Origin of the sequence: Lachnospira pectinoschiza (assembly GCF_900103815.1) — a bacterium.
GTDB classification, from domain to species: Bacteria; Bacillota; Clostridia; order Lachnospirales; family Lachnospiraceae; genus Lachnospira; species Lachnospira pectinoschiza_B.
The window spans coordinates 57,672-281,314 of sequence record NZ_FNHZ01000003.1 but is presented as its reverse complement, the minus strand read 5'-3'; the positions used below and the strand labels follow the sequence as shown (position 1 = coordinate 281,314).

At 35.4% G+C, this 223,643-nt stretch carries 188 protein-coding genes, 1 tRNA gene and 2 riboswitches (1 of these 191 only partly in view); of the genes, 152 read left to right on the top strand and 37 right to left on the bottom strand.

Annotation, left to right across the window (positions count from 1 at the left end; translation table 11 throughout):
• Positions 1-403: 403 nt before the first annotated feature.
• On the bottom strand, positions 404-937 hold the full coding sequence (locus BLQ66_RS07025; RefSeq protein WP_074521563.1) for a PadR family transcriptional regulator: 534 nt from the start codon (positions 935-937) through the stop codon (positions 404-406).
• 145 nt (positions 938-1,082) lie between these two features.
• On the opposite strand from BLQ66_RS07025, the gene BLQ66_RS07020 reads away from it, so the two are divergent.
• The 15 genes from BLQ66_RS07020 (at position 1,083) to trpB (ending at position 17,970) form a co-directional block, all read left to right on the top strand.
• Positions 1,083-1,628 carry a phenolic acid decarboxylase gene (locus BLQ66_RS07020; RefSeq protein WP_074521562.1) on the top strand — a complete coding sequence of 182 codons (546 nt, stop codon included), beginning with the start codon at positions 1,083-1,085 and terminating at the stop codon, positions 1,626-1,628.
• Between the two features lie 259 nt (positions 1,629-1,887).
• Positions 1,888-2,718 carry a tyrosine-type recombinase/integrase gene (locus tag BLQ66_RS07015; RefSeq protein WP_074521561.1) on the top strand — a complete coding sequence of 277 codons (831 nt, stop codon included), beginning with the start codon at positions 1,888-1,890 and terminating at the stop codon, positions 2,716-2,718.
• A 306-nt stretch (positions 2,719-3,024) separates the two neighbouring features.
• Positions 3,025-3,240 (top strand): hypothetical protein, encoded by a 216-nt coding sequence (locus BLQ66_RS07010; protein ID WP_074521560.1) that lies wholly within the window; start codon positions 3,025-3,027, stop codon positions 3,238-3,240.
• Positions 3,241-3,247: 7 nt separating this feature from the next.
• Positions 3,248-3,439, top strand: a complete 192-nt coding sequence (locus tag BLQ66_RS07005) for a hypothetical protein (RefSeq protein WP_074521559.1) — start codon at positions 3,248-3,250, stop codon at positions 3,437-3,439.
• A gap of 81 nt (positions 3,440-3,520) precedes the next feature.
• The gene (lanM, locus tag BLQ66_RS07000) at positions 3,521-6,556 is read left to right on the top strand and encodes a type 2 lanthipeptide synthetase LanM (protein ID WP_074521558.1); all 3,036 of its coding nucleotides are present in this window, start codon (positions 3,521-3,523) and stop codon (positions 6,554-6,556) included.
• Positions 6,557-6,571: 15 nt separating this feature from the next.
• The gene (locus BLQ66_RS06995) at positions 6,572-7,294 is read left to right on the top strand and encodes a flavodoxin family protein (RefSeq protein WP_074521557.1); all 723 of its coding nucleotides are present in this window, start codon (positions 6,572-6,574) and stop codon (positions 7,292-7,294) included.
• Entirely contained in the window at positions 7,295-8,257 is a 963-nt protein-coding gene (locus BLQ66_RS06990) for a site-2 protease family protein (protein ID WP_074521556.1), read from the top strand.
• Positions 8,254-10,494 (top strand): peptidase domain-containing ABC transporter, encoded by a 2,241-nt coding sequence (locus BLQ66_RS06985; protein WP_074521555.1) that lies wholly within the window; start codon positions 8,254-8,256, stop codon positions 10,492-10,494. Before BLQ66_RS06990 ends, BLQ66_RS06985 begins: the two co-directional genes overlap by 4 nt.
• Complete coding sequence (locus BLQ66_RS06980; RefSeq protein WP_074521554.1) at positions 10,491-12,062, top strand: beta-barrel domain-containing protein; 1,572 nt, start codon at positions 10,491-10,493, stop codon at positions 12,060-12,062. Before BLQ66_RS06985 ends, BLQ66_RS06980 begins: the two co-directional genes overlap by 4 nt.
• Positions 12,063-12,251: 189 nt before the next feature.
• Positions 12,252-13,217 carry a D-2-hydroxyacid dehydrogenase gene (locus tag BLQ66_RS06975; protein ID WP_074521553.1) on the top strand — a complete coding sequence of 322 codons (966 nt, stop codon included), beginning with the start codon at positions 12,252-12,254 and terminating at the stop codon, positions 13,215-13,217.
• Between the two features lies 1 nt (position 13,218).
• Positions 13,219-13,431, top strand: coding sequence for a hypothetical protein (locus BLQ66_RS06970; RefSeq protein WP_074521552.1), 213 nt, complete (start codon positions 13,219-13,221; stop codon positions 13,429-13,431).
• A 21-nt stretch (positions 13,432-13,452) separates the two neighbouring features.
• On the top strand, positions 13,453-14,763 hold the full coding sequence (locus BLQ66_RS06965; RefSeq protein ID WP_074521551.1) for a zinc ribbon domain-containing protein: 1,311 nt from the start codon (positions 13,453-13,455) through the stop codon (positions 14,761-14,763).
• Between the two features lie 277 nt (positions 14,764-15,040).
• Positions 15,041-15,538, top strand: a complete 498-nt coding sequence (locus BLQ66_RS06960; protein WP_074521550.1) for a GNAT family N-acetyltransferase — start codon at positions 15,041-15,043, stop codon at positions 15,536-15,538.
• A gap of 180 nt (positions 15,539-15,718) precedes the next feature.
• A complete protein-coding gene (locus BLQ66_RS06955; RefSeq protein WP_074521549.1) occupies positions 15,719-16,513 on the top strand; it encodes a PIN domain-containing protein in 795 nt (264 codons plus the stop codon).
• Positions 16,514-16,743: 230 nt separating this feature from the next.
• Positions 16,744-17,970, top strand: coding sequence for a tryptophan synthase subunit beta (gene trpB, locus BLQ66_RS06950; protein ID WP_180364706.1), 1,227 nt, complete (start codon positions 16,744-16,746; stop codon positions 17,968-17,970).
• A 205-nt stretch (positions 17,971-18,175) separates the two neighbouring features.
• On the opposite strand, the gene BLQ66_RS06945 is transcribed toward trpB, so the two are convergent.
• Positions 18,176-19,189, bottom strand: coding sequence for a sugar kinase (locus BLQ66_RS06945; protein ID WP_074521548.1), 1,014 nt, complete (start codon positions 19,187-19,189; stop codon positions 18,176-18,178).
• A 177-nt stretch (positions 19,190-19,366) separates the two neighbouring features.
• On the opposite strand from BLQ66_RS06945, the gene BLQ66_RS06940 reads away from it, so the two are divergent.
• The 5 genes from BLQ66_RS06940 (at position 19,367) to BLQ66_RS06920 (ending at position 26,226) form a co-directional block, all read left to right on the top strand.
• On the top strand, positions 19,367-20,086 hold the full coding sequence (locus BLQ66_RS06940; protein ID WP_074521547.1) for a YkgJ family cysteine cluster protein: 720 nt from the start codon (positions 19,367-19,369) through the stop codon (positions 20,084-20,086).
• A 78-nt stretch (positions 20,087-20,164) separates the two neighbouring features.
• Positions 20,165-20,998, top strand: coding sequence for a prolipoprotein diacylglyceryl transferase (locus BLQ66_RS06935; protein ID WP_074521546.1), 834 nt, complete (start codon positions 20,165-20,167; stop codon positions 20,996-20,998).
• The gene (locus tag BLQ66_RS06930) at positions 20,970-22,130 is read left to right on the top strand and encodes a C39 family peptidase (RefSeq protein ID WP_074521545.1); all 1,161 of its coding nucleotides are present in this window, start codon (positions 20,970-20,972) and stop codon (positions 22,128-22,130) included. The genes BLQ66_RS06935 and BLQ66_RS06930 overlap by 29 nt, the downstream gene beginning before the upstream one ends.
• 9 nt (positions 22,131-22,139) lie before the next feature.
• Positions 22,140-24,383, top strand: coding sequence for an ABC transporter ATP-binding protein (locus BLQ66_RS06925; protein ID WP_074521544.1), 2,244 nt, complete (start codon positions 22,140-22,142; stop codon positions 24,381-24,383).
• Entirely contained in the window at positions 24,373-26,226 is a 1,854-nt protein-coding gene (locus BLQ66_RS06920; RefSeq protein WP_074521543.1) for an ABC transporter ATP-binding protein, read from the top strand. Before BLQ66_RS06925 ends, BLQ66_RS06920 begins: the two co-directional genes overlap by 11 nt.
• A gap of 116 nt (positions 26,227-26,342) precedes the next feature.
• Here the strand turns inward: BLQ66_RS06920 and BLQ66_RS06915 are convergent, their stop codons facing one another.
• Positions 26,343-27,428 (bottom strand): asparaginase domain-containing protein, encoded by a 1,086-nt coding sequence (locus tag BLQ66_RS06915; protein WP_074521542.1) that lies wholly within the window; start codon positions 27,426-27,428, stop codon positions 26,343-26,345.
• Positions 27,429-27,586: 158 nt separating this feature from the next.
• Between BLQ66_RS06915 and BLQ66_RS06910 the strand changes: the two genes are divergently transcribed.
• From BLQ66_RS06910 to pflA, 15 genes are all read left to right on the top strand, one after another.
• Positions 27,587-28,570 carry a putative ABC transporter permease gene (locus BLQ66_RS06910; protein ID WP_074521541.1) on the top strand — a complete coding sequence of 328 codons (984 nt, stop codon included), beginning with the start codon at positions 27,587-27,589 and terminating at the stop codon, positions 28,568-28,570.
• Positions 28,571-28,708: 138 nt separating this feature from the next.
• A complete protein-coding gene (trxA, locus tag BLQ66_RS06905; protein WP_074521540.1) occupies positions 28,709-29,020 on the top strand; it encodes a thioredoxin in 312 nt (103 codons plus the stop codon).
• 339 nt (positions 29,021-29,359) lie between these two features.
• Positions 29,360-31,612 (top strand): formate C-acetyltransferase, encoded by a 2,253-nt coding sequence (gene pflB, locus BLQ66_RS06900; RefSeq protein ID WP_074521539.1) that lies wholly within the window; start codon positions 29,360-29,362, stop codon positions 31,610-31,612.
• A gap of 198 nt (positions 31,613-31,810) precedes the next feature.
• On the top strand, positions 31,811-32,971 hold the full coding sequence (locus tag BLQ66_RS06895; protein ID WP_074521538.1) for a hypothetical protein: 1,161 nt from the start codon (positions 31,811-31,813) through the stop codon (positions 32,969-32,971).
• Between the two features lie 13 nt (positions 32,972-32,984).
• Positions 32,985-35,117 carry a hypothetical protein gene (locus tag BLQ66_RS06890; protein ID WP_074521537.1) on the top strand — a complete coding sequence of 711 codons (2,133 nt, stop codon included), beginning with the start codon at positions 32,985-32,987 and terminating at the stop codon, positions 35,115-35,117.
• Positions 35,101-35,982, top strand: a complete 882-nt coding sequence (locus BLQ66_RS06885; protein WP_074521536.1) for an ABC transporter ATP-binding protein — start codon at positions 35,101-35,103, stop codon at positions 35,980-35,982. Before BLQ66_RS06890 ends, BLQ66_RS06885 begins: the two co-directional genes overlap by 17 nt.
• A gap of 97 nt (positions 35,983-36,079) precedes the next feature.
• The gene (locus BLQ66_RS06880) at positions 36,080-36,484 is read left to right on the top strand and encodes a hypothetical protein (protein WP_074521535.1); all 405 of its coding nucleotides are present in this window, start codon (positions 36,080-36,082) and stop codon (positions 36,482-36,484) included.
• Positions 36,485-36,577: 93 nt separating this feature from the next.
• Entirely contained in the window at positions 36,578-37,774 is a 1,197-nt protein-coding gene (gene pncB, locus BLQ66_RS06875) for a nicotinate phosphoribosyltransferase (protein ID WP_242869334.1), read from the top strand.
• Positions 37,775-37,796: 22 nt separating this feature from the next.
• Positions 37,797-38,930, top strand: a complete 1,134-nt coding sequence (locus BLQ66_RS06870; RefSeq protein ID WP_074521533.1) for an FkbM family methyltransferase — start codon at positions 37,797-37,799, stop codon at positions 38,928-38,930.
• An 11-nt stretch (positions 38,931-38,941) separates the two neighbouring features.
• On the top strand, positions 38,942-39,994 hold the full coding sequence (locus BLQ66_RS06865; RefSeq protein WP_074521532.1) for a hypothetical protein: 1,053 nt from the start codon (positions 38,942-38,944) through the stop codon (positions 39,992-39,994).
• Between the two features lie 51 nt (positions 39,995-40,045).
• Positions 40,046-41,602 (top strand): class I adenylate-forming enzyme family protein, encoded by a 1,557-nt coding sequence (locus BLQ66_RS06860; RefSeq protein ID WP_074521531.1) that lies wholly within the window; start codon positions 40,046-40,048, stop codon positions 41,600-41,602.
• A gap of 11 nt (positions 41,603-41,613) precedes the next feature.
• Positions 41,614-41,859, top strand: a complete 246-nt coding sequence (locus tag BLQ66_RS06855) for an acyl carrier protein (RefSeq protein ID WP_074521530.1) — start codon at positions 41,614-41,616, stop codon at positions 41,857-41,859.
• 4 nt (positions 41,860-41,863) lie between these two features.
• Positions 41,864-43,039, top strand: a complete 1,176-nt coding sequence (locus tag BLQ66_RS06850) for a Gfo/Idh/MocA family protein (protein ID WP_074521529.1) — start codon at positions 41,864-41,866, stop codon at positions 43,037-43,039.
• A gap of 180 nt (positions 43,040-43,219) precedes the next feature.
• Entirely contained in the window at positions 43,220-43,438 is a 219-nt protein-coding gene (locus tag BLQ66_RS06845) for a hypothetical protein (protein ID WP_074521528.1), read from the top strand.
• A gap of 196 nt (positions 43,439-43,634) precedes the next feature.
• Positions 43,635-44,393, top strand: a complete 759-nt coding sequence (gene pflA, locus BLQ66_RS06840) for a pyruvate formate-lyase-activating protein (RefSeq protein ID WP_074521527.1) — start codon at positions 43,635-43,637, stop codon at positions 44,391-44,393.
• A 106-nt stretch (positions 44,394-44,499) separates the two neighbouring features.
• On the opposite strand, the gene BLQ66_RS06835 is transcribed toward pflA, so the two are convergent.
• Positions 44,500-44,877 carry a metal-dependent transcriptional regulator gene (locus BLQ66_RS06835; RefSeq protein WP_074521526.1) on the bottom strand — a complete coding sequence of 126 codons (378 nt, stop codon included), beginning with the start codon at positions 44,875-44,877 and terminating at the stop codon, positions 44,500-44,502.
• 206 nt (positions 44,878-45,083) lie between these two features.
• Between BLQ66_RS06835 and BLQ66_RS06830 the strand changes: the two genes are divergently transcribed.
• A complete protein-coding gene (locus BLQ66_RS06830) occupies positions 45,084-46,916 on the top strand; it encodes a nucleotidyltransferase family protein (protein WP_074521525.1) in 1,833 nt (610 codons plus the stop codon).
• Between the two features lie 130 nt (positions 46,917-47,046).
• Here BLQ66_RS06830 and BLQ66_RS06825 read toward each other — a convergent pair whose 3' ends face one another.
• Positions 47,047-48,072 carry a DUF5050 domain-containing protein gene (locus tag BLQ66_RS06825; RefSeq protein WP_074521524.1) on the bottom strand — a complete coding sequence of 342 codons (1,026 nt, stop codon included), beginning with the start codon at positions 48,070-48,072 and terminating at the stop codon, positions 47,047-47,049.
• 177 nt (positions 48,073-48,249) lie between these two features.
• On the opposite strand from BLQ66_RS06825, the gene pheA reads away from it, so the two are divergent.
• From pheA to BLQ66_RS06795, 6 genes are all read left to right on the top strand, one after another.
• Positions 48,250-49,380, top strand: a complete 1,131-nt coding sequence (gene pheA / locus BLQ66_RS06820; protein ID WP_074521523.1) for a prephenate dehydratase — start codon at positions 48,250-48,252, stop codon at positions 49,378-49,380.
• Between the two features lie 57 nt (positions 49,381-49,437).
• Positions 49,438-50,154, top strand: a complete 717-nt coding sequence (locus tag BLQ66_RS06815; RefSeq protein WP_027431644.1) for an IMP cyclohydrolase — start codon at positions 49,438-49,440, stop codon at positions 50,152-50,154.
• Between the two features lie 52 nt (positions 50,155-50,206).
• Positions 50,207-51,388 carry a phosphoribosylaminoimidazolecarboxamide formyltransferase gene (locus BLQ66_RS06810; protein ID WP_074521522.1) on the top strand — a complete coding sequence of 394 codons (1,182 nt, stop codon included), beginning with the start codon at positions 50,207-50,209 and terminating at the stop codon, positions 51,386-51,388.
• Positions 51,389-51,671: 283 nt separating this feature from the next.
• Positions 51,672-53,378: a cellulase family glycosylhydrolase gene (locus tag BLQ66_RS06805; protein WP_074521521.1), complete on the top strand. Its 1,707-nt coding sequence runs from the start codon at positions 51,672-51,674 to the stop codon at positions 53,376-53,378.
• Between the two features lie 85 nt (positions 53,379-53,463).
• Positions 53,464-54,297 carry a Cof-type HAD-IIB family hydrolase gene (locus BLQ66_RS06800; protein ID WP_083330296.1) on the top strand — a complete coding sequence of 278 codons (834 nt, stop codon included), beginning with the start codon at positions 53,464-53,466 and terminating at the stop codon, positions 54,295-54,297.
• Between the two features lie 36 nt (positions 54,298-54,333).
• Positions 54,334-55,608, top strand: a complete 1,275-nt coding sequence (locus BLQ66_RS06795) for a glycoside hydrolase family 25 protein (RefSeq protein WP_074521519.1) — start codon at positions 54,334-54,336, stop codon at positions 55,606-55,608.
• Between the two features lie 283 nt (positions 55,609-55,891).
• Here BLQ66_RS06795 and BLQ66_RS06790 read toward each other — a convergent pair whose 3' ends face one another.
• Positions 55,892-56,407 (bottom strand): TIR domain-containing protein, encoded by a 516-nt coding sequence (locus tag BLQ66_RS06790; protein WP_074521518.1) that lies wholly within the window; start codon positions 56,405-56,407, stop codon positions 55,892-55,894.
• Positions 56,408-56,421: 14 nt separating this feature from the next.
• A complete protein-coding gene (locus BLQ66_RS06785) occupies positions 56,422-57,513 on the bottom strand; it encodes a macro domain-containing protein (protein WP_074521517.1) in 1,092 nt (363 codons plus the stop codon).
• Between the two features lie 141 nt (positions 57,514-57,654).
• Between BLQ66_RS06785 and BLQ66_RS06780 the strand changes: the two genes are divergently transcribed.
• The 21 genes from BLQ66_RS06780 to BLQ66_RS06685 all read left to right on the top strand — a co-directional run bounded on the left by BLQ66_RS06780 (position 57,655) and on the right by BLQ66_RS06685 (position 81,649).
• Positions 57,655-58,389: a DUF4417 domain-containing protein gene (locus tag BLQ66_RS06780; protein ID WP_074521516.1), complete on the top strand. Its 735-nt coding sequence runs from the start codon at positions 57,655-57,657 to the stop codon at positions 58,387-58,389.
• Entirely contained in the window at positions 58,382-58,795 is a 414-nt protein-coding gene (locus BLQ66_RS06775; protein WP_074521515.1) for a hypothetical protein, read from the top strand. The genes BLQ66_RS06780 and BLQ66_RS06775 overlap by 8 nt, the downstream gene beginning before the upstream one ends.
• A gap of 13 nt (positions 58,796-58,808) precedes the next feature.
• Positions 58,809-59,126: a hypothetical protein gene (locus BLQ66_RS06770; RefSeq protein WP_074521514.1), complete on the top strand. Its 318-nt coding sequence runs from the start codon at positions 58,809-58,811 to the stop codon at positions 59,124-59,126.
• 127 nt (positions 59,127-59,253) lie between these two features.
• On the top strand, positions 59,254-59,403 hold the full coding sequence (locus BLQ66_RS12085; RefSeq protein ID WP_207645139.1) for a hypothetical protein: 150 nt from the start codon (positions 59,254-59,256) through the stop codon (positions 59,401-59,403).
• 114 nt (positions 59,404-59,517) lie between these two features.
• Positions 59,518-61,215 (top strand): glutamate--tRNA ligase, encoded by a 1,698-nt coding sequence (gene gltX, locus BLQ66_RS06765; protein ID WP_074521513.1) that lies wholly within the window; start codon positions 59,518-59,520, stop codon positions 61,213-61,215.
• A 558-nt stretch (positions 61,216-61,773) separates the two neighbouring features.
• On the top strand, positions 61,774-62,181 hold the full coding sequence (gene queD, locus BLQ66_RS06760) for a 6-carboxytetrahydropterin synthase QueD (protein ID WP_074521512.1): 408 nt from the start codon (positions 61,774-61,776) through the stop codon (positions 62,179-62,181).
• A gap of 23 nt (positions 62,182-62,204) precedes the next feature.
• On the top strand, positions 62,205-62,888 hold the full coding sequence (gene queE, locus BLQ66_RS06755; RefSeq protein ID WP_074521511.1) for a putative 7-carboxy-7-deazaguanine synthase QueE: 684 nt from the start codon (positions 62,205-62,207) through the stop codon (positions 62,886-62,888).
• A 58-nt stretch (positions 62,889-62,946) separates the two neighbouring features.
• Entirely contained in the window at positions 62,947-63,657 is a 711-nt protein-coding gene (queC, locus tag BLQ66_RS06750; RefSeq protein WP_074521510.1) for a 7-cyano-7-deazaguanine synthase QueC, read from the top strand.
• A gap of 127 nt (positions 63,658-63,784) precedes the next feature.
• On the top strand, positions 63,785-64,285 hold the full coding sequence (gene queF, locus BLQ66_RS06745) for a preQ(1) synthase (protein ID WP_027431658.1): 501 nt from the start codon (positions 63,785-63,787) through the stop codon (positions 64,283-64,285).
• 88 nt (positions 64,286-64,373) lie between these two features.
• Positions 64,374-65,675, top strand: coding sequence for a diguanylate cyclase domain-containing protein (locus BLQ66_RS06740; RefSeq protein ID WP_074521509.1), 1,302 nt, complete (start codon positions 64,374-64,376; stop codon positions 65,673-65,675).
• A 30-nt stretch (positions 65,676-65,705) separates the two neighbouring features.
• Positions 65,706-66,854, top strand: coding sequence for a pseudouridine-5'-phosphate glycosidase (locus BLQ66_RS06735; protein WP_074521508.1), 1,149 nt, complete (start codon positions 65,706-65,708; stop codon positions 66,852-66,854).
• A 119-nt stretch (positions 66,855-66,973) separates the two neighbouring features.
• The gene (locus BLQ66_RS06730) at positions 66,974-67,477 is read left to right on the top strand and encodes an NUDIX hydrolase (RefSeq protein ID WP_027431660.1); all 504 of its coding nucleotides are present in this window, start codon (positions 66,974-66,976) and stop codon (positions 67,475-67,477) included.
• Between the two features lie 134 nt (positions 67,478-67,611).
• The gene (locus tag BLQ66_RS06725; protein ID WP_180364705.1) at positions 67,612-69,387 is read left to right on the top strand and encodes an ABC transporter ATP-binding protein; all 1,776 of its coding nucleotides are present in this window, start codon (positions 67,612-67,614) and stop codon (positions 69,385-69,387) included.
• A gap of 28 nt (positions 69,388-69,415) precedes the next feature.
• Entirely contained in the window at positions 69,416-71,215 is a 1,800-nt protein-coding gene (locus BLQ66_RS06720) for an ABC transporter ATP-binding protein (RefSeq protein WP_074521571.1), read from the top strand.
• Positions 71,216-71,334: 119 nt separating this feature from the next.
• Entirely contained in the window at positions 71,335-72,894 is a 1,560-nt protein-coding gene (cls, locus tag BLQ66_RS06715) for a cardiolipin synthase (protein ID WP_074521507.1), read from the top strand.
• Positions 72,895-72,977: 83 nt separating this feature from the next.
• On the top strand, positions 72,978-73,841 hold the full coding sequence (locus tag BLQ66_RS06710; protein ID WP_051195454.1) for an NUDIX hydrolase: 864 nt from the start codon (positions 72,978-72,980) through the stop codon (positions 73,839-73,841).
• A gap of 14 nt (positions 73,842-73,855) precedes the next feature.
• Positions 73,856-74,191: a PadR family transcriptional regulator gene (locus BLQ66_RS06705; protein WP_074521506.1), complete on the top strand. Its 336-nt coding sequence runs from the start codon at positions 73,856-73,858 to the stop codon at positions 74,189-74,191.
• Between the two features lie 146 nt (positions 74,192-74,337).
• Positions 74,338-77,856: a S8 family serine peptidase gene (locus BLQ66_RS06700; RefSeq protein ID WP_074521505.1), complete on the top strand. Its 3,519-nt coding sequence runs from the start codon at positions 74,338-74,340 to the stop codon at positions 77,854-77,856.
• 382 nt (positions 77,857-78,238) lie between these two features.
• Positions 78,239-78,634 carry a GntR family transcriptional regulator gene (locus BLQ66_RS06695; RefSeq protein WP_242869332.1) on the top strand — a complete coding sequence of 132 codons (396 nt, stop codon included), beginning with the start codon at positions 78,239-78,241 and terminating at the stop codon, positions 78,632-78,634.
• Positions 78,631-79,524, top strand: coding sequence for an ABC transporter ATP-binding protein (locus tag BLQ66_RS06690; RefSeq protein ID WP_074521504.1), 894 nt, complete (start codon positions 78,631-78,633; stop codon positions 79,522-79,524). The genes BLQ66_RS06695 and BLQ66_RS06690 overlap by 4 nt, the downstream gene beginning before the upstream one ends.
• 1 nt (position 79,525) lies before the next feature.
• Complete coding sequence (locus BLQ66_RS06685; RefSeq protein WP_074521503.1) at positions 79,526-81,649, top strand: hypothetical protein; 2,124 nt, start codon at positions 79,526-79,528, stop codon at positions 81,647-81,649.
• Between the two features lie 139 nt (positions 81,650-81,788).
• Here the strand turns inward: BLQ66_RS06685 and BLQ66_RS06680 are convergent, their stop codons facing one another.
• Complete coding sequence (locus BLQ66_RS06680; protein ID WP_074521502.1) at positions 81,789-83,138, bottom strand: MATE family efflux transporter; 1,350 nt, start codon at positions 83,136-83,138, stop codon at positions 81,789-81,791.
• A gap of 299 nt (positions 83,139-83,437) precedes the next feature.
• Between BLQ66_RS06680 and BLQ66_RS06675 the strand changes: the two genes are divergently transcribed.
• The 15 genes from BLQ66_RS06675 (at position 83,438) to BLQ66_RS06605 (ending at position 100,457) form a co-directional block, all read left to right on the top strand.
• Positions 83,438-83,878 (top strand): winged helix-turn-helix transcriptional regulator, encoded by a 441-nt coding sequence (locus tag BLQ66_RS06675; protein WP_074521501.1) that lies wholly within the window; start codon positions 83,438-83,440, stop codon positions 83,876-83,878.
• Between the two features lie 12 nt (positions 83,879-83,890).
• Positions 83,891-84,634, top strand: a complete 744-nt coding sequence (gene sufC / locus BLQ66_RS06670; RefSeq protein ID WP_074521500.1) for a Fe-S cluster assembly ATPase SufC — start codon at positions 83,891-83,893, stop codon at positions 84,632-84,634.
• A gap of 14 nt (positions 84,635-84,648) precedes the next feature.
• Entirely contained in the window at positions 84,649-86,058 is a 1,410-nt protein-coding gene (sufB, locus tag BLQ66_RS06665) for a Fe-S cluster assembly protein SufB (protein ID WP_074521499.1), read from the top strand.
• Positions 86,059-86,068: 10 nt separating this feature from the next.
• Positions 86,069-87,148 (top strand): SufB/SufD family protein, encoded by a 1,080-nt coding sequence (locus BLQ66_RS06660; protein ID WP_074521498.1) that lies wholly within the window; start codon positions 86,069-86,071, stop codon positions 87,146-87,148.
• A gap of 34 nt (positions 87,149-87,182) precedes the next feature.
• The gene (locus BLQ66_RS06655; RefSeq protein WP_143452986.1) at positions 87,183-88,424 is read left to right on the top strand and encodes an aminotransferase class V-fold PLP-dependent enzyme; all 1,242 of its coding nucleotides are present in this window, start codon (positions 87,183-87,185) and stop codon (positions 88,422-88,424) included.
• A complete protein-coding gene (gene sufU / locus BLQ66_RS06650; RefSeq protein WP_074521497.1) occupies positions 88,414-88,842 on the top strand; it encodes a Fe-S cluster assembly sulfur transfer protein SufU in 429 nt (142 codons plus the stop codon). The genes BLQ66_RS06655 and sufU overlap by 11 nt, the downstream gene beginning before the upstream one ends.
• Before the next feature lie 143 nt (positions 88,843-88,985).
• The gene (locus BLQ66_RS06645) at positions 88,986-89,678 is read left to right on the top strand and encodes a DUF3990 domain-containing protein (RefSeq protein ID WP_074521496.1); all 693 of its coding nucleotides are present in this window, start codon (positions 88,986-88,988) and stop codon (positions 89,676-89,678) included.
• Positions 89,644-90,291 (top strand): helix-turn-helix domain-containing protein, encoded by a 648-nt coding sequence (locus BLQ66_RS06640; protein WP_074521495.1) that lies wholly within the window; start codon positions 89,644-89,646, stop codon positions 90,289-90,291. The genes BLQ66_RS06645 and BLQ66_RS06640 overlap by 35 nt, the downstream gene beginning before the upstream one ends.
• A gap of 28 nt (positions 90,292-90,319) precedes the next feature.
• Complete coding sequence (locus tag BLQ66_RS06635) at positions 90,320-91,558, top strand: threonine/serine exporter family protein (protein ID WP_074521494.1); 1,239 nt, start codon at positions 90,320-90,322, stop codon at positions 91,556-91,558.
• A 209-nt stretch (positions 91,559-91,767) separates the two neighbouring features.
• The gene (locus BLQ66_RS06630) at positions 91,768-92,529 is read left to right on the top strand and encodes a hypothetical protein (RefSeq protein WP_027431675.1); all 762 of its coding nucleotides are present in this window, start codon (positions 91,768-91,770) and stop codon (positions 92,527-92,529) included.
• Between the two features lie 347 nt (positions 92,530-92,876).
• Positions 92,877-93,662, top strand: a complete 786-nt coding sequence (locus BLQ66_RS06625) for a CAP domain-containing protein (protein ID WP_074521493.1) — start codon at positions 92,877-92,879, stop codon at positions 93,660-93,662.
• 260 nt (positions 93,663-93,922) lie between these two features.
• Entirely contained in the window at positions 93,923-94,534 is a 612-nt protein-coding gene (locus tag BLQ66_RS06620) for an HAD family hydrolase (RefSeq protein WP_027431677.1), read from the top strand.
• A 182-nt stretch (positions 94,535-94,716) separates the two neighbouring features.
• On the top strand, positions 94,717-97,101 hold the full coding sequence (locus BLQ66_RS06615) for a rhamnogalacturonan lyase family protein (RefSeq protein WP_074521492.1): 2,385 nt from the start codon (positions 94,717-94,719) through the stop codon (positions 97,099-97,101).
• Between the two features lie 192 nt (positions 97,102-97,293).
• On the top strand, positions 97,294-98,577 hold the full coding sequence (locus BLQ66_RS06610; protein ID WP_074521491.1) for an O-acetylhomoserine aminocarboxypropyltransferase/cysteine synthase family protein: 1,284 nt from the start codon (positions 97,294-97,296) through the stop codon (positions 98,575-98,577).
• A gap of 143 nt (positions 98,578-98,720) precedes the next feature.
• Positions 98,721-100,457, top strand: a complete 1,737-nt coding sequence (locus BLQ66_RS06605; RefSeq protein WP_074521490.1) for an ABC transporter ATP-binding protein — start codon at positions 98,721-98,723, stop codon at positions 100,455-100,457.
• A 103-nt stretch (positions 100,458-100,560) separates the two neighbouring features.
• Here the strand turns inward: BLQ66_RS06605 and BLQ66_RS06600 are convergent, their stop codons facing one another.
• The 3 genes from BLQ66_RS06600 to BLQ66_RS06590 are packed head-to-tail and all read right to left on the bottom strand — an operon-like array spanning position 100,561 to position 101,737.
• Positions 100,561-100,884 carry a hypothetical protein gene (locus BLQ66_RS06600; protein ID WP_051637182.1) on the bottom strand — a complete coding sequence of 108 codons (324 nt, stop codon included), beginning with the start codon at positions 100,882-100,884 and terminating at the stop codon, positions 100,561-100,563.
• A complete protein-coding gene (locus tag BLQ66_RS12350) occupies positions 100,881-101,186 on the bottom strand; it encodes an EndoU domain-containing protein (protein ID WP_074521568.1) in 306 nt (101 codons plus the stop codon). Before BLQ66_RS12350 ends, BLQ66_RS06600 begins: the two co-directional genes overlap by 4 nt.
• Positions 101,187-101,197: 11 nt before the next feature.
• Complete coding sequence (locus BLQ66_RS06590; protein WP_074521489.1) at positions 101,198-101,737, bottom strand: DUF4417 domain-containing protein; 540 nt, start codon at positions 101,735-101,737, stop codon at positions 101,198-101,200.
• Between the two features lie 217 nt (positions 101,738-101,954).
• Here BLQ66_RS06590 and BLQ66_RS06585 point away from each other — a divergent pair, with 217 nt between their 5' ends.
• The 8 genes from BLQ66_RS06585 (at position 101,955) to ilvC (ending at position 109,512) form a co-directional block, all read left to right on the top strand.
• On the top strand, positions 101,955-102,536 hold the full coding sequence (locus tag BLQ66_RS06585; RefSeq protein ID WP_074521488.1) for a helix-turn-helix domain-containing protein: 582 nt from the start codon (positions 101,955-101,957) through the stop codon (positions 102,534-102,536).
• Between the two features lies 1 nt (position 102,537).
• Positions 102,538-103,191: a sce7726 family protein gene (locus BLQ66_RS06580; RefSeq protein ID WP_074521487.1), complete on the top strand. Its 654-nt coding sequence runs from the start codon at positions 102,538-102,540 to the stop codon at positions 103,189-103,191.
• Between the two features lie 278 nt (positions 103,192-103,469).
• Entirely contained in the window at positions 103,470-104,726 is a 1,257-nt protein-coding gene (locus BLQ66_RS06575) for a GH25 family lysozyme (RefSeq protein WP_074521486.1), read from the top strand.
• Between the two features lie 18 nt (positions 104,727-104,744).
• Entirely contained in the window at positions 104,745-105,431 is a 687-nt protein-coding gene (gene hypB, locus BLQ66_RS06570) for a hydrogenase nickel incorporation protein HypB (RefSeq protein ID WP_074521485.1), read from the top strand.
• Positions 105,432-106,079 carry a hydrogenase nickel incorporation protein HypB gene (gene hypB, locus BLQ66_RS06565; protein WP_074521484.1) on the top strand — a complete coding sequence of 216 codons (648 nt, stop codon included), beginning with the start codon at positions 105,432-105,434 and terminating at the stop codon, positions 106,077-106,079. It abuts the gene before it with no gap.
• Positions 106,080-106,093: 14 nt separating this feature from the next.
• Positions 106,094-106,804 carry a FadR/GntR family transcriptional regulator gene (locus BLQ66_RS06560; protein WP_074521483.1) on the top strand — a complete coding sequence of 237 codons (711 nt, stop codon included), beginning with the start codon at positions 106,094-106,096 and terminating at the stop codon, positions 106,802-106,804.
• Between the two features lie 189 nt (positions 106,805-106,993).
• Positions 106,994-108,301 carry a response regulator gene (locus BLQ66_RS06555; RefSeq protein ID WP_074521482.1) on the top strand — a complete coding sequence of 436 codons (1,308 nt, stop codon included), beginning with the start codon at positions 106,994-106,996 and terminating at the stop codon, positions 108,299-108,301.
• A gap of 122 nt (positions 108,302-108,423) precedes the next feature.
• On the top strand, positions 108,424-109,512 hold the full coding sequence (gene ilvC / locus BLQ66_RS06550) for a ketol-acid reductoisomerase (protein ID WP_083330294.1): 1,089 nt from the start codon (positions 108,424-108,426) through the stop codon (positions 109,510-109,512).
• Positions 109,513-109,616: 104 nt separating this feature from the next.
• On the opposite strand, the gene BLQ66_RS06545 is transcribed toward ilvC, so the two are convergent.
• Positions 109,617-111,506 (bottom strand): ATP-binding protein, encoded by a 1,890-nt coding sequence (locus BLQ66_RS06545; protein WP_074521480.1) that lies wholly within the window; start codon positions 111,504-111,506, stop codon positions 109,617-109,619.
• Complete coding sequence (locus tag BLQ66_RS06540; RefSeq protein WP_074521479.1) at positions 111,491-113,863, bottom strand: hybrid sensor histidine kinase/response regulator; 2,373 nt, start codon at positions 113,861-113,863, stop codon at positions 111,491-111,493. Before BLQ66_RS06540 ends, BLQ66_RS06545 begins: the two co-directional genes overlap by 16 nt.
• 219 nt (positions 113,864-114,082) lie before the next feature.
• Here BLQ66_RS06540 and BLQ66_RS06535 point away from each other — a divergent pair, with 219 nt between their 5' ends.
• Both BLQ66_RS06535 and ade read left to right on the top strand, forming a co-directional pair.
• Positions 114,083-114,880, top strand: coding sequence for a TatD family hydrolase (locus BLQ66_RS06535; protein WP_074521478.1), 798 nt, complete (start codon positions 114,083-114,085; stop codon positions 114,878-114,880).
• Positions 114,880-116,610, top strand: a complete 1,731-nt coding sequence (gene ade / locus BLQ66_RS06530; protein ID WP_074521477.1) for an adenine deaminase — start codon at positions 114,880-114,882, stop codon at positions 116,608-116,610. The genes BLQ66_RS06535 and ade overlap by 1 nt, the downstream gene beginning before the upstream one ends.
• Before the next feature lie 293 nt (positions 116,611-116,903).
• On the opposite strand, the gene BLQ66_RS06525 is transcribed toward ade, so the two are convergent.
• Positions 116,904-118,277 (bottom strand): NCS2 family permease, encoded by a 1,374-nt coding sequence (locus BLQ66_RS06525; protein ID WP_074521476.1) that lies wholly within the window; start codon positions 118,275-118,277, stop codon positions 116,904-116,906.
• 290 nt (positions 118,278-118,567) lie between these two features.
• Between BLQ66_RS06525 and BLQ66_RS06520 the strand changes: the two genes are divergently transcribed.
• The 39 genes from BLQ66_RS06520 (at position 118,568) to BLQ66_RS06335 (ending at position 167,182) form a co-directional block, all read left to right on the top strand.
• A complete protein-coding gene (locus tag BLQ66_RS06520; protein WP_074521475.1) occupies positions 118,568-121,057 on the top strand; it encodes an EAL domain-containing protein in 2,490 nt (829 codons plus the stop codon).
• Complete coding sequence (locus tag BLQ66_RS06515) at positions 121,047-122,291, top strand: 6-phosphofructokinase (protein ID WP_242869331.1); 1,245 nt, start codon at positions 121,047-121,049, stop codon at positions 122,289-122,291. The genes BLQ66_RS06520 and BLQ66_RS06515 overlap by 11 nt, the downstream gene beginning before the upstream one ends.
• A gap of 210 nt (positions 122,292-122,501) precedes the next feature.
• A complete protein-coding gene (locus BLQ66_RS06510) occupies positions 122,502-122,828 on the top strand; it encodes a hypothetical protein (protein WP_027431694.1) in 327 nt (108 codons plus the stop codon).
• Positions 122,829-122,868: 40 nt separating this feature from the next.
• Entirely contained in the window at positions 122,869-123,183 is a 315-nt protein-coding gene (locus tag BLQ66_RS06505) for a glutaredoxin domain-containing protein (protein WP_027431695.1), read from the top strand.
• Between the two features lie 176 nt (positions 123,184-123,359).
• Positions 123,360-123,435, top strand: a riboswitch (cyclic di-GMP riboswitch).
• Between the two features lie 137 nt (positions 123,436-123,572).
• Positions 123,573-126,650, top strand: a complete 3,078-nt coding sequence (locus BLQ66_RS11900; RefSeq protein ID WP_074521474.1) for a ribonuclease E domain-containing protein — start codon at positions 123,573-123,575, stop codon at positions 126,648-126,650.
• Positions 126,651-127,386: 736 nt separating this feature from the next.
• A riboswitch (THF riboswitch) is annotated at positions 127,387-127,484 on the top strand.
• A 57-nt stretch (positions 127,485-127,541) separates the two neighbouring features.
• Positions 127,542-128,840, top strand: a complete 1,299-nt coding sequence (locus tag BLQ66_RS06495) for a bifunctional folylpolyglutamate synthase/dihydrofolate synthase (protein WP_083330293.1) — start codon at positions 127,542-127,544, stop codon at positions 128,838-128,840.
• 42 nt (positions 128,841-128,882) lie between these two features.
• Entirely contained in the window at positions 128,883-129,434 is a 552-nt protein-coding gene (gene folE, locus BLQ66_RS06490) for a GTP cyclohydrolase I FolE (RefSeq protein ID WP_074521473.1), read from the top strand.
• 1 nt (position 129,435) lies between these two features.
• Positions 129,436-129,918, top strand: a complete 483-nt coding sequence (locus BLQ66_RS06485) for an HD domain-containing protein (protein WP_027431565.1) — start codon at positions 129,436-129,438, stop codon at positions 129,916-129,918.
• A 13-nt stretch (positions 129,919-129,931) separates the two neighbouring features.
• Positions 129,932-130,741, top strand: coding sequence for a dihydropteroate synthase (folP, locus tag BLQ66_RS06480; RefSeq protein WP_074521472.1), 810 nt, complete (start codon positions 129,932-129,934; stop codon positions 130,739-130,741).
• Between the two features lies 1 nt (position 130,742).
• A complete protein-coding gene (gene folK / locus BLQ66_RS06475) occupies positions 130,743-131,600 on the top strand; it encodes a 2-amino-4-hydroxy-6-hydroxymethyldihydropteridine diphosphokinase (protein WP_074521471.1) in 858 nt (285 codons plus the stop codon).
• A 23-nt stretch (positions 131,601-131,623) separates the two neighbouring features.
• A complete protein-coding gene (locus tag BLQ66_RS06470; protein WP_074521470.1) occupies positions 131,624-133,543 on the top strand; it encodes an OPT family oligopeptide transporter in 1,920 nt (639 codons plus the stop codon).
• 201 nt (positions 133,544-133,744) lie between these two features.
• Complete coding sequence (locus tag BLQ66_RS06465) at positions 133,745-134,101, top strand: PqqD family protein (protein ID WP_074521469.1); 357 nt, start codon at positions 133,745-133,747, stop codon at positions 134,099-134,101.
• A gap of 32 nt (positions 134,102-134,133) precedes the next feature.
• Positions 134,134-135,510: a glycoside hydrolase family 28 protein gene (locus BLQ66_RS06460; protein WP_074521468.1), complete on the top strand. Its 1,377-nt coding sequence runs from the start codon at positions 134,134-134,136 to the stop codon at positions 135,508-135,510.
• Positions 135,511-135,591: 81 nt separating this feature from the next.
• Positions 135,592-136,347: a response regulator gene (locus tag BLQ66_RS06455; RefSeq protein ID WP_074521467.1), complete on the top strand. Its 756-nt coding sequence runs from the start codon at positions 135,592-135,594 to the stop codon at positions 136,345-136,347.
• 6 nt (positions 136,348-136,353) lie between these two features.
• A complete protein-coding gene (locus tag BLQ66_RS06450) occupies positions 136,354-138,345 on the top strand; it encodes a sensor histidine kinase (RefSeq protein WP_074521466.1) in 1,992 nt (663 codons plus the stop codon).
• 105 nt (positions 138,346-138,450) lie between these two features.
• Positions 138,451-140,316: a DUF975 family protein gene (locus BLQ66_RS06445; protein ID WP_074521465.1), complete on the top strand. Its 1,866-nt coding sequence runs from the start codon at positions 138,451-138,453 to the stop codon at positions 140,314-140,316.
• Between the two features lie 378 nt (positions 140,317-140,694).
• Positions 140,695-141,576, top strand: coding sequence for a YitT family protein (locus BLQ66_RS06440; RefSeq protein ID WP_027431572.1), 882 nt, complete (start codon positions 140,695-140,697; stop codon positions 141,574-141,576).
• A 357-nt stretch (positions 141,577-141,933) separates the two neighbouring features.
• Complete coding sequence (locus BLQ66_RS06435; RefSeq protein ID WP_027431573.1) at positions 141,934-143,487, top strand: ABC-F family ATP-binding cassette domain-containing protein; 1,554 nt, start codon at positions 141,934-141,936, stop codon at positions 143,485-143,487.
• 185 nt (positions 143,488-143,672) lie between these two features.
• Positions 143,673-144,635, top strand: coding sequence for an alpha/beta hydrolase (locus BLQ66_RS06430; protein ID WP_074521464.1), 963 nt, complete (start codon positions 143,673-143,675; stop codon positions 144,633-144,635).
• A 37-nt stretch (positions 144,636-144,672) separates the two neighbouring features.
• Positions 144,673-145,605: a zinc dependent phospholipase C family protein gene (locus BLQ66_RS06425; RefSeq protein ID WP_074521463.1), complete on the top strand. Its 933-nt coding sequence runs from the start codon at positions 144,673-144,675 to the stop codon at positions 145,603-145,605.
• Complete coding sequence (locus BLQ66_RS06420) at positions 145,598-147,211, top strand: bifunctional diguanylate cyclase/phosphodiesterase (RefSeq protein ID WP_074521462.1); 1,614 nt, start codon at positions 145,598-145,600, stop codon at positions 147,209-147,211. Before BLQ66_RS06425 ends, BLQ66_RS06420 begins: the two co-directional genes overlap by 8 nt.
• 93 nt (positions 147,212-147,304) lie before the next feature.
• On the top strand, positions 147,305-148,000 hold the full coding sequence (locus tag BLQ66_RS06415) for an MIP/aquaporin family protein (RefSeq protein ID WP_074521461.1): 696 nt from the start codon (positions 147,305-147,307) through the stop codon (positions 147,998-148,000).
• A 263-nt stretch (positions 148,001-148,263) separates the two neighbouring features.
• Complete coding sequence (locus BLQ66_RS06410) at positions 148,264-148,707, top strand: Hsp20/alpha crystallin family protein (protein ID WP_074521460.1); 444 nt, start codon at positions 148,264-148,266, stop codon at positions 148,705-148,707.
• Between the two features lie 470 nt (positions 148,708-149,177).
• Complete coding sequence (acpP, locus tag BLQ66_RS06405) at positions 149,178-149,414, top strand: acyl carrier protein (RefSeq protein WP_027431578.1); 237 nt, start codon at positions 149,178-149,180, stop codon at positions 149,412-149,414.
• Positions 149,415-149,532: 118 nt separating this feature from the next.
• Positions 149,533-150,000 carry an acetyl-CoA carboxylase biotin carboxyl carrier protein gene (locus BLQ66_RS06400; RefSeq protein ID WP_180364704.1) on the top strand — a complete coding sequence of 156 codons (468 nt, stop codon included), beginning with the start codon at positions 149,533-149,535 and terminating at the stop codon, positions 149,998-150,000.
• A complete protein-coding gene (gene accC / locus BLQ66_RS06395; RefSeq protein WP_074521459.1) occupies positions 149,982-151,364 on the top strand; it encodes an acetyl-CoA carboxylase biotin carboxylase subunit in 1,383 nt (460 codons plus the stop codon). Before BLQ66_RS06400 ends, accC begins: the two co-directional genes overlap by 19 nt.
• Before the next feature lie 21 nt (positions 151,365-151,385).
• A complete protein-coding gene (locus BLQ66_RS11780) occupies positions 151,386-152,135 on the top strand; it encodes an acetyl-CoA carboxylase carboxyltransferase subunit beta (RefSeq protein ID WP_051195442.1) in 750 nt (249 codons plus the stop codon).
• Between the two features lie 12 nt (positions 152,136-152,147).
• A complete protein-coding gene (locus BLQ66_RS11775; protein WP_083330290.1) occupies positions 152,148-153,008 on the top strand; it encodes an acetyl-CoA carboxylase carboxyltransferase subunit alpha in 861 nt (286 codons plus the stop codon).
• Complete coding sequence (locus BLQ66_RS06385) at positions 152,996-153,964, top strand: beta-ketoacyl-ACP synthase III (RefSeq protein WP_074521458.1); 969 nt, start codon at positions 152,996-152,998, stop codon at positions 153,962-153,964. The genes BLQ66_RS11775 and BLQ66_RS06385 overlap by 13 nt, the downstream gene beginning before the upstream one ends.
• 13 nt (positions 153,965-153,977) lie before the next feature.
• Complete coding sequence (locus tag BLQ66_RS06380) at positions 153,978-154,916, top strand: nitronate monooxygenase (protein ID WP_074521457.1); 939 nt, start codon at positions 153,978-153,980, stop codon at positions 154,914-154,916.
• Between the two features lie 10 nt (positions 154,917-154,926).
• Positions 154,927-155,916 (top strand): ACP S-malonyltransferase, encoded by a 990-nt coding sequence (locus tag BLQ66_RS06375; RefSeq protein ID WP_074521456.1) that lies wholly within the window; start codon positions 154,927-154,929, stop codon positions 155,914-155,916.
• Entirely contained in the window at positions 155,916-156,653 is a 738-nt protein-coding gene (gene fabG, locus BLQ66_RS06370) for a 3-oxoacyl-[acyl-carrier-protein] reductase (protein WP_074521455.1), read from the top strand. Before BLQ66_RS06375 ends, fabG begins: the two co-directional genes overlap by 1 nt.
• A 265-nt stretch (positions 156,654-156,918) precedes the next feature.
• Complete coding sequence (gene fabF / locus BLQ66_RS06365) at positions 156,919-158,172, top strand: beta-ketoacyl-ACP synthase II (RefSeq protein ID WP_074521454.1); 1,254 nt, start codon at positions 156,919-156,921, stop codon at positions 158,170-158,172.
• Between the two features lie 32 nt (positions 158,173-158,204).
• Positions 158,205-158,642: a 3-hydroxyacyl-ACP dehydratase FabZ gene (gene fabZ, locus BLQ66_RS06360; protein ID WP_027431585.1), complete on the top strand. Its 438-nt coding sequence runs from the start codon at positions 158,205-158,207 to the stop codon at positions 158,640-158,642.
• 347 nt (positions 158,643-158,989) lie between these two features.
• Entirely contained in the window at positions 158,990-159,454 is a 465-nt protein-coding gene (locus tag BLQ66_RS06355; RefSeq protein ID WP_027431586.1) for a MarR family winged helix-turn-helix transcriptional regulator, read from the top strand.
• A 116-nt stretch (positions 159,455-159,570) separates the two neighbouring features.
• Positions 159,571-161,022: an aminoacyl-histidine dipeptidase gene (locus BLQ66_RS06350; RefSeq protein WP_074521453.1), complete on the top strand. Its 1,452-nt coding sequence runs from the start codon at positions 159,571-159,573 to the stop codon at positions 161,020-161,022.
• Positions 161,023-161,261: 239 nt separating this feature from the next.
• Positions 161,262-162,956: an EAL domain-containing protein gene (locus BLQ66_RS06345; protein ID WP_074521452.1), complete on the top strand. Its 1,695-nt coding sequence runs from the start codon at positions 161,262-161,264 to the stop codon at positions 162,954-162,956.
• A 60-nt stretch (positions 162,957-163,016) separates the two neighbouring features.
• Positions 163,017-166,376, top strand: coding sequence for an ATP-binding protein (locus tag BLQ66_RS06340; protein ID WP_074521451.1), 3,360 nt, complete (start codon positions 163,017-163,019; stop codon positions 166,374-166,376).
• Positions 166,377-166,441: 65 nt separating this feature from the next.
• On the top strand, positions 166,442-167,182 hold the full coding sequence (locus tag BLQ66_RS06335; protein ID WP_242869330.1) for a response regulator: 741 nt from the start codon (positions 166,442-166,444) through the stop codon (positions 167,180-167,182).
• 142 nt (positions 167,183-167,324) lie between these two features.
• On the opposite strand, the gene BLQ66_RS06330 is transcribed toward BLQ66_RS06335, so the two are convergent.
• Entirely contained in the window at positions 167,325-168,269 is a 945-nt protein-coding gene (locus BLQ66_RS06330) for an NmrA family NAD(P)-binding protein (RefSeq protein WP_074521449.1), read from the bottom strand.
• A 143-nt stretch (positions 168,270-168,412) separates the two neighbouring features.
• On the opposite strand from BLQ66_RS06330, the gene BLQ66_RS06325 reads away from it, so the two are divergent.
• From BLQ66_RS06325 to BLQ66_RS11770, 9 genes are all read left to right on the top strand, one after another.
• Complete coding sequence (locus tag BLQ66_RS06325) at positions 168,413-169,720, top strand: glutamate-5-semialdehyde dehydrogenase (RefSeq protein ID WP_074521448.1); 1,308 nt, start codon at positions 168,413-168,415, stop codon at positions 169,718-169,720.
• Between the two features lie 270 nt (positions 169,721-169,990).
• The gene (locus BLQ66_RS06320; RefSeq protein WP_074521447.1) at positions 169,991-170,425 is read left to right on the top strand and encodes a MarR family winged helix-turn-helix transcriptional regulator; all 435 of its coding nucleotides are present in this window, start codon (positions 169,991-169,993) and stop codon (positions 170,423-170,425) included.
• Positions 170,426-170,450: 25 nt separating this feature from the next.
• Positions 170,451-172,193 carry an ABC transporter ATP-binding protein gene (locus BLQ66_RS06315; RefSeq protein ID WP_074521446.1) on the top strand — a complete coding sequence of 581 codons (1,743 nt, stop codon included), beginning with the start codon at positions 170,451-170,453 and terminating at the stop codon, positions 172,191-172,193.
• A gap of 11 nt (positions 172,194-172,204) precedes the next feature.
• Positions 172,205-174,118 carry an ABC transporter ATP-binding protein gene (locus tag BLQ66_RS06310; protein ID WP_074521445.1) on the top strand — a complete coding sequence of 638 codons (1,914 nt, stop codon included), beginning with the start codon at positions 172,205-172,207 and terminating at the stop codon, positions 174,116-174,118.
• A 121-nt stretch (positions 174,119-174,239) separates the two neighbouring features.
• Complete coding sequence (locus BLQ66_RS06305; protein WP_074521444.1) at positions 174,240-175,598, top strand: HD-GYP domain-containing protein; 1,359 nt, start codon at positions 174,240-174,242, stop codon at positions 175,596-175,598.
• Positions 175,599-175,732: 134 nt separating this feature from the next.
• Positions 175,733-176,092 carry an ArsR/SmtB family transcription factor gene (locus tag BLQ66_RS06300; RefSeq protein WP_074521443.1) on the top strand — a complete coding sequence of 120 codons (360 nt, stop codon included), beginning with the start codon at positions 175,733-175,735 and terminating at the stop codon, positions 176,090-176,092.
• 82 nt (positions 176,093-176,174) lie between these two features.
• Positions 176,175-176,390, top strand: a complete 216-nt coding sequence (locus BLQ66_RS06295; RefSeq protein ID WP_027431595.1) for a cation transporter — start codon at positions 176,175-176,177, stop codon at positions 176,388-176,390.
• A 97-nt stretch (positions 176,391-176,487) separates the two neighbouring features.
• A complete protein-coding gene (locus BLQ66_RS06290) occupies positions 176,488-178,389 on the top strand; it encodes a heavy metal translocating P-type ATPase (protein ID WP_074521442.1) in 1,902 nt (633 codons plus the stop codon).
• A gap of 261 nt (positions 178,390-178,650) precedes the next feature.
• A complete protein-coding gene (locus BLQ66_RS11770) occupies positions 178,651-180,963 on the top strand; it encodes an RICIN domain-containing protein (RefSeq protein ID WP_207645138.1) in 2,313 nt (770 codons plus the stop codon).
• A 194-nt stretch (positions 180,964-181,157) separates the two neighbouring features.
• On the opposite strand, the gene BLQ66_RS06275 is transcribed toward BLQ66_RS11770, so the two are convergent.
• The 3 genes from BLQ66_RS06275 to BLQ66_RS06265 are packed head-to-tail and all read right to left on the bottom strand — an operon-like array spanning position 181,158 to position 183,366.
• On the bottom strand, positions 181,158-182,033 hold the full coding sequence (locus BLQ66_RS06275; RefSeq protein ID WP_074521441.1) for a pyridoxamine kinase: 876 nt from the start codon (positions 182,031-182,033) through the stop codon (positions 181,158-181,160).
• Positions 182,034-182,050: 17 nt separating this feature from the next.
• Positions 182,051-182,986, bottom strand: coding sequence for a DMT family transporter (locus BLQ66_RS06270; RefSeq protein ID WP_074521440.1), 936 nt, complete (start codon positions 182,984-182,986; stop codon positions 182,051-182,053).
• On the bottom strand, positions 182,986-183,366 hold the full coding sequence (locus BLQ66_RS06265) for a PH domain-containing protein (protein ID WP_074521439.1): 381 nt from the start codon (positions 183,364-183,366) through the stop codon (positions 182,986-182,988). Before BLQ66_RS06265 ends, BLQ66_RS06270 begins: the two co-directional genes overlap by 1 nt.
• Positions 183,367-183,575: 209 nt before the next feature.
• Between BLQ66_RS06265 and BLQ66_RS06260 the strand changes: the two genes are divergently transcribed.
• Positions 183,576-184,955 (top strand): MATE family efflux transporter, encoded by a 1,380-nt coding sequence (locus BLQ66_RS06260; RefSeq protein ID WP_074521438.1) that lies wholly within the window; start codon positions 183,576-183,578, stop codon positions 184,953-184,955.
• Between the two features lie 15 nt (positions 184,956-184,970).
• Positions 184,971-185,396, top strand: coding sequence for a MarR family winged helix-turn-helix transcriptional regulator (locus BLQ66_RS06255; protein ID WP_074521437.1), 426 nt, complete (start codon positions 184,971-184,973; stop codon positions 185,394-185,396).
• Positions 185,397-185,526: 130 nt separating this feature from the next.
• On the opposite strand, the gene BLQ66_RS06250 is transcribed toward BLQ66_RS06255, so the two are convergent.
• A complete protein-coding gene (locus BLQ66_RS06250; protein WP_074521436.1) occupies positions 185,527-186,423 on the bottom strand; it encodes a LysR family transcriptional regulator in 897 nt (298 codons plus the stop codon).
• Between the two features lie 129 nt (positions 186,424-186,552).
• Between BLQ66_RS06250 and BLQ66_RS06245 the strand changes: the two genes are divergently transcribed.
• The 8 genes from BLQ66_RS06245 to BLQ66_RS06210 all read left to right on the top strand — a co-directional run bounded on the left by BLQ66_RS06245 (position 186,553) and on the right by BLQ66_RS06210 (position 196,615).
• Positions 186,553-187,665 carry a 5-methyltetrahydropteroyltriglutamate--homocysteine S-methyltransferase gene (locus tag BLQ66_RS06245; protein ID WP_074521435.1) on the top strand — a complete coding sequence of 371 codons (1,113 nt, stop codon included), beginning with the start codon at positions 186,553-186,555 and terminating at the stop codon, positions 187,663-187,665.
• 63 nt (positions 187,666-187,728) lie between these two features.
• Positions 187,729-189,117 carry a TrkH family potassium uptake protein gene (locus BLQ66_RS06240; RefSeq protein WP_074521434.1) on the top strand — a complete coding sequence of 463 codons (1,389 nt, stop codon included), beginning with the start codon at positions 187,729-187,731 and terminating at the stop codon, positions 189,115-189,117.
• 15 nt (positions 189,118-189,132) lie between these two features.
• The gene (locus tag BLQ66_RS06235) at positions 189,133-189,774 is read left to right on the top strand and encodes a potassium channel family protein (RefSeq protein WP_074521433.1); all 642 of its coding nucleotides are present in this window, start codon (positions 189,133-189,135) and stop codon (positions 189,772-189,774) included.
• Between the two features lie 101 nt (positions 189,775-189,875).
• The gene (gene alr, locus BLQ66_RS06230; protein ID WP_074521432.1) at positions 189,876-191,045 is read left to right on the top strand and encodes an alanine racemase; all 1,170 of its coding nucleotides are present in this window, start codon (positions 189,876-189,878) and stop codon (positions 191,043-191,045) included.
• A 233-nt stretch (positions 191,046-191,278) separates the two neighbouring features.
• Positions 191,279-191,989: an ABC transporter ATP-binding protein gene (locus BLQ66_RS06225; protein ID WP_074521431.1), complete on the top strand. Its 711-nt coding sequence runs from the start codon at positions 191,279-191,281 to the stop codon at positions 191,987-191,989.
• 12 nt (positions 191,990-192,001) lie between these two features.
• On the top strand, positions 192,002-194,329 hold the full coding sequence (locus BLQ66_RS06220) for an ABC transporter permease (protein WP_074521430.1): 2,328 nt from the start codon (positions 192,002-192,004) through the stop codon (positions 194,327-194,329).
• Between the two features lie 195 nt (positions 194,330-194,524).
• Positions 194,525-195,895, top strand: a complete 1,371-nt coding sequence (locus tag BLQ66_RS06215; protein ID WP_074521429.1) for an MATE family efflux transporter — start codon at positions 194,525-194,527, stop codon at positions 195,893-195,895.
• A 21-nt stretch (positions 195,896-195,916) separates the two neighbouring features.
• The gene (locus BLQ66_RS06210) at positions 195,917-196,615 is read left to right on the top strand and encodes a tRNA lysidine(34) synthetase (protein WP_074521428.1); all 699 of its coding nucleotides are present in this window, start codon (positions 195,917-195,919) and stop codon (positions 196,613-196,615) included.
• Positions 196,616-196,862: 247 nt separating this feature from the next.
• Here the strand turns inward: BLQ66_RS06210 and BLQ66_RS06205 are convergent, their stop codons facing one another.
• The 11 genes from BLQ66_RS06205 to BLQ66_RS06155 all read right to left on the bottom strand — a co-directional run bounded on the left by BLQ66_RS06205 (position 196,863) and on the right by BLQ66_RS06155 (position 210,246).
• Positions 196,863-197,336 carry a DUF2500 family protein gene (locus BLQ66_RS06205; RefSeq protein WP_074521427.1) on the bottom strand — a complete coding sequence of 158 codons (474 nt, stop codon included), beginning with the start codon at positions 197,334-197,336 and terminating at the stop codon, positions 196,863-196,865.
• 13 nt (positions 197,337-197,349) lie between these two features.
• Entirely contained in the window at positions 197,350-198,117 is a 768-nt protein-coding gene (locus tag BLQ66_RS06200) for a hypothetical protein (RefSeq protein ID WP_143452985.1), read from the bottom strand.
• 205 nt (positions 198,118-198,322) lie between these two features.
• The gene (locus BLQ66_RS06195) at positions 198,323-199,213 is read right to left on the bottom strand and encodes a Fic family protein (RefSeq protein WP_074521425.1); all 891 of its coding nucleotides are present in this window, start codon (positions 199,211-199,213) and stop codon (positions 198,323-198,325) included.
• A 104-nt stretch (positions 199,214-199,317) separates the two neighbouring features.
• On the bottom strand, positions 199,318-200,286 hold the full coding sequence (locus BLQ66_RS06190; protein WP_074521424.1) for an N-acetylmuramoyl-L-alanine amidase family protein: 969 nt from the start codon (positions 200,284-200,286) through the stop codon (positions 199,318-199,320).
• 65 nt (positions 200,287-200,351) lie between these two features.
• Positions 200,352-201,314, bottom strand: a complete 963-nt coding sequence (locus BLQ66_RS06185; RefSeq protein ID WP_027431611.1) for an SseB family protein — start codon at positions 201,312-201,314, stop codon at positions 200,352-200,354.
• Between the two features lie 180 nt (positions 201,315-201,494).
• Positions 201,495-202,508: a hypothetical protein gene (locus tag BLQ66_RS06180; protein ID WP_074521423.1), complete on the bottom strand. Its 1,014-nt coding sequence runs from the start codon at positions 202,506-202,508 to the stop codon at positions 201,495-201,497.
• A 158-nt stretch (positions 202,509-202,666) separates the two neighbouring features.
• Entirely contained in the window at positions 202,667-205,882 is a 3,216-nt protein-coding gene (gene carB, locus BLQ66_RS06175; RefSeq protein WP_074521422.1) for a carbamoyl-phosphate synthase large subunit, read from the bottom strand.
• Complete coding sequence (locus tag BLQ66_RS06170) at positions 205,875-206,957, bottom strand: carbamoyl phosphate synthase small subunit (RefSeq protein WP_027431614.1); 1,083 nt, start codon at positions 206,955-206,957, stop codon at positions 205,875-205,877. The genes carB and BLQ66_RS06170 overlap by 8 nt, the downstream gene beginning before the upstream one ends.
• Before the next feature lie 308 nt (positions 206,958-207,265).
• Positions 207,266-208,741 carry a sialidase family protein gene (locus tag BLQ66_RS06165; protein WP_074521421.1) on the bottom strand — a complete coding sequence of 492 codons (1,476 nt, stop codon included), beginning with the start codon at positions 208,739-208,741 and terminating at the stop codon, positions 207,266-207,268.
• Positions 208,742-208,769: 28 nt separating this feature from the next.
• A complete protein-coding gene (locus BLQ66_RS06160) occupies positions 208,770-209,585 on the bottom strand; it encodes a hypothetical protein (RefSeq protein WP_074521420.1) in 816 nt (271 codons plus the stop codon).
• Positions 209,572-210,246, bottom strand: a complete 675-nt coding sequence (locus tag BLQ66_RS06155) for an ATP-binding cassette domain-containing protein (RefSeq protein ID WP_027431617.1) — start codon at positions 210,244-210,246, stop codon at positions 209,572-209,574. Before BLQ66_RS06155 ends, BLQ66_RS06160 begins: the two co-directional genes overlap by 14 nt.
• Before the next feature lie 188 nt (positions 210,247-210,434).
• Between BLQ66_RS06155 and BLQ66_RS06150 the strand changes: the two genes are divergently transcribed.
• Positions 210,435-211,163 (top strand): phosphatase PAP2 family protein, encoded by a 729-nt coding sequence (locus tag BLQ66_RS06150; RefSeq protein WP_074521419.1) that lies wholly within the window; start codon positions 210,435-210,437, stop codon positions 211,161-211,163.
• Positions 211,164-211,321: 158 nt separating this feature from the next.
• Here BLQ66_RS06150 and BLQ66_RS06145 read toward each other — a convergent pair whose 3' ends face one another.
• Positions 211,322-211,813, bottom strand: a complete 492-nt coding sequence (locus tag BLQ66_RS06145; RefSeq protein ID WP_074521418.1) for a ribonuclease domain-containing protein — start codon at positions 211,811-211,813, stop codon at positions 211,322-211,324.
• A 119-nt stretch (positions 211,814-211,932) separates the two neighbouring features.
• Complete coding sequence (locus tag BLQ66_RS06140) at positions 211,933-212,343, bottom strand: barstar family protein (RefSeq protein WP_074521417.1); 411 nt, start codon at positions 212,341-212,343, stop codon at positions 211,933-211,935.
• A gap of 141 nt (positions 212,344-212,484) precedes the next feature.
• Between BLQ66_RS06140 and BLQ66_RS06135 the strand changes: the two genes are divergently transcribed.
• Positions 212,485-213,633 (top strand): aminotransferase class I/II-fold pyridoxal phosphate-dependent enzyme, encoded by a 1,149-nt coding sequence (locus BLQ66_RS06135; protein WP_074521416.1) that lies wholly within the window; start codon positions 212,485-212,487, stop codon positions 213,631-213,633.
• 1,115 nt (positions 213,634-214,748) lie between these two features.
• Here the strand turns inward: BLQ66_RS06135 and BLQ66_RS06130 are convergent.
• From BLQ66_RS06130 to BLQ66_RS06120, 3 genes are all read right to left on the bottom strand, one after another.
• Positions 214,749-214,820 (bottom strand) — tRNA-Gly (locus tag BLQ66_RS06130).
• Positions 214,821-215,420: 600 nt separating this feature from the next.
• Complete coding sequence (locus BLQ66_RS06125) at positions 215,421-216,407, bottom strand: diaminopimelate dehydrogenase (protein WP_074521415.1); 987 nt, start codon at positions 216,405-216,407, stop codon at positions 215,421-215,423.
• Positions 216,408-216,609: 202 nt separating this feature from the next.
• Positions 216,610-217,254 carry an HAD family hydrolase gene (locus BLQ66_RS06120; RefSeq protein WP_074521414.1) on the bottom strand — a complete coding sequence of 215 codons (645 nt, stop codon included), beginning with the start codon at positions 217,252-217,254 and terminating at the stop codon, positions 216,610-216,612.
• A gap of 317 nt (positions 217,255-217,571) precedes the next feature.
• On the opposite strand from BLQ66_RS06120, the gene fucO reads away from it, so the two are divergent.
• Positions 217,572-218,720, top strand: a complete 1,149-nt coding sequence (fucO, locus tag BLQ66_RS06115; RefSeq protein ID WP_074521413.1) for a lactaldehyde reductase — start codon at positions 217,572-217,574, stop codon at positions 218,718-218,720.
• A gap of 219 nt (positions 218,721-218,939) precedes the next feature.
• The gene (locus BLQ66_RS06110; protein ID WP_074521412.1) at positions 218,940-219,476 is read left to right on the top strand and encodes a histidine phosphatase family protein; all 537 of its coding nucleotides are present in this window, start codon (positions 218,940-218,942) and stop codon (positions 219,474-219,476) included.
• Between the two features lie 53 nt (positions 219,477-219,529).
• Here BLQ66_RS06110 and BLQ66_RS12035 read toward each other — a convergent pair whose 3' ends face one another.
• The gene (locus tag BLQ66_RS12035) at positions 219,530-220,234 is read right to left on the bottom strand and encodes a GGDEF domain-containing protein (protein WP_180364703.1); all 705 of its coding nucleotides are present in this window, start codon (positions 220,232-220,234) and stop codon (positions 219,530-219,532) included.
• Positions 220,235-220,638: 404 nt separating this feature from the next.
• Positions 220,639-221,253, bottom strand: a complete 615-nt coding sequence (locus BLQ66_RS12030; RefSeq protein ID WP_207645137.1) for a GGDEF domain-containing protein — start codon at positions 221,251-221,253, stop codon at positions 220,639-220,641.
• Between the two features lie 710 nt (positions 221,254-221,963).
• On the opposite strand from BLQ66_RS12030, the gene BLQ66_RS06095 reads away from it, so the two are divergent.
• Both BLQ66_RS06095 and BLQ66_RS06090 read left to right on the top strand, forming a co-directional pair.
• On the top strand, positions 221,964-222,695 hold the full coding sequence (locus BLQ66_RS06095) for a response regulator transcription factor (RefSeq protein ID WP_074521409.1): 732 nt from the start codon (positions 221,964-221,966) through the stop codon (positions 222,693-222,695).
• 137 nt (positions 222,696-222,832) lie between these two features.
• On the top strand, positions 222,833-223,643 hold the 5' portion of the coding sequence (locus BLQ66_RS06090) for a glycoside hydrolase family 5 protein (protein WP_074521408.1). It continues 2,780 nt past the right edge of the window; the window shows 811 of its 3,591 coding nt (coding positions 1-811); the start codon lies at positions 222,833-222,835; its stop codon lies off the right edge, out of view.

The following is a 223,643-nucleotide window of genomic DNA, read 5'->3' as shown; positions in this document are numbered from 1 at the left end:
TCAGAAGGGGTTAAAGCCCCTTCTGACAGGTGGCACAAAGTGCCACTGCGTTCATGAGGAAGTAGCGAAGCGGATTCCGAATGTCCGCTTTACTTGTCGATGAAAATGTAACTCCATAATTAAAGTTCCTAGGAAAAAGTGTAATATCAAGGCAAAAGTTCCTAGGAAAAAGTGTAATATCAAGGCAAAAGTTCCTAGGAAAAAGTGTAATATCAAGGCAAAAGTTCCTAGGAAAAAGTGTAATATCAGAGCAAAAGTTCCTAGGAAAAAGTGTAAGATTAGAGCAAAAGTTCCTAGGAAAAAATGTAAATTAAAATAAGAAACACTGAAAAATACAGTAATAGGAGGCAAGTGACTATCATATTATTGGTGCAGCTTCATCTTAATCTAAGCTATTTCTAAATTATTTCATCATCTCTTCAAGCCAATTTACATATTCCCTTTCACGTCTAATAGCGTGATCTAGAATTAGATAATGACCGTAGTTATCATCCCTTTCTTTTTTAGTAGAAAAGAGCAATTCCTTTCTATCAAGTAGATGCTCTAGCTTTTGCTTTCTTTGTCTATATTGCTCCTGCAGCAAATCTTGAAGTCGTGGATCCTTGCGACTTTTTATAAAATATAATTTCAAAACAAACTCATCTTTATTTACACTTAGAATGTCAGAATAAGAATCAAGCCAAGAGTCTAGGCGTTCCTTTCCTTTTTTTGTAATTTCATAATAAGTCTTTTCAATTTTATTTCCATAAAAGCCAGTTGTGGACTTGATTTCACCATTTCCTTCAAGACGTTTGAGTTCTAGATATATTTGACTATGTTTAACAGACCAGAATTCTCCAATTTCGGTTTCAAAATCTTTTTTAAGGTCGTAACCTGTCTTTTTTTCTATATTTATTAACCCTAGAAGGATCATAGGAAGTAAATTTTTTTGTGCCATTGAAAATCTCCTTGTTGACATTTTTATAAATTAAGTATAACATAATCAACGAAATATAAACATGTTAATAATTACATGTTTATATTTATATAAAAACTTACCTTATCATTTTTATAACTGAATTGTAAGAAAGGAGAATATAAAGATGAAGAAAGAGTTTAAGGAATTATCAGATTTCATAGGTACACATTTTATTTATACTTACGATAACGGATGGGAATATGAGTGGTATTGTAAGAATGACCATACATGTTGCTATAGAATCCATGGTGGAATGGTTGCTGGTAGATGGGTTACAGATCAGGAAATTAACCTTTTCAAAATAGCTGACGGAATTTATAAGGTTACTTGGACTGAGCCTACAGGTACAGATGTTGCTCTTGATTTCATGCCTAACGAAGGTAAGATTAACGGCGTTATTTTCTTCCCTAAGTGGGTTAAAGAGCATCCAGAAATCACAGTTTGCTACCAGAATAAGCACATCGATAAAATGCATGAAGCTCGTGAGAAGTACGAGACATATCCAAAGTATGTAGTACCTGAATTTGCTACAATCACATACGTTGGAGATGCAGGCGTTGATAACGACGATGTTATTAATGAAACACCTTATGAAGGTATGACAGACGATATTCGTGCTGGTAAATTCTATGATGAGAATTACAAGCATGTCTCAAGAAAAGCAGAATAAGAAGCTTTAGTAAAGTAGAATAAGAAGTTCTTTGTAGACAAAAACAAAAACCATATATAATCCGAAACAACTTTCCCGCTAGCATAAACTATATGCTAGCGGGGTTTTTCTTTTTTGCCGGTTTTTCTAGTTTTATTATATTAAGTTATAAGCCAGCAACCATTTTTAATTTGAGTCCGTTCCAATGTTCATATTAGTAAAAAAATAATAAAATTAGAATTAAATTGTATTATAAAGATGTAGATTGGAGGTAGCTATAATGGATATTATTAACAAATGGAAAGAACTAGAACTGGATTATAAAAAGTATTTATATCTAAAAGAGTTAAGTGACATAACGATAAAGAAATATTGTAAAGATGTAGAACAATTTTATATTTGGCTTGGAGAGAACATAATCTCTAAGGAAAAAGTTTTGGAATATAAGAAATATTTAAAGAATAGATATAAAATTGTATCTGTAAATTCTAAAATCAATTCATTGAATAAGTATTTTGAATGGAAAGGTTTAGAAGAATATAAGGTAAAGAGTTTTAGAGTTCAGACAGCAACTAGCGTATCAAATATAATAACAAAAAATGACTACTTTAGATTGTTGGATTGTGCAAAAAAGAGTAAAAAATGGAAAATGTATTATATTATGAGAACTTTAGCTATGACAGGAATACGAATTGGAGAATTAAGATATATCACAGTAGAGTCAATTAATGATTGTCAAATTGAGATATACAATAAAGGAAAAGCGCGTGTAATATATATGGGAGAACATGTTAGAAAAATGTTGAAACAATATTGTATGGCAAATGGCATAACAAATGGATTTATATTTCGTGGTAGTAAAGACAGTGCTATATCACAAAAAACTGTTTGGAAGAACTTAAAGAATATATCTATTAAGGCAGGAGTTCTTCAAAGTAAAGTGTATCCACATTCTTTTAGGCATTTATTTGCTAAAGAGTATATGAAAGTATCATCAGATATATCAGAACTAGCAGATATACTTGGACATACAAGACTTGAGACAACTTGGAGATATACCAGGACATCTTATGATGAAAAAGTAAAGATGTTAGATAAGATGGAATTATGATTGGAAATATTAAAATAATATATCTACTTATGTCAATATAAAATTCAAAAAAATTCAAAAAAAAATGGAAAAATTAAGTGTATTTAAGATAAAATATAGCAAGTTAGATAAATAAATTGTAGATATATTATTTTAATATATCTACAGAGAATACGTTTAGAAATGTTTGTTGAAGAATATATTGTATAAATATATTTGAAAAAAGTAAATCTAAACGAAAATATCTCTATATAGGTAGTAAAAAATAGTAAATTAATTATTGTTTATTACTTCAAGAAAAAAATTAGAAAAGGGAGGAATTTAAAGATGTATTCAGCAAAATATGATTCAATTGAGAACGTGGGACCAACTTTTGAGGAACTTAGTTCTGAGGAAATGGGAATCATTGATGGAGGAGGAACGCCAGCAGTAGTTTCAAAGGCAACTATAGATGCTGCTATGTGGACTAATACGCCATGCTTGGTGTCTGCAACTGTTGTTAGTTGTACAATTACTGGAGCATATATTTTAAAAAGAAAGTAGGGTGTATATGTATAATAACGAAAAGAAATTTGAAAATATTGGACCAACATTTGAAGAGCTCACAGAAAATGAAATGATTAATACAGATGGGGCTGTTACACCTACAGTTTCTATTGTAGCGAGTGCTATTGGAAAGGGAATTGTATCTGGATTAGTATCAGGTTTTGTAAGTTGTACAATTATAATTACTTTTGATTAAAGAAAACTTTATTGTTTTTTGATGCAGCTTTCGTAAATAGAAAGCTGCATTTTATTAAATAAGAAAATGAAGAGGCAAGTTATGAATTTGAAAAAGTATAGGGAAAGTTTAATAAAGGTACTTTCTATTGAAGAAAAAGCGGAAGTATTAAAAAGTGTTGAGTCTAGTAATGATAATGTAGAAATATGGAAATCTATTAAAAGTAGAATTACAGAGAAAAAGTTTGAACATGAACTTATTGAACTTGGTTATTCATATAATGAGTTTAATAATATTATTCAGAATACTGAAAATTTGAGTGATAAGATAAAAGAAGATTTATATGAGCTTGTTGTAAAACAAAATTGGTTTGAGTTGTTAACAAAAATATGTAAATTTTATGAATCAATAGATGGTGATAAGATTATATACAAAAAAAGAAATAAAAGTATATCAGATTGTTTTAGATTATTAACAGAATGGTGCATAATTGAAATTGAAAAAAATGTTTCATTGAATTATATCATTATTGATAATAGTATATACAATAAAATAGAAGACATAATTTCAGCTGAATTAGTAAATGTGTCAGTAAAAACAATAGTATATGAATATAATGAGACTAAAAAAGATAGAAAAAAAGAAAGTGGAAGATATACAATAGATAATTTTGTAGAAGAAAAATTTAGTACTATAGAAAAGTTTTTGGATTTTTTCGTAGAATATCCTGTACTATTAAGAAGGATTATGCAAAAAGTAAAAAATTTAGTGTCTTATATTACGGAAGTATTAAATAATATAGATAGTGAATTTAAATGTATTAAAGAAAAATATATGATTAATTCGAATAAATTACTAGCAATGGAATTTGGACTTGGTGATAGTCACAATTTAGGCAGAACTACAGTTATCATAAATTTTGAAGGAGTAAAACTGGTATATAAGCCACATTCAGGAGAATTACAAAATGCTTATAATGAAGTTTTGATGTGGTTTAATGTACATACTAAAGTATTACCATTTTATATAACAAATGATATTTATAGAAAAGAATATACTATTTGCGAATTTGTGGAACCTGATATATGTAATGAGAAGAAAGAGATAGAGAGGTTTTATACTAGGATTGGACAACAGTTGGCAATTTTATATTTAATTGGTGCATCAGATATGCATTGTGAAAACATTATAGCTAAAGGTGAAAATCCAGTAATAATTGATCATGAGACATTGTTTAATAATATGAAATTTTTAAATGATGATAAAAATGCATTTGATGAGGTAGCAGAAATAATAATGGAGTCAGTGATTAATTCGGGAATATTATCGGTTGATATAAAAGGAATTGATTATGGAGCACTTGCACAGAGATCTGATGATGAAAAAATCAAATTTTGGGTTTGTACAAATAAAGATGATGAAAATATTTATTTTGAAAAATTAGATGTTCAACTTAAAAAGAATAATAATTTACCTTTGCTTAAGGGAAAAGAAATAGGGAAAGATGGCTATGAAAATAATATATTAAATGGGTTTAAGAGAGTAATGGAATGTGTTTGTAAAGAGAAAGAATCTTTTATAGATTTGTGCAAACAATTCAAGAAATGTGAAGTAAGGATTGTTTTACAAGCAACTCAAAACTATTCAGAATTGTTACAGTATGCAAGTCATCCTAAGTATATGTGTGATATGTTAAGTCTGGAAAAGCTTTTTGAAAACTTATGGATGCAACATGGAAAGCAAGGAAGACATTATAAATATGAACTAATGGATATGAATAATTGTGATATTCCGATATTTTATGCAATTGTTAATAATAATAGTTTGTTTACATCGAATAGGACAGAACTTGCTGATTATTTTAGTTGTTCAAGTTGGGAGTTATTTTTGAATAGGTTAAATAATTTAGAAAATAATTATAAACTTCAATATACATTGTTGCAAAAACAGTTAGGTGTTTTGTCTGAATATATTTTTGAACAAAATGATATTAGAAGTCAACGTCTATATTATAATTCTAATGAGAATTTTTCTTTAAAAGAGATGCTTGAATATATTAATGAAATGGTTAAAAGCAAAATAATAATAAAGAACAATACGGTGTCTTGGATTAATATAGAAGATTCAGATAAAAATTTTTATGCTTATACAAATTATTTAAATGGAACTGTAGCGTTTGCATATTACGTTTTACATTGTAAAAAAATAGGTATAGAAGTGGATGAAGTAATAGAGAATTATGCGAAAATTGTGTTATCGATGTGCATGAAAAAAGAAAAATACACACCTGTTGAATATAATACATATTATAATGGAGTAGTTGCAAATTTAGGCTTGGTTTGTGAATATTATGAACGAAATAGTGATATAAAGGTAAAAGAGGCAATTATTAGCATGTGTATGTTTATTGAAGCTATACATGAAAATGATAAAGAGTATTCCGTATTAGAAATGTCTTCACAAATAGAAACATTAGAAAAGGCTTTTTTACTAACTAGAGATTTTAGAATTCAAAGCTTATGTGAGAATATTGGAGAGAAAATAATTAAAAAATTACATAAGATAGGATTGGAAAATATTTCTAGTGAAAACTTTATTGGTATAGGAAATGTTATTAATTCTTTTAGAGCTTTGTCACATATATCATCTGAAAATATATTCAAACAGATATATGATGAATTAATTAATTATGTTCTAGATGATAAAAAGTGGAACGAAAATGGTTTTATAGATGGAAAAAATGTGTATACTTGTAAAGATGGAAGTTTACAACGTCTCGGAGAAATTATTATAGCTATCACAGAAAAAGATGATAAAAAATACAGATATAATGAAATAATAAAGAAACTTGTGTTAGAAAATAACATAAGTGAAAATGATACAGTGTGGAATGGTGAGACAGCAACATTAAAATATCTAATCAAATATTTAAATAAAATAAATGGGAAAGATATAGAGGTACAGAATAAAATTGAAAAAATTGTATATGACTTATACAAGGGCCTAAAAATAAATGGAGGATTTAGAGTATATGATAATAATTATTGGACAAGTGTAAATTACAAAGATGGTCTTTTAGGAGTTGCTAGTGCTTTATTAGATTATTATGAATTGAGCGCTAAAAACTTGAATATGTAAGGTGGGTTAAATTAAATGAATGAAATAGACGTATTAATTATTGTAGGAAGTAATAGAAGTATAAATGATTCAAATTCATATAAAATTTCACAAATAATAAAAAATTATATTGAAGAAAAAGGCTATAATTGTGAAATTGTGTCTTTAGCCGATTATGATATTAAATTCTGTAAAGGATGTATGAGATGTTTCATGACTGGTGAATGTTCAATTAATGATGATTTAATAATAATTAAAGATAAAATGAAAAAAGCTAGGCATATCATTTTTGCGTCTCCAGTTTATCTTCACGATGTGCCTGGAATAATGAAAAATTTTTTGGATAGGTTAGCATATTGGACACATGTTTTTGAATTGCTTGGAAAAACATCTTCTTCTGTAGCTGTGGCGTCTTCAAATGGGTTAAGCTATATTAGTAATTATCACAAGAAAGTGTTGGAATTATTTGGAACAATATATTTAGATGGTTTGGAAGTTACAGTTGATAAGCCTCCAATGTTGAATAAAATAGACAATTTAAATATAGTGTTAGATAATTATATAGAAAATATATTAAATGGTTTAAAAAATGATGTTGATTTAACTAAAATTGAAAATCAAATTGGAACATTTAATTTATATAAGAAAAGATATACTAGTACAGATGAAGATTACTTTGAAAGTTTATGCTGGAAAAATGACAATGCTTTAAAGAAAAACTCATTTTTGGATGCATACAGATATAGGAGAAAAATGTAAATGATTTTTTGTGTATTTATTTTTATGTGTTTTATATGTTCATTAGTAATTCATGAATTTGGTCATATTATAATAGGTAGATGTGTTGGCATGAAATGCTGTTGGTTAAGAATATTTCGTGTTGCTTTTATTTTTGATAAAAAAATAAAATTGATTTATAAAAAAGGAGTTGCAATTAATTCAGTGGGTGAATGTGGCTTTGCAAATATAAATATTGATATATCACCTATGGATATGATGTTGATGTTTCTTGGCGGTCCTTTTGTTAATCTGTTATTAGCATTGATAGGACTAATAGGTGTTGTGCAAACACATTATTTACCTTCGGATAAGTATTATGCAATAATATTATTAATAAATTTTTTATTGTTTATATCAAGCATTATTCCTATAAAATCAGATGATGGAGCAACTACAGATGGATATAATGTTAAGGAATTAATTTATTGTCTTGTGAAGAATAAATCAATTATATCATTAGTTACCGTTGTGAATTTAGCAGATTTTATGTATTTAGGAGATGCAGATTCGGCAAAGAGACAATTTTTAGAATATTATAATACGAATTTAGAAGAGGATGATTATTATAGTATGGTATTGAAGGAAACGCAGGCATATATATTTATGGGAGATGGTGAATTTGAGAAGGCTCAAAAAGAGTATTATAAAATTTTAAATACTAATCTTTATACTGAAAAAATGAAAAAACATATAGAAAAAGAAATGACATGGATTGACTTAATGACAGATAAAGAAAACATTGATAATGTAGAAGTAGGTAATGAATATACAGATATTAGGATTAAATATTTACTAAGTAAAAATGATATAGCTGCAAGAGAAAATTTAGAAAAAAAATTTAAAAAGCTTCTAGAAAAAGAAATATATGAAGGAACAAAAATTATAGAAAATCGTTTGTGGAGTAAGACAAAAAATAAAGTGGATGGTATGAGTTTAATATGAGGTATTATTGTGTAAAACAGTATGATTTTTCAGATTGTGGCGCAGCCTGTATTTCTACCATATGTAAGCAAAACAAGTATAAAATAGGGATAACAAAAATTCGAGAAGTAGCAGGAACTGATACATCGGGAACAAATATTTATGGTATGATAAAGGCTTTGGATAGTCTTGGATTTAGTGCTAAGGGTGTAAAAGGAAATAAAGAAGCGTTCTTTTCTGAGTTTCCACTTCCATGTATAGCACATGTTGTTGTAGATGGTAGCTTGCTTCATTATGTGGTTATTCATAAGATTACTAAAAAGCAGGTGATAATCGCAGATCCTGGGAGGGGAATTGTTAAGCTTACACCGGAAGAATTCTTTGGAGAGGTACATGAAGAAGGTAAACCACCAAAGTATCAGTGGTCTGGAGTGTTAATTCTATTAGTAAAGAAAGAAACATTTGAGAAAGGCGACGAGACAAAGGGTTTGTTTAGCCGCTTTTTTTATTTGCTAAAACCACAGAAAAAATTATTGGTGCATATATTTTTGGCATCACTTGTGTATACAATTCTAGGAATTATAGGTGCATTTTATTTTCAGGAATTGATTGATAGTGTTTTACCAGATGCATTAAGTAAAACATTAATGACATTGTCTATAGGTGTGATTTTACTGAATGTTTTTAAGGTGATATTAAACGCCTTTAGATCACATTTGCTTTTGTATTTAAGCCAAAAACTTGATATTGCTTTATTACTTGGATATTACAGGCATGTGTTGGAGTTACCAATGAATTTCTTTGGTACTCGAAAGGTTGGAGAGATTATTTCTCGCTTTAATGATGCAAGTAAGGTTAGAGATGCAATCTCAGGAGCAACTCTTACTATTATGATTGATACATTAATGGCAATAGCAGGAGCAATAATTCTATTTATACAGAATCCAAAGCTTTTTGCAATCGCAGTAATCATGGTTATATTATATTCAATAATTGTGGTTGGATTTAATAAATGGTATGAAAATCTTAATCGTAAGCAGATGGAAGATAATGCGCAGCTTACATCATATATGGTGGAGTCTTTAAATGGAGTGCAGACTGTAAAGGCATATAACGCAGAACCAAAGGTAAATCTTGAGACAGAAAAGAAATTCGTGAAGTTATTAAAAAGCATTTTTAATCTTTGTTTTGTAGAAAATTTACAAACATCCCTTAAGACCTTTGTGGAGCTTGTGGGAGGTATAGTTATCCTTTGGGTAGGCGGAGTAAGTGTAATAAAGGGAGAAATGACTATTGGTTCCCTAATTACCTTTAATGCTTTGCTTGCATATTTTCTAGATCCAGTAAAGAACCTGATTAATTTACAACCTCAGATGCAAACAGCAGTTGTAGCAGCTGATAGATTAGGAGAAATCTTGGATTTAGAAGCAGAGAAGACTGAGGTTGAAAATAAAAAGATGCATCCTGAAAGTATTGCAGGAGATATTGAGATAAAAAATCTTGACTTTAGATATGGTACAAGAAAGCTAGTGTTAGAAGATATTAATCTAACTATTAAAAAGGGTGAAAAAGTAGCATTTGTAGGAGAAAGTGGTTCAGGTAAGACAACTTTATCAAAACTTCTTTTATACATGTATAGTGCTGAAAAAGGAGAAATTCTAATAAATGGCAACAATATTAAAGACATTCAAATAGAAAAGTTAAGGGATAGAATTGCATATATTCCTCAAGAAACTTTTCTGTTTAGTGGGACTATCTTTGAAAACTTGACCTTAGGATTAGATTATGCAACACTAGATGACATTATAGAAGCAAGTAAGAAGGCTCAAGCTCATGAGTTTATTAATGAATTTCCATTAAGATATGAAACCATGTTGGATGAAAATGGTGCTAATCTATCAGGAGGACAAAGACAGCGCTTGGCTATTGCTAGAGCAATGCTTAAAAAGCCAGATATTTTAATATTAGATGAAGCTACAAGTAATCTTGATGCCATTACAGAACGTGCATTAGATAAGACAATTAATGAATTCTCTAAGGATATGACAGTTATATTTATAGCTCATCGATTAAGTACCATTAAGAATTGCGACAGAATATATGTTATGGAAAAGGGTAAGATTATTGAAAGTGGCAATCATAGAGAGCTTACTGAACTTGGCGGAAAATATGCCGAACTTGTAAGTCAGCAGAATCTTGATGTTGTTACAAAAGATACTGATGAATTAATGAAAAACAAGGGAGGTAAGTTAAATTGAAACCAATAATAGTAGACATGAAGGACTTAAGTGATAGTGTTGAAGTTTATGATTCAAAGCCTAATCCTTTTCTTGTATATACGATATATGCAATTCTATCAATTCTTATAATAGCAATTGTATGGGCTTGTTTTTTTAAAATTGATAATGTTGTGAAAAGTAGTGGAATTTTTAAAGGTGAGGATACTATTTATGATATAAGCAGTGCGGTTTCTGGTAAGATTGTAAGCGCAAATGTTAAAAATGGTGATCACGTAAATGAAGGTGATGTAATATGTGAAGTAAGTATTGAGTCTCTTTCAGATACAATAGTTAATTATCAAAATAGTTTACAGGATGCTCAGGAACGATTAGAAATTCTTGAGGCATATGAGAATTCCTTGGATTCTAATACAGCTATTGAAACTGAATATTCAGATAATAAGTATTATGAAGAATTTGTTAATAGAAGAGCATTATTACTTGAAAATATTTCAGCGAACAATAAAAGTACGTCATCACAAAGTGAGATTAGTAAGGGAAATATAGAATCTATTTCATCCGCTATAACACAGTATGAAGATAAGATTAATAAGCTTAATACTGCTAAGGCCTGTGTTACTAGTAGAAGTAATAGCTTTGATTCTTCAGAAAGTTATTATTATAGCTTAGTAAATAGTTATATTTCAAAATATGATTATACTAAATTACAATATGATAATACTATTTCAGAATTAAAGACACAGTTAGAAGAAATTGAGAAACAATTAGTAGAAATACAAAATGGAACTGCAAGTGAAAGCCTTGCTCAAGAAAAATCCACACTTGAAACTCAGAAAGAAAGCCTAAATAATAAGATATCATTATCACAAAATGAACAAAAACAGGCTCTTTCACAGTTAGAACAAACACAGATTTCTACTATTGAGCAATTGATTGAGAATTATAATGATAGCCTTACGACTTTAAAGTCTAATTTAGAAACAGCTAAGTTGGAAATGAATGGAATAGCTGATGATTCGTCTACAAGTACCATAGCAATTCTTACAGAAAAAGGAAAGATAGCATCTGAGAGATTAGAGCTTGAAGGAAAAATTGAGGAGTGTGAGAAATATTTAAAAAGCTATAATATTCAAAATGATAATTGTACTATAACAGCTCCTAGTTCAGGTTATTATTATGTGAGTCAAGATTTGCATGAAGGTGCATATTTACAAGAAGGAGTTAGTATAGGGAGTATTTATCCTGAAAGCGAATCAGGTTTTTATGCTGAACTTTACATCTCTAATTCAGATATAGGAAAGATAAAAGAAGGTCAAAATGTAAATTTTGAGATATCATCATTTCCATCTAGTGAATATGGTTATTTTACTGGGGAAATAGAAAATATCTCTAAGACAATAACAGTTGATGAAAATACAGGAGCTGCTTATTATATTGCAAAAGTAAGATGCGAGAATATGGTCATATCTAATAAAGATGGGGATGTGGCAAATCTTAAAAATGGAATGGCTTGTACCGGCAAGGTTATTATAGGTGAAAAAACTGTTATGAAATATTTACTTGAGAAGATTAATTTGTTGGATTAGCTATATAATCTAAAACAACTCTCCCGCTAGCATAAACTATATGCTAGCGGGTTTTTATATTTGCTGACAATCCTACACTCTTACATGCAAAATTTCCTACCAATTCTTAGTAATAATGCAAATCTTTAACTTTACCTGATAATTTCTATGTGCAATAATATTCATAAAAAATAAGGGGAGAATTTATCTATGAAAATTGCAGTAATTAACCCATCTTTTAATGAAACAACAAAATCGCAGATTGAAACTGAGGCGAAGAAACTAAACTTTAAGATAGATTTTTATAAGAATGAAGGGGAGGCTAGCGGCCACATCTCTGATGCGGATATAGTTTTTGGCTATATTCCAAGTATTGTGTCAGAATGCAAGCAAATGTCTTGGCTTGCGCTACCCTTTGCAGGGGTTGAAGTCTTTTTAAAGCCTAGAGTTTTAAGGGATGACGTGATTTTAACTAATTCTTCAGGTGCATATGGTCTTATTATTTCAGAACATATAGTTATGGTGCTTCTAATGCTTTTAAGAAAAGAAGCTGGCTTTGTAAAGGGCCAGCTTGAGCATGTTTGGGAGGCTCCAGTTTGGCAAAGGACTATTAAGAATAGCAGAATTGTAATTCTTGGTTGCGGTGACATTGGGGGCAATACTGCTAAGCGTTTAGTAGCTTTCGAGCCTAAGGAAATTGTGGGGGTTACAAGAAGCGGAAAGGTTAGAGATGCATTTTCCCATTACTTTAATAGTATTGAAAATGTATCTAATCTTGAAAATGTACTTAAGCCAGACGACATTGTAATTATGGCAATGCCTGCAACAAAGGAAACTAATAAGCTTATGGGCCGAAAGGAATTAGATAAAATTGGTGCTAATGGAATCGTAATTAATGTAGGCAGAGGTCAGGCTTTAGATCAAGAACTATTGGTTAATAAGCTTAACAGGGGTGAGCTCTACGGTGCGGCTCTAGATGTATTTTCACAAGAACCAATTAATAAGGACTCTAAGCTTTGGGATACTCACAATCTCTTAATAACACCTCATATTGCAGGAAAATTAACAAACGATTATACTATAGAGGTGTGCGTTAAAATTTTCCTTGAAAATCTTAAGCGTTTCGCTAAAGGGGAGAAGCTTACGCATGTTGTAGACAGAGTAAAGGAGTATTAAAATGTTTACTAGACCGGATGATACGTATAATAATATAAGAAAAAGATCTCTTGAGCAGTGGCTTTCAGAAATGGAAAAGCACGAAGATGTGGCAGTTAGAGGAGGAGTTAAGCTAACTAGGGAGTACCTCGCACATCTAGAAGAAGAGATAAGTAGACTTAAAGATGAGTGTAAACTAAAGGATGACTACCTTAAGAAAATGTCAAAAAGATAAAGTTAAATGAGGAATTAAGAAATGGGATTTTTAGCAGCATTATGCATATTTTTCGTTGGATACAGGCTTTATAAGAAATCAACGGAGGATAATAATGTAGATAATACGACTACATATAAAAGAACTAAGAAAAAGGAATATAAACCACCAGTTATAACTTGTGATTACTGTGGATCTAAGGTGGATACAGCTATTTATGACAGGTGTCCTAACTGTGGTGCGACTTATGATTTAGATTCAGAGTGGATTAATAGATTTGAAAATGCGCAAGAAAATGATGACTACGATTTTAGTCAGTATTCAAATACTAGTAATAATAGCGGTAGATCTAAGGCAAATTCTTTAAAAAAGAAGAAGTCTTTTAGTGCAAAGTTGGTTATTTTAATTATTGTTGTAGCTTTAGTTATATTTGTTGTAGTTCCGTTGTGGGTATATTTAAAGGATGGCTATAATTATTATAGTGACGACAAATATCGTACGGACGAAATGTTAAATGAATATTCTTATGAGGATTATCAGCTTGAAAGTTATTCAGTTGAAGGCGATGGTCAGATTTTAAACTATTTTGTAGATGGTGATAAGAATCAGAACGTAACAGTTACTTTAAAGAATATTTATAAGGATCATAGCAATTTCAAGGATGGATATAAGCTAGAGTTAGAAGTGGTTAATAATAGTGATACGAATGTAAAAATTATTCTATCTTCTCACACTTTTAATGATTTTACTGATTATAACGGTTATTTATATGCTAGTGATAATTATAAAAAGCACAGCACGGTTACAGTTTATGAAGATTTTTCTAATGTTGCAAAGAGTGAGATTAAGAATATTTATTTTGATAAGATTGAAGTTTTAACATTAGATAGTGATAGTATTTATGAATGTGACAATGTTGTTAAGTTGACAACAACTTCAACAATAGATATTACATATGATTTATCAAGATATCATATTATTTATTCTAATGACTACGTTGATATTTATAGTGCTTATGATTACGTTCAGGATACTAATAGTCATATTAATTATGATGAAGGTCTGAAATATTATATTGTAAATAAGACAGAAGATCTTACTTTCGATGTTGATACTGATGGATATTTGGGTCAGGGTAAGAGCTTGTATACCTATGGTATGTATGATACAGTATCGATTCCGGGGACAACCCTTTTGACTTCAGATGTTTATTCTTATGATGATTATTTTACTGATGTAAAGAATAAGGAATTGTATATTTCCTTTAATTTTAAATGTAGAGAAAATCCAATAGAAAGTTTCTCAACAGGGTATATTGACCTTAAGACAGAGTATTGGAGGTCGGAGGGATAGAATTTTTTTAAGACACGCTTGCGCTTGACTAGCCCTCTTAGCAGTACTAAGAAAAGCCCCTCTTTTTAAGAGGGGCTTTTCAAGTGCTGAAGGGGCTAGAACAGTCTTAAAAAAACTATCCCTCCTCCTAGGCGAGTGTAGAATTGCAGGGAGTGGGAACTGCCGGGAAGGTGGAGTACGGCAAAGGCGCTTCGCTGTTTGCCTACCGGGAGGTGAAATTGGCCGGCCGGCAAAGGCGCCTTCGGCTGTTTGCCTAGTATATTTTTTGGGAGGATATATGAAAGAATTTGATTTTAGAACGATTAGACTTGATGAGATTGAGCAGGCTGTGGAGATTGAGCAAATTTGTTTTCCTCCAAACGAGGCTTGCACAAAAGAGGCTATGACAAGAAGGATTAATAAAGATAAGGATGATTTCTTTGTGGCAGTTGATAAGGAGACTGGCCTTATTGCTGGCTTTATTAATGGTTTGGCAACAAAGGAAATTAGCTTTAGAGATGAATTTTTCACACAGGAAGAATTGTATGACGAGAAGGGTGATAACATCATGATTCTTGGTTTGGATGTACTTCCTGAGTATAGAATGCAGGGACTTGCCCGAAACCTCGTTTCTAAATATGGTGAATTACAGCTAAAAAGAGGCAGAAAGTATCTTACTTTAACTTGCCTTGATTCTCGTGTTCCTATGTATAAGAAGTTTGGCTTTGAGGATTTAGGACAGGCCAATTCCACATGGGGAGGAGAGGCTTGGCATGAGATGAGGAAGAATTTGTAAGGTTTTCTCATGTAAAGAGGACATTCGGAATCCGCTTCGCTACTGCCTCATGAACGCAGTGGCACTTTGTGCCACCTGTCAGATGGTGATTTAGCTCCGTTTGAGATACATTTTTAATAGTAATAATTAATTATCAGTGATATAATTAAAATGTTTTAGTGGCTTCGTAAAGGAGGTCAAATGAATAAGGCATTCTTTATAGACACGGAAAATGTAGGCGATTCTTGGGTTTGCTTGATGGATGAAAACGTGGATAGCAAATTCTATGTTTTCTACACAGGCCATTCCCCAAGACTTGAGTATGAGACAGTGAAATATTTGCTGAAACATCCTGATAAAGCTAACTTTATTAGTTGTCATGAAGGCAACAATGGTCTAGATTTTCAGCTGGTGACATACTTAGGCTATCAACTTCATGAGGATTCTAGCCAAGAGATGATTATTGTTTCAAATGATACAGGGTTTGATGCAGTGGTTAGTTTCTGGGAAGAGAAACACATGAAAGTTAAGCGAATGAATCGTCCGGTGCATTTAGATAACAAAAAAAATTCGGATTTAACAGATAATCTTAATCCAGAATCCGTTTTAAAACCTGTATCGGATAAGGATGAGATCAATACAATAATTAATTGTATTGGAAAAGATAATAAGCAACAATTAAATACGGTATTTACTTGCTTATATGGTAAAGATAAGGGTAGAGATATTTATGAGTTTAAAAAGTCGATAGGCTTTTTTGCGCCTGAAGTTTACTGGACCATACAAGAAAAATTTGAAAAGCTTGTTGATATTATTTTTAAGCATAAATTAGAAATTGAGGATGGTAGTAAATCAGAATTAATAGCCTTTCTAAGGGAAAATCTTAAAGATGATAAACAGCAGTTTTACAAGAATCTTGTTTCTAAGTACGGGAATGAAGGTGCAGATATCTATAATACCCTAAAGCCATTTTATCAAATTTTATACTTTTTATGATGGATTTATAAATTAATTAAAAGTCGCTAAAACACTAAGCTCACATGGTTTTCATGTGAGCTTTTTTATATATAGGTCCAAAATAAAAAATTAAATTTCACGTTGTTTTTATTACTTTAAAGTGATAAAATTCTATAGTATAGTGACTCTAAGGATTAAAAGATGTAGTAAATGTAAGTAAAAGCTTAGGGTTTCGTGACAAGAGCACTTGCCACAGAATGGAGGAAGAAATGAATTATAAAGACGTGAATTTTGACACATATTTTAAAAATTATCCTGACGAAAAGGGATATTTTGGACCATATGGTGGTTCTTATATTCCTGACGAGCTTCAGGCAGCTATGAATGAGATTACAGAGAGCTATTTTACAATCTGTAAGTCAAGAAAGTTTATTAACGAATTACGCCGCATCCGTAAGGAATTCCAGGGCAGACCTACACCAATTTCTCATCTTGAGAGATTATCAAGCAAGCTAGGAAATGTGCAGCTCTACGCTAAGAGAGAAGACTTAAATCACACAGGCGCACATAAGCTCAATCACTGTATGGGTGAGGCATTACTTGCAAAATACATGGGAAAATCTAAGATTATCGCAGAAACAGGCGCAGGCCAGCATGGTGTTGCTCTTGCCACAGCTGCAGCATACTTTGGCTTAAAATGTGACATTTACATGGGCGCAGTAGACATCAAGAAGCAGGCACCTAATGTAGCTAGAATGAAGATTCTTGGTGCAAATGTTATCTCAGTAACAGATGGCTTGCAGACTCTTAAAGAGGCGGTTGATGCTGCATTTACAGCCTATGCAAAGGAATATAAGGATGCAATTTATTGTATCGGTTCTTGCGTTGGCCCACATCCATTCCCAATGATGGTTCGTGATTTCCAGAGCGTTGTTGGTATTGAGGCAAGAGAGCAGTTTGTCGAAATGACAGGTGAGCTTCCAGATGCAGTAGTTGCCTGCGTTGGTGGTGGTTCTAACTCAATGGGTATGTTCTCAGGATTTTTAAATTATCCTGTTGATATTTATGGTGTTGAGCCACTTGGACGCGGTCCAAAGCTTGGGGATCATGCAGCTAGCTTAACTTATGGAACAGAGGGCATTATGCATGGCTTTAATTCTATTATGCTTAAGGATGAAAATGGAGATCCTGCTCCAGTTTATTCAATTGCCAGCGGACTTGATTATCCATCTTCAGGCCCTGAGCACGCTTTCCTTCGTGACCTTGGCCGTGTTAAGTATGATGTAGTGGATGATGAAGAGACAATTGATGCCTTCTATACACTTTCTAGACTTGAAGGTATTATTCCTGCTATTGAGAGCTCACATGCAGTAGCTTATGCAATTAAGCTTGCTAAGAAGATGGGCAAGGGCTCAATTCTTATTAACCTTTCAGGTCGTGGTGATAAGGATATGGATTACATTATTGAAAAGTACGGAATTCGTGATGTAGAGTAGGAAAACCTTAGAATCCTAGGACTTAGAGCTTATGAACAAGCCAGTTATAAGATATTAGACACAATAATTTAATCACGATTTAATAAAAATCAAGCCCCTTAAGAATTAGTCTTAAGGGGCTTTTTTCATAATTTTTCCAGTAAACAGGCCTTTCGTGCTTGCTTTATAATTTAATATGTCAGCTTAACTAACACATCTCTTTTATTTATCTTGAAACTTCGTTTCCAGCCTTTGAAAATGCTAACTTATTAACTTCTTCAGCTGTTACTAAGTTGAAGTCACCAGATACTGTATGCTTTAAGCAGCTTGCTGCATTAGCAAATTCAACTGCCTTCTGTGTATCATAGTCATTGATGAAACTATAGATAATACCAGCACAATAAGCATCGCCAGCACCGATGTAGTCAAGGATGTTCATGAAATATTCCTTGCTGTAATAAGCCTTTCCATCTCTGTAAATCATAGACTGAAGCTTGAAAGTTGTAATTGTTCTTTCTTCTCTCCAAACAGAAGCTACACACTTAAAGTTAGGGAACATCTTTGTAAGTTCGCCAGCAATATAAGCGTTCTTTTCAACATTTTCAGCCTTGCTTGGATCCATAGAGAAGATGCCGATTGCATCGTCCTCGTTAGCAATACAAACATCAACATACTTACAAATCTCTGTCATAACTTCACAAGCCTTCTCACTAGACCAAAGCTTGCTTCTGTAGTTTAAGTCACAGCTAATTGTAAGACCAAGTTCCTTTGCCTTCTTACAAGCAATAAGAGTAATCTTAGCCATTTCATCTGAAATAGCAGGTGTAATTCCTGAGAAGTGGAACCATGTTGCGCCTTCAAAAATCTTGTCCCAATCAAAATCTTCTTCCTTAGCAAGGGCAAATGCTGAACCAGCTCTGTTGTAAATTACATTAGTTGGTCTCTGTGATGTCTTCTTTTCTAGAAAATAGATACCAATCTGATCGCCACCACGAACAATGCTATCAATACCAACGCCATACTGACGAAGAGAATTTACAGCGCTTTGTCCAATTGGATGACAAGGTAACTTTGTGACGTAGTCAACATCTACGCCAAAATTTGATAATGAAACAGCTGTGTTGGCCTCTCCACCACCATAAACTGCTTCATAAGAGTGAGCCTGTGTAAATCGCTCATTGTTTTCCGGTGAAAGTCTCATCATAAGCTCACCGAATGTGATAATTTTTTCCTTCTGCATTTTATTTTAATCTCCTTAACTGCCTAATAAATTTTTTATTAAACACAGTTACACATTGTAGCACACCAAAGTCAATAATGCTATAATGAAAAATGAGAGTTTTTCGCTTGAATAGTGGATTTCTTCGACAAAAAAATAACAAAATAATAACAAAATAAGTTATAATTAGGAGAGAGAATGATTAGAGAAGTTTCATTAGATGAGATATCTGATGGTAAGTTATATACAGATAATGATTTAGTTAAGGCAGAGACTAGTGGTTGTAGTGGTTGCACTGCAATGTGTTGTAAGGATATGGATAATAATATCGTTCTTGATCCTCGTGACATTTTCGAAATAATAAGGGCTAGTAAGGAGGCAGAAGAACAGGAGGCGGGTGAAAGCCTTAAATTTAGCGACTTTGACTCCCTTTTAGCTAGCGAATATATCCAACTTAATCTCGTTGATGGGATTATTTTACCCAATATTAATATGAAAAATGAATCTAGAGCCTGTAGTTTTTTAAATGATAGTGACAGATGCACTATTCACAGTTACAGACCAGGTATTTGCAGAATGTTTCCCCTTGGACGTTATTGGGAAAGTTCTGATAAATTTTATTACATTTTACAAAAGAATCAGTGCTATAAGGATGGCTTAGCTAAGGTTAAGGTTAAGAATTGGCTTGGAATTGAGGATTTAGAGGAGTATTCAAGCTTTTCTTCAAATTGGCATAAGTATTTATGTGATGTTAGAGCTGAAATGGCCAATTTATCAGAGGAGAATAGACAGATTTTTAATCTTTATAATCTAAAGACGTTTTATAAGACGTCCTATAGAGCTAAGAATTTAACAGGATTTTACAGGGAATTTTCCATGCGTTTGAGAAAGGTTAGAAAAGAATTAAACCTTGATTAAATAAATATAAAGTTATATCAAAATAGATTTTTTTGTAATAAAATCTATAAATGCAAAACAATAAAAAGGGAGAGATGTATGAAGACAGATTTGTTTACAATCGGCAATTTTACTGTGCATGGTTACGGCTTTATGATTGCCTTGGGCTTTATTTTTGCGATGCTTCTAGCAGAATTTAGGGCTAAGTTATACAAGTTAAAAGATGAGGCAATAATTGATATTGCGATTATCGCAGGTATTTCCGGCTTTGCCGGCGCTAAGATCCTCTATATCATAGTGGAATTTGATGCATTTTTAAAAGACCCAATGGCAGTACTTGGTTCTTCAGGCTTTGTGGTTTATGGAGGAATCATATTTGGTGTCTTATTTAACTTCTTGTATTGCAAGATTAAGAAGCTTAATTTCATGGAGTATTTCGATTTAGTAATGCCAGAAATCGCCTTAGCACAGGGCTTTGGTAGAATCGGATGCTATCTTGCTGGTTGCTGTTATGGAGCTATTACAACTAGCAGATTTGGTGTTGTATTTCCGGAGAGCAGTTTATTTGCACCAGCAGGTGTACGCCTTATCCCAACTCAGTTAATGAGTTCTGTTGGGGACTTTTTAAACATGGCACTATTAATATTTATCTCTCGTAAGTGGGGCTATACAGCTTGGAAGAATATCCACGGTGGAGACTCATCAAGAAAGCACTTGCTTCCTGGTGATGTGGGATTTATTTACTTATTAACTTACGGCGTAGGTAGATTTATAATAGAAATTTTTAGAGGTGATGTCAGAGGTAGTGTGGGACCTTTATCAACATCACAGTTTATCTCTATAATTATGGTAGTTATTGGTATTGTGTTACTTATATTAAATCATAAGCTATTTAGGAGATTCTATGAAAAAGAGGGGCAGAAGATTTCTTAAAAAATTAAGTAAGCTTCAATTGAAACATTTGCTAATTGTTGCAGTTCCTGTACTTATTGTTTTGGCTGTTATCCTTTCATCTGCCATTAAAAGCAATAAAGTAAAAAACTCTGTAAAGGTTACTTTATCCGACATGCCAAGCGTTGCAGCGGATGAAGAAAGCCTAAGAGAAACTGAAGGGGTGCAAGAAGAAAGCACAGAATTAGACACGGCTGAGAGTACTCAGATGGAGGTCATAATTCAAACTACTGATAGCGCGGCTCTAGAATCTGGCAGTGCTGTTAGTGATAAAGAGGGGTCAATTGCCTATGCTCTAGTCTATTGTTGGATTAGAAGCGGCAATAATGACAGAGCTAGTAAGGTTGGAGAGCTTTACTACGGAGATGAAGTTGTTGTAGTTGAAATCGGGGAGAATTACACCAAAGTAGCCACAGATACAGATGAGGGCTATGTTAAGAATTCTTACATTTCTGCAACGAAGCCTATTTGGGTGGGTAATTTATACAATTACCACAAGATAAATATGAGCGTCCTTGCAACTGCAGCATCAAGGTACGAATTAGATAATTTTACATGTTTTTCCCAGTTACCGGATATGCCATCAGGCTGTGAGATAACTTCACTTGCCATGGTGCTTAACTATCTAGGGGTGGATTGCGATAAGGAGATTCTTGCAAACTACCTAGATACTGGCGAGAAAGGGGATAACTATTTTACAAAATTTATAGGAAATGTTTTTACAGACTCTAGTTACGGTTGTTACGCAGAGGCTTTGTGTAATTGCGCCCAAAATTACCTAAAGGCTAGAGGGGTGAATAGTTTAGTAATTGGTAACATTTCTGGAACAGATGTTGACTCTTTACTTGGTCTTGTTGCCGCAGGTCATCCAGTAATTGTCTGGGCTACCGAAGACATGAAGTCAGTGGGAGATAACAATATTTTATGGACATATGAGGGAAAGCCCATGGGCTATTTAAGAGGAGAACATTGCTTAGTATTAATTGGTTTTGACAAGGAAAATGACAAAGTCATTATGGCAGATCCAATGAAGGGGTGTGCAACAGAATATTCCCTTACAGCATTTAGATTAAGATACAAAGCACAGTTTTCTCAAGCAGTATTAATTTATTAAGGAGGACCAATGAAGAGAATTCTAAAGGCAATTGCGCCTTATTGGAAGACAGTAATCCTTATTGTAGCACTACTTGGTCTACAGGCTTACTGTGATTTAGGTTTGCCTCAGTACACATCAAACATTATTGATGTGGGAATTATCAATGGTGGAGTAGACCATGTACTTCCTGAGGAGATAACATCAAGCGATTACGAATTTGCCAAATTTTTCATGAATGAAGAAGAATTAAAGATTTGGGAAAATAGTTACGATTACGATGAGGAATCATCAAATTATCTTTTAAATGTTAAGAGTGAAGAAAAACTCTCAGAATATGACGAGGACATGGCATTTGTAATAATGATAGTAAATGCCGTTAGTCAGGAGATGGAGTCAAGCGCTAATGCAGCCGATACAACAGCGGTTGATGCAAATGTATATCAGACAGCTGATGCAAGCACATACCCTATGGATGCAAATCAAGGCGCTGATGCAAGCGCTTATGCTGCAACTGGTGTAACTGATTACTCAGCTATGGTTAGTCAGATTAGAGAAGAGTTTCAAAAAACCTATGACACAATGGGGGAGAGCCTAATTAAGACTACTGCAATTACTTATGCTAAGGCTGAGATGGAAAAGGCAGGAATGGATATGGATGCATATCAGACACACTACCTTATAATTGCAGGTCTTAAGATGCTTTTAATGGCACTTGTTATTGCAGTTGCAACAATCTTAGTTGGCTACTTTGCATCTAGAGTTGCCGCTGGTATTGGTAGAGATTTAAGAGGACAGTTATATACAACGGTTATGAGTTTCTCTAATGCAGAAATGGATCAGTTCTCAACAGCTTCTCTTATTACAAGAACAACTAACGACGTTCAGCAAATCCAGTTCGTGGCAGTACTTATGCTTCGAATGATTTTATATGCACCAATCTTAGGTATTGGTGGTGTTATTAGAGTTGTTAATACAAAGGCCGGAATGGGTTGGGTTATCGTTCTTGCGGTTGTTGTAATTCTAGGCTTTGTAGGACTTTTAATGGCTATTGCATTACCAAAGTTTAAGGCAATGCAGAAGTTAGTGGATAGAGTTAACCTCGTATCGAGAGAAATTTTAACAGGTATTCCAGTTATTAGAGCTTTTGGTAGAGAAAAGCATGAAGAGGAAAGATTCGATGTTGCCAATATAGACCTTACAAAGACAACACTTTTCACTAATAGAACCATGACTTTCATGATGCCAATAATGACAGTTTTAATGAACGGTCTTTCAGTACTTATTGTTTGGGTTTCAGCTAAGAGAATCGACATGGGCGTTATGCAGGTTGGTACAATGACAGCCTTTTTAACATATGCAATTCAGATTGTAATGTCTTTCCTTATGCTTACAGGCCTTTCAATTATGTTACCTCGTTCAATTGTAGCAGCTGAAAGAATTGATGAAGTTTTAGTAACTAAGCCAAGCATCAAGGATGCAAAGGAAACTAAGGAAGTAAGTGATGTTAAGGGTGTTATTGAGTTTGATCATGTAGACTTTATGTACCCTAATGCTAAAGCAAATGTGCTTACAGACATTACATTTACAGCAAAACCAGGAGAAACTACAGCTATTATTGGTAGTACAGGTTGTGGTAAATCTACCTTGGTTAACCTTATTCCTAGACTCTACGATGTTACAAAGGGAAAGATTAGCCTTGATGGCGTAGATATTAGAGATATAAAGCTCCATGATTTAAGAGATGCCTTAGGCGTTGTGCCACAAAAGGGCGTTCTTTTCTCAGGAGATATTGAGTCAAATATTAAGTTTGGTAGAGATGAGGCAAGTCGTGAGGAGGTTGTAAAGGCAGCCGAAATTGCACAGGCTACTGAATTTATTGATAAGAAGTCAGATACTTATAGCAGCCCTATAGCTCAAGGTGGTAGTAACGTTTCAGGTGGTCAGAAGCAGAGATTGTCTATTGCGAGAGCTATTGCAAAGCAGCCTAAGGTATACATTTTTGATGATAGCTTCTCAGCCCTCGACTTAAAGACAGACGCTAAGCTTAGAGCTGAACTTGCTAAAAATGTATCTGATGCAACAGTAATTATCGTTGCCCAGAGAATTAGCACTATCCTTCATGCAGACCAGATCTTAGTTATGGAAGATGGTGAAATTGTAGGTAAGGGTACACATAAGGAATTATTGGAAAATTGTGAGACCTACAGACAGATTGCAAGTTCACAGTTGTCAAAGGAAGAACTCTACGGAGGTGATAATAATGGCAGATAATACAAACAATCGACCAAGAAGAGGCCCAGCTAGAGGAATGATGCCAGTAGAAAAAGCCAAGGATTTTAAAGGCTCTATTGGAAAACTACTTGCCTACATTGGCCGTTATAAAATAGCCATTGTTATTGTAATGATAATGGCAGCTATATCTACTGTATTTTCAGTAGTGGGACCTAAGGTTTTAGGTAGGGCAACAACAACACTTTCAGAAGGTTTATTAAGCAAGATTGCAGGAACAGGCGGAATTGATTTTACAAAGATTGGAAAAATCTTAATATTTGTTTTATTACTATATTTATTTAGTGCTTTATTCAGTTTAATTCAGGGCTGGATTATGACAGGCATTACTCAGAAGGTAAGTTATCAGCTTCGTAAGGAAATCTCATTAAAGATTAATAGATTACCTATGAAGTACTTTGAAACAAGAACTTACGGTGAGATTTTATCAAGAATAACTAATGATGTTGATACCTTAAGTCAGGGCTTGAATCAGAGCATCACACAGATTATTACATCAGTTGCCACAATGATTGGTGTACTTGTTATGATGCTTAGCATTTCCCCATTAATGACTCTTATTGCATTAGTTATTTTACCAGTATCTATGGGACTTATTTCTTTTGTAATTAAGAGATCTCAGAAATTCTTTAAAGTTCAGCAGGAATACTTAGGCCACATCAATGGTACAATCGAGGAAACTTATGGTGGTCATTTAGTTGTTAAGGCATTTAATAAGGAGAAGGATTTCGTAGATGATTTTAATAAGACTAATGATGTCTTATACAGTTCAGCTTGGAAGTCACAGTTCTTCTCAGGTATGATGATGCCTATCATGCAGTTTGTTGGTAACTTAGGTTATGTAGGCGTTGCCTTAACAGGTGGTTTACTTGCAATTAAAGGCACAATAACAATTGGTGATATTCAGGCCTTTATTCAGTACGTAAAGAACTTCACACAGCCTATTCAGCAAATGGCACAGGTAATCAATCAGGTTCAGTCCATGGCTGCAGCTTCTGAAAGAGTATTCGAATTCCTCGATGAGGAAGAGGAAGACCAGGAAGTTGAAAATCCAGTATCTACTGAAGGTATCGAAGGTCATGTTGAATTTGAACATATTAAATTTGGATATAATAAAGAGCAGACAATTATTAAAGACTTTAGTGCTAGTGTAAAGCCAGGTCAGAAGGTAGCTATTGTAGGTCCAACTGGTGCTGGTAAGACAACTATGGTTAAGCTCCTTATGAGATTCTATGATGTAGATGAAGGTGCGATTTTAGTTGATGGACACAACATTAAAGACTTTAATAGACGTGATTTAAGAGATGCATTTGGCATGGTATTACAGGATACATGGGCTTATAAGGCTAGTATTATGGAAAATATTAGATACGGCCGTCTAGAAGCTACAGATGAAGAAGTTATTGCAGCCGCTAAGGCCGCCCATGCTCATCACTTTATTGAAACATTGCCAGGAGGTTACGACTTTGAGCTTAATGAAGATGCAAGTAATGTATCTCAGGGTCAGAAGCAGCTTCTTACAATTGCAAGAGCAATTCTTGCCGACAATCCTATTCTTATCTTAGATGAGGCAACTTCATCAGTAGATACAAGAACTGAGATAAGAATTCAGAAGGCTATGGATAATTTAATGCGCGGAAGAACAAGCTTTGTAATCGCTCATAGATTATCAACAATCAAAGATGCCGACATCATTCTCGTTATGAAAGATGGCGATATCGTTGAACAAGGTAACCACGATGAGTTAATAGCAAAGAACGGCTTCTATGCTGACCTTTATAACTCTCAGTTCGAGAGTAGCGAAGCGGATTCCGAATGTCCTTAAGTTAAGGCGCCAGCTAAGAATTAGCTGGCAGATGCCAAAAAGACTTGTGAAAATGTATCATCACATTTTCACAAGTCTTTATTTTTACCCACATATTAAAAAAGAAAATTTCTAATTTATACCCAATCTTCTGCAATAGAGCAATTCATAATCTCTCTAACATTAAGACCATTACTAGCTGCAAGCCAAAGCTTACAATACTGAGAAATAATTGAAGATTCTCTTAAAGGTATGATGCCAAGTTTTCTATATTCCTCAACAGTTTCATAGGCCTTTTCACTATTTGATAAACCAGTGATATAAACTGGAATGTTAAGCTCCTTAGCTCTGTTAGTTAATTCCTCTAATTCCTTTGTGACATGAATTGTACCTGAATGGAAACTTTCAATTAAGATAGCCTCAAGACAGTTACTAAATTTCTCATGTCCCTCTTCTTCGTTAATAATATTATCTTGCGCTAAATTTTCAATATAATCATCCAAGTCAGGATAAGTCATTCCCACATATGGACGAATACGCATTACCTCGCTAGACTGATTAGTTAAGATAATATCCTTAGCCTCAAGCCCAAGCTTTGTAAAACTTTCTAGATTCTTGTCATCGCTTTTATACTGATCATTTAATTCAAATGTATCGTTTAAATAAATTGCATAATGACTCTTCTTAACACTTTCCACATCTGCAGATAATGTTACAGGTGGCTCAAGTCTTGTAGCTCTGTGGATTGTAGGGATTCCACCCTTGTTACAGTAACTTACAAATACGCCCTTGCCAAGCTTTGCCTTCATAAATTCCACCGCAACATGGTAATTAATAAGGCCATTTGCACGCTTATCCTCAAGAACGAAATCAGAAGAAACAAGAATAATAGGAATTCTTGCATCATTGAAAATGTATCCTAAAACAGCAGCACTGTACTGAAGTGTATCTGTTCCGTGAGTTACGATAATACCGTCAAGCTCTTCATTTTCAAGAACCTTACTAATTTCCTTAATGAGTAAATTCAAATGGTCGCCATCAAGATTCTCGCTTAATAAAGTGTAAGGATTAGAGCTTGTAAAGTTGATAGTCGTAGCATTTGCATAATTCTTCTTATAAAAATTGATTAGTTTATAGGGACTTCCCTTATCTGTGGAAATAAGGTCGTTATCCCCAAGGAAACTACCAATAGTTCCTCCAGTAAATATTGTATGTAAATTCATAGAAAAACCTCCTAAGTAAATGTTCTCTCTTATTGTAACTGTTTCAAAGACAAAGTTTCAAGAGGCAGCCTTTATAATTTATAACTAATGATTATGAAAATGTGATAGAATTAATTTAGGTTAAAATTACGCTAAAGGCATTATTTAAGGGAGACATCATGAGTTATTATAGTTTAACGCAGTGGATTATATTTTTTGCATTGTATTGTTTTATTGGCTGGATTTGGGAGTCTTGCTATGTATCAGTAAGAAAAAGAGAATTAGTCAATAGAGGTTTTTTACATGGACCCTTTTTACCAATTTATGGGTCTGGAGCAGTAACAATTTTAATAAGCACAATAAAGTTTAGAGATAATCTAGTGGCGGTTTTCTTTTTTGGAATGATAGCAGCAACAATTCTAGAATACATTACTGGGGCTGCAATGGAGAGAATCTTTGGAGTTAAATACTGGGATTATTCAAAGAGATTTTTAAATGTAAATGGACACATTTGCTTAATCGCAAGTCTATGTTGGGGATTTTTTTCTTGCCTTATGATTAAGGTGATTCATACACCTATTGAGGGACTAGTTTTAGGACTTCCAGTATATGTAACAGAGATTCTGGCTTTTATCTTTACAGCATATTTTAGTGTGGATGTGACAGTTTCTGCTAATGAAGCTCTTGATCTTAAAGCAATGCTTAATAAGATTTCTTCTGAACATGAACATATTAAGTTTATTACAGATAAGTTAGAAATAGCGTATGCATTTGCAGAAGACGAGTTTGCTGAGAACAGAAAGAAATATAGAAGAAAGAGAAGAGAACTTTCTTTTATAGCTTCAAGAAAGAAACTACATTTTGCTAAGTATCTAGAGAATAAGAAGAATGATCTTACTGATAGCTTAGAAGCCTTTAAGGAAACTAAACTTAATAGTCTTTCAAGAACCTCTGATACAGTTAAAGAACTTTTAAAGAAGAAGTTAATTGATGAGACAATTTTAAAGGCAGCATTAGAGGTAATTTCTAAGGAAGAGGATAAAGTCAAAGCTACAGATAGACGTCAAATTAGAAACTTAACAAGAATTCTTAAGAGAAACCCAATGGCGACTTTTAAGGATAGTGAGGCAATGAATGAAATTAAGCAATTAATGAAAAAGTAAAAATAAAAGGAAACTAAATTTTCTAAAAAAAAGGAAAAAGCCTTGCAATTAAAATTGTGATATGTTATAAAATAATTGTACACAATTTAATTGAGCCAATTAACCATAAAATGTGATTATATTTTGGAGGTATAAATTATGCAAATTATTCATGGAACAGAGAGCAATTTTGAAGCAGAAGTTTTAAATTCAGATAAGCCTGTATTAGTAGATTTTTGGGCAACATGGTGTGGACCTTGTAAGATGCTTGCACCAGTACTTGAAAAGGTAGCTGCTAGCCAGGACGATGTAAAGATCGTAAAGATCGATGTAGATGAGAACCCAGCAATCGCTGAGAAGTTCAATGTTATGTCAATTCCAACACTTATTCTTTTTAAGGATGGTAAGGAAGTTAATAAGCAGGTTGGTTTTGTTAATGAACCAGCACTTAAGGCTTTTATGGGTCTTTAATCAATTAAGATACGCAATATTACAATAACCTTTTATTTTTAATTTCATTTAGGAGGTGGAGTTTTACTAGTTAACTCCGCCTCTTTAATTATAGAAAAAATATAGATAATAACTTAGATTGTACTAAATTGAATACTTAATTTAGTTCTATTGCAAATAAAAATAATAGGTGTTAATATATATTTGCGGTTAAGATTGTTACAGATTTGTCAAAGTTAAAGTTAATTTAATTATCTAACTGAAGCGATGGCAAATTTTATTTTAAGCGTGATTGTATACAATATACAATCAAAAACACACATATTAATTTTTTATAGCTTTTTAAGGAGGAGTTCAACTATGTTACAGTTTGAACAGTGGAACGGTTTCGAAGGAAGACTTTGGAAAGAAGAAGTTAACGTTAGAGACTTCATTCAGAAGAACTACACACCTTATGATGGTGATGAGAGTTTCTTAGCAGGCCCTACAGAAGCAACAGATAAGCTTTGGGGTAGATTACAGGAATTACAGGCTCAGGAAAGAGCTAACGGCGGTGTATTAGACATGGAAACAAAGGTTGTTTCAGGTCTTACAGCTTACGGCCCAGGATATATTGATGAATCTATGAAGGACCTTGAAACAGTAGTAGGTCTTCAGACAGATGCACCACTTAAGAGAGCATTCATGCCTTACGGTGGTATTGCAATGGCTGAGAAGTCATTAACAGAGAATGGTTATACACCAGATGCTGATTTACATAAGGTATTTACAGAATACCACAAGACACATAACCAGGGTGTTTTCGATGCTTACACACCAGAGATGAAGGCTGCTAGACATAGCCATGTTATTACAGGTCTTCCAGATACATATGGTCGTGGACGTATCGTAGGTGATTACAGAAGAGTTGCTCTTTACGGTATTGATCACCTTATCGAAGAGAAGACTCATGACTTCAACAACTGTGGTGATGGTACAATGTACGATGATATCATCAGACAGAGAGAAGAATTAAAGGATCAGATTAACGCACTTAAGGGTATGAAGGCTATGGCAGCAAGCTATGGTTTCGATATCTCTAAGCCAGCTAAGGATGCTAGAGAAGCAGTTCAGTGGTTATACTTCGGTTATTTAGCTGCTGTTAAGACACAGAACGGTGCTGCTATGTCAGTTGGTCGTGTTGCTACATTCCTTGATATCTATATTTCAAGAGATTTAGCTGCAGGTACATTAACTGAAAGCGAAGCTCAGGAATTAATCGATCATTTAGTAATGAAGTTCAGAATGGTTAAGTTTGCTAGACCAAACGCTTACCAGCAGTTATTCTCAGGTGATCCTACATGGGTAACTTGTGATCTTGCAGGTATGGGTGTTGATGGACGTTCAATGGTTACAAAGACTGATTACAGATTCTTACATACACTTGAGAACATGGGTCCTTCACCAGAACCAAACTTAACAGTATTATATTCATCAAAGTTACCAGATGCATTCAAGAAGTATGCTGCTAAGATTTCAGTAGATACATCTTCAATTCAGTATGAGAACGATGATGTTATGAAAGTTTACTGGGGCGATGACTACGCTATCTGCTGTTGTGTATCTGCTACACAGACAGGTAAGGAAATGCAGTTCTTCGGTGCTAGAGCTAACCTTGCTAAGTGCTTACTTTACGCTATCAATGGTGGTGTAGATGCTAAGTCTAGAGATCAGGTTGGTCCTGCATTCCCACGTGTAACAACAGAATACCTTGAGTATGATGATGTTGTTGCTAAGTTCGACAAGATGATGGACTGGTTAGCTGGTCTTTACGTTAATACACTTAACTTAATTCAGTACATGCATGATAAGTACTATTATGAAGCAGCAGAGATGGCTCTTATCGATACAGATGTAGAAAGAACATTCGCTACAGGTATCGCTGGTTTCTCTCACGTAGTAGATTCACTTTCAGCTATTAAGTATGCTAAGGTTAAGGTTATCAGAGATGAAACAGGATTCAACGTTGATTACGAAACAGAAGGCGACTTCCCTAAGTATGGTAACGATGATGACAGAGCTGATGACATCGCTGTATGGTTACTTAAGACATTCATGGATAAGATTAAGAAGAGACATACATACAGAAATTCTAAGCCTACAACATCAATCCTTACAATTACATCTAACGTAGTTTACGGTAAGTATACAGGTAACATGCCAGATGGACGTAAGGCTGGTACTCCTCTTGCTCCAGGTGCTAACCCATCTTACGGTGCAGAGCAGAACGGTTTAGTTGCTTCTCTTAACTCATTAACTAAGTTACCTTACGGTTGGGCTCTTGATGGTATTTCTAATACACAGACAATGAACCCAGACGCTCTTGGTCATAATGAAGAAGAAAGAGTTAACAACCTTGTTAATGTAATGGATGGTTACTTCGATCAGGGTGCTCATCACCTTAACGTTAACGTATTCGGTAAGGATAAGTTAATCGATGCTATGGAACACCCAGAAAAGCCTGAGTATGCTAACTTCACAATCCGTGTATCTGGTTACGCTGTTAAGTTCATCGACTTAACAAAGGAACAGCAGATGGATGTTATTAGCAGAACATTCCATGACAGAATGTAATTTTTAAAAAGCATAAATTTAAATATATATAGTTCGGACGCCAAGGGGCTTGTAGTTTACTACAAGCCCCTTGTTTTATGCTAAAAAATGGAAAACTCATTATTTGTAAAACAATAGTACTAATAAATTTGTACCATTGAACATATTGTAGTTAAAGAACTAATATAATATTATTTAAATAGAGGGAGGACGATAGATGTGAAGGAGTGTAATAAAAAACTATTTGCAGGAGCGCTATCATTAGTTATGTTATTTAGTTTAGCAGCGTGCTCTGTAAATAAGAAACAAAACGATGTAATAAATTATAATAATACTAATATTACAGAGAAAAATGGAATATTTATGTTGGGTAGTGAGGTAGCAGAATCTGATGATGGTTACTATTTTTGTGCGAGAAATGAAAACTTATCTAAATATTTTATAGCATATTTAGATAAAAAAACAAATGAGAGCATGCCGTTATGTTCCAAAATAAACTGTTCACATTCGTTAGAGGATGTAGATGAAGATTGTGATGCTTATATTGATGGGTCGGTAATAATAGGAAGTTTATTTTATTATGATGGTTTTTTGTATTATATTAATCGAAATACTACGAACTATATGTGTAGTTTATGTAGAATTTCGAGCGATGGATCAGAACATGAATGGATATGCGATTTAGTTGAAACACCAGATAATGGTAATGATTATTTTTCTTATGTTGTATATGAAGATTATGTTTATTGTTCATCTTCAGTTGTAAATATGGATAATAACAATACTGCAATTATTGAAAAAATTAATTTAGCTGATAAATCAAAGGAAACTATTTATTCATATACAGCAAAAGAAACAGAGATAGAAGAATTGTCTTTTTATGATAACAAGTTAGTATTTAGACTATCAGAAAATTATGATTCGTTAGCATCAGATTTATATTATTACGATTTAAATAAAAAAGAATGTAAAAAAATAGATAATGATGTGTGTTCGTATATATATGTTGACAACAATTTGATTTATTGGGTATGTAATGATGGAATTTATGAGTCATCTTTTGATGGAGATAAGAAAAAAATATATGAAATAACTGATAATACAAGATTAGGCTCTTTAGTATATAATGGCCAAAATATTTATGCATTAAATTTATATGATAATACTACTGACAATATTTTTATTGCTAGATTGGAAAAAGGTGAATTAATGGATGAATTTTATTGTTTTAAAGAAGAAACATATATACCTATTTATTTAGGGAATGATAGAATTATCGTTGAAACATATACTCCAGAAGGAATTTACTATGCCTTTTTATTACTTGATGAAGAAGGAAAAATAAAGGACATAGTAAGAACTGATATTAAAATATTATAGGCTAGGAAATAATATGACAGAATTAAAGAGAATTTTAGATAAAAAAATATTATATGTGATATGTTTACTAATTATTGTTTCATCGGCTTATTTTGTATTAAGTTGTATAGGGAATAGTGGCTTTAAAGAGTTTAATCGACTTAATAAGGAATATGTATCAGCATTAAATAATTATGAGAATGCACAAAGTTATAGTGATGATAATGAGGATGCCAATAATTATATTGATTATATAACATCATATCAAGAGAATAATCAAGCAATTTTAGAAAATGCTAATAGGGTAAAGAAATTTAGTGCACTAGTAAGTAATGCTTATACATTAAAAAATATAAATAAAACCTATAATGATTATAGTAAAATCCAAAATGTTATACCTGTTATTACTAATACATTAGGCTTTGATAGGTATATTTTATTCATTCCAAAGTTATCTGCTTTTGTAATTTTTATAATGATTTATATTATGTTTAATTTACATAAAGAATATGATAACGGAGAAATACTTTTTTCTTATAGTGCTAAGAATGGTAGATTTATATTTGCTTTAAAGAGAAATTTAATATATATAGGAATAATTTTTACTTTATTGACAATATTTCATTTGATAATTTTTTTAATAGCATCATTACTTTATGGGTTTGTAGACCTTGATGCGCCAATACAAAGTTCTATGTTGTTTAGCAATTGTGTAAGACCATATTCTATTATAGGTTTTTGTGTGATAAATATTATAGTAATTGCTATTGGATTGAGCTTTATTATTTTATTTTTTAACACATTACTTAATCTTATAAAAAATAGATATATAGCCTTAGTTATAATGCTAATTATCTTTTTTGCTGAATGGCGTTATTCATTAGTATTACAGAATAATTCAATTAGAAGATTAATAGCTAATATTAATATTTATCGTATAATTGATTTTTCAACATATTTTAGAAATTACCAAAATGTTAAGTTGTTTAATCAACCAGTTTCATCGGATATTATAATGGTATTTTTAGTCATTGCTTTATTCATAGTAATATTTTTTGTCTCTGGAATTGTATACGCAAGAAGACATCCATTTTCTAAGATAAGGTTCGCAAAGATTAAGGAATTTTTTGAATTAAAAAGAGGTAAAGTTTTTTCAAAATTAGGCTTTACTGGCCTGGAACTTTATAAAATATTTTTTAGAAATAAAAAAATAGTATGGGTTATCTTGGCTATAATTGGTGAGCTTTTTCTTATAAATATGACACAAGTGAATTTTCCAGAGCGACAGAAAAAATTGGATAATATTTATAGTCAATATGGTGGTGAGAATCTAGAACTATTTAATAGCTTTTTAGAAAATTTTCAACAGGAAAATGGAGAGCTAATAAAGCAACTTGAAGAAATAGAAGTTAATACTGATAATTATGAAGAGACATTAAGTAAGAGCATGCAATTAGAAGCAAAAACTAAAGAAAATGAAAAATTAATGCAGGAATTTAATTCTATTCTTAAATATAAAGATAGAATAAAGACAGAATATGGTGTGGATACATATATAATGTCTGATAGAGGCTATGATGAAATTATAGGAAATAATTCAGTTATTAGGGAAGTAGGTATAACACTTGCTTTGATTATAATATCAGTAATATTAGCTTCTGGATATTATCTTGAAGAAAGAAAATCAGGAGTTGTTAAGTTGCTTGCAAGCTCAAGATTGGGATTAAAGAAAATATATTCAAAAAAATTATTAATAATAAGCTCTTTCATATTAATATATTATTTAATAATAACATTAATAGATATTATATTTTTGAATAAAATGTATGGCTTTAAATTTTTATCAGCACCAGTAATAAGTATAACTTTTATGGAAAGTAAGCTGAATTCTTTATTTTTATCAATGACAATAGCAAGGTATTGTTTACTCGTGCTAGCATTAAGACTATTTTTTACAATTGATGCACTTTTTATAACACTTATATTTTCATTAAAAGCAAAAAGCGAGTTTTATATGCCAATTCTTATTTTTGTTTTCGGTGTTGCGGCATGTATTGGCTTATATGCTAATATTTTGCTTCAAGTAATAATGCTTATTTGCTTAATTGTAATTTTAATATTATGTATTTGCTATATATTGAGGGGTATGTATGGAACTAAGAATTAATGAATTAAAAAAATCATATGGAAAAGTTGAGGCTTTAAAGGGAATAACATATACATTTAAACCAGGAGTATATGGTTTACTTGGAGCTAATGGTGCAGGAAAAAGTACTATGATTAATCTTATAACTGATAATTTAAAGCGAGATAAAAATGGTGGAACTATTAGCTATTTAGATGAAACTATTGGAAATGAGGCTATTGATATTTTAAAGTTAGGAGCTAAATTTAGAGCTAAAATTGGATTTATGCCACAACAACAGGGCTTTTATGAAGATTTTACACCGAAATCCTTCTTAAAATATATGGCATCTGTAAAAGGAATAAAGAATCAAAATAAGCAAATAGATGAATTGCTTCAAATTGTGAACCTAGAAAAAGTGGCCTATAAGAGAATAGGAGGCTTTTCAGGGGGAATGAAACAAAGAGTGCTCCTTGCTCAGGCACTCCTTGGTGACCCACAAATATTAATTCTTGATGAACCAACAACCGGGCTTGATCCTAAGGAAAGAATTAATATTAGAAATTATATTGCAAAATTAGGTAAGGATAAAATCATACTTTTTGCTACCCATGTGGTAAGTGATATTGAGTGTATAGCAGATAAGGTATTACTTTTAAAAAACGGAGAAATAATAGCTGATGGAACTCCTAGAGATTTAATTGAATTAATGGATGGCAAAGTTGGAGAAATAAAGATTAATTTAGATGAGTTAGATGATTATCAACGTCGTTATAAAATTGGAAATGTACGTCAAAGAAAAGAGGGATTGGTGCTAAGAATTGTTGATGATAATTTACCAGATGAAGTTAAGCGAGTAGATAACAATATCGATTTAGAAGATGTTTATCTATATTATTTCGAATAAAACAACTGATTTTGAAAGATAGATTCTATTTACTGCCAAGTATTTAAATGATATAATGAAATATAGTATAAGTAACGTTTTCTGCGAGGTGGAAAATATGAATGGATTGCTCGGTCTTAAATTTTCTTGTGTAATGCCAAGTGTTTTACATTTTAAAACTTTTAAAGCACTAGATTTAGATTTGTCTAAATATTTGGGCATTGAGTTGGAATATGAAATAAAAAAAGCAAAAAAAGAAATTAATGACAATCAAGGACTTATTATTAAAGAAGGAAGTTTTTATCTAGAAATAAATACAGTTGGATATAATACTGATTGGAATACAGATACCATAGCTATTGCAATTGCTGTAATAAAAAGACATCTTGATTTAAAGATTTTTGGAGAATTTATTATAGCGGAGGATGATACTGATTTTGCAGAAGGAAGACCTATTAGCGATGAAGAATATGATAAGATGATTAAGGATTTAGCAAAGAAGATTGTAGGCAAACATATATAGTTGGCTTAGTTTTACTTTATGTATGCATAAAAATCTGCTAAAATAACGTTAATTTATCTTTTTAGCTTAATGCTAAATAGGAAGGGGTTTATTATGCATAAAATTATAAACAGTTTATTAGAGACAGATCTTTACAAATTTTCAATGGGACAGGCAATCTATCACCATTTTCCAGGATATGAAACAACTTGGTCTTTTAAATGTAGAAATGAAGATGTACATTTTACAGAAGAGATGGTAGAAGAGATTAAGCATCAAATAAAAATGTATTGCGAATTAAGATTTAGTGAAGAAGAGTTAGAATATCTCTCTTCAATTCAATGGTTTAAGAAGTCATACGTAGATTTTTTACGTTTATGGCATCCAAGATATGAGGATTTTACATTTGGAACAAATAACCCATGTGGTTTAACAATAGAAACTAATGGTACTTGGCTTAATACATCTATGTATGAGATTCCAACCCTTGCCATTGTTAATGAAGTTTATTTTAGAATGAAATTTGATTATGAAAAGCTCATGTTAAGCTTTAAGGATAGACTAGATAAAAAGGTAGAAAAGCTAGTTAGTGGTGAATATAATATTGGAGCATTTTCAGAGTTTGGTATTAGAAGAAGATTATCAGCAGAGGCTCAGGAATTAGCTATTAAAGAGCTTATGAGAGACGATTATAAGGGCTCTAAGTTTGTTGGTACATCTAATGTATACCTTGCTAAAAAGCTTAATATAAAGCCTGTAGGCACTATGGCACACGAATGGATTATGTGTGTAGGACAGGGTAATCATAAGCACAATCCAGCTTATTCAAACTGGTATGCCCTTGATGCATGGGTAAAGGAATATGGAGTTTTAAATGGTACAGCTCTTACTGATACAATAACAACAGACTGTTTCTTAAGAGACTTTAAGCTTACTTATGCAACACTCTTTAGCGGTGTTAGACATGATAGTGGTAGTCCATTTGAGTGGGGCGATAAGATGATTGCTCATTATGAAAGCCTTGGAATTGATCCAAAGACTAAGACACTTCTTTTTAGTGATAGTCTTAATTTTGAGAAAGCGGATGAGATTAATGCCTACTTTAAAGATAAGGTTAAGGTAGCCTTTGGTATTGGAACTTATATTGCTAATGATACAGATGTAGATGCTCTAAATATTGTTATGAAAACAACTGCATGTAACGGCATGGATGTAGCTAAGATTTCAGACGTAGCTGGAAAGGGTATGTGCAAAAACCCAGACTATGTGCATTATTTAAGAAGAACAATAGCTTGGAGAATGGAACATTAATTAAGTTTAGGGGGATAACTTTATGTTTCAAGACTATATTGTTGATGAATATTTATTAGATGTTAATGGAGAGTTAATTGAAAAATTAAAAAATAGCAACGCAGACATTTTTATTTATGGATGCGGAGGTGCATCTAAAACATTTACAGATTTACTTAATAGAAATGGACTTAGTGTAACTGCTTATTTAGAAGGTAAACAGTATTTTAAAAAAGGAAAAGTATTCCTTAATAAATCGGTTTATTTAGTTGATGATATACATAAACAGCTAAAAGAGGCAAATATAGTAGTTTGCGCAACTGGTGCTGATGTTATTCATATTATGAATGATTTAAAATCAAAAATGAAGGTACATTTATACAGTTATGTAGACAGAAATCAACTATATACAATGACAGCAGAATGGGTAGTGAAGCATAAAGAAGAATTAAATCGAATTTATGATTTATTTGAGGATGAAGAATCAAAAATGGTTTTTCGTTCTTTTATAGGTGCGAGAGCTAATAATATTAAAAGGGAAAGTTGTAGGGAATTAATATCCTTATGGACTTCTGAGCAGTATTTTAATAATTTGTATCCTAAAGATTTGTATGATGAACATATATTAATTGATTGTGGAGCATATATTGGAGATACTGCTATTGCTTTTTATGATTTCTTAAAAAATGAGAAGAAGGATATTATAGTAAGAGCTTTTGAGATGGAGGATGAAAATTTTAAAGAATTAGATTCACTTTCATTAAAGTATAAAAATCTATTTGCCTATAAAATTGGTTTAGGCGATAAACATGAAAAATACTATTATGAAAGAAAAAAGGATGCTTCTGTTTTAGTAGATTATGAAACGGAAAATCTAGTGGAAATAGCTCCGTTAGATTCTATTCTTGATAAAGATTCAAAGGCTAGTTTTATTAAAATGGATATTGAGGGCTTTGAAGAAAAGGCTCTTATAGGTATGAAAAATACAATTATAAATAATAAAGCTACTTTAGCTATTTGTGTTTATCATAAACTAGATGATTTAATAAGATTACCTCACTTAATAAAGAGTTATGTTGAAAGCTCGGTTTATGACGTGAATTATAAATATTATCTAAGACACCATTCCCATAATGCTGCAGAATTAGTTTTTTATGCAGTTCCTTGCACACAGTAGAGAGGTGACCTATGAAATTTAAGATTAACCCTGAATTTGATAAGCGTTATGACATTAGACTTGCTAATTTGGATGATGTCCCTTTAATTATGAAATTTATTGATAAATGTTGGCGTAAGGGGCATATTATGTCAAGGAGTAGAGTACTTTTTGATTACGAATACGTTCATGAAACAGAAGTGGATTTTGTAATTGCTATTGATAAATTCAGCAAAGATCTTGAGGGCATCTTTGGTTTTATACGTTGCCAAAAGGAAAGAAATCAGGACATTTGGGGAAGTATGTGGAAGGTTAGGGATGACCATGACAATATGAAACTTCTTGGAATAGAGCTAGCAAGGAGGGTATATATACTTACTGGCTGTAGAATGCATATTGGAAATGGCGCTAACCCTAACACAACCATCCCTTTAAGAAAAATATTTTTTAGAGAAAAGACAGCTAAGATGAAGCAATTTTATAGGCTTAATAGGGAAATTAAGGACTATAAGATTGCTCTCATTAAAGATGAAGAGAATCTTATTGAAAATGTTGTCACAAAGCTAAGAGAAAACTATTCTTTGAAAAAAATAGACAATTTTAAGGAACTAGAGAATTCTTATAATTTGAATAAAACAGACATTTATCCTGTAAAGGATGCCTATTATATCAAGCATCGTTACTTTGAACATCCTTTTTATAACTACTTAGTTTATGGGATTGAAATAAATGGACAAACTAGCGCAGTTATTTTCTTAAGACAGATTAATATAATGGAGTCTAGTGTTTTAAGAATTGTGGACTTTTTAGGAGATGAAGAAAGTTTGCTGGGAATTTCCCCATCGCTAGATAATCTAATGCAAGAAAAAAAGGCTGAATATGTGGACTTTTATCAGTTTGGTTTAGAGGATGATATTTTAAGAAAAGCAGGATTTATTAATAGAGAGGATACGAAAAATATTATTCCAAATTATTTTGAACCTTTTTTACAGGAAAATGCAGACATATGGGTTCACTATACAATGGATAATACAAGATTTTTCAAGGCTGATGGGGATCAAGACAGACCTAATCAGTTAAATTAGATATACAATAAATATAGGTAATAAATATAGGAGAAATCAACTGGGGGATTTATGAAACTATTATTTGAGCAATTTATTGAGGCATCTAATGAAAATGAAGATAAAATGGCTATTTACTGTGATGGAGAGAGTAAAAGCTATAAAGAGATGAGGACATTTGTGTGCAAGTATGCAAACTATCTAAGTTCTCGTGGTGTAAAAAGAGGGGATATTATCGGCATTCCCTTAAACAATAGTATTGAATCTGTAGGGCTAATTATGGCCGTGACAGCTCTAGGCGCAGGTCTTGCGCCAGTTAATCCAACCCTTAATAGTAAAGATTTAGACATTGCCTTTAAGGCAGCTAATGTAAAACATATAATTGCTAGAAAGTCCTTTTATAAGGAAGTTTTAAAAGAAGATAATAATATTTTATTAGACTATCCAGGTCTAAAGCTTTGTCTTGATGGGAAAATAGAAGATATTGAAATTAAAGAAACGAGTAAATTAAAGATTGATAGCTTTGATAAGGTTTTAGAAATGACTGATGAGTTACCAAGTTTAGATAAAATCACGGGGGAAGAGACCTTTATACTAACTCTTACTTCAGGCTCAACAGGTGATCCAAAACCAATTATTCTAAGTCAGAACAATAAAAATATCAGGGCAAAGGCTCATATAGAAATGTATGAGCTAACAAAAAATGACAAGATTCTAGCAGCAACACCGCTATATCATTCCTTAGCTCAAAGACTAGTAATAATGCCCCTTATACTTGGTGCAACAGCAGTTATTTTGCCAAGGTTTACACCAAAGTTGTGGCTAGATTTAGTTAGAAAGCTAGAGGTTACATTTTCAATAGCAGTATCAGCCCAGTTAGCGCAGGTACTAAAGGAGTTAAAAGAGGCAGAGGAGAAAACTTGTCCCTCACTGCGACTTTTGGTTTCCTCAAGCGCCCTCTTAGATTTAGAGGTAAAGAAGGAATTGGTAAATTTTTTACAATGCGATTTTCACGAAATGTATGGAACTAGCGAGTGCTCAACGGTAACGGATATAAATCTTAAGGAAGCAGGCCAGAAACTAAATTCGGTGGGAAGACCGCTAAAGGGCGTAGATATTAGGATTTTGTCTGATGAAAATGAGGAGCTGCCACTAGGTGAAATTGGAGAAATAGCAGTAAAAACCCCACTAATTTGTGAGGGCTATTTAAATAAAGAAGATGTGTTTAAAAAGGCGACGATTAATGGCTATTTTAAAACAGGAGATTTGGGAAAGCTAGACGTAGATGGCTATTTAACATTTTCAGGAAGAAAAAAAGAAATAATAATAACCGGTGGCGTAAACGTCTATCCAAAGGATATTGAGGATAAGGTTATTAAGTTAGAGGAAGTCTTAGAAGTTGCGGCTTTTCCTTATAAGGATGAAAGGCTTGGAGAAATCGTTGCCCTAGCAGTGGTGACTGAGGCTGCGGAAAAGGAAATCACGAAAAAGATTAGACTATTTTGTGCTAAAAACTTGGCGGATTTTCAACAGCCTCATAAGATATTTATCTTAGACTCCTTGCCTAAAAACACTATGGGAAAGCTGGTAAAATCTAAGTTAAATGATTGGGTGAAGGATAAAGAATAGGGGGATTAGATATGGAAAAGGTAAGAGAATTCATTTTAGATAGGCTTCAAAAAGAGTATAGCTTTAAAGAAGGTACAGACATTGAAAAGATAAACTATGTGGAGGAGGGCTACATGGACTCCTTGGGATTAATTCAGTTTATCGGGGAACTTGAAGATGAGTTTGATATTGAGTTTAGCGATGAGGAAATGATGGAGGATTCCTTTAGAGTCGTGGGCTCTTTAATTGACTTGGTGACTAAAAAAGTGGGGGAATAATAAATTGAAGGATCGAGTAGTAGTTGGGGTTGTAGGAGCCGGCAGAGCCTGTGAATTACATGCTTTTGGCTATCAAAGATGTAATATTCCGGTTAGATTAAAGACTATCTATGCTAGACGAAAGGAGCAGGCCAAAGAGGCCATTAAGCGTTTTGGCTTTGAAAATGCAACTAATGATTTTGAGGATTTACTAAGGGATAAGGAGATAGATGTAATCGATATTTGCACACCCCCTTATCTTCACAAGTCTGAAATCATAAGGGCACTAGAAGCTGGGAAAAATGTCATTGTAGAGAAGCCACTAACAGGCTATTTTGGCAGTGAAGAAGATGAAAAACCTATTGGAGAAAAGGTTTCAAAAAAGAAAATGTATCACGCCCTTTTAGCAGATTTAGAGGAGTTAAGGGACGTGGTTAAAAGAACTGGCAAGAAGTTTATGTATGCAGAAAACTTCGTTTATGCCCCTGCAATTATTAAAGCAGGAGAAATCGTAAGGGCAAAGAAAAGCCGAATTCTATATATGAAGGGTGAAGAAAGCCTAAAGGGCTCAAGTTCTAGCGTTGCTGGAGAGTGGTCGAAAACTGGTGGTGGAATTTTTATGAGAAATGGAGTGCATCCCCTTGGGGCAATCCTTTATTTAAAGGAGCAGGAGTCCCTTGCCATGGGCAAAAATGTTACTGTTAAATCTGTAGTTGCAGACATGGGCTATGCCACAAGAAATCTGACAGAATACGAGCATCGTCACATAGATGCTAGACCTGTGGATGTGGAAGATGCAGGAACTGCTGTGATTACATTTACAGATGGAAGTAAGGCCACAATAATTTCCACAGATAACCTGCTTGGTGGCAGTAAAAACTATGTGGAGCTTTATTGCAACGACACTGCCATTAACTGTAATTTGACTATGAATAATGCCATGGAGACCTATATGGTGGATTCTGTGGGTATGGAAAATGTATATCTATCGGAAATGCTTCCAATTGTAACCGGCTGGAATAAGCCTTTTGTGGCAGATGAAATGCTAAGAGGCTATTGTAATGAAATCGTGGATTTTATGGATTGCGTCTTAAATGATAAGGAACCACAAGGCTGTTTTGATCTTGCAAGTCAGGTTATGAAGGTGGTTTATGCAGCTTACTATTCAGATGAAGAGGGCAGAAGGATCGACCTTGTATAAAAAGTGCTAAATTTTACATCTTAGACTTAATAAAAAGTTAATCTTGAAATTAATGTCATTTTAATCTTTTGCTAATATAATAATAGACAAAGAGAGGAGACAAAAATATTTATATCGTACTCCCTACATCAAACAGCTCCCCTCTTTGTTATAACAAAGCTTTAAAACGGAGGATTAATTATGTTAACTTTGTTGATGATATTATTTTTTATAGCCTTCTTTAAAATGGCAGTTTTCGTATTTAGAATATTTGGTTCACTTGCAGGAATATTCTTTGGTCTATTTGGATATATTATTCTTGCAGCAGTGGCTTTTATGCTTATTTCAACTTTAAGCTTCTTATTCCCATTCCTTGCGATTGTAGCTTTATTTGCACTATTTAAAAAATGTGTCGACTAATCATATAAGTTCTTTAAAATTTTGTATAAAGCAATATTTTTAAGGAGTTGTCTAGTATTTAGTACAAGAAAAAAAGACCACTCTTATTGATAATAATTATTATATGTGATATATTTAACAAGAAAGTGTATATTGTATACAATCCTATGTATCACTACTAAGATACATTTGCTGATACGAAAGGAGAAGAAGTTATATGAGCGAAATTATTGGTAGAGTTAATTCATTAGAAAGCTTTGGTTCCGTTGATGGACCAGGGGTTAGATATATTGTTTTCTTAAAGGGATGTCACATGAGATGTAAGTACTGCCATAATCCTGAGACATGGAGTATGGAAGGCGGCATGGAGATGACACCAAGCCAGATTATGGAGAAGGCTATTAGATTTAAGGCATATTGGAAGAATGGCGGCGGTATCACAGTAAGTGGTGGCGAAGCTCTTTGCCAGATTGACTTTGTTATTGAGTTATTCAAGCTTGCTAAGTCAAAGGGAATCAATACATGTCTTGATACATCAGGTAATCCATTCTCAATGGATCCAGAATATCTTAAGAAGTTTGACGAGCTTATGAGCTTAACAGATACATTCTTACTTGATATTAAGATTATTGATGATGAGAAGCATAAGATTTTAACAGGATGGACTAATAAGAACATCTTAGAATTAGCTAAGTATTTATCAGACAATAATAAGGATATGTGGATCCGTAACGTATTAGTTCCAGGTGTTACAGACGACCAGGAAGACTTAGAAGGTCTTAGAGATTTCGTTGCAAGTCTTAAGACTGTAAAGAGATTCGAAGTTTTACCATACCACACACTTGGTGTTGTTAAGTATGCAGAGCTTGGAATTAAGTATGAATTAGAAGGAGTATTACCTCCAACTAAGGAAGAAATCCAAAGAGCTAATGATATTCTTGAAACAGAGAAGTATCAGGGCTACTTAGGAAGATAAATTAGATAGCATTGTAAGACTCCTTACAATCTTATATAAATTTTCTGTTATGTAAAAAAACCTACTCAGTTACTGAGTAGGTTTTTTGTTTATTGTCTTTTAAAAATTATTCCCCGATTTGCTCTATAATGACCTTCTTAATTGCTGCAAATGTCTCTTTACTTACATCGTGTTCAATCTTACAAGCGTCATCCTCTGCAATCTGTGGATCAATGCCTAAGCTCTTAAGCCACTTTGTAAGTAATTCATGTCTCTCTAAAATAGTTTCAGCAATTTCCATACCAGCGTCTGTAAGGTAGATATAACCTTCCTTAGTCACTGTAATGTATTCTGATTCACGCAAATTCTTCATTGCGATACTTACGGATGATTTTCTAAATCCCATTTCATTAGAAATATCAATTGAACGAACTACTGGAAGTTTTTTACTTAACATAAGTATTGTTTCTAAATAATTTTCTGCAGACTCGTGAATTCCTGCCATTTTAAAATCCTCCAAATAATTTTAGGTAACATCTACTAGAGACAAGTATATCATGAAATACTCTTGTTTTCAAACTATATATAGATTTTTAAGAATTCTAAAATTCCATTAACTTTTTTTTATTACAAGTTAGTGTTATAATGTTATGAGAGACTGGGAGTAAATTTAATAAAAGAGTAGTACAAAGTAAGAAAGGTTTGCTAGATATGGATAACAACGGGGTAAATGAAGTATTTAATAAGTATAACGTAGATCAGATTGTAGTTCCTGATGTAGTTAAGGAAGATCTACTAAGCATCATAGAGGAGAAGCTATCGAAAGTTGGCTTCTATTATCGTGTTGCCTACAGAGTAAAGACAAGCGACTCTATTTTGAATAAGCTTTTACTTAAACAATACAGAATAGAAGGCTCGCCAAATGAACATAAGAAGATGCAGGATTTAGTTGGTATTAGAGTAATTCTTTACTATGAAGATGACGTAGAGATTTGTAAGGATTTGCTGGATACTATTTTTGCTACACCAGGTATTTGGGAGACAACAGAAGCGTCTGAATATGAGTTTAAGGCAAGTAAGGTGAATGGTATTTTTAAACTTCCATCTTACTTAAGTAAGAATATTTCTAATCCTATGTTATCAGAATATATAGACGATACATTTGAAATACAGGTAAGAACTAACTCCTTTGAGGGTTGGCACGAGATTGAGCATGATACAAGATATAAGGGTTCAGCCTTTGGTGGTAACGAAGCTCTAGCTAGAAAGATGAACTCAATCCTTGCTACTTACGAGCTTTGTGATGATTCCATGGTAGGCTTAATTGAAGATTTAGGACATCATCATTATAAGAATAAGAACTGGAATGATATGCTTAGATGCCATTACAGACTTAAATTTGAAAATGAACCTCTTCATCCATACGTAGAGGAGATTTTCAATAAGGATAATGAACTTGCTAAGCAATTCTATAAATTTAGACGAGGAAAGTTAATTAAGCAGCTGTGCCTTAATGTCTATGGCAGGGCAGCAGAGCTTACAATCACTAACATTGTTAGAATTGTAAATCAGATTGGCCCTAATGATGAAAGACTTAATGACGCCTTTGTAAAGATTGAACTTGAAAAGAAGGAAGGGGCAAGCTTTAATAGACGTCGTAGGTTTGAGCCATTTAAGACCTTAGGCCAGTACAAGGTATTCCACGCTAAGACAGATATTGATCTTAACAACTTAAGTATAGAGGATGCCTTTAGAAAGGCTTCGAATCTTATTTATTCTTGGGTCAACTCAAGATTTAACGAAGTATTTACAGATATTCCAGAAGAGGTGGCAAACTATTCTAATGTAAGTCCTGGTTATTCAGTAATGGTAAATTATAATCCGGATAAGTTTGAATTCGTTGAGAATACAACTCATTTGGATTCCAATGTAGCAACAAGACTTTGGATTTCAGATGCCTACATTAGAAAGAATGGAGACAGACTAGAATTCGAAGTAACCAATAGATATGCAGAACCAGAAGATAGATTTAGAGATTCCGATAATATCCTTTTCTCTCGTCCAAACTTCTATGGTGAAATTGCAGATAACATCGGCATTTGCGATGTGGAAAAGCTAAAGGAAGCAGTTAAGTACGTAGATAATAATGAAGATTTTGAGAATCTCGTATCTCTGGTTAATAACAAGGATAGAAGATTCCCTGTTGTAGTATTTAACGCAGAAGGGGACTGGATTGAAGAGTTTGATATTAACTACTTTGCTTATCTTGTAGGTTATTATTCACACATCAAGATGTTTAGTAATAAAGATCAGGCAAGACGCTTTGCCAACGACTTTGGCCTTAACATGACAGAGTATGTGAACTCTATTACTGTTTTCTATCCAGATAGAGAACCAATTACAAGCTATAATTCTGATATTATGGACAGTTCTTATGAAGTAATTAAATTTGATAAGAAGAAGTATTGGAATGAGACTGGCTGTAGAGCCTTTAGACGTCAATTAGTTGCAGATATTAGAGAGAATAATATCATTGATAGATAAAACTAATAAGATAAGCTAATAAAAAGATAATAAAAAGCTACCATTTAGGAAAGAACCTTAAGTTCTAAACTAGATGGTAGCTTTTTTGTTTTGGCTACTGTCTTTAATTTTCTATAATTTATTATTGCATTTATTTTACCGTAATAATTTCTACCTTTGAAAATGTAGTCGTTGTAGGAACTCTATAAAGAGTCTGTTGGTCAGCGTAATACATAAAGAAGGTATACTTAGAGGTACAATGCACATTTGTAATATTACCTTGGGCAATGTATTCGATTTGAGTACCGTCAACATTTAGTCTATAAAGTCCTGTGGTGTTTCCATCACCCTCAACCTGTGCAAAAACCTTGGTGCCATAGACATTATAGTTAATAACCTTGGCATCGTTTGGCGCAAAGATTTGTTCTAGTACCATAGTTTGCGTATTAAGACGCATAAGGGCATAGTTTTTACTTAGGTCTATGTAATACATATAAGTTCCCTCATAATCTACTAGATAGGCATTGGCATCGTAGAAGAAATGAAGGGAATCGTCCTTAGTATCAAGATAGTAAATTCTATTTCTCTCATCTTCATTGGCAAAATAAATTCTCTGCTCGTAAACATTTGCAACATTATATTCTGTATCACTAATATAGGTGTTGTCTTTCCTATCAATCTTAATCTTTTGAAGAGTAAGTGCTGTCTGATCATCGTAGTGATGATAGAAAATGTAGTTGCCACATAAACTTATCATTCCAGATTTTTCCTGAGTTATGGTCACTATGTGGGAACCATCTAGGTTACAGCGATAAAGACCATATAATTGTCCCTTAAATACCATGGCAATGGCATCGGGAGAATAGTTATTTCTAACGTAATAGATATATTTTCCACAGACATTTAAATAAGCCACGGAATCATCTACTAGCTTTCTTGCGTTAGTACAATCTGAACTCATAACATAAAGGGTGTTTCCATCAGCGGCATTAGCAAAATATATCTTTCCATCATACTCACAAAAAAGGCCGCCATTGTTTAAGTTGCCGGTGGTGTTACCTGTGGCATTGTCCTTATTATAGGTAATTCTACTACTTAAAATGGCATAGGTTACAAATCCAATTAGAGCAATTGCTATAACAGCAGATGCTATGGCGATTTTTACAGGCTTTGACATAAGTCTACCTCCGTTTATTATAAAAAATAATTTATTTAATTAATACGTTCACTTTTTTTTAGTATAACATAAAAAATATCTCTTGTTAAATAGATAAATTCAAGTTAAAATGAAATGGCATGTGTAATATGTAATACATCCTAAGGCAGAAATGCGACACATGGGAGGTAGTAGTAAATGTTAGATTTAGGTGAAATCAGAAAGAATATCGACGGAATAGACAGGCAGCTCGTTTCCTTGTTTGAGGAGAGAATGCGACTTACAAGTCAGGTAGCAGAGTACAAGATAGAAACGGGTAAGAAGGTTCTAGATCCGGAGAGAGAAAGACAGAAGCTAGAGGCTATTAAGGCTTTAGTAGAGAAAGAAGAGAATAAGCATCCAATTGCTGACTTGTTCTCTCAGATCATGGCCAATTCAAGAAAGGGGCAATATATGCTTCTTGAGAAGATGGGTCAGACTTTAAGAGAACCTTATGAAGCAGTAGATGAGATAAAGAAAGAAGGCGCTAAGGTAGTTTATCAGGGAGTTGCAGGGGCTTATGCCTACGCGGCTATGTTAGATTATTTTGGTGAGGATGTTGATAATTTCAATGTTCCAACATGGAAGGATGCCATGGAAGCCGTTAAAGAAGGAAAGGCGGATTACGCAGTTCTTCCAATCGAGAATTCTACCACAGGTAGTATCACAGCAGTTTATGATCTTTTACAGGAATACAATAATTATATCGTTGCAGAAAGCTATGTTAAGATTGAGCACGTTCTTATGGGACTCCCAGGAACAGATCTTTCAAAGGTGACAACAGTTTATTCACACGCTCAAGGCTTAACACAATGCGAATCATTTTTGGAATCACATAAGGAATGGCAGCAGATTAGTCAGCCTAATACAGCAGTAGCAGCTAAGAAGATTTTTGAGGATAAGGATAGTTCTCATGTAGCTATTGCAAGTAAGGAAGCCGCTAAGTTATATGGACTTGAGGTTTTAAAGACTAATATTGCAGATGAAGCCAATAATACAACAAGATTTGTGATTGTATCTAAGACTCGTACATTTATTAAGAATGCTAAGAAGACTAGCATTGTTTTTGAATGCGTCAATGAGCCAGGTTCATTATATAATTTACTAAGTCATATAATTTATAACGGTCTTAATATGACCAAGATTGAATCCCGACCTATAGAGGGAAGCCAGTGGGAATTTAGATTCTTCGTAGATTTCGAAGGAAATATAAATGACCAACGCGTTATGAATGCTCTTAGAGGAATTGAGGAAGAGAGCAGATCAATTCGCCTGTTAGGCAACTATTAATTTTGATTTAACCCCCAGCAGGTTAAATATAAATTATTTTTTTTAAGGAGAAGGAAAATGGAAATCAAATCGCTTGAAAAAGAACTTTTGGGATGTTCATATCCAGGAAGAGGAATTGTCATTGGTATGTCTGATGATAACAAGTACGCTGTAACAGCATATTTTATTATGGGAAGAAGTGAGAATAGCCGTAATAGAGTATTTGCAGTAGAAGGCGAAGGCATTAGAACTGAGGCTTACGACCCAAGTAAGTTAGAAGATCCAAGCCTTATTATTTATGCTCCAGTTAGAGTATTAGACGATAAGACAATAGTTACTAATGGTGATCAGACAGACACAATCTTTGATAATATGAGCAAGGGCCAGACTTTTGAAGAATCTTTAAGAGAAAGAGAATTTGAACCAGATGCTCCTAATTACACACCTAGAATTTCAGGTCTTATGACAGTTAAGGAAGGCAAGTACGACTATGCTATGTCAATCTTAAAGAGCCATAACGGAAATCCAAAGCAGTGTAATAGATATACATTTACTTATGATGCTCCACAGGCAGGAGAAGGTCACTACATCCACACATATATGGGTGATGGAAACCCACTTCCAAGCTATGAGGGAGAACCTACATGGGTTAAGTTATCAGGTGATATCGACACATTTACAAAGACAGTATGGGAAAACTTAAATGAGGATAATAAGGTTTCTTTATTTGTTAGATACATCGATATTGCAACAGGTAAGTATGAAACAAGAATTATTAATAAGCACACAAACTAATTAGTTAAAGAATAATTAAATTCATACTTTAAGTATATGGAGGAAAGTAAAAATGAACGAATTTCAGTTAAAATACGGTTGTAACCCTAATCAGAAGCCATCAAGAATTTTCATGGAAAATGGATCAGAACTTCCAGTTGAAATCTTAAACGGTAGACCAGGTTACATTAATTTCTTAGATGCATTTAATGGTTATCAGTTAGTTAAGGAATTAAAGGAAGCTACAGGACTTCCAGCAGCAACAAGCTTTAAGCACGTATCTCCAGCAGGTGCTGCAGTTGGTCTTCCTTTAACAGATGTTGAAAAGAAGATTTACTGGGTTGATGAAGAAATCGGCGAATTAAGCCCACTTGCATGCGCTTACTCAAGAGCTCGTGGTGCTGATAGAATGTCATCATTTGGTGATTTCATTTCCCTTTCAGATGTTTGTGATGTAACAACAGCTAAGCTTATTCAGCACGAAGTATCTGATGGTATTATTGCTCCTGGTTACACAGACGAAGCTTTCGAAATCTTAAGCAAGAAGAAGAAGGGTAACTACAATATCATTAAGATTAACCCTGATTACAAGCCAGAACCAATCGAGAGAAAGCAGGTTTACGGTGTAACATTTGAACAGGGACGTAACGAATTTGAAATTAACAAGGCTCTCCTTGAAAATGTTGTCACAGACAATAAGGAAATTCCTGACACAGCAAAGATCGACCTTATTATCGCTTTAATTACATTAAAGTATACTCAGTCAAACTCAGTTTGCTATGCTAAGGGTGGTCAGGCAATCGGTATCGGTGCTGGACAGCAGTCAAGAATTCACTGTACAAGACTTGCTGGTTCTAAGGCAGATAACTGGTATTTAAGACAGAATCCTAAGGTACTTAACCTTCCATTTAAGGAAAATGTAGGTCGTGCCGATAGAGATAACGCAATTGATCTCTACATTGGTGATGAGTACGAAGACTTACTTCGTGATGGCGAGTGGGAAAGAGTATTTACTTCTAAGCCAGAAGTATTTACAAAGGAAGAGAAGAGAGCTTGGCTTGATGGTAACACAGAAGTTGCTCTTGGCTCTGATGCATTCTTCCCATTTGGCGATAACATTGAAAGAGCTTACAAGTCAGGTGTTAAGTATATTGCTCAGCCAGGCGGATCTATTAGAGATGACAATGTTATTGAAACATGTAATAAGAGAGGCATTGCAATGTGCTTCACAGGAATGCGTTTATTCCATCACTAATTAGAAACTTTAACTCAGTCGGGGTACAAGCTCCGACTGAGTTAAACGCTCCGCGAGGATGCGCACGGATTCGGACAGGAATTTGTCTGCTGAAGCAGACCCGAATCCGGCGCGCAAGACTCGCGAGCGAGTCTTGACTATAGAAACCTTACACTTAAACTAAATAAAAGTTTAAAAGCCCAATCTATGATAGATTGGGCTTTTTTTAATGGTTAAATTCTTTACCTGTTAAATGTATTGTGATAAAATGAATTTAAGATTTTAGGAGATGGTACAAGTGAATATGAGTAGAAAAAAAGGGATTTTAACAGTTCTTTTGGCACTTGTTTTAGTTTTTGTATCCCTAGATTTTGGCTTTTGCTATAAGAAGGTATTAGCAGACAATGATGCAACTGTAAGCATTGATAAGTCAAATTCTTGGGAATCAAACGGCGAGTATTTTGCGCAGTTTAACATTACAATAACTAACAATTCGTCAAAAAGACTAACAGATTGGCAGTTAAAGTTAGATAAGGGCTCTTTTAGCCTTAGCCAATCTTGGTGCTGTAGTATCACTGATTGCGGAAGTTACTGGCAGATAAGTCCAGAGTCTTACAATCAAGTGATTGAAGCTTCTATGAGTATTTCTAACGTCGGCTTAATTCTTAGTTCTAGTGGGGAGACAAGTCTTGGAAATGTAACTATAGTAACAAGTTATGAGACAACTTCTTCCACAAATCCAACAAGTTCTAGTAATGAATCAAATAACACCACAAACACCACAGCTACTGATTCAACTAGTGACTCTGTTGCAGAGGAAAATCAAGAAGGGGAGCTATTAGATTGTGGCAAATGTGCACTAATCGGGGCAGAACTACATTTTCCATATGCTAATGGAGCCTTGGCTTCAGCGAAAACTGCAATTGATTATTCTAATGAATCTAAGGAATTAGTGGCAAAGGAAAGAGAAAGTACAGAAGCTACAACTAATGAAGAAGAGGTGACTACAGGAGTCGTTGCCTTAGAAGACACAAAAAGCGCAGATAGTACAGTTACAAATAATGATGAAACAGCAAATTCAGGGGATAACAGTCAAATCACATATGGATCTGCAAGAATTCCAACAGGCAGAGTGAGAGTTTCGGGAAGCCATTTGGTGGATTCAAGCGGAAGCCAAGTGCAGTTAAGAGGGGTTAGCACACATGGAATATCCTGGTTTCCAGAGTATTTAAACAGTGCGGCACTTTCGACATTAAAGAATGACTGGGGCATCAACGTGATTCGAATTGCCATGTATCCTAAGGAATACGCTGGCTATTTATCAGGTGGGGATAAGGAAAGTCTAAAATCCAAAATCGATGAAGGGGTTAAAGCAGCAGCCAATCTAGGTTTGTACGTAATTATTGATTGGCATGTTCTAAATTATAATCCTAATGAAACCAAGGACGAAGCTATTGCTTTCTTTAAAGAAATGTCTAATAAATACAAAGATTATGAAAATGTAATTTATGAGATTTGTAATGAACCAGTTGGAGCAGAGTGGTCAAGTCAGATAAAGCCTTACGCTGAAAGTGTTATTTCAGCTATTAGGGAAAATGATTCTCAGGCCCTAATTATTGTTGGCACCAACACTTGGTCGCAGGACGTAGATGCAGTTGTAGGCAATACTATTGATGATGCAAATGTGTGCTATAGCCTACATTTTTACGCTGCAACTCATAAAGAAGCAATACAAAATAAGTTAAAATACGCCATTAATAACGGAGTTCCTGTATTTGTATCTGAATGTAGCATTTGTGATGCTTCAGGTTCAGGTGGAATTGATTATACATGGGCAAATTCGTGGCTTAATTTACTAAACGAAAACAATATAAGTTACATAGCTTGGAGCCTTTGCAATAAGCAAGAAACTTCAGCTCTAATTAAGTCTTCTTGTTCAAAAACAAGCGGTTGGAGTGAAGATGATTATAGTGATGCGGGAAAGTGGTTTAGAACTGCAATAAGAAATTAACATTGAAAAAATTGGACATTTTGTTTACAAAAGTTTCCAATGAGACTATACTATGCAATGTTGTGTCAAAATAGATAGGAGGCTTATGGACGTAAAATTAATTGCTCTAGATTTAGATGGAACAACACTGAATAATAATGGAAAATTATCCGAAGAAACAAAAGATGCTTTAATGACTGCCATGGATAATGGAGTTAATGTGTGTATTGCTAGTGGACGCGCATTTGATGCTCTTCCAGAAGAGGTGTTAAAAGTTCCTGGCATTGAATATGCAATTACAAGTAATGGAGCGGCTATCTATAAAGTTAAGAACAAGGAGCTAATAAAGGCTTATAAATTATTAGCAAGTTCTGTGGATTTAATTTTAAGCATGTCTAAAAAATACAAAGAAATAACATTTGAGTGCTTTATTAATGGAACGGCCTACGCACAAAAGGATTATATTGAGAATCCTCTTATCGTAGGAGATAAAGTACGTTCGGTAGAATACATAAGAAAAACAAGACATCCAATTGATAACATTGTAGAGTTTATCTCAGAAAATAAAGACAATTTAGATTGTATGAATATAATATTAGGAGACTTTGATGTTAGGGAAAAGATTATAGATGAGATAAAATCTTTAACATCCGATGTTTATATTACAAGTGCTAGTCCTGTAATGCTTGAGTTTTCCTATAAGGATTGCGGAAAAGCGTCAGGTCTTAAATTCCTTTCAGAGTACTTAGGGATTGATAGGGATTTAATAGCAGCATTTGGCGATGCAGATAACGACATAGATATGATCAAATTTGCGGGAGCAGGCGTAGCAGTAGCTAATGCCAATGATGCTCTTAAAAAAGAAGCTGATTATATAACACTTTCCAATGACGAGGATGGTGTAGTTTATGCACTTAAAAATATCCTCGAAATTATTTAACTTGAAAACTTAGACTTGAAAATTTGGAGGACAACTATGAAGTTTGGCAAATTATTTGAAGTGGTAAAGGGCTTTTTGTCTGTTTACTATAAGCAAAGTTTGATTGGACTTGCAGCAGCGGCAGTTACGGCAACAGCAGTAACGGGAACTGTAATAGCAGTTAATTCTAATAGTTCAAAGGTTGTAGCAGAGGAAACTAGCGAGGCTACAATTGAAACAGAAGAGATTACTGAAAATGAAGAGACAACAGAAGAGACATTAGAAGAGACAACAGAGGTGGCAGCAGATACAGATGCTGTAACTGAGGAAGACACAACAGTAACAGAAGAAAAGATACTTGATATGATAGCAAGTGGAACTGTAGAAGTTATTCCAATAGAAGAACTTGAAGTAGCTGAAGTGGATACTTCTAATAAAGATGAGGTTATGGGTGGAGGAAATGTTGATTTAGTTGATAATTCAGATGAAGTTACAACAACTCAACCAACAACTCAAGCTCAGACAAGTGAGGCAACTCAAAGCCAAGAGACAACAAATACAACATCACAGGAAACAAGTTCAACACAACAAGAAACTACATCACAACAAGAAACTACAACACAAGCACCTACAACTACAGCAGCAGCTACAACACAAGCTTCAGCTGAATATTCAACGGTTGTAAAGGGTATAGATGTATCTAAATGGCAGGGTTCTATTGATTGGAATCAGGTTAAGGCATCTGGTATTAGCTTTGTTATGATTAAATGTGGCGGACGATATACAGGCGATGGTGGATTGTATGAAGATTCATATTATAGACAGAACATTCAGGGAGCTCTAAATGCCGGTTTAAAGGTAGGTATTTATTTCTTTTCACAGGCAACAACTGTAACAGAAGCCTATGAAGAAGCTTCGTTATGTGTGGATTTAATTAAAGATTACAATATTACATATCCAGTAGCTTTTGACTGGGAATCAGCAAGTGGATATAGAGTGGCATCAGCTAATTTAAGTACAACTGCTTTAACAGAAATTTGTGAAACATTTGCAGATACAGTAAAGAGTTATGGTTATACACCAATGATTTACTTTAATAGAACAGACTGGAGAAATGCAGTTAATACATCGGTACTTACAAGTAAGTATAAGGTATGGCTTGCAACATATTATACAGCTTATTACTATACATCAACTGATTGGCAGTATGGCAATAGTAGACCATATTATTCAGATATTCCTTATTGTATGTGGCAGTATGGCGTAACAAATGTTGTACCAGGTATTAGTGGCTATTGTGATATGGATTTGGCACTGTTTGATTATAATTGATGAGTAATAGAATATTTACTGATAAGAATTTCGGGTCTACATTTGAATATGTAGACCCTTTTTATTATAAAAAAATGGAGAATTAGATATGAAGGATCTGGCAGTTAAAAGAGAAATTAGCCCCAAATCCATAATTTATTGTCCAAATATTCGATTATTATTTACCATAAACATCCAGGGCAACGATATTATCATCGCCACTGGCAATGCTATAAGGTAAAACAATGTGTTGTATCAATAAAAATACATGATGCCTATACTTTGAAGAATAGATGATGAATTATTAATTCATAATGGCTTTTTTTATATCTTGATAGTTCAAATAGTATTTGCCATCAGTGCCTTTATAATAGGCATTTAAATGTGTTCCAGTGTATCTAAGGCACTCCGGACATTTATCTTTATATACGGATGTATAGTTATAAAGAACCACAACTTTAAGATTATCACGTTTAGCTTTTTCGCATTCGTATTCGATGAAACTGCGTTGGTCTAAGGTACTACCATGGGTGCAGGAGCTAAAATAAGAGCTATAATTATTACAATATCTACAAGCACCTTTCGTAAGCTTATCTGTGTCTTTTCCTACAATTAAGACAAATGTTTTTGAAGCATTTAATCTTTCAGAAAGAGACCGTTTTATGCTACAGGCTAAACTCGTATCTCTTGCTTGTGTTAGTTCGTGAGCATCGACGAAATTCAGTAATAATCTATCGTTGTTATTCCACTTATATAGCTGTGAAATCAAATTCTGATCTCCTGTCCAATCGCCGGCTATATATGTTTTTGTACGATTCATAAGGGACCTCCTTTCTATAAAATAATTTCAGCAAGCTCATCATGAGGAAAAACAATAAATATGAATCCTTGGATGAGTTGGATGTTGCTCAGCAATGTTTCTTTAATGATGTCATAAGACTCTTGATAAGATAAGCCTGCACGTGAAAGTCCGGTGCCTAACAGTGGTAGATATAAGGAATATCCCTGACCATGAGTGTTATGATATTTGATTAACTCCTTTACTGAGTTGCCAATGTCTTCAACAGAACTTTGGGCATTATTGTTCTGGTTGAACTGTGAAATTGCAGTCAGGTAATAAATGCAGTTCTTGGCTTCTATTACAGCAATAGTCCCGATGGGATAACAATGAGGTTTAGTATTATCGGATTTTGATGTAGAAGATGGTGTTATACCATCTAAATCTAGACTTTGCTGGATGCGTTTATCTAAATCCTTTAATCCCGATTGTTCGGCCCTAGTTAGCCATTGGCCATGGATAGAGGTTGCCGATACTATAGGTTTAGGTTCGCCTTCAAACTTCCTTGTGACGTGTGTTTCAAATGAGGTGTTTACAGGAATGACAACTATGTTTTTATCTTTTCCACGATTGTCAAAACCAAATTTGAATAAATCACCCTCAATAACTGTTATGCGATTTTTCCCGCGTTTCCAAATAATAGATGGGCTTTCATCATTTTTGTTGTTTTCAGAAATAGCAGCACGTAATTCTTGAGTTAGTAGTTTGGCTAGCATATCCCTATCCTTGTATATGATATCACGATTGCAGTCTGTTTTATGGGACAGATTAAATAGGGCATCTTGCAAGGCAGGGATTTTTGTTTCTTCGAGAAAATCATCTATATAATCTATAAATTGCAATTCGATTTTTTTATCGATGTCTATTTGGGTTAAAGCATCCCTTAAAGCTTTTGGAACATCTTTTTTCTGATTTAGGAGTTCGCTTACACGTCCCTTGTTAAGCCAAAGGGGCTCTTTGTTTTTATTTTTTATGTTTCCAGCATTGACTAAAGGTGAAATGAAATCATTAAATATATCTTCATCGGATGCATTAGGGTTCTTGCAAAATGGTTTTATTGTTTTAACTAGAGTTGCTAAGCAAGCCATTATTATTTTGTTCTCCTTTCTATCGTAACTTAACGTAACTTTATAGTAACTATGTGGGAACGAGTTATTCTCTCTTCGAACCTAAAATGAAATTAGAGAAACCAAGCGGGTTCTGAATTTTATAATAAGGTGGATGAATAAATGAATAATTATTCTATAAATCGAAGTAATGTATCAAGAAGTGGTTTGCAGGACATTTGGAATGCATTCATGGTAGAGGGAGCAAAATTCTCTGTCAATGATATTCCGATGTGTCCTACAACAACTTCAAAAATTCCGTCAAAACTTATTTCTTTTGATGATGCTAAAGCAATTCATAAAAAAGAAATGCGAAGAGGAAACAAAGACTATAAAGTAGAAGGTTTTGTTCACTTCTTTATTGATGATCAAAAGTTTGACGGAAAGCGTAGTAGCATATGGTTATATCCGGAGAAAACTATAGAAATTCTGAAACATTTTTCTGGAATTATAGCTCCTGATTTTTCAACATATGCTGACTTTCCTGAACCACTTAAAAAGTGGAATTACTACCGCATGTGTGCCTTTGGATATTGGGCAGGTATGCAAGGCATTTCGGTTATTAGTAATTGTCGATGGGGTACAGAAGAAACTTGGTCATATTGTTTCGATGGTAATCCCAGCAACAGTATGCTTGCAATAGGTGTTGTGGCAAGCGGTATTAGGCATCTTGAAAACAGACCATTGTTTGAACAAGGGTTATTCAAAATGGTTGAGCAGCTACATCCGCACACAATCATTGTTTATGGATCTGCTAGCTACGCCTGTTTTGATGAATTAAAAAGACAGGGAATCAAAGTTGTCTCTTATCCAAGCAAAACGAGTTTAGCTTTTGCGGAAAGGAGAGTTAATGAGTAAAACAATTAGCGGAAAATTCTCCGGCACAAAAGGTGAAGGTGCGGCACTTGTTTCTCAATTAGATGCAAGTGGTGTAAAATATAATAAAAAGGACATTGTAGCTATTACTAAGGATCCTGATGGCAACATAGTATGGCTTGAAAAAGGACATCTCGGAAATAAACCATCGGGTTTGGCTCATATTATTGAAGAGCATGCAGCCGACTTTGAAAAACAAAATATCTCGCGAGATGAGATTCGACAGTATATAATGCAAGCCGTAAAGAGTGGAACCATAGTTGGCTATCAAGGACGTGGAAAAGGACGTCCTATTTATGAATTTACTTACGAAGGAAAGACTCGACGAGTAGCAATTTCAATTGGTAGTAATGGCTATATCGTTGGTGCAAATCCTAAATCAAATTAAAAGGAGAAATCACATGAAAAAATTAAAATTATCTCTTGAATATCAATGTTATCCTATTTGGAGTTATGATGAAGATGGTTCTTTGATCGACAATGATTTGCCGGAAGAACTTAGAAACGATGAAGAGCTTGATAATCTGTTGTTAGATATCCAGGAAACTTTCGATGGATTATACATAGATACACCAAGCGAATTTACCTCCAACGATTTTTCTTCAGATGACGAGAAAGAGGCGTTTCAGTCTAAAATAGATAAGGCATTAAATCTATTGATAGATCGATACGGAAGTGAGTATGAAATCGAATCCAAGTATCTAAAAAACTCCCGATAAAGCAATTATTCTTATGAAATTCTCAATTTATTTATAACAGCGAAAGCAGGGGAAAGACCATGTTTTCGCTGTTTTTTATTATACTCCCATTTAGAATGAAAGTATATCAGCAGTTACATCGCCGATATTGTCGTCAGCAACAGGCTCAGGAGTATCACATGTTTCGGGACCGGAGAAAAACAAGAAGAAGGATTATTATGAAGATATAATGGAAAATTATAAAGATATAGAAGAATACTATTCTTCTATTATTAATATTAATGCTGGTGAAAAATAACGTGTTGAAAAAATGCTAAAAAATGTGTAAAATAGATTGGATTGTCTTTTGCAGTTCAATCTATTTTTTAGTTGGATATAAGCGAGAGCTTATAAAATAGTTTAGGAGGATATTATGGATTATCAGAAGTTAGCTAATCTTTTATTTCCTGATGTAGAACATACACCAGAGTATTATGAAGAGAAATTCCCATATAGAAAGTTACCTAACGGTGCTGAAGTTACACGTATGGCTCCATCACCTACAGGATTTATTCATTTAGGTAACCTTTATTCAGCATTAGCTGATGAAAGAATTGCTCATAGAAAGGGTGGAGTTTTTTATCTTCGTATCGAAGATACAGATGAAAAGCGTAAAGTAGACGGTGCCGTTGATATTATTATTAACGTTTTAAGATATTTTGATATTGAATTTGATGAGGGTGCAGGTTTCGATGATTCAGATCCTCGTAATGCTTATGGTCCTTATTTCCAGAGACAGAGAGTAGAGATTTATCATACATTTGCAAAATCATTAGTTGAAAGAGGTTTAGCTTATCCTTGTTTCGCAACTGAGGAAGAACTTGAAGAAATCAGACAGAAGCAGGAAGCTAATAAGGAACTTACAGGTTACTATGGCAAGTACGCTATTAGCCGTGATTTATCATACGAGACAATCGAAGAGAATATTAAGGCAGGCAAGCCTTACGTATTAAGACTTCGTTCACAGGGTAGCCCAGATAAGGAAATCACATTTGTTGATAGTATTAAGGGTGAAATTAAATTACCAGAGAACATTCACGATATCGTTCTTTTAAAGAAGGATGGTATTCCAACATATCATTTTGCTCATGCGATTGATGATCATTTCATGAGAACAACAACAGTTATTAGAGGTGGCGAGTGGTTATCATCAGTTCCTACACATTATGAATTATTCCATGTATTAGGATTTAAGATGCCTAAGTATGCTCATACAGCTCACCTTATGAAGTTTGATGAAACAACTGGTGGTAAGAGAAAGTTATCTAAGAGAAAGGATCCAGAGTTAAGCCTTGATTATTACCGTAAGGATGGTTACCATCCATACACAATGAAGGTATATCTTCTTACACTTCTTAACTCTAACTTCGAGGAATGGCATGATAAGTATCCTGATAAGGATATTAATGAATTCCCATTCACAGTTGAGAAGATGAGTGTTTCTGGTGCTCTTTTTGATAAGGAAAAGCTTCATAACATTTGTAAGAACGAGTTCTCTAAGTTATCAGAGGAAGATGTTTACGAATTCCTTTATAACTGGGCCGAGGAGAATGAACCTGAAAAGGCTAAGATTTGGTTTGCTGATAAGGAAAAGATGCTTTCAATCCTTCGTTTATACATGGGTGTTGGTGCTAAGAGAAGAAGAAAGGATCTTATGTATGCTAGACAGATTCTTAACCTCTTTGATTACTTCTTTGGCATTGATGCAGTAACAGAAGCCTTTATTGAAGGTGGAGAAGTTGATATGAATGGTAAGGAAAAGGATGACTTTAGATTAGACGCTGATGAAATCAGCAAGATCTTAACAGCTTACCTTGCTAAGTATGACCACAACGATGATAACTCTGCTTGGTTTAACAAGCTTAAGGAAATCGCTGATGAATTAGGTTATGCATCAGATATGAAGGCTTATAAGGCTAATCCAGAAAACTTCAAGGGTTCAGTTTCAGATATCGCTGAGGCTGTAAGAATTGCAGTAACTGGTAGAGCTAACACACCTGACCTTTGGACTATCGTTCATATTATGGGTGAGGATGTAATGAGAGAAAAGATTCAGGCTTGTATTAAGTAGGAAAATTGAATAAGAAATATAAAGTGAAAAGGAATATGTCGCTGCGCGACTGTTCTTTTCACAAGGAATGTCAACAAATTAGCTAAAGCGAATTTGTCGACGTTTGTGGAGTGCACATCATTAGAATTGCCGTTGGCAATTAGATGTGCACGTGTAGCAAGGGATCTGCCCACTTTGTGGGCACATCCTTATGTGTGCAAGTAGCTCAGTATTAAATTATGAAGTACTTGCACACATCAAGCTGAAACTAAAGTTTCATCTTGGGCCTTAAGGAATCCACCGCTAACGCGGTCCACCCTTAAGGCGAATTCAAGGAGTGCACATCATTAGAATTGCCGTTGGCAATTAGATGTGCACGTGTAATAAGGAATCCTCCCACTTCGTGGGTCCCTCCTTTTTACAATTGACAGTTCATTTGTACCATCCTGTCGTTAAATAAAACTAGGGCTAAATTCTGAATTTATGCCCCAGAAGTGTTTTACTCTGGGGCTTTATTTATTTTTAGTCTGATGGTACATGATAATTAGTGTTTTAGTAGTGTTATAAGGAGAAATTATTATGTATAGTGTGACAACAAAAGCTGAATTCGATGCGGCACATTTTCTTGCCGGTTACCCAGGTAAATGTAAGAATCTTCACGGTCATAGATGGAGTATTGAAGTAACTTTAAAGGGCGAAGAACTTGACGAGCTTGGTATGTTAGTTGATTTTACTGACATTAAGAGAGACCTAAAGGAGATCTGCGATAATTTTGATCATAGTTTAATAATGAAGAAGGATAGTTTAAAGCCTGCAACTCTTGAAGCTTTAATGGATGAGGGCTTTAAGATTAACATAATGGATTTTATGCCAACTGCTGAAGGTTTTGCAAAGTTTTTCTTTGAGGAGTTAGAAAAGAAGAATTATCCTATCGTAGAAATTAAGGTATATGAGACACCAAAGAACTACGCAACATACACAAAGTAATAGTAGAAAAGGAATTGAATAAAATGGACATTAATTATGAGTTAACATTTCCTTTAGTAGAACATTTTATAAGTATTAATGGCGAGGGTAGAAGAGCAGGTCAGTTAGCACTTTTTATTAGACTTGCAGGATGTAACCTAGATTGTAGCTATTGCGATACTAAGTGGGCTAATAAAGCAGATGTTAAATTTGAGAAAAAGACAATAAGAGAAATTGTTGATATTGTTAAGAATTCTAATTGTAAAAATGTGACATTAACAGGTGGTGAACCTCTTTTAAAGAAGGATGTTGATAAGCTTATTGCAGCTATTTTAGAGTTAGATGACATTAGACTTGAAATTGAAACAAACGGAAGTCAACCAATTAAGAAATATGATGATTGGAAGCGTCGTCCGGTTATGACACTTGATTATAAGCTTGCAAGTTCAGGTTGCGAGGCAGCCATGGATACAGAAAACTTTAACTATCTTCATAAGGAGGATTCAGTAAAGTTTGTTAGTGGCAGCAGAGCTGACCTTGAAAGAACACTTGAAATCATAACAAAATATGATTTAACTTCAAAAGCAAATTGCATTATAAGCCCTGTGTTTGGACAGATTGAACCAGTGGAAATCGTTGATTTTATGAAGGAGCATGAAATGAATGATGTCTTCTTACAGTTACAGATGCACAAAATCATCTGGGACCCAAACAAGCAAGGAGTGTAATGTCGCAGTTAGCGAAGCTAACTACGACAAAATATATTAGAAAAGGAAGGTTAAGATTATGGCAGAGAAAAAAGAAAAAGCATTAGTACTATGTAGTGGTGGAATCGATAGTACAACATGTCTTGGTATGGCAGTGGATAAATATGGTAAGGAAAATGTTGTAGCTCTTTCAATTAGCTACGGACAGAAGCATGACAGAGAAGTAAAGAGCGCTAAAAAGGTCTGTGAATTTTACGGCGTTGAGCTCTACACTCTCGATTTAGCAAAGATTTTTACATATAGTAATTGTTCCCTTTTAAAGGGTTCTGAAGAAGAGATTCCAAAGGAAAGTTATGCAGAGCAGTTAAAGGAAACAGATGGAAAGCCAGTTTCAACTTACGTTCCATTTAGAAATGGTTTATTCCTTTCATCAGCAGCAAGTTTTGCTCTTTCTAAGGAATGTAGCGTAATTTACTATGGTGCCCATGCAGATGATGCAGCAGGTAGTGCTTATCCAGATTGCTCAACTGTATTTAATGATGCTATGAATAAGGCAATTTATGAGGGAAGTGGAAAGCAGTTAAAGATTGTTGCTCCTTTTATTAATTCTCATAAGGCAGATGTAGTAAAGGAAGGCCTTAGACTGGGGGTTCCTTATAAGTACACATGGAGCTGCTATGAAGGTAAGGATAAGCCATGTGGCGTTTGCGGTACATGTATTGATAGAGCGGAAGCCTTTAGACTTAACGGAGTCCCAGATCCAGCCCTAACATACGAGTTTGAAGATTAATTTATAGACTAATTTAAATACTAATCTATAGACACATTTTAAACGTAAATAAGAGATATAATATACAAACTATAATCATGGTAAAGATATCATACAGAAAGGTAGGCTAATTAGCCGGAGGTATAATATGAGTACAACAAGAAAACCAGAAGAGAGAGAAAATGTTACATTATTAGGTCAGGCTGGCGTTAAGTATAAGTCAGACTACGCACCAGAAGTTTTAGAGACATTTGTTAATAAGCATCCAGGAAATGACTATTTTGTAAAGTTCAACTGTCCAGAGTTTACATCACTTTGCCCTATTACAGGACAGCCAGATTTTGCAACAATCTATATTTCCTACGTACCAGGAGAATTAATGGTGGAGAGTAAGTCACTTAAGCTTTACTTATTTAGCTTTAGAAACCATGGCGATTTCCACGAAGATTGCGTAAACATCATTATGAAGGATTTAATTAAGCTTATGGATCCTAAGTATATTGAGGTTTGGGGAAAATTCACTCCAAGAGGAGGAATTTCTATTGATCCTTACTGCAATTACGGTAAGAAAGGTACTAAGTGGGAAGAGGTTGCATTTGACAGATTAACTCACCACGATATGTATCCAGAGAAGGTTGATAATAGATAAGTTTCTTGTGGTTGCCCTCTTTATGTGCTATTATTTAGTTAGATATTTTGGAACAATATAATAGGGGTTAAACAGTAGAGGGTAATTTATGGAAGCTAAAAAAGCTAGTAAAAAGAGTCCTAAAAGTATTCGTAATCAAATGATGAGAGCAGCAACAATTCCAGCAGTTTTTATGCTTGTGATTATTGTGTTTGTTTCTCATGCTATGATGCGTAATGCTATTGATAATAACATTAAGCAGAACCTAATTGATTTTGCGAATACTGCAATTAACATGATGGATAGAGAGAATCCAGGAGACTACACTAAGGTGGGAGAAGAGGAGGTCTCAATTTATAAGGGTGAGACTCTTCTTAATAACAATTACGATTTAATTGATTCCTTGGTTGATGGAACTAACATGGGAATTACATTTTTTTATAATGACCTTAGAGTAATCTCAACTCTTAAATATAGTGACGGAGCGCGTATTGTAAGCATTGCCGCACACAGTAAAGTTAAAAAAGATGTACTAGAAAAAGGCAAATCAAAGTTTTATAATAATGTCACTTTGAATGGAATCAATTATTATGCATATTATAAAGTTCTCTATAATTCAGATGGCTCTATTGCTGGAATGGTAGAGGTGGTTAAGCCTGCTAATCAGGTCAACACCTACATTTTACTAAAACTGATCCCAGTTTATATTGTTGGAATTATCGGAATAATTATGATTGGCTTTATTAGTTATAAGAGCACAGGGAATTTTGTTTCTGTGATATCTAAACTTGAGAAGCAATTTACTAAGGTATCTAAGGGTAAACTAGATGGCAGCCTAGATCCTAGTATTTTGAATAGAAATGATGAATTTGGAAGTATGGCCAAGGCCGTTGTGAAAATGCAGACAGCCCTTAGGGCTATGATTGAACTCGATACTTTAACCCAGATTAATAATAGAAGGCGCGGTGATACAAGGCTTAGAAGCATTATTAACCGAGCTAGAGAAAAGGGAACTGAGTTCAATGTAGCAATTGGGGATATCGACTATTTCAAGAAAGTTAATGATACCTATGGACACGATGCGGGAGATGCAGTCTTAGTGGCTGTTGCCAACATTTTAAAGAAAGGAATGCAGGGCAGAGGCTTTGTTGCCCGTTGGGGTGGCGAAGAATTTCTAATCGTGTTTGATAGGATGGATTATGACTCATCAATTAAGCACCTAAATCGAATTCTTGATAGAATCAGAGCGGAGGTTGTTCGCGTTAATGGTTATGAGATTTCTGTAACTATGTCCTTTGGGATTACTAGAGGTAAGGAAAACGACGAGAACAACTTAGTCATTAAGAGAGCCGACGAGCTCTTGTATACAGCTAAGTCCACAGGAAGAAATCAAGTTGTATCAGGATTTTAGCTAGATTATATATAAGGTGGATATACGGTTATGGAATGTAAACATATAGATATATCAGATGAGATATCTACAGCTATAAAATCAAAAACTCCAATAGTTGCCCTTGAAGTGGCATCGATTTTTCTTAACTTACAATATCCAGAGAATGTTGAATTGGTTAAGTCATTAATTAACGCAATTAAGGAGTATGGCGTAGTTCCAGCTCTTATGTATGTTGCGAATGGAAGAATAAAGGTAGGTTTATCGGATTCTGATATAGATTTTTTAGGTCATAATAGGGAAAATATATCTCGAATCAGTAAGCGAGACTTACCCATTGCACTTGCTGCTAACGAAACTGGCAATATGCTTTTATCTGCAGTTATTTACATAGCTTCAAAGGTAGGCATAAAGGTAGTTTCAGCCTCTTCAATTGCAGGTGTTAATAAGGAATTGCTAGAAGGCTTTGAAAGCTCTTATGATATTGAGTCTTTATCAGCAAGCAATGTGCTACTAGTGTGTTCAGGCATTAGACCTGGTTACAACATCAAGGAAACTATGACAAAGCTTGAGGAAAAGGAAATTTATGTAGCAGGCTTTAAGACTGATTACTTACCAAGCTTTTATTACTCTAATTCAGATGTAAGACTTAGCTATAGACTTGAGACACCTCAGGCTATTGCTGTAAGTTACAATATTAAGAACTCCTTAGAGATTGATTCTTCTTATTTACTTTTAAATCCAGTTTTAAAAAGTCATGAGATAAATGAAGAGGACATTGAAAAGGCCATAACAGAGGCTTTTAATGAGGCAAGACAAAGAGAAATTAAGGGTACAGATTTTAATGACTACATGTTTAGACGAGTAAGGGAGTTAACTAACGGTGCTAGTAAGACTTCCTTTTTACATAACATCAATAGTAACGCTCAGCTTGCAGCTTGGATATCCTTTGCAATGTTTAAAGAAGGCACTCCACATGTGGTTAAGGCAAATGTATCTGATAACATAAAGAAGGTAGCAGACCCTATTCTTACTGCAAACTCTAATAATAATTCCTCTAAGATTATGGATTTTTATTTATGGCTCTTTGCAGTTAAGAGATTTGCTCAGACCTATGATGCTTGCAAGATGATTTTTAATAATCTTTCCCCTGAGCGTCAGGCTAGTTTAAAAGAGGAGTTTGAAAAAACTATAAGTTAAACAATTCATTGAAATAAAGTGTTTTTGTGTGATATAATTTCAAATGTATGTAGTAATATAGCATGTTTTCGAAAGAAGGCATGCTAAACTTATGGAAAAAATTTTGCGAGGAAATGACAATGGAATTATGGGATATCTATAATGTTAATAAAGAAAGAACAGGCAGAACCATGAAGCGTAACGATTGGAACATGCAGCCGGGAGACTATCATCTAACAGTACTTGGCGTAATTAAAAGACCTGATGGTAGATTTTTAATTACAAGAAGAGTACTTACAAAGGCTTGGGCTCCAGGGCATTGGGAAGTTTCCGGTGGTGCTGCTATGGCTGGTGAAGATTCCATCGATGCTGTAAGAAGAGAAATTAAAGAAGAGACAGGCATTGATGTAACTAATGCTAAAGGCGGTTACGTTTTTAGTTATAGAAGAGATAATCCTGAAGAGAAGGATAACTACTTCGTTGATATCTATCGATTTGAGATGGATGTTAAGGACGAGGATGTTAAGTTACAGGAAGAAGAGACACTAGGTTTTAAATTTGCTAGTTTAGATGAGATAAAGGAAATCGCTGATCGCGGCGAATTCTTACATTACGAAAGTATAAAGAAAGTTTTTGAAGATTAGAATTTAAGGACAAGTCATTTATTTTAATGGCCTGTCCTTTTTTGAACGCAGTGCCACTGCGTTCATAGGTAACTAGCGAAGCGGATTTAGAATGTCCGCTTTACCGCAGTGAGAAATATATGGGGGAGGCTTATATGATTAAGTACATAAAAAAATACTGGTGGGCAGCAGTTCTAGCCCCACTATTTATGATTGGGGAGGCCAGTATGGACCTCTTACAGCCAAGACTTATGAGTAAAATTGTAGATGAAGGTGTTCTTGGCCTTTCAAATAACGGTGTTGGTGACCTTGGACTAGTTATTAGACTGGGTCTTATGATGATTTTCTTTGTGTTTATTGGTGGTGTTTGTGGCATTATGTCCGGAATTTTTGCCAATATCGCAGGTCAGAATTTCGGCAATGATGTAAGAAAGGATTTGTTTAGTCGTATAATGAGCTTTTCATTTTCACAGACAGATGAATTCTCCACAGGTTCTCTAATTACAAGGGTTACTAATGATGTAACTCAGGTGCAAAATTTCGTGCAGATGGCCCTTCGAGGTTTTGTTAGAACCTTCATTCTCTTTATTGGCGGCCTTTTTTGCATGCTCAGTCTAAACCTAAGCTTTGGTGCAGTTATAGCAATTTCTCTACCACTAATTTTGATTTGTGTTATTTATTTTATTGCTAAGGCCAATCCTAAGTTCACAATTCTTCAAAAAAAACTAGACAACTTAAATAACGTTATGCAGGAAAATGTAGCAGGCTCTAGAGTTGTAAAGGCTTATGTTAGAGAGGATTACGAAAAGAAGAGATTTGGAAAATCCAACGATGAATTAGTAAATACCCAGCTTGACGTACTCTTACTTCTTTCTTACATGACTCCTATTATGAACGTGATTCTTAACTTTTCAGTGGTTGCCATTATTAAGGTGGGCCAGATTAATGTTATGAATGGCAGCGTCACACCGGGGGAGGTTATGGCGGCCATCACTTACGCATCACAGGTTCTTAATGCAGTTATGCGTATGAACATGATTTTCCAAAATGCATCTCGTGGTATGGCATCTGGAAAGAGAATTTTGGAGGTGCTAAACTGCCTTCCAGAAATTAAGGATGGAGACTTTGAAGGGTTTAAGGGAGACGACGGAAGTGTAAGAGACGAAGAGAGGGATAAGAAGCCTGGTGATATTATTTTTGAAAATGTATCTTTTGCCTATCCTACACAAAAAGAGGATTTAATTATCAAGGACTTTAGTTTACATATAAGGCCGGGAGAAACCATTGGAATCCTTGGGGAGACAGGTTGTGGTAAGTCTAGCTTGGTGAATTTAATTCCTAGATTTTATGATGTAAGTTCAGGAAGGGTGCTAATTGATGGCGTGGATGTTAGAGACTACAAGCTAAAGGCTTTAAGAGATAAGATTGCTATTGCCCTTCAAAAAAGCGAAATCTTTAGTGAGACTATAAGAGAAAATATTTCTTGGGGTAAGAAAGATGCAGACTATGACAAGGTTATGCATGCTGCTAAGATGGCACAGGCTCTTGAGTTTATAGAGAATAAGCCAGAAGGAATTGGCACAGTAGTAACTCAAGGGGGTACAAGTCTTTCTGGTGGCCAGAAGCAAAGACTAGCTATTGCTAGAGCTGTAATTAAGGGGGCTGATATCCTTATATTTGATGATGCTAGCTCAGCTCTTGATTTAAAGACAGAGGCTAATCTATACAAGGCCTTAAAGGAAGAATATCCTAATACTACTAAGATTATTGTGGCTCAAAGAATCGCATCTGTTAAGGATGCAGATAGAATCGTAATTATAGATGAGGGCAAGTTATCAGCTGTGGGAAGTCACGAAGAATTGCTAAAGATAAGCCCAATTTATCAGGATATCTATAATTCACAGTTAGGGGGTGGCCAGATTGCAGAATAATACATCAAACCTTTCAAAACAGGCAGATATGAAAAACTACAATAATATGATGGGCGGCAAGGGCCCTAGAAATAGAGGAGCAGTGGTTGAGAAGGCTCAAAACGCAGGAGTTACCCTAAAAAGACTAGTGAATTACTTTAAAAAAGAGTTAAATACTGTGGCTTTACTTTTACTTGCGGTATTAATCGTTGTAATTGCCAGTGTCTATGCCCCAAAGCTTCAAAGTAATGCTATTGATAGTATTACAGATGGAAACTACAAGGCAGTAGGACCAATCCTTGTTGTTATGCTAATTACCTATGGAATTTATAGCCTCTTTAGTTTTGTACAAACTAGACTTAGCGCCAAGCTTAGCCAAAGGATTGTAAAGAGACTAAGAGAGGATTTGTTTGATTGTATCGTAAACCTACCAATAAAGTACTTAGATGCCCACTCTCACGGTGACATTATGAGTAGAATGACTAATGATGTGGAAAATGTATCTACAACTATTTCCCAGAGTTTATCATCACTATTTTCCGGTATCCTTACAATTATAGGCACAGCCCTTATGATGATCTACTTATGTCCGAAGCTTGCTGCATTTTCCATAATCACAGTAATTCTTACTTTGCTTGCCACTAAGTATTTATCAAAGGCCATGAGAAAGTTTTACATGAAAAGACAGGTCTTACTTGGTAGTCTAAATGGTACTGTTGAAGAGATGATTACAGGCTACAAGACAGTAACGGCCTATAATAGACAGGAAGAGGTTTTAAAGGAATTTGCCAATACATCAAATAATCTTACAAGAGTTGGTATTGTGGCAGAGGTTTTAGGAAGTTCCATGGGACCTATTATGAATGTCATTAATAACATTGGTTTTGTAATTATTGCGGCCTTTGGTGGATATTTTGCCATAAATGGAGTGATTTCCGTTGGCGTAATCTCTGCCTTTATTGTCTATGCTAAGCAGTTTGGTAGACCTATTGATGAGCTTGCTAACATTTACGGCCAGATTCAGACAGCCATTGCTGGTGCTGAGCGTGTATTTGCCATAATGGATGAGCCAAAGGAAGATAAGTCAGGAACTAAGCTTATGGATTCTTCAAAGGGACTTATTAGCTTTAAAAATGTAAACTTTTCTTATGTGCCAGAAAAGCAGGTTTTATATGACTTTAACTTAGAGGTTAAGGCAGGAGAAAAGGTGGCACTAGTTGGTTCTACAGGTAGTGGTAAGACAACTGTGGTAAATCTATTAATGCGTTTTTACGATATAGATAGTGGCGAGATTTTAATTGATGGTGTGAATATAAAGGACATTGACTGTAATAATCTAAGAAAGAATACAGCCATAGTTTTGCAAGATACAGTGCTTTTTGCAGATACTGTTAAGAATAATCTTAAGTACTCTAATTTAGAGGCTACAGATTTAGAGGTGGAAGAGGCTGCAAAACATAGTCATTGTAAGAACATGATAAATCATTTTAAGAATAAATACGACTTTAGATTAGCTAAGGAAGGACAAAATATTTCCCAAGGACAAAGACAGCTCTTAAGTATTGCTAGAGCTTTTCTTGCAAAGCCAAAGATTCTTATATTAGATGAGGCCACTTCTTCTGTAGATACAAGAACAGAGAAGAGAATTCAGGATGCCATGGTTAATCTTATGAAGGATAGAACCAGCCTTATTATTGCTCATAGACTATCAACCATTCAAGATGCTGATAAAATTGTGGTTATGGATCAGGGAAAAATCGTAGAAATAGGCAATCATAAGGAATTACTCAAGGCAAAGGGACGTTATTACGAGCTTTATATGACTCAGTTTGCAGGTCAGGAAATTTAGATTTAATAATATATTAAGATTGTGATTATAGGCAGTTTTTAGAATATGGTATATAATAATATTGATGTAATTTTTTGATGTGATAAGTTATTGAATTTAAATAAAAGGAATACTGAGTAATGATGCGTACAGAAAAGAAAACTTCCGCAAAGAATAGTGCTGGACGTCTGATTATGGCTGCCCTTATGTTTGTTTTACAGATTGTTTGGACAGAGACTTTAGTACTTATGGTATTTAATTATGCGGCAAGTATCAATTTAGTTTTTACAATTATAGCGATTTTTATTGTGCTTAAGATGCATGTAAAGACAAGCAATGCTTCAATGCGTTCCCCTTGGATAATAGTTATGTTAAGCTTGCCTGTTATGGGTGTTCCGCTTTATTTTCTCTATGGAAGATCCGTAATTACTAAGAAAGCAAGAATTAGATTTGAAAGTATGGTAGATGAAATTGACCCCTTCATGGTTCAGGATGAGCCTGTGGCAAAAGAGCTTGAACAAAAGGATAAGGGCATTTCTAATGAATTTAAGTATCTTTATAATCACATGGCTTTCCCAGTTCATAATAAGACAGCCATTGAATATCACGGCTGTTCAGAAGATGGGCTAGAAAGCTTGATATCCACACTAGAGCTTGCAAAGAAGTTCATTTTCATGGAATATCACGCCATTGAAGATGCCACAAGCTTTGGTCGAATTAAGGATGTACTTATAAGAAAAGCTGCAGCAGGAGTAGAGGTTCGTCTCTTTTACGATGACGTTGGCAGTATATTTTTCTTAAATAAGGACTTTATTAAAGAGATGCGAGAAAAGGGCATTGACTGTCGAGTCTTTAATCCAGTTAGCGCAGTCTTTAACATGTTTATGAATAATCGTGACCACAGAAAGATTACCGTAGTTGACGGCCTTTATGCCGTAACTGGTGGCTATAATCTTGCTGATGAGTACTTTAATATAACTCACCCTTACGGGGAATGGTATGACACAGGAATCAAGGTAGTTGGTAAGGCTGTACATAATTACACAATTATTTTCCTATCTATGTGGAATGCTATTAAAAAGACCGATGAAGATATTAGTAAGTATGTGGATATAGACTATTCGCCGGTGGAATATTTGGTAAGAGATAGCAAGGCTTTCGTTTGCCCTTATGCAGATAGTCCCCTTGGGGCTGATAGGGTTGGTGAAAATGTATATCTTAATATCGTTAAGAATGCCAAGGACTATGTCTATATCACTACACCTTATCTTTTAATAACTGATGAGATGAGAAGAGAACTTACACTTGCCGCAAGACGCGGGGTAGATGTAAGAATTGTAACTCCAGGAATACCAGATAAGAAGCTCACCTATTCAATGACACGTTCATATTATCCTGGCCTTGTAAAGCACGGGGTTAGAATTTATGAATATACACCAGGTTTTATGCATGCTAAGCAGTGGGCCTGCGATGATGAGATTTCAGCAGTTAATACAATTAACATGGATTTTAGAAGTCTTTATCATCATTTTGAAAATGGTACTCTTATTTACGATAAAGATACAGCAATAAGTGTTAGAGAAAACTTTGAGGAAATATTTGAAAAATCAGTGGATGTAACGGATAAGTACTCTGACTATAAGCATCAGCACTTAACACTTTGGCAGTGTTTAATTAGATTAATTTCTCCATTGTTCTAAGTTGCGATTGGGAATATATTGGTGTATATTTAACACATGAGACGCCTTTGGCGCAATTAAAAAGTTATATGAAATGAGGTATTATGAGAGAAGAAACAGTTACTGTTAAGATTGATCATCCCTTGGGCAGTACAGACGAAGACAACCCCTCGATAGTGTACCCTATTAATTGCGGGTACGTAGAAAGAGATTGTGAGATAGGGCAAAATGGTGAATTTTCTAGACAGGAGGCCTATGTATTAGGCGTGGATGTACCACTTGATGAATTTACAGGAGTTTTGACCGCAGTGGCAAGAAGAAAGGATGATGCAAACTCAGTTTGGCTCGTAGTTCCAGAGAATATCCATTATACAAGACAGCAGCTTGAAGAAATGATATATTTTAGCGAGCAGTATTACGATGGTTTTGTAGAGGTTATTGATGATGAAATCTGGGATGGATACGATTGTGATGAACACAGACTTGGCCTTGATGTTAAAAGAAGTCAGGCGAAATCACTACCAGAGGGAGTTTATCATGTAGTAGTAATGGTTTACACGATTACGAAGGACGAAGGTAAGATCTTAGTTACCCAGCGTTCTCGTAATAAGACTTATCCCCTTAAATGGGAAGTTACGGGAGGTTCAATCCTTAAGGGTGAAACTGCAAGACAGGGAGCAGCTCGTGAACTTTTAGAGGAAACTGGCATTAAAGTAGCGCCAGAAGACTTAATTCCTCTATATGAATTTTCAGATGCAAGAAAGCATGTGATTTACCATAGTTACATTAATTTGATTGAATCAGAAACCAAGATTAAACTTCAACTTGGAGAAACTATGGACTATAAGTTTATACCTTATGAAGAATTTATTGAGATGGTGGAATCAGAAAGATTTGTACCATCAGAACAGAAAAGATATGGCAGATTTAAAGAACTAATTAATGAAAAGGTTCATGAATATATTTAGAATTAGAGGTAGAGATGGCAGTTAACAAGAAGTATGAGAGACAGTTAAAGAAGGGTGTTTTTGAAATACTTGTGCTTCAATTACTAAGCGAAAAAGAGAAATATGGTTATGAACTTCTTACAGAGATGAAAGAGCGTAGTAACGGAATGTTTAGCGTAAAGGAAGGCACTTTATATCCAATACTATATAGACTTGAAGACGAAGGTCTTGTGGTAGCAAAGTGGACACAACCAAAGGAAAGAGAAATTAGCAGAAAGTATTATTCAATAACAATGCCAGGTTTAGTAGTTCTAGATGAACTAAAGAATTTGTGGACTGAATTTTATACGAATGTCAATAATATTCTATAATTTTAAATTGATAAAAATTATCAAAAACTAAGATAAGTGAGGAAACGCCTTAAATACAGGAGTTTCCTCCTATTTTTTTGTTTTTAAGAATGACTTTTAGATGATAAACTCTACAGGTCTAACAAAAAAATGGGAGGATACAGACAATGAAGAATTTAGGGTGTTTTAAAAAGTTCTTAAGTGCATTTTCAGCTTTAGTGCTTTTTACAACAACATTAACTAGCAATTTAAGCCTAGTTAGCGCAAATGAAAATGTTAGTACTAAAGAGGCGATTAGTTTTGAATCGTCAATGAATTACGGTGGAGAAAAAGATGATTCCTATAAGGGAGTCGCAGCAACTAATGATGGAGGATTTGTTGTAGCGGGTTATTCCCTTTCAAGTTCAGAATCACCTGCTTGGTCACATCTTGGCACAACTTCCTCAAATGATGCAATTGTAGTTAAGTACAATGCAGATCAGGAGGTTGAATGGTCCAAAAATTTCGGTACTACAAGTACAGATATCTTTTTTGATGTAGACGTATTAAATGATGGCACAATAGTTTGTGTTGGTCAGACAAAGGCTATGTGTGAAGGACAAACAACAGCAGATATGGCCATGTATATATGTCTTATTAATCCAGAAAATCCAGAAGACTATCAGGAGATCTTTCTTGGTGGAAAAGGCGGCGATTATGCTACATCAGTTGTAGCTACAAGTGATGGCGGTTTTGCTCTAGCTGGTTACTCAGCAAGTCTTACAGCAAATCTTTGGAAGGATAAGAAAAATATCAGCTCTTCAGAGGCCATTGTTGTAAAATATAACGCTAACCGTGAAGCACAATGGTGTAGCGTAAGTAATGCAGGTATTTCAATGGGCATTGAAACAGCTAATCTTAAGCGTAGCAAGTTCTTTGGAATTACTGAGGATAGCAACGGTGACATTATTGCAGTAGGTGATGTTCAGCTTGCAAAGAATTTATATAATGCAACTATTGTTAAATTCTCAGGCACTGATGGTAGCGAGCTTTGGACAAGAAGTGTAGGCTCAACTTTAACAGAAGCCCCAGAAGATGCAGCAGATTACTACACTGGAGCTTATGAATCTGTGGAGGTTTTATCAGACAATAGCATAATTGCAGTGGGCTACACAAAGGCTGAGGCTAGCTCAGAAGAGGGCTTTTCTTGTGTAGGTACAGAAGATGGAATTTATGCAAAATATAGCTCTGATGGTAGTCTTATTACAGCAGATAACATCGGTACAATTGATGGAACATTAAGTTTTACAGGAATTTATGTTTCAGATAGTGACGAAGTATATCTATATGGCTCAACAGATTCTGTTATAAAGGAAGATTACATAAGAGAAAAGGGTTATACATGGGATAACTATGGCGCTCATGATGCAATAATAATTAACTATGATTCAGATATGAATGTAAACTGGTCCGCTAATTATGGTGGAGAGAATAGTGAGTATATTAATGGTTTCTTTATTAGCAGTACAGGAGAGGCTATTGCTGTAGGTGAGGCCACAAGTACTTGTGATGGCAACATTAATTTAAAGAATAACGGTAAGGTAGATGCAATTGTCCTTTCATCAAATTATCATGAAAGCACAAGCACAGAGTCAATTCTTAAGGATGGCAAGGTGCCATACGCAGACGGAACTTATGTAGATAGCGCCAATGGTTATAGCAGTGTAATCACTGTTTCTGTAGAAATCGAGAATGGCGTAATTAAGTCAGTTTCAGAAGTATCTGCAAATGATACAAAGGCCTTTTATAATCTAGCTTGCGCTCTTTATAGCACAATAGTAGAGGCTAATAGCGCAGACGTAGACGTGGTTTCAGGTGCCACACTTTCTTCTAATGGTATTAAAAATGCAACAGCTAATGCCCTTTCACAAAGTATGGCAAAGACTGTTGTAAACGCTATTGATGACCTTGGCACAATTACTGAGGCAAGTGCTGATGCAGTAACTAATGCAAGAGCTGCCTATAATCAGCTTGGAACATATGCAAGAACTTATGTAACAAATTACGAAACTCTAGTGGCAGCAGAAGAGACACTTATTAGCTTAACTAATGGTGCTTATGTTGTAGATTACGGTACTTCTGGTGACACAGAGGAAGCAAATACAGAGACTTCTGAAACTAATAGCGATGAAGCTAGTACAGAGAATTATTTTGATGAAGACGGTAATCTAACAGAGGAAGCGGCTAAGACTATTATTGGTAATGCAGTGGCAACTAATGATATTTACTATTGTTTCCAGAATGACTGTATGAAGACAATTCAGTGGAATGCCTTTAGAAATAAGAAAATTACAGGGGCTAATACAACAATTGCCGTTATAGATTCAGGTTTAACCACAAATCACGAGGATATCGACTATTCTCACATTTTAACAGGCCACAATTATGTGGATGGAACAGATATTACAACGGATTCTAATGGCCATGGAACAGCAGTTGTAGGTATTTTACAGGCCAGCTCTAATAACGGTAAGGGTATAGCAGGTATTCTTTCTGAGGCAGATATTGTGCCTTTAAAGGTTTCTGGTAGTTCCTCTGATATTAGTCAGGTAACAGCTGCAATTTACGATGCTGTGGATGTTTATAATGTAGATGTAATTACAATGAGTATCGGTTTTGAAAAGACTGAGTCTAACGAAGAAGAAATCAATGCCCTTGAAGCTGCTGTTAATTATGCCGCAGATAAGGGTGTGATATTAGTGGCAGCAGCAGGTAATAAGGCGGATTCTACATATCTTTATCCTGCGGCTTTTGAAAATGTAGTCGGTGTAGGTTATACCAACGAGGACGGAACTATTAATGCTAAGTCAAAGATTAATGACAGTGTATATGTAGTGGCACCGGGAACTAATATTTATCAGTTAGCAATTAGTAAGAGAATGAAGTGCGAGATAAGTTCGGGTTCTTCTTATGCAGCACCAATTGTTGCTGCAATGGCAGTAGCTGCAAAGTCAGTGGATAATAGCATTGATACAGATAAATTTAAGGATTTATTAAAAGAGACAAGTACAGATTTAGGAGCTGAGGGCTATGATACAAGTTATGGCTATGGTCTTGTAAATTTTGAAAGCTTTGCAAGTGCTTTAGTAGCTTCCGTTGAATCGGTGGTAATTACAGATTCTAAGCTTCTTTTAGCAACTAATACAACAAACTTAGCCTCTGATCCTGATTCATCAGAATCTAACACAATTTCTATTACAGGACTTACAAGTCTAGAACTTAACTTAGGGGATACTAAGACAGTTTATGCCAATGTACTTCCAACTAATGCAAACAATACAGATGTCGTATGGTATTCATCTAATAGCGATGTGGTATCTGTAGATAATGGCTTATTAACAGCTAATGCTACAGGAAGTGCAGTCGTTGCAGCAATTAGTATTGATGGAGCTAAGATAGATCAGATTAAAGTAACAGTAGTTGATCCTAATGTAATTTCTACAGGAGAGATTGCAGCAGATGAGGAAGTTGTTTTAGCAGATGCTAGTACAGTTAATAATACAGTTACTAGTACAGATTCTTCTAATACATCAACTAGTAAGTCTTCAAATACAGGGGATAATTTATTTTTACAAATGGCTGTAATGCTAGTAATTATGGGGCTTAGCGCAAGCCTAATTTATCTAAAAAGAAAAAAGATAAATTAATCATTGACAAAAAAAGAATTAAGAGTAATAATATAACTGTACTAAGACAGTTAGTACAGTTAAGACACACGATAAGATGTTGATACACTAAAGAGCGCGTAAGCGCAGCACTAAAAATCGGCACCCGATAATGCATTTACCATAACGGATGCTACAATATATATGTTATCTAACCTTTATCCCAAAACAAGAATAACTATTAGGGTGCTGATTTTTTAAAAAAGAATTACAATTTACCAGAAACTGTGGTAAATTTTAGAAGATAATTTTCATTTTATATTTTCACATTTTTAAAAAGCATCAAGAAACAATAAAGAATAATATGTAGCATTAACTAATATAGTATTGGATTTTGTAACATGAAGATAAACTAAAGACATATATGAAAGGTAAGTATATGAAAGGTAGGCAGAGAATGTTTATTATTGATGCAATGTCTCGTACACCAGTATATGAACAACTAATTGAGCAAGTAGAGACAATGGTACTTACAGGAGTAATGAAAGCTGGGGACAAGATGCCTTCTGTAAGAAGTTTGTCTGGGGAATTAAGCATCAATCCGAATACAATCCAAAAAGCTTACGCCGAACTTGATAGAAAGGGCTTGATAGCTTCGGTACCTGGAAAGGGATCTTTTATATCTGAGAATGCAATGGACATAGTAGGGAACGACAAGAGGGAACAGGCAGCAGATCTTAAAGATATAATTGGTGAGATGAAGTTGGCAGGAGTAGCTAAGCAAGAGATTATGAAGATAATCGAGGAGGTGTATGGATGATTGAATTAAAGTTAGTGTCTAAGAAATTTGATCGCTTTCAGGCATTAGATAATATTAGTAGTTGTATTAATGATTCAAGCATATACGGAATGGTTGGTTCTAATGGGGCTGGTAAATCCACATTATTAAGAATATTAGCAGGTATATATGAAGCAGACGAAGGAGATGTACTCTACGACGGTCAGGCTATTTACAATAATCCAGAAGTAAAAAGAAATGTTGTATTAGTGGGAGATGAGTTGTTTTTCTTTCCTGGCGCTGATTTAAAGCGCATGGCTAAGTTCTACGCCTCTGTATATGATAATTTTGATAAAGACTTATTTAATGAGTTAATAATAGATTTTAAATTAGATATTAATAAGAATATAGGACATTACTCTAAGGGTATGAGAAGACAGGCAGCCATTGTCCTTGCCCTTTCCACAGGAGCAAACTATCTACTATTTGATGAGACCTTTGATGGCCTTGACCCAGTTGTTAGAAAGTTTGTTAAGAAGAAAATGTGCGAAATAGTGGCAGATAAGAATGCAACAGTCATTATTACTTCCCATTCACTTAGAGAGTTAGAAGATATATGTGACCATTTGGTTTTATTACATAAAGGCAGCTTAGTGGTTGATAGTGACATTATTGAGTTAAAGACTCATAAATTTAAGGTTCAGATTGCCTTTAAGGAGGAGTTTGATAGAGAAAAGTTTAGTGACTTTGATATTGTAAGTTACTCTCAAAGAGGCTCAGTTGCCAATATTATTATTAATGGCGAGAAGGAAATTGTAGTAAGTAGCTTAAGAGACTTAAATCCGGTTTTACTTGATGTATTACCTCTAACCCTAGAGGAAATCTTTATTTACGAGATGGAAAAACTGGGATACGATTTTCTGGAGGTGTGATATGAATAATAAACGTATTTTTAGTTTTAATTTATTTAAACAGACTTTTAGCCAGTTAAAATCTGTGGGAATAATTGGAATGATAGGTGTATTATTTATATCCTTCACCATTGTCTTTGATCTTATTCAAGAAAGATTAAGATATAATTTAGGAAAGACACAAGCAGATTATGAATACTCAAAGGCTATTGTTACAGGTCTTGATGAGAATAGATTTTTAGTAGTATTAATCCCACTATTAGTTATAGCTTTCAGTCTTATAGTGTGGCATTTTTTAAATCAAAGAGCCTCATCAGACTTTTACCATTCCCTACCATATACTAGACTTGCACTTTACTTAAGCAGATTTATGGCAGGAGTGGCATGGCTTCTTTTAATATTACTAGTTAACATGCTAGTTCAGCTTGTTAGCTTTATATTGTATAAGGACTATTTATTAGTAGATTATAACGGAATGCTTTTAATGCATTTATCTTTATTTATATATGGCTTTCAGGCCCTTTGTGCCTTTGCACTAGCCTGTGCCTTAACAGGAAATATAATTAGCAACATTTTAACTGCAGGCATAATTGTATTTTTACCAAGATTTATAACTACTATAGTTTTTAGTTTTATTAATACTCAGACAATACTTAGAGTTGGCGAGGTTCCAGGCCTTTTAAATAACATCTATAATTTTGATGTGGCTTTTGTCTTTAAATTTATAGGAGTTGGCCGCTTTGATAGTTTTGCAGACATTGTTTCTAATCCGGGAACATATATTTACAGCATTCTTTTAAGCCTTATTTATCTAGTTCTTGGAGCAATTGCATTTAATAAAAGAAAGAGCGAATACGCTGGAAAGGGCGCAATTAGCAGAGTTGTGAGATTTATCATTAGAGCTGCTATTGTGGTTGCCTTAAATGTTTATAGCGTTGCTAGATTTATTAATTTAGATCGCAGTATTGAGAGCTTCTGGGAAATTGTTGCAACTTTCCTTATATCAGTTGTGATTCTTGGAATATATGAATTTATTGCTTCAAAGAGAGTGGCAAGCATAATTAAGGCAATTCCAAGTTTAATTGTAGGTATTGTGGTTACAGTTGGGATTTCTTTATGCATTAACATGACCGTAAAGAATATTAACAATTACACACCAACTACTGATAATGTGAAAAATGTCAGCATTTCCATTGTGGGCAACAATTATAGCTTTGATGCTTCAGAATACACAGGCGTAATTACGGAAAATATCAAGATTACTAATGAAGAGGTTATTGATATTTTAATTGATGCATATAATCGAACTAAAAAGAAGGCCTTAAAGTCTGATACAAGAAATTATTATATTACAGACGAGGGTTATACAGCAGTTGAAGTACAGTTTAATAGCTCAATTATTAAGAATAAGAGAATTGTATGGTTAACTAATTCTGACGTAGAGAATATTGCTTCTAGCTTAGCAGATTACAAAGATTATCAGAAAGCATTTGATAAATATCCAGATGTGGATGAGGCTAGCTTTGAATACGATTCAGTAATTGATAACCTTACAAGTACAGAGATTAAAAATGTATATCAGACTGCAGTGGAAGAACTAAAGGTATTAGATTTTAAAGACGTATATATAGCAAGAGTAAAGGGCTCAAGTACTAATGTTCAGGCCTATTTTTCAAAGAATGGTAAGAAGTATAAGGTTATAATTCCTATAACACAGGAATATACTCCAAAGGCTTTAGCTCTTGTTATGAATTACTGCAATGAAGACTTAAATGAACAGGAAGAAATAAGAAGCGGACTTGCAGACATTTTAGAAACTTATGTGTTAAACTCAGATACTAATAATATTTATGATGAATATTACTTGTCTGATACAAGCAGTTACTATGATATTTATTTTACTGATTATAAATTTCCAGCAAATGAAGATATGGAGTCAAAGGCTTTATATCTAGAGGATTTAGAGGAAAATGATGGCGAATACCTAAAGGCAATCATTGACGCTTTGCGAAATGGAAATGAAATTACTAATGTAGATTCAGATGATGAATTTATTGGGCTTAACATAACTCATATGGTTTATGATTCTGAATATGAGAATTACTATTGCGATGAAGAATATTATTTCTATGTACGAATAGACTAGAGCGAATTTTTCGCACAATATTTGCTAAATCTTATAATCCGCATAAAAAGGCACCCCCTTACAGTCCAAATCCTAAGACTGTAAGGGGGTGTTCTTTTTAATTTAGATTGAACGCAGTGTAAGCAATCCACCGCGTAAGCTATTCTTTAGCAATGCTCTCTAACTTATCCCAATTTCTTAAATTCTTAATTAGTAGTGGGATTTCGGCAAGCAACATACCAATCCAACCCACTAAGTAACCATAAGGGAAGGAAAGAATTTCTGCATTAAATATAAATACTAGAATACTTACAGCAATAACTCTTACAAACATATTTACGAAACTACTAATAAGTGTAACCTTTAAATCTCCCATACCTCTAAAGAAGCCCTGAACTCCATTAGTCATGGCAGGAAGTAAATAGCAAAAGGCGATTACATGAAGGTATGTAACACCTTCTTTTATAACAAGGACATCCTTGGTAAATAGCATCATAAGTGGATTTGCAAGTAAGTAACACACAAGTAAAATAAATACTCCATAGATAAGTTCTAGCTTCATGCCGTTAAGGAAGCCTGATTTTACTCGCTTGTAGTTTTTAGCCCCTCTGTTTTGTGCCATAAAGCTTGTCATGGCATGACCAATATTTTGCTCAGGAGTATAGGCAAAGTCATCGATTCTATTAACAATTGTAAAGGCAGCAGAAACTGCAATACCCATAGAATTGGCAATAGCCTGAATTACAATCTTACCCATCTGAACTGTGGCCTGTTGCATAGCAGAAGCCCATCCGTAACTAACTGTCTTAGCAAGTAGTGTCTTATCAAAGATAAACCATGCAAGTCCAAGGTTTAGAATAGGCACTTTTCTTTTTATGTAAATAAGACAGAAAACTACGCTAAGAAATTCACTTAAAACCGTAGCAATAGCACATCCGTTGCTACCCATTTTAAAGATAATAACAAAAATCAAATCTCCAAGGATGTTAATAATAGCACTAGCAATCAAAAAGTAGAGTGGAGTCGTGCTATCGCCTAAAGCCCTTAGAGTACTTGATAGGAAGTTATAGCCATAAGTAAATATTAGTCCTAGGAAAACGATTCGCATATAGCTAATACCCATAGCTAGGGCAGACTCATGAATTTGTAGCAATCTTAAAATTAGAGGTGCATTTACAATACACACTAAGCTAATAAAAATTGAAAAAATGAGACCTGCAAGCATTGTGGTACTTATCTGTCTTTTTAAAGTCTTATAATCCTTAGCGCCAAATTGAACGCCCATTAGGATACCAGCACCCATGCAAAGTCCGTTTAGGAGATTGATCATAAGTGTTGTGATAGGGTTTGCAGTACCTACTGCCACAAGGGCTTCCGGTCCTACGAAACGACCAACAATAATGCTATCCACGGCATTATAGGTCAATTGGAAAATGTTACCAATAATTAGGGGAATAGTAAAATTAATTAGCTGAGGCATAATTTTACCCTTAGTTAAATCTTTAGTCATTGTCTAGTATAAATATAATCTTGGATTTTAGAAAATATTTATATTTCTCCTTTCATGAATGTAATGAATAATAACATTATAACAAATATAGATAAATACTGACTTTCTTTACACATTTATCTAAAAGAAAAATGAAAAGTGGTACAAACCCAGTAAAATCCATTACTATTATTTTTAATAGTAGCTTGTAAATTTAATAGTGTAGTGTTATAATCCATTCAAATTAGGCGAGTTCATTATACTACGAGCCTATGTATTATAAAAGTAACAATTAATTTATGAGGATTAACGAGGTGTGTATGAAAGAAGATAAGAAACAAAGTATTTATTGCCCAATTGAATATGGATTACAGGTTTTCGGAGGCAAGTGGAAGGCAAGAGTAATTTGCGTATTAAATGATAAAGGAACTCTTCGTTACAACCAGTTAAGAGAAGAGATGCCAGAAATTACTGATGGAATGCTTGCATCTACTTTAAAGGAATTAATGCAGGAGAATATCGTTGAGAGAAAGCAATACGGAGAGATTCCACCAAGAGTTGAGTATTCTTTAACTCCAAAGGGTGAGTCAACTCTTCCAATCCTAGACATTATAAGAAAGTGGTCTATGGAACAATTTAAGATAGAAGCTAAAGGCAATTTAGAGGCAGCCCAAAAAAGACTTGAGGAAGCTGTTAAGGCTGATAGAACAAGTTGCTTAGCTAATATGGTTATTGATACAGATTTAAAAAATGCCAATTAAGGAGGAACTAGAATGGCTAACAAGATATTAGAAGTAAAAGATATATCAGCAAGAGTTGAAGATAATGAGATTTTACATGGTTTAAATCTAACAATTAATGAAGGTGAGACTCACGTAATCATGGGACCTAACGGTGCTGGTAAGTCTACCCTTGGTAATGTTTTAATGGGCAATCCAAAGTATGAGAAGATTGCAGGACAGATTATTTTTAATGGTGAGGATATTACAGAGGCAGGAACAGATGAGATTGCTAAGAAGGGTATGTTCTTATCTTTCCAGAATCCAATTGAGGTTCCGGGTATTACACTTTCTAACTTTATTCGTAATGCTTACCAGAATAGAAACGGTGGAAGAATTAGATTATGGGATTTTAGAAAGGATCTTGAAAGCTCAATGAAGTTATTATCTATGGATCCTTCATATGCTAACAGAGATTTAAATGTAGGATTTTCCGGTGGTGAGAAGAAGAAGGCTGAGATTTTACAGCTCCTTATGCTAAAGCCAAATCTTGCAATCCTTGATGAAACTGATTCAGGTCTTGATGTGGATGCAGTAAAGACTGTATCTGAAGGTATTAAGGCTTACAAGGAGAAGGTAGGCGGAGCTTTAATTATTATTACTCACAGCACAAGAATCCTTGATTCCTTAGATGTTGATTACACACATATCTTAGTTGATGGAAAGATCGTTAAGTCAGGCGATGCATCATTAGTTGATGAAATCAACAAGGAAGGATTTGAAAAATATATTAACTAGAAAGGTAGGAAGCTATGAAGGAAAAGACATACGTTGAAGATATAGATAGAAGTCTTTACGATTTTAGAAATGAAGATAAAGACGCTTTTAGATTAGATGGCGGCCTATCAGAAGAGATTGTTCGTCAGATATCTAAAGAGAAGAATGATCCAGAATGGATGCTTGATTTAAGACTTAAGTCTCTTAAGATTTTTAATGATACACCATTCCCACAGTGGGGCCCAGCAATTGATGGCCTTAACATGGATAACATCGTTACTTATGTTCGTCCTAAAGATAATAAGATGATGGCTGATTGGAAGGATGTTCCAACAGAGATCAAAGATACATTTGAAAAATTAGGAATTCCTCAGGCAGAGCGTGAATCCTTAGCGGGTGTAGGTGCCCAGTATGACTCAGAGCTTGTTTATCACAATATTAAGAAGGAAGTTGCTGAGGCAGGCGTTATCTACACAGACTTAGAGTCGGCAATGCATGGTGAATATGCAGATATGATTAAGGAACATTTTATGAAGTTAGTTCCTCCAACAGACCACAAGTTTGCAGCCCTTCACGGGGCAGTTTGGTCAGGTGGTTCCTTTGTTTATGTTCCAAAGGGAGTCAAGGTAGAGATTCCTCTACAGTCTTACTTTAGACTTAATGCTCCAGGTGCAGGTCAGTTTGAACATACTTTAATTATTGTAGATGAGGGCGCAGACCTTCACTTTATAGAAGGGTGTTCAGCACCAAAGTACAACGTGGCCAATTTACATGCAGGTTGTGTTGAATTATTTGTTGGTAAAAATGCAAAGCTTCGTTACTCAACTATTGAGAACTGGTCAAAGAATATGTACAACCTAAATACTAAGAGAGCCTTAGTTCAGGATGGCGGTACAATTCAGTGGATTTCCGGTTCCTTTGGTTCACATGTATCTTACCTTTATCCAACTTCAGTACTTCAGGGAGACGGTGCAAGCTCTGAATTTACAGGGGTTACTTTCTCAGGTGCAGGACAGGACTTAGATACAGGCTGTAAGGTAATTCACAACGGCCCTAATACAAAGAGCTATGTTAATACAAGATCAATTTCAAAGTCCGGCGGTGGCAATACATTTAGAAGTTCTGTAAATATTAATCCAAAGGCTAAAAATGCTAAGTCATCAATTAGCTGTGCTTCTTTAATGCTTGATAGCGAATCTCGTTCAGATACAATTCCAGCAATGGATATTAGAACTAAGGACGCAGATGTAGGACATGAAGCTAAGATTGGTAGCATCAGCGATGATACAGTATTTTACCTAATGTCACGTGGTTTATCTGAAGAAGATGCAAGAGCTCTAATCGTAAGTGGCTTCGCAGATAATGTATCAAAAGAGTTACCACTAGAGTATGCCGTAGAAATGAACAATCTCATCCGATTAGAGATGATTGGTACTATAGGATAAGGAGGGACCCATGTATATAAATCATTTGCCAGCTGAAACCTGGAATTATCTTAAAATGAATGGCACTGAAATTCTAACAGTTCCAAAGCTTACAAACGCAAGTTTCACTGTTAGCAGAGCCAACAATATAGAATGTGAACTTGGCCAGCACAAAGGCCTTAATATAGATGCAAGAGACAATCAGGCAATGAGACTTGCCGCTAAGAATGGAGTTAATGTAACTGGTGTTGGTCCAGATTTAGACAAGCTTCTTTGCGAGAATAACATTAGTCTTAACCAGTATGAAATAAATGAGAATACAGGAAATACACTTTTATTTTCCTTTAAGGCAGTGGATAAATCAAACTGGGCATCAGCATTTGAAATTACAGTTAAGAAAGGCTGTAAGGCAAAGGTAATTGAAGAGTTTGAAAGTAGTGAGGAGGCAAAGGCTTTCCTTGCAGTTCAGACAAAATTTATTTTAGAAGAGGGCGCAAGCCTAGAATTTATCCAGCTTCAAAGACTTGGAGCGGGAGTTACATTTATTAATGACATTGGAACTATGCAGGCTGAAAAGTCAGTAGTGAATTTACAGGAAGTGATATTAAAGACTGCTAAAACTTACCTAGGTTCTAGAGCAAATCTAGTAGGAGATGCAGCAGAGTTTCATGCTGAAGTTGGCTATCTTGTAGATAACAAAGATAGATTAGACATGAATTTTGTAGCTTTCCAGACAGGTAAGAAGACAGATAGTACTCTTAATGTAAAGGGTATTTTAAGAGATGAGGCCTTTAAGATTTTTAGAGGAACTATTGATTTTATCAAGGGTTGCGTGGCTTCAAAGGGTCAGGAATTAGAAGACGTTTTACTTTTAGATGATGGAGTTATAAATCAGACAATTCCACTTATCCTTTGTGATGAAGAGGACGTGGAAGGTGATCATGGTGCAACTATTGGTCAGCTAGATGAGGAGGAATTATTCTATCTAAAGTCTAGAGGTATTAAAGAAGAAGATATTTATGAAATGCTTGCAAAGGCTAGACTTGAGTCAGTTGTAGCAAAGATTTCAGATGAAGAAATAAAGACTAAGTGGCTATCCTTTATTGAGTAAGTGGCTAGTTTTAAAGAAGAAGGAGTGTTAGAGTATGGGCTATACATTGGAAGAATTAAAAAATATTGGTGCTAGTTTAAGAAAAGATTTCCCTATTATTAATGATAGTGCTTCCTATCTTGATAATTCAGCAACATCGCAGAAACCAAGACAGGTAATTGAAGCAGTTAAAAACTATTATGAGGAGTCAAATGCTAATCCTCTCCGTGGTTTATACGACCTATCCGTTAAGGCTACTGACGCCTATGAGGATGCAAGGGAAGCAGTAAGAAAATTTATCAATGCCGGAAAGATTTCCGAAATTGTATTTACAAGAAATGCTACAGAGAGTTTGAATTTAATAGCCAATTCCTATGGCAAGGCCTTCTTAAAAGAAGGAGATGAAATCCTTGTTTCCATTATGGAGCACCACTCTAACATGCTTCCTTGGCAGGAAGTTGCCAAGGCTACAGGTGCTAAGATTAAATATCTTGATATTGATGAAAATGGCGCTATCACAGTAGATGTGTTAGCAAAAGCCATTACAAAAAACACAAAATTAGTTGCTATTACTCAAGTTTCAAATGTACTTGGTATAAAGAATGATATTAAGGCTCTAGCAAAGCTTGCCCATGAAAATGGAGCAGTATTTGTCTGTGATGGAGCCCAGTCTGTACCTCATATGAAGGTAGATGTTAAGGATTTAGATGTTGATTTCTTAGCATTTTCAGGCCATAAGATGCTAGCGCCTATGGGCATTGGCGTTCTTTATGGAAAAGAAGAATTATTAGAGAAAATGCCACCTTTCCTCTACGGGGGAGAAATGATTGAATATGTAACTCTTGAAGGGGCTACATATGCAGAGCTTCCACATAAGTTTGAAGCAGGTACTGTTAATGCCAGTGGTGCTGTAGGTTTGCATGCAGCCATTGACTATATGAATAAAGTAGGATTTGACTATATTGAGGAAAGAGAGAATCAGTTGACAGCTTATGCTTTTGAGAAAATGAAAGCAATCCCTCATGTTAACATAGTGGGTTCACAAGATCCTGCCGATCATCATGGCATTTTAACCTTTACAATTGATGGTTGCCATCCACATGATGTATCAGAAATTATGAATTCCCTAGATGTAATGGTTAGAGCAGGACATCACTGCGCTCAGCCTCTTACAAAATATCTAGGTCTTAATTCAACAACAAGAGCCAGTCTTGGTTTTTATAATAATGAAGCGGATATCGATAGATTTATCGATGCCCTATCACAGATTAGAGGTAAATTAGGTTATGGAGAATAATAGAAGTTTTTATAATGAAATTTTAACAGAGCATAATATTAATCCCTTTCACAAGCATGATATAGAGGGTGCAAACTTAGAACTTAAGGGCGTAAACCCTTCTTGCGGTGATGAGATTACTTTAAAGCTTAAGCTAGAGAATGACAAAATCGTAGATGCAGGCTTTGTAGGGGATGGATGCGCTATTTCCCAGGCTAGTGCAGATATGATGATCGACTTAGTTTTAGATAAGACTAAGGAGGAAGCCCTAAACTATGCTAACATTTTCTTAAAGATGATTCAGGGTGAGGCTAGTCCTGAGGAAATCGAAAGCTTAGAGGAAGCCGGTGCTCTACAGGATATTTCCCATATGCCAGCTAGAGTTAAGTGTGCAGTGCTTTCATGGCACACTCTTGAAGAGATGTTCGAGACAGAGTAACAGAATAAACATACAAATCCATTAAAATAAAAATTATAGAATAAGTTTACAAACCATCGTTTAGACGATATAATATACTTAAAGTATATACATCGTTTTAACGATGGTTTTTTCGTGATTAAAATTAAATAAGAGGGTGTTTTATGAAACTATACCATGGTGCCGAACGTATTATAAAGAAGCCTGTCTGGGGAGAAGGCTTTATTTTTAATGATTTTGGTCAGGGCTTTTATTGTTCACAAGAGATGGAGATTACTAAAGAATGGGCCTGTCAAAACAAAACTAATGGCTTTGTTAGTGAGTTTGAAATCAATTTAAAGGGTGAGGGCATTAATTTTCTAGATTTAAATTCCGGTGAGTATAACATTTTTAATTGGATGGCAATAGTCCTTGAGAATAGACAGTTTAGGATAAATGGCGAGGATGCTATAAGGGCTAGAAAGTACATTTTAGATAATTTCTATGTGGATTATTGGAAATGTGACATCGTAAGAGGCTACAGAGCTGATGATTCTTACTTTGCCATCACTAATGCTTTTCTTAATAATGATATTTCCCTTGAAAATTTTTATAAGTCTATGGATTTAGGCAAAAATGGAATTCAACTTTTACTTAGAACTAAGAAAGTCTACGATTTATTAGAATTTAAAAAGGCTAGCTTCGCAAATAAGGAGATTTATTATCCTAAAAAAATAGCCAGAGATATGAAGTTTAGAGAGGAATTTACTAAGTCTATAAGTGAGGAGGACGACGGACTTAAGCTCTATATTAACGATATAGTGGAAAAGGGGTGGAAATCCAATGATGAATGCCTACAACGATACATACTTGGATGACGCAATGTGTAATCTTGGGGATATGTTTGATTATGCTATATATGATTTAGGAATTGATGGGGATGAGTTCTTAATTAGTTTTATTGAGACCGGCATTGCTAGACAGTTTGAAATCGGAAATCCAAAGTATATAACTGGTATGTCAGGAGTGGAATTAGTAGATACAGTTTTACTAAAGCAAGGCAAGGATATACAGGCAATTAAGCCAAGAAATAAGAACTTTGACGAGGCGGAATATTGGACTGGTTGGGCCTTGGCATATTTTCAATGGAAAAGTTCTCTAAGATTTGTTGACATTTTCAATCGAGGGCTTACAATAGAGAAGATATTGTCCTTGTACGACGGACTCCATGATGAAGACGTAGAAGAATTCGTGAAAGAAGCTAATAAAATTATTAGTCAAAAGAGAAGAGATAAAACTACTAATCTTGCCAAAATTAGAAAGGCAAGAGGGATGTCCCAGAGGCAATTATCCAATGAATCAGAGGTTACTTATAGAATGATTCAGCTCTATGAACAACGTCAGAATGATATAAATAAGGCAAGTGTGGCTACAATTCTTAATTTAGCTAAGGCCCTTGCCTGTGATGTTGAAGATATATTAGAAAGATAATGCGCAAGCTTATAAGAGGTTAGTTGTTATGGCAAATAGATGGGAACAGATTGTAAAATGTGCTCTTGATTTGGGAGAGAGCTTGTACGTGGCAGGCGGAGAGGTAAGCAGAGTAGAATCAACTGTTAGCCGAATTTGTTATGCTTACGGCGCAAAAAAAGTAGATATTTTAGGAATTACTTCCTGTTTAATAGTTACAGTTCAAACAGATGATGACAGAGTGGTTACTCAGACAAGAAGAGTGCCGGGACAAGATTACGACATGCATAAATTATCCCAGTTAAATAACCTATCTAGATGTGTCTGTGGTAATTATGTAAAACTTGAAGAATTTAGAGAAAGACTAGATAAGATCAATGAAAAGGCAGATGTGTCACTATTTAAATTAGCTGTGGCCTGGGCATTAGTTTCGGGTTTCTTTTGCATTTTCTTTGGAGGTAATATAGTAGAAGCTTTGTATTCTGCCCTTCTTGGTGCAGTTCTAAGAGTGGTTTATAGCTATCTTTTAAGCTTAAGTCTTAATAATTACTATGCAATTCTTATATGTAGTTTTGCCGGTGGTTTATTAGCAGATATTCCAAATTCTCTTGGAATTCCCCTTAATGCAGCGGCAGTAAGTATGGGTAATATTATGCCTTTTGTGCCAGGTCTTGCCTTTACTAATTCCATTAGAGATATGTTTTCTGGTGAGACTATTACTGGTCTTTTAAGAAGTGTGGAATCTATTATTCTCTGTCTTGGAATCGCCTTTGGATTTGCTCTTTGTACAACAAGTTCAGAGGTAAGAAGTGATGTGAATATGTGGGTTACAATTTTTTCAGCCCTAGGTGGAACTCTTGGTATTACCCTTTGGTTTAACCTTGATTATAAGCATATTTTACCGGGAACCCTAGGAGGCGCCTTTGCTTGGGCAGTAGCTATTATTTTACAAAACTTTGGAGTGATGGAATTCCTTTCTTATATAATCGCCTCCGCAGCTATTACAATTGTTGCAGAATTTTTGGCAAGGGTTTACAAATGTCCTGTTACCGTATTTTTAGTGCCAGGAATTGTGCCTATGGTGCCAGGAGGTCTTTTATATAGAACCCTTAGAAAGGCAGTATCAGGGGATTGGCCAGGTTTTTCATCCTTTGGAATAAGAACAATTCTTATCTCCTTTGGTATAGCAGCCGGTGTAATAATTGTTACTGCAGTAGCAGATGTAATTACAAAACGATTAGATGAAAGAGGTCTTACAAAAAGATTTGTTTTAAAAAGAGATCGTTAGATACAAGATGTTGATTTTGCGATTTGATAAATACGTTAACACCTTCTAAATCTTGATTTGAGTCAAAGTTTAGAAGGTGTTGTTTTTATTATATACAAGTTTTTTGGGGAAATTTGTTGTATAATAAATGTACAACAATCGTGGGAATTAAATAAAACTAATTGGGGTAGCATGGGGAGGTGGCTTACATCCAATAGAATGGGGGTATTATGAATTCAGCGGAAGAATTACTGGATTATAACAGCCGTATATTGGAAGTAGTAAACTACTTTAAGCGAAAGGTCAAAGAAATAGGTGCAGATACATCTGATGACAACCTCGACGATATTTTGCTAAATCTTTCAGATGAATCTGGTTTAAGTGAATTAATGATTGATCACTTAGACGAGATTTTAGATTCTTGCTCAGATAAGAAGATCGCCTTTTTTAACAGATTTGCCAATGTGATTATTGGCCTTGAAGAAGTTTCAGAACGTAAAATCAAAGCGGCATTATATAAGTTAAAGTCAGATGAGACAGGTGTAATTAATCTTAATTCCTGTCTAACTAAGGAAGAAATAAGAAATATTAATTTATATGGCGCATGCGTTGAGTTAAAAGAAGCTGTTAGGAATATTAAGAGGGCAAGAGTTTTAAAGACTATCTATTTTATTGCTACATTTATCCTTGTAATGACATGGGGATATGTGATAAATAGGGAAATAAACAACGTGTTTGGCCTTGAGATTGCAACGGTTGCCTGGGCATTACTTGCCCCTATGATGGAACCTCACTATAGTAAGAAGAAGTCCTTTTTAGCCTTCTTTGAATTAGTGAATCTAACAAGAATGATTATGCTTGTAGCATCTAGTGTAATGATTGTATCAATGAATTATCTTATGTATGGATCAATTTCCTGCGGATTATTTTCATTGCTTTTAATCTATATTTTATTTGTGGCCTACATGCATGATTTTAGAAAAAGTAATTAGATATAAATGAATATAAAAATGAATAAAATTATAAGGGAACGACATCAGGTTTTGCTATTTTGTCGTTCCTTTTTTTACCCCTAAAAAGTTATTGTGAAATTTGACTATAGCAGGTACTATTTTTAATACAATACTTTATATATTCGGAGTTTATCAACACGAAAAATTAGGTTTAAACAGGCATAAATAAAGGATTTCTTCCTCTTTATGAAGGTACTAATTTCAAAATAGGACTAGTACCAGGGTACTAAATTTTTAGTTGACATCCACATAGAGTGGGTGTAATATAAACCTACATTAAAGACGGGCTAAAATTTAATATAATAGGGATGGGAGAGAGTAAAGAGATGTTAAAGAAGAAGTTTGGAAAGAAACTTTCAATTGCATTAGCAAGCTCGATTGTTGTAATTGCTGGAGGAATTGCTGTTTTTGCCAGTGTAAATCCTAATTTTTTTCAATCAAATGCTAATCAGGATTTAGCAGCTAATGTAGAGGATGTGATTGAAACGGAAAGCTATACAGAAACAACTGTAGAAGAGGTTACTGAAGAAATTACAACTCAGGAGCTTGAAACTGAGAGTTATGTAGAAGAAACAACAACAGCAACAGTAGCTGCTGTGACAGAAGAGGCAACTACACAGCCAACAGAGGCCCTTACAGAAGAGACGACAAGTGAGGTGCTTTCAGGAGACGCTGCGTATGCTGCACAAGCTAAGGCGAATGCATCAACTTATAGTTCATATATTAATGAAGTTTATAGTTTAATTAATGATCTTAGAGCGAGCCAAGGACTTGGGGCTGTAAGCTTAGATCAGACTATTACCTTAGCAGCTTGTCATAGAGCCTATGAGAATGCTGTTAATAACTTCTTTGTTGTGGATTCCACAACAGGACATCACATGAGGCCGAATGGCAGTAAAGCATCAACGATTGCATCATATTATGGTTTAGCAGGATCGTTTGGTGAAGTGATGGGAAGATACCAAACAAGTCCTAGTGGAATTGTTGATGGATGGATAGGATCTCCATCTCATTATAATGTTTTAGTTTCCTCTAAATACACCAGAGTGGGTGTTGGAGTAGCCCAGGATAGTGAAGGTAATTACTATTGGGTGGCTATATTTATGAATTAATTTTTTGACAATTTAATATGACCCGATATTAAGTTCATAGTGAAGCCCTACGGTTCCCCAAGGTCTAAATGGCCTGTTTAGAGCTTTATGAAAGCTAATTAAAGGGTTTCATTGAATAATGAAGACGTGTCACGAGTGGCAAGCCTGGGTGCGGACGAAGTTTATCCGCATGGCAGAAACCCCACCTTGACACGTCTTTTACTTGACACTATTTTTGTTTTCGTGGAAAATATTAATACATTTGCAAAGGGAGGAAGAATATGAAGAAGTATAAGAATATCGTATTTGATATAGGTAATGTATTAATGGGCTATAGATGGCAGGAGATGCTAACAGATGATTACGGTCTTGATAAGGAAAGAGTAGAAGAGTTTGGACCAAGAATTTTTACAGATAAGTTATGGCTTGAGTTTGATAGAGGGGTTATGACTTATGAGGAGATTGTTGATACTTATAAGAAGAAATATCCTAAGGATGCTGACATTTTAGACTGGTTTTTTACTAATGCTCATCTTATGAGAGTTAAAAGAGAAGATGTATGGGAGCTTGTAAGACAGTTAAAGTCTAAGGGCTATGGCATTTACATTTTATCAAACTATTCAAAGGACCTTCTTGATTCTCATGCAAAGGACGCTAGCTTTTGGAATTATGTAGATGGCAAGATGGTTTCTTATATGGTGCATGAATTAAAGCCGGATTTAGCAATTTATCAGGCACTTTTTAATAAATACGAATTAGATCCAAGCACATGTCTTTTCCTTGATGATAGAAAGGAAAATGTTGAGGGCTCAATTAAGGCTGGCATGGATAGCGTGGTTATTGAATCTAAGGAACAGCTAGTGGATTTACTAGAAGAGTTAATTGCTTGCTAAAAAATCTAAAACAAAAGTGTGACTTTATAGGCATTATACCTAGAAATATAGGTATAATGCCTTTTTTATAGGTTCAAGGTACTATTGAAGAAATTTTAATAATTAAATATTATAAAGATGTTGGTCAAAGGGGGTCTGCAAATTGACTAACGTAATTAATGTTTAGATACTTAGGAGGTATTATGGCAAAATTTATGAGACTTAAGCCTAGGTCTAGGGGGACCAAAAAGCTAGCATCTTTATTTATGGCTAGTTTAACGGTAACAAGCATGCTTTTTGGCGGATTGCTTGGAACAGTAGCAAATACTACAAAAACAGAGGCTGCTACAAGCAGCGCAGTAACGGTTGAATACTTAAACAGGGGTGTAACAGCATTCAACACAGGTTCAGGCATGATTGTAAGCTGGCGTATGCTAGCAAGTGACTCTTCAAACACAGTATTTAAATTGTATAGAGACAATTCTCTCATATATACGAGTAACGCAGGGGATGCAACTTGCTATATTGATAAGAATGGAAATGCTAACTCAAACTACAGAGTAGATACTTATGTAAATAACGTAAAAAAATCCACTGATTCACCAGTGGTAAAATCAGATAAGTCCTACTTAGAGTTAAAGCTTGATAAGCCAGGCTCTGGCTATACTCCAAATGACGCATCTGTTGGGGATGTTGATGGAGATGGAACTTATGAAATATTTTTAAAATGGGACCCATCTAATTCAAAGGATAACTCTCAGTCAGGAAAGACAGACAATGTCTACATCGATTGCTATAAGCTAGATGGCACAAGACTTTGGAGAGTTGATTTAGGTAAAAATATTAGAGCCGGCGCTCATTATACTCAGTTTTTAGTAGCTGATTTTGATGGGGATGGCAAGGCAGAAATGACTTGTAAGACAGCCGATGGCACAAAGGATGGCAAGGGCAATGTAATTGGAAATGCCAGCGCAGACTACAGAAATTCCAAGGGCTATATTCTTTCAGGTCCAGAGTATTACTCACTTTTTGATGGCCAGACAGGAGCAGTTTTAGATACAGTAAATTACACACCAGCAAGAGGCAGCGTAAAGAGCTGGGGTGATTCTTATGGAAACAGAGTGGACCGTTTTCTTGGGGCTGTTATGTATATTGACTCTGATCATCCTACTGCAGTTACTTGTAGAGGCTATTACACAAGAATGACAGCTACAGCCTATGATGTAGTTAATAAGAAGTTAAAGCTTCGTTGGACTTTTGATACTAATGATTCTGCCAATTCCTACGCAGCAGGTAATGGTAATCATAACTGTATGCCAGCTGATGTAGATGGTGATGGCAAGCAGGAGCTTATCTTTGGTGGCCTTTGTCTGGATGATGATGGCAGTATTAAGTGGTGCACAAAGCTTGGCCACGGCGATGCCCTTCATGTAGGTGATTTCCTTCCAAATAGAGCAGGCCTTGAAGTTTGGACTTGTCACGAGGAAAAGCCCTACGGCGTATCTTTACTAGATGCCAAGACTGGTAAGCAGATTTTCCACTACAATGCCAGCGCAGACACAGGTAGAGCCCTTGCAGGTAATATCTATGCCGGCAACTACGGAGCAGAATTTTTCTCAACTGCATCTTCTAACGTTTACAATTCATCAGGCACAAGTATTGCCATAAACCGCCCTTCAGTAAACTTCCTTTGCTACTGGGATGGGGATTTGGAAAATGAATTGCTAGACGGAACTAAGATTACTAAATATATAAGTAGCTCTAAGATTAGTACTTTATTCTCAAGTAGTGAAATAGCTTCTAATAACTCAACTAAGGCAACACCTTGTCTTTGCGCAGATATTTTTGGCGACTGGAGAGAAGAAGTTATTTGGCAGACTGCAGATGGTAGCGCCATTAGAATTTATGAAACACCTTATGACACAGATTATAGAATTACAACTCTAATGCAGGACCCACAGTATAGAAATCAGGTGGCAGGACAAAATGTTGGCTATAACCAGCCAGCACACACAAGCTTCTATCTAGGTTCTGATGCAAGCCTTCCAACTTGGCCAAAGGTATCAGTAAGAGCAAAGTCAGGATCAAGCTCCGGCTCTAGCTCAAGCTCATCAACAGTATCCGCTTCAGCTATTGACCAGTCAAAGACTTACATGATTCAAAATGTAAACTCTGGCCTCTACTTAGAGGTTCAAAACGGAACTGCAGCAGCTGGTACAAATGTTGACCAGTGGGGAGCATATAGCGCTGGTGCCTATAATACTTGGAAGGTTAAGTACGGCGGTAGTGGTTATTACTACATTTACAGCTGTTTAGGAGACGGAAGCACATATCTACTTGACGTTGCTTATAATAGTGCTTCTAATGGTACTAACATTCAGATTTATACAGATACTGACAGCGATGCTCAGCTATTTAAGTTTTCAAAAAACTCAGACGGAAGCTATAAGATTTACACAAAGGCTTCTGCTGATAAGTCAGTTATTGAAATCGCTAACGGCTCAACTTCTTCTGGTGCAAATGTACAGGAGTATTCAATGAATGGCTATAACTGTCAGGATTGGCGATTAGTGGAGGTTTCAAACTAGGGCTTTAAATTAAAACCTATAGGAAAAGATTCTTATTAAGGGCTTTATTAAGAATTAGAATAAGAACTTTGTACAAGTTTATAATTTTTAGATTGCTATGATTTCTAATCTGCGATAATATATCATGTATAGGTCTAAACGAAAACCGAGTTTAGACCATTATAATGGTATAGATATTGACGGGAGGCTAAAATGGAAAATTATAGTATTAACACAAATTGTGTTCAGGCCGGTTACACACCAGCTAACGGAGAACCAAGACAGATTCCAATTATACAATCAACAACATTTAAGTATGATACAAGCGAGGATATGGGTAAGCTTTTTGACTTAGAGGCAAATGGCTATTTTTATACAAGATTACAGAACCCAACTAATGATCATGTAGCAGCTAAGATTGCAGCTCTTGAAGGCGGTAGCGCAGCAATGCTTACATCTTCAGGCCAGGCAGCTAACTTCTTTGCTTTATTTAACATTTGCGAATCTGGTAGCCATATTGTTGCATCATCATCAATTTATGGTGGTACATTTAACTTAATCGCAGTAACAATGAAGAAGATGGGTATTGATGTAACATTTGTAGAACCAGATGCTAGTGAAGAAGAATTAAACGCAGCATTTAAGGATAACACAAGAGCTATGTTTGGTGAGACAATTGCTAATCCAGCTCTTACAGTACTTGATATTGAGAAGTTCGCTAAGGTTGCTCACGAGCACGGCGTACCACTTATTGTAGATAACACATTCCCTACACCAGTTAATTGCAGACCTATTGAGTGGGGAGCTGATATCGTAACACATTCTACAACAAAGTACATGGATGGCCATGGTGCAGCAGTTGGTGGATGTATCGTTGATTCAGGTAAGTTTGATTGGATGGCTCATGCAGATAAGTTCCCAGGACTTTGCACACCAGATGATTCTTACCATGGAATTACTTATGCCGAAAAGTTTGGCAAGGAAGGTGCATTTATTACTAAGGCTACAGCACAGCTTATGAGAGATTTCGGTTCAATCCAGTCTCCTCAGAATGCCTTTATCTTAAACCTTGGTCTTGAATCACTTCACGTAAGAATGCCAAGACACGTTGAGAACGGTCAGGCAGTAGCTGAATTCTTAGAGGCACATCCAAAGGTTACTAAGGTTAATTACTCAGGCCTTAAGTCTGATAAGTACTATGAATTAGCTCAGAAGTACTTACCAAACGGTGGTTGTGGCGTAGTTTCTTTCGAACTTGCAGGAGGCAGAGATGCAGCCCAGAAGTTTATGAAGAACTTAAAGCTTGCAGCTATTGAAACACATGTAGCTGATGCTAGAACATGTTGCTTAAATCCTGCAACATCAACACATCGTCAGATGACAGATGAGCAGTTAGAGGCAGCAGGTATTCCAGCAGGTTTAGTTAGAATGTCATGTGGTCTTGAAGATAAGAAGGACTTAATCGCAGACTTAGCACAGGCACTTGATCAGATCTAATTAGCATAAATCTAAATTGTGCATTATAATTCAATAGTAAATAAGGAATCCTACCTCATTTTTTGAGGTAGGGTTTTTGTATTAATAACTAAGACGAGACCTAGTCTTGCCTGCAAAACACGAAAAATAAAAAAGGAAAAATTATGAAAAAGAATCTAAAAACAATGATTAGCTATTATAGCAAATATAAAGTGGTCTTTTGGTTAGATTTATTCTTTGCTGCTCTATCGGCAGCAATTGTACTTATAATTCCACTTATTGTGCGCTATGTAACTTCAAGCCTAATTTATGAAAGCCCGGACTTTATTATATCTAGAGGAAAATGGATCGCTCTTGGACTTATCTTTATGATATTAGTGGACTTTGGCTGTAAGTTTTATATTTCAAATATCGGCCATGTAATGGGCACTAAGATTGAATATGATATGAGAGCAGAGATTTTTGACCATTTACAGAAATTATCCTTTACCTTCTATGATAATCAGAAGGTAGGTGCCTTAATGTCAAGAATCACCAATGATTTGTTTGATATTACTGAGTTAATGCACCACGGCCCGGAAAACATTATTCTATCTGTAATTAAGATTGTAGGTGCGATTGTAATTTTAATATCTATAAATTATAAGTTAGCTATCGTCTCAATTGCAGTACTTCCCTTTATGTTTGCATTTTCATATGTATTAAATAAGAAAATGAGAGGGGCTTTTAAGAATAACCGAGCAAAGATTGCCGAAATCAACGGTCAGATAGAGGATAACTTATCTGGCATTAGAGTGGTTAAGTCCTTTGCTAACGAAGAAATCGAGAATAAGAAGTTTAAGGTGGGTAACCTAAATTTCCTTAATGCCAAGAAAAATAGCTACTTCTACATGGGTACTTTCCAGGCGGGAGTAGGCACTTTTACTACAATCGTGCAGGTGCTTGTAATCGTTACAGGAATTTTTCTTATTGCTAATAATAGCGTAACAGCCACAGATTTAGTGACTTTCATGCTTTATATTAGCGTGCTTACAGAGCCTATTAACACTTTGATTAATTTCACAGAGCAGTTCCAAAATGGTTACACAGGTTTTGAGAGATTCCGCGAAATTATGGATATTGTGCCTGATATTACTGATAAGAAGGGGGCTAAGCCACTTAATGTAACTGATGGCGAAATTGAGTTTAAGGACGTTTCCTTTAAATATGAGGATGCCACAGAAGAGGTTTTATCAAAGGTGGATTTAAAGGTGCCAGCAGGTGCTTATTATGCTCTAGTAGGTTCTTCTGGTGCAGGTAAAACAACCCTCTGCTCACTTATTCCTAGATTTTATGATGTAACTTCTGGATCTATTAAGATTGATGGAAAGGATGTTAGAGATGTAACTCTAAAGAGCCTTAGAAGTAATATTGGTATTGTCCAGCAGGATGTATATTTATTCTCAGGTACGATTTATGAAAATATTCTCTATGGTCGCCCAGATGCCACAAGAGAGGAAGTCATTGCAGCCGCTAAGAATGCCAACGCTCATGACTTTATTATGTCTATGCCAGATGGCTATGAAACAGACATCGGACAACGTGGTGTCAAGCTATCCGGTGGTCAAAAGCAGAGATTATCTATTGCAAGAGTTTTCTTAAAGAACCCTGCAATTCTTATTTTTGATGAGGCAACATCAGCCCTTGATAATGAGTCAGAAAAAGTGGTTCAGGATAGCCTTGAATCCCTTGCAGCTAACAGAACAACCATTGTAATTGCCCATAGACTCTCAACAATTAGAAATGCCCAAAAGATTTTAGTATTAACAGATAATGGCATTGAAGAAGAAGGAAGCCATAAGGAGCTTATGGAGAAGAATGGAATTTATCGTGGGCTTTATGATATGCAATTTAAAAATTAAAAAATGTATTATTGATTAATAAGAACACAGTGGCACGTTGTGTCACTGTGTTCTTTAAAAAGTAACGAATATAATTTAATTTGGTAAAAGATATTTTTTATTATTACTGATTTATGAAGGCTTCCTTTGCAAATTGTAAATCTGTTTGATTACTTTCTTTATATTCTTGGTTTTCTAGTGATTCGTTTCTAGCAATCATTGTATTATAGATTTCATGACTTTGAGTTTTAGAAATGATTTCTGGGAATACCTCAGCTACACCATAGAATTCGTCTTCAGTACAAGTCTTTAGAAAATCTATAGTTTCATCAATGTTGTTAGTAAGAATGTTAGTGAAAATATTCCAGCATTCTTCAAGAGCATAATCATCATTAATATCTAATTTGTTTCTTCTTTCTATAGTTTCTTTTAGTTTTGTTATATTCATTTATTTTTCCTCCTCAAAATAATTGTTTGATTTGAATCAGGGAATATGGTCGATATTTTTTTGTCGTTTTTCATTACACCAACTCTGACTCCTTTGTAAACACCCCATACTATACCATTAGTTATATTACGATTCTTAGGTATGTTGACGACATGATTCCCTGCACGTCGTATATCTTTCGATTTCCAATTTTGGGGAAACCATGCTTGATTTATACCTTTTCGTTTCTTTTTATTATAATGGTCTGGAATGTTTCCAACACGTACGCCATTAGAATATGTTTTTATTATATTATATTTTATCCCATATTTTATTAATCTCCTTTCTTTTTTCTAGTAGTCCAATCGTCATACTGTACGAATTTTGTATCGTTAGAATATTCTTGAAAAATGGAATCTGGCATTCTGCCATAGACAAGAACAACTTTAGGGTTTAACTCTTGAAGCATTGCATCTAATCCAGATTTAAAATAGTATTTGTCTTGTGAAGTCCTAATGCACCCATATGTACCAACAGATACAATACTGTGCTTAGGAGCACCTAAAAAAGCAACTTTTTCAGGCAGTTCACATTTTGTGAAAGTTCTTTCATCACCCCAACGAATATTGGGGATGACATATATGCCTTTTGATTGAAAATAAGCTCCAATAGCTCTATTAAAATAGGAATTTGCAATTTGTAAACACAGAGGCATATCTATATATAATGAACTATCAGGTGTGATAAATGCACTATAGTGAGACAATTCTTCATACATAGACTCTGGATTATAAATAAGTTCAGCAAAATGATAATCGTGTTCGTATTCGCAAATGGCGGTATCGAATGTATTAGCATATTTTCTCTTTAACATATTTTTTCAACTCCTTTGTAATGAATTTTTATAATATAATTTTCTCATTTATTTTTTTGTAAAAAAGTTCTTTCTTTAGGTAAGTGATATTAATCAGATGATGTATTTGTATAAATAAAAGATGGTTTTACAAATGATTTATATATGTTATATGAAAGGTAAATGCATTTACCTTTCGGTAAAATATGTTATACTTTTGTAGAAGGAGGTTGGATATATGAATTATGAAGAACATATAGGCGAAAATATAAGAAGTGTAAGATCAGCTCAAGGATTGTCACAACAAGCTGTAGCTGATTTATGTGGATTTTCAAATACAATCCTAAGTCAATATGAAAATGGGAAAAAGATACCTAATTTGGTTACAACTGCTAAGATAGCTAAAGCACTAAATGTAAGTATTGATCGATTGTATTATGGCGATGAGAATAATGCGTTTATTACAATGCAGTCAGATGATGGTAAAAAAATTGTGAATTCTATATATCTTTTATGGTCAAAAGGAGTTATTTATTATAATGGAAATCCTAATTATAGCTATGAGGCTATGATGTTGTCATCGTACGGAATTGATGAGCAGATTAATAAAAACGGATTATATCTTGAAATAATGAAACATCAAGAACCGATAAAAAGATTAATAAATCAATTAAATGAGTTTAAAGAAAGAAAAGATACTTATCAGACACCAGATAGATTTTTAGAAATGATACTCGATTCAGTTGCATCTGAAATTAATAAGGAAATTCAGAATTATAAAAATATGAGTAAAAAAGATAAATTTTTATATGGGAGATAACATGAAGAAATTCAGCTTGTATGACAAGGACATTAGGGAAGACTTATTCATATATCTAGAAGAACTATATGGGAAAATAAGAATTCTTGAAGAGGTGAATATAGGAGACTCAAGGGCGGATGCCGTTGGAATTATTGATGGCGCCTTAATAGGCATTGAGATAAAAAGTGACGCAGACACCTACACTAGGCTTAAAAGTCAGGTGAAGGACTACGATGCATTTTTTGATTACAATTACTTGGTGGTGGGCTCTAGTCACGGGGCTCACGCCATGGAGCATGTGCCAGATAACTGGGGAATTATAAGCGTAGAATTAGTGGAAGACCGCCTAGATTTCTACATTTTAAGGGCTACTAGTCCTAATGAAAATGTATCTCTAGCCCATAAACTAAGCCTACTTTGGAGACCAGAGCTTGCTCATATTCAACAAATTATGGGAATGCATAAGTACGACTATAAAAGTAAGGCTTTTGTAAGGGAAAAGATTCTTGATACAGTTCCCAAGGAAAGACTAGATGATTTAATAAGTGAAGAACTTTTTGAAAGAGATTATGAGATTATAAGGCAGCAGATTAATGACTTTAGAGAATCTAAGGGCTTAAAGAAAAGAAGAAATTTAAAAAGAAGAGTACGTAGAAAGAAAAAGAAGCTTTAAGGGAAGTGGTATGATCCCTCTTAAGTAGACAAGGTAAATAACCCAATCTACTTAAGGGGGATTTTTTATGTCTAAATCAAAATGGTCTGCTGAATTTAGGACTCTAAACTTTAACGGGGTAACTTGTCAGACAACTATTGATTAATTGTCTGTCTTGTTATACAATGAAAATGCGATAAAGCGTATAAAAACGTCGTTTTTAAAGATAATAAAGTTATCAGACAACGCTAAGCAAAGGTATAAGAATAGGATAGAAATTAAAGAGTATAAGAGGGGTTATGGGAAAGAAAATTAAAGATAAGTTTAAGGCTATCTTTGGGCGTTTTGTGGCTTCAAAGAAAGCAATTGTGATTACAGTAGTTACAGGTCTAGCAGTAATTGGCGTTATAACTACATTTGCAGTATTAGCAGTTAATGCAAGAAATAAGAATACAGAAATTGCTAGTGAGGAAATAACGGAAGTGATAGAGACTGAAGTTAGCACTGAAGAGCCTAGTCTTGAAACTGTGGAGACAGAGACAGAATCTACAACAGAGGAAGTGACAACACAAGAGACAACTACTGAAACAGCTGCGGCAGTTGTGGCTGCAAGTAATTATATTCAGGTAACTAATAAGACGGGTTCACCAAGTCTTGATTATGATACAACAGGTCCGGTTTTCCTATCATCTGATGAAGTAAGCGTAGTGGTGGGAAGCGATTTTAACCTAGATCAGTTAGTAAGTTATGGAGACTATTACGATGCTTGTCCTAATTTAAGCTATTCAGGTTATGTGGATACCAATACTCTTGGTAGCTATAGCATTGTGGCTAAATTAACAGACGCATCTGGCAATGAGACAACTAAGAATATGACTATTAATGTGGTGTCTTCAAAGCCTTCAGAAACAGATAATAGAACAAGAATTAACTATAGTGACTTTATGGCAACTTATGCTGCCGATAATGTGCATTTTGGTATAGATGTATCAAGATGGCAGGGCACTATTGATTTTAATGCCGTAAAAGCGGCAGGTGCAGAATTTGTAATCATAAGAATTGGAGGCTGGGATGGCTCCGAGCTTTATAGGGATTCTTGTTATGACTACAATATCAAGGCGGCAAAGGAAGCAGGCCTAAAGGTAGGAGTATATTTTCATTCAAATGATAACACGGTCTCTGGTATGACAACTCACTCTCAGCAGTTACTTTCCATGCTTGATGGGGTGGAGCTAGATTTTCCAGTGGCTTTTGACTGGGAGAGCTGGTCGAGATTTCAGAAGTACAACATGAGTTTTCAGACTCTAAACCAGCTTTTCTATACTTTCCACGACACATTAGCTGCCGGGGGTTATAGTACTATGTTGTACTCTAGTAAATACTACCTAGAAAATTTCTGGGATAACGTGTATAATTATCCGGTTTGGCTAGCAAATTACGTGACACATACTAGCTATGCAGGTAGTTATTCTATCTGGCAGGTTAATAACATTGGTCGAATCGATGGAGTTGGCGGAGACGTAGATTTAGATATTTATTATGGCTCTTTTAATTAGAGTCAAAGGAGTGTAGAAATGAGCAGTATTAAAGTAATGGATGTTAAAGCAGAAATTATAAGTGACAACGACAAAGAAGCTGCCGCTTTAAGAGAAGAAGTTAGAAAGAATAAGGTCTTTTTTGTAAACCTCATGGCCAGTCCAGGGGCAGGAAAGACTACAACTTTGGTTAGAACTATTAACGCACTTAAAAGTAAATACAGAATTGGCGTTATGGAAGCTGATGTAGATTCTTTAGTAGATGCCAAGACTATTGAGGAGACAGGGGCTAAGGTGGTGCAGCTGCACACTGGTGGCGCTTGTCATATGGATGTTGCCATGACTAAGTCTGGCCTTGATTTACTTGATTGCAAGGATCTTGATTTGGTATTCCTTGAAAATGTAGGTAACTTGGTATGTCCTGCGGAATTTGACGTAGGGGCTAACAAAAGGGTAATGATTTTATCTGTGCCAGAAGGCGATGATAAGGCCCTAAAGTATCCATTGATGTTTGAAGTTAGCGACCTTTTATTAGTCAACAAGATTGACTGTCTTGAGGTATTTGATTTTAATTTTGATGCCTTAAAGGAAAATGTATCTAAGCTTAACAAGAATCTTGAGATAATTCCAGTATCTTCCCTTACAGGCGAAGGCTTTGATAAGTGGATTGATTGGTTAGACAAGGAAGTAGACAATTTCTTAAAGGATGCTAGAAAGGACAGATAAATGAAGGTTGTTGAATTACATAAAAGTGTGACAGAGTCTAATGATAGGGACGCTAATGATTTAAGAAAAGAATTAAAGGAAAGAAAGGTTTGTCTTGTGAATTTAATGAGTAGCCCTGGGGCTGGCAAGACAACACTTCTAGCTAAGACAGTAACTGACCTTAAAGATCAGTTAAAGATAGGCGTAATTGAGGCTGACATTGCATCGGATGTGGATGCTATAAAGATTTCTAATCAGGGTGCTAAAAGCATTCAGGTGCATACAGATGGAATGTGTCATATGGACGCAGGCATGACAAAGCGAGGTGTAGACGAGCTTGGAGTTGACGAGCTTGATTTGGTCTTCCTTGAAAATGTTGGCAATTTAATCTGCCCTGCGGAATTTGACACAGGGGCACATAAAAACGTAATGATTTTATCTGTGCCAGAAGGTGATGATAAGCCTTTAAAGTATCCTTTGATGTTTGAGAGAGCCGACGCGCTTTTACTTACAAAGATGGACACAATTAAGTTTTTTAATTTCGATTTAGAAAAATGTATAGATCAGGTTAAAAAACTAAATCCTAATATTAACATTTTCCCAGTATCTGCTAAGACTGGCGAGGGTATGGATAAGTGGGAAGCGTATCTAAAATCAACTATCTTTTAGAGAAAGGAACGAATATGCAGATCGAAAATAAAGAAAATCTTTCGCAAAGAACAGCTAGCTGCCTAAAGACAATGATAGTAGACAAGAATAAGTATAAGCCTGGCGAAAAGTTGCCTAATGAAAATGTATTAGCTGACGAGTTGAAGGTTTCTAGAACTACATTAAGAGAAGCAATAAGAATTCTTGTATCAGAAGGTTTATTGACAGTTTACAGAGGACGAGGCACATATGTTTCTGATGTCCTTAATCAGTACGTAGAAGGTGGCACAATCCATATGGAAGATGCCCTTGCTATGAAGGTGACATTAAGAGATTTATATGAAGCAAGACTAATAATAGAGCCGGAGGCAGCAGCCCTTGCAGCAAAGAGAGCAACAGATGAGGAAATCAAGGAAATTCTAAGACTTGGAGATATTTGCCAAAAGCAGATAAAAAAGAACCCTAAGTCAAAGAAAAGAATTGAGTCAGAGACAAATTTTCATGGAGCTATTATGAAGGCTTCACACAACGACTTTTTAACACAGTTTATACCTGTGCTTACAGAAACTATTGAGAAGACATTTGCATTAGAAGAAAATCTAGATATGATTGCACAGGATGCTTATAATGACCACATTGTAATTATGAAGTTCTTAGAAAGAAGAGATTCAGACGGACTTAAAAGTGCAAGCATAATGCATCTTAGACATGCCTTATGGAATGAGAATTTAACAGACAGTATTTAAAGTTAAATAGATATTAAAAACGACAATTAAAACAAAACAGAGAATTAAAAGATAAGAAGCTAGGAGATTAATATTTTCGTTAATTTCCTAGTTTTTTAATTTATGTTTCTAGTTTTATTGAATAAAAACTATCGACTTGGTATAATAATTATAACTATAATTACGTGAAAATTTGAAAGGGGTAACCGTATGTTTAGTCAATTATTTGGTAAGTATTTGATTGAGACTGACGTTATTTCAGAAGAAGAATTAGATGAAATAATAAAAAGCCTAAGAGACACAAGAGCTAAGATTGGATTCTTAGCTGTAGCTAAGGGAATGCTAACAGAGACAGAAGCAAGTGAAATCAATAGACTGCAGGCCTTAGAGGATGCTAGGTTTGGCGATATTGCTGTAAGCAAGGGCTTCCTTTCTCAGCAACAACTAGATGAGCTTTTAAAGGATCAAAACGATGAGTATGTAAAATTTATACAGGTTTTAAGCGAAGAAAAAAATATATCTATGCCGGAAATTAATGGCTTTGTAGAAGATTTTAAAAAGCAAAAAGGCTTTGATGATAAGGAGATAGAGGCCCTTAAGGCCAATGATGTAGACGCTATTGTGCCTATATTTGCCTTTGCCTCAAAAGCACATATAACAGATTTAGTTGCCCTTGTGCTTAGAAACTTGACTAGATTTGTATCTACAGATTATTACATTGAGAAGATCCAGAGAGTAAAGGAGATGGACTACAATGCCTTTACTTGTATGGAGTTAAAGGGCGATGCAAATATACATCTAGGTTTTTTAGCAGATGATGACGTAACTGGTCTTACCCTTATTGCCAATAGATTTGCAGGAGAGGAATATCCTGATTTAGATGAAGAAGTCTTTGATTCCGTAGGTGAATTTCTTAATTGTATAGCTGGACTTTTTGCAACAAATGCATCACATAAGGGAGTTAAACTAGAGATTTTACCACAGTTTACCTATGAAAATCAGACTGCCATTGCAGATGCCTATGTCCTACCAATTTACATAGAGGGCAGAGAAGTATTTTTCTATGTAACTCTTGATGAGGAGGCAATGGTAGGTAAAAATCCTATGGATGTTAGTGGCGAATTAGTAGAAGGTAGCGTAGAAACTGCAGATAGTAAGGGCAGAATCGTTATTGTTGATGACTCTGGCCTTTCAAGAAATGTCCTAAGAAAGATTTTAGAGGACAACAACTTTACAGTTGTATGTGAGGCATCAGATGGCGTGGAGGCAGTGGAAGCCTACCTAGACTATAAGCCAGATATCATTACCCTTGATATTACTATGCCACATCTAAACGGTAATGAAGCTTTAAAGCAGATTATTAAGGCTGATCCTGATGCAAATGTAATTATGATCACTGCTGCAGGACAGGAAAATAAGATTATCGATGCCTTAAAGGCAGGCGCTAAGCGCTTTATTACAAAGCCATTTTCAGAAAGTGACATTTTAAAAAATGTCAATGAAGTACTTGGCCTCTAGAAAAAATATTATATTTTTGAAAAAATGTGTTGACTTTAGAATATACATGAGTTATTATAGTTGTCAGACAACCACTAAGAGTTGTTATACAACCTAAGATACAAGCGCAAAACTCTACCGTTATGAGGAAGGAAGATGCTTTGAGTTTGGATAGGAATAAACACATTTTATGGAGGTATAGAAAAATGGCAGAAGCAAGAATTTTCTATGAGTCAGATTGTAACGTAAGCTTACTTGAGGGTAAGACAATTGCAATCATTGGTTATGGTAGTCAGGGCCATGCACACGCTCTTAATTTAAAGGAATCAGGCTGTAATGTTATTATTGGTCTTTACGAAGGTTCTAAGTCTTGGAAGAGAGCAGAAGAGCAGGGCTTTACAGTATATACAGCAGCAGAAGCTGCTAAGAAGGCAGATATTATCATGATTCTTATCAACGATGAGAAGCAGGCTAAGTTATACAAGGAAGATATCGCTCCTAACTTAGAGCCAGGTAACATGTTAATGTTCGCTCATGGTTTCAATGTTCATTTCGGTTTAATTAAGGCTCCAGAGGGCGTTGATGTAACAATGATCGCACCTAAGGCACCAGGACATACAGTACGTTCTGAATATCAGGCTGGCAAGGGTACACCTTGTTTAGTAGCTGTTGAGCAGGATGGTACAGGTAAGGCTCTTGATATGGCACTTGCATATGGCGCAGGTATCGGTGGAGCTAGAGCTGGTATCCTTGAGACAACATTTAGAACAGAGACAGAAACTGACCTCTTTGGTGAGCAGGCTGTTCTTTGTGGTGGTGTTTGTGCATTAATGCAGGCTGGTTTCGAAACATTAGTAGAAGCTGGTTATGACCCACGTAACGCATACTTCGAATGCGTACACGAAATGAAGTTAATCGTAGACCTTATTTATCAGTCAGGTTTTGCAGGTATGAGATATTCAATCTCTAACACAGCAGAATACGGTGATTACATTACAGGTCCTAAGATTGTAACAGAAGATACTAAGAAGGCTATGAAGAAGATCCTTTCTGATATTCAGGATGGAACATTTGCTAAGGACTTCTTATTAGATATGTCTGAGGCTGGTGGACAGGTTCACTTCAAGGCTATGAGAAAGCTTGCAGCTGAACATCCAGCAGAGAAGGTTGGTGCTGACATTAGAAAGCTTTACAGCTGGAATAATGAAAGCGATAAATTAATTAACAACTAATTTTCGATATAAGTAAATGTGTTTTGAGGGAGAAGCGATAATCGTAAGGTTATCGCTTTTCTCTCGTTTTGCATTGTTTAAGAGATTCTCATGTATAGAGATTTTTATGTATTTAGTAAGGTATTTAATAGCTCGTTTACTTCCTCCATTTGCATAGGTTTTGCAAGGAAGCCATCAAAGCCCATATTACTGTAATTTGCCTTGTCTTCAACATTAGTATTGGCAGTCATAATAACTACTGGTGTTTGATTATTTGGACAAGTTGTCAGACCTCTTAGTCTCTTTAATAGACCTGGACCTGAAAGCTTTGGCATTAAGTCATCTAAAAAGATCAGGTCATATTTATTCTTTTGCAAATCTTTTAAAGCCTCTAAGCTATCATTAAAACTAAAGATACTAGCCCCTGTTAGTTCAAAGAAGGCAGTGGCAACCTTTATATTAATATCGTTATCATCTACAATTAATAATTTCATACCCTTTAAATTAGGAGTAGATTTTAACTTCTTATCTTCTTCGGCATCAAAGTTTTCACGTAAGACTTTCCTATATTCTCTAATAGTAAGGTCATCTGCTACAAATTGATCAACCTTAATAGTAATAATAGTTCCATCACCATAGCTAGATCGAACAGAAATTTTACCATCCATGTTATCAAGAAGACGTTTTGTAATGGATAGACCAAGGCCTGTACCCTCGATGTTTCTTGTATTTTCCATATCCACACGTTTAAAGGATTCAAAGAGGTAAGGTAAATCCTCCTCTTTAATACCAATACCTGTATCTGAAACTACAAAGGTAAATTTAATATCTGTGCTAGATTTTATACCAAAGGCTGAAAAACGTACCTCACCAGTCTTTGTAAATTTAATGGCATTACTTAGGATATTGCTTAAAATCTGTCTTAAATGACTTTCATCACCAATAAGTAAATCTGGCAAATCCTCATCAATATCAAAGATGAAATCTAGATTTTTCATTTGAGCCTTTAGGCCGTAGGTAAATTTTAATTCGTCTAGTAATTCTGTTAAATGATACTCTGTTTCTACGATTTCAAGCTTACCAGCCTCAATCTTTGAAATGTCTAATACGTCATTGATGATGTGTAGTAAGCTGTTTCCTGCAATCTTCATATCATTGGCGTAAGAGCTAACGTTTTCTTCCTTAGTACTATTAATAATGATCTCATTAATACCAAGCATGGCATTCATTGGAGTCCTGATTTCATGGGACATGTTAGCTAGGAAACTTGACTTTGCTCTGTTGGCATTTTGTGCTGTTTCGTTGGCCTCCTTTAATTCATTCATGGTTTCAGACAGGGAGTTATAGTCTCTAGTTTCAAGGGAAAGATAGAGTATAAACAAACCAAAGGAAGAGAAAAGTCCTATGATTTTTAGCTGACCATGAAGTAGGGGCTGTGCAATAGCACCAAAAAGGGACATGATAAAGGTTATAATAAAGGCAACTCGTTCTCTGTGATACATTTTCTTAAAGCCTCTAACATAAACATACATGGCATAGATTGAGAAGTACATTGCTGGTAAATAACCGATTATGATGTAGTATTTCTGATTTACAAAAGTATTAGTGGCGTTGTCATAGTAATCTATAAGGTAAGTAAAAGGATTACTTATAATTAAAGCTAGTGATACAATTAAAACTAGGATATTAAATCTAATAATGATTTTTGAGGTATTACTAAGGGTGTAGTACTCCATATAGCGGGAGAAGTTGTACATTGTAGTTAAAGCAAAGAAAAACTGTATAGAGTTTACGAAGGCTTTAAGCAGGTCAAAGGAACTGTCAAGCTCAAGGATATAAGGCAGACTTACCTCAGATAGCACTAAAAGTAAGCAGCTTATAGCTGTAGCCTTGAAGGCTTTGGCAGTTTTAACATGCCTTAAAGATTGGTTCCAGGAATATATTATAATAATGGAATCAAAGATTATGGCTGCCATTTCGTATGAAATTCTTGGATATCTTAGAATGAAATCCATAGTAATTCCTCCTGTACATCGTCATACAAACTTAGTAATTGCTTATGCTTATCCCTAATTAGGGCAACGTTTGTGTTTATATTTTCTCCAGCAAGAATGGCCCTGCTAGCGTATTCCATCTCCATGGCGGCATCTGATAATTTAAAGGCGCCAATGGTTTTTGAATTAGATTTAAGGGAATGGGTTAAAATGTTATAAGAATCCCAATCCTGTTTATCATAGGCCTGACAAAGCTCAGTTCGCTTAGTTGGCTTAATCTTTATAAATTCATCTATTAAGGCACGGTACAAATCCTTGTCGTTTCTACAGTAGTTAAGACCGGCCTTCCAATCTACGCAAGTTTCACCATTATCACAAGAATTACTTGTCTTGCTAGTATTGATGCTTTCTGTCTTTATTGGCTGGCTAGTAGTGGTTGTATTAATAGTTTTGCTTTGAATGGCCTTACTTGAGCTAGCACTATCAATTAGGTCGCGTGGCAAGTAAGTAAGCAATATTCCCTTTAAACTAGAGGCATCTACAGGTTTGCTTAAATAGTCATTAAAACCGATGGAGATATATTTTTCCTTAGATCCAGAAAGGGCATCGGCTGTAAGAACAATAATCGGAGTTGCGTAGTTTATATTCTTTTTGTTAGCACGAATCTTTTTAAGAATCTGGGTTCCATCAATTATAGGCATGAAGGAATCAAGTAAAACCAAATCAAATTTATCTCTTTCAAGAATATCAAGTCCCTCAGGACCACCTCCGGCAGTAGTAATCTGGGCATAGGTAGATTTTAAAAAGCCGCAGGCCACCTTTAGGTTCATCTCATTGTCATCTACAATAAGAATCTTTGCCTTAGAGGCTGTAAAGTTGTCCTTAATCTTATCAAGATTAGTGATCTTTTGCTCATTTAGATATTCTTTAATAGTCATTAGAGAAGTGATAGGCTGGAGAATTTCCATGTAAAATGTAGTACCAAGGCCATAGTTTGAACGAACGCTAATGCTTCCGCCCATCATATCTATAGATTGCTTAACGATGGATAGACCAAGACCTGTACCTTCTACATTTTTATTCTTCTTTAAATCCACACGTCTATAGCTTTCAAAAAGGTGGGTTAAATCTTCTTTCTTAATTCCAATACCTGTATCGAAAATCTGCATTTTAAGCATAAGTAAATCGTCTTGTAAAGTTCCCCTAAGGGTAAAGACAATAGCTCCGCTAGAGGTATATTTTACTGAATTACTAAGGACATTAATTAGAACCTGCCTAATCTTTGCAGCATCACCAATTAGCTGATTTGGCAAGCTATCATCAATATCCATCATAAAAGGAATTCCCTTATCCTTAGCTCTTGTGCCTATAATTACATCTATATCCTTTATGATTTCTCCAAGATAATAGGGGCGGTTGTGAATCTCAATAGTACCCGCTTCAATCTTAGATATATCTAAAACCTCATTAACAATAGATAACAAGGCATTTCCTGCAGATTTAATGTGTTGTGCATTTTCAAGGGTAGCCACATCAAGGGACTCATCAATTATTAAATCGTTAAGGCCAAGAAAGGCATTAAGTGGGGTTCTTATTTCATGTGACATGTTAGCAAGGAAGGTACTCTTAGCTTTGTTTGCTAGGTCTGCCTCTTCTCTAGCAATCAGCAAATCTGCATTGGCTTTTAAAAGGTCTATGTAATCCTCAGTTTCAACTGTCATATATAGAATGAATAGGCCAACAGATACTAAGAGGCCAGTGATTGTGATTTCATCGTTAATTAAAGGCTGAACAATCATGCCGATAATGATAGTGCCAATGGTTAAGGCAAAGGTCATACGAATTCTTTTCTGGATTTGCTTATAGTTTCTAGCAAATACAAAGACGCTAAAAGAATAGGCATATACGGAGAATAAAATACCCACGGGATAAAACAGTGGTCCGTGAACATATTCGTGTACATCATAGTGATAAAGGGAAATAATGCCAGTAAATAGGTTAGTAATAAGCAGAAATATATATATAATAAAGACTAATATGTTAAATTTCCAAACGACTCTTTTTTCGAAGTTTCCAAAGGAGAGCTCAAAGTATGCTGCAAGACCGAAGGCTATGGTAATAATTAATACATAGACTAAGAGATTGAAAATGTTTATAAGATAGAAATTAAAAATATTTCCCGGTAAATCCTCGAGCCAAGAAGCGGAAGTTTCAATAATTGTCAAAAGGGTACCACAATAAAGAAGGACCTGAAAGGCTCTTCCTAATTTATTGACTCTTTTTACCTGAAGATTAGAGAAAAATATTAATATTATGTCAAATACTACAGCAGAAGCTTGAATATGAGCCTCTTCGTGTCTTAATAAAAATTCCAACATAAGTTATGTCTCCAAAATCTATTCAATTACCATACAAACTAAAGTTATTATATCACAGTTGTCTGTTAATTTAAATAATTGTTGGACTTTCTTAAACAAAAATTCAATCTTATAGGCTAGATTTATTATTTAATAAAGTGTATAATAAAGCAATTTATAAGACAAAGATTTGTAAATAACTATTGTTAGAAGATATAGAAAGATAAAACGAGGAAGTATATGAAGATATTTGAAACACATGCTCACTTTGATGATGAGTGTTATGATGAGGACAGAGAAATTCTTATTGATGAAATGATTGGTGAGAATGGTATAATAGAATCAATTGTAAATGTTGGGGCTAGTTTTAAGGGTTGTAAGGACTCTGTAGAATTAGCTAATAAGTATGATCAGATTTATGCAGCCATTGGCTTGCATCCTGAAGATATAGAAAGTCTTGATGATGAGGTTATTGAATGGCTTACAAATCAAGTAAAGACTAATGAGAAGGTAGTGGCAATTGGAGAAATCGGACTTGATTATCACTATGATGAACCAGATAGAGAGCTTCAAAAGGAAGCCTTTAAAAGACAGCTTATTTTGGCCTCAGACCTTAATAAGCCAATAATTATTCACTCAAGAGATGCATGTAAGGATACACTAGACATTTTAAGAGATACACTAGATACAAGCGGTGAGCATGTTTATAAAAATGGCGGAATAATTCATTGTTATTCTTATTCAAAGGAAGCAGCCCTAGATTTCCTAGATCTTGGTTTTTACATTGGAGTAGGAGGAGTTGTAACCTTTAAGAATGCTAAGAAATTAAAGGAGGCCGTAAAGGTCATCCCTCTTGATAGATTAGTCCTTGAAACAGATAGTCCATATATGGCACCGGAACCTCACAGAGGTAGCAGAAACGATAGTAGAAATATTCAGTATGTAGCTGAAAAAATTGCTGAATTAAAGGAAGTATCAGCGCAGGAAATTATAGATATAACAAACCAGAATGCAAAAAAACTCTTTTGGAGGAACTAATGGACAAATCAAAACTACATAAACTTATTGATGTGGCAGCAGCAAGACAAGAAGCTGATTTGGTAATTAAGAACGGCAAGATTATTGATGTCTATCAGGGCAAGATAATTGAAGGCGATATTGCAATTTCCCATGACTATATAGCTGGTATTGGAAATTATAAGGGTAAGGAAGAGATTGATGTAGAGGGAGCTTATGTATCTCCCGGCTTTATTGATGGTCATATTCATATTGAGTCTTCCTATATGACACCAGAGGAATTTTCAAGACTAGTTGTACCTCTTGGAACAACAACAGTTATAACTGATCCCCACGAGATTACTAACGTGTGTGGAATTGATGGCCTTGATTACATGATTGAGGCAGCAGCAAGCACAGCCCTTGATATTAGAGTGATGGTGCCAAGCTGTGTACCAAGCACACCTTTTGAGAATTCCGGGGCAGTTGTAAGTGCAAAGGATATTGAAAATATTTTCAAAACAAGGAAAGTTCACGGCCTAGCTGAGTTTATGAACAGCGTAGGCGTTATTAATAATGATGAGGAATGTGTGGCAAAGTTAGCGGCAGCCCTTGAATCCGGCAGGGTTATTGATGGCCATGCCCCAGATGTTGCTGGAAATGAGCTTAATGCCTATATTGCAGCGGGCATCTCAACAGATCACGAGTGCAGCACAATAGAGGACATGGATAATAAGCTTTCTCGTGGCATGTATATTTTGCTTCGTCATGGCTCAGCTTGTCATGATTTAGAAAATCTACTTCCAGGGGTCAATGAAGAAAATTATAAGAGATGTCTTCTCTGCTCAGATGATAGACAGATTCATACTATCTTTGAGGAGGGCCATGTTGATGACTTAGTTAGAAGATGTATAAAGGCTGGAATTAAGCCAATTCATGCTATTAGAATGGCAACACTTAATGCAGCTGAGTGTTATGGCATTAAGGAAATTGGTGGAATTGCGCCGGGAAAGAAGGCTAATCTTGTGGTCTTTAATAATCTTGAGGACTTAAAGGCAGTAATGACTTTTATTGATGGTAAGCTTTGTGCTAAAGAGGGCAAATACTTACTTCCAGTTAAAAGAGTAGATGTTACAAAGGTTTCTTCTTCAGTTAATGTTAAAGATTTTAGTGAGGTTAAACTTAAATTAGAGTTAAAGTCTAATAGGGTTAAAACTATGAATATCTGCCCAGATGGGGTTTTAACTAAGGCTGGAGTTGAAGAGATTGAATTAGATGATAAGGGCGATTTTGTCTATAATAAGGATAAGGATATTGTAAAGATAGCAGTAGTTGAGAGGCATCATGGTACAGGAAATGTTGGAGTTGCATTTTTAAAGGAATTTGGAATTAAAGAGGGTGCAATTGCCCTATCTGTGGCTCACGATTCCCACAACATTATTGCTGTAGGCACTTCAAATGCTCAAATTGCTATGGCAGTTAATGAGGTTATAAAGATGACGGGTGGTATAGCTATTGTTCACAAGGATGAAGTAAAACACGCTATTCCGCTTACAGTGGCAGGAATTATGAGTACTGAAAATGCAGAGACTTTTAATGAGAAGCTAGCTGCCGCTCATAAATTTGCCCATGAGGTTTTAAAGGTGGATAAGGACAAGGACCCATTTATGGTGCTTTGCTTTATGGCACTTCCAGTAATTCCAGAACTTAAGATTACTGATATGGGACTTTTTGATGTAAATGAATTTAAATTTACAAGTCTTGAGGCCTAGAAGATTAGAAAGCTAGAGCTTAGAACTTGACCTTGCTATAAAAATTAATATAAAAAAGAAGCCAGTAGAAATTAATCTACTGGCTTTTCTTTATACGTCAATAGTAAAGCGGACATTCGGAATCCGCTTTGCTACTTCCTCATGAACGCAGTGGCACTTTGTGCCACCTGTCAGAAGGGGCTTTAACCCCTTCTGACACTAGTAAGCTTTATACCCCCGCTTAAAGCTTACGCTTTTGAAGCGGGGGATTGCTTACACTGCGTTCAAACCCTAAAAGAATATTCAAACCTTAATTAGCTAAAGTTAGTAACTAAAGATGCAATTCTAAGTGCGAATAATACGAATACAACCCACATAACTGGGCTAACGTCCTTAGCCTTCTTTGTGCAAACCTTTACGATTACCCAAGAAACAACGGCAAACATGATACCGTTTGAGATTGAGTATGTTAAAGGCATGATAAGAACTGCAAGGTAAGCACCAATAGCATCAGCTGCATCAGCCTCAAAGTTAATCTTTGTGATTGATGTAAGCATAAGCATACCAACATAGATAAGTGCTGGAGATGTAGCAAATGAAGGAATAGCAAGGAATACAGGGCTAAATAATAAAGCTACGATGAATAATAAACCTGAAACGCAAGCTGTAAGACCTGTCTTACCACCTTCAGCAACACCAGCTGAAGATTCTACGAATGATGTAACTGTTGATGTACCAAGACATGAACCAAGTACTGTACCAACAGCATCAGCCATAAATACTCTACCTACTCTTGGAAGAGTACCATCTTCTCTAAGTAACTTAGCCTTATCTGCAACACCTACTACAGTACCAACTGTATCGAAGAGGTCAACAAATAAGAAACTGAAAAGAATAGCGATGAACTGAATGAGGTGCTCACCAGCCCAAGCAAAGTTAAAGTGGAAGGCTGTTTCCTTAAGACCGCTGAAGCTTGAAACGCTAACAACGCCGCTAGGAATAAGTGAGTAAACACCAGCTTCTACGTCAACTACATACCAACCAATCTTCTCAGCAATGATACCAAGAATCCAAGTTGTAATAATACCAATAAGTACTGAACCCTTAACATGGTAGTGACTTAAAACTACGATGATAAGTAAACCAATCATACATAAAACTACGTCTGGTCTTGAGAAATCACCAAGATCTACAAGAGTTGAATCGCTAGCAACTGTTACGTTAGCACCCTTAAGACCGATGAAGGCGATGAATAAACCGATACCAGCAGTGATACCATACTTAACGTTCTGAGGAATACCGTTGATAATCTGTTCTCTAACCTTAAAGGCAGAAATAACGATGAAGATTACACCTTCAACGAAAACTGCTGTTAATGCAACTGTGAAAGCGTTAGCTCCCATATCTGATAATTCTGTTAAGCAAACTGTGTAAGCAAAATAAGCATTAAGGCCTAAACCAGCAGAAAGTACGATTGGGTAATTAGCCCAAAGACCCATAACAAATGTAGCAACAGCAGATGCTAAACATGTTGCGATGAATACACCATCCTGGTTCATAACTGTACCTAAGATGTTAGGATTTACAGCTAGGATGTAAGCCATGGCAAGGAATGTAGTAATACCGGCAATTACTTCGGTTTTTACATTAGTGCCGTGTTCTTTGAGTTTAAATGTTTTTTCAAGCATTTTGTTCTCTCTCTTTCTTTTTTTATAAATGTATTTTGCGCGATATTTACTAATAAATATAAAAATATTTAAAGTAAATAAACGAACATCTAAATTATAACAAAAAGTCTTACAATAATAAATATAAAAATTAATATTTTCTTAATACCTTATTAAATAAAGTGGATATTCTTATAATATTGATAATAACTTAATGGAATGGTATAATTTAGACAGATATGGAGCTTATTTTAGCTTCTTTTAGTGTGAATGAGAAAAAATAATATCTTCGATTAGCTGTGAGGGGAACTATGACTAATGACGAATTAAGAGATTATGTTGTAAAAAATATTGATTTAGCCATTGAAAAGGCCTATATTGTACCATTTTACCAGCCTGTAATTAGGTCAGTAACAGGTAAACTGTGCGGTTTTGAAGCACTAGCAAGGTGGATTGATCCAGAAATGGGTATGATTTCACCTGCTATTTTTGTGCCTGCCCTTGAAGCAGAGGGGCTTATTTACAAGTTAGACTTTTATATGCTTGAGAGTGTGTGTAGAGATTTTGTAAGGCATAAGGAAAGAAAAGGGAATGCGATTCCATTTTCCTTAAACCTTTCAAGACAGGACTTCTACGGCCATGAGGTGGCAGAGGTAATTGAAAATAGCATTAGAAAGCACAATGTGCCAAGAAATATGCTTAATCTAGAAATCACTGAAAGTATAATAGGAAAAGACCCGGATTATATGCGAGGAGAATTGGCGAAATTGCATAATCTTGGCTATAGCATTTGGATGGATGATTTTGGAAGTGAGTACTCTTCTTTTAACGTTTTAAAGGACTTTGAATTTGATGAACTGAAAATCGATATGAAGTTCCTCTTTAGTAACGATTTAAAGGCTAAAAAGATTGTGATTGCCATTGTAGATATGGCAAAAAAGATAGGAATTAGAACCCTTGCGGAAGGGGTTGAAACTTACGACCAGTACGAGTTTTTAAGAAATATTGGCTGTGAGAAGATTCAAGGTTACTTATTTAGTAAGCCTATGAATTTTAATGATACCTGCGCCTTTGTAGAGAATTATGATTATGGCTGTGAAACGGCTATGCAGGCAAATTACTACGATGAGATGTGTTCTGTAAATATCCTAAGTTCCGCTCCTATTATGGGAAATAGCAATGACGAAATTGATGATTTAGGCTTTAAGACACAGCTTCCAATTACAATTGCGGAAATAAAAGATGAAAGAATTAAATTCATTTTCTATAACGAGACCTTTGAAAAGCAGCTAATTAAGCTAGGTATAGGAAATATGGCTATTCTTGATAGTATTATTAAGGATAAGGATAGCTCCTATTATAAGAAGGTTATGGAAATCTGCAATTTGGCAGATAGCCTTAATGGCGACTATGCTTCAGGTAATTTTATTATTGATGATAAGCTCTGTATTGCTAGAGTTTACAAGCTCTCCCAGTACGAGGATACTAAGGCCTATGCCTGTGTCCTTATTAGCATGATTGATGATGATGAGTATTTAAAGAAGATTACTAAGGATAGATATATGGACTCTCTGCTTAATAAGTACGACCGAGTGGATTTATTTGACCTTAGTAACATGACGGATACAGAAGTGTATGTTAACGACCAGAATAAGTTTAACTACGATGGCGGTAACGTTTTCAGCAATATGGACCTTTATATTAAGGAAAATGTATTCTATGACGATGTGCCAAAATACCTCCGTTTCTTTGAAATGTCTACCTTGCGTAAAAGAATCGAGAGATCGGAAGAACATATTATTGCAGAATATTTGCGAATTAAAGAAGGCAACACCTACGTTTGGAAGATTATGGAGTGTACCTATATTGGCAACAATAAGGTGGTTGCAACCCTTAGAAATGCTAGTAATCTAGAACTTAATTACGCTCCTTTTAATACTAGGGATGACAATCCTCTAAATAATGATAGAACCTACATTTCCTTTGGAACTATTAGGGAAAATGCAATTAGCTATTTAAAGGATACAAATCTTAGATATAAGGATGTCACCAAGGCTTTTCTTGAATTTGGCAATTTTAAATCCAAGGAGGACATAATTGGTAAGTCCGATGAAGAAATAAATTGGATTGAATCATTTTTACTAAGAAAGATGGAAGAGAAGGCAATTGCCGAGGGTACAAGTCAAAGCATTGTGGAAAATCTATCCTTTAATAATGATGTAAAAACCATTGTGCTTAGCGTAATTCCTACCTATAACAATGGAAAATGTATGGGCGTTATTGGCTTTTTAAAGGAAATGAAGGTCAACAACCACAACTACAACGAGGATTTGTTTATTGATAGTTATTCTGGTCTTTACAACACAAGAGGCCTTATGACGGAAGTCAATAATTTCATGGATGAATTCTGCTTTAATAATAGGAAATTTGCTGTGATTTTAATAGATATTAAGGATTTTAGATATATCATTAAAAACTACGGTAATGATTTTTCTAAGGAATTAATTGTAGAGGTGGCCAATATTTTAAAGAAAAATTCAAGTATAACAAGCATTATTGGTCGTTTCGAGATGGATCATTTCTTAATGGCAACTTATTATGACGATGAAAAAGAGATTCTAGAACTTAAAGAAAAAATTTTGTCTGATATTCACAAAATTAAGAAGATTTCTAATAAATCATTTACAAGCGATGCAATTATAGAATATACTACTTGCTTGGAAGAAGATACGGCAGAGCGAATGGTTTCAAAAGCCTATCAAAAAATCGCTCAAATAAAGAGTAATAGGAATGGTGAATAATATGAGAAATGCTGTAATAGCACAATCAGGTGGCCCTACAGTGGCAATTAACGCAAGTTTAGCTGGCGTTTTAAAGTATAATAAGGAAAATGCTACATTTTCAAAAATCTATGGCTCCCTTAACGGAATTACTGGAATTCTAGAGGACAGATTTATTGATTTATCTGAAAAAATGGCCGGATGTGATAACTTTATTGAAAAGTTAAAGCTTACACCTGCTATGTACCTTGGTTCATGTAGATACAAGATGCCTCTACCAGAGGACAAGCCAGAAATTTATGAGAAGATTTTTGCATTCTTTAAGGAGCATGACATTGATGCATTCTTCTACATTGGTGGAAATGACTCAATGGATACAGTTGATAGATTATCTAAGTACGCTGTTTCAATTAACAGTGACGTTAGAGTTATTGGTATTCCAAAGACTATTGATAACGATTTAGTTCATATCGACCATACACCAGGTTTTGGTTCAGCAGCTAAGTATGTTGCTACATCAATTCTTGAAATGGCTCATGATACATACATTTACAAGCTTAAGTCAGTTACAATCGTAGAAATTATGGGACGTGATGCAGGTTGGTTAACTGCAGCTTCAGTTCTTGCAAGAAATGAATATAGTGTAGCCCCACATCTTATCTACCTTCCAGAGGCAGCTTTTGATCCTAAGGAATGTGTTGAGGATGTCAAGGCATTACTTGAAAAGCAGGATGATGTAATTATTGCAATTTCAGAGGGTATTAGAGACAAGGATGGTAATTATTTCTCAGCTTCTGAAAGCAAGTTAGATAAATTCGGACATGTACAGCTTAGTGGTGCAGGTAAGGCACTTGAGCACTTAATCGCTAACGAAGTGGGTTGTAAGGTACGTTCCGTTGAATTAAACATTTTACAAAGATGTGCAACTCACCTTGCATCTTTAACTGACCTTGAAGAATCAGTTAAGTTAGGTGAAACAGCAGCAGGCCTTGCAGCTAAGGGCGAAACAGGCCTTATGGCTACAATCACAAGAACTTCAGATGAACCATACGAAACAGTTTATGGTGGACATCCAGTTTGCGAAATTGCCAACGGTGTTAAGGCAGTACCAAGAGAGTGGATTAATGAAAGAGGTAACGACCTTACTAAAGAGATGGTAACTTATCTTAAGCCACTTATTAAGGGCGAGCCTCAGCTTAGCTTTAAGGATGGCATGCCAGAATATCTTGATGTTACACATTTAATTGAGCAGTAGGAAAATGTTTTGCCTCATGAATATGAGTAACTAGAGTGGTAAATTTTCTAAGAAATTAATTAAACAAAAAGTCAGATTGCGTCTAATTGAGAACTATTATCAATTGGACGCAATTTTTTATAGTTTTATTATTTTCTAAGACTTTAAAAATATTAAAAACTGGCTTATAATTAATTAGACGTTAATTTAAAACTAGGAGGATAATAGGTTATGGGAATGCCAGATCAGACTATAGAGTTTAGATATGACACACAGTTATTATTAGATCAGTACGTAGAGGATGGAGTAGATCCAGACGATTTAGCTGATGATTTAACAGATGAAATTAGAGAATATGTTTTAGAGAATATTAAGGGCGATTCAATGGTAATCGCTGGTGATTCAGGTGAAGATGAGTTTGGCGAGAAGGCTACAGTTAAGCTTCACTATCACACTAACGAACCATGGGATGTTCTTGCATATTGCAGAACTCACGGTGAAATTTATGACATCGTTGTAGAAGACATGGACAGACAGTCAAGAGATTTAAAGGGCTAATATAGTAGCTTTAAAGTTTTTCAACTTAGGAGGTATTATTATGTTAAAGGTTTATGGTAGCGAAATGTGCCCAGATTGCATTAACTGCAAGAGAAATTTTGATGACAATGGTATCGAATACACATATATCGACATCAATAAGAATTTAAAGGACTTAAAGGATTTCTTAAAGATGAGAGATGAGAATCCAATTTTTGATAGACTTAAGGCTATTGGAGACATTGGAATTCCAGCAATCGTTATGGAAGACGATACAGTTTTCACTGACTGGGAAGGCTTCTTATCAGAGAGAAATTTACCTATTACTTATGAAAATGTAGGCAAAGCCTGCAGTATTGATGGCAAGGGATGCTAATTGTAAAGATTTTAGCTTAGATAAGATTCTAATAAGAAAATTATAAGAAAATTGCAAGATAATTATAGGGGCCTTCGGGCCCTTATTTTTATGTTTTATAATCTGATTATCAAATAGTGTTAGTATTGAAAATATTTATAGGATATGGTATCATTTCCTTAGAAACTTACGTGAAATTCAATACTGGGCAAAGCAGGGGAAATCCTGTGACGCAAAACTAGAGGGCCTTTAAAATGGTAGCCAGGTGCATAAAATGACATTTAGCGCTATTCTTTTTAAAGAATGGCGCTCTTTTTGTGTCATACAACATTTTATTTTGGCCTAAACAAAGGATTACAGCTTTCCCGTTGAACTAATAAATACTCTAAAGGTTTTCGAGAGGTGAAGTTATGGCGGATGGAAAGTACAAATTAAAAAATTACACATTTGATACAGAAGAAGAATACAATATCGCATTAGATGAACTTGAAAAGATCAAAAACATGGCAAAATTCCACGATATTTATGACATTGAAACACAAAAACAGATTTTATACGTGGCCGATGCAGGTGCTCTAGTTTTCCAAACACCTCTCGGTCTTGATTTCATGCATGAACTTCGTGAAATGGTACGTAAAGCCGAGGAAATAGATGAAGATTTAGCAGCCGACATTGCAAATGCCATTGGCAACGCCAATAATAGCGAGAAGAGCGAAATCCTCGATGCCTTCCAGGATGAAGATGAAAATGAGACAATACCGGATGAGGCTGTAGCTGAGGAGCCGGTAGCTGAAGAGATACCGGTTGAAGAAATGGTGGAAGAAGCTGTAGTTGAGGAACCGGTCGAAGAGGTTGTAGCTGAGATGCCAGTAGAAGAAATGGTAGCTGAGGAAGCAGTAGCGGAAGTTGCAGAGGAAGAGGTTGTTGAGGAGCCGGTGGCTGAAGAGATGCCGGTAGAGGAAATGGTTGCAGAATCAGTTTCGGAAGAGGTTGCTGAGGAAGCAGTGGAAGAAGCAGTAGCGGAAGTTGCAGAGGAGCTGGTTGCTGAAGAGATGCCGGTAGAAGAAATGGTAGCTGAGGAAGCAGTAGTTGAGGAAACTGCGGATGAAGCGGTGGCGGAAGTTGCAGAAGATCCGGTGGCAGAAATGCCAGTAGAGGAAATGGTGGCAGAGGCAGCTGTTGAAGAGCCTGCAGCAGAAATGCCGGTTGAAGAGATGGTTGCAGAAGCGCCAGCTGAAGAGGCTGTAGCCGAGATGCCGGTAGAAGAAATGATGGCGGAATCAGTTGCAGAAGAACCTGCAGCAGAAATGCCGGTAGAAGAAATGGTAGCGGAAGCACCGGTTGAAGAAGCAGTAGCCGAGATGCCGGTAGAAGAAATGGTTGCTGAGGAAGCTGTAGAAGAGCCTGCAGCAGAAATGCCGGTAGAAGAAATGGTAGCGGAAGCACCGGTTGAAGAAGCTGTAGCTGAGATGCCGGTAGAAGAAATGGTGGCTGAGGAAGCTGTTGAAGAGCCAGTGGCAGAAATGCCAGTAGAAGAAATGGTAGCGGAAGCACCGGTTGAAGAAGCTGTAGCAGAGATGCCGGTAGAAGAAATGGTTGCTGAGGAAGCTGTTGAAGAACAGGTAGCCGAGATGCCAATGGAAGAGATGGTAGCTGAGGAAGCAGTTGCAGAAGAGCCAGTAGCAGAAATGCCGGTAGAAGAAATGGTACTGGAAGCACCGGTTGAAGAAGCTGTAGCAGAGATGCTGGTAGAAGAAATGGTAGCTGAGGAAGCTGTTGAAGAGCCAGTGGCAGAAATGCCAATAGAAGAAATGGTGGCAGAATCAGTTGCAGAAGAAATGCCAGTTGAAGAGATGGTAGCAGAAGCACCTGTAGAAGAGATGATAGCAGAAGCACCAGCTGAGGAACCGGTAGTTGAAATGCCAATGGAAGAAATGGTAGTAGAAGCTGTTTCGGAAGAGCCAGTGGCTGAGGAAATGCCAGTAGAAGAAATGATGGAGGGAGCTGTTGCTGAAGAGCCAGTAGCCGAGATGCCAGTAGAAGAAATGATGGCAGAAGCAGTTGCAGAAGAACCTGCAGCAGAAATGCCGATTGAAGAGATGACAGCAGAGGCACCAGCTGAGGAAGCAGTAGTCGAAATGCCAATAGAAGAAATGATGGCAGAAGCAGTTGCAGAAGAACCTGCAGCAGAAATGCCGGTTGAAGAGATGGTAGCGGAATCATCGGTTGAAGAAGCTGTGGCCGAGATGCCAGTAGAAGAAATGGTGGAAGAGGCACCTGTAGAAGAAGCGGTAGCAGAGATGCCAATGGAAGAAATGGTAGCAGAGGCACCAGCTGAGGAAGCAGTAGCCGAGATGCCAATAGAAGAAATGATGGCAGAAACAGTTGCAGAAGAACCTGCAGCAGAAATGCCGGTAGAAGAAATGGTAGCAGAGGCGCCGGTAGAAGAGCCAGTAGCCGAGAGGTTAGTAGAAGAAATGATGGCAGAAACAGTTGCAGAAGAACCTGCAGCAGAAATGCCGGTTGAGGAGACAGTAGCAGAAGCACCAGCTGAGGAACCGGTAGAAGAAATGCCAACAGAATCAGTTGCAGAAGAACCTGCAGTAGAGATGCCAATAGAAGAAATGGTAGCGGAAGCGCCTGTTGAAGAACCTGTAGCAGAGATGCCAGCAGAAGAAATAATGACAGAATCAGTAGCAGAAGAACCTGCAGCAGAAATGCCGGTTGAAGAGATGGTAGCAGAAGCACCAGCTGAGGAACCAGTAGCAGAGATACCTGTAGAAGAACCAGTAGCCGAAGCTACTGTAGAAGAAACTGCTGCCAATGGAAATCCTGTTAAGTCACTAGTTGCTGAGATGCTTGAACTCACAGAACAAGCTGAAAAAGCAACAATGGATAAGATTGAAGGTACAAAATCAGTATTAGATAACATTTTAGATATTGAATCTGATGACATAGAAATCGTTGATCCTAATGTTGATATTCTTGCAGAACTTGAAAATTCTAACTTTGAGTTAGCTGATGCAACTCCTCAAGTTGTGGAATTTGTAGATGATGGCGAGGGCGCACAGAATACAAGCAAAGTAATAGAAGAGCCAGTAGCTACAGAAGCAACTGAAACAGTAGTGGAAGAAACTCCTACAGAAATGCCAGTCATGGAAACACCTTCATTACCAGAAGATGAGTTGCCAGAAATTGAGGTAGATGTCGATGGAATGGTGGATATGATGACACAAGAAGCAAAGCCTGATATTGATATTAGTATCGACATGAGTGCTATGGATGAAGCCAATAAAGATAGACCAGTTTTTACAGATTATGAGAGCTATCTTGATGGTTTTGAAACACGACCAAGTTATGATGATTATGAAATCACAATAGATCAGGCTTATGCTGAAAAAGCAGTTCATCACAAGTTCATTCAGATAGATGAAAACTGGATTGCTTCTATTCAGCTTGAAGCAGGAATTCTAGTGGAATTAGATTAGAAACCTATTGTGTTAAAAATTGAATAATTGAGTAAAAGTGCCTAGAAAGAAGAATAAGAAGCTTTTTAGGCACTCTTTTTTATAGAAAATGCAAGTATTAATTGAAAGTTTTGAATAAAAATTTCACTAAAATTTCCGATTGGTGCGATTATAGCCACAAGATGTTAGTGAAGAAGAAAGTTGATTTCTGAAATCTTGTGCTTTTATTTTTGATATCCGGTGTTTACAGCCAAAATCAATAGCTAGAAATTTTTTTGAGAGCTTCACAGTGAGAGAAATTTGTGCTTGTTTTTCATGGTTTCTTTTAGGAAAGTCAAAAAGCCCGAAAAGTAGCCTTAAAATTTCTTGGTATAAGCCGGAAGAGCAGTGGCTAAAAGAAAGGAAGAAAAAGCCAAAAGGCACAAGAGCAAGTTCCCACCGCCGGAAATCTCCCGTGAGAGGGGAAGAAATCAAAATTTAAAGTAGAGAGGTCGGAAGCACAGTGGCTAAAAGAAAGGAAGAAAAAGCTAAAAGGCACAATAGCAAGTCCTTACCGCCGGAACTCACCCGTGAGAGGGGAAGAAATCAAAATATGAAATCAATAAAACTCAAAGCTAATCAGCAATAGTCATAATTATTAAATGATAAAGAACAATCATAAAATCCTCTTGCTTTTTTATATGAAAATGGTTACTATATGTTCGTATATATCAGTACTAAAAAGCCTGTATTTTAAGACGATTTAGTACTAACAATATGCAGAGTAGATTTTGAAGCGTTAAGTGCTATGTGAACAGGGAGTTGTCACTTAGACGAAAAGAGTATCTTGCGGTTTCAAAGTCGCATCCCGCTGCTACATACCGAGAGTTTTACCTCCCTATGTAGTTGAGGAATTACATAAGGAGGTTTTTTATGCCAATGAATTACGAGGAAGCTATTGCGTATCTTAAGGAGACTAATAGCTATGGCATGGTGCTTGGGCTTGAGAGAATTACTAATTTATTACACTATGTTGGAAACCCTCATAAGAAGTTGAAGTTTGTTCACGTTGCAGGAACGAATGGCAAAGGCTCTACGGTAGCATTCTTATCTAGCATTCTTAAGGCGTCATCCTTAAGAGTGGGAGTCTATTCATCCCCTGCGTTACTTGATTACAATGAAATTATAAAAGTGAACAATGAAAGTATTTCAAAGGCTGATTTAGCACAGCTAACAAGCGTTTTGAAAGCTGCTTGCGATCAAATGGTAAAAGATGGTTTAGGCCATCCAACAGAATTTGAAATTACTACAGCTATGAGTTTTCTATACTTCTTATCTCAGGATTGCGATATATGTATCTTAGAGGTAGGCCTTGGCGGATTACTTGATTCTACTAATGTTATTGAAAGCTGCGAACTCGCTATTCTCACATCTATTAGTTTCGACCACGTTAGAGTTTTAGGCAACACATTAACAGAAATTGCATTACATAAATGCGGAATCATTAAGGAAGGTATCGACGTCTTAACCTGTGATCAGGAAGACGAGGTAATGGATGTTATTGAAGAAAGTGCTAGGAATAAGAAGGCAAGACTTCATAACTCAGAATTACCAGTAGGAATGAAGGCTGATTGTATAAGTCTTGATGGACAGACTTTTACTATGAATGGAATTGGCACTTTAAAAATCAATTTAGCAGGAGATTATCAAATCTATAATGCAGCATTAGCCGTGACTGCTGCCCACATTTTAAAAAATAAGGGCTACAAGTCGATTACAGCAGAAACTGTAAGGCAAGGTTTAATTGAGTGCAGATGGCCATGTAGATTTGAATGCATAAATAAAGAACCTATTGTCATTGTTGATGGTGGACATAATGCAAAGGGAATTGATGTTTTAGTCTCAAGTCTCTATAAACATTTTAAAGACAAGAAATTGATCTTTATTATGGGTGTTATGGCAGATAAGGATTATCAGTACATGATAAACAAGGTTTCTAAATTGGCCAAAGAAATAATATGTGTAACAGCACCAAATAAGAGAGCGCTATCTGCTAGTGATTTAAGCAAGTTTATTAGTGAAAATTACGGCATAAAGACGGAAGTTGCAGAAAGCTTAAAAGAGGCTGCAAGCTTAAGTCTTAAGAAGGCAGAGAAAAACGATGTTATAGTGGCATTTGGTTCTCTTTATTATGTTGGTTTAATAAAAGAAGAATTTTTGGGTATTTTTTAATATCTAGAAAATGTGTTTTTTAAGGAAGGTTAGGTGTGAGAAATGTTTGATGATGAGAAAATAAAGGAAGGCGTAAGACTTATACTTGAAGGAATTGGTGAAGATGTTAATCGCGAAGGCTTACTTGAAACTCCCGACAGAGTAGCTAGAATGTACCATGAACTTGCTGCAGGTTATAGTGATGACGCTAAGGAGCATTTATCAAAGAGATTCCACGTAGATAATTCAGATATCGTAATGGAGAAAGATATTTATTTCTATTCTTTATGTGAACATCATATGTTACCTTTCTATGGAAAAGCAGCTATTGCTTATATTCCTAACGGAGAGGTAGTTGGATTAAGTAAAATTGCAAGAACAGTTGAAGTTTATGCAAGACGTTTACAGATTCAGGAACAATTAACAAATCAGATTGCTGATGCATTTATGAAGGAATTAAACTGCAAGGGCGTTATGGTTCATATTGAAGCTGAGCATATGTGTATGACAATGCGTGGCATTAAGAAGCCAGGCTCAAAGACAGTTACAGTTGTAAAGCGTGGGGCATTTGAGGACGAAAAGTTAGAAAATACATTTTACAGAATGTTAGGTTAATATGGAGAGAGTGAATAGAATTTTGGCAAATGAGACATTTAAAGAGAATATGTTACATTTGCAAAGGCTTGAAAAAGATAGACAATACTGTAGGCATGGCATTGACCACTTGTTAGACGTGGCAAGGCTTGCCTACATTGAGGACTTAGAAAAAGGGCTGGCAATAGAGAAGGAGATAATCTATGGAACAGCCCTTCTTCACGATTTGGGAAGAGTTTTAGAATATACTAAGCAAATCCCACATAATGAGGCTAGTGTGCAGTTAGCAAAGGAAATTTTGCCTGAATGCGGTTTTAATAATGAGGAAGTTAAGCGTATTTGCGGGGCAATTGCTGCACATAGAGACGAAAAAGGTATGTTAGATGATGGACTTGCGGGGCTTCTTTATAGGGCAGATAAGAAATCTAGAACCTGTTTTGATTGTCTTGCCACAAAGACTTGTAAATGGAGCGAGGAGAAGAAGAATCATCTAATAGTTGACTAGATTAGGAGACAACATGTTAATAGGAAATAAGGAATTTGATTTTGAAAATGAAGCTTACATCATGGGAATTTTAAACGTGACACCGGATTCTTTTAGCGATGGCGGTAAGTGGAATACTTTAGAAAATGCAGTAGCCCACGCAAAGGATATGATTGAGGAAGGTGCTACAATCATTGATGTAGGTGGTGAATCCACAAGACCTGGATACACAGTTATTAGTAATGAAGAGGAAATAAACCGAGTAGTTCCTGTAATTAAGGCTATTAAGGAAAAGTTTGACGTAGCTGTTTCTATTGATAGCTATAAGTCAGAAGTAGTTGAGGCTGCAATTAAGGCAGGAGCTGATTTGGTTAATGATATATGGGGCCTTAAAAAGGATCCTAAGATGGCAGCAGTTGTGGCTAAGTATAATAAGCCGGTTTGTCTTATGCACAACAGAGAAGAAGCTAAATATGATAATTTCTTTGAAGACTATCTAAACGATATGAAGCAGTCTATTGATATCGCTCTAAAGGCAGGTATAAGTAAGGAAAATATTATGCTTGACCCAGGAGTTGGCTTTGCAAAGTCCCTTGAGCAAAACCTTGAGGTAACTAATAAACTTGAGGCTTTAAAGGAACTAGGCTATCCTGTTTTACTTGCTACATCAAGAAAATCAATGATTGGTCTAACTCTTAACTTAGATAAGGATCAAAGACTTGAGGGCACAATAGCTACAACAGTAATTGGCGCTATGAAGGGAGCTAGAATTTTTAGAGTTCATGATGTTAAGGAAAATAAAAGAGCTCTCGATATGACAATGGCAATAGAAAGGTGCAAATAATATGGATTTAAACAGTCTAGACAAGATAAATATAGAAGGTTTAGAAGTATTTGCAAAACATGGAGTCTTTAAGGAAGAGCAGTTCCTTGGACAAAAGTTTGTGGTAAATGCCACTCTTTACACAAATACTAGAAAAGCCGGCCTTAGTGATGATTTAACTGCATCTATAGACTATGGCATGATAAGTAAGAAGATAGTAGAGTTTATGCAGGAGAACACATTTGAATTAATAGAAACTGTGGCTGAAAAGCTTGCTCAAAAGCTTCTTATGGAAACTGAGCGCTTAGAAGGAATTACATTAGAGATTCAAAAACCTTGGGCACCAGTTTTACTTCCTTTAAAAAATGTGTCAGTTAAAATTACAAGAAGTTGGCATGAGGCCTACATTGCGTTAGGTTCTAATATGGGTGACAAGAAAAAATATCTTGACGAGGCTATTAATTCGTTAGATAATTTAGATTATGTACGTGTGGAAAATGTATCAGATTTCATAGAAACGTTACCATACGGTGGCGTTAGTCAAGACGATTTTCTAAACGGATGTGCAGCAATAAAGACTTTATATACACCGATGGAGTTATTAGATTGTCTACATCGACTTGAAAACGAGGCAGGAAGAGAAAGAAAAATACACTGGGGTCCAAGAACCCTTGATTTAGATATAATTTTTTATGACGACTTAGTTATGAGTACTAAGGAACTAATTATACCGCATGTGCAAATGCATTTAAGAGATTTTGTTTTGGTTCCGTTGGCTCAGATTGCACCTTGGGTACGACATCCAATTCTTGGTACAACCGTTGCAGAGCTTCTTGAGGCAAATAAAAAAGATTATATCAAAGACAAACAATTTATTTAAATCGAAGATTGGAGACTTTTATTATGGCAGATAATAAGGAATTTAAGCCGTATATCGCGGCTGACCAGGTTATGCCAGAAGTAACACCAACATCAATTATTTTAGGTATTTTATTAGCTGTTGTTTTTGGTGCAGCTAATGCATATTTAGGACTTAGAGTAGGTATGACTGTTTCAGCATCAATCCCAGCTGCAGTTATTTCTATGGGTGTTATTAGAATGATCCTTAAAAAGGATTCTATTCTTGAGAATAACTTGGTTCAAACAATTGGTTCCGCTGGTGAATCAGTTGCTGCAGGTGCTATTTTTACATTACCTGCAATCTTTATGTGGATCGAAGAAGGATATGACGTAACACTTTCAGTAGTTGCTATCGCTGTTGTTTCAATTAGTGGTGGTTTACTTGGTGTTTTATTTATGATTCCTCTTCGTAGGGCATTAATCGTTAAGGAACATGGTAGTTTACCTTACCCAGAGGGAACTGCTTGTGCTGAAGTATTAATCGCAGGAGAAAAGGGCGGTAACGCTGCAACTACAGTATTTGCAGGTTTAGGTATCGCTTCAGTATTTAAGTTTTTAGCTGATGGATTAAAGCTATTCCCAAGCGAAATTTCATACAGTTTTAAGAGCTATAAGGGTTCTGGTATTGGCGCAGATACTCTTCCAGCATTACTCGGTGTTGGTTACATTTGCGGCGCTCAGATCTCAGCTTATATGTTAGCCGGTGGTGTACTTGCTTGGCTTGTAATTATGCCACTTATCGTAGCATTTGGTGCAGACGCTACAATTTTCCCAGCAGAAGTTGCTATCTCTCAGATGTCAGTTGATGAAATCTGGAGTTCATACGTTAGATATATTGGTGCAGGTGCCGTAGCTGCAGGTGGTATCATTTCCCTTGTTAAGTCACTTCCACTAATTATCAAAACATTTAGTGAGAATATTAAGTCACTCAAGAATTCAGACAACACAGTATCAACACTTAGAACAGATAAGGACTTAAGCATCAAGACAATCCTTTTAATCGCTCTTATTTGTTTAGTTGTATTAGTTGCTGTTCCTTCAGTACATATTAATGTTTTCACAGCTATCCTTATTGTGGTATTTGGTTTCTTCTTTGCTACTGTTTCATCAAGAATGGTAGGTTTAGTTGGTAGCTCAAATAACCCAGTTTCAGGTATGGCTATTGCTACACTAATCATTACAACTGTTATTTTAAAGGCTACAGGTAACGACGGTGGCCTTGGTATGACAACAGCTATTATGATTGGTACTGTAATTTGTATCATTGCAGCTATTGCAGGTGATACATCACAGGATTTAAAGACAGGTTATATTATTGGTTCAACACCTAGAAATCAGCAGATCGGTGAAGTTATTGGTGTAATCGCTGCAGGTCTTGCAATGACAGGTGTTATGGTTTTACTTAACAACGCATGGGGCTTTGGTACAAATCAGCTCCCAGCTCCACAGGCTACTTTAATGAAGCTTGTAGTTGAAGGCGTTATGGGTGGCGACTTACCATGGAATCTTGTATTTATCGGTGTATTTATTGCAGTTGTAATTGAATTATTAAATATTCCAGTACTTCCAGTTGCTATTGGTTTATATTTACCAATTTACCTTTCAGTACCTATTATGATTGGTGGTCTTATTAGATATTGGTTTGATCATAAGAAGTATAAGAATGATGATGATAAGGAAAATGTTACAACAGCCGGTATCCTCTTCTCATCTGGTTTAATTGCCGGTGAAGGTTTAGTTGGTATCTTGCTTGCAGTATTTGCTGTAATTACAGTAGGCGGTGGAAAATCACTTGCTGATCTAATTGACTTAACAGCTAGAGGTATTGACCTTGGTGCTATTGCTAGTATCGTATTCTTTGCTATTTTAATTCTTTGCTTACTCAAGTTCTCAATTTGGGATAAGAAAAACTATAAGAAGTAATCAGTAAAGATACTAAGTTTATAATACTTAACTCAGTCGGAGTACAAGCTCCGAGCGAGTCTTGATTTTTCCCTCTCTATCTTATGATAGAGGGGGATTTTTTTACCTTGACGGTTTATTATTTATTATGTCACAATAGGTAAAGTGACTAGTAAAACAATCAATGCTTTTACAAATAAAAGAAAGTGGTGAAATTTTAAGATGGCTAAGAAAAAAGCTAAGGATAAAAAGAAAAATTATCTAGACAATATCCCTTATATTCCAGAGGATAGACAGTGGGAAGTTAAGGGCAAGATTGTCTATGTAACACAGATAAATTCAGGCTTCTATAATAAGATTGCCCAGAAGCTTTTTAAGACTCCAAAGACAAGTCAGATTAAGCTAGAGGGACTTGGAAGTTTTATATGGCAACAGATTGACGGGAAGAGAAGCATTTACGATATAGGAATTCTTGTGGCAGATAAGTATGCAGATAAGGCAGAGCCTTTATATGAAAGATTGTCACAGTATATGAAGACACTTGAGAATCTAGGCTTTATTAAGTTTAAGGAAAATTAAAAATAAAAGGAAATTAAAGAGGTAGGGAATTTATGAAGATGGAATTTAAGGTAGAATTACCGGTATTTAAGGAAAAGGAAGTCAACTTATTAGACTACAAGCCAGTTGCCAATAAGTCAGACTTAGAAACAAGTAAGCACAATGCTTTAGTTATTAATAAGGCAATTAAGGATTTATCAGAAAATGGCGGTGGAAAGCTTGTAATCCCAGCGGGCTTATGGATTACAGGACCTATAAATCTTCTTAGTGGAGTAGAGTTACATTTAGAAAGAAATGCAATTTTAAAGTTTTCTAAAAATCCAGAGGAGTATCCTCTAATCGTAACTAATTATGAAGGTCAGGACTGCATCCGTGCAGTATCTCCAATTACAGCAATTAATGCAACAAACATCGCTATTACAGGTGATGGAGTAATTGATGGTAGCGGTGATGAATGGAGACCTATTAAGGAATTTAAGCTTACAGCAAGAGCATGGCAGGAGAATTTAAAGAAAAGCGATTGCGTTCTTGATACTAAGGAGGGCGGCGTTTGGTTCCCTACAAAGACTGCATTTGACGGAAACAAACACAATATCCAGTTAGCTTTTGAAGGAAAGGAAGATGCCGAAGTACTTAAGCTAGCCACTCCTTACTATGATTTTTATAGACCAGTATTAATAAGCCTTAAGCACTGCGATAAGGTCTTACTTCAGGGTGTAACTTTTAAGAATTCACCTGCTTGGAACATTCATCCATATTTCTGTACAAACCTTACAGTAGATAGTATTAACGTAAACAACGCTTATCATGCACAAAATGGTGATGGTATCGATATTGAATCTTGCAAGAATGTGGAAGTTAAGAATTCTAGATTTGAAACTGGCGATGATGCCATTTGCTTAAAGTCAGGAAAGAACGCTATTGCTAGAACAATCACTGGCCCTTCAGAGAATATCTACATCCATGATTGTCTTGTAAACGAAGGTCATGGCGGATTTGTAATTGGTTCAGAGATGAGCCGTGGCATTAAGAATGTTTGGGTTGATAACTGTACATTCCTTGGCACAGACGTAGGTGTTAGAATGAAGAGTGCACTTGGTCGTGGTGGCGTAGTTGAGAATATTAATATTGAAAATGTAAACATGGTGGGAATTAAAAACGAAGGCGTAATTATGACTATGTCTTATGTTTTAAATTCTCTTAACAGAAACGAGACTATTGCTAAGGAAAATGAGGAAGACATTCCATTCTTTAAGAATATCAATATCAACAATGTAAACTGCGTTGGTGCTAAGCATTCAGTAAAAATCGAGCCATTAGAAGGCCGCATGGATACAATCTCTAATGTAAATATTACAAATTCTAGATTTGAAGATTGTGGCGAAGCCCTAATTAAAGGTGAGAACATAAATATAGCAAAATTATTATAAAATTTTGCAATATCTAGTTACATTTGCTATAATATAATTAATATTTTAACTGTGAACAATTGAAGATTAATGGAGAAATGTATGCATGAAAAAATAGTCTTTATAGGTAATGATAAGGGCTTTGTTTATGGTTCTATAAAGAAGGGACTTGAAGAGCAGGGCTTTAATATTATCTCAGTGAATTCAGATATTGCTTATATTATGGGAAAAGAGTCGGAATCTAAGATTTGGCTCTTGTATATTGAGAACGAAGTAACGGATTATGTAAAGATTTTCGAATATATAAAAAAGGCAGTAATATCAAATGATGTTATGCTTTATTTGATTGCCTCAGATAGTGAAATTAGGGACGTCCACAGATATATTCCAGAGCATTTAATTAAGCATGCCTTTGAAAAACCGGTGGATATGTCTAGTATGTACAAATATTTTTCATTGATGGTTTTAAAGCAGGAGGAGGTCGAGCAAGAGAAATCAATTCTCATTGTGGATGATGATCCTTCTTCTTTGCGTGCTCTAAGCGACTTCCTATCGGTAAAATACAAGGTTTACATGGCAAATTCTGCCATGAATGCCATTATGTTTCTAACTAAGAAAAAGGTGGACTTAATTATTCTAGATGTGAGTATGCCAGTAGTAGATGGCACTCAAGTTTTCCAGATGCTACAAGACGAGCCCTCAACAAGAGACATTCCAATTATGTTTTTAACTGGAAATTCAGACAAAGACGTGGTTATGAATGTCTTAAGTTTGCACCCAGTAAAGTATCTATTAAAATCCATGGAGCCAGACAAGTTAATTCTTAGCATCGACGATTTTCTAGATAGCAGAAAGTAGGTGCCTATGGGGATTGGACTTATGGTTTTGTCGTTAATTCTAATCTGCGAGACATTTTTATTAATCAGAATAATTGTAAAAAATAGACATGCTAAAGAGAAGCTAAAAAGGGAAGAAGAACTTATAAAGGAAAAGGCGCTAAATGAGGCAAAGTCTAGTTTTCTAACTCACATGTCTCATGAAATTAGAACGCCTATAAACGCCATTCTTGGCATGAATGAAATGATAATTAGGGAGAGCAAGGATAAGACAATCTTATCTCACGCTAAAAATATTGAGGATTCTTCAAAGGCACTACTTGGCCTAGTGGATGAAATTCTTGATTATAGCAGGCTTGAATCAGGAGATTTAAAGATAAATCCAATCCAATATCGTTTTGATAATTTAATAAATGAGGTGCTGTCCTTGACCTATGAGAAGGCCAAGGCTAAGGGCTTGTGCTTTGATATTCACATAAACCCTGAGATTCCCCTTAGAATGTACGGGGATGTGGTAAGAATCAAGGAGTGCCTACTTAACCTAGTTACTAATTCTATAAAGTACACAAAGGAAGGCAGCGTTAGCCTTCGCATAGATTTTAAGAAGTTGGATTCTGAAAATGTAGAGCTATATGTAATTATTTCAGATTCCGGAGTGGGCATTAAAAAGGAAGACTTAAATAAGCTAAACAATGCTTTTACGCGTCTTGATGAAATCAATAATAGCAGTATTGAGGGTATGGGGCTTGGACTTAGTCTTACTAGCAGATTACTTGAGATGATGGGCTCAAAGCTTGAGATAGAGTCGGTTTACGGTCTTGGAACTACCTTTGCCTTTAGCTTAAAACAGCTAATTGTTGGTTGGCTTGAGTGCGGGGATGTGGTTAAAAACTACGAGGATTCCCTTTGCAAAATCAATAAATATAAGAAGGCTTTTAGGGCTAGTAAGGCTAACATATTAGTGGTGGATGATGTGGAGGTTAATGCAAATGTAGTAAAGGGACTACTTTCACGAAGCTATGTAAAGCTTGATATTGCCCTTAGTGGAGAAGAGGCGCTTGAAAAAGCAAAATTGAAAAAATACGACATTATATTTTTAGACCATAGAATGCCAAAGATGGATGGAGAGGAAACTCTTAAAAAACTAAGAGAGGATAAGGAGTCCTTATCTTTTAATTCACCTGTCATTGTTTTGACGGCTAATGTATTTAACGGAGTGCGTGACATTTACATAGAAAAAGGCTTTACGGATTATTTAGCAAAGCCAGTTTTTTACGAGGAATTAGAGAGACTACTTATAAAGTATTTGCCAGAAGATAAGATTGATAATAATGATTTAGCTGACTCTAGCCTAGAATCTGCTTTTGCTAATGATGCTAAATCTGGTTCGGATCTTTTTGCTACATGGGATTTTTATAGCTTTGAAAATGATAGTGATAGCCAGATTTTAAGCCTCTTTGGAGATATTAGTTATATCGATTATGAGCAGGCCCTTAGAAACTGCATGACAAGAAATACACTTATAAATAGCATAATTACTATAAATTCCACACTTCCTAACAATTTAGAAAAATTAGAGAGTTATTATAAGGCAGAGGATTATGCAAATTTAGAGATTCTAGTTCATGGCCTAAAGAGCTCTCTAAAACTTATTGGAGCCCTTGAAATCTCAGGACAGGCAGCACATATAGAGGATTTGTGCAAGTCCAAAAATTACAAAAATCTTGATATGGAATATGACGCCTTATGCATTTTACTTACGAGATTAAAGACAGATTTAGAAAATGTATTAAGCCCTTTAAAGGATGACAATAAAAAGGAGCTTATATCAAAAGAACAGCTCTCTGAAGCCTATTTGGCCATTAAGGAATATGCAGAAATTGGAGATTTTAGAAATGTGGATCAGATTATGAAACATTTGCTTGATTATGAAATTCCAGGAAACGAGAGGGAAAAGTTTGAAAAGGTTAAGGAATATAGCCTTAATGTGGATGCAAAAGGCCTACTAGAAATTTTATAATGTATGTCCTATATTTACATAATTAGTTTTAAATGTTAGCTTATATATATCTAGAAAGTGGAAACTTTATAGATACAACATTAGAAAACTTGAAGGAATAAGCATATGAATAGAAAAGAATTAAAAAAATCAGCTAGAAAAGTTTTAAGAAAACATTATTTTATTTTGATATTTGCTTGTTTAATGGCCTCTTTTTTAGGGGTAGATTTTTCAAGCTCCTTTATTAACAGTTCAAAGGTTTCCCCTAGGAGATTGGTGGATGAAGTTACACAGGTGGTCCAGGTTTCAACGGTTATGGAGCCAGACAAATTTATAGATATCATAAATGAGGAAATTGAATACAGTAAGGAGGCTAGTTCTGGCACTAGTTTTGCAAGAAATAAGGGCTTTCTTGCCCAGTTAATTAACGGAACAAGTGATGGTCTGCTTTTTTATAGAGTATTGCAGTCCATTAATTCCTTTGTAAGTTCAGAAAAAATAGCCATAAGAATCTTTGTGGTTATTTTTATGATGCTGTATTTTTTAATATGGTTTTTGGTTACAAATCCTTTTTCTGTGAGCTTTAGACGAGTCTTTCTAGAAGCTAGAACCTATAAGAAGGTGGATTATCAAAAGTTCGTATATCTTTTTTATAACAAATGCTTGTTAAACGTAGCTATTTCGCAGGCTTTAAGGGCCTTATATCTATTTTTATGGACCTTTACTATTGTGGGCCTTCCAATTAGTTATTATAGATACAAGATGCTTTCCTACATTTTGGCTGAAAATCCAGCAATTAAGCCAAGACAGGCACTTAAGCTTTCAAGAGATATGATGCGAGGCCACAAGTGGGAAGCTTTTAAACTAGATATGTCTTTTATTTTGTGGTATATGCTTTCGTCTTTTACTTTAGGAGCTCTAGGCCTTCTTTTTGTAAATGCCTATAAGATTGCCACAGTTAGCGAATATTATGTGTATTTGCGAGGCCTAGCTTATGAGAAGGGTCTTGAAAATGTATCGCTATTAAACGACATTTACCTATACAAGATTGCTGATGAGGCCTTGATTAATGAAAAATATAACGACTTGGTGCTAGAGTACAACAAGGGCATAGATGGTGAGGATTACGACTTAGATGCGGACCTTTGGCTTGCTAGTGCCATTGATAATTTAAGAAAGCAAAGGGGTGAGTCCTTTGATGAAAACGATTATAAGGAAAGTACTGGAATCTTTAAGTGGTTTGAGGATAATCTAGGTCTTAGCTTTAGAAACTCAAGATATAACCGCCTAAAGCAGAGCCTAAGCCTTACATTTGCTGCGGTTGATGACTATAACAAGATTAAAAATGGAGAAATCTACCCAGAGAGATTATCCAGTCTTCCATATAAGGAAAGACGAATGAAGGCAGATTACATGCGCATGTATTCTATGTTTTCAATTGTATCTATCTTCTTTATTGGCTGCTTTGTTGGCTGGACCTGGGAGGGAATGTTACATTTGATTCAAAAAGGAAGCTTTGTAAATAGAGGCGCACTAAACGGTCCGTGGATTCCAATCTATGGAGTTGGTGCTGTAGTTTCCATTACATTAGGTTACAGATTTAGGGCAAAACCATTAAGAGAGTTTATCTTTATAGTCATAATAAGCGGAATAATCGAGTACACAACCTCATATTTTATGGAACTTGCCACAGGACTTAGATGGTGGTCATATAATGGTTACTATTTAAATCTAAACGGAAGAATCTGTCTTGAGGGCTTAATTATATTTGGAATTGGGGGATGCGCCGTTGTTTACTGGCTTATACCTTATATAGAAGGACATCTAAAAAAGATGGATTCTAGAATTCTGTCAATAATTTTGATTGCCTTGGTATTTTTATTCATTATTGATGTATTTTATTCATCCATGCACCCCAATACAGGGGCAGGAATAACCCATAAAGTTATCGCTTTAATGCGCCAAAATGCGCACTTTTTTGCAATAAAGTGATAGCAAAATAGAGTGAATATTTTAATAAAAATATTCTTTTTAAAAATTTAATATGCTTGACGATTTATGACAACAAATGCCTTAAAATGTGCATTTATGGAACCGTTCTCATAGTGTGAATATTATGTATAAATATGCATAAATACTGCATAGTATGAATAAAAAAACATTAGTGACAAAATATTGCACGGGTGTTATAATAGCTTAGGCGAAGGGAAGAGCGCTTATTTTTTTTGTCCTTTTCCCGAGCTTGTTAAGAAAGCGTGATAACTTTTTTGGCAGGATTGCAGAAACGCTCCCCAAAAAATAATCGTTGAGTATTGGCTCACGCGGTAGTTGTAGTTTTAACTATTTTTTATTTTTTGTGGAGGGGCATATATGCAGAAATTAGAAAAAAGAATCGGTAGTACACTTGTGGATATCCTATTTGATATTCTGGGCGGCTTTTTATACGCGGTTGGTTATTACACATTTGCAAAGATGGGTGATTTCACACCAGGCGGTGTATCAGGTGTCGCTTTAATCTTTAATTATTTGTATTCGGTTCCAGTTGGTATCTTTACTTTGATATTTAACATACCGCTGGTAATTCTAAGTTATAAGGTTGTCGGTAAGAAATTCTTATTTAAGACAGCTAAGACACTTATTTTTTGTACTATCTTCCTTGATGTCATTGCCCCAATGACACCTCTTTATACAGGAAGCAGAATAACAGCTTCGTTATTCTCAGGAGTTTGCCTTGGTGCATCAATGGCACTCTTTTATATGAGAGGTTCAAGTTCAGGAGGAATGGATTTCCTCATTATGACAGTCAAGGTAAAGAAGCCATATTTTAGTTTTGGCTTCGTAACAATAGTTACTGACTTCATTGTCATTGCAGCAGGTGGTCTCATCTATAAGGACATTGATTCAGTACTTTACGGTTTGATATCAGCATTTACTTGTTCCATCGTAATGGACAAGATCCTTTACGGTATGGGAGCAGGTAAGTTGATAATAATAATTACTGTTCGTAGTAAAGAGCTAACGGACATGATAGGTTCCATGACAGATCGTGGATCTACCATCATCAAAGCCATAGGTAGTTATACCGGTGATGATAGAGACGTTGTGTTGTGTGCATGTTCAAAGAATCAGACTTATGCGGTTACTGATTTGGCTCATAAAGCAGATCCTCATGCCTTCATAATGATCACTGAGACCAGTGAGGTTTTCGGTGAGGGATTTATTGAAGGTAAACGTAATATGAGCAGTAATTAATAAATCATTTTCCTTCCTCATAACGGTAGAGGGGAAGAAGAATCCCGTTTTATTTAAGCTAATAGTTTCTTAGTAAGGAGATTAAGAAACTTTTTCCTAAGCTTACAAGACACATTTACTACATATCGGAGAATGGAAACATTCCCACGTTAGGGTGTTGCACCCTAACAGGAATGCACGAAGGACTTTTGTCCCTCGTGCATTTTTATTTTATTAAGGATATAAATGAGTTAAAAACTGGGTCAAAACTGGGTCAAAATTAGGCTACTAATTTTATTTTTATCACTAAATTAAGATTGAGACAAATTTTCTAATATGATATAATTTTACGGCTACGCTAATTAAAAAGGAGTATTTATGAGTATTTTAACAGTAGAGCATTTATCCCATGGATTTGGTGATAGAGCAATTTTTGAAGATGTATCTTTTAAATTGAATAAGGGAGAACATGTTGGCTATGTTGGTAATAATGGTGCCGGTAAGTCAACATTTATGAATATAATTACAGGTAAGCTCATGCCTGATGAAGGTAAGATTGAATGGGCTAAGAATGTAAAGGTTGGTTATCTTGACCAGCATGCAGTCCTTGAGAAGGGCATGACTATTGAGGCAGTTTTAAAGATGGCTTTTGATGATCTTTTTGAACTTGAGAATCATATGAATGACATCTGCGCTAAGATGGGGGATGCTAGTGAAGAAGAGATGGAACAGTACATGGAAGAGCTTGGTACTATTCAAGATGTCTTAACTAACAGAGATTTTTACTTAATTGATTCTAAGGTAGAAGAAGTTGCAAGAGCTCTAGGCCTTTTAGAGCTTGGCCTTGATAAGGACGTTACAGAGCTTTCTGGTGGTCAAAGAACTAAGGTTTTACTTGGTAAGTTACTTCTTGCAAAGCCTGATATTCTACTTCTTGATGAGCCTACAAACTACCTAGATCAGGAACACATTGCTTGGCTTACAAGATACTTAGAGGAATATGAGAATGCATTTATTCTTATTTCCCATGATATTCCTTTCCTTAATAAGGTTGTAAATCTTATTTATCATGTGGATGGCAGACAGCTTAACAGATATGTGGGCGATTACGATAAGTTTATGGAAGTTTACGAGATGAAGAAGTCTCAGCTTGAGGCTGCATATAATAAGCAGCAGCAGGAAATTGCTGACCTTAAGGATTTCGTTGCTAGAAATAAGGCTAGAGTTTCTACAAGAAATATGGCTATGTCCCGCCAGAAAAAGCTTGATAACATGGATATTATTGAGCTTGAAAAGGAAGCTCCTAAGCCAGAATTTAACTTCAAGGTGGCACGTACACCTTCTAGATACATTTTCCAAACTCATGACCTTGTAATTGGATATGATGAGCCCCTTTCAAAGCCTATTAATATTGAGATGGAACGCGGTCATATCGCTACAATTCGAGGCGTAAACGGAATTGGTAAGACAACACTTTTAAAGAGCATTTTAGGCCAGATTAAGCCTATTTCAGGTAGTGTTGAGCTTGGAGATTATTTAGAGATTGGATACTTTGAGCAGGAGACAAGACCGGATATTGAAACTACTTGTATTGAAGAGATTTGGGAGGAGTTCCCAGGCTTTACTCAGTACGAGGTGCGTTCAGCCCTTGCTAAGTGCGGACTTACAACTAAGCACATCGAAAGTAAGGTAAGAGTTTTATCCGGTGGTGAGCAGGCTAAGGTTAGACTTTGTAAGATTATTAATAGAGAGTCTAATTTACTTGTACTTGATGAGCCTACAAACCATTTAGACCAGGACGCTAAGAATGAGTTAAAGCGTGCTCTTAAGGAATATAAGGGTTCAGTGCTTATGGTTTGTCATGAGCCAGAATTCTATGAGGGTCTTGCAACTCAGGTAATTGACCTTGAAAAGTATACAACAAGATTATAGGATTATATTTAAAATTTTATAGATGGAGAAAAGCCACGTTTTTCTAGTCCTTTTAAGGGATTAGAGGGCGTGGCTTTATTTGTAGGAACTTATACAGGTGGACTTTTTCAGATATATTTGTTATATTATTAGTAGTATTCTAATCGTGAGGACATAACAAAATAAACGTAAGGTGGAGGCTTAAAATGAAGACTTATAAACAAGTTTTAATTGGAGCTTCTGCTTCTGTAGCTTTAGGATTATATGGAGCCACTAGGTATTTTTTTAATGCAGCTTTTGAGAGAAAGACGCTAGAAAAGTTCCCTAGACTAGGAAAGGGCTCTCCTTGGGAAGAGGAAATAGAAGAGGGGAGAATTTGGTTAAAATGCCACGCAGTACCAGTGGGCACCATTAACAGCTTTGATGGCTTGAAATTGTCTGGCTACTATGTGGAAGCACCAAATGCAAAGAGAACTATTGTAATGTGTCATGGATGGAGAGGAAGCTGGGAACGTGATTTAGCAGGTATTTCTAAGTGGTTTTATAAAAATGGCTGCAACATGCTTCTAATAGATCAAAGAGCACACGGCTTTAGTCAAGGCAAATACACAACTTATGGACTTTTTGAAAGACTTGATTGTGTTAGCTGGTGTAACTGGTTAAATAAAATGTATAGGCCCGAGAAGATATTCTTGTATGGCGTGTCAATGGGGGCAAGTACTGTACTTATGGCATCAGGAACCGATGGATTACCATTTAATGTAGCGGGGATTATTGCTGATTGTGGCTTTAGTTCACCTTATGACATTATTGCTCATACAGGCTGGAATATAGCCCATGTACCGGAACATCCATTTATGGATGTCTTAAATCTAATGGTGCGAAGAAGAATAGGTGTGGGATTAAAATCATTTAGTGTGGCAGACGCTATGAAAAATAATACAACACCATTACTATTAATCCATGGAAAACAAGATGAATTTGTCCCCTTTGGCATGTCAATAGAAAACTACAACGAAAGTAATCAGGACACTTCGTTGCTACTAATTGACGGTGCAAATCATTGTCTTAGTTACTATGTGGATAGAAAAAATTATACTAAGACTCTAAAGGAGTTTATTATCAAGGCAGAAAAGGATTTCAAATCTAGGAATCTTTATGGGACTTGAATGCTTTACAAAAGTGGTAATATTAGGAGGTGACTAGATGCCAGCTTATTTTTCTCACTATACATGTGGGGTAAAAGCTTATGAGTCAATTCCAATATCATATTTGAAAAAATGTATATCAGACCACAGACATGCATACTGCTTTGGACTTGAGGGCCCGGATTTCGTTTTCTTTAATGTAACCTTTGGAAAAAGAAATTTGGGTAGCATTATGCATGAGGAAAAATGCGGTCTTTTTCTTAGAAATTTATATAAAGAGTGCGTGAAATTAAAGGGAGAAAGTAGAAGAATAGCCCTTGCTTACTATGCTGGCTTTCTTGGCCACTACGCCCTTGATACAGTCGCTCATCCTCTCGTTTACAGTTTGTGTGAGGAGGATACAAAGATGAAATCTCTGGGAAAACATTTTCGATATGAAGCCGCAATGGATAATTATGTCGTAAGAGATTATTTAAAACGTGAAGTGACAGATGTAAAGATAATGCAGCTTACAAGGCTTTGGGGCATGGAAAAGAAGGTGGTTATGCGCGTCTTTAATAGGGCAGTAAGCAGGACCTACCATGCAAGAAAGATAAACCTACTTTCCGTCTATATGATGTATTTTTCCTATGCTTTTGTAAGGAATCACTTTAACGATAAGTTTAAGATTAAGGAGAATTTTTTTGAGGCTTTTGAAAATGTAATTTATAAACACAGTTTTCATTCAGCCCTTTATGTAAATAACAACCTTTATGGTTACACAAAAGAAGACTACAAGCTCTTTAATGAAAAGATGGAGATGGGCATTAAAAGAGCCGCAGAGATACTTAGATGCTTTAATTATGCAACCCGTGGCGAATTGTACGGAGAAGAAGAAAAATGGAATAGGGAGTACGAATTTTTCAAAGAAATAGGGAGCTTCTCTTATCATTCTGGCGAAAGGCTAGATGATGCATTTTACGAAGACGATGAGGTAGAAAATTATGGATAATTACAATAATAGATGTGCTATTATGGAAAACTTAATTCAATCATCTCTTGATGCAGTTCTTGTTTTTGATGAAAAAGGACGTCTTGATTTGACTAATGACAACGGCAAAGACCTATTAGAATTGCTTGATATTGATCCGGATAATTGCCATTTGACTAATATAAGTAGCAATAGGCACTTATCAGGCCTTGAGGATTTAAGCGAATCCTTTGTAAAGGCCATTAATTTAAAGGTAAATGATGAGGAAAGAAAATACAATTGCAATTACGGTAGGGTTTTTAAAGAGAAATCCTATGTGGGCTGCTTTTTGATTTTCAATGATTTTACCTGCCAAGAATTACTTTTTAGAAAGCAAAAATATATTGCTGAACATGATGAAATCACGGACTTCTACAATAAATCTGCCTTCTATAGATATACGGAGGAATTAATTGAGAATCATCCGGATATTAAATTTGATATTATTTATTCTGATATAAAGGACTTTAAATTAATTAATGAAAATTACGGACAAGATGTGGGCAATGAAGTTTTACTCTCAATTGCTGAGATTTTAAAGACCTTCCCACAAACTAATACGGTAATTGGCAGGCTAGAGGCAGATCACTTTGCGCTTTGTATGCCAGATGACAGACTAGATGTGGACTTAATTAAGAAGCATTCCTGGATTCAGATAAAGAAGGACGATTATGACCTTGTGGTTCACAACGTCTTTGGAATTTATCAGATTAGTGATAAGGAAGAAATAGATGTGCCAACTATGTGCGAGCGAGCTAGAATGGCCCTTGAGCATGATGGCCTTGAAAAGAAGGTTTGCTTTTATAACGAGGTTATGAAGGAAAACTTAATAAAGGAGCAGCACATTTTAAAGCACTTCGCCATGTATATTAGGGAGCGCAAGTTCCTAGTTTATATGCAGCCTCAATACGACTGTAAAACTGGCAATTTAGTGGGGGCTGAGGCTTTGGTTCGTTTAAAGAGAAAAAGTGGTATTTCGATTCCTTATGATTTTGTGCCAATCTTAGAAAAGAATGGCTATATAACTGAGATGGACTATTACGTTTGGGAAGAGGCTTGTAGATTTTTAAGAAAATGCATCGACAACAAGTCAGAAGTAGTGCCAATTGCAGTTAACGTTTCTTGTAAGGACTTTGATAAGATAAATGTTAACAATGCATTTTGCATATTAACAAAGAAATATAATATTCCACATGACCTAATTAGACTTGAAATTACGGAAAGTGCCATCGCTTCAGATGAGAAGTTAATTAGAGTTGTAAAGGATTTAAGGCGAAACGGCTTTTTAGTGGAGATTGATGACTTTGGAAGTGGATATTCCTCCCTTAATATGTTACAGAAAATCTCCATTGATGTGGTAAAGCTTGATATGAATTTTGTTAAGGAAGATTCCAATAAAGAAAGCGGTCTAATAATTTTAGAGGGTATAATTAAGCTTTTAAAATCTCTTAGAATGACGGTTATTGCAGAGGGGGTTGAGACCAAGGAACAGCTAAATCTCTTGACTCGCTTAGGTTGTGATGTAATTCAGGGATATTATTATTCAAGGCCTATTCCAATGGATGAATTTTACGATAGTTTAAAATAAATGTTTATTTCTAAAAATATAAATGATATACTTAACCTAGTGTTATCTAAAACTAAATAATTATTTCTAAAAAGATTATCGGGAGGGATAAGTATGAAAAAAATTATTGCCGAATTAATCGGTACATGTGTACTTGTGACACTAGGTTGTGGAACTGCTATGCTTGTTGGCTGTAACGCTGTAATGGGTGGAGGTTACATTTTAACAGCTCTTGCCTTTGGCCTTTCAATTGTAGCTATGGCTTACTCAATTGGTAACATTTCAGGTTGCCATGTAAACCCAGCAGTTTCTTTTGCTTTCTTGATTAAGGGAGATTTATCTATTAAGGATTTCTGCTCATACGTTTGTGCTCAGATTTTAGGTGCACTTGCAGGTGCAGGTATTCTTGCATTTATATTTAACACAGGTAAGCTTGTGGACATGACTGGGGGTTATGGAAGCAATGGCGTATCGGGTGTTGGCGACAACTATGCAACAGCTATGATCGTTGAAATTGTTCTTACATATATTTTTGTAATGGCAATTCTTGGCGTTACATCAAAGAAGGCTAAGCATGGTAATGTAGCTGGTCTTGTAATCGGTTTAACACTTACATTAGTTCATATCCTAGGCATCGGTCTTACAGGTACATCTGTAAACCCAGCTAGAAGCTTAGGCCCAGCTATTGTAGCAGCAATCGATGGTAACTCAGATCCTATTAAGTGTGTTTGGGTATTTATCGTGGCTCCACTTATTGGTGCAGCTCTTGCAGCCCTTTGCACAAAGCTCTTAGAGGGTAAGGACGAGTAATATAAAAGATAAATATAAGAAAAAAGAATAGTAATAGATAATACTAAACTAACAAAACAGAATTCAATATGTATTACAAATACAGTAATAGTCTGCCTTTCGAGTGATTTCGAGGGCAGGCTTAATTTTTTCTTAATAAAGTTTATAAAATGTTTTGTTAGCACTCTATTGACGTGAGTGCTAACAGGTGTTATAACATAATTGTCAAGAGGATAAGAACAGAAGTTAAAAAATAGCTCTTGAAGATTAAGGAGGAATTGAGTATGTTAAATTCATTATTAGTTAGAAATGGTATGTTTGATGATTTATTTGAGGATTTCATGGATAAGACACCAGCTTTATTCTCTGGCTATGTAAGTCCTTGTCTTGGACATCTTAACACAGATGTAAAAGAGACAGAGACAAGCTATGATCTTGCAATCGATTTACCAGGATATGATAAAAACGACGTCAAGATTTCTCTAAACGATGGATACTTAAGCATTGAGGCATCTAGAGAATCAGATGATGAAAAGAAAGATAAGGATGGCAACTTCCTAAGAAGAGAAAGATATTCTGGACAGGTTTGCAGAAGCTACTATGTCGGAAATGAAATTAAGGATGATGATATTAAGGCATCCTTCAAGGATGGAGTCTTAAATGTAATTGTACCTAAGAAGCTTGAAACTAAGAAGGTTGAAGAGAAGAAGTACATTGCAATTGACTAATCAAATATAGATTAAAAATAAACATACAAGTTAATGTTACAAGATTAATATTACAAAAAAACTTACAATAGAAAATTTCTTGGCTAGCTGCCTTTAGGGGCAGCTAGTTTTATGATGAGAATCAACTACTAAATAATAAACCTGATTAAACTTTTTTGAAGGACTAGTTAAAAAGTTTAAATGGGTTTATTTTTTTTTGCTCTTTTCTAATATTTTTAATTCATAAGGAAATTGTATAAAAAAATAAATAGATTGCATACAACTATTTGACTATCAAAATAAGTGCTGGAGCGAGATTGGAAACCCACGCTAAGAAGTGGTTTAAAAAACTAGGTTTTAAAGGATTTATACGTATACTGTTTTGATATTCAAACTAGCTTGACAAAAAAATTTAATTGTTTTATAGTCATAACGTTTTCAGTTAAACAATTTGTAAACAAAAAAATCAAACAGTAAAGGGAGTAATTATTATGACAACATTTGAAAACGTAAAAGAGATTATTGTAGACACATTAAGCCTTGATGCAGACGAGATTAAGTTAGAAAGCGATTTAATCAATGACTTAGGTATTGATTCATTAGACGTTATGGAATTAGTAATGGCTATCGATGAGAAGTGCAACGTAACAATTCCAGACGAAGAAATTCCTAACTTAACAACTGTTGAAGCAATCGTAAATTACATCGATGCTAATAAGGCAGCCTAAGGCTAGTGAGGGGCTTGTTATTTAACAAGCCCCGTTAATTTTTAAGGAAAGGGACTAAATAATGCTATTTAGTGATGATAAGGGTATGAGTTTAGAAATACAAGATATAGAGAGACTTATGGACAAGTTCGAAAAGAGTTCCTTAAGTGAAATGTCAGTAAATGACAATAAAGTTAGTTTTGTTTTTAAGAAGAATATTGGTGCAAGTGCAGTTGATTATATAAATAAAGACTTAGTAGCAGTTAAGCCACAGGAAGTTGCAGTAAACACTGAATCAAATGTAGTTGCAGCAAATGAGTCTGTAGAAGCTCCTAAGGAAGCCGTAAAAGAGGAGACTAAGTTAGAAGGTAGCTTTGTTACAGCTCCAGTTTCAGGAATCTTTTATAGTGCTAGTAAGCCAGGTGAACCAAACTTCGTTAAGGAAGGGGACACAGTTAAGAAGGGCGACGTACTAGGACTTATTGAAGCTATGAAGGTTATGAATGAACTTCTAGCTCCAAAGGATGGTGTAGTTGAGAAAATTAATGTTTCTGATGAAACATTTGTAGAATATGGACAGGAGTTAATATGTTTAAGAGATTGTTAATTGCCAATCGTGGCGAGATAGGAATGAGAATACTTCGTTGCTGTCAGGAAATGGGTATTGAAACAGTAGTTGCTTATTCAAGCGAAGACGCAGGCACATTACCAGTTACTTTTTCACCTGTTAGCGTCTGTATTGGACCTGCATCCCCAACAAAGTCTTACCTTAATCAGGATGCATTAATTCAAGCAGCTATTAGTTATAAATGTGATGCTATTCATCCAGGATATGGATTTTTATCAGAGAATCCTGACTTCGCAAAAAAATGTGAAGATGCAGGAATTAAATTTATTGGACCTAGTAGTGAGATGATTAGAAACATGGGTGAGAAATCTACAGCTAGAAGTCTTATGAAATCTAAGGGCGTTCCTGTAGTTCCAGGTTCAGATGGTCTAGTAAATAGCCTTGAAGAGGCTAAGGAAATTGCCTTAAAGATTGGTTTCCCAATTCTTATTAAAGCCTCTGCTGGTGGCGGTGGTCGAGGAATGAGAAGAGCTTATGATATGTCAGAGCTTGCTAATGCTTTTGAAAGTGCTAAAGCTGAGGCTTTATCAGCTTTCGGTGATGATTCAATGTATATTGAGAAACTCATTTTAAATCCTCATCACGTAGAATTCCAGATCATTGGTGATGAACATGGACATATTGTTTCTCTTGGAGAACGTGATTGTTCAATGCAGAGAAGAAATCAGAAATTAATCGAGGAAGCACCGGCTTCAATCCTTAATGAAAAGCAAAGAGCAGCAATGCAAAAGGCAGCCATTAAGGCAGCTATGGCAGTTAACTACTCCTCAGTCGGTACTGTGGAATTTGTAGTTGATCACGATAAGAACTTCTATTTCATTGAAATGAACACAAGAATTCAGGTGGAACATCCAGTAACTGAAATGGTTACAGGAGTTGACCTTGTAAAAGAACAGATTAGAGTGGCAGCAGGTCTTCCACTTTCCTTTAAGCAAAGCGACATTAAGACTCATGGTTATGCTATTGAATGTCGTATTAATGCTGAAAATCCTGAAAAGGATTTCGCTCCAAATCCAGGTAAAATTGATTTTCTTCATTTACCAGGTGGTGCAGGAGTTAGAGTTGAAAGTGCTATGTACTCAGGCGCAATGGTAAGTCCTTGGTATGATTCAATGATTGCTAAGGTTATTGTAAATGCACCTTCAAGACTTGAGGCTATTAGAAAAATGAGAGTAGCTCTTGAAGAGCTTACATGTGAGGGTATAGATACAAACATCGACTTCTTATATTTGCTTATGTATAACCCAGAATACATCATGGGCCGAATTGATACTTCCTTCCTTGAAAAGAATTGCGAAGGAATTATTAAGTGGGGCAAGGAGAGCAGAAAAGAAGCTCAGTAATGAAGAAAGGAAGCTTTTAACATGAATATGTTTAGCAATAAAAGACAGGTTTTATTAGCTTATAGAAAGCTTCGTACAAAGAATAAAATGCTATCTATGACTGGAAGACGACTTCGTTTCGTATCCGATGCAGGTACATTTTCAGAAATGTATGGAGACTTTAAGTTTAATAATCCACTAGAATTCCCTGAATATGAAGAAAAGTTAGAAGAGGGTTATAAAAACTCAGGTTCTAACGACGCAGCTTTAGTGGGCCGCGGAAAGATTAATGGAATCGACTTTATTGGCGTTGAGCTAAATAAGGGCTTCATGATGGGAAGTATGGGAACTGTAGTTGGTGAAAAGGTAACACTTGCTTGCGAATTAGCAGATAGCCTAAATCTTCCACTTATTATTTTCTCGGCCAGCGGTGGCGCAAGAATGCAGGAAGGTATGTTTTCTTTAATGCAGATGGCTAAAACAAGTGCGGCAGTTGAGAAGTTTAAGGAAAATGGAGGCCTCTACATCTCAGTTCTTACACATCCAACCACAGGCGGAGTTAGTGCAAGTTTTGCAACTCTTGGAGATATTATTTTAGCTGAGCCAAATGCATTAATTGGTTTTGCAGGTCCTAGAGTTATTGAGCAGACAATTAAGCAGAAGCTCCCAGCTGGTTTCCAAAGATCTGAATTCCAAAAGGATCACGGTCTTGTAGATAAGATTGTTCCTTTGGAAGAGATGAAAGAGACACTTTATAAGATTTTGAAGTTACACGGATGCAAGGAATTGTAAAAAGGAGACTTTATGAAGGAGAAGAAGAAGGAAATAAGCGCATACCAAAGAGTTCAGACAGCTAGACATAAGGATAGACCAAAGGTAATGGATTACATTGATGCGCTATTTGATGATTTTATAGAGCTTTCTGGAGATAGACTTGGAAAAGAAGATTTATCCCTACTTGGTGGAATTGCTAGTTTTCATGGCATGCCAGTAACAGTAATTGGCCACAGAAAGGGTAAGAATCTTGATGAAAATGTAAAGTACAATTTTGGTATGACAAGTCCAGAAGGTTATAGAAAAGCTCTTCGTTTAATGAAGCAAGCGGAGAAGTTTAACAGACCTGTAATTACATTTATAGATACTCCTGGAGCATATCCTGGAATGGAGGCTGAGGAGAATGGTCAGTCAATTGCAATTGCAACAAATATTGCTAAGATGAGCAATTTAAAAGTACCTATTATCAGTATTGTAACTGGTGAGGGAAGTAGCGGTGGCGCCCTTGCAATTGGCGTTTCAGACAGAATTTGGATGCTAGAGAATGCAATTTATGCTGTACTTTCACCAGAAGGTTTCGCATCCATTTTATGGAAAGATAGTAAGAGAGTTAAGGAAGCTTGCGAGGTAATGAATATTACAGCAGATAGCCTTAAGAAGTTTGGAATCGTTGATGATGTTATAAGCGAGGTTAAGCCTATTACTAGTGAAGACGGCTTCAAGATGATGATAGAAGAGCTTGATGGCAAGCTAGAAAAGGAACTTAGTTCTTTGAAGAAAATGGACAAAGAAGATTTAGTTCAAAAAAGATATGAAAAATATCGTCATATTGAAGGCGAGAGAGCGCCAAAGGAAACAACTAATGGTGAGGTATTAAAATGGGCGGATTAAGTATTGTAGGTTTAGGTAAGGCCTTACCTATAAAGACATTTTCAAATGATGATTTCAGCGAATTTCTAGATACATCAGATGAATGGATAAGCACAAGAACAGGTATTAAAGAAAGACGACTTTGTAACTTAGAAGATAGATATAAGGGAGAAGAAGATCAGTTAGGTCTTGCTGTTGCAGCAGCTAGGGAAGCCCTAGAGGATTCAGAAATAGATTTGAATAAAATCGACATTTGCATAGTAGCCACAGCAACTCCAAAGAACGCTTTCCCTGCTACTGCTTGTATGGTAGCTAAGGAATTAGGCTTATCAGAAAATTGCATGTCCTTTGATTTAAGCGCAGCTTGTTCAGGCTTTATATATTCTTTAAATGTAGCCCACGACATGTTACTAACTAAGGGAAAAGATAGATACGCCTTAGTTGTGGGAGCAGAGGAATTCAGTAAGATTTTAGATTTTAAAGATAGATCCACATGTGTACTTTTTGGTGATGGTGCAGGGGCAGCAGTTGTAAAAATCGATGAGACTAAGGCCTATGCTAGTGCAAGCCATACAAGAGGCGATGACATTTGCTTAATATCAGGTGGGGTTGCAAGCACTAGAAAGTTATCTATGGAGGGTAACACAGTTTATAGATTTGCTATTGGTGCAATAGAGCAGTTACTTAAGGAGTTAGTGGAGGAGAGTAAAATTTCCTTAGAAGAAATCGGACATATTGTTTGTCATCAGGCTAACAAAAGAATTATTAATCATGTAATTCGTTCCACAAAGCAGCCAGAGGAAAAGTTCTTTATGAATTTAGAGCACTATGGCAATACATCAGCAGCCAGCGTTCCTATAGCTTTAAAGGAAATGCAGGAAAAGGGAAAATTAAAAACTGGTGATGATGCTTACCTAGTAGGATTTGGCGCAGGTTTAACCTGGGGCGGAATTTTAGTTAATTATAGCGGTAAGTAAATAGGAGGATGAAATGAAACTACTTAATGAGATTTTAAATATTAAATACCCAATTATTCAGGGTGCTATGGCAAATATTGCAACAGGTCAGTTTGCAGCAGATTGTTCAAATGCAGGCGCACTTGGAATCATTGCAGCTGGTGGCTGGGATGCAGCAAAGCTTGAAGAGGAAATTCACAAGGCTAAGAAGTTAACAGATAAGCCTTTTGGTGTAAATTTAATGCTTATGAATCCACATTGTGATGAAATGGCAGAACTTGTTTGCAGAGAAAAGATTAGCTTAGTTACAACAGGTGCTGGTAATCCTGGTAAGTATATGGATTCATTTAAGGCAGCAGGAATTAAGGTTTTTCCAGTTGTTGCTTCAGTTATGCTTGCTAAGAGAATGATTGAAAGTGGCGCTGATGCAATTATTGCAGAGGGTACAGAAAGTGGCGGTCATGTTGGTGAAATGACAACAATGACACTTGTTCCACAGATGGTAGATGCAGTGGATGTTCCTGTTATTGCAGCTGGTGGTATTGCAGATGGCAGACAGTTTGCAGCAGCCCTTAGTCTTGGTGCTTGTGGTGCTCAGATTGGTACATCACTTCTTGTAAGTAATGAGTGCCCAATTCATGAAAATTATAAGAAGGCCATTATTGAAGCTAAGGACAATGGAACAATCGTTACAGGTAGATCTGTAAATGCTCCAGTTAGAATTTTAAAGAATAAGATGGCTAGAGAATATACAAGAGCTGAAAAGAGTGGTGCTACAAGAGATGAACTTGAAAAGTACACACTTGGCTCTTTAAGAAAAGCTGTATTTGACGGCAATGTTGATGAGGGTTCATTAATGTCAGGTCAGGTATGTGGTCAGTTAAATGAAATTAAGCCACTTGAGACAATCCTTGAAGACTTAATGAAGGAAACAAAGGAAAGATTAAACTCATTATCATCAATTGCAGTATAGGAGGATAAAAATGATAGCATTTCTTTACGCTGGACAGGGAAGCCAGAAGGTAGGAATGGGTAAGGATTTCTACGATAACAGTACAGATTTTAAGAACATTTTTGATGAAGTTAGAAACGAGGCAGGTTTTGATTTAGAGGAAATCTGTTTTGAAGATAAGGAAGGCAGAATCAATAACACAAGATATACACAGGCTTGTCTTGCAGCTTTTGCAGCAGGTGTCACAAAGCTTTTAAACAAGGCTGGCATTAGCCCAGATTATCTTGCAGGCCTTTCACTTGGGGAATACAGTGCACTTCATGCAGCGGGTCTTATGGATGAGAAAGAATTAGTTAAGCTTGTAGGCTTTAGGGGTGCAGCAATGCAGGAGGCTGCTAATGGCCTTGATACTAAGATGAGTGCAATCTTAGGTTTAACAGGTGAGGACATTAAGCCAGTTTTAGATGAAATAAATAAAAAATATGAGGCAGAGAATAAGGAAAGAGAAAGCAAGGGAGAGATGCTTTTAAGCGTTGAAATCTCTAACTTTAACTGCAAGGGTCAGGTTGTTATTTCTGGTGCAAGCCAGTTAGTTACTGAGGCTGAAGAAAAGTTAAAGGAAGTCGGTGCAAAAAGATGTGTAGCTCTAAAGGTTAGCTCAGCTTTCCACACAAGCTATATGGAACCTGCTAGCAAAAAGCTAGAGGAATATTTTAACGACAACAACAATGGCCTTTTAGTAGATGAAAGAAAGTTATCTAAGCCAGTACTTTTCAATGCTATTGCAGATGAGAAGCAGGAAAGAAAGGTTTCTGATCTATTAATTGCACAGGTTAAAAATCCTGTAAGAATGGAACAGACTATTGTAAAGCTTAAGGATTTAGGCGTTGACACAATCGTAGAAATCGGACCAGGTAAGACTTTAGCTGGCTTTGTTAAAAAGACAGTTGAGGGCGTTAAGGTCTATTCAATAGATAGTTATGCTGATTATGAAAATCTAGTAAAGGAGATGGCAAGTTAATGAAGGGACAGACAGCAATTGTAACTGGCGGTGCTAAGGGTATTGGTAAGGCAATAGCGCTTGGACTTGCAAAGAAAGGCTGCAATATTGTAATTAACTACAATTCAAGCAGTGCGGCAGCAGAAGAGACAGCAAAGGAAATTAGAGAATTAGGCGTTGAAGCTTTATGTGTTCAGGCAAATGTATCTAATTCAGAGGATTGTAAGAAGCTTTTTGAGGAAGCCCTAACTCTTACAGGCAAGGTTGAAATTTTAGTAAACAATGCCGGAATTACAAGAGATGGTCTTGCCCTTAGAATGAGCGATGAGGATTTCGATGCAGTTGTAAAGACTAATCTTTACGGAACATTTTACTGTATGAGAGAGGCTTATAAGCTTATGCTTAAGGCTAAGTATGGAAGAATCATCTCCCTTACAAGTGTTGTTGGTCTTCACGGTAACGCAGGCCAGGCTAATTATTCAGCTTCAAAGGCTGGTATTATTGGTCTTACAAAGTCAATGGCAAAGGAACTTGCTGCAAAGAAGGTAACAATCAATGCAGTAGCTCCAGGTTTTATTGATACAGATATGACAGCAGCAATGAATGAAAATGCAAAGACAGCCGCTATTGCATCAATTCCAACAAAGAGAATGGGTAGCGTAGAGGATATTGCAAATACAGTAGCATTCCTTGCTTCAGAAGAAGCAAGCTATATAACAGGACAGGTAATTAGCGTTGATGGCGGCATGAGCATCTAATGTCGTAACTACGAAGTAGTTACGATGTAGCGTCAGCCTGATTTTGCTCGAGCAAAATTCTAATGGCTGATGTTCCCCAATGTCGCAACTGCAAAGCAGTTGCGATGTAGCCCCCGCCCTCAGCCGAAAGGCTGATTTAATGGCGGGTGGTTCCCAAATGTCGCAACTGCAAAGCAGTTGCGATGTAGCCCCGAGCGGATTTGCCAAAGGCAAATTCTAATGCGAGAGGGTTCTCAAATGTCGCAAGCAGTAGGAAAGGATAAATATGGGTAAGAGAGTTGTTATTACTGGAATGGGTATCGTAAGCCCTATCGGTAACAGTTTAGAGGAAGTACTAGAGAGTGTTAAGAATGGTAAGTGTGGTATTGACCAGATTACAAAATATGACACAACAGGCCGTAAGGTTAGCCTTGCAGCAGAAGTAAAGGATTTTGATATTACAAAGTATGTAGAAAAGAAGGATGCTAGAAAGTTAGATCCATACAGCCAGTTTGCTATTGCAGCTGCAACAGATGCATGTCACATGGCTGGAATTAACGAAGAGCACGACGAAGAGACAGATGATAGAGAAAGATATGGTTGTATTATTGCCAGCGGTATCGGTGGAATTACTACAACTGAAAGAGAGCATGAGAGAGGAATGAAGCGTGGTTACGATATGGTAAGTCCACACTATATTCCAATGGCAATTTCTAATATGGCAGCAGGTCATGTAGCTATTAGATTTGGTCTTCATGGTTATACAACTTGTACTGTAACTGCTTGTGCTTCAAGTGGTAACGCTATTGGTGATGGCTTCCACTACATTAGAGATGGCTATGCTGATTTAATGGTAGTTGGTGGTTCAGAAAGCTCAATTACTGAGTTATCAATTGGTGGATTTACAAGTCTTACAGCTCTTTCAACAGCAACAGATAAGAACAGAGCTTCAATTCCTTTTGATAAAGAAAGAAATGGTTTTGTTATGGGTGAAGGTGCTGCTTGTCTCGTACTTGAAGAATACGAGCATGCTAAGAATAGAGGAGCTAAGATTTTAGCTGAAGTTGTAGGTTATGGTGCAAACTGTGATGCTCATCACGTTACAGCTCCACATCCAGAAGGAAAGTACGCTGCTAAGTGTATGGAACTTGCCCTTAAGGATGCAAATCTTTCAACAGAGGCAATTGATTATATCAATGCTCACGGAACATCAACTCACCTTAACGATTTAGGTGAAACAAGAGCCGTTAAGAGCTTATTTAAGGACCATGCTAAGGAATTAGTAATGAGCTCAACAAAGTCTATGACAGGACACTTACTTGGTGCCTCAGCTGCAGTTGAAGCTGTTATTACTTGCCTTGCTATGGAAAATGGAATCATTCCACCAACAGTTAACACAAAGGAATTAGATGATGAATTAGATCTTGATTACTGCTTAGGCGATAAGGCTAGAGCTGGCAAGATTAACTATGCAATGTCTAACTCATTTGGCTTTGGTGGACACAATGCTTCCTTAGTATTTAAGGCAGTAGGGGAATAATTACATTATAGTATAGATAGGAAGGCATAAAAATGGAATTAAATTCAAACGAAATCGAAAAGATTTTACCTCATAGATATCCATTTCTTTTAGTGGATAGAATTCTAGATTATAAACCAGGAGAATATGCAGTAGGCGTTAAGTGTGTATCTGCTAACGAGATGCATTTTCTTGGACATTTCCCAGGACAGCATGTAATGCCAGGAGTATTAATTATGGAAGCTTTAGCTCAAACTGGCGCTGTTGCACTTCTTTCAGAGGAAGAAAACAAGGGAAAGGTAGTATTCTTTGGTGGTATTAAGAATGCTAGATTTAAGAAACAGGTCGTACCTGGTGATAAGTTAGAGCTTAGCTGCGAAATTATTACAAGACGTGCAAACGTTGGTATCGGCAAGGCTGTAGCTAAGGTAGACGGCAAGGTTGCTGCAATGGGTGAGTTAACTTTCGCTATTGGCGACAGAAACGAATAATCAAAAAAATTACAAAAAATATCAAAAATTAGAAACCGCTTGTTTACTGGCTTCGCGGGCTATCAAAATTTTTAATAGCTCAATAAATTCAGTAAATAAGCGGTTTTGATAAATTCATTGATATATTAGATTTTTTTAAAAATGTATGATATAATACACTTAAGTTAAGTTTCGGTGACAATTGGTTAAAGTTTAAATCTTATAAGACGTGCACTTTAGTTTAGAAAATTTTTCGTAATTTTTTAAGTAAAAATATTGATTTTACAAGAAAATCATGTTAAGCTATGAGACGTTGTGCATATTTTGTCTTAAAAGATAAAAATACTCATGATTGGAGGATTTAAACAATGACAATGGAAGAACTATTTTTCGACGTCTATAACAAGTTTAAGTTGCACTTCTATAAGGATGTTTTCGTGAATTTTGGCAATCGTGAAGCAACTCTAACTACAGTAGAAACATTCTGTATGGAAGTTATTTATGCAATGAACAAGCCTACAATTAGTGAATTTGCCAAGTTTGTTGGTATTTCACCTCCTAATGCAGCATACAAGGTAAACTGCCTTGTAAAGAAGGGATATTTAAACAGAATTCCTTCAAGCGCAGATAGACGAGAGGCTTACCTTGAAGTAACAGATAAGTATCTTGACTACTTCAATTTCAGCGTAAATTACGCAAATACTGTTATTTCGAGAATGAAAGACAACCTTTCAAAAGAAGATTTAGAGGCACTTACAAGAATTCTTAATATCATGACTTCAGAGATGATGCCTGAGGTACCAGATTTCAAGAATCGTGAAATACCACAGTAAGACAATAAATCAATAATTTTTATGCCATCACTTCAGTCTTGAAGTGATGGCTATTTTATTATAAAATGGGCTAAGTAAATGTGTATTGCAAGAATCTATACAAGTGAGGTAAAGAAATGGGTATTTTAACAGGTTTAGAGCCAGAGAAGGTATTTTACTATTTCGAGGAAATTACTAAGATTCCACATGGTTCAAGAGATACTAAGAGAATTAGCGATTATTTAGTAGGATTTGCTAAGGAACATAATTTAAAGTATATTCAGGATGAATTAAATAACGTTATTATATTTAAGAACGCTAGTAAGGGTTACGAGAATGCAGATTCAGTAATCATTCAGGGTCATATGGATATGGTTTGCGAGAAGGAAGACGATTGCGACATCGACTTTAGCAAGGATCCATTAAGACTTGAAGTTAATGACGGAATCATTAGCGCTAAGGGTACAACTCTTGGTGGTGATGATGGTATTGCAGTAGCTTATGCTCTTGCAATTTTAGATGATGAGACAATTCTTCATCCAGCCCTTGAGGTTGTTATTACAGTTGATGAAGAAATCGGTATGCTTGGTGCAGCTGACCTTGATACAACACCTCTTAAGTCAAAGATGATGATTAACATCGATTCAGAGGATGAGGGTATCTTACTTGCTAGCTGTGCAGGTGGTATGACAGCAACAGTTCACCTTCCAATCGCAAAGGAAACTCTTAAGGCTAAGAAGGCAACAGTAGTTGTTGATGGCTTAGTTGGTGGACACTCAGGTGTTGAAATTAATAAGGGTAGAGCTAATGCTAATAAGTTAGTTGGTAGAGTGCTCTACGCCCTAAGTAAGGAATTTAACTTTAAGCTTGTATCTATTAAGGGTGGCTTAAAGGATAATGCAATTCCAAGAGCTTCTAAGGCTGAATTAGCCTTTGATGCTAGTACAGATATGAATGCAGTTAAGGCTTGTCTTGCTGAATTTGAAGCTATTTTTAAACATGAATTTAAGACAACAGACGCAGGTGTTAAGGTTAGCTTAGTAGATGAAGCAGAAACAGAAGTATCTGCTTTTGATAAGGCTTCAACAACAAAGGTTATTACTGCTTTAATGAACCTTCCACTTGGAATTCAGAGAATGAGCTTTGATATTGAAGGTCTTGTTCAGACATCCCTTAACCTTGGTATTTTAGAGACTAAGGAAGAGGAAGTTGCACTTTCTTATTCAGTAAGAAGTTCAGTAGCCTCTGAAAGTAAGGACCTTTATAGCCAACTTGAAAGCTTAGCAAGCGCCCTTGGTGGTTGCGTAACTTCAATGGGTGAATATCCAGCTTGGGAATACAAGGAAGATTCTAAGTTAAGAGAAGTTATGGTTGAATCCTTTAAGAGACAGTATGGCCATGATCCTGAAATTCAGGCTATTCATGCAGGTCTTGAGTGTGGCTTATTTGCAGGTAAGATTGAAGGTCTTGATGCAGTTTCCTTTGGTCCAGATATGAAGGATGTTCATACACCTAACGAATCAATGGATGTAGTAAGTGTTAAGAGAACTTGGGATTACTTAGTTGATGTACTTGCAAGCTTAAAGTAGAATAAGGAAGTAGCGAAGCGGATTCCGAATGTCCGCTTTACTTTAGAGCTAGGAGATTTTTCTCCTAGCTTTTTTTATTTTTATGAAAATGTATCATTTTCATAAGTTACTAGCATTTGGCAAAATATTTAACTATTCATTTGATATGATTACTTTACTATGATAAAATATAGTTATAAACTACGAAATCAAAATTGAATATAAAATTATGAAAATTACTATTTATTGGGGGAAAATAGATGAGTATTGAGGAAAAGATTGTTTTTTTTAAGGAGATGTTTAAGATTTTTTCTGGGGTTTCAGGAAACATCTATCCTTACTGGGCCGATTACAATGAGGGGCTTGTATATTGGTCAGATGAAATAACTGAATATTTAGGTCTTCCATCTAGTGAAATGGATGTAGATGATGCAGAGTGTTTTTATAATGCTTTAGTTCATCCAAGGGATAGAGTTAGATATATAGAAGGCGCAGATGCCATGTTTAGAGGGGAAACTACGGGCTTTAACTGTAATTATCTTATTAAGAATAAGAATGGGGATTATGTTTCCTTTACAACAAGGTCTAAGCTCTTAAGAGATAGAAATGGTGTGCCATCCGTTTATCTTGGAGTGGTTATAAATCATGATGCAGATATGGAAGTAGATGATTTAACTGGAGTTGGCAACAAGTCGGCAGTTATTGCTAAGGTAAGAAATTTCATTTCTGAAGAACGTAACTTTGGTCTTATGTTTTTTGGCCTTAGAAATTTTGATTATATCAATTCTTCTTATGGCTATGATAACGGTAGTGACTTGATTATTCAGATTGCTGCAAAACTAAAGGAATTAACAGGTTCTAACATAATATATAGATGTAGTGGAACAAAGTTTGCAGTATTTTTTGACCAAGATGTTGAGGGAATGGAAGAAAGAATTAAGGGAATATATGAGAAAATAAGGGACTTTATAGAAAACGATTTAACAATTAATTCTAATAAGGTTTCTATTGGAATATATGGCGGTATGATTAATTCTAAGGACTTTATTTCTTCCTCAGAGTATATAAATAACGTTTTATATCAAGCCATCACTATGGGTAAGAACAGTGGTAGTGATAAATTTGTTTACTATAACGAAAACATTTTACTAAGTAGTAGAAGACAACAAGAGATGTTATATGACGTTATTCGTTGCTTAAATGATAATTACAGAGGCTTCTTAATTGTTTATCAGCCAATTATGAATGTTAAGGAAAATAGAATCATTGGTATGGAGGCTTTGCTTAGATGGCAGGATAGTCAGAGAGGCACTATTGCGCCGGGAAGCTTTATTGACCAGATAGAAAAGGAAGTTGCTTTTTATGGTCTTTCAAATTGGATTATTAAAAGGGCAATTGAAGATAGTAAGGAATTTATTCGAAAGGACCCAGACTTTTTTATTAGTGTAAATTTATCTCAAGCGCAATTACATAACGATAGGTTTATGTCAGATCTTGATAGCATTTTAAAAGAGGCAGATATTCCTTATAAAAACTTAAATCTAGAATTTACAAAGCGTTGTAGGATTCTTGAAAGCGAAGAAATTAAGGATAAGATGATTACTATGTTTAATAAGGGGGTAAGACTAGTTATTGATGATTATGGCAGCAGTTATTCTTCCCTTAATCTGCTCTCTAATTATCCTGCAGATAGAATCAAGATTAGCAGGGAATTTGTAAAGGATATTGATAAGAGTAAGACTAAACAAATAACCTTAAATGCTATAATTGACTGTATTAAACAGCTAGATAAGGAAGTTTGCATTGAAGGTATAGAGTCCGAAGAACTTTTAAAATTCTTTGTGGATAATTATGATATACGTTACGCACAGGGCTATTATTATTCAAAGCCTATGGTTTTAACTAAGTTTAGAGAACTTTATGAGAAGATGAACGCAGTGCCACTGCGTTCATAGGTAAGTAGCGAAGCGGATTCCGAATGTCCGCTTTACTAAATAGATTATGAGGTATGGCCTATGTCTTTTATAAGTGATTATAAGTTAAAGAAAAACGAGCTTAGAAAGCTAGAGTTTGAGTACAACCTATCTAATATTGAGATTAGAAGGAGAATGTCAGACGAGCTAGCAAGGGATGATCTTAGATATGAGCGTATAAGAAACATTGATGATAAGCATGATAGAAAGAATGCTCTAAAAGATTTAGAAAAGCAGGATGAAGAGGTAATAAAGCGTTGTAAGAAGAGACTAGAAAAGAATACTAAAGAATATAAGCGCAAGAAAAAACTAATTAAGAGTGGAACAGGACACAAGGAGATATACGAGTCTAATGAGTTTACAAACTATATAGATGATGACTATGATGTGTTTTTGGTTTCTGGCTTTATGCATGACCTAGATGAGGAAAATGCTTCGGTGCTTGATAGTAAAAAGACACCTATTTTTCTTGACCCTAAGATGAATGATAAAATAAAGAATACCATCTTTAGATATTTCATCTGTCTTGTGGCTTTTCTTTTTGTGCTTTTTCTAGATTATGAAATTAATATGAAGGGACTAAATTATCTAGATATATTTATATATACGCTAGTTTCGTCCTTGGTTTATGGCATAATCGCAGTTTTGTTTGATGAATACCATGCCTATGCTGTATTTTTCTTAAATTTTTTCTCAACGATTTTCTTTAAGGAATTAATATCCACCTCCTACGCTATGATTATTGACGTTGTGGGTATATTTTTTATAGGTTTATTTAAGGATAGAGAAATCTATAGTCACCTAAAAAGCACTTTAATAGGGGCTTTTGCTTTATTTATCTTTAATTCTGGACTATACATTTTGGTCTATGACGTAATTATGCAATTAGACAAGACTTTGGGTAGAGAAAATGTAATTATTATGAGCATACTTGCTTCCTTTATAAAGAATATCTTAGTTCATATGATTTTATATATTTTCCTAAAAATTATTCCAATTAGAAAGAGGATGCACATTGGCCGTTATTGTAAGATGAAGGACCAGTACCTTGATTACTACCGTTTAAGAAAGATTATGAAGAAGAAAAATGTATCTAATATTATGACGGTTCTTCTCTTCTCAATTGTTGCTTTCCTTACAGTTTTTGCTATTGTGTCTTCAAATATGCTGCTGCCATCTCTTGGTAATGCAGTAAATGTTATGAATGAAAGTGGACAAAAGATAGAAAATCAGGATTATCATTCTTTAAATTTTGTATATAACTATTCAGGTATAACCTATGATATTAAGTTATTTATCATGCTTATGTGTCTTGCAATTCCACTTACCTCAATAGTTAATAGAATTCTGCAAAAGAGGATAACTGAGCCGATTTCAAATATGGCCTCAACTATGAATAGATTTATTGGTAAGACAGACACTAATAGAATGCTTTTAAAGGATGCGGTGGCTAATCTTGATATTAAGTCAAATGATGAGATTGGAGAGCTCTACGAAGCTGTAAAGGTGGTTACAATTGAGGTAACAGACCAGCTTGATTACCTTGAAAGAGAGAAGACTTTAATTAATGAGGTGGAGGTTGCCAATCGCGCAAACAAGGCAAAATCTGACTTCCTATCAAGTATGTCTCATGAAATTAGAACACCTCTTAATGCCATATTAGGAATGGATGAGATGATTATTAGAGAGACCGATAGTGAGGAAATCCTAGAATATGCCACAGCTGTTAGGAGTTCTGGTAATTCTTTACTTAATCTTATTAATGATATCCTAGATTTCTCAAGAATTGAGGCAGGAAAGCTTGAAATCATTGATGTGGACTACGATTTAAGCAGCCTTTGTAATGATCTTATTAATACCATTAATGTTAAGGCTAAGAATAAAAACCTAGATTTGCATGTAAATGTTAACCCAGATATGCCTTATTTACTAAATGGCGATGAGATTCGAATTAAGCAGATTATTATAAACATTTTGACTAATGCCGTTAAATACACAAACGAAGGTAGTATTACTCTTAATATTACTGGTGAGACCCTAGAAAATGATAAACTTCGCCTGACAGTTCACGTAATTGATACAGGTATTGGTATTAAGCCAGAGGATATGGAGAAGCTCTACAAGCCATTTGAGCGAATTGAAGAATCTAGAAATAGAAATGTTGAAGGTACTGGCCTTGGTATGAGTATTGTAAAAAATCTTCTAAATTTAATGGATTCAAGGCTAGAGGTTTCTAGTGAATACGGCAAGGGCTCTGATTTTGGCTTTAGTATTATTCAGGATATTGTAAGCCATGAGGCGATTGGTGACTTTAATAAGCGCTATAAGGAATCTCTTAAGAAGCTTAAGAAGTATCAGGAAAGCTTCCAAGCACCGGAGGCAAGAATCCTTGTGGTAGATGATACACCAATTAATTTAACAGTTGTAGAGGGTTTGCTTAAATTTACAAGAATTCAGATTGATACGGCAGAAAGCGGCTTTGATGCCATTGATTTGTGTAAGGAAAATGTATACGACCTTATTTTACTAGATCACAGAATGCCAAAGATGGATGGTATTGAAACTCTTATGCAAATTAGGATAAGAGAGGATTCTAAAAATATTAAGACTTTAGCTATAGCCTTAACTGCCAATGCAGGTGCAGGGGCTAGGGAAGAGTATATAAAGAAGGGCTTTACAGACTATATTCCAAAGCCTATTAATGCAACGCAGTTAGAGAGTATGTTGGTGGAATATTTGCCAGAGGATAAGTTACTTTATCCTGGAGATAAGGGCTTTGTGGAAAATGGTGAAGCTAATAAGCCTTTAGAAAATGTGGAAGAAGACGAATTTTTAAAGGCCCTTGATGCCATTGAGGGAATCGATGCAAAGCAGGCCTTAGTTAACAGCGGCAGCAAGGAGATTTTAGAAAATGTAGTTAAGAATTTCCACGAAGCAATTAAAGATAATGCAGATATGATTGAAATGTATTATAATGAAAATAATATTAAAGACTATACGATACTTGTTCATGCCTTAAAGAGTTCTGCAAGACTTATTGGAGCTATGGATTTATCTGAACAAGCTAAGTATCTAGAACAGTGTGGTAACGAATTTAATATAGCGCAAATCGAAGAGAAGACGGGACATTTGCTTAAGACTTATAGGGAATATATTGATAAGCTGCAAATCTTTGTTGATGAGGAAAATGAAGAGGATAAGGAGGAGATTTCTCTTTCTGATTTAGCTGATGCCTATAGCGCCATTAAAGAAATGGTAAGCGTAGACGATTTTGATGATGCCAAAGATATTATCACTCAACTAAATGATTATAAGATTCCTGATACGGAGAAGGAAAAATATAAGGAAGTAGTTAAAGCGATTAATAGAGTTGACAGAGAGAAACTCTTAACTATTTTATAGTAGGAGAGAAATTGGAGGCAGAAATGGACAAAAGGATATTGTTTGTATGCAGAAGCAAAAATTTTATGGTTAATGCATTTCTTAACAATCTAAAGACTTATGGCTTTGAGTGTGACGTGGTGGCGCCGGATATCAGAATCTTAAGCAAACAAGAGGATTTTCCTATAATTGTACTTTATCTTGATGATGAGATAAGTCCAGATTATACAGAATCTATGGTTTATTTAAAGGATAAGGCAGGTTCTTCCCATGAGGAAATCTTGGTTTATTCTATAGGAGCTGGTGAGACTTTAGAGGAGTCTAAAAGAATATTTGGAGATAGTTTACTAAAAAAGCCATTCCTTCGACCAATTAATGTAAAGGAAGTTATTGAGGAAATAAATAATGATGTGGAGAAGGAAGAGCTATTTGGCAATAAGAAGCACATTTTAGTAATTGATGACGATCCAACTATGCTTAATACCATTAAGGGCTGGTTATCTGGTAAATATACGGTTTACATGGCGGATTCTGGAATGAATGGAATTTCAGTACTTGCAAGACATCACATAGATTTGGTTTTGCTTGACTTTGAAATGCCGGTAATTACGGGAGCCAAGGTTTTAGAAATGATAAGAAGCGAGAGCACTACAAGTAATATTCCGGTAATGTTTCTAACAGCTAAGGGAGATAAGGAGCATGTAATGCAGGTAATCTCTTTAAAGCCTGAGAAATATTTACTTAAGTCCATGCCAGCAGAGGAATTAATTGCAAATGTGGATGAGTTCTTTGCAAAGCAGAAAGCCAAAGAATTAAGTTTGGGCTAATGCGGGCTTTCCCCACAGTAGAGATTATATGTGGAGATTATATAGAGCTAATAAAAGCCGGTAGATTATGTCAAGACTCGCGAGCGAGTCTTGACATAATCTACCGGCTTATTTTTATTTTCTATTATCTTATCAAAGGGCTTTACTTATCCTTTGAATGTCTATCACCTATCTGGAAGTCTGCGTTGTGCTCAAACATATACTGAACAGTTAAAGCCTTATCCCCTGTTAACTCCTCGAAGTCTTTAGTGAAGTTATCCATCTTGCCCTCGCGAATAGCCTGTGCAAAGGTAACCATACCATCAGATGAGAATGGAGCCTCGCTGCCATCCTTAAACTTACCATCAGTTGTTCTTGGAACGCCCATGGCATCAAATACCTGATAGTTCTCCTCATCAGTGATGAACTTATATGTTACGTGGTTTCCTGTAGCCTTGTTACCAATCTCGCAGAATTCAGAAATTGTCATAAGTTCAGGACCATTAATATCAAATACCTTCTTTGGATACTTATCTCCCTTTACAAGAGCGTGAGCTACAGCCTTAGCGCAGTCACGTCTTGAGATATAGGCCATTTTACCATCGCCCTGGGAATTCTTTAATACGCCATCGGATTTTACATATGTAAAGTAATTAGTAATCATAGCCTCGGCATACTGAGAATTTCTTAGGAAAATGTAATCAAGTCCCAAAGACTTTACATACTCTTCAGTGTAAATGTGATCCTTCTTTTCAACAGATGGATTTGTCTCGTCTGCTGCATTAACTAAAGATGTATAGATGATTTGCTTTACGCCAACAGCCTTTGCGGCATCTACTGCATTTTTATGAGCAGCCTGTCTTTTAGCTCCAACGAAAGGCATGGAAATAAGTGCGAGTCTTTCAGCACCAGCAAAAGCTTCTTTTAATCCTTCAATGTTGTTAAAATCTGCCACACGAGTCTCGATGCCCTGGTCGCTGTAAGTCTTTAAAACTTCAGGATTATAGCCTGTTAAAATGATATTAGACTTATCTGTTAAAGTAAGTAATACTCTAGCAGCCTCGCCACCTAGATTTCCATCGACACCAGTTAATAATAATTTACCCATGAAAAACCTCCTATATTAAATTATAAAAATATCCACTTGTAATATATTATAACATCTTATATATTTTTATACAATTTTTCGTATTGATGTTTTGTCAATCAATAACTTATAATAGATTGGTAGTATTTGTAGGAGGTCGCTTTATGAGTATTAGAGAAGACGTAACAAGAATGAAGAGCGTGGCAGCAGAGCTTGCTAGCTCAAGCATTGAATTAAGAAATAAGGCACTTAAGATGGTGGCAGAGAATTTAAGAAAGAATGCTGACAAGATTTTTAAGGCTAACGAAATTGATATAGCTAATGCCAATGCCAATGGCGTACAGGAGTCAGTACTTAAAAGACTTAAGTTTGATAATCACAAGTTAGAGGATGTTATAGATGGTATTAATCAGTTAATAGGACTTGAAGACCCAGTGGGCAAGGTAACTCTAAATAGAGAGCTTGATGAAGGCCTTGTATTAAAGAGAGTTACATGTCCTATTGGTATTATTGGTGTTATCTTTGAGGCAAGACCGGATGCTCTAGTGCAGATTGCTTCTTTATGTATTAAGAGTGGTAACTGTGCGATTTTAAAGGGTGGTAAGGAAACTGCTGAAAGTAATAGATGCCTCTTTGGAGTTATTAGAGAGGCAATTGTGGAGGCTGGACTTCCAGAGATCTGCTTAATTCAGGCAGAGGCTCACTCTGAGATTGATGAATTATTAAAATGTGACGGCTTAGTTGACCTACTTATTCCACGAGGTTCTAACGCCTTTGTTCAGTACATTATGAATAATACTAAGATTCCTGTAATGGGACACGCTGATGGTATTTGTCACATTTTCATAGATAAGGATGCAGACCTTGCTAAGGCGATTCCTATCGTTGTGGATGCTAAGACTCAGTATAGCGCAGCTTGTAATGCAGTAGAGACAGTTTTAGTGCACAGTGAAATTGCTGCAAAGGCACTTCCAGTGTTAGTTAGAGCTCTTAATGAGGCAAAGGTTGTGGTGAATGCTGATGCTTACACAACTAATGTTTACAATGCTTATAAGGAAGATTCTGATGTTGAGGTTCATGTGATTGAGGATGATGCTTATAATGTAGAGTATCTTCGCTACGAGCTTGGTATTAAGATTGTTGAAAATGTTGACGAGGCCATTGCGCACATCAATAAGTTTGGTTCACATCACACAGATAGCATTATTACTGAGAATCAGGCAACAGCTGACAAGTTCCAGAACATGGTGGATTCAGCAGGGGTTTATCACAATGCTTCAACTCGTTTTGCTGATGGCTTTAGATATGGCTTTGGCGCTGAAGTTGGTATTAGTACAAGTAAGATTCATGCAAGAGGTCCAGTGGGTCTTGAGGGCTTAGTTACTTATAAGTATAAGCTTACAGGTAATGGCCAGATTGTTACTGACTATGCTAGTGGAATTAAGACTTTTAAGCATAAAGATTTAGATTAATACAATTAGGATATTGAGAAAAATAGTTAATAATAAACAATTTATAAATTGTATACATTATACTTGAAAAATTAGTATCAAATGTTATAATACTTCGTACACGAATTGTTCGGAAGCGAACTATTCGTATGCGAAGTATTTTTATTATTAGAAGATAAATACTAATAGAAAGCAAATCATAGTATATGTTATAATAAAAATAGTCCGCAACAGGCTAGCGAATACGTGCTGGATTGCAATTAAAAGTTGCAATAGAAAGGAAAGTCACAAATGGAAAAGGAAAGTGCTATCAAAAAGATTTGCAAGCTCGAAAGAGTTGTAAAGAGACAATTTGATAAGCTTAGCGGTTCTACAGGTGTCAACGGTGCAGAAGGCCGAGTGATACATTTTCTTATATTAAACCAAGATAAGGATATCTATCAAAAGGATGTAGAAATTGGGTTTGACTTACGTCCATCAACAGCATCTGAACTCTTAAAAAAAATGGAGTCTAAAGGATATATAACTAGAGAAACTTCAAAGACAGATGCCCGTCTTAAAAAAATTATTCTTACAGACCTAGCAAGGCAGCATGAAGATAGGATTTTTGAAGAGATTGGTAATTTAGAGCATTATGCCGAGAAGGATATTGATCCTAGAGACTTAGAAGCTTTTGATAGAGTAGCTGAAAGTATACTCAGAAATCTAAGAGATTTTAAAAACTAATATATGAAAGGAAAGATTGCTATTTATGTTTAAGATTGTAAAAACTTTAAGCAAAAGCATAAGAGAATACAAGACTGCTTCAATTCTTACACCTACATATGTAACTCTTGAAGTTATCTTAGAATGTATTATTCCTCTTATTATGGCGGCGCTTATTAACAACATGACAGGTGATTCCATGACACCTATTTTAAAATATGGACTAATCTTACTTGTTATGGCTATGGCATCTCTATTTTGCGGTGTTATGTCAGCAAGAAAAGCGGCAACAGCTTCAGCTGGTTTTGCTAAAAACTTAAGACAGGATGTGTTCTTTAAGATTCAGGATTTCTCCTTTGCAGATGTAGATAAATTTTCAACATCATCTCTTGTAACACGTCTTACAACAGATATTACTAACGTTCAGAATGCTTATCAGATGATTATTAGAGTTGCTGTTAGAACTCCATTAATGTTTATCTTCTCAGTAGTTATGAGTTTTACTATTAATGTGAAAATGGCTCTCATCTTCGTATGTATCGTTCCATTCTTAGCTGTAGTATTATTTGGAATCTTCTTTAAGGTTCATCCTATTTTTAAGAGAATCTTTAAGAAGTATGATGCCTTAAATAACTCAGTTCAGGAAAATGTTTCTGCTATTCGAGTTGTTAAGTCCTTCGTTAGAGAAGATTATGAAACTAAGAAATTCTTTAAGGCTAGTGGAGATGTTAAAAACGACTTCACACATGCTGAAAAGATTTTAGCTCTTAATACACCAACAATGATGCTTTGTATGTTTACATCAATTTTACTTGTATGTTTTATTGGTGCACAGATCATTGTTAATTCAGGGGCTACAAGCCTAACAACAGGTGAGTTATCATCCCTTTTAACTTATGGTGTTCAGATTCTTACATCTCTTATGATGTTAAGCTTTGTATTTGTTATGGTTTCAATGGCAGCAGAATCTGCAGACAGAATTGTTGAAGTACTTGAAACTGAAAGTGATTTAAAGTCACCTGTTAATGGTAAGACTGAAATTAGAGATGGCGCCATTGACTTTGATGACGTGTCCTTTAAGTATAAGAAGACTAGTGAAAACTACGCTCTTACTAATATTAACTTACATATTAAAACTGGTCAGACAGTTGGTATTATTGGTGGTACAGGTGATTCTAAGACATCACTTATTCAGCTTATTCCAAGACTTTACGATACTACAAAGGGTATGGTAAGAGTTGGCGGAACTGATGTTAGAGACTATGACTTAGTAGCTCTTCGTGATGCAGTTTCAGTTGTATTACAAAAGAATGTCCTATTCTCAGGTACAATTAAGGAAAACTTACGTTGGGGTAATAAGGAAGCAACAGATGAGCAGATTGAAGAGGCTTGTAGACTTGCTTGCGCCGATGAATTTATTCAGGGCTTCCCAGATAAGTATGATACTTACATTGAACAGGGTGGTAGTAATGTTTCTGGTGGTCAGAAGCAGAGACTTTGTATTGCTAGAGCCCTTCTTAAAAATCCAAAGGTCTTAATTATGGATGATTCAACATCTGCTGTAGATACTAAGACAGATGCCCTAATTCGTTCTGCCCTTGCTAAGTATTTACCAGAGACAACTAAGATTATTATTGCTCAGCGTGTTTCATCAGTTCAGGATGCTGACCTTATCTTAGTTCTAGATCAGGGTAAGATTGTTGAAAAGGGTACACACGATGAACTTGTGGCTCTTGGTGGCATTTACAATGAAGTATTTGAATCACAGACAAAGAGTAAGGAAGAATAGGAGGTATATGTATGAATAAAAATGTAGAGAAAGACAATACATTTGGCAGATTAATAGGCTATATATTCAAGCATTATGCTCCTCAATTAATAGTAACTATTATCTGTATTATAATTGCAGCCCTTGCGTCTGTAATTGCAACTATCTTTTTACAAAGAATCATTGATGAAGTTATTACACCAGCTATGGGTATTGGTATGGATTCAGTTTGGTCTAAGTTTATTGGAATTATTATAACTATGGGCGCTATCTATATCCTTGGCGTTATTGCTTCATTTACATACACTCGTCTTATGGCAAATGTTACACAGGGTACTTTAATGCACTTAAGAAACGATATGTTTGAAAGAATGCAGACATTACCTATTAAGTATTTTGATACTAACGCTCACGGCGATATCATGAGTACTTATACTAACGATACAGATGCTATTAGACAGTTAATTGGACAGAGTTTACCACAGCTTTTCCAGTCAGGTCTTACAATTGCAGGTATCATTATTATGATGTGCTTTTATAGTATTTGGCTTACAGTAGTGGTAGGCGTATTCATTTTCCTAATGACAAGAGTAGTAAAGAATTTCGGTGGAAATTCCGCTAAATATATGATGGCTCAGCAAAGAACTCTTGCTAAGGAAGAAGGTTTCGTTGAGGAAATGATGGAAGGCTCTAAGGTTATTAAGGTCTTTAATCATGAAGAAGAAAGTAAAGAAGCTTTTAAAAAGATTAACGAAGAGTTATTCGAAGCTAGTGATAAGGCTAATAAATACGGTAATATGCTTATGCCAACTCTAGGTAATATCGGTAATATTATGTACGTAGTTTTAGCAGTAGTTGGTGGTTTGTTAGTTTATTATTCAGTTTATAATTTAAGCTTACAAAACATTTTCACAGGTGCTCATGGAGCTGTTTCACTTGGTATTATTATTTCCTTCCTTTCTATGTCTAGACAGTTATCACAGACAGTTGGTCAGGTATCTATGCAGGTATCAATGATTGCCATGGGTCTTGCTGGTGCTAGAAGAGTATTTGAACTTATGGATCAGGAACCTGAATTTGATGAGGGCTATGTTACACTTGTTCGTGCAAAATATACTAAGGAAGGCGAGCTAGTTGAGGCCGATGAGGATACTTCTCTTTGGGCTTGGAAGCATCCACATAAGGCAGACGGAACAGTTACGTACACTCCACTAAAGGGTGATATTGTATTAGAGGATGTGGATTTTGGTTATGTTAAGAATAAGTTAGTTTTACATGATGTTTCCCTTTATGCAAAACCAGGTCAGAAGATTGCCTTTGTTGGTGCAACAGGTGCAGGTAAGACAACAATTACTAACCTTATTAACAGATTCTATGATATTGAAGATGGTAAGATTCGCTATGATGGTATTAACATAAATAAAATTAGAAAGACTGACCTTAGACGTTCTCTTGGTATCGTTTTACAGGATGTTAACCTCTTTACAGGTACAGTTCTTGATAATATTAGATATGGTAAGTTAAATGCCACAGATGAAGAATGTATTGCAGCTGCAAAGCTTGCCAACGCTCATCACTTCATTGAAAGATTACCAGATGGTTATAATACAATGCTTACAGCTAATGGCGCCAATCTTTCACAGGGTCAGAGACAGTTACTCTCAATTGCTAGAGCTGCTGTAGCTAACCCACCTGTAATGATCCTTGATGAGGCTACATCATCAATTGATACAAGAACTGAGGCTATTGTTCAGGCAGGTATGGATAATCTTATGTTTGGTAGAACAGTATTTGTTATTGCCCATAGATTATCAACAGTTAGAAACAGTAAGGCTATTATGGTTCTTGACCATGGTCGAATCATTGAAAGAGGCGATCATGATGCCTTAATTGATCAAAAGGGTACATATTATCAGTTATATACTGGTGCTTTTGAGCTAGAATAGAGAAAAATTAAATAAATAAAGTATTTTTATCTATATGGATATATGTTATAATTATGGCGTTGTTTAAGAATATTAAACAACGTCATTTTTATTATGCTTTACAGCATGCAGGGAGGACAACATGCTTGGCAAAAAATCAGATAGAACAACATCCCTTTTAACTGCATTGTTAGTTATATTTTTAGGTGCTGTTAGTATTGTAGTAATTCTAGTTTTGAAGATTAATATAGAGCGGGCAATAGATGAGTTTGAAACTATTGTAACTATGAATTTTCAAGACAAGAATCATATAGAATCTTTGACGGAAGATATTTATAAGGAGAACTTTTACGTATACGGTAAGGTTTGGTCAGAAGAGGCTTATGTGGGTAATAGCTATTATGAATCCATTAATACTGAAGAGGATATAAGAGCAATACTTAGTGAGCTTTCAGAAAGTGCCCTTAGCGACAATTATGGAACCATGTATAGTACCATAAGCGAAGAGCTTAATGAGTATTTAAATATGGTTTCTAAGGTGGAAGAATATATTGAGGCTGGAAACTATGAAGAGGCAGAAAGCTATGTAAGCGATGTTATTAATAACAAGGTCTTAAGCATAAATAAGGAATTAAATGTTTTAGAGGAGCAGATTAATGACGAGGTAAAGGTAGCCCAAGACACTCTTAAGTACCGACTTATAAGTATTAGTATCATCTCAGTGGTAGCAATTATTGTTATTATTGCCACTACACTTGTAATTGTCTATTTATGTAATAAGATAACTTCAAAGCTGGAAGATTACAGTGATATCCTAGAGTTTAAGGTCAATAAGCAAAGCGAAGAGATAAACGAACATAATAATAGAATCATGAGTATCCAGAATAGCACGATAGATGCTATGGCTTCTTTAATTGAAAGTCGTGATGGAGATACGGGCATGCATATTGCAAGAACTAGTGCTTATGTGAAAATGTTAGCGCAGCTTGCAAAGAACCAAGGTTATTACACTAACATCCTCACTAAGGATTATATTGAATTCCTTGTAAAGGCAGCGCCTATGCATGATATTGGTAAGATTAATGTACCAGATTCCATTTTAAAGAAACCAGGAATCTTAACTCATGATGAATATAACATTATGCAAAACCACACTAAAGAGGGTGGAAGAATTATTAGAGAAGCCCTTGGAAGTATTGAAGAAGTCGAGTTTATTAATATAGCTTCAGATGTGGCCACTTTCCACCATGAAAAGTGGGATGGCAGTGGTTATCCTTATGGTCTTAAGGGAGAGGAGATTCCAATTTCAGCAAGAATCATGTCTGTGGCAGATGTCTTTGATGCCCTAGTTTCGGAGCGATGCTATAAGAGAGCCTACAGTTTTGATGAGGCTATGCTTATTATTAACGATAATATAGGTAAACATTTTGACCCAATCCTTAGTAGACTCTTTGTAGAGAATAAGGATAAGGTTAAACAGATAATGGAAGAACTTTCATAAATATTACCACTTTCTATTGACATCAGCTTAGAAAGTGGTATATTTAAATTACAACATATGAACACTTGCTCATATGTTTAACTCATTAAGAAAAGTCTTATAGGAGTTAAATAAACAAACGGAGGTCTTAACTGATGGCAATAAATGATGTAGAAAGATGTGATATTAAACATGTTCATACAGAGAAAGTAAAAGAGGTATTTTCCGCTATGCCTTCTGAGGATGAGTTATATGATTTAGCTGAACTCTTTAAGGTCTTTGGAGATTCTACTAGAATTAGAATTCTCTTTGCTCTTTTTGAATCAGAGATTTGTGTATGCGACTTAGCAGACACCCTAAACATGACTCAGTCAGCAGTTTCGCATCAGCTAAAGATTCTAAAAAATTCAAAGTTAGTTGGTAGCAGAAGAGAAGGAAAGCAGGTTATTTATTTTCTAGCAGATGATCACGTTAGAACAATAATTGACCAGGGAAGAGAACACATAGAAGAATAATAAGACAATTTATAGGATAAATTTAAGAGAATATATATTCTAAGAGTATTAACGAAATCTAAGAAAAGGAAGGTAATTCATTATGAAGAAGAAATTTAAGTGTGAAATTGATTGTGCTAACTGCGCAGCAAAGGTTGAGGAAGCAATTAAGAAGGTTGAGGGTGTAAAGGATGCATCTGTTAATTTCCTTACTCAGAAGTTTATGTTAGAAGCAGAAGATGATTGCTTTGAAGAAGTACTTGAGAAGGCAATTAAGGCAGGTAAGAAGGCAGAAGACGAATTCGAGGTTATTTTATAATTTCTATTTGTCAAAGCTTTACATTTAGATTTATTGGAAAATGCGTCACAAAGCCCGAGAGTTACGTAAACTAAGGATTGTGACAATAGGAGATAGTATGACTAAGAAACAAAAAAAGATGCGAGCAAGAATTATCGTCTCAGGTATTCTCTATGCTTGTTTGTTTATAGCAGATAAGCTAGGAGCACTTGAAGACTTTCCAATACTTGCAGTGGCCATAGCCTTTTTAGTACCTTATTTAATTATAGGCTATGATGTTATTTTAAGAGCCTTTAAGAACATTTCTAAAGGTCATATATTTGATGAGAATTTCCTTATGATGATTGCAACATTTGCTGCATTTGCCACAGGGGAATTTACAGAAAGTGTAGCAGTTATGCTTTTCTATCAGGTAGGTGAGTTGTTCCAGTCTTACGCAGTTGGTAAGTCTAGAGCCTCAATTGCTGAGATGATGAGTATCGCTCCTGATTTTGCAAATTTAGAAGATGAAGAGGGTAACATATCAGAAGTTGATCCAGAAGATGTAGAAGTTGGATCTGTTCTTTTAGTTAGACCAGGTGAGAAGATTCCTATTGATGGAGTTGTTATAGAAGGGGAGTCTTTTGTAGATACTGCGGCCCTTACAGGGGAGTCAGTACCAAGAAAGGTAAGCCCTGGAGCAGATGTAATTAGTGGATGTGTTAATGGAGATACAGCCCTTAAGATTAGAACTACTAAGGCTTATGAAGATTCTACAGTAAGTAAGATCTTAGAGCTTGTGGAAAATGCATCATCTAAGAAGTCTAGAATGGAGAATTTCATTACTAGATTTGCTAAGTATTACACACCAGTAGTTACTATAGGCGCTGTTTTACTTGCATTAATTCCACCAACAATTCTTGGAATTATGTCAGGTAACTTTGCTTATGTAAGCTGGATTCACAGAGCATGTATTTTCTTAATTGTATCTTGCCCTTGTGCTATGGTTATTTCAGTGCCACTTGGTTTCTTTGGTGGTATTGGTGCTGCTTCAAAGATTGGTGTATTAGTTAAGGGTAGTAACTATTTAGAGGCTATTGCTCAGATGAAGAGCCTTGTCTTTGATAAGACAGGTACTTTAACTAAGGGTGAATTTAAGGTTAGTGAGGTTATTAATCTTAACGGCTTTAGTAAGGAAGATATTCTTTACTACGCAGCCTTCGCTGAAAAATTTTCAACACATCCAATTGCTAAATCTATTCTTATAGCTTACGGTAAAGAGGTAGATTTAAGCCTTATCTCTAACCAGCAGGAAGTATCAGGTCAGGGTATTAGCTGCCTAGTTAATAAGAGAGAAGTTTTAATTGGTAATTATAAGTTAATGCAGACAAATGGCATTGACTGTGAGATAAATGACAGTCCAGCAACAATTTGTTACTTAGCTGTTGATGGCAAGTTTGCAGGTTACATCATTATTTCTGATGTGATTAAGGAAGGTTCTAAGGAAGCTATGAAGGCTTTATCAAAGGTAGGCGTTTCAAAGCTTGTAATGCTTACTGGCGATAGAAAAGAAGTGGCCATGGCTGTTTCAAAGGAGCTTTCTTTAACAGATTGCAGATATGAGTTACTTCCAACAGATAAGGTTTCCAATGTGGAAGAGCTTATTAAGGCTTGCAAGAAGGACGAGAAGCTTGGCTTTGTTGGCGATGGTATTAACGACGCTCCAGTACTTATGAGAGCGGATGTGGGTATTGCTATGGGTAGCTTAGGTTCTGATGCAGCTATTGAGGCCGCAGATGTTGTAATTATGGATGATGACTTAAGAAAGATTCCTAAATTAGTTCGAATTGCAAGAAAAACTCTTAGAATTGTTAAGCAAAATGTTGTATTTGCCCTTGGAGTTAAGATTATAGTTTTAATTTTAGGTGCTTTTGGACTTGCAACTATGTGGGAAGCAGTTTTTGCTGACGTTGGTGTTGCTGTAATTGCAATTTTAAACTCTATGAGAGTATTATCTAGCAATTATGATGAGAAAAATTAGTCAAATATATAAGTTAATTTTAAAATTCCCCCTCTAAGAGGGGGAATTTTTTTTATACTTCTAGACTAAGATTAGTCAGATTGTATTTTGTTGGTTCTTAAGTACTAGGATATAATTACATTTAACAAGAAAATGATACTTTTACGCTATTTATATGTTAAAAGTGCCTAAAAAATAAGACCTAAAACCAACTTTTTTACTATATAAAAAGTTTTTATAAAATGCTAAGATAATTTTGCATTAAATTTTATGGGAGGTTTTATGAGATCGATTTTGAAAAGAGGCCTTAGAACTAGCTTAACAGCAGTATTAGCTTTCGTTGTGGCTTTTGCTACTTTTGCAAGTTCTATGAGTTTCACTGCATCGGCATCTACAACTACATCTTGGAATTTCAAGAATAGCAGTTTTAAGAGTCTAGGAACTATTTCATCTACTACAACAGTAGATGGTTTAACACTTATTGCAACAAGCTCAAAGACTATGAGTGTTAAGACAGACACACAGACTGTCAATGGAACAGAGTACACATATTGTCTAGCAACAGGAGGTAGTGGTTCAACTTCTTACCGTTCTGTTAAGGTTCCAGTATCAGGTAGCGACACAATTAAGGTTACTTTAATGAGCTCAGGTTCAGAAAGTAGATCTTTAGTTGTTGCAGATGCTTCAGGCAATCAGCTTACAACACTTACAGCATCTACAACAGCTAGCACACAAAGCTATAGCTATTCAGGTTCATCAGGATATGTTTACCTTTACTCTTCTAATAGCGGAATTAACATCTATAAGATTCAGGTAGATTCTAATTCTTCATCTTCATCATCATCAAGCTCATACGAGATTTCTGATGGTTGGTATTACATTAAAAATGTAAATAGCCAGAAGTACTTAGATGTAACTGGAGATAGCGATTCAGATTTCGCTAACGTAGATCAGGAAACAGGTCTTGGTGACAAGAGCCAGAGATGGTATGTAACAAATAAGGGTAATAACGTTATTACTCTTACAAATGGTATGTCAGGTGGCAGAATGCTTGACGTTTACTATGGTGGAACAACAGATGGAACTAACATTGATATTTGTAGTTCTAATGGTTCTACAGCACAGCAGTTTAATGTAGTAACAACAGGCACAGATGGTGTTTACTGCTTAACAACTGTAGTAAGCGGCGGTTCACAGGCTCTTGACGTATACGATTGGTCAACAGCTTCAGGTGGAAATATTAATACTTGGACATATAACGGACTTGCTTGCCAGCAGTTCGTATTTGAGGCAATTGATTCATCAAGCTCAAGTAGTTCATCAAGCAGTTCATCATCAAGTTCATCTAGCACAACAGATACTTCTGATGGTACTGTAGTTACATCTTACTCAAGCCTTGTATCTGCTATTGATAAGGCAGAAGCAGCTGGCGGTGGTAAGGTATATGTAAAGGGAACAACTATTTCTTGTTCAGGACAAATCGCCCTTTCAACATCAAATGCAAATGTACAGATTATTGGTGTTCAAAATAGTGATGGTTCATATCCAATCCTTGATTTCTCTTCTTTCCTTAGCAGCTATATTGGTAAGTCTACATCAGATAGCGCTGTAGGTATTAGAATTACAGGATCTTACTATACAATTAAGAACTTAATCGTTCAAAAGGCACCAGATAATGGTATTCAGATTAAGGGTTCTTCAGCAGGAAACAATACAGTTTCTAACGTAGTAACAAGATACAATAACGATGCGGGTCTACAGATTACAAGTGGCGCTTACTCTAACACAATTGAGTATGTATCAAGCTACCGTAACTGTGACGTTTATACACTTGGTGGTAATGCAGATGGATTTGCACCAAAGCTTGGAGCAGGTTCAGGAAATACATTCTATTGCTGCTACGCATGGGATAACTCAGATGATGGTTGGGATTCATATGATAAGTCAGGAGATGTAACTCCAGATCTTACATATACTCAGTGTGCTTGCTGGAACAATGGTAATCCAGATGTATTTACAGGTAAGTACGACTTTGACAATGGCGATGAACTTGATACTAACCTTTTATTAGTACAGTTAATTATGGCTAAGGATTCATCATTTGCAACAAACTATGCCAATGGAACATTTTCATTACCAACATCAAGCTTTATTGTTACTAACGCAGGAACTATTTCAATTTCATCTTGGACAGGTTCAAACTATGATGGTAACCCTAACGGCTTTAAGATGGGATCAGCTTACTCAACAAGCTCAGCAACAAGAGTATTTTCACATTGCTTAACATTTGACCATGATAAGAAGGGCTTTGATAATAACAATAGTGCAGTAACAGGTTCTTTCTCTTACTGTGTAGCCTTTGATAATGGTTACAACTATTACATTCAGCCACTTACAATTAAGACATGGTCTAAAGTTTATGCATTCTCAGGTGCATCAAGCAATAAGTTACCAAGTGGATATTCAGTTACAACACCAAGTTCATCATCACAGTCATCAATTAGAAGTACAGTAACTTCAACAAAGAATTCAATTATTTCTACTTGTGAAAATGATGGCATCCCAGGTGCAATTTACTTTGATATCTACAACTAAGAGGCTTAATCTTTTAAAGACTAACTTATGGACTTATAAGGGACAAAAAGATAAATTAGAAAATTACTAGGAGAAAACTACCGAAATGTGGTAAAAATATAAAACAAATTAGAAAAAATTTAATGCATTAAGAGCCGCTAAAAATAGCGGCTCTTTTTAGTATTGTATTTAATTGATGCATTTTAAAAATCTATCTAATAATAGATGTTATCTCTTAGGACGCTAGCTAGATTTGCAAGTTCCTTTTCAAAGTAAACTCCATCTCTTGTATCAGCATCAGCTGGTGTATCATTAATAGCCTCGGCTATAAAGTCCTGGGCAATCTCCACAGCCTTAAAAGTCATAAGGCCGTTTAGCTTAAGTGCTGTAATAATAGAGGCGAAGATATCTCCTGTACCAGAAAAGCTCTTATCAATCATAGGAGTCTTACTTAAGTTAATCTCACCCTCTGATAAAACGAGATTATAAACGTAATAAGAATCCCCTTCACGGACACTAATACCAGTAATAATAACCTCCTGATTTGTAATGGCGTTCTTACTTAATATTGTGGCTGCAGAACTTGCAAGCTCAATTAGTGAGTCACGGTCTTTATCACATTTTAAAATGTCCTCTACAGGAATGTCAGCAAGAAGGCAAGCCTCCGTTAGGTTTGGAGTGATGATATTGGCCTGTCTTGTAAGTTCCTTGTGGATCTCAAGAAGGTCATTAGTAAACATCTTATAGGTTTCACCATTGTCGCCTAGTACTGGGTCGATTAGTAAAAATGTATCCTCTTTTCTAAATTCCTCAATGAAACGCTTAACTAGAATAGCCTGCTTGTAATCTGTGATGTAGCCAGAGTAAATGCCATCAAAGCTTGCGTTATTTAATTTCCAGTTTTTAATGTATTCCTCAATCATGTCTGTAAGGTCTGTGTAGGAATAGTCTTCAAAGCCTGTCTGAGATGTGAAAACCGCAGTGGCTAGGGGAACACACTGAACTGATAAAACCGATATTATAGGTAGGGCTACGGATAAAGAACATTTTCCAAAGCCAGATAAATCGTTAATTACAGCTACTTTCTTCATATAATTACCTCCAAAGTTTAGGCTTTCTTTCCACCAAACTTGTTAACCACGTAAATACCGATGGATACAAGGATTAGGGCAAGAAGGCAATTAAGGTTTAGCTTATCGTATTCCTTTAAGAAGATGGCAGATAGTAGGGCACCAAAGATTGGGTTTGTAAAGCCGTAGATTGTTACCTTAGATACAGGGTTATATTTTAATAAAATGCCCCAAACTGAGTAGGCAACAGCACTAATCATAGCCATATAAATTAAAAGAATCACAGCGCCAACAGAATTTACTGAAATACTAGCGCCAAGGATTAAGCTAACAATTATCATAACAAGGCCACCAAGTAGGAACTGATAGCCACTAAGTACTACAGGATTTTCCTTAAGGGAGAATTCCTTTACAAGTACTGATGAAATAGCATAAGAGACAGCAGCAATAAGGATGAAGCCTTCGCCGTTTAGGGCAAAGCTTGAACCAAAGTCGCCATCTGATAAGGAAACGATTACAACACCTGCAATTCCAAGTAAACAGCCAACTATCTTAGAAAGAGTAAGTTTTTCCTGCTTTCTAACAAGGCAGGCAATAAGTATGGCAAAAAATGTTGTCATACTATTAATGATTGATGACTTAACTCCTGATGCATGGGCAAGGCCAGCATAAAAGAAGAAGTACTGAATGATAGTCTGGAAAAGACTTAGGGTTGAAATCATTTTAAAGGAACCCTTCTTTGGAATGAGAAAATGTCCCTCAATTAAGCTTCCAATAGCAATTGTTAAAATGCCTGCAAGGAAGAAGCGAATGCCTGCAAAAAGAATCTGGGAAGCAGTATCAGTAGAGTTGATATTAAATAGCTTGTAGCCGATTTTAATGCAAGGAAAAGCGCTACCCCATAGAAAACAACAGAGTAGCGCTAGAATAAACACAAGCCAAGGCTTTGTAAAGACTGATGAATCCTTACTCATTAGTTGTCGTAATCTCCATCAAATTCTTCATGCTCATCTTCGTCATGACCGAGGAACTCTCTACTAGTTACTCGCTTCTTATCACGCATAATTTCTACGCTCTGTGATAGTTCTTCTTTTACCTGCATAACGTGTCTGATATTCTTAATTTCAAAATCGCCAAGAGTTTTATCTGATGTACAAAGCTTTATTGTACCAAGACCAAAGAGTCTCTGACCAAATGATCTTGTAACTGAAATGTCAAGAATTCTATAAAGACGACATTCATCCTGGTTCTTGTTAAAGAAGCCTGATTCAACAAAAAGTCTCTGGTCGTCTCCACTATATACTGTAAAAGTCCAAGGTAATCCACACCATAATCTTTTACGTTCTTTCCACATAAAAATTTCCTCCGTTTTGTTTAATTTGCCAGCTTAATTAAGGCTAGGCAAGGGGCATAAATATAAGCCTTTCTTTAGCCAATGCCCTTCATGAATTAGTTTACCATTAATCTTAATTTCCTTCAATCTTTTATAGATAAAAAGGTTGACAAGTCAACTATTTAAGAATATTATCTTTATTGTAAAAATGTTTATAGGAGTTTAATTTTATGAAGGAAGAGGTAAATTTTAATAATAATCCACTTGCTGTGGAGCCAGTAAGCAAGCTTATTAGAAGCTTTGCAATTCCAAGCATTGTGTCTATGCTTGTAGGTTCCCTATATAACATAGTGGATCAGTTCTTTATTGGACAGAAGGTGGGAGAGTTAGGTAACGCCGCAACTAATATAGCTTTCCCTCTATCAACTTCTTGTCTAGCTATCGCCCTTTTATTTGGTATTGGAGGGGCATCTACTTTTAACATTCACATGGGTAAACGAAGAGAAGATTTGGCAGAGTACTTTATGGGAAATGCTGCAATAACAGCAGTTGTCTGTGGTATTGTACTCTCTATCATAGCCGAGATTTTTCTTGTGCCTATGCTTACATTTTTTGGAGCATCTAGCTCAATCCTTCCACTATCTTGTGAGTATACAAGAATTACAGCAATAGGTTTTCCAATGCTAATTCTTACGACCACAGGTGGACACTTAATTAGAGCTGATGGCAGACCTAAGATTAGTATGCTTTGTAACTTAGTGGGCGCCATTGTTAATACTATACTTGATGCTCTTTTTGTATTTGTACTGGGATTCGGCATGGCAGGTGCAGCAATTGCCACAGTAATTGGCCAGTGCGTATCTTGCCTATTTGTAATTTATTATTTAGCCAACACTAAGTCGGTTAATTTAGGGCTTAAGCATTTCCGTATGCAGACAAGATACATTTTCCCAACCATATCTCTTGGGGTGGCGCCTTTTATAAATCAGCTTGCCATGATGCTTGTACAGATTGTTTTAAATAACTCTCTAAAGTATTACGGGGCAATTTCAATTTATGGGGCAGAGACAGCTATTGCAGTAGTTGGTATTGCCACAAAGGTAAATCAGGTTTATCTATCCTTTGTCATTGGTATGTCTCAGGGAATGCAGCCTATTGCTAGCTTTAATTACGGCGCTAGAAAATATGACAGAGTTATTGAGGTCTACAAAAAGACTATTAGAGTAAGCTTTATTATATCTTGCATTGCATGGGTTTTATTCTTCTTCTTCCCAAAAGAAATTATTTCTATCTTTGGCAAGGGAACAAGCGAGACTTACTACCTCTTTGCAGTTAGATATTTTAAAATCTATCTATTCTTTACAATGCTTAATTTCCTACAGCTTACAAGCTCGAATTTCTTTACAGCTATTGGAAAGGCAAAGATTGGTGGCTTCTTATCCCTTACAAGACAGATTATTTTCCTATTGCCACTACTTTTAATCCTTCCATTATTCTTTAAGATTGATGGTATTATGTTTGCAGGACCAGTGGCAGATTTAGTAGCAGCCATAGTTTCAGGGGTCTTTGCCTTTAGGGAGATTAAGAGACTAACTAGAATGCAGAATTAGAGGAGATTTATTATTATGGATGATAATGTAAGAATACTTCGACTTATTGCTTTTATAGCAAGAAAGCAGCAGATTAAGATTTCGAAAATGATGACAAAGTATAATCTTACTGCTGGAGAATTTCCTATATATATGGCCATATGTAATAACAAGGGTTTTACTCAAGAGCAGATATCTGAATACGTATACGTTGATAAAGGCTTTACTGCTAGAGTCCTAAAAAGCTTAGAAGATAAGGGCTATATCTATAGAGAAAAGGATGAGAAGGACAAGCGAATTAATCACGTATATCCTACAAAACTAGCACTTTCTTTTCACAAGGAAGTTTCAGAACTTCTATCTGATAATAATAAAAGTGCCACAAAGGACTTTAGTTTAGAGGAAAAACTACAATTTAAGGAGTATCTAACAAAGCTGGATGAGGCTCTGGATGAGATCTAGAATTGCTTGCTATTGGATATTGATAAGCAAAAGAAATTAATTAGTAAAGGCAACTATTTAGTAATACTAAGTAGTTGCCTTTTTATTTTGTAAAAAATAGACATTTTAAGTTTTTGTAAAAAATAGACATCTAGATATATTTTCTTATGGCCTCTAAATAAGCCTCTCCATATATAGAGGATACCAGCCCTTTCTTTCTTAAAGTACCGATGCTCATGTACTCATCTGATATAAGGGGTTTTGAAATAATATTACCGCCGTTTAGCTCTTTACTAATAATACCAGAGCAGACAGTGTAGCCATTAAGGCCTACAGCTAGGTTAAAGAGGGTGGCTCTATCACGAACCATGATGTTTTTCTTCCTATCTATAGAGCTAAGTAATTCTTCTGAATAGTAGAAGGAATTATATTCGCCCTGTTCGTAGGATAGATATGGGTAGTCCTCTAAATCCTTGAGGCTTAGCTTGTCCTTCTTTGCTAGGGGGTGACTATTAGCAATAAAGACATGAGGAGTGGTCTTAATTAGTTCTTCAAAGATTAGGTCGTTTTTCTTAAAGAGCTTTGTTAGGACGTCGCTATTTTCCTTTGATAAGTAGATTATGCCGATTTCACTTTTTAGATTTGCTACATCAGAGATGATCTCGTTTGTCTGTGTTTCTCTTAAAATGAAGTCGTACTGATTGCTATCATATTCTTTAATTACGTCAACGAAAGCATTTACAGCAAAAGAGTAGTGCTGGCAGGATACGCAAAATCTTGGCTTTCTATTACTAATGGCGGTGTAGCGCTCAGTAAGTAGATTGGCCTGTTCTAGCACCTGTCTTGCATAGCCTAAAAATTCCTCTCCTTCTTTTGTAACTGTGATACCCTTATTCTTCCTATTAAATATGGTAATGCCCATTTCCTTTTCAAGCTCAAGTATTGCGTGAGTAAGGCTTGGCTGTGAGAGGAAGAGCTTGTTGGCGGCTTCTGTAATGTTGCCTAGCTTGGCAGCAGTAACGATGTATTCTAATTGTTTAAGTGTCATGATGCACCTCCGGTTTAAACTAAAAATAATTGCCATAGAAAAAATTTATCACAAAGCTAGATTTATTGTATTTTATTTAGAACGCATTTTCAATTAAAATTTATACAAATACAGATTTTGGAGGTATTTATGGCTAAGAAAAGATTAAAGTTTGATTATGTTGGAAGTTTTTTAAGACCGGAGAAGTTAAAGGAAGCAAGAGCTGCCTTTGAAGAAGGAAAGATTAGTGCTGCTGATTTAAAAAGGGTGGAAGATGAGTGTATAGAGGAACTTATTACTAAGCAGAAGGAGCTTGGATATGGCGTAATTACTGATGGTGAGTTTAGAAGAGCTACTTGGCATCTTGATTTTATGTGGGGCTTTGAAGGGGTTTCTCATTCAAAGACTAAGACAGGCCTTCCTTTCCACGACGAGGCTGCCATGATTGATGATACATATTTAGTGGGCAAGTTTAGAGCGCCAAAGGAGCATCCTTTTGTGGAGCACTTTAAGTTTGTAAAAAAGTTTGAGGATGAGAATACATTTGCAAAACAGACAATTCCAGCCCCAGCTCAAGTTTTTGCTCAGTTTTGGATGCCAGTGCTTAGAGAACCTAGCCTTCAGTTTTATAAGGATGAAAATGAATTGGCGAAGGATTTAACTTCTGCCTACACTGAAGTTTGCAAGCAGTTATACGATGCTGGTTGTAGACACCTTCAGCTAGATGACTGTACTTGGGGCATGCTTGCAGATGACAAGGGACATCTAGCTTATGGCGTTTCAAAGGAAGATTCAGTTAAGGTTCAGAAATTCCATAAGAACTTAAACAATGCAGTAATTGACGCACTTCCAAAGGATATGGATATTACAACTCACATTTGCCGTGGTAATTTCCATTCAACTTATGCTAATTCCGGCCCATATGATGCGGTAGCAGAAGTTTTATTTGCCGGTGAAAATGTAAATAGCTATTATCTTGAATTTGATGATGCTAGAAGTGGCGGTTTTGAGCCTTTAAAATATGTTAGTGAGGACAAAAATGTAGTTCTTGGTCTTGTTACTACAAAGAGAGCAAGCCTAGAAAGAAAGGAAGCTTTAATTGAAAGAATTAAGGCGGCTACAAAGTACATTCCACTTGAGAGATTATCAATTAGCCCACAGTGCGGTTTTGCCTCTTGTGAGATTGGCAATAAGCTTACATTTGAAGATCAGTGGAAGAAACTCAAACTTGTATCAGAAGTTGCAAAAGAAGTTTGGGGATAATTTACAGTTATTTAATCTTGTGTTATTATCATAGTTATTAAGACAACTAGGAGCATTCACGAGATGAAGAATATATATAATGATTCTAAGACAATTAAACATTTGACCTCAACCCAGGTCATTTTGATTGGATTTTTAATTGCAATTTTAGTAGGTGCTTTGATCCTTATGTTGCCTATCGCCACAGTTGAAGGCGAGACGACAACATTTGGAACAGCCCTATTTACTTCTACTACATCAATCTGTGTTACAGGACTTGTGGTAGTAGATACATTTTCTCACTGGACCTTATTTGGCCAGATTGTAATCCTTATACTTATCCAGATTGGTGGATTTGGTGTTATTACCCTTTATTCCATCCTTATGCTGGCTCTAGGTAAGCGATTTTCATTAAGAACAAGAACCTTGATTCAAGATTACTACAATCTTGATTCCATTAAGGGACTTATTAAGTTTCTAAAGAAGGTAGTAAAGGGTAGTTTATTAGTTGAATTTATTGGTGCCCTTGGCTATATGATTCGTTTTATTCCTGATTTTGGACTATTTAAGGGAATTTGGGCTTCTATATTTAATGCAGTTTCCGCCTTTTGTAATGCGGGTATGGACGTGCTTGGACCAAGTTCTTTAATTCCTTATAGAAGTGATGTTTTAGTAAATTTCATAACTATCACCCTTATTATTCTTGGTGGTATTGGTTATGTGGTTTGGTTTGACGTCATTAATACAGTAAGAGACTGTCATAGACACAGATGGTCCTTGAGCCGTATTTGGAAAAAATTTAATGAGCACACTAAGTTAGTAATTATCCTTACCGCTTGCTTAATTGTACTAGGTAGTGTAACTGTGCTTATCTTTGAATGGGACAATCCAGATACTATTGGTAATTTCAGTGTCTTTGATAAGGTTATGGCTAGTATTTTCCAGTCCGTTACCTTTAGAACAGCAGGCTTTGCAACAATTCCTCAGGAGAGCTTAAAGGCTACAACCTGTATGGTAGGTTGCGTGCTTATGTTTATTGGTGGTTCACCTGTAGGTACAGCTGGTGGCGTAAAGACTATGACAATTTTTGTGGTTATTTTAAATGCATTCTCGTTTATTGGAGATAAGAATGATAATGTAGTATTTGGCAAGAGAGTTTCTTATAAGTTAATTAATAAGGCCACTGCCATTATTACATTTAGTTTAACACTTACAATGGCGCTTATAATTTTCTTGATACATTTTGAAGGCTTATCAGCTCTAGATGCAAGCTATGAAATATTTAGTGCCACTGGAACTGTAGGTTTATCAAGAGCGGTAACACCACATTTGCATGCGATTGGAAAATCTATTGTAATTATTGCTATGTATGCGGGTAGAATAGGTATCCTATCTATGGCGCTATTCTTTGCCACATCGCATTCAGATCAAAACGAAATCAAATACTCAAAGGGATGTTTTATTGTTGGATAAATGAAAGGAGCTTATATGAAGTATAATTCTTATGTTGTTTTTGGACTTGGTAAATTTGGCCAGGCTATTGTAGATAAATTAATTGATTCTGGCGCAGACGTTATGGTTGTTGATAATGATGAGGAGGTTATTGAAAATTACTCATCAAAGGCTACAGTTGCCATAACTACTGACTTAACAGATGCAGATAATATTAAGGCACTTGGTATTAGTAATGTTGACTGTGCTGTAGTTGCCATGGGTACAAGCCTTGAGGCAAGTATTATGTGTGTAATGGTGGCTAAGGAAAGTGGCGTTAAGAAGGTTGTGGCTAAGGCCGGAACTAAGAGAATGGGCGTGGTTCTTGAAAGAATCGGCGCTGATGAAATCGTATATCCAGAAGAGGAATCAGGTTTTAGAACAGCTAGACGTTTAATCTCTAGTGATTTTCTTGAATTCTATGAATTAGATGATGACTTATTTATCGTAGAGATGAAGCCTAAGCGTCCTTGGATTGGCAAGAGCTTAAAGCAACTTGATTTAAGAAAAAAATATAACATGAACGTCATTTCTCTTAACAAGGGTAAGATGAAGGGTAGCGTAGATCCAGACGAAATCATTCAGGAAGATAGTACACTTCTTGTTATGGTTAACAAAAAGTATCTTGATAAGATTTAACCAGCTTAAATCCTAGGGAAATTGGGAAACTATTAAATTTGAAAATTTAGATAGTTAAGACTATAATAGGACACATCTTAAAAAGATAAGGAGAAGGATTTATGGAATCTACATTAAGACGTACATGGGCTAACATAAATTTAGATGCTATTGCCTACAACTACAAAACTATTAAAGAACATATTGGAGAAGATGTTAAGTTTTTAGGAGTTGTTAAGGCGGATGCCTATGGTCATGGTAGTATAAGAGTTGGAAAACTTTTACAGGATTTAGGTGCTAACTATTTAGCAGTTAGTAGTATAGATGAGGCTCTAGAACTTAGAGTTAATGATGTAACTATGCCTATTTTAATTCTTGGTCATACACCAAAGGAACAGGTAGATAGACTTATTAAGTACAATATTACTCAGGCAGTTACATGTAAAGCTAAGGCCGTTGAGTACAGCGCAGAGGCAGTCAAGTGTGGTGGTAATTTAAAGGTTCACATTAAGGTGGATACAGGTATGTCTAGACTTGGTTATCTTTGCGACAACGAAAGCTTTGGTACAGGTGTAGAAGGCATAGTAGAAGCCTGTAATATGCCAGGCCTTGAGGCGGAAGGTATATTTACACACTTCGCAGTAGCCGATGAATTTGGTGAGAAGAATGATGAATATACTAAGCACCAGTTCAAGCTCTTTACTGATGTAATCACAGCAGTTGAGGAAAAGCTTGGTAGAAAATTTGCTATTAGACACTGCGCTAACACAGGAGCCACAGTAAGATTTAAGGAAACATATCTTGATATGGTAAGACCTGGTTTACTTCTTTACGGATATGGCGAATTTGCTAGAGAATGGGGCCTTAAGCCAGCAATGACTCTTAAGACTACAGTTAGTACAATTAAGATTTATCCAGCAGGAACTGCTATTAGCTATGGTGGAATCTATGTTACAGATAAGAAGACAAGAATTGGTGTTCTTCCTTATGGTTACGCTGATGGTTTCTTTAGAAGCCTTTCTAATAAGTGTAGCCTTATGACTAAAGAGGGATTAGCTCCACAGCGCGGTAAGATTTGCATGGATATGTGCATGATTGATATTACTGACAAGCCTTTAGTAGATGTAGGTTCAGAGGTTGAGATTTTTGGTGAAAATAATTCTCTTGATGAACTTGCAGCACTTGCCGGAACAATTCCATACGAATTAACTTGCGCAGTAAGCAAGCGAGTTCCAAGACAGTACATTAGAAATGGTGAAGTAGTAGAAAAAGAATTACTTCTTAGAATGTAATTTTAAGACATACTTATTTTTAAATGTAAAAAAAGGACATTTCGATAAAATTTTTTCAAAAAACAAGATTGGAAGAAATAAAGATATATACTGATGTATATTGTTTCTTCAATTTATTGACAGTCAAATACAATTAGACTAAACTAACTTTAGTAAGGCAAGTGTACCTTGTTTTATTAAAGTTAGTTTTTTTACATTTGACTAAAATGAAAAATTTAATAAGGAGTGACTTTATGGGAGAAGAACATTTTTTAGAGATTAATAATCTTTTTAAATCTTACGGGGAAGGAGACTCAAAGCAAGAGGTACTAAAGGGTCTTTCCTTTAAGGTAAGAAAGGGAGAATTTTGCGTTTTACTTGGACCTTCAGGTTCAGGAAAATCTACACTTCTAAACATTATTGGAGGTATCGATACAGCTGATTCAGGCTACATTTCAATTAACAGCGACAAACTAGAGGACATGAATGAGAAGTCACTTACTTTATATAGACGTAAGCATTTAGGCTATGTTTTCCAGCTTTACAACTTAATTCCTAACTTGAATGTTAAGGAAAATATTGAAGTGGGAGCTTATCTTTCAGATAGCCCTCTTGATATTGATGATTTAATTAAGACTCTTGGCCTTTGGGAGCATAGATATAAGCTACCAAATCAGCTATCTGGTGGACAACAGCAAAGAACATCAATTGGTAGAGCTATTGTGAAAAATCCAGACATTCTACTTTGCGACGAACCTACAGGTGCTCTTGATTTTAATACATCAAAAGAGATTTTAAAGCTCATTGAAGACGTTAATAAAAAGTATGGCAACACAATTGTAATGGTAACTCATAATGCAGCGATTTCAGCTATGGCAGATCATACAATTAAGCTACTTGATGGCAATATTAGAGAAAATATTACTAACAAGGAAAAAATCTCAGCTGACAAGCTTGAGTGGTAGGGGAGGCAGAATATGAAGAATCCTTTACGTAAAAGATATAAAAGAGAGTTAAAGAAGGAATGGCTTAAAAATGTAAGTCTATTCCTTATTCTAGCTTTAGTTATAGGCTTTGTTTCTGCTATGTTTGTGGGAAACGAAAGTATGATGAAGGCCTTAAATGATAGTTATGAAAAATACAACACAGAAGATGGTAGATTCCAGTTTGAGTCAGAGCTAAGTTCTGATTTAAAGGAAAAGCTAGAAAGTTATGACATCAGCCTTTATGAGGAATTCTATAAGGACTGCAGTCAGGATAATGATAATGACGGTGAGAAAGATGCCACAATCAGAGTCTTTAAAAATAGGGAGGAAGTAGATAAGGCCTGCCTTATGGAGGGTAGTCTTCCAAACACAGATTCTGAGATTGCTATTGATAGAATGCATGCGGATAACAACGACTTAAAAATTGGGGATACAATCTATGTGGATGGCAATGCATTTACAATAACAGGCTTAATCTCCCTACCAGACTATGTTTGCCTTTATGAGAACAACTCAGACTTTATGTTTGATGCATTAAGCTTTAATGTTGCTGTTGTTACAGATGAGGCTTATGAAAATATTGACGATAACGAGAAATTTTCTTATGCCTATAAGTATGATGAAACACCAAGCAATGATTCTAATGCTAAGGAGAAGGCTGAGGATTTATTAGAAAATGTGGTAGCTGAGGTGAAGGCTTGCTATTTTGATACTACTCTTGGCAATGAAAACAACATTTTGGACTTTGTACCGGCATACTTAAATAACGGCATTAACTTTGCCCCTGACGATTTAGAAGGGGACTTAAGTATGAGTTACATTTTACTAGTTGTCTTTGTAATTGTAATTGCCTTTATCTTTGCGGTTAGTGCTAGAAATACAATTCATAAAGAGGCCACAACTATTGGAACTTTAAGGGCTTCAGGCTATACAAGGGGTGAAATTTTAAGACATTATCTTTTTATTCCAAGTTTGGTGACTTTATTTGCAGCGATTTTTGGTAACATTCTTGGCTATACCTATTTAAAAAATGTAGCCGTGTCCCTTTATTACAATAGCTATTCCCTTCCAACTTACAAGACAGTTTGGAGCGTGGATGCCTTTATATATACAACTTTGATTCCAGTTGTGATTATGCTAGTGGTTAATTTCCTTGTAATCGTATCAAAGATTCACATGGATATTTTAAACTTCCTTCGTGGAAACTTAAGTAGAAGTAAGAGATCAAAAGCTATTCGACTTCCTAGATGGAAATTTATGAAGAGATTCCGTCTAAGAATCATGCTTCAAAATGCTGGTGGTTACTTGATTTTAGCCCTCGGTCTTTTCTTTGTAGTCTTCTTGCTTACCTTTGCAACAGCAATGCCAGAAACTGTTAATAAGTATCAAAAGACTAGTGTAGAAGAGATGTTTGCCAACTATCAATACATTTTAAAATCCACAGTTGATGAAAATGGCAAGGAAATTACAACAGAAAGCAAAAACGCCGAAAAGTATAGCTATACAAGTCTTGAGACCACAGACGGTGTAAGAGTTGCTGAACCTATTGGAGTTTACGGGGTCCTAAAGGATAACGATTATATTAGACTTTCTAAGGATTTATCTGAAAATGAAGTCTATGTATCAAGTTGTTATGCGGATAAGTTTAAGTTAAAGGTCGGCGATAGCATTTGCTTAAAAGAAAAGTATGGAGATGAGACTTATGACTTTGAGATAGTGGGAATTTATGACTATCAGGGGGCTTTGTGTATCTTTATGGATAACGATGCCTATAATGAGACCTTTGATTTGGAGGAAGGCTCATATACTGGTTTCCTTTCAGATGAGGAAATTACTGATATTGAGGATAAATATATTGTCAGCGTTATTGATGAAGAAGATATAACAAAGGTTTCAAGACAGCTAGATCACTCCATGGGTGGTATGATGGGCTTCTTTAGAGTGGTGCTTGTTATTGTTTCAGCCCTTCTTGTAATTGTGTTAACTAAGATAATCACTGAAAGAAATTCCCTTTCAATTTCTATGGTTAAGGTTCTTGGTTTCAAAAATGGTGAAATCGCTAGCCTTTACATTATGGCCACGGGAATTGTTGCATTTGTATCCATTGCCATTAGTGTGTTCCTTGCAGATATTCTTATGTCTCAGGTTTGGAGATGGTATTTAAAGACTATGGATGGTTGGCTTTCTTATTATTTAAGCTATGCCTCAATGTTAAAGATTGGTCTTCTTGCTTTTGTGGGCTTTATTGTAGCAGCTTTAGTTTGCTTTAAGCTTATAAAGAAGATTCCAATGACAGATGCTCTAAAGAATATGGAGTAAGTTAATATTTAGTGTATATAAGCCAATAAGCTTTCTTGACAAGTCAGGGTAGCTTATTGGCTTTTTTAACTTTTAATAGCTTGTTAGTAAGTTCGTTGTTTTTTAAAGTTTTTCTTAAAACTACAGGCTTTTATTGACTTAAAATTTTTATGAGAGGATAATATAGGAGTGTATATAAAAAGGAGTTAATTTAATATGAGTTCGATTAAAAAAATGACTTATTACGAGAAAATGGCGGAGTCACCAATTCCTTCACTTATACTTAGACTCTCAGTTCCTACAGTTATAAGTATGCTTGTAACAAATATTTATAATATGGTGGATACAGCTTTTGTGGGCCTTCTTGGCACTTCAGCAAGTGGAGCAGTAGGTGTGGTTTTTGGTTTCATGGCCATTATTCAAGCATTTGGTTTTATGTTTGGCCAAGGTTCTGGAAGTATTCTATCTAGAAGTCTTGGTAGTAAAGATATTGATAATGCAAGTAAGACGGCAACAACAGGTTTTACGTGCTCTTTTCTTTTTGGAATTATTTTCATAATTATTGGTCTACCATTTCTTGACCAGTTAGTAGTACTACTTGGTAGTACAGATACTATTGCAGTTTATGCAAAAGACTATATAATCTTTATTTTATTTGCATCACCTTTTATGGCAAGTTCCCTAACTCTTAATAACATTCTTCGTTATGAGGGAAAGGCAGCCCTTGGTATGGTGGGCCTTATGACAGGTGCAGTTCTTAATATGGCCCTTGATCCAATCCTTATGTTTGGCTTAAATATGGGAATTGCTGGTGCTGGTTTATCAACAGCCCTTAGTCAGTTAGTAAGTTTTTCAATTCTTATTAGCATGTTTATTAGAGGCAAGACTATTGTTAAGCTTAATAAAGAAAACTTTGTGGCAGATGTCCATTTTATTCTAAATATTATGACAACAGGTTTTCCAAGTTTACTAAGACAGGGCCTAAACAGTGTGGCTACAGTGCTTCTTAATACTCAGGCTGCAGTTTATGGCGATGGAGCAGTTGCTGCCATGAGTATTGTTTCAAGAATCGTATTTTTTGTAATGTCTGTTGCCATTGGTATTGGTCAGGGCTTCCAGCCAGTTAGCGGCTTTAACTATGGTGCTAAGAAGTACTCTAGATTAAGAAAAGCTTATGTATTTACTTTCTTTATGGCTGAGCTTTTAGTAATTATTGGTTTATCTATTGTACTTGTGAATTCAGATGGCCTTATTGGAATTTTTAGAAATGATCCTGAGGTTATTGAAATTGGAACAAGAGCTTTAAAGCTTCAGATGTTGACACTTCTTTTCGTTCCTATTACAGTAGTTACGGAAATGCTTTTCCAAACTACAGGCAACAAACTAAGAGCCTCAATTTTATCAGCCTTAAGAAGTGGTATATTTTTCATACCAACATTAATTATCTTGGCTAAAATTAGAGGCCTTGCAGGAATTCAGGAAGCACAGCCTGTTGCCTACATTTTAACATTTGTCCCAGCCCTTGTAATGGCAATTATATTCTTTATTAGATTGCCAAAGCTTGATGGAGATATAGAAGAAGCTTAGGAAAATCTAATTGAGGTTATTATGAAATTACAGAAATTATATAGTTATGTTAGAAAGGCCCTTGATGACTATAAGATGATAGAAGAAGGAGATAGGGTTGCCATTGGAATTTCTGGTGGCAAGGATTCCTTAACCCTTTTGTATGCCCTTGCGGGATTAAGAAAATTTTATCCAAAGAAATTTAGTTTAGTAGCTATCACAATAGACCTAGGTTATGAGGGCTTTGACACATCTAAATTAGAGGACTTATGTAAGGAACTTGATGTGGAATATATTCGAGTTAAAACTGAAATTGCTGGCATGGTTAAAAATGGTGAGTGCTCCCTTTGCGCTAGACTAAGAAAGGGTGCCTTTAAAACTGAAGCCCTTGCAAATAATTGCAATAAAATCGCCTATGCTCACAATCAAGACGATGTGGTTGAAACCATGATGATGGCACTAATTTATGAAGGTAGATTTTGTAGTTTTTGGCCAGTTACAAAATTTGATGATTGCAATTTAACAGTTATAAGACCTTTAATCTATGTGCCAGTAGCAGACGTAGTGGGCTTTAAGAATAAATATAATCTACCCATTGAAAAGAATCCTTGTCCTTACGATAAGGAGACTAATAGAACCTACGTAAGAGAGCTTTTAAAGGAGATAAATGAACATGCTCCAGGTGTGAAAAAGAGAATGATGACAGCAATTAAAAACGCTGGATTAGAAGGTTGGAGTTAGAAAGTCTATGTCTCTGTTTATTCAGATTGATTTAAATTAAGTACATCATATAAAAATAGATATTATAGATAGTAGTTCCTAATCGATAAAATGCAAAGACTTTGAAAAAAATCGATTAGATTGGTAGTTTATAAAAAATTAAAATAAAACACACACAATTCTAAAAATCATATTTCTAGAATCGTGTGTGTTTAAGCAGACCCGAATCCGGCGCGCAAGACTCGCGAGCGAGTCTTGACAGTTTAGTTTATTTGAAATCAATAAAATCGCTACCTTTAAAGGTAAGAGTTTTTGAATCCCCAATATTTAATCTTTCATAATTATCTTTTGACATAGCTAAATCAACAGTTTTATTATCTATTGTTTTAAAGATTACCCTATATGATTTGTTTTTTTCAAACATGCCTTTGTTAGGGCGGAGGTAAAGCTTTCCACGTCCAGCATTTAACATGTCATAATCTTCATATTCCTCAACAAACTTACTTTCAATATTTGCTTTAACTGTAATTGTCTTTGAAAAGAAACGTAGGCGAATTGCTTTTACAAGTTTTACTAAAATAAAAAGAATACATGCTATGATTACTGCATATCCAACAATTAAATATGGAAGTGGTAAATCTAGAGCATGGGGATCTGTTCCTCCAGACATTCTAATTGAAGTTGACCCATCAGGCCCTTCAACTGCAGTTACATCCATTAGTACATTAAATAAAATATTCATAAGTTATTCCCCTTTATAAATCATAATTGTAATCGTATGGAAATTCTTCTGTTTCATCATATAGTATTACTTTATTACCGGTATAGTCACGGCCACCATAAGAAAATTTATAAGCTATACCAGAGAAAGCTTTTCCATAAGTGGCACTGTTACTTTGCTTTAAAATATAAGGGTTCCCTTTGTCTCCAGAATATAAGTGCTTTTCTTCACCTGAATGTAGAGTTGTAGTTCCAATAATAGATTTGCATTCAATAAATCCATAAGATGCTCTACCTTGATTATTCGTCTGTTGACCTCTAGATACGTACACACATTTAAAATTTGGTAGTTCAGGAACATAGGAATTATTTGCTGCTTTAACGCTTACATTACCATGTCGATAATACGGTGCGCTATCATTTGTAAATTGAGAAAAATACGTGTAATTTACATTGATTTTAAATCCTAGAAGTTTTGTGTTATCTAAACTTGCATTTTTATTTTCATATGAAAGTTTTAATGCAAGTTGATAAGCATCTTCTAATCCATTTTCAGTTTCTATAAAAGATACTATTTCTGAAACTGAATTTGTTAGACCATTAAATGATTGAACTGTATTATTTTGAGTAAATACAATTCTATCATAATCATCTAATAAGCCACATTCTTTTAAAGCTTCATTATAAATTTTTTTTGCATGCTCTTCAGGATTATAATCTTCACAATAAACTAATTGTAATGGAGAAAAAATCGTGAATATAATAAGCGAGCATAAAATAAGTGTAAATTTTTTTTTCATCATGTGTACCTCCAATTATATAAATTTTTTATTTGCTACAATTTTATATTAATGTTTAAAAATATTAAAGTCAACGATATTATTAAAAATAAGAAATAAGTACTATACGTTGAGAAAATATAAATAATAGTATTATATAATGTATTCGCTAAATCCGTGTTTAACGAAGTTAAATAAGAATCAGTAAGAGGAGGGGATAAAACCCTCCTTAAATCTTTAATTTATAATAATCTAGAATCTGTTTAAATCTGTCTTGGGCTAAACCACAGGTATCAAGCAGATATCCCTTTTCTTCATTCCAATTATGAAGTCCTCTGTAATAATATAATTTTAAATCTTCCTCAATTATAAAAGGAATTATGTCGTGCTTAATGCATTCCTTAAACATAATAAGTCGTCCAACACGCCCATTTCCATCTTGAAAAGGATGGATTTTTTCAAAGTTATAATGAAATGCTATAATATCTTCTAAGCCAATATTATCCTTGTTTTCATAGTTTTTGATTAGATTTTTTATCTTAGTTTCAACTTCCTCAGGCTTAGCTGTTTCTTGTCCGCCAACTTCATTTTCAAGTAATTTATAATCACCAACTCTAAACCAGGACTTCCTAGAATCGGAAGTTCCCTGCTTTAATAGAAAATGTAATTTCTTAATGTAGCTTTCACTTAGCTTATAATTATAGCTATCAATAATATAATCTATACAAGCAAAGTGATTACTTGTTTCAATTACATCATCTACATTAATTACTTCATTAGAAACTCCAATTGTATTAGTTTTAAAAATGTATTGTGTTTGTTCATGACTTAATCGGCTTCCTTCAATATGATTTGAATTATAAGTAAAATCTATTTGAAGCTTGTGATAAATGCTGTTTTTTATTTTTTCTTTTCTTTCAAATTTAAGGCGATCAATAAATTTAGTCGGTATTGCTGTATTTCTTTTTTTCCTTTCTGGCTTCTTAAAATCTTCTGGGATTTTCCAACTATTTCCTTCTAAAATTGCTCCAGATATTTTGCCAGTTTGGCAATAATTTCTAATGCTTCTTTCTGATACAGAAATTTTCTTTGCCGCCTCTGATACTGATAAATACTTCATTTTAGCATCTCCTTTATAATTATATTTTACTACATCGGCAAAATAAAATCTAGTTTTTCAGACTAATATTATAAAGATAAATTGCCAGCAAAATAAATAATTTTCTATTTATTGCTTAATGTATAAATTATAGCGTTTGCAACATCATGAGCAACTATTGATTGATAGCCTGTATCAGTTAGTAATTTATAGTCCGCAGCATTTGAAAGATAGCCTAGTTCAATAAGAAGGGAACTTTCGGTTGCGTATTTTAAAACTCTAAAGTCATTGTAAATGCTTTTGATATTATAGCCGGAACTTGCTAGATAATAGGCAAATCTACTGGCTTCTTCGCTAGAATTGTAATAATAAAGTTCCATTCCCTTTACAGAAGAACTTACATTAGAATTACAGTGAATACTAACAAATAAAGCGTCGTAATACTGATTTTCAAAATAGACTCTGTCATTTAAAGACATGTATTCATCGGATTCTCTTGTCATATAAACAGTATAGCCAGCGCTTTCTAAAACATCACGTATAATTAAGGCAACTGCAAGGTTAATGTCCTTTTCATATACAGAACCTACGTCTTTTCCAGGATCTGAGCCGCCATGACCTGGATCTAGAATAATAATATTAGTTCCTTCACTTTCACTATTAATTTTAGGAACATTTTGCACTAGATTTTCAATGCTGTCACTGTTAGTGTTAATGGCTGCATCCGCATCAGCATCTGTATATCCATTGTCGTTTGGATCCTCATCGAGGCCATATTCAATTTCTTCTTCGGGATTGGTTTCTTCTTCTTGGCTTGTAGATTCTGCCGTTAGACTTACATTTTCTTCAGAATTATCTTCTATGCTAGATAAGCTTTCTAGCTCTGCTTTTTTGGTAGTTTCACCCTCAGTGCTTGACACAGTGATATAGACATTGCCTTCTTCTGCGGCAACGTCTACTAAAACAGAATTGTCATTTTTCTTGTTGTTGAAATCTTTAAGATTAGCGTATATTGCAAATACACTGGCACTTAAAAATAAAAGTGCCAGTGTAATAATAACTCCTATTAATAATTTATCTACCCTTTTTTTCATCTCTACCCCATGCATTTATGGTTTGCCAACCTATAGTAGTTATTGCTTATTCAGTTAATTGTTAATTAGTATTCAGAATTAATCTTCTTCATATTCTCCACAGATAGGAAGTAGCTAATTCCTAAGGCATTAATAATAATACCTGAAGCCTCAAGTTCGTCCATTAAATCAATGAGTTCTTCGAACTTGTAAAGCATGTTCTCGTGCTGATCCTTGTAGCACTTGTCCATTTCAAAACCGTCTGTAAATACAGGAACTGAAATGATCTGCTCGCCTTCAGCGTGGGAAACCTTATCTGTTAAGTCAATGAATGGATGTGAAATAGAAACTTCAGTTTCTGTCTCTTCCTTGATACATGGAACCATGTATTCAGCATTCTTCATGGCCTTAAACATAAGAACTTCGTGTGACTTTAAGATTTCTTCCTTAGTTTCTGTCTTTCCTTCTTTTCTGAATTCCTGGAAGAAAGAAATCATGGAATTCTGAAGACCTGGATTAGTTACATAGTCTTCATTCTTAAAAAATGCATCATAAGTCGCAAATTCTTCTCTTGAAATCTTATAGTCGTTTGTAATACCGTCTGTGAAGCGAATATTCTTATATCCGTTACGGTACATATGACCAATTTCATTAAAGAAAGTTTCTGGGCTTTCGATTCCTAAAGAAACCTTGTAGCCAGCCTTCTTTAACTGCTGTTCTACCTTCTCGTGATTGTGATAATTGTAAAGAACGATTAAATCATCATCAACCATATATGGGTAAGCTGTTGTATCACAGTAAACCATCCAAAGATGATCCTGCTTCTTTAACTTTTCAACTAATACCTTATTATAAATTTTATATAGACTATTAAAGTATCCTTCATCATTAACATTGCCCTTTTCCTTAGCTGCATTAACTAGCCCAGGAATTATCTTTGTCATAACTTCAATGCTATCTGAAAGATTAAGCCCCTCCATCATTTCGATACCCTTATCTTCATCCTTAAAGATATGTCTTGTAATATCTTTAGCTTTAATAGCGTCCATAAAAAACCACCCTTGCATCTCCCTAACTTGTGCAAGCCTTTCATTATTACTTGTAGGCAGCTAGTGCTAGTATATCATTGTCTGTAAAAATCTATTACTTTAGGGTTAAATACTAGCCCTTTTCCCCTAAACCTACTGTATTAGAATAACATAAAATACGCATTATTGAAAGTATTTACATTAATATGTTGTAAAGTAATCCTTTATTTCATCCATGTTTGCGCCCTTTGCAAGTGCAAGAGATAAAAGAATTCTTGACTGTGTTGGAGTGTGATAATTGCTTAGGTCGGTGTTCTCATTTGCAGAAACAATTATTACAGGAACTCCTGAATAGTTAGAATTTATAATCTCGCTTGCAGTCTCTGAGACTTCGCCTGATTTATTAGTTGTAACTAAAATTATACCGTCTGAATTTGATATAGCCTTTTCAAGGATTGAACCGTCGTTGCCTAAATAGTCATAGACAATGGAAACATAAGATAAATCCTTAAGGTCTGTGATATCAATTTTGTTCTCATTTGAAACTGGATTAGTAGATACATTTTCTAAAGAATCACCAATCTTAGCAGTTAAGATGTTGCCTGAAAGCTCGCTTGTAGTTAGCTGACCTAGATAGTTTGTAATATCGCTATCTACAAGGGCATACTTATTATCAAGGATTTCTGTGCTAATGACAGCTATCTTATTATCTGAACTAAGAGTTAGATTAAGAAAATATGACAACTCCTCGCAAGTTTGTGTGCTAGTAACTACTATTACGTAGTTATTAGAGGCTAAATTTTCATTAATTGCAGTCTCAATCTTAATTAAATCTGCTGTTTCAAGTGCATTGGCGTTTGAAATATCGTAGTTTGCATAGTTTACAGAGTAGTTTTTATCTTCTAATGTAAGTGAGTTAGACTCTGTATTTACTGCATTTCCAATAGAATAAACTAAAAGAGAACTTTCAGTATTAACCTCTGCTTCAGTGCTTTCTGTAGTTTCACCTTCGCTTGTAGCACTTGTTTCGTTAGTGTTAATTACACTAGAGTTTGAGCTTTTACTAGTCTCCTCTTCTGTACTTGCTTCTTCACTTGTCTCTTCTAATCTACTAGAATCTGCTGATTTAAAGTAGTTCATTGGGTTAGCAAAATTACAGCCTTGTAAAAATAGTAATAATCCCATAGATAAGAGAACTAATATATTTTTCTTCATATAGATAAAATCTCCTAATATTTAAAATTTAATATAATTATATCATTAGAGAAAATGTCAGTCCACGTAAAAGAATAAACTATTTATTAAAATACTATTATCTTTAACAGAAGGCTAAAAAAAGCCCCAAAGCTTAATTGCTTTGGGGCCCTGATTTATTAGTTGCCTCTGTTATCGATTGTTGCAATATCGATGATTGAAAGGTCTTTATTATTAAATGCATGCTCTAAACTTGAGATAAGTGCGTGTGCAGTATCTAAGCTTGTTAAGCAGTTTACACCTGTTTCGATGGCGTATCTTCTGATTAAGAAACCATCGTGGGCTCTTTCGATACCATTTTCAGGAGTATCAATTACAAGGTCGATTCTGTGACCTAAGATAAGATCAAGGAGTGTTGGAGCTTCCTGGCCAATCTTGTTAACCTGGTAAACGTTAATTCCATGTTCCTTAAATACCTTAGCTGTACCTCTTGAAGCGTAAATCTTATATCCAAGAGCCTCGAATCTCTTAGCAATATCTACACCATCTTCCTTATCAGCATCTGCAAGTGTCATAATGATCTGCTTATGCTTTGGAAGTCTAATGCCAGCGCCTGTAAATGCCTTGTAAAGAGCTTCGTCGAAGTCCTTAGAGATACCAAGACACTCACCTGTTGACTTCATTTCTGGTCCTAAGCTAATATCAGCGCCTCTGATCTTCTCGAATGAGAATACAGGCATCTTAATTGCGTAGTAGTCAGCAGCCTTCTGTAAGCCTGGTTCGTAGCCTAAGTCACGAATCTTTGCACCGTTAATTACACGAGTTGCAAGCTTAACGATTGGAATACCAGTTACCTTACTGATGTATGGAACTGTACGGCTTGAACGAGGGTTAACCTCAATTACATAAACCTGATCGTTGTATACGATGAACTGGATGTTAATCATACCCTTTACATGAAGAGCTCTTGCAAGTCTTCCTGTGTAATCTTCAATCATATCTACAATCTTAGGACTAATTGACTTAGCTGGGTAAACTGAGATTGAGTCACCTGAGTGGATACCAGCTCTTTCAATATGCTCCATAATACCTGGGATTAAAATGTCTTCGCCATCGCAAACTGCATCGACTTCGATTTCCTTACCCATTAAGTACTTATCTACAAGGATTGGATGATCCTGCTTAATTCTGTTAATGATTTCCATGAATTCTACAACATCTTCATCACTTACAGCAATCTGCATACCCTGTCCACCAAGTACGTAAGAAGGTCTTACAAGTACTGGGTAGCCAAGTTCATTAGCTGCCTTAAGAGCTTCTTCTACAGTAAATACTGTATGTCCCTTAGCTCTTGGAATCTGAGTCTGTTCAAGAATCTCATCAAATAATTCTCTATCTTCAGCTGCATCAACGTCTTCAGCCTTAGTACCAAGGATAGGTACACCCATTTCCATAAGGCTTTCTGTTAACTTGATAGCTGTCTGACCACCGAACTGTACTACAGCTCCGTCTGGTCTTTCATGTTCTACAATTGATTCTACATCTTCTGCAGTAAGTGGTTCGAAGTAAAGCTTATCAGCAATATCAAAGTCAGTTGAAACTGTCTCTGGGTTGTTGTTGATAATGATTGTTTCATAGCCTTCCTTCTTGAATGCCCATGTACAGTGTACTGAACAGAAGTCGAACTCGATACCCTGACCAATTCTAATAGGACCTGAACCAAGTACTAATACCTTCTTCTTATCATGTGTTTCGCTAGCTTCATTCTGGCTACCGTATACTGAATAGTAGTAAGGTGTTTCTGAATCAAACTCAGCGGCACATGTATCAACCATCTTAAAGGATGCATGAATGTTATATTCATTACGAAGTGCCTTAATTTCCTTCTCAGTCTTACCAGTTAATTCACCGATAACATTATCTGGGAATTCAATTCTCTTAGCTTCAGCAAGTAATTCCTTTGTTAAAGGACCTCTCTTTAAAGCATTTTCCATATCTACAATAATCTGTAACTTATCGATAAACCAAAGGTCAATCTTTGTGATTTCATGCATCTTAGCAGGCTTAATGTGTCTTCTTAAACCTTCTGCAATCTTCCAGATTCTTCTATCATCTACAATTGCAAGGTCTTCAAGTAATTCTTCATCAGTAAGACCTGTAAAGTCGTAAGACATAAGGCTGTCTACGTGCTGTTCGAGAGATCTGATTGCCTTCATAAGACCACCCTCGAAGTTATCGCAAATACTCATAACTTCACCAGTTGCCTTCATCTGAGTTGTAAGAGTTCTCTTAGCTGAGATGAACTTATCAAATGGAAGTCTAGGAATCTTTACTACACAGTAATCAAGAGCTGGTTCAAAGGAAGCATAAGTCTTTCCTGTAACTGCATTCTTGATTTCATCAAGGTTATATCCAAGAGCAATCTTAGCTGCAACCTTAGCAATTGGGTAACCAGTTGCCTTTGAAGCAAGAGCTGAAGATCTTGAAACTCTAGGGTTAACTTCGATTACACAGTATTCAAAACTATCTGGATTTAAGGCATACTGTACGTTACATCCACCTGTAATTCCAAGTTCGTCGATAATGTTAAGAGCTGATGTTCTAAGCATCTGATATTCCTTATCAGAAAGTGTCTGAGAAGGAGCAACTACGATACTATCACCTGTATGTACACCAACTGGATCGATGTTCTCCATGTTACAAATTGTAATGCAAGTACCGTTGCTATCACGCATTACTTCGTATTCGATTTCCTTCCAACCAGCGATACATCTTTCTACTAAAACTTCACCAACTCGTGAAAGTCTTAAACCATTTTCAAGAATTTCTCTAAGTTCTGCTACGTTGTGGGCAATACCACCACCTGAACCACCAAGTGTGTAAGCAGGACGAAGAACTACTGGGTAGCCAATCTTAGCTGCAAATGTTTCACCATCTTCTACGTTATTAACTACGAGGGAAGCTGCACATGGCTCACCAATCTTTTCCATTGTTTCCTTGAACATTAAACGGTCTTCAGCCTTCTTAATTGTAAGAGCTGTTGTACCAATAAGGTTTACACCCTGTTCTTCAAGGAAGCCTGTTTCAGCGATTTCCATAGCAAGGTTAAGACCAGCCTGACCACCAAGTGTAGGTAAGATACTATCTGGCTTTTCCTTTAAGATAATCTGCTTTAGGGCTTCAACTGTAAGAGGCTCAATATAAACCTCATCAGCAATATCTTTATCTGTCATGATTGTAGCAGGATTAGAGTTTACTAATACTACTTCAATTCCTTCTTCTTTAAGTGAACGGCAAGCCTGAGTACCAGCGTAATCAAACTCTGCAGCCTGTCCAATGATAATAGGTCCTGAACCAATAACTAAAACTTTCTTAATATTAGGATTCTTAGGCATTTGCGTTTTCCTCCTTCATCATGTCCATAAATCTATCAAATAGGTATGCTGTATCCTGTGGACCAGCGCAAGCTTCTGGGTGGAACTGAACTGTGAAAATGTTCTTTCCTACGTAAGCTAAACCTTCGTTTGTCTTATCATTTACATTAATAAATGCTGACTTAGCGACGCTTTCGTTAAGTGTAGATTCATCTACAGCATAGCCGTGGTTCTGTGAAGAGATATAAACCTTACCTGTAGCTAAATCCTTAACTGGATGGTTAGCACCTCTATGACCATACTTAAGTCTATATGTATCAGCTCCTGTAGCAAGTGCCATAAGCTGGTGTCCTAAACAAATTGCAAAGATAGGAACATTGCTAGCATAAAGCTTCTTAATTTCTTCAATTATTTCTGTGCACTCTTTTGGATCTCCAGGACCGTTAGATAACATAATACCGTCTGGATTTGTTGCCAGAATCTCCTCAGCTTTAGTGAATGCTGGATAAACAGTGACCTCGCAACCTCTTTTATTAAGAGAACGAGCAATGTTTTTCTTAGCACCGAAGTCAAGTAAGGCAACCTTAGGACCTTTACCCTCTAAAACATATTTCTCTTTACATGTTACTTTTTTAACAACACCTTTAACTGTGTATTCCTTTAATCTTGGGATAATTTCATCAAGATTATAATTCTCATTAGTAGTAATCATTCCATTCATTGTACCCTCTTCTCTTAAAATCTTTGTGAGGGCTCTTGTATCAATACCACAAATACCGGGGATATCATTATCCAGAAGGAATTTCTGAATAGGATCTTCTTCTCTGAAATTGCTTGGCATTCGAGATAATTCTCTAACAATGAAGCCATCTGGCCAAGCTTTTAACGACTCCATATCTTCATAACATACTCCATAATTACCGATTAACGGATAAGTCATAGTAACAGCCTGTCCCGCATAAGACGGATCAGTTAGTACCTCGAGATATCCTGTCATGGAAGTATTAAAAACAATTTCGCTAATAACTTCCTTTGTCGAACCAATGCTGGTTCCTGTAAATACCGTTCCATCTTCAAGAATTAAAAAAGCTTTCATCAATGTCACCAATTTCCTTTCACTCTATATTAATATAGCTATAAAAAAGCAGATATTTATAGCTATCTGTCTGACAAGTCACATAAAAAGATTTACTTAAAATCTTAAATCTGCGCAAAAAAAAAGACACAAAAATGCCTTTTTTCTTATCAAACTTTCATAGATATTATCATAACTAATTGGAATTTTCAAGGGGAAATTTTCATGTCTATAAAAAAATGCGTAGCATGTTACTTTATTACAGTAAAGTGCTACGCATTTAATTATTTATAGTAAAAATGACCTATTAGTTTATATATTTAGTCGTCTTATTCAGTTACATTAATTTCTAACTGACCTACGTAATTCCAAGTTACACCATTATCACTTGAAGTATATTTAGCAGCGGTTTTGCCATCATTATAAGTGGCATCATCCCCCTGACTTAAATAGACAACAATGGTTGAGTCATCCTCTAGTATTGGAACTAGTGCATCCTTGTAAACATCGGACCAAGTAAGAGTTGTGGAGCCTGAACTTGCAGCTGAGCTATCAAGTTCCTGGTCTTCAAGGATGATATTAGAAAATGTAGTGCCACCGTCATGTGATACGTAAAGGTTAGAGACATAATTTTCATTGTAATAATAACAAATAAAGATAGTGTTATTATCCGTTGTTAAAACGCCCTTAATAGGGTGTTGTAGAGGGGTATTACCCATCTCTGTCCAAGTCTCGCCACCATCCGTAGTTCTATAGATAATAGAGCTTTGAACGCCAGTATCGTAATTACTGTCATAACCTACAACAATAAATCCGTTAGTCGTATCTACAAAATTAACGTAGGCAAAATCTACGCTATTAAGGGTGGAACTAAGCTCGTAAGTTGTCCAGTTAGTACCCTTATCATTAGAGTAAATCACAGATAGAGGCACGTAGTTTTCATTGACAGATTTACCACCATAGACAAAGGCAGTCATACTCTGACTTATCATGTAACTAGTGGAAAGCACCACCTTATCACTTGAACTTGAGCTTGTGCTAGAACTTGTAGAGCTTGAAGAATCATAAATTAAATTCTCAATATCCACAGGAACTACGATATAGCTAGAACTGCCGTTGTAACTAACATAGAGGATACTATTGCTAATGTTATAGCTAGAGAGCTCGTCTGTTGAAGTGTTACTTGTAACAGTTGTTGTGGAAGCGGAATTCTGAATGCTTTCGTCGTATTGAGAAATTCCGTAATCTTCCGGTGTCTGAATGGCTGAGACGTAAACTGTTGCTGTATTATCGTAATGGTCGACTAATGAAAATGTAACAACCCACTCGCAGGTTAGCTTACCATTAAGGGTTACGCCATCCCAAGTGGAGAAATACTCTGAGCTTTGCGAGACAACATTTGCATTAAAAGAAATAAGGCAGGTTCTAGTTGACTCATCTAGGATTGTTGTATCATTAATCTTCACATTAGAAAGCTTCTTACTTCTTGGAACAAAAATGCCAGTAAACTGATCAAGGAAACTATCAATCCAAGTATCTGCTACAGTTGTTGTAGACATAGATGCAAAATTGTAGGTATTCTCATTATCAGAACTAGTCTCTGACTCCTCTTCATCTTCAGAATTGACAACATTTCCATTCTTATCAATGTCGATGCTAAAGGTGTATCTAGAAGTGAATTCCATGTTCTTTTGAACGTGAGTTTTATACATTTCAAAAATAAAAATAGAGGCAACTCCTATGACTAGCATCACAACAAGGACTCGCCATATTATATTCTTTACTAAATCCTTGTTTGCCGCCATAAGATCACCTCTCTAAAATCAAATAAAATTATTCTTCATGCTTTAGATGAATAGCCTCACGGATAATAACTCTGTAGTACTTATACCACCAAAGGAAATACATTGAACCAGCGCCCATAATAAAGAAAAGTACGATGATTGCTGGATGTGTCACGTATAACCAGTTAATAGAAATCTTTCTATTAATTAGTGGTAGACCATAAGTTAAAATAACGCAAATCGCCATAACTGTACCATTAAATAGGTTTCTGTTCTCATAAATAGAACGAACTCTATCAAAGGCAAGAATTGCAAGCATTTCACCAATTGGTCTTGTGAAAATAACAAGTAAACATAACATCAAACTGTTATAAACTGAAACTTTAAATATAAGTAATAAGATGAAATAGAAAATAAAGTCAGTTATCATCTTATAAATTAATTTTCCTAAGAAATTAAGATATGGACTAATAAGCATTACTCGAATCATTAAATAGTCCCTATCGCCCATGGCTAAAAGCGTTGTATTAGCCAAGCTACCACAGATAATGGAAAGCATTGTAAACATGAAAATCATAGCTAATTCCTGATCTGTAGCTACAAGTGGTCGTACAATAGATATCAATCTAAAAGGTACATATATAAGTAATAAGAAGTAGATAAATCTTCTTAAAAATTCACCGATTACTGTGAATAGCTGCATTACAATACCAATGGCATTACGAGTCTTTGGCATGTTAGTAAATGTAGCCTCATCAATACGCCAGTTTAGGAAAGGAAACTTTAAAATAATACGAATTCCATTATTAATTCCTTCATAAAAACGCAAAATCTTGTCGGCAAAAAGTCTTCTAAATAATTTCATTCTCTGCCTCCCCTAAAATATCAAGCACAGCATGTCTAATCTCAGGGATTGCCATAGTATCCTTAGAAACTAAGTTAAGCTCTCCATTATTAAGAATTACTGTATCCTTTGATATCTTTTCTGAAATCTTAAGTAAGCCTGTAGAAATAATAATTACATGGTTATCCTTCATCTCTTCAAGTACAGATAAGAAATGATTGATATATTCGTCACTGCAATAATCAAAAGGCTCATCAAATAAAATAACGTAAGGCTTCTGAATTAAGAAAGCAGCAAGCTGTAATAACTTCTTATGCTCAAAACTGTAATAACATATTAAATTGCCCCAAATATCATCTGGAATCGCTACCTTATCCAAATAATAATTAGGCTTTAAAGAGCCAGGATTAAGTGAACAAAGGAATTCTATGTATTCATAACCTGTTATATACATAGGTAAAACGCTCTGCTTTGTGGCATAAAATATAGTGCTCTTAGCTCTTGTAATAATTTCGCCATAGTCTACTGGAATATCTTCGCAAATACACTCAAATAGTGTAGTTCTACCAGAACCTAGGCTTCCTAAAATTGAATAAATTTGACCTTTATTAAAAATAAAATTTACATCGGTAAGAATCTCCTTACCGCCTAATGACTTCTTTATATGATTTAATTGTAACATAACCCTCTCCAATCTTGTCACAAATCCTAAAATATTATAGTATAGAAGCTCACAAAATGCAAATATTATGCGGTTTTGTATAGTTATATTTCTATTTGTTTATTGCATAAAAAAACTCCCTTTGTTATAATGCAAACAGGATTTGGGTAGATAATATGGAATATACAATTTTAAGGAGATGAAATTCCATGAAGAGTAAAATTGGTAACTTACTAAAGACTAATTGGAGAATACTTTACGGATTATACGTATTTATATATTTTCCTTGGTTTTTTACCTTAGAAAAGAAGATAACACTTACGCATTCAGGAATGCATATTTTAAATACAGCTTTTGATGATGCCATTCCTTTTATTGAATGGTTTATAGTGCCCTACACCTTGTGGGCTCTATATATTGTTATAACAGTTGTTGTTTTTTATTTTAAGGCAAATGATGCAGAATATAGAGGCTTAGCACTTTCCCTTATAATTGGAATGTCTGTTGCACTTACAATCTGCATGATTTATCCTAACGGATTGACACTTAGACCAGACCATGTGTCTGACACAATTTTTGGAAAGATGGTGGCAAGACTTTATGCTTCAGATACTTCAACTAACGTATTCCCAAGCATTCATGTCTTAAATTCATTAGTTGTTACATTTGCAATATTAAGATCAGAACTTTTTAAAGAAAAGAAGTATATTATTGTTAAGCTCTTAAGCCTTACATTATGCGTGCTAATCTGCTTATCAACAGTATTCTTAAAGCAGCATTGCCTCTATGATGTACTTGGCGCAGCACTTCTTTTCGTAGTTCTAACAAAGCTTATCTACTATGTAGATTACTCAAAGGTTATGGAAAAGTTAGAATTAAAGTTTCAACTTAAGAAGAAAGTTAAAGAATATCTTGTAAACGACAAATCGAATTACTAGTTAATAAGTAATTAAATAGCAATAAGAAAGCAATATAAAAGCAATATAAAAGCTTACGCCTTTAGTTTCTGGCGTAAGCTTTTTTGTTTTTTCTTTAATTGTGAAAATGTGTTGCGACCGCTTTGTCTGTGACTGGTTGTGCCACAAAGAGCTTTACTTTACTCCTCGCCGTATAAAAGCGTGAAGCTTTCATAATGGTCTTCGGTGTAATAAATTAGGCCATCGTTTGAATAAACAATTCTTTTGGCACCACGATTGCTCTTACCTAAGGTGTCAATGTCACATTCCTTGTAGGTTCTGCCAGATTTTGAAGGAAGTAGACCTTCGTTATTGGAAAATGTAGAACCGCCGATACAGCAATTTTCTTTATATTTTTCTACAGAGCCACCACTCCATCCTAGTTTCTTAGCTTCATCCTTTGTGATGTAGTTGCTTGGAAGCTTGTTATAGATATGAATGTAGAGGGCAACCTCATCTTTGCTATCATAGATTCCATCTTCGCTAACACTTATACTAGCTTGTGTTTGGCTGTTAGCTTTATTTGCACTAGATATTAGGCTAGATGTATCGCATCCAAGAGGAATTAATACAAGCAAGGCTGTAAGCGCAAGTAAAACTAGTGATTTAAATTTTTCTCTTATCTTTTTCATTTCTTACATATCTCTCACTTTTTAAATTCTGGGCTAAACCTAAAGGCTGTAATATATTTTCATAAAAATCCTAAAATTCATACAGCGTTTCTTTAAAAGAGTGACTTTAAAGGTGCTTCTTATAAAAGTACAAGATTACAGTTGTGAATAAGGTCCTTATTCTGGTCTAGCATTTTACAAATAATATCAAATAACGTGTCCCCAGTGTAACTTTTGGCATCGTCTAGATTCTTCTGGAAAATGGCCCTATTGCTTGGGTGACACTTCTTCATTCTCGAATCATAATAATTAGCGGTTGCGTTGTAACCAAGATCAATCTTGCTTTTGTTAGCGTTCTCCCAACGAATGAGCACAGGTTCCCCAACCTTATAGACACCATTCCCGCCAATTAGCAGGTCGTTTAGGGCGTCTAAATTGTGCCCGATTGGAAAGCTACCGTCAGTGAAAACTCTTGCAATTTCGTTGTAAAAGCCTTCTAAGTCATTAAAATTGTTACCGTCAATTGTTAATGTGTGCGAATATTTCTGCATTAATGATACCTCCCTTTTTTGCTACAAAGTTACGTTTTATGCACGCATGTATATTATAAAATAAATTTATGAAAAATACTAGTTAAATTAAATCTTAAGGAGTAATATAAGCATGTAGTATTTGTAAATTAGGAGGAAGTTATGTATATTGACTTTTCAAAAAGGGGCGAGAAATTCGGCCCTAACATTTTTAACGTTTTAGAAGAAAAACGACAAGAAAGAATTAATAATAATCTATCGGTTTACAATTTTAGTGTGGGAACACCAGATTTTAAGCCATCAACTGAGGTCATGGAGCTAGTTTCAAAGGCGGCTCTTGATTCTGAAAATTATAAATATTCCCTAGGTGATAGCAAGGAGCTTTTAGATAGCGTAATCAGATGGTACAAAAAAAGATACAATGTCGACCTTAATCACAATCAGATTTCATCGGTCTTTGGTACACAGGAAGGTATGGCGCACGTTTGCCTTGGCCTTGTAAATCCTGGTGACTTGGTCCTTGTGCCAAATCCTGGTTATCCAATTTTTGAAATAGGCCCTTTTCTTTGTGGCGCCGAGGTGGCTTACTATAACCTCTACCCTGAAAACGGTTATTTAATCGACTTTGAAAACTTTGATGAGGAACTTGCTAAAAGAGCCAAGGTCATGGTGGTTTCTTACCCACTTAATCCTGTTGGTGCCATTGCAAATCCTAAATTCTATGAGGATTTGGTGGCCTTTGCTAAAAAATACAACATCGTCATAATCCATGATAATGCCTATTCTGAAATCATCTATGATGGAAATGTGGGCGGCTCTTTTCTTGCAACTGATGGTGCCATGGATGTGGGCGTCGAGTTTAACTCACTTTCAAAAAGCTACAATCTAACTGGCCTTCGACTCTCCTTCCTCATTGGAAACGAGGATATCGTTAAGAGCTTTAAATCTATCCGAAGCCAGTACGATTACGGCACTAGCTACATCTATCAAAAAGCTGCTATTGCTGCCCTTGACGGCGACCAGTCTTATGTTAAGGAAAACTGCGCCAGATACGAGAAGCGTAGAGATGTCCTAGAGGCAAACCTTCACAAGTTAGGCCTTAAGCCTATGGGTTCGAAGGGCTCTATGTTTGTCTGGGCTAAGATTCTTGATGAAAATGTAAACTCAACCGACTTTGTTATCAACACCCTAGAAAAATATGGCATCCTCTGCACCCCAGGCACAAGCTTTGGAAGTCTCGGAGAAGGATATGTAAGATTTGCGTTGGTAATTCCAGCTTGGAAGATTGAGGAAATCTTTGGGGAATTGTAGGAAGTTGCGGATGTCTTGTGATGTCTGGGTAGATGTGATCTGTCGGAAGTGGTAAACTGCCGGTGATTAAGGAAGCAAGTGCTGAGAGACCGGGAGGTGCTGACTTACCGGTGATTAAGAAAGCAAGTGCTGAATTACCGGGGTTTCTGTGCCTATAGGAAGGATTATAAGCTAGGAAAAGCACAGACTTGCTTAATTGGAACTGGACGGGAGTGACGAGCTGCCGGAGCTTAAGGAAGCAAGTGCCGAATTACCGGGGTTTCTGTGCCTATAAGATGGATTATAAGCTAGGAAAAGCACAGACTTGCTTAATTGTAACTGGACGGGAGTGCTGAGCTGCCGGAGCTTAAGGAAGCAAGTGCCGAATTACCGAGGTTTCTGTGCCTATAAGAAGGATTATAAACTAGGAAAAGCACAGACTTGCTTAATTGTAACTGGACGGGAGTGACGAGCTGCCGGAACTTAAGTAAGCAAGTGATGAATTGCCTGGGCTTTTGTGCCTATAGGAAGGATTATAAGCTAGGAAAAGCACAGACTTGCTTAATTGTAACTGGACGGGAGTGGTGAATTTGACTTTATTCTTTAGAATTGTATAAATTAGGCACAGGGTCTCTTATAAGCTTTTTGTAAAAATACGACACAGAGTGGCTATGATTAAGGAATCTAGTAGGAATAAGCACAAGAATTCTTCTAGCTTTAGTATCGGGAAAAGCTGTAATTGGCTATAATTGAATAATATTGGAAAAAGGGCACAGGAAATTCTCTGATTATTAAAGATAATTAAGATTTCTTGTGCCTGTTTTTATTATATGGATGTGATATAGCCAAAAAAAGCGGGATAAGCTGGATTCTAATCAAAAGATCTCAAAGAAAGATATCTGAGGTCGCGGAGTTCAATCCCCACCACTACATAAAAAAAGAAGAAGCAAAATGCTTCTTCTTATCAGTAGAGCGCGAGACGTTTCGGGTGTCCGGTGGACACCTCTGCCTGAAAGGCAGAAGAAACGACCGAGTCGAAGACGAGAGATCGAAGCTGCGACCCTGGGGTCGCGAGGTCCGATTCCCCTTCCTGAAAACAAAAAAAGAAGAAGCAAAGTGCTTCTTCTTATCAGTAGAGCGCGAGACGGGGATCGAACCCGCGACCCCCTCCTTGGCAAGGAGGTGCTCCACCACTGAGCCACTCGCGCATGTCTTAATTTGTTGTGTGCCGCAACACGTGTTTAATAATACATGGTCAGACATTTTTTGTCAACAGTATTTTTGAAAAAAATTGCGTAAAATACGAAAAAAGACAGTATGTAAATTATTGATAAAAAACGACATTTTATAAATTACTCTAATCTTGTCTTCATTCTTACTTGCTTTTATTATTCTTTATTAGCTGTGTGACTATAATCTACTTATCTAGCTTTTATAGCCACAGATCTTTCTTAAATGTTTTTGTAAAAAATGGACATAATGTGGCTGCAAATTAATAAAAGTGAGAAAAAAGTCACTACTCTACATAAGCCTGAAGGGACTAAGCAAGTTGCTTTGTGCTTATAGGAAGCGAATCGCTAAATAAAAGTCACAAGGAATTATAGGGTAATTAAATAAAGAGAACAATTCTTGTGCCTGTAAAACAGTAATTAGCAAGTTTTGACCACAAATCAAAGTAAATTTAGAATTCTGGCGACAAAATTCCTGGAAACACAACAAAATTCCCGGAAATACGACAAACCACCACTAAAAAAGCTCCCAGCTTTCGTTGGGAGCCTCCATTCCACTACAATTTCACCAAAATGAAATTATAATAAGTGCTTTCTTAATTCCTCACCTGAAAGTGGGCTGATGTATGAAGGAGCAATATCAAATACTGTCTTACAACCAAATGAACCTTCATTAGCAAGCTTGTAAGCTGCTCTTGCATAAGCTGCAATTACAGAACCTGTAAATTCTGGGTTTGAATCAAGTGTAAGCTTGTATTCGATGATGTGCTTGTGTTCCTTGTTAAGGCCTGTAACACCACTTCTAAGTACGAAACCACCGTGTGGAAGACCTGAATGGTTCTTCTTTAATTCTTCTTCAGAGATGAAGTTTACAGTTGTATCGTAATCTGCAAAGTAGTTAGGCATTTCCTTGATTTCCTTCTCGATACGAGCAAGGTCAGCGCCTTCTTTAGCTACAACATAGCACTCTCTTAAATGCTTTTCTCTTGTTGTAAGTTCTGGGTTTTCACCTGAACGAACTCTTTCAACAGCAGCTTCAATAGGAACTGTGTACTGTCTAGCATCAACAACACCATCAATTCTTCTAATAGCATCTGAGTGACCCTGGCTAACACCACGACCCCAGAATGTGTAGTTTTCACCCTCTGGTAAAACAGAAGTTGAAATCATACGAAGAAGTGAGAACATACCTGGATCCCATCCCATAGAGATGATTCCAACGTGCTTAGATTCCTTAGCTGAAGCATCAACATTTGCAAAATGCTCAGGAATTCTTGCATGTGTATCGAAACTGTCGATTACGTTGAATAACTTAGCGTACTTAGGAGTCTGCTCTGGTAAATCAGTTGCAGAACCACCAGCTAATACTAAGACATCAATCTTACCAACATAGCTTTCTACATTATCAACTGAATCAACTGGAACGCCTTCAGTCTTTATAGTTACAGTCTTTGGATCTCTTCTTGTAAATACAGCAACAAGTTCAAGATCATCGTTTTGTCTAATGGCACTCTCAACTCCACGAGCGAGGTTACCATAACCTAGAATACCAATTCTAATACTCATTCTTTTACCTCCATAAACTTGGTCGAGATTTTTCATAAATAATCTTCATATTTGGATGAAAATGTATTTAAAATCTCCACCGGATTAAGACACATAAAATATTATATAACCTTATAATAGATTGTGCAAAATTTTTTTTGAAAAATGTATCGCATAAAATTAGGACTTTTAAAAATACCTGTAAACATGCAGATTAATATAACTAGATTAAATCTAGAAGTTCCTCGCATTTATTTGCAAATGTTGTGGCTCCGTTTGCCTCTAAAAAGTCCTTATCTCTAAAGCCCCAGGTAACGGCGATTTCATCAACCCCTGCGTTTTTAGCTGTATTTACATCAACATCTGAGTCGCCGATGTAAACAGTATCCTCCTTAGAAATCTGTAGTTCCTCTAGAATTCTTAAAAGTGAGTCTGGTGCTGGCTTTACAGCCACCTCAGGAAGGGAGCCTCTTGCAATTTCAAAAAGACCTTCAAAGTAAATGTCATTAAGCTTTTCCACTGTGAAGTTTGGCTTATTTGAAAGAATGGCAAGTTTTACTCCATTATTTTTAAGAACTTTTAGGACATCTAAGATACCATCGTAAGCCTTAGTTAAGTCGTTACAATGCTTGTCATAGTATTCCTTATATTCATCGTGGATGATCTTTTCTTCTTCTTTACTTGTACCTGCTGGCACTGCTCTTTCTATAAGTTTTACAGAACCGTTTCCAACAAATTGTCGGATTTCTTCAAGACTTCTTTCAGGATGGTTGTGAGCCTTAAGTATTACATTTACTGAAGCCCAAAGATCCTTTAAGCTATCAAGAAGGGTTCCGTCTAAATCAAAGACAGCTAATTTATATCTCATAACTTTTCCTTTCTTATTTCTAACCAAATTAAATTTAGTTAGACTTCACTTTTGCTAATTATAAGTTCTTTAAAACTAACTGTAAAGAAACTCTCTAAAGCTTAAGATAAAGTTAATATATAAACATAAAAGATATATAAACATAAAAAGATATATAAAAATAATTTTTAAAACTTGCCTTAAAATACTTGTACTATATTCGAAAAGTGTTAAAATATTAACTAGAAGGATTTGACGTGTGACAACTAATATTTTTGTACAAAAACGACATGATTTAGTGGCATTGTCAAATAAATAATATAAGTGGAGGTTTTTATATGGCAAACAGATTTGTACTTAATGAACGTTCTTATCATGGGGCAGGCGCAGTTAAGGAAATTGCAACTGAAGTTAAGGAAAGAGGATTTAAGAAGGCATTTGTCTGCTCTGATCCAGACTTAGTAAAATTTGGGGTAACTAAGAAGGTATTAGATGTGCTTGATGGCGCTGGTTTAGCTTATGAACTTTATTCAAATATCAAGCCTAATCCAACTATTGAAAATGTACAGACAGGTGTAGAGAGCTTTAAAAAGGCAGGAACTGACTATATCATCGCAATTGGTGGCGGTTCATCAATGGATACTGCAAAGGCAATCGGAATTATTATTAACAATCCAGATTTTGCAGACGTTAGAAGCCTTGAAGGTGTAGCTGATACAAAGAAGCCATCAGTTCCAATTATCGCAGTTCCTACTACTGCTGGTACTGCAGCTGAGGTTACAATTAACTACGTAATTACTGATGTTGAAAAGAATCGTAAGATGGTATGTGTTGATCCTAAGGATATTCCAATCGTGGCTGTTGTTGATCCAGACATGATGTCATCAATGCCAAAGGGCTTAACAGCTGCAACAGGCATGGATGCTTTAACACATGCAATTGAAGGATATATTACTAATGGAGCTTGGGAATTATCAGACATGTTCCATTTAAAGGCAATCGAGCTTATTTCTAAGCACTTAAGAGCTGCTGTTGAGAATAAGCCAGAAGGCAGAGAAGGCATGGCACTTGGCCAGTATGTAGCAGGTATGGGCTTCTCTAATGTAGGTCTAGGCTTGGTTCACTCAATGGCTCACCCACTAGGTGCTGTTTACGATACACCTCATGGTGTGGCAAATGCAATTCTTCTCCCTTCTATCATGGCTTACAACGCTGATGCTACAGGCGAGAAGTTTAGAGATATTGCTAAGGCAATGGGTGTAGAAGGCACTGAAAATATGTCTCAGGACGAGTACAGAAAGGCAGCCGTTGATGCTGTTGCTAAGCTTTCTGCAGATGTTGGAATTCCTAAGGATTTAAAGGATATCGTTAAGGATGAAGATGTACATTTCCTTGCAGAGTCAGCACACGCTGATGCTTGCTTCCCAGGAAATCCAAAGCAGCCAACAGTAGAAGAAATCGAAGGCCTTTATAGAGCCCTTCTATAGGGAAATCTTTGTCAAAAAATCCGACAAAAGATAATAAGCATTTATAAAGACTAACTAATGCAGCCCCCGCAATTCATTAGTTAATCAGATAAATATATGTTAAAATGAGTCAGAGATAAGAAATATATCTCTGGCTCTTTTGATTTTAGAATTTCAATAAAGTTGGAATTTCAAGAACGTTAAAAGAAGCAAATCAAGGATGGAAAATTAGGAGGCGTTATGGCAGTTTTTTACTATACTAGACACGGTCAGACCGTTTGGAATGTGGCCAATAAAATTTGTGGCAGTACAGACGTGGATTTGACTGAGCTTGGTCACAAGCAGGCAATTGAACTTGGGGAAATGATTAAGAAGGAAAATATAAAGATTGATGAAATCATCTACTCACCTTTAATTAGAGCTAGGGACACTGCCCTACACATTTCCGAAATTACTGGAATTCCAGCAAGAAAAGAAGAAAGACTTATGGAGCAAAATTTTGGCAAGTATGAGGGAACTCCAAGGGATGGTCTTGAATTTGCAAAGGCCAAGGAAAACTTTGTTAACTCCTTTGAGGGTGGAGAGTCTATGTTAAAATGTGCTCACAGAATCTACTCTCTTTTAGAAGATATAAAAAATGAGCCCCAAAAGGTTTATCTTTTAGTGGCTCATAATGGCATAATTCGTATGGTGGAGAGCTATTTTCACGATATGACAAATGAAGAGTTTGCAGCATGCAAGATGAAAAACTGCGAACTTAGACGCTACGAAATCTAATGAGCTCTAACGAAAACTAATTTAGTGAGTTAAGGTTGCTTTAATTCACTAAATTAGTTTTCTCTACTATTTTTGATATCGTAGAGCTTGGCGTCGGCAGCTTTTATAAAGTCCTTGGCATTCTTTATGGTGTCGTCATATTTTGCAATGCCAATAGAAACGTTAAATTCATAGCCGCTATTAGACATGATGTTAAGTTCTTTAAGCTTTGAGGAGATTCGTGAGGCAACTACCTCAGCTTCCCTATCATAACTTTCAACAAAACACACAACAAATTCATCTCCGCCATATCTAGCAGTAGATACAAAGCGGAGATTTTTAGTGCCCTCAGTAATGGCTTTTGCTAGTCTTATTAAACTTTTATCCCCTTCAAGATGTCCATAATTATCATTAATTTGTTTAAAGTGGTCCCCGTCAATCATTAAAAGGGCTGTACGTTTCCTTAAGTTTGAGGCTAACATTTTCTCAATATCCTGATTAAGATATGTTCTGTCGTTTAGGTTTGTAAGCGGGTCTTTAGATATATTTTCATGCTGAATAATCAAGTAAAAGATAAGGATTGAAATGGCGGTTGTAGCATCCCAGAGATCGAGTTCACTAAATAAGGTAACATAAGGAATTGCAAGGAAAATGAGCATCAGTATGTAAATTCTTTTCTCCTTTTTATTTGGTGTAATAATTGCGCAGTAAATGCCCCTTAGCACGCTTATAATCAGGTAAAAGTATGATGTAAAGTCAACTAAAAAATACAATGGCATATAAACTATTTTTAAATCCTTGCCTACGTAGAAAATTAAATGCGTAAAAGGAGTGGAAATGATTAAAAACAAAGTAATGAAATGGAAAATTAAGCATACGTATTCTATATTTGTGGAAATGGAGATTTTTGAGCGCATTAAATACTCCATGCATAAAAACAGTGAGGCACGAAGACTAATCTCAAGAGAATAGTAAATTATCCAAATGCTGCAAATAAGATACTTCGAGCCGCTATCGTAAATATTTATATCATCAATTATAAAATTAAAAGTTAAATAAAAGATGTTTATTACAATAAAAGCCAAAAGTCTAAATCTAAGCATAGAACGCCTAAAGGTTCGACTTAAGTCAATGGCTATAATTATTAAGATTATAATGGATATAATAGCTTGTTCAATTGAAGCTAAGTGAAATTCTTCCATGTATACTTCTCCTTCTTTATTTCGTAAAGGGCATTATCTGCCGCTTTTATAAACTCCTCTGGAGTTAAATATTCCTCTTTGTAGTTTTCAATTCCAATTGAAATCGTAACGTCGGATTTTGCATTTTCCTCTTGATTAATCTTTTCAAGGGTCTTTGTAATGGTGTAGGCAATTAGGCGCCCGTCGTTATTCTGCCTTTCTATAAAGGCAATGATAAACTCATCGCCCCCGTATCTTGCAACAGTGCAATGCTTAAGAAAATATGTACACTGCTCTAGGGCTTGTCCAATTCTTATTAGACTTTTATCCCCTTCTTGATGTCCGAAATTATCATTAATCTTTTTAAAATCATTGGCATCAATCATAAGTAAAACCAGCTTATCTCTATCTTTGCGCCTCATTAAGCTGTAGAGATCAGTTATAAGAAAACGTCTGTTATTAAGGCCAGTTAGAGAGTCTGTAGACACATTTCTTTTTGAAAAGTCCAAATAGAATATTAAAAATGTAATAGCCAAACTAATTTCTAGAATTGGCACATTTATAGCTCTTGATAAGGATTGACCTACTAAAGGAACCATAATAAAAGCAATAAACATAAAGGCAAATTTCTTTTCATTTTTATCATGTGCAGTTTTTATACAATTTACTATTACCATTAGAATGAAAACATAGTATACTAAAGATATCAAATATGGAAATAAATAAAGAGGACCACGAATATATTGCATATTTTCATCAATTTTAAAAATTAGTCCACTAAATGGTGTGCTGACATATAAAGTGATAGATATAGTTAGTGTTATTGCTGCAATGTATTCAACAAATCTCTTATCAAATAATTTTGAGTGTAAGAGATAAATAATAGTGGTAAAGGTAAATATACTAATTCCAATAATCGAGATGAATTTTAAAATTTCAGATAAATAAAAATATGGTTTGAAGTTGTGTTTAAACACAGTAAAGCTAAGTAAAGTTAATATATAAGAAATGTAGTACAAATGTACAATGCCAATATAGGACAATACCTTACCTTGTAAACGTGATTTTTTCGTTGTTAAAATTATATGAAAGCCTAATATAAGCATGATTACATAGGCTATAATTGTTTCCTCAATTTTAGCAATCAATATACTCATAAGATACCTCGTATTATTTGGTAAGATTTTGAAAATGTATCGAATTATTCACATACTATATAAATTTATTATATGATAAATAATGCCCTTTATCAAGAAAAACTAAAAAAAGCATTTGCATTATTTTAATAACTGTTTTATTATGGGATTACTGACCTTAGGAGGAAACTATGGATAATATTACAGTACTTCTTGTGGATGATGATTCAGAAGTTATAGATTTGAATAAAAAGTTTTTTGAAAAAAAGAATTATAGAGTTTACACTGCGTATTCAAGTAAGGATGCGCTTGATATATTAAAAATGAATAGAGTAGATTGCATTTTATTAGATGTTATGATGCCAGATATGGATGGCTTTGAAGCTTGTAGTAAAATGCGTAAATTAACCAATGTGCCTATATTGTTTTTAACAGGCAAGGATTCTGAGGAGGACAAGATAAAAGGTTTAGAAGTTGGTGGAGACGACTTCATTTTAAAACCTTATAGTTTAAATGAGATAAATGCCAGAATTCAGGCGAATGTGAGAAGATTTAGACAGTATAATAAATCTTTAATAGGGGAAGAAATAATTCAAGAAAGTAGAGGTGAAAAAAGTAGCGCCATTGAACAATTCGGACATTTATCAGTTAACTATCTTGCGCATAAGGTTTATTGTGATGGGGACGAGATAGGTTTATCTAACAGAGAATATGAGATTTTAGTTATATTGCTTAGTCACAATGGAGAGGTGACTACATTTGAGGAGATATCTAATAAGTTATTTGGGACATATTCTGATACTGATAGACAAACAATCATGGTACAAATATCAAGATTGCGTAAAAAACTAGACGCATATTTAAATATTTGTGATATGATAACAAGCGTGCGTTTTAAAGGATACGAATTCCACGCAAAGTAAATATCAATTAAATCGCCTGTATCGATGCTATTTTCTTAATTGACTAGATATGAATTACAGATTAATTAAGCCAACAATCGATAGTAATAAACCAGAAACACGAGACTTTATTTTTTTGACTTAGGAGGTTTTTCTACATGATTAGACTTAAAAACTTTTTTAAGAAAGCACTAGCCTGCGCCTTAGTAGCCACAACTGTTATTACGACTAATTTTACATATAACAGTACTCTTACTATGGCAGCAGATGAAACTACTGAGGAAACATTTTTTGAAGATGTTAATTTGTCCGATTTTTACAATTGGAAAAAGGGTATTTATCAAAGCAATGGTCATTATGATGCATGGAATTCTTTTCTATCAACAAAGGAGTATATGAGGGTTACTCCTGGAGAAGTTTATAAAATTTCTTGTTCAAGCTCTGAATACTACATAGTTGTGTCTCAGTTTGATGCGGATTTTAACATAGTTAGTTATGATGATACTATCTATGATGGTTCGGAAGTGATAATTAAGGACACAACAAAGTATGTGACAGTTTCTATTTACAATCCATCGAATTATTCAATGACGTACACTAGATTTTCTGATCTTTTTGCAGATGGTTTTACAATAAGCCAGGAAAAAATCACGGACTACTCTAGTGATGTTAGTAAGACAAATCTTAATAATCCGGGACTTTGGAAGCGAGGTCTTATAAGTACTGACGGTTCTAAGATTCTTAATTACACATCTTATATGTGTCTTAGAAATCTAGTAACTGTGGACCCTTCAAAGACTTACGTTTACAAAACTAATATTAGTTCTCTTCGCTTAATTATTAATGAATTAGATGAGAATGAAAAAGTAATTCAAAGGGATGAAATCACAAACGAGTCCACCATAAGTTTTAATGAAAAAACAAAATATCTTAGTATTTCAGCCTACAATGCTAGCGATTATAGCTTAA

What these genes read in the sequence shown, in the direction of transcription:
- BLQ66_RS07025 (WP_074521563.1), bottom strand. Translation starts at nt 937, where the DNA reads ATGGCACAAAAAAATTTACTTCCTATGATCCTTCTAGGGTTAATAAAT.
- BLQ66_RS07020 (WP_074521562.1), top strand. Translation starts at nt 1,083, where the DNA reads ATGAAGAAAGAGTTTAAGGAATTATCAGATTTCATAGGTACACATTTT.
- BLQ66_RS07015 (WP_074521561.1), top strand. Translation starts at nt 1,888, where the DNA reads ATGGATATTATTAACAAATGGAAAGAACTAGAACTGGATTATAAAAAG.
- BLQ66_RS07010 (WP_074521560.1), top strand. Translation starts at nt 3,025, where the DNA reads ATGTATTCAGCAAAATATGATTCAATTGAGAACGTGGGACCAACTTTT.
- BLQ66_RS07005 (WP_074521559.1), top strand. Translation starts at nt 3,248, where the DNA reads ATGTATAATAACGAAAAGAAATTTGAAAATATTGGACCAACATTTGAA.
- lanM (WP_074521558.1), top strand. Translation starts at nt 3,521, where the DNA reads ATGAATTTGAAAAAGTATAGGGAAAGTTTAATAAAGGTACTTTCTATT.
- BLQ66_RS06995 (WP_074521557.1), top strand. Translation starts at nt 6,572, where the DNA reads ATGAATGAAATAGACGTATTAATTATTGTAGGAAGTAATAGAAGTATA.
- BLQ66_RS06990 (WP_074521556.1), top strand. Translation starts at nt 7,295, where the DNA reads ATGATTTTTTGTGTATTTATTTTTATGTGTTTTATATGTTCATTAGTA.
- BLQ66_RS06985 (WP_074521555.1), top strand. Translation starts at nt 8,254, where the DNA reads ATGAGGTATTATTGTGTAAAACAGTATGATTTTTCAGATTGTGGCGCA.
- BLQ66_RS06975 (WP_074521553.1), top strand. Translation starts at nt 12,252, where the DNA reads ATGAAAATTGCAGTAATTAACCCATCTTTTAATGAAACAACAAAATCG.
- BLQ66_RS06970 (WP_074521552.1), top strand. Translation starts at nt 13,219, where the DNA reads ATGTTTACTAGACCGGATGATACGTATAATAATATAAGAAAAAGATCT.
- BLQ66_RS06965 (WP_074521551.1), top strand. Translation starts at nt 13,453, where the DNA reads ATGGGATTTTTAGCAGCATTATGCATATTTTTCGTTGGATACAGGCTT.
- BLQ66_RS06960 (WP_074521550.1), top strand. Translation starts at nt 15,041, where the DNA reads ATGAAAGAATTTGATTTTAGAACGATTAGACTTGATGAGATTGAGCAG.
- BLQ66_RS06955 (WP_074521549.1), top strand. Translation starts at nt 15,719, where the DNA reads ATGAATAAGGCATTCTTTATAGACACGGAAAATGTAGGCGATTCTTGG.
- trpB (WP_180364706.1), top strand. Translation starts at nt 16,744, where the DNA reads ATGAATTATAAAGACGTGAATTTTGACACATATTTTAAAAATTATCCT.
- BLQ66_RS06945 (WP_074521548.1), bottom strand. Translation starts at nt 19,189, where the DNA reads ATGCAGAAGGAAAAAATTATCACATTCGGTGAGCTTATGATGAGACTT.
- BLQ66_RS06940 (WP_074521547.1), top strand. Translation starts at nt 19,367, where the DNA reads ATGATTAGAGAAGTTTCATTAGATGAGATATCTGATGGTAAGTTATAT.
- BLQ66_RS06935 (WP_074521546.1), top strand. Translation starts at nt 20,165, where the DNA reads ATGAAGACAGATTTGTTTACAATCGGCAATTTTACTGTGCATGGTTAC.
- BLQ66_RS06930 (WP_074521545.1), top strand. Translation starts at nt 20,970, where the DNA reads ATGAAAAAGAGGGGCAGAAGATTTCTTAAAAAATTAAGTAAGCTTCAA.
- BLQ66_RS06925 (WP_074521544.1), top strand. Translation starts at nt 22,140, where the DNA reads ATGAAGAGAATTCTAAAGGCAATTGCGCCTTATTGGAAGACAGTAATC.
- BLQ66_RS06920 (WP_074521543.1), top strand. Translation starts at nt 24,373, where the DNA reads ATGGCAGATAATACAAACAATCGACCAAGAAGAGGCCCAGCTAGAGGA.
- BLQ66_RS06915 (WP_074521542.1), bottom strand. Translation starts at nt 27,428, where the DNA reads ATGAATTTACATACAATATTTACTGGAGGAACTATTGGTAGTTTCCTT.
- BLQ66_RS06910 (WP_074521541.1), top strand. Translation starts at nt 27,587, where the DNA reads ATGAGTTATTATAGTTTAACGCAGTGGATTATATTTTTTGCATTGTAT.
- trxA (WP_074521540.1), top strand. Translation starts at nt 28,709, where the DNA reads ATGCAAATTATTCATGGAACAGAGAGCAATTTTGAAGCAGAAGTTTTA.
- pflB (WP_074521539.1), top strand. Translation starts at nt 29,360, where the DNA reads ATGTTACAGTTTGAACAGTGGAACGGTTTCGAAGGAAGACTTTGGAAA.
- BLQ66_RS06890 (WP_074521537.1), top strand. Translation starts at nt 32,985, where the DNA reads ATGACAGAATTAAAGAGAATTTTAGATAAAAAAATATTATATGTGATA.
- BLQ66_RS06885 (WP_074521536.1), top strand. Translation starts at nt 35,101, where the DNA reads ATGGAACTAAGAATTAATGAATTAAAAAAATCATATGGAAAAGTTGAG.
- BLQ66_RS06880 (WP_074521535.1), top strand. Translation starts at nt 36,080, where the DNA reads ATGAATGGATTGCTCGGTCTTAAATTTTCTTGTGTAATGCCAAGTGTT.
- pncB (WP_242869334.1), top strand. Translation starts at nt 36,578, where the DNA reads ATGCATAAAATTATAAACAGTTTATTAGAGACAGATCTTTACAAATTT.
- BLQ66_RS06870 (WP_074521533.1), top strand. Translation starts at nt 37,797, where the DNA reads ATGTTTCAAGACTATATTGTTGATGAATATTTATTAGATGTTAATGGA.
- BLQ66_RS06865 (WP_074521532.1), top strand. Translation starts at nt 38,942, where the DNA reads ATGAAATTTAAGATTAACCCTGAATTTGATAAGCGTTATGACATTAGA.
- BLQ66_RS06860 (WP_074521531.1), top strand. Translation starts at nt 40,046, where the DNA reads ATGAAACTATTATTTGAGCAATTTATTGAGGCATCTAATGAAAATGAA.
- BLQ66_RS06855 (WP_074521530.1), top strand. Translation starts at nt 41,614, where the DNA reads ATGGAAAAGGTAAGAGAATTCATTTTAGATAGGCTTCAAAAAGAGTAT.
- BLQ66_RS06845 (WP_074521528.1), top strand. Translation starts at nt 43,220, where the DNA reads ATGTTAACTTTGTTGATGATATTATTTTTTATAGCCTTCTTTAAAATG.
- pflA (WP_074521527.1), top strand. Translation starts at nt 43,635, where the DNA reads ATGAGCGAAATTATTGGTAGAGTTAATTCATTAGAAAGCTTTGGTTCC.
- BLQ66_RS06835 (WP_074521526.1), bottom strand. Translation starts at nt 44,877, where the DNA reads ATGGCAGGAATTCACGAGTCTGCAGAAAATTATTTAGAAACAATACTT.
- BLQ66_RS06830 (WP_074521525.1), top strand. Translation starts at nt 45,084, where the DNA reads ATGGATAACAACGGGGTAAATGAAGTATTTAATAAGTATAACGTAGAT.
- BLQ66_RS06825 (WP_074521524.1), bottom strand. Translation starts at nt 48,072, where the DNA reads ATGTCAAAGCCTGTAAAAATCGCCATAGCATCTGCTGTTATAGCAATT.
- pheA (WP_074521523.1), top strand. Translation starts at nt 48,250, where the DNA reads ATGTTAGATTTAGGTGAAATCAGAAAGAATATCGACGGAATAGACAGG.
- BLQ66_RS06815 (WP_027431644.1), top strand. Translation starts at nt 49,438, where the DNA reads ATGGAAATCAAATCGCTTGAAAAAGAACTTTTGGGATGTTCATATCCA.
- BLQ66_RS06810 (WP_074521522.1), top strand. Translation starts at nt 50,207, where the DNA reads ATGAACGAATTTCAGTTAAAATACGGTTGTAACCCTAATCAGAAGCCA.
- BLQ66_RS06805 (WP_074521521.1), top strand. Translation starts at nt 51,672, where the DNA reads ATGAGTAGAAAAAAAGGGATTTTAACAGTTCTTTTGGCACTTGTTTTA.
- BLQ66_RS06800 (WP_083330296.1), top strand. Translation starts at nt 53,464, where the DNA reads ATGGACGTAAAATTAATTGCTCTAGATTTAGATGGAACAACACTGAAT.
- BLQ66_RS06795 (WP_074521519.1), top strand. Translation starts at nt 54,334, where the DNA reads ATGAAGTTTGGCAAATTATTTGAAGTGGTAAAGGGCTTTTTGTCTGTT.
- BLQ66_RS06790 (WP_074521518.1), bottom strand. Translation starts at nt 56,407, where the DNA reads ATGAATCGTACAAAAACATATATAGCCGGCGATTGGACAGGAGATCAG.
- BLQ66_RS06785 (WP_074521517.1), bottom strand. Translation starts at nt 57,513, where the DNA reads ATGGCTTGCTTAGCAACTCTAGTTAAAACAATAAAACCATTTTGCAAG.
- BLQ66_RS06780 (WP_074521516.1), top strand. Translation starts at nt 57,655, where the DNA reads ATGAATAATTATTCTATAAATCGAAGTAATGTATCAAGAAGTGGTTTG.
- BLQ66_RS06775 (WP_074521515.1), top strand. Translation starts at nt 58,382, where the DNA reads ATGAGTAAAACAATTAGCGGAAAATTCTCCGGCACAAAAGGTGAAGGT.
- BLQ66_RS06770 (WP_074521514.1), top strand. Translation starts at nt 58,809, where the DNA reads ATGAAAAAATTAAAATTATCTCTTGAATATCAATGTTATCCTATTTGG.
- gltX (WP_074521513.1), top strand. Translation starts at nt 59,518, where the DNA reads ATGGATTATCAGAAGTTAGCTAATCTTTTATTTCCTGATGTAGAACAT.
- queD (WP_074521512.1), top strand. Translation starts at nt 61,774, where the DNA reads ATGTATAGTGTGACAACAAAAGCTGAATTCGATGCGGCACATTTTCTT.
- queE (WP_074521511.1), top strand. Translation starts at nt 62,205, where the DNA reads ATGGACATTAATTATGAGTTAACATTTCCTTTAGTAGAACATTTTATA.
- queC (WP_074521510.1), top strand. Translation starts at nt 62,947, where the DNA reads ATGGCAGAGAAAAAAGAAAAAGCATTAGTACTATGTAGTGGTGGAATC.
- queF (WP_027431658.1), top strand. Translation starts at nt 63,785, where the DNA reads ATGAGTACAACAAGAAAACCAGAAGAGAGAGAAAATGTTACATTATTA.
- BLQ66_RS06740 (WP_074521509.1), top strand. Translation starts at nt 64,374, where the DNA reads ATGGAAGCTAAAAAAGCTAGTAAAAAGAGTCCTAAAAGTATTCGTAAT.
- BLQ66_RS06735 (WP_074521508.1), top strand. Translation starts at nt 65,706, where the DNA reads ATGGAATGTAAACATATAGATATATCAGATGAGATATCTACAGCTATA.
- BLQ66_RS06730 (WP_027431660.1), top strand. Translation starts at nt 66,974, where the DNA reads ATGGAATTATGGGATATCTATAATGTTAATAAAGAAAGAACAGGCAGA.
- BLQ66_RS06725 (WP_180364705.1), top strand. Translation starts at nt 67,612, where the DNA reads ATGATTAAGTACATAAAAAAATACTGGTGGGCAGCAGTTCTAGCCCCA.
- BLQ66_RS06720 (WP_074521571.1), top strand. Translation starts at nt 69,416, where the DNA reads ATGAAAAACTACAATAATATGATGGGCGGCAAGGGCCCTAGAAATAGA.
- cls (WP_074521507.1), top strand. Translation starts at nt 71,335, where the DNA reads ATGATGCGTACAGAAAAGAAAACTTCCGCAAAGAATAGTGCTGGACGT.
- BLQ66_RS06710 (WP_051195454.1), top strand. Translation starts at nt 72,978, where the DNA reads ATGAGAGAAGAAACAGTTACTGTTAAGATTGATCATCCCTTGGGCAGT.
- BLQ66_RS06705 (WP_074521506.1), top strand. Translation starts at nt 73,856, where the DNA reads ATGGCAGTTAACAAGAAGTATGAGAGACAGTTAAAGAAGGGTGTTTTT.
- BLQ66_RS06700 (WP_074521505.1), top strand. Translation starts at nt 74,338, where the DNA reads ATGAAGAATTTAGGGTGTTTTAAAAAGTTCTTAAGTGCATTTTCAGCT.
- BLQ66_RS06695 (WP_242869332.1), top strand. Translation starts at nt 78,239, where the DNA reads ATGAAAGGTAAGTATATGAAAGGTAGGCAGAGAATGTTTATTATTGAT.
- BLQ66_RS06690 (WP_074521504.1), top strand. Translation starts at nt 78,631, where the DNA reads ATGATTGAATTAAAGTTAGTGTCTAAGAAATTTGATCGCTTTCAGGCA.
- BLQ66_RS06685 (WP_074521503.1), top strand. Translation starts at nt 79,526, where the DNA reads ATGAATAATAAACGTATTTTTAGTTTTAATTTATTTAAACAGACTTTT.
- BLQ66_RS06680 (WP_074521502.1), bottom strand. Translation starts at nt 83,138, where the DNA reads ATGACTAAAGATTTAACTAAGGGTAAAATTATGCCTCAGCTAATTAAT.
- BLQ66_RS06675 (WP_074521501.1), top strand. Translation starts at nt 83,438, where the DNA reads ATGAAAGAAGATAAGAAACAAAGTATTTATTGCCCAATTGAATATGGA.
- sufC (WP_074521500.1), top strand. Translation starts at nt 83,891, where the DNA reads ATGGCTAACAAGATATTAGAAGTAAAAGATATATCAGCAAGAGTTGAA.
- sufB (WP_074521499.1), top strand. Translation starts at nt 84,649, where the DNA reads ATGAAGGAAAAGACATACGTTGAAGATATAGATAGAAGTCTTTACGAT.
- BLQ66_RS06660 (WP_074521498.1), top strand. Translation starts at nt 86,069, where the DNA reads ATGTATATAAATCATTTGCCAGCTGAAACCTGGAATTATCTTAAAATG.
- BLQ66_RS06655 (WP_143452986.1), top strand. Translation starts at nt 87,183, where the DNA reads ATGGGCTATACATTGGAAGAATTAAAAAATATTGGTGCTAGTTTAAGA.
- sufU (WP_074521497.1), top strand. Translation starts at nt 88,414, where the DNA reads ATGGAGAATAATAGAAGTTTTTATAATGAAATTTTAACAGAGCATAAT.
- BLQ66_RS06645 (WP_074521496.1), top strand. Translation starts at nt 88,986, where the DNA reads ATGAAACTATACCATGGTGCCGAACGTATTATAAAGAAGCCTGTCTGG.
- BLQ66_RS06640 (WP_074521495.1), top strand. Translation starts at nt 89,644, where the DNA reads ATGATGAATGCCTACAACGATACATACTTGGATGACGCAATGTGTAAT.
- BLQ66_RS06635 (WP_074521494.1), top strand. Translation starts at nt 90,320, where the DNA reads ATGGCAAATAGATGGGAACAGATTGTAAAATGTGCTCTTGATTTGGGA.
- BLQ66_RS06630 (WP_027431675.1), top strand. Translation starts at nt 91,768, where the DNA reads ATGAATTCAGCGGAAGAATTACTGGATTATAACAGCCGTATATTGGAA.
- BLQ66_RS06625 (WP_074521493.1), top strand. Translation starts at nt 92,877, where the DNA reads ATGTTAAAGAAGAAGTTTGGAAAGAAACTTTCAATTGCATTAGCAAGC.
- BLQ66_RS06620 (WP_027431677.1), top strand. Translation starts at nt 93,923, where the DNA reads ATGAAGAAGTATAAGAATATCGTATTTGATATAGGTAATGTATTAATG.
- BLQ66_RS06615 (WP_074521492.1), top strand. Translation starts at nt 94,717, where the DNA reads ATGGCAAAATTTATGAGACTTAAGCCTAGGTCTAGGGGGACCAAAAAG.
- BLQ66_RS06610 (WP_074521491.1), top strand. Translation starts at nt 97,294, where the DNA reads ATGGAAAATTATAGTATTAACACAAATTGTGTTCAGGCCGGTTACACA.
- BLQ66_RS06605 (WP_074521490.1), top strand. Translation starts at nt 98,721, where the DNA reads ATGAAAAAGAATCTAAAAACAATGATTAGCTATTATAGCAAATATAAA.
- BLQ66_RS06600 (WP_051637182.1), bottom strand. Translation starts at nt 100,884, where the DNA reads ATGAATATAACAAAACTAAAAGAAACTATAGAAAGAAGAAACAAATTA.
- BLQ66_RS06590 (WP_074521489.1), bottom strand. Translation starts at nt 101,737, where the DNA reads ATGTTAAAGAGAAAATATGCTAATACATTCGATACCGCCATTTGCGAA.
- BLQ66_RS06585 (WP_074521488.1), top strand. Translation starts at nt 101,955, where the DNA reads ATGAATTATGAAGAACATATAGGCGAAAATATAAGAAGTGTAAGATCA.
- BLQ66_RS06580 (WP_074521487.1), top strand. Translation starts at nt 102,538, where the DNA reads ATGAAGAAATTCAGCTTGTATGACAAGGACATTAGGGAAGACTTATTC.
- BLQ66_RS06575 (WP_074521486.1), top strand. Translation starts at nt 103,470, where the DNA reads ATGGGAAAGAAAATTAAAGATAAGTTTAAGGCTATCTTTGGGCGTTTT.
- hypB (WP_074521485.1), top strand. Translation starts at nt 104,745, where the DNA reads ATGAGCAGTATTAAAGTAATGGATGTTAAAGCAGAAATTATAAGTGAC.
- hypB (WP_074521484.1), top strand. Translation starts at nt 105,432, where the DNA reads ATGAAGGTTGTTGAATTACATAAAAGTGTGACAGAGTCTAATGATAGG.
- BLQ66_RS06560 (WP_074521483.1), top strand. Translation starts at nt 106,094, where the DNA reads ATGCAGATCGAAAATAAAGAAAATCTTTCGCAAAGAACAGCTAGCTGC.
- BLQ66_RS06555 (WP_074521482.1), top strand. Translation starts at nt 106,994, where the DNA reads ATGTTTAGTCAATTATTTGGTAAGTATTTGATTGAGACTGACGTTATT.
- ilvC (WP_083330294.1), top strand. Translation starts at nt 108,424, where the DNA reads ATGAGGAAGGAAGATGCTTTGAGTTTGGATAGGAATAAACACATTTTA.
- BLQ66_RS06545 (WP_074521480.1), bottom strand. Translation starts at nt 111,506, where the DNA reads ATGGATTTCATTCTAAGATATCCAAGAATTTCATACGAAATGGCAGCC.
- BLQ66_RS06540 (WP_074521479.1), bottom strand. Translation starts at nt 113,863, where the DNA reads ATGTTGGAATTTTTATTAAGACACGAAGAGGCTCATATTCAAGCTTCT.
- BLQ66_RS06535 (WP_074521478.1), top strand. Translation starts at nt 114,083, where the DNA reads ATGAAGATATTTGAAACACATGCTCACTTTGATGATGAGTGTTATGAT.
- ade (WP_074521477.1), top strand. Translation starts at nt 114,880, where the DNA reads ATGGACAAATCAAAACTACATAAACTTATTGATGTGGCAGCAGCAAGA.
- BLQ66_RS06525 (WP_074521476.1), bottom strand. Translation starts at nt 118,277, where the DNA reads ATGCTTGAAAAAACATTTAAACTCAAAGAACACGGCACTAATGTAAAA.
- BLQ66_RS06520 (WP_074521475.1), top strand. Translation starts at nt 118,568, where the DNA reads ATGACTAATGACGAATTAAGAGATTATGTTGTAAAAAATATTGATTTA.
- BLQ66_RS06515 (WP_242869331.1), top strand. Translation starts at nt 121,047, where the DNA reads ATGGTGAATAATATGAGAAATGCTGTAATAGCACAATCAGGTGGCCCT.
- BLQ66_RS06510 (WP_027431694.1), top strand. Translation starts at nt 122,502, where the DNA reads ATGGGAATGCCAGATCAGACTATAGAGTTTAGATATGACACACAGTTA.
- BLQ66_RS06505 (WP_027431695.1), top strand. Translation starts at nt 122,869, where the DNA reads ATGTTAAAGGTTTATGGTAGCGAAATGTGCCCAGATTGCATTAACTGC.
- BLQ66_RS11900 (WP_074521474.1), top strand. Translation starts at nt 123,573, where the DNA reads ATGGCGGATGGAAAGTACAAATTAAAAAATTACACATTTGATACAGAA.
- BLQ66_RS06495 (WP_083330293.1), top strand. Translation starts at nt 127,542, where the DNA reads ATGCCAATGAATTACGAGGAAGCTATTGCGTATCTTAAGGAGACTAAT.
- folE (WP_074521473.1), top strand. Translation starts at nt 128,883, where the DNA reads ATGTTTGATGATGAGAAAATAAAGGAAGGCGTAAGACTTATACTTGAA.
- BLQ66_RS06485 (WP_027431565.1), top strand. Translation starts at nt 129,436, where the DNA reads ATGGAGAGAGTGAATAGAATTTTGGCAAATGAGACATTTAAAGAGAAT.
- folP (WP_074521472.1), top strand. Translation starts at nt 129,932, where the DNA reads ATGTTAATAGGAAATAAGGAATTTGATTTTGAAAATGAAGCTTACATC.
- folK (WP_074521471.1), top strand. Translation starts at nt 130,743, where the DNA reads ATGGATTTAAACAGTCTAGACAAGATAAATATAGAAGGTTTAGAAGTA.
- BLQ66_RS06470 (WP_074521470.1), top strand. Translation starts at nt 131,624, where the DNA reads ATGGCAGATAATAAGGAATTTAAGCCGTATATCGCGGCTGACCAGGTT.
- BLQ66_RS06465 (WP_074521469.1), top strand. Translation starts at nt 133,745, where the DNA reads ATGGCTAAGAAAAAAGCTAAGGATAAAAAGAAAAATTATCTAGACAAT.
- BLQ66_RS06460 (WP_074521468.1), top strand. Translation starts at nt 134,134, where the DNA reads ATGAAGATGGAATTTAAGGTAGAATTACCGGTATTTAAGGAAAAGGAA.
- BLQ66_RS06455 (WP_074521467.1), top strand. Translation starts at nt 135,592, where the DNA reads ATGCATGAAAAAATAGTCTTTATAGGTAATGATAAGGGCTTTGTTTAT.
- BLQ66_RS06450 (WP_074521466.1), top strand. Translation starts at nt 136,354, where the DNA reads ATGGGGATTGGACTTATGGTTTTGTCGTTAATTCTAATCTGCGAGACA.
- BLQ66_RS06445 (WP_074521465.1), top strand. Translation starts at nt 138,451, where the DNA reads ATGAATAGAAAAGAATTAAAAAAATCAGCTAGAAAAGTTTTAAGAAAA.
- BLQ66_RS06440 (WP_027431572.1), top strand. Translation starts at nt 140,695, where the DNA reads ATGCAGAAATTAGAAAAAAGAATCGGTAGTACACTTGTGGATATCCTA.
- BLQ66_RS06435 (WP_027431573.1), top strand. Translation starts at nt 141,934, where the DNA reads ATGAGTATTTTAACAGTAGAGCATTTATCCCATGGATTTGGTGATAGA.
- BLQ66_RS06430 (WP_074521464.1), top strand. Translation starts at nt 143,673, where the DNA reads ATGAAGACTTATAAACAAGTTTTAATTGGAGCTTCTGCTTCTGTAGCT.
- BLQ66_RS06425 (WP_074521463.1), top strand. Translation starts at nt 144,673, where the DNA reads ATGCCAGCTTATTTTTCTCACTATACATGTGGGGTAAAAGCTTATGAG.
- BLQ66_RS06420 (WP_074521462.1), top strand. Translation starts at nt 145,598, where the DNA reads ATGGATAATTACAATAATAGATGTGCTATTATGGAAAACTTAATTCAA.
- BLQ66_RS06415 (WP_074521461.1), top strand. Translation starts at nt 147,305, where the DNA reads ATGAAAAAAATTATTGCCGAATTAATCGGTACATGTGTACTTGTGACA.
- BLQ66_RS06410 (WP_074521460.1), top strand. Translation starts at nt 148,264, where the DNA reads ATGTTAAATTCATTATTAGTTAGAAATGGTATGTTTGATGATTTATTT.
- acpP (WP_027431578.1), top strand. Translation starts at nt 149,178, where the DNA reads ATGACAACATTTGAAAACGTAAAAGAGATTATTGTAGACACATTAAGC.
- BLQ66_RS06400 (WP_180364704.1), top strand. Translation starts at nt 149,533, where the DNA reads ATGGACAAGTTCGAAAAGAGTTCCTTAAGTGAAATGTCAGTAAATGAC.
- accC (WP_074521459.1), top strand. Translation starts at nt 149,982, where the DNA reads ATGTTTAAGAGATTGTTAATTGCCAATCGTGGCGAGATAGGAATGAGA.
- BLQ66_RS11780 (WP_051195442.1), top strand. Translation starts at nt 151,386, where the DNA reads ATGAATATGTTTAGCAATAAAAGACAGGTTTTATTAGCTTATAGAAAG.
- BLQ66_RS11775 (WP_083330290.1), top strand. Translation starts at nt 152,148, where the DNA reads ATGAAGGAGAAGAAGAAGGAAATAAGCGCATACCAAAGAGTTCAGACA.
- BLQ66_RS06385 (WP_074521458.1), top strand. Translation starts at nt 152,996, where the DNA reads ATGGGCGGATTAAGTATTGTAGGTTTAGGTAAGGCCTTACCTATAAAG.
- BLQ66_RS06380 (WP_074521457.1), top strand. Translation starts at nt 153,978, where the DNA reads ATGAAACTACTTAATGAGATTTTAAATATTAAATACCCAATTATTCAG.
- BLQ66_RS06375 (WP_074521456.1), top strand. Translation starts at nt 154,927, where the DNA reads ATGATAGCATTTCTTTACGCTGGACAGGGAAGCCAGAAGGTAGGAATG.
- fabG (WP_074521455.1), top strand. Translation starts at nt 155,916, where the DNA reads ATGAAGGGACAGACAGCAATTGTAACTGGCGGTGCTAAGGGTATTGGT.
- fabF (WP_074521454.1), top strand. Translation starts at nt 156,919, where the DNA reads ATGGGTAAGAGAGTTGTTATTACTGGAATGGGTATCGTAAGCCCTATC.
- fabZ (WP_027431585.1), top strand. Translation starts at nt 158,205, where the DNA reads ATGGAATTAAATTCAAACGAAATCGAAAAGATTTTACCTCATAGATAT.
- BLQ66_RS06355 (WP_027431586.1), top strand. Translation starts at nt 158,990, where the DNA reads ATGACAATGGAAGAACTATTTTTCGACGTCTATAACAAGTTTAAGTTG.
- BLQ66_RS06350 (WP_074521453.1), top strand. Translation starts at nt 159,571, where the DNA reads ATGGGTATTTTAACAGGTTTAGAGCCAGAGAAGGTATTTTACTATTTC.
- BLQ66_RS06345 (WP_074521452.1), top strand. Translation starts at nt 161,262, where the DNA reads ATGAGTATTGAGGAAAAGATTGTTTTTTTTAAGGAGATGTTTAAGATT.
- BLQ66_RS06340 (WP_074521451.1), top strand. Translation starts at nt 163,017, where the DNA reads ATGTCTTTTATAAGTGATTATAAGTTAAAGAAAAACGAGCTTAGAAAG.
- BLQ66_RS06335 (WP_242869330.1), top strand. Translation starts at nt 166,442, where the DNA reads ATGGTTAATGCATTTCTTAACAATCTAAAGACTTATGGCTTTGAGTGT.
- BLQ66_RS06330 (WP_074521449.1), bottom strand. Translation starts at nt 168,269, where the DNA reads ATGGGTAAATTATTATTAACTGGTGTCGATGGAAATCTAGGTGGCGAG.
- BLQ66_RS06325 (WP_074521448.1), top strand. Translation starts at nt 168,413, where the DNA reads ATGAGTATTAGAGAAGACGTAACAAGAATGAAGAGCGTGGCAGCAGAG.
- BLQ66_RS06320 (WP_074521447.1), top strand. Translation starts at nt 169,991, where the DNA reads ATGGAAAAGGAAAGTGCTATCAAAAAGATTTGCAAGCTCGAAAGAGTT.
- BLQ66_RS06315 (WP_074521446.1), top strand. Translation starts at nt 170,451, where the DNA reads ATGTTTAAGATTGTAAAAACTTTAAGCAAAAGCATAAGAGAATACAAG.
- BLQ66_RS06310 (WP_074521445.1), top strand. Translation starts at nt 172,205, where the DNA reads ATGAATAAAAATGTAGAGAAAGACAATACATTTGGCAGATTAATAGGC.
- BLQ66_RS06305 (WP_074521444.1), top strand. Translation starts at nt 174,240, where the DNA reads ATGCTTGGCAAAAAATCAGATAGAACAACATCCCTTTTAACTGCATTG.
- BLQ66_RS06300 (WP_074521443.1), top strand. Translation starts at nt 175,733, where the DNA reads ATGGCAATAAATGATGTAGAAAGATGTGATATTAAACATGTTCATACA.
- BLQ66_RS06295 (WP_027431595.1), top strand. Translation starts at nt 176,175, where the DNA reads ATGAAGAAGAAATTTAAGTGTGAAATTGATTGTGCTAACTGCGCAGCA.
- BLQ66_RS06290 (WP_074521442.1), top strand. Translation starts at nt 176,488, where the DNA reads ATGACTAAGAAACAAAAAAAGATGCGAGCAAGAATTATCGTCTCAGGT.
- BLQ66_RS11770 (WP_207645138.1), top strand. Translation starts at nt 178,651, where the DNA reads ATGAGATCGATTTTGAAAAGAGGCCTTAGAACTAGCTTAACAGCAGTA.
- BLQ66_RS06275 (WP_074521441.1), bottom strand. Translation starts at nt 182,033, where the DNA reads ATGAAGAAAGTAGCTGTAATTAACGATTTATCTGGCTTTGGAAAATGT.
- BLQ66_RS06270 (WP_074521440.1), bottom strand. Translation starts at nt 182,986, where the DNA reads ATGAGTAAGGATTCATCAGTCTTTACAAAGCCTTGGCTTGTGTTTATT.
- BLQ66_RS06265 (WP_074521439.1), bottom strand. Translation starts at nt 183,366, where the DNA reads ATGTGGAAAGAACGTAAAAGATTATGGTGTGGATTACCTTGGACTTTT.
- BLQ66_RS06260 (WP_074521438.1), top strand. Translation starts at nt 183,576, where the DNA reads ATGAAGGAAGAGGTAAATTTTAATAATAATCCACTTGCTGTGGAGCCA.
- BLQ66_RS06255 (WP_074521437.1), top strand. Translation starts at nt 184,971, where the DNA reads ATGGATGATAATGTAAGAATACTTCGACTTATTGCTTTTATAGCAAGA.
- BLQ66_RS06250 (WP_074521436.1), bottom strand. Translation starts at nt 186,423, where the DNA reads ATGACACTTAAACAATTAGAATACATCGTTACTGCTGCCAAGCTAGGC.
- BLQ66_RS06245 (WP_074521435.1), top strand. Translation starts at nt 186,553, where the DNA reads ATGGCTAAGAAAAGATTAAAGTTTGATTATGTTGGAAGTTTTTTAAGA.
- BLQ66_RS06240 (WP_074521434.1), top strand. Translation starts at nt 187,729, where the DNA reads ATGAAGAATATATATAATGATTCTAAGACAATTAAACATTTGACCTCA.
- BLQ66_RS06235 (WP_074521433.1), top strand. Translation starts at nt 189,133, where the DNA reads ATGAAGTATAATTCTTATGTTGTTTTTGGACTTGGTAAATTTGGCCAG.
- alr (WP_074521432.1), top strand. Translation starts at nt 189,876, where the DNA reads ATGGAATCTACATTAAGACGTACATGGGCTAACATAAATTTAGATGCT.
- BLQ66_RS06225 (WP_074521431.1), top strand. Translation starts at nt 191,279, where the DNA reads ATGGGAGAAGAACATTTTTTAGAGATTAATAATCTTTTTAAATCTTAC.
- BLQ66_RS06220 (WP_074521430.1), top strand. Translation starts at nt 192,002, where the DNA reads ATGAAGAATCCTTTACGTAAAAGATATAAAAGAGAGTTAAAGAAGGAA.
- BLQ66_RS06215 (WP_074521429.1), top strand. Translation starts at nt 194,525, where the DNA reads ATGAGTTCGATTAAAAAAATGACTTATTACGAGAAAATGGCGGAGTCA.
- BLQ66_RS06210 (WP_074521428.1), top strand. Translation starts at nt 195,917, where the DNA reads ATGAAATTACAGAAATTATATAGTTATGTTAGAAAGGCCCTTGATGAC.
- BLQ66_RS06205 (WP_074521427.1), bottom strand. Translation starts at nt 197,336, where the DNA reads ATGAATATTTTATTTAATGTACTAATGGATGTAACTGCAGTTGAAGGG.
- BLQ66_RS06200 (WP_143452985.1), bottom strand. Translation starts at nt 198,117, where the DNA reads ATGATGAAAAAAAAATTTACACTTATTTTATGCTCGCTTATTATATTC.
- BLQ66_RS06195 (WP_074521425.1), bottom strand. Translation starts at nt 199,213, where the DNA reads ATGAAGTATTTATCAGTATCAGAGGCGGCAAAGAAAATTTCTGTATCA.
- BLQ66_RS06190 (WP_074521424.1), bottom strand. Translation starts at nt 200,286, where the DNA reads ATGAAAAAAAGGGTAGATAAATTATTAATAGGAGTTATTATTACACTG.
- BLQ66_RS06185 (WP_027431611.1), bottom strand. Translation starts at nt 201,314, where the DNA reads ATGGACGCTATTAAAGCTAAAGATATTACAAGACATATCTTTAAGGAT.
- BLQ66_RS06180 (WP_074521423.1), bottom strand. Translation starts at nt 202,508, where the DNA reads ATGAAGAAAAATATATTAGTTCTCTTATCTATGGGATTATTACTATTT.
- carB (WP_074521422.1), bottom strand. Translation starts at nt 205,882, where the DNA reads ATGCCTAAGAATCCTAATATTAAGAAAGTTTTAGTTATTGGTTCAGGA.
- BLQ66_RS06170 (WP_027431614.1), bottom strand. Translation starts at nt 206,957, where the DNA reads ATGAAAGCTTTTTTAATTCTTGAAGATGGAACGGTATTTACAGGAACC.
- BLQ66_RS06165 (WP_074521421.1), bottom strand. Translation starts at nt 208,741, where the DNA reads ATGGCGGCAAACAAGGATTTAGTAAAGAATATAATATGGCGAGTCCTT.
- BLQ66_RS06160 (WP_074521420.1), bottom strand. Translation starts at nt 209,585, where the DNA reads ATGAAATTATTTAGAAGACTTTTTGCCGACAAGATTTTGCGTTTTTAT.
- BLQ66_RS06155 (WP_027431617.1), bottom strand. Translation starts at nt 210,246, where the DNA reads ATGTTACAATTAAATCATATAAAGAAGTCATTAGGCGGTAAGGAGATT.
- BLQ66_RS06150 (WP_074521419.1), top strand. Translation starts at nt 210,435, where the DNA reads ATGAAGAGTAAAATTGGTAACTTACTAAAGACTAATTGGAGAATACTT.
- BLQ66_RS06145 (WP_074521418.1), bottom strand. Translation starts at nt 211,813, where the DNA reads ATGAAAAAGATAAGAGAAAAATTTAAATCACTAGTTTTACTTGCGCTT.
- BLQ66_RS06140 (WP_074521417.1), bottom strand. Translation starts at nt 212,343, where the DNA reads ATGCAGAAATATTCGCACACATTAACAATTGACGGTAACAATTTTAAT.
- BLQ66_RS06135 (WP_074521416.1), top strand. Translation starts at nt 212,485, where the DNA reads ATGTATATTGACTTTTCAAAAAGGGGCGAGAAATTCGGCCCTAACATT.
- BLQ66_RS06125 (WP_074521415.1), bottom strand. Translation starts at nt 216,407, where the DNA reads ATGAGTATTAGAATTGGTATTCTAGGTTATGGTAACCTCGCTCGTGGA.
- BLQ66_RS06120 (WP_074521414.1), bottom strand. Translation starts at nt 217,254, where the DNA reads ATGAGATATAAATTAGCTGTCTTTGATTTAGACGGAACCCTTCTTGAT.
- fucO (WP_074521413.1), top strand. Translation starts at nt 217,572, where the DNA reads ATGGCAAACAGATTTGTACTTAATGAACGTTCTTATCATGGGGCAGGC.
- BLQ66_RS06110 (WP_074521412.1), top strand. Translation starts at nt 218,940, where the DNA reads ATGGCAGTTTTTTACTATACTAGACACGGTCAGACCGTTTGGAATGTG.
- BLQ66_RS12035 (WP_180364703.1), bottom strand. Translation starts at nt 220,234, where the DNA reads ATGCCATTGTATTTTTTAGTTGACTTTACATCATACTTTTACCTGATT.
- BLQ66_RS12030 (WP_207645137.1), bottom strand. Translation starts at nt 221,253, where the DNA reads ATGTTTATTGCTTTTATTATGGTTCCTTTAGTAGGTCAATCCTTATCA.
- BLQ66_RS06095 (WP_074521409.1), top strand. Translation starts at nt 221,964, where the DNA reads ATGGATAATATTACAGTACTTCTTGTGGATGATGATTCAGAAGTTATA.